Source organism: Pseudomonas sp. HN8-3 (assembly GCF_020790195.1).
Taxonomy (GTDB): Bacteria; Pseudomonadota; Gammaproteobacteria; order Pseudomonadales; family Pseudomonadaceae; genus Aquipseudomonas; species Aquipseudomonas synxantha_A.
In genome coordinates, this window is sequence record NZ_CP086206.1 from 5,027,365 (window position 1) to 5,258,050 (window position 230,686).

193 protein-coding genes, 4 tRNA genes, 3 rRNA genes, 1 other RNA gene and 2 pseudogenes (2 of these 203 running past the window's edge) are annotated in these 230,686 nt (G+C 59.0%); 83 read left to right on the forward strand and 120 right to left on the reverse strand.

The window, feature by feature from the left end; genetic code table 11:
• The 16 genes from recB to mrcB all read right to left on the reverse strand — a co-directional run.
• A protein-coding gene (gene recB / locus LJX92_RS22360) for an exodeoxyribonuclease V subunit beta (RefSeq protein ID WP_228308964.1) crosses the window boundary here: on the reverse strand, nucleotides 1-3,091 show its 5' portion. It extends 581 nt beyond the left edge of the window; 3,091 of the gene's 3,672 nt are visible here — the first part of the coding sequence; it begins with the start codon at nucleotides 3,089-3,091; the stop codon falls past the left edge of the window.
• Nucleotides 3,088-6,540, reverse strand: coding sequence for an exodeoxyribonuclease V subunit gamma (recC, locus tag LJX92_RS22365; protein ID WP_228308965.1), 3,453 nt, complete (start codon nucleotides 6,538-6,540; stop codon nucleotides 3,088-3,090). Before recC ends, recB begins: the two co-directional genes overlap by 4 nt.
• A 161-nt stretch (nucleotides 6,541-6,701) precedes the next feature.
• Nucleotides 6,702-6,817 (reverse strand): 5S ribosomal RNA (gene rrf, locus LJX92_RS22370).
• Nucleotides 6,818-6,987: 170 nt separating this feature from the next.
• Nucleotides 6,988-9,879, reverse strand: a 23S ribosomal RNA gene (locus LJX92_RS22375).
• Between the two features lie 247 nt (nucleotides 9,880-10,126).
• Nucleotides 10,127-10,202 (reverse strand) — tRNA-Ala (locus LJX92_RS22380).
• Between the two features lie 30 nt (nucleotides 10,203-10,232).
• A tRNA-Ile gene (locus LJX92_RS22385) sits at nucleotides 10,233-10,309 on the reverse strand.
• Nucleotides 10,310-10,391: 82 nt separating this feature from the next.
• Nucleotides 10,392-11,928 (reverse strand): 16S ribosomal RNA (locus LJX92_RS22390).
• The 16S, 23S and 5S rRNA genes sit together here with 2 tRNA genes alongside, the layout of an rRNA operon.
• Nucleotides 11,929-12,416: 488 nt before the next feature.
• Nucleotides 12,417-13,037 (reverse strand): protein-methionine-sulfoxide reductase heme-binding subunit MsrQ, encoded by a 621-nt coding sequence (msrQ, locus tag LJX92_RS22395; protein WP_228308966.1) that lies wholly within the window; start codon nucleotides 13,035-13,037, stop codon nucleotides 12,417-12,419.
• A complete protein-coding gene (gene msrP / locus LJX92_RS22400; RefSeq protein WP_032879471.1) occupies nucleotides 13,037-14,050 on the reverse strand; it encodes a protein-methionine-sulfoxide reductase catalytic subunit MsrP in 1,014 nt (337 codons plus the stop codon). The genes msrQ and msrP overlap by 1 nt, the downstream gene beginning before the upstream one ends.
• A gap of 63 nt (nucleotides 14,051-14,113) precedes the next feature.
• Nucleotides 14,114-14,971 carry a CDP-diacylglycerol--serine O-phosphatidyltransferase gene (gene pssA, locus LJX92_RS22405; protein WP_005791399.1) on the reverse strand — a complete coding sequence of 286 codons (858 nt, stop codon included), beginning with the start codon at nucleotides 14,969-14,971 and terminating at the stop codon, nucleotides 14,114-14,116.
• Between the two features lie 145 nt (nucleotides 14,972-15,116).
• Nucleotides 15,117-16,133 (reverse strand): ketol-acid reductoisomerase, encoded by a 1,017-nt coding sequence (gene ilvC, locus LJX92_RS22410; RefSeq protein WP_003194132.1) that lies wholly within the window; start codon nucleotides 16,131-16,133, stop codon nucleotides 15,117-15,119.
• Between the two features lie 47 nt (nucleotides 16,134-16,180).
• Nucleotides 16,181-16,672, reverse strand: coding sequence for an acetolactate synthase small subunit (ilvN, locus tag LJX92_RS22415; protein WP_003176102.1), 492 nt, complete (start codon nucleotides 16,670-16,672; stop codon nucleotides 16,181-16,183).
• Nucleotides 16,673-16,674: 2 nt separating this feature from the next.
• Nucleotides 16,675-18,399, reverse strand: coding sequence for an acetolactate synthase 3 large subunit (locus LJX92_RS22420; RefSeq protein WP_005791407.1), 1,725 nt, complete (start codon nucleotides 18,397-18,399; stop codon nucleotides 16,675-16,677).
• Between the two features lie 431 nt (nucleotides 18,400-18,830).
• Complete coding sequence (locus LJX92_RS22425) at nucleotides 18,831-19,160, reverse strand: YqcC family protein (protein WP_032879470.1); 330 nt, start codon at nucleotides 19,158-19,160, stop codon at nucleotides 18,831-18,833.
• Nucleotides 19,160-19,894, reverse strand: a complete 735-nt coding sequence (locus LJX92_RS22430; protein ID WP_005791411.1) for a tetratricopeptide repeat protein — start codon at nucleotides 19,892-19,894, stop codon at nucleotides 19,160-19,162. The genes LJX92_RS22425 and LJX92_RS22430 overlap by 1 nt, the downstream gene beginning before the upstream one ends.
• Nucleotides 19,895-19,910: 16 nt before the next feature.
• The gene (mrcB, locus tag LJX92_RS22435; RefSeq protein ID WP_005791412.1) at nucleotides 19,911-22,235 is read right to left on the reverse strand and encodes a penicillin-binding protein 1B; all 2,325 of its coding nucleotides are present in this window, start codon (nucleotides 22,233-22,235) and stop codon (nucleotides 19,911-19,913) included.
• Between the two features lie 118 nt (nucleotides 22,236-22,353).
• On the opposite strand from mrcB, the gene LJX92_RS22440 reads away from it, so the two are divergent.
• The 3 genes from LJX92_RS22440 to LJX92_RS22450 all read left to right on the forward strand — a co-directional run bounded on the left by LJX92_RS22440 (nucleotide 22,354) and on the right by LJX92_RS22450 (nucleotide 24,820).
• Nucleotides 22,354-23,910: an AAA family ATPase gene (locus LJX92_RS22440; RefSeq protein WP_032879467.1), complete on the forward strand. Its 1,557-nt coding sequence runs from the start codon at nucleotides 22,354-22,356 to the stop codon at nucleotides 23,908-23,910.
• A gap of 90 nt (nucleotides 23,911-24,000) precedes the next feature.
• On the forward strand, nucleotides 24,001-24,345 hold the full coding sequence (locus LJX92_RS22445) for a pentapeptide repeat-containing protein (RefSeq protein WP_032879466.1): 345 nt from the start codon (nucleotides 24,001-24,003) through the stop codon (nucleotides 24,343-24,345).
• A 202-nt stretch (nucleotides 24,346-24,547) separates the two neighbouring features.
• Nucleotides 24,548-24,820, forward strand: coding sequence for a TfoX/Sxy family protein (locus tag LJX92_RS22450; protein WP_005791418.1), 273 nt, complete (start codon nucleotides 24,548-24,550; stop codon nucleotides 24,818-24,820).
• 243 nt (nucleotides 24,821-25,063) lie between these two features.
• Here the strand turns inward: LJX92_RS22450 and LJX92_RS22455 are convergent, their stop codons facing one another.
• The 3 genes from LJX92_RS22455 to LJX92_RS22465 are packed head-to-tail and all read right to left on the reverse strand — an operon-like array spanning nucleotide 25,064 to nucleotide 27,743.
• On the reverse strand, nucleotides 25,064-25,831 hold the full coding sequence (locus LJX92_RS22455) for a heme ABC transporter ATP-binding protein (RefSeq protein WP_103734793.1): 768 nt from the start codon (nucleotides 25,829-25,831) through the stop codon (nucleotides 25,064-25,066).
• Nucleotides 25,831-26,814, reverse strand: a complete 984-nt coding sequence (locus LJX92_RS22460; RefSeq protein WP_228309927.1) for a FecCD family ABC transporter permease — start codon at nucleotides 26,812-26,814, stop codon at nucleotides 25,831-25,833. The genes LJX92_RS22455 and LJX92_RS22460 overlap by 1 nt, the downstream gene beginning before the upstream one ends.
• A gap of 50 nt (nucleotides 26,815-26,864) precedes the next feature.
• Nucleotides 26,865-27,743 (reverse strand): heme/hemin ABC transporter substrate-binding protein, encoded by an 879-nt coding sequence (locus LJX92_RS22465; RefSeq protein WP_228308967.1) that lies wholly within the window; start codon nucleotides 27,741-27,743, stop codon nucleotides 26,865-26,867.
• A gap of 156 nt (nucleotides 27,744-27,899) precedes the next feature.
• On the opposite strand from LJX92_RS22465, the gene LJX92_RS22470 reads away from it, so the two are divergent.
• A complete protein-coding gene (locus LJX92_RS22470; protein ID WP_032879462.1) occupies nucleotides 27,900-28,217 on the forward strand; it encodes a Rieske (2Fe-2S) protein in 318 nt (105 codons plus the stop codon).
• Here the strand turns inward: LJX92_RS22470 and sfsA are convergent.
• Both sfsA and LJX92_RS22480 read right to left on the reverse strand, forming a co-directional pair.
• Nucleotides 28,214-28,927 carry a DNA/RNA nuclease SfsA gene (gene sfsA / locus LJX92_RS22475; RefSeq protein WP_005791427.1) on the reverse strand — a complete coding sequence of 238 codons (714 nt, stop codon included), beginning with the start codon at nucleotides 28,925-28,927 and terminating at the stop codon, nucleotides 28,214-28,216. The two genes, LJX92_RS22470 and sfsA, sit on opposite strands and share 4 nt — an antisense overlap.
• A complete protein-coding gene (locus LJX92_RS22480; protein ID WP_005791428.1) occupies nucleotides 28,927-30,099 on the reverse strand; it encodes a pyridoxal phosphate-dependent aminotransferase in 1,173 nt (390 codons plus the stop codon). The genes sfsA and LJX92_RS22480 overlap by 1 nt, the downstream gene beginning before the upstream one ends.
• Before the next feature lie 319 nt (nucleotides 30,100-30,418).
• Here LJX92_RS22480 and dksA point away from each other — a divergent pair, with 319 nt between their 5' ends.
• The 13 genes from dksA to LJX92_RS22545 all read left to right on the forward strand — a co-directional run bounded on the left by dksA (nucleotide 30,419) and on the right by LJX92_RS22545 (nucleotide 49,111).
• Nucleotides 30,419-30,853 carry an RNA polymerase-binding protein DksA gene (gene dksA / locus LJX92_RS22485; RefSeq protein ID WP_005791430.1) on the forward strand — a complete coding sequence of 145 codons (435 nt, stop codon included), beginning with the start codon at nucleotides 30,419-30,421 and terminating at the stop codon, nucleotides 30,851-30,853.
• Nucleotides 30,854-30,935: 82 nt separating this feature from the next.
• Nucleotides 30,936-31,823 carry a tRNA glutamyl-Q(34) synthetase GluQRS gene (gene gluQRS, locus LJX92_RS22490; RefSeq protein ID WP_228308968.1) on the forward strand — a complete coding sequence of 296 codons (888 nt, stop codon included), beginning with the start codon at nucleotides 30,936-30,938 and terminating at the stop codon, nucleotides 31,821-31,823.
• Nucleotides 31,824-31,885: 62 nt separating this feature from the next.
• Nucleotides 31,886-32,062: a hypothetical protein gene (locus LJX92_RS22495; protein WP_003176118.1), complete on the forward strand. Its 177-nt coding sequence runs from the start codon at nucleotides 31,886-31,888 to the stop codon at nucleotides 32,060-32,062.
• The gene (locus LJX92_RS22500; RefSeq protein ID WP_005791453.1) at nucleotides 32,046-35,000 is read left to right on the forward strand and encodes a sensor histidine kinase; all 2,955 of its coding nucleotides are present in this window, start codon (nucleotides 32,046-32,048) and stop codon (nucleotides 34,998-35,000) included. Before LJX92_RS22495 ends, LJX92_RS22500 begins: the two co-directional genes overlap by 17 nt.
• Nucleotides 35,001-35,022: 22 nt before the next feature.
• Entirely contained in the window at nucleotides 35,023-36,462 is a 1,440-nt protein-coding gene (locus LJX92_RS22505) for a sigma-54-dependent transcriptional regulator (protein WP_228308969.1), read from the forward strand.
• Between the two features lie 696 nt (nucleotides 36,463-37,158).
• Nucleotides 37,159-38,562: a polynucleotide adenylyltransferase PcnB gene (locus LJX92_RS22510; protein WP_032879455.1), complete on the forward strand. Its 1,404-nt coding sequence runs from the start codon at nucleotides 37,159-37,161 to the stop codon at nucleotides 38,560-38,562.
• 2 nt (nucleotides 38,563-38,564) lie between these two features.
• Nucleotides 38,565-39,050: a 2-amino-4-hydroxy-6-hydroxymethyldihydropteridine diphosphokinase gene (gene folK, locus LJX92_RS22515; RefSeq protein ID WP_032879453.1), complete on the forward strand. Its 486-nt coding sequence runs from the start codon at nucleotides 38,565-38,567 to the stop codon at nucleotides 39,048-39,050.
• A 362-nt stretch (nucleotides 39,051-39,412) separates the two neighbouring features.
• Nucleotides 39,413-40,213 (forward strand): 3-methyl-2-oxobutanoate hydroxymethyltransferase, encoded by an 801-nt coding sequence (panB, locus tag LJX92_RS22520; protein WP_032879452.1) that lies wholly within the window; start codon nucleotides 39,413-39,415, stop codon nucleotides 40,211-40,213.
• The gene (gene panC / locus LJX92_RS22525) at nucleotides 40,210-41,061 is read left to right on the forward strand and encodes a pantoate--beta-alanine ligase (RefSeq protein ID WP_122734166.1); all 852 of its coding nucleotides are present in this window, start codon (nucleotides 40,210-40,212) and stop codon (nucleotides 41,059-41,061) included. Before panB ends, panC begins: the two co-directional genes overlap by 4 nt.
• A gap of 223 nt (nucleotides 41,062-41,284) precedes the next feature.
• Complete coding sequence (gene pgi / locus LJX92_RS22530) at nucleotides 41,285-42,949, forward strand: glucose-6-phosphate isomerase (RefSeq protein ID WP_032879450.1); 1,665 nt, start codon at nucleotides 41,285-41,287, stop codon at nucleotides 42,947-42,949.
• Nucleotides 42,950-43,054: 105 nt separating this feature from the next.
• A complete protein-coding gene (acs, locus tag LJX92_RS22535) occupies nucleotides 43,055-44,992 on the forward strand; it encodes an acetate--CoA ligase (protein WP_228308970.1) in 1,938 nt (645 codons plus the stop codon).
• A 93-nt stretch (nucleotides 44,993-45,085) separates the two neighbouring features.
• Nucleotides 45,086-46,102, forward strand: a complete 1,017-nt coding sequence (locus tag LJX92_RS22540) for a class I SAM-dependent rRNA methyltransferase (RefSeq protein ID WP_223018239.1) — start codon at nucleotides 45,086-45,088, stop codon at nucleotides 46,100-46,102.
• An 87-nt stretch (nucleotides 46,103-46,189) separates the two neighbouring features.
• Nucleotides 46,190-49,111 carry a DUF748 domain-containing protein gene (locus tag LJX92_RS22545; protein WP_228308971.1) on the forward strand — a complete coding sequence of 974 codons (2,922 nt, stop codon included), beginning with the start codon at nucleotides 46,190-46,192 and terminating at the stop codon, nucleotides 49,109-49,111.
• A 294-nt stretch (nucleotides 49,112-49,405) separates the two neighbouring features.
• On the opposite strand, the gene LJX92_RS22550 is transcribed toward LJX92_RS22545, so the two are convergent.
• The 16 genes from LJX92_RS22550 to rlmE form a co-directional block, all read right to left on the reverse strand.
• A complete protein-coding gene (locus tag LJX92_RS22550) occupies nucleotides 49,406-50,026 on the reverse strand; it encodes a BON domain-containing protein (RefSeq protein WP_032879445.1) in 621 nt (206 codons plus the stop codon).
• A 294-nt stretch (nucleotides 50,027-50,320) separates the two neighbouring features.
• Complete coding sequence (pnp, locus tag LJX92_RS22555; RefSeq protein ID WP_005791474.1) at nucleotides 50,321-52,426, reverse strand: polyribonucleotide nucleotidyltransferase; 2,106 nt, start codon at nucleotides 52,424-52,426, stop codon at nucleotides 50,321-50,323.
• A 195-nt stretch (nucleotides 52,427-52,621) separates the two neighbouring features.
• The gene (gene rpsO / locus LJX92_RS22560) at nucleotides 52,622-52,891 is read right to left on the reverse strand and encodes a 30S ribosomal protein S15 (RefSeq protein ID WP_003177875.1); all 270 of its coding nucleotides are present in this window, start codon (nucleotides 52,889-52,891) and stop codon (nucleotides 52,622-52,624) included.
• A 115-nt stretch (nucleotides 52,892-53,006) separates the two neighbouring features.
• Complete coding sequence (gene truB, locus LJX92_RS22565; protein ID WP_005791476.1) at nucleotides 53,007-53,924, reverse strand: tRNA pseudouridine(55) synthase TruB; 918 nt, start codon at nucleotides 53,922-53,924, stop codon at nucleotides 53,007-53,009.
• A 3-nt stretch (nucleotides 53,925-53,927) separates the two neighbouring features.
• Nucleotides 53,928-54,323 carry a 30S ribosome-binding factor RbfA gene (rbfA, locus tag LJX92_RS22570; RefSeq protein WP_003176137.1) on the reverse strand — a complete coding sequence of 132 codons (396 nt, stop codon included), beginning with the start codon at nucleotides 54,321-54,323 and terminating at the stop codon, nucleotides 53,928-53,930.
• A gap of 159 nt (nucleotides 54,324-54,482) precedes the next feature.
• The gene (gene infB / locus LJX92_RS22575; RefSeq protein ID WP_032879444.1) at nucleotides 54,483-56,999 is read right to left on the reverse strand and encodes a translation initiation factor IF-2; all 2,517 of its coding nucleotides are present in this window, start codon (nucleotides 56,997-56,999) and stop codon (nucleotides 54,483-54,485) included.
• 27 nt (nucleotides 57,000-57,026) lie between these two features.
• Nucleotides 57,027-58,508, reverse strand: a complete 1,482-nt coding sequence (gene nusA, locus LJX92_RS22580; RefSeq protein ID WP_005791481.1) for a transcription termination factor NusA — start codon at nucleotides 58,506-58,508, stop codon at nucleotides 57,027-57,029.
• A 47-nt stretch (nucleotides 58,509-58,555) separates the two neighbouring features.
• Complete coding sequence (gene rimP, locus LJX92_RS22585; RefSeq protein ID WP_003235029.1) at nucleotides 58,556-59,014, reverse strand: ribosome maturation factor RimP; 459 nt, start codon at nucleotides 59,012-59,014, stop codon at nucleotides 58,556-58,558.
• 140 nt (nucleotides 59,015-59,154) lie between these two features.
• Nucleotides 59,155-59,231 (reverse strand) — tRNA-Met (locus LJX92_RS22590).
• Nucleotides 59,232-59,327: 96 nt separating this feature from the next.
• Nucleotides 59,328-59,413: transfer RNA gene (locus tag LJX92_RS22595), tRNA-Leu, on the reverse strand.
• 22 nt (nucleotides 59,414-59,435) lie between these two features.
• Nucleotides 59,436-59,819 carry a preprotein translocase subunit SecG gene (gene secG / locus LJX92_RS22600; RefSeq protein ID WP_228308972.1) on the reverse strand — a complete coding sequence of 128 codons (384 nt, stop codon included), beginning with the start codon at nucleotides 59,817-59,819 and terminating at the stop codon, nucleotides 59,436-59,438.
• Nucleotides 59,820-59,823: 4 nt separating this feature from the next.
• Complete coding sequence (gene tpiA, locus LJX92_RS22605) at nucleotides 59,824-60,579, reverse strand: triose-phosphate isomerase (RefSeq protein ID WP_005791483.1); 756 nt, start codon at nucleotides 60,577-60,579, stop codon at nucleotides 59,824-59,826.
• A gap of 66 nt (nucleotides 60,580-60,645) precedes the next feature.
• The gene (gene glmM, locus LJX92_RS22610; RefSeq protein ID WP_005791485.1) at nucleotides 60,646-61,983 is read right to left on the reverse strand and encodes a phosphoglucosamine mutase; all 1,338 of its coding nucleotides are present in this window, start codon (nucleotides 61,981-61,983) and stop codon (nucleotides 60,646-60,648) included.
• Between the two features lie 16 nt (nucleotides 61,984-61,999).
• Nucleotides 62,000-62,851 (reverse strand): dihydropteroate synthase, encoded by an 852-nt coding sequence (folP, locus tag LJX92_RS22615; protein WP_032879443.1) that lies wholly within the window; start codon nucleotides 62,849-62,851, stop codon nucleotides 62,000-62,002.
• A gap of 8 nt (nucleotides 62,852-62,859) precedes the next feature.
• Entirely contained in the window at nucleotides 62,860-64,770 is a 1,911-nt protein-coding gene (ftsH, locus tag LJX92_RS22620; protein WP_032803717.1) for an ATP-dependent zinc metalloprotease FtsH, read from the reverse strand.
• 200 nt (nucleotides 64,771-64,970) lie between these two features.
• Nucleotides 64,971-65,621 (reverse strand): 23S rRNA (uridine(2552)-2'-O)-methyltransferase RlmE, encoded by a 651-nt coding sequence (gene rlmE, locus LJX92_RS22625; protein ID WP_003194199.1) that lies wholly within the window; start codon nucleotides 65,619-65,621, stop codon nucleotides 64,971-64,973.
• Between the two features lie 106 nt (nucleotides 65,622-65,727).
• Between rlmE and LJX92_RS22630 the strand changes: the two genes are divergently transcribed.
• Nucleotides 65,728-66,036 carry a YhbY family RNA-binding protein gene (locus tag LJX92_RS22630; RefSeq protein WP_003176146.1) on the forward strand — a complete coding sequence of 103 codons (309 nt, stop codon included), beginning with the start codon at nucleotides 65,728-65,730 and terminating at the stop codon, nucleotides 66,034-66,036.
• Between the two features lie 9 nt (nucleotides 66,037-66,045).
• On the opposite strand, the gene LJX92_RS22635 is transcribed toward LJX92_RS22630, so the two are convergent.
• From LJX92_RS22635 to grpE, 8 genes are all read right to left on the reverse strand, one after another.
• On the reverse strand, nucleotides 66,046-66,450 hold the full coding sequence (locus tag LJX92_RS22635) for a hypothetical protein (RefSeq protein ID WP_005791492.1): 405 nt from the start codon (nucleotides 66,448-66,450) through the stop codon (nucleotides 66,046-66,048).
• Between the two features lie 28 nt (nucleotides 66,451-66,478).
• A complete protein-coding gene (gene greA / locus LJX92_RS22640; protein WP_005791494.1) occupies nucleotides 66,479-66,955 on the reverse strand; it encodes a transcription elongation factor GreA in 477 nt (158 codons plus the stop codon).
• Entirely contained in the window at nucleotides 66,952-70,173 is a 3,222-nt protein-coding gene (carB, locus tag LJX92_RS22645; protein WP_005791497.1) for a carbamoyl-phosphate synthase large subunit, read from the reverse strand. The genes greA and carB overlap by 4 nt, the downstream gene beginning before the upstream one ends.
• A gap of 105 nt (nucleotides 70,174-70,278) precedes the next feature.
• Complete coding sequence (gene carA / locus LJX92_RS22650) at nucleotides 70,279-71,415, reverse strand: glutamine-hydrolyzing carbamoyl-phosphate synthase small subunit (RefSeq protein WP_005791498.1); 1,137 nt, start codon at nucleotides 71,413-71,415, stop codon at nucleotides 70,279-70,281.
• Nucleotides 71,416-71,674: 259 nt separating this feature from the next.
• Nucleotides 71,675-72,481, reverse strand: a complete 807-nt coding sequence (dapB, locus tag LJX92_RS22655) for a 4-hydroxy-tetrahydrodipicolinate reductase (RefSeq protein WP_228308973.1) — start codon at nucleotides 72,479-72,481, stop codon at nucleotides 71,675-71,677.
• A 10-nt stretch (nucleotides 72,482-72,491) separates the two neighbouring features.
• Nucleotides 72,492-73,616 carry a molecular chaperone DnaJ gene (gene dnaJ, locus LJX92_RS22660; RefSeq protein ID WP_005791501.1) on the reverse strand — a complete coding sequence of 375 codons (1,125 nt, stop codon included), beginning with the start codon at nucleotides 73,614-73,616 and terminating at the stop codon, nucleotides 72,492-72,494.
• Nucleotides 73,617-73,933: 317 nt separating this feature from the next.
• Entirely contained in the window at nucleotides 73,934-75,856 is a 1,923-nt protein-coding gene (gene dnaK, locus LJX92_RS22665) for a molecular chaperone DnaK (protein WP_228308974.1), read from the reverse strand.
• A gap of 102 nt (nucleotides 75,857-75,958) precedes the next feature.
• Nucleotides 75,959-76,519, reverse strand: a complete 561-nt coding sequence (grpE, locus tag LJX92_RS22670; RefSeq protein WP_194439227.1) for a nucleotide exchange factor GrpE — start codon at nucleotides 76,517-76,519, stop codon at nucleotides 75,959-75,961.
• A gap of 254 nt (nucleotides 76,520-76,773) precedes the next feature.
• Between grpE and recN the strand changes: the two genes are divergently transcribed.
• Nucleotides 76,774-78,447, forward strand: a complete 1,674-nt coding sequence (recN, locus tag LJX92_RS22675; protein WP_032879439.1) for a DNA repair protein RecN — start codon at nucleotides 76,774-76,776, stop codon at nucleotides 78,445-78,447.
• 86 nt (nucleotides 78,448-78,533) lie between these two features.
• Here the strand turns inward: recN and fur are convergent, their stop codons facing one another.
• Nucleotides 78,534-78,938 carry a ferric iron uptake transcriptional regulator gene (gene fur, locus LJX92_RS22680; protein WP_003194220.1) on the reverse strand — a complete coding sequence of 135 codons (405 nt, stop codon included), beginning with the start codon at nucleotides 78,936-78,938 and terminating at the stop codon, nucleotides 78,534-78,536.
• Nucleotides 78,939-79,036: 98 nt separating this feature from the next.
• Between fur and LJX92_RS22685 the strand changes: the two genes are divergently transcribed.
• Nucleotides 79,037-79,564: an outer membrane protein assembly factor BamE gene (locus tag LJX92_RS22685; RefSeq protein WP_005791510.1), complete on the forward strand. Its 528-nt coding sequence runs from the start codon at nucleotides 79,037-79,039 to the stop codon at nucleotides 79,562-79,564.
• 63 nt (nucleotides 79,565-79,627) lie between these two features.
• Here the strand turns inward: LJX92_RS22685 and LJX92_RS22690 are convergent, their stop codons facing one another.
• Nucleotides 79,628-79,930 carry an RnfH family protein gene (locus LJX92_RS22690; RefSeq protein ID WP_078822325.1) on the reverse strand — a complete coding sequence of 101 codons (303 nt, stop codon included), beginning with the start codon at nucleotides 79,928-79,930 and terminating at the stop codon, nucleotides 79,628-79,630.
• A complete protein-coding gene (locus tag LJX92_RS22695) occupies nucleotides 79,923-80,357 on the reverse strand; it encodes a type II toxin-antitoxin system RatA family toxin (protein WP_005791512.1) in 435 nt (144 codons plus the stop codon). The genes LJX92_RS22690 and LJX92_RS22695 overlap by 8 nt, the downstream gene beginning before the upstream one ends.
• 167 nt (nucleotides 80,358-80,524) lie before the next feature.
• Here LJX92_RS22695 and smpB point away from each other — a divergent pair, with 167 nt between their 5' ends.
• The gene (smpB, locus tag LJX92_RS22700; protein WP_005791513.1) at nucleotides 80,525-81,007 is read left to right on the forward strand and encodes an SsrA-binding protein SmpB; all 483 of its coding nucleotides are present in this window, start codon (nucleotides 80,525-80,527) and stop codon (nucleotides 81,005-81,007) included.
• 36 nt (nucleotides 81,008-81,043) lie between these two features.
• Here the strand turns inward: smpB and LJX92_RS22705 are convergent, their stop codons facing one another.
• Complete coding sequence (locus LJX92_RS22705; RefSeq protein WP_005791515.1) at nucleotides 81,044-81,811, reverse strand: GntR family transcriptional regulator; 768 nt, start codon at nucleotides 81,809-81,811, stop codon at nucleotides 81,044-81,046.
• Nucleotides 81,812-82,059: 248 nt separating this feature from the next.
• Between LJX92_RS22705 and LJX92_RS22710 the strand changes: the two genes are divergently transcribed.
• The 5 genes from LJX92_RS22710 to LJX92_RS22730 all read left to right on the forward strand — a co-directional run bounded on the left by LJX92_RS22710 (nucleotide 82,060) and on the right by LJX92_RS22730 (nucleotide 88,981).
• A complete protein-coding gene (locus tag LJX92_RS22710; RefSeq protein WP_032879436.1) occupies nucleotides 82,060-83,754 on the forward strand; it encodes a lactate permease LctP family transporter in 1,695 nt (564 codons plus the stop codon).
• 70 nt (nucleotides 83,755-83,824) lie between these two features.
• The gene (locus LJX92_RS22715) at nucleotides 83,825-86,635 is read left to right on the forward strand and encodes an FAD-binding and (Fe-S)-binding domain-containing protein (protein ID WP_228308975.1); all 2,811 of its coding nucleotides are present in this window, start codon (nucleotides 83,825-83,827) and stop codon (nucleotides 86,633-86,635) included.
• Nucleotides 86,636-86,771: 136 nt separating this feature from the next.
• On the forward strand, nucleotides 86,772-87,050 hold the full coding sequence (locus tag LJX92_RS22720) for a hypothetical protein (protein ID WP_228308976.1): 279 nt from the start codon (nucleotides 86,772-86,774) through the stop codon (nucleotides 87,048-87,050).
• Nucleotides 87,051-87,144: 94 nt separating this feature from the next.
• Nucleotides 87,145-87,541, forward strand: a transfer-messenger RNA (tmRNA) gene (gene ssrA, locus LJX92_RS22725).
• Nucleotides 87,542-87,724: 183 nt separating this feature from the next.
• Nucleotides 87,725-88,981: an integrase domain-containing protein gene (locus LJX92_RS22730; RefSeq protein WP_228308977.1), complete on the forward strand. Its 1,257-nt coding sequence runs from the start codon at nucleotides 87,725-87,727 to the stop codon at nucleotides 88,979-88,981.
• Nucleotides 88,982-89,047: 66 nt separating this feature from the next.
• On the opposite strand, the gene LJX92_RS22735 is transcribed toward LJX92_RS22730, so the two are convergent.
• Nucleotides 89,048-91,864 carry a TrlF family AAA-like ATPase gene (locus LJX92_RS22735; RefSeq protein WP_228308978.1) on the reverse strand — a complete coding sequence of 939 codons (2,817 nt, stop codon included), beginning with the start codon at nucleotides 91,862-91,864 and terminating at the stop codon, nucleotides 89,048-89,050.
• Nucleotides 91,865-92,097: 233 nt separating this feature from the next.
• On the opposite strand from LJX92_RS22735, the gene LJX92_RS22740 reads away from it, so the two are divergent.
• The 5 genes from LJX92_RS22740 to LJX92_RS22760 all read left to right on the forward strand — a co-directional run bounded on the left by LJX92_RS22740 (nucleotide 92,098) and on the right by LJX92_RS22760 (nucleotide 94,631).
• Nucleotides 92,098-92,370: a hypothetical protein gene (locus tag LJX92_RS22740; RefSeq protein WP_228309928.1), complete on the forward strand. Its 273-nt coding sequence runs from the start codon at nucleotides 92,098-92,100 to the stop codon at nucleotides 92,368-92,370.
• A gap of 93 nt (nucleotides 92,371-92,463) precedes the next feature.
• A complete protein-coding gene (locus LJX92_RS22745; RefSeq protein ID WP_228308979.1) occupies nucleotides 92,464-93,432 on the forward strand; it encodes a DUF932 domain-containing protein in 969 nt (322 codons plus the stop codon).
• Nucleotides 93,433-93,547: 115 nt separating this feature from the next.
• Nucleotides 93,548-94,045 (forward strand): RadC family protein, encoded by a 498-nt coding sequence (gene radC / locus LJX92_RS22750; protein ID WP_228308980.1) that lies wholly within the window; start codon nucleotides 93,548-93,550, stop codon nucleotides 94,043-94,045.
• A gap of 13 nt (nucleotides 94,046-94,058) precedes the next feature.
• Nucleotides 94,059-94,268, forward strand: a complete 210-nt coding sequence (locus LJX92_RS22755; RefSeq protein WP_228308981.1) for a hypothetical protein — start codon at nucleotides 94,059-94,061, stop codon at nucleotides 94,266-94,268.
• Between the two features lie 57 nt (nucleotides 94,269-94,325).
• Nucleotides 94,326-94,631, forward strand: a complete 306-nt coding sequence (locus tag LJX92_RS22760; RefSeq protein ID WP_228308982.1) for a hypothetical protein — start codon at nucleotides 94,326-94,328, stop codon at nucleotides 94,629-94,631.
• Here LJX92_RS22760 and LJX92_RS22765 read toward each other — a convergent pair.
• Nucleotides 94,618-94,965 (reverse strand): helix-turn-helix domain-containing protein, encoded by a 348-nt coding sequence (locus LJX92_RS22765; RefSeq protein ID WP_021492912.1) that lies wholly within the window; start codon nucleotides 94,963-94,965, stop codon nucleotides 94,618-94,620. The genes LJX92_RS22760 and LJX92_RS22765 overlap by 14 nt on opposite strands.
• Before the next feature lie 139 nt (nucleotides 94,966-95,104).
• On the opposite strand from LJX92_RS22765, the gene LJX92_RS22770 reads away from it, so the two are divergent.
• The 3 genes and pseudogenes from LJX92_RS22770 to LJX92_RS22780 all read left to right on the forward strand — a co-directional run.
• A complete protein-coding gene (locus LJX92_RS22770) occupies nucleotides 95,105-95,458 on the forward strand; it encodes a hypothetical protein (RefSeq protein ID WP_228308983.1) in 354 nt (117 codons plus the stop codon).
• Between the two features lie 132 nt (nucleotides 95,459-95,590).
• Complete coding sequence (locus LJX92_RS22775) at nucleotides 95,591-96,382, forward strand: hypothetical protein (RefSeq protein ID WP_228308984.1); 792 nt, start codon at nucleotides 95,591-95,593, stop codon at nucleotides 96,380-96,382.
• Nucleotides 96,382-96,484, forward strand: a pseudogene (locus LJX92_RS22780) (transposase domain-containing protein); the annotation flags it as partial. The gene LJX92_RS22775 and the pseudogene LJX92_RS22780, both read left to right, overlap by 1 nt.
• Nucleotides 96,485-96,625: 141 nt before the next feature.
• Here LJX92_RS22780 and LJX92_RS22785 read toward each other — a convergent pair.
• The 6 genes from LJX92_RS22785 to LJX92_RS22810 form a co-directional block, all read right to left on the reverse strand.
• The gene (locus LJX92_RS22785; RefSeq protein WP_228308985.1) at nucleotides 96,626-99,451 is read right to left on the reverse strand and encodes a DEAD/DEAH box helicase family protein; all 2,826 of its coding nucleotides are present in this window, start codon (nucleotides 99,449-99,451) and stop codon (nucleotides 96,626-96,628) included.
• A gap of 1 nt (nucleotide 99,452) precedes the next feature.
• Nucleotides 99,453-101,144 (reverse strand): site-specific DNA-methyltransferase, encoded by a 1,692-nt coding sequence (locus LJX92_RS22790; RefSeq protein WP_228308986.1) that lies wholly within the window; start codon nucleotides 101,142-101,144, stop codon nucleotides 99,453-99,455.
• Nucleotides 101,144-104,044, reverse strand: a complete 2,901-nt coding sequence (locus LJX92_RS22795; RefSeq protein WP_228308987.1) for an SNF2-related protein — start codon at nucleotides 104,042-104,044, stop codon at nucleotides 101,144-101,146. The genes LJX92_RS22790 and LJX92_RS22795 overlap by 1 nt, the downstream gene beginning before the upstream one ends.
• A 369-nt stretch (nucleotides 104,045-104,413) precedes the next feature.
• Nucleotides 104,414-105,115: an inovirus Gp2 family protein gene (locus LJX92_RS22800; protein ID WP_228308988.1), complete on the reverse strand. Its 702-nt coding sequence runs from the start codon at nucleotides 105,113-105,115 to the stop codon at nucleotides 104,414-104,416.
• A gap of 488 nt (nucleotides 105,116-105,603) precedes the next feature.
• The gene (locus LJX92_RS22805) at nucleotides 105,604-105,834 is read right to left on the reverse strand and encodes a helix-turn-helix transcriptional regulator (protein ID WP_137212025.1); all 231 of its coding nucleotides are present in this window, start codon (nucleotides 105,832-105,834) and stop codon (nucleotides 105,604-105,606) included.
• Between the two features lie 56 nt (nucleotides 105,835-105,890).
• The gene (locus LJX92_RS22810) at nucleotides 105,891-107,267 is read right to left on the reverse strand and encodes a hypothetical protein (RefSeq protein WP_228308989.1); all 1,377 of its coding nucleotides are present in this window, start codon (nucleotides 107,265-107,267) and stop codon (nucleotides 105,891-105,893) included.
• A gap of 129 nt (nucleotides 107,268-107,396) precedes the next feature.
• Between LJX92_RS22810 and LJX92_RS22815 the strand changes: the two genes are divergently transcribed.
• Nucleotides 107,397-108,299, forward strand: a complete 903-nt coding sequence (locus LJX92_RS22815) for a hypothetical protein (protein WP_228308990.1) — start codon at nucleotides 107,397-107,399, stop codon at nucleotides 108,297-108,299.
• A 338-nt stretch (nucleotides 108,300-108,637) separates the two neighbouring features.
• On the opposite strand, the gene LJX92_RS22820 is transcribed toward LJX92_RS22815, so the two are convergent.
• Genes LJX92_RS22820 through LJX92_RS22850 form a run of 7 tightly spaced genes read right to left on the reverse strand, consistent with a single transcriptional unit; the run spans nucleotide 108,638 to nucleotide 114,935 of the window.
• The gene (locus LJX92_RS22820; RefSeq protein WP_223018232.1) at nucleotides 108,638-110,008 is read right to left on the reverse strand and encodes an ATP-binding protein; all 1,371 of its coding nucleotides are present in this window, start codon (nucleotides 110,006-110,008) and stop codon (nucleotides 108,638-108,640) included.
• Nucleotides 110,008-110,667, reverse strand: a complete 660-nt coding sequence (locus LJX92_RS22825) for a response regulator (protein ID WP_078822358.1) — start codon at nucleotides 110,665-110,667, stop codon at nucleotides 110,008-110,010. The genes LJX92_RS22820 and LJX92_RS22825 overlap by 1 nt, the downstream gene beginning before the upstream one ends.
• 11 nt (nucleotides 110,668-110,678) lie before the next feature.
• Nucleotides 110,679-111,323: a tetratricopeptide repeat protein gene (locus LJX92_RS22830; RefSeq protein ID WP_078822359.1), complete on the reverse strand. Its 645-nt coding sequence runs from the start codon at nucleotides 111,321-111,323 to the stop codon at nucleotides 110,679-110,681.
• On the reverse strand, nucleotides 111,320-112,129 hold the full coding sequence (locus LJX92_RS22835) for an SDR family oxidoreductase (protein WP_078822360.1): 810 nt from the start codon (nucleotides 112,127-112,129) through the stop codon (nucleotides 111,320-111,322). The genes LJX92_RS22830 and LJX92_RS22835 overlap by 4 nt, the downstream gene beginning before the upstream one ends.
• Entirely contained in the window at nucleotides 112,116-112,790 is a 675-nt protein-coding gene (locus LJX92_RS22840; RefSeq protein ID WP_228308991.1) for a TenA family transcriptional regulator, read from the reverse strand. The genes LJX92_RS22835 and LJX92_RS22840 overlap by 14 nt, the downstream gene beginning before the upstream one ends.
• Nucleotides 112,787-114,268, reverse strand: a complete 1,482-nt coding sequence (locus LJX92_RS22845; RefSeq protein WP_228308992.1) for an AMP-binding protein — start codon at nucleotides 114,266-114,268, stop codon at nucleotides 112,787-112,789. Before LJX92_RS22845 ends, LJX92_RS22840 begins: the two co-directional genes overlap by 4 nt.
• A complete protein-coding gene (locus LJX92_RS22850) occupies nucleotides 114,258-114,935 on the reverse strand; it encodes a thermostable hemolysin (protein ID WP_228308993.1) in 678 nt (225 codons plus the stop codon). The genes LJX92_RS22845 and LJX92_RS22850 overlap by 11 nt, the downstream gene beginning before the upstream one ends.
• Before the next feature lie 189 nt (nucleotides 114,936-115,124).
• Here LJX92_RS22850 and LJX92_RS22855 point away from each other — a divergent pair, with 189 nt between their 5' ends.
• From LJX92_RS22855 to LJX92_RS22870, 4 genes are all read left to right on the forward strand, one after another.
• Nucleotides 115,125-115,673: a cytochrome b gene (locus LJX92_RS22855; protein ID WP_078822364.1), complete on the forward strand. Its 549-nt coding sequence runs from the start codon at nucleotides 115,125-115,127 to the stop codon at nucleotides 115,671-115,673.
• A 279-nt stretch (nucleotides 115,674-115,952) separates the two neighbouring features.
• Nucleotides 115,953-116,471, forward strand: a complete 519-nt coding sequence (locus LJX92_RS22860) for a cysteine hydrolase family protein (RefSeq protein ID WP_223018228.1) — start codon at nucleotides 115,953-115,955, stop codon at nucleotides 116,469-116,471.
• 400 nt (nucleotides 116,472-116,871) lie between these two features.
• Entirely contained in the window at nucleotides 116,872-117,897 is a 1,026-nt protein-coding gene (locus LJX92_RS22865) for a hypothetical protein (protein ID WP_228308994.1), read from the forward strand.
• A 116-nt stretch (nucleotides 117,898-118,013) separates the two neighbouring features.
• Nucleotides 118,014-119,447, forward strand: coding sequence for an ArnT family glycosyltransferase (locus LJX92_RS22870; protein WP_228308995.1), 1,434 nt, complete (start codon nucleotides 118,014-118,016; stop codon nucleotides 119,445-119,447).
• Between the two features lie 15 nt (nucleotides 119,448-119,462).
• On the opposite strand, the gene LJX92_RS22875 is transcribed toward LJX92_RS22870, so the two are convergent.
• Nucleotides 119,463-119,951 (reverse strand): TIGR00645 family protein, encoded by a 489-nt coding sequence (locus LJX92_RS22875; protein WP_005791582.1) that lies wholly within the window; start codon nucleotides 119,949-119,951, stop codon nucleotides 119,463-119,465.
• A gap of 162 nt (nucleotides 119,952-120,113) precedes the next feature.
• Here LJX92_RS22875 and LJX92_RS22880 point away from each other — a divergent pair, with 162 nt between their 5' ends.
• Nucleotides 120,114-121,937 carry a hypothetical protein gene (locus tag LJX92_RS22880; RefSeq protein WP_228308996.1) on the forward strand — a complete coding sequence of 608 codons (1,824 nt, stop codon included), beginning with the start codon at nucleotides 120,114-120,116 and terminating at the stop codon, nucleotides 121,935-121,937.
• A 6-nt stretch (nucleotides 121,938-121,943) separates the two neighbouring features.
• On the opposite strand, the gene LJX92_RS22885 is transcribed toward LJX92_RS22880, so the two are convergent.
• Both LJX92_RS22885 and LJX92_RS22890 read right to left on the reverse strand, forming a co-directional pair.
• Nucleotides 121,944-122,261, reverse strand: a complete 318-nt coding sequence (locus LJX92_RS22885; protein WP_005791586.1) for a hypothetical protein — start codon at nucleotides 122,259-122,261, stop codon at nucleotides 121,944-121,946.
• Nucleotides 122,262-122,575: 314 nt separating this feature from the next.
• A complete protein-coding gene (locus tag LJX92_RS22890) occupies nucleotides 122,576-125,014 on the reverse strand; it encodes a Lon protease family protein (RefSeq protein ID WP_228308997.1) in 2,439 nt (812 codons plus the stop codon).
• A gap of 265 nt (nucleotides 125,015-125,279) precedes the next feature.
• On the opposite strand from LJX92_RS22890, the gene LJX92_RS22895 reads away from it, so the two are divergent.
• The 5 genes from LJX92_RS22895 to LJX92_RS22915 all read left to right on the forward strand — a co-directional run bounded on the left by LJX92_RS22895 (nucleotide 125,280) and on the right by LJX92_RS22915 (nucleotide 129,206).
• Nucleotides 125,280-125,768: a DUF3015 domain-containing protein gene (locus tag LJX92_RS22895; protein ID WP_003194274.1), complete on the forward strand. Its 489-nt coding sequence runs from the start codon at nucleotides 125,280-125,282 to the stop codon at nucleotides 125,766-125,768.
• Between the two features lie 92 nt (nucleotides 125,769-125,860).
• Nucleotides 125,861-127,714, forward strand: a complete 1,854-nt coding sequence (locus tag LJX92_RS22900) for a DUF4105 domain-containing protein (protein ID WP_103734817.1) — start codon at nucleotides 125,861-125,863, stop codon at nucleotides 127,712-127,714.
• 169 nt (nucleotides 127,715-127,883) lie between these two features.
• Nucleotides 127,884-128,189: a chorismate mutase gene (locus LJX92_RS22905; protein ID WP_032879411.1), complete on the forward strand. Its 306-nt coding sequence runs from the start codon at nucleotides 127,884-127,886 to the stop codon at nucleotides 128,187-128,189.
• A 92-nt stretch (nucleotides 128,190-128,281) separates the two neighbouring features.
• Nucleotides 128,282-128,638 carry a hypothetical protein gene (locus tag LJX92_RS22910; protein WP_032879410.1) on the forward strand — a complete coding sequence of 119 codons (357 nt, stop codon included), beginning with the start codon at nucleotides 128,282-128,284 and terminating at the stop codon, nucleotides 128,636-128,638.
• Between the two features lie 70 nt (nucleotides 128,639-128,708).
• Nucleotides 128,709-129,206 carry a GreA/GreB family elongation factor gene (locus LJX92_RS22915; protein ID WP_032879409.1) on the forward strand — a complete coding sequence of 166 codons (498 nt, stop codon included), beginning with the start codon at nucleotides 128,709-128,711 and terminating at the stop codon, nucleotides 129,204-129,206.
• Here LJX92_RS22915 and gdhA read toward each other — a convergent pair.
• Together gdhA and ettA are read right to left on the reverse strand one after the other, a co-directional pair.
• The gene (gene gdhA / locus LJX92_RS22920) at nucleotides 129,203-130,540 is read right to left on the reverse strand and encodes an NADP-specific glutamate dehydrogenase (RefSeq protein ID WP_032879406.1); all 1,338 of its coding nucleotides are present in this window, start codon (nucleotides 130,538-130,540) and stop codon (nucleotides 129,203-129,205) included. The two genes, LJX92_RS22915 and gdhA, sit on opposite strands and share 4 nt — an antisense overlap.
• Nucleotides 130,541-130,887: 347 nt before the next feature.
• On the reverse strand, nucleotides 130,888-132,552 hold the full coding sequence (gene ettA, locus LJX92_RS22925) for an energy-dependent translational throttle protein EttA (RefSeq protein WP_005791601.1): 1,665 nt from the start codon (nucleotides 132,550-132,552) through the stop codon (nucleotides 130,888-130,890).
• A 284-nt stretch (nucleotides 132,553-132,836) separates the two neighbouring features.
• Here ettA and LJX92_RS22930 point away from each other — a divergent pair, with 284 nt between their 5' ends.
• Both LJX92_RS22930 and glyA read left to right on the forward strand, forming a co-directional pair.
• Entirely contained in the window at nucleotides 132,837-136,688 is a 3,852-nt protein-coding gene (locus LJX92_RS22930) for an EAL and GGDEF domain-containing protein (protein WP_323134820.1), read from the forward strand.
• A 230-nt stretch (nucleotides 136,689-136,918) separates the two neighbouring features.
• Complete coding sequence (glyA, locus tag LJX92_RS22935; RefSeq protein ID WP_005791605.1) at nucleotides 136,919-138,172, forward strand: serine hydroxymethyltransferase; 1,254 nt, start codon at nucleotides 136,919-136,921, stop codon at nucleotides 138,170-138,172.
• A gap of 177 nt (nucleotides 138,173-138,349) precedes the next feature.
• Here the strand turns inward: glyA and yjiA are convergent, their stop codons facing one another.
• The 3 genes from yjiA to LJX92_RS22950 all read right to left on the reverse strand — a co-directional run bounded on the left by yjiA (nucleotide 138,350) and on the right by LJX92_RS22950 (nucleotide 141,778).
• Complete coding sequence (gene yjiA, locus LJX92_RS22940) at nucleotides 138,350-139,309, reverse strand: GTPase (protein ID WP_228308998.1); 960 nt, start codon at nucleotides 139,307-139,309, stop codon at nucleotides 138,350-138,352.
• A gap of 189 nt (nucleotides 139,310-139,498) precedes the next feature.
• Entirely contained in the window at nucleotides 139,499-139,696 is a 198-nt protein-coding gene (locus LJX92_RS22945; protein ID WP_003194308.1) for a YbdD/YjiX family protein, read from the reverse strand.
• A 15-nt stretch (nucleotides 139,697-139,711) separates the two neighbouring features.
• Nucleotides 139,712-141,778, reverse strand: a complete 2,067-nt coding sequence (locus LJX92_RS22950) for a carbon starvation CstA family protein (RefSeq protein ID WP_005791609.1) — start codon at nucleotides 141,776-141,778, stop codon at nucleotides 139,712-139,714.
• Between the two features lie 173 nt (nucleotides 141,779-141,951).
• Between LJX92_RS22950 and LJX92_RS22955 the strand changes: the two genes are divergently transcribed.
• On the forward strand, nucleotides 141,952-142,320 hold the full coding sequence (locus tag LJX92_RS22955; protein WP_216092128.1) for a PilZ domain-containing protein: 369 nt from the start codon (nucleotides 141,952-141,954) through the stop codon (nucleotides 142,318-142,320).
• A 143-nt stretch (nucleotides 142,321-142,463) separates the two neighbouring features.
• On the opposite strand, the gene radA is transcribed toward LJX92_RS22955, so the two are convergent.
• The 3 genes from radA to katB are packed head-to-tail and all read right to left on the reverse strand — an operon-like array spanning nucleotide 142,464 to nucleotide 146,005.
• Nucleotides 142,464-143,831: a DNA repair protein RadA gene (radA, locus tag LJX92_RS22960; protein WP_005791613.1), complete on the reverse strand. Its 1,368-nt coding sequence runs from the start codon at nucleotides 143,829-143,831 to the stop codon at nucleotides 142,464-142,466.
• A gap of 35 nt (nucleotides 143,832-143,866) precedes the next feature.
• Nucleotides 143,867-144,406 (reverse strand): ankyrin repeat domain-containing protein, encoded by a 540-nt coding sequence (locus tag LJX92_RS22965; RefSeq protein ID WP_005791615.1) that lies wholly within the window; start codon nucleotides 144,404-144,406, stop codon nucleotides 143,867-143,869.
• A gap of 57 nt (nucleotides 144,407-144,463) precedes the next feature.
• Nucleotides 144,464-146,005 (reverse strand): catalase KatB, encoded by a 1,542-nt coding sequence (gene katB / locus LJX92_RS22970; RefSeq protein ID WP_032879397.1) that lies wholly within the window; start codon nucleotides 146,003-146,005, stop codon nucleotides 144,464-144,466.
• A 287-nt stretch (nucleotides 146,006-146,292) separates the two neighbouring features.
• On the opposite strand from katB, the gene mscL reads away from it, so the two are divergent.
• Nucleotides 146,293-146,712 (forward strand): large-conductance mechanosensitive channel protein MscL, encoded by a 420-nt coding sequence (gene mscL, locus LJX92_RS22975; protein ID WP_005791618.1) that lies wholly within the window; start codon nucleotides 146,293-146,295, stop codon nucleotides 146,710-146,712.
• Nucleotides 146,713-146,752: 40 nt separating this feature from the next.
• Here the strand turns inward: mscL and LJX92_RS22980 are convergent, their stop codons facing one another.
• Nucleotides 146,753-147,529 (reverse strand): ferredoxin--NADP reductase, encoded by a 777-nt coding sequence (locus LJX92_RS22980; protein ID WP_032879395.1) that lies wholly within the window; start codon nucleotides 147,527-147,529, stop codon nucleotides 146,753-146,755.
• 458 nt (nucleotides 147,530-147,987) lie between these two features.
• On the opposite strand from LJX92_RS22980, the gene LJX92_RS22985 reads away from it, so the two are divergent.
• Nucleotides 147,988-148,698 carry a helix-turn-helix transcriptional regulator gene (locus LJX92_RS22985; RefSeq protein WP_032879393.1) on the forward strand — a complete coding sequence of 237 codons (711 nt, stop codon included), beginning with the start codon at nucleotides 147,988-147,990 and terminating at the stop codon, nucleotides 148,696-148,698.
• A 144-nt stretch (nucleotides 148,699-148,842) separates the two neighbouring features.
• Nucleotides 148,843-149,967 carry a methyltransferase gene (locus LJX92_RS22990; RefSeq protein WP_032879391.1) on the forward strand — a complete coding sequence of 375 codons (1,125 nt, stop codon included), beginning with the start codon at nucleotides 148,843-148,845 and terminating at the stop codon, nucleotides 149,965-149,967.
• Between the two features lie 66 nt (nucleotides 149,968-150,033).
• On the opposite strand, the gene LJX92_RS22995 is transcribed toward LJX92_RS22990, so the two are convergent.
• The 3 genes from LJX92_RS22995 to LJX92_RS23005 are packed head-to-tail and all read right to left on the reverse strand — an operon-like array spanning nucleotide 150,034 to nucleotide 152,662.
• The gene (locus LJX92_RS22995) at nucleotides 150,034-150,201 is read right to left on the reverse strand and encodes a DUF2474 domain-containing protein (protein WP_078822377.1); all 168 of its coding nucleotides are present in this window, start codon (nucleotides 150,199-150,201) and stop codon (nucleotides 150,034-150,036) included.
• A gap of 12 nt (nucleotides 150,202-150,213) precedes the next feature.
• Complete coding sequence (gene cydB, locus LJX92_RS23000) at nucleotides 150,214-151,221, reverse strand: cytochrome d ubiquinol oxidase subunit II (RefSeq protein ID WP_005791627.1); 1,008 nt, start codon at nucleotides 151,219-151,221, stop codon at nucleotides 150,214-150,216.
• A 1-nt stretch (nucleotide 151,222) separates the two neighbouring features.
• Nucleotides 151,223-152,662, reverse strand: coding sequence for a cytochrome ubiquinol oxidase subunit I (locus LJX92_RS23005; protein WP_005791629.1), 1,440 nt, complete (start codon nucleotides 152,660-152,662; stop codon nucleotides 151,223-151,225).
• A 316-nt stretch (nucleotides 152,663-152,978) separates the two neighbouring features.
• On the opposite strand from LJX92_RS23005, the gene LJX92_RS23010 reads away from it, so the two are divergent.
• Nucleotides 152,979-154,217 carry an MFS transporter gene (locus LJX92_RS23010; protein ID WP_005791631.1) on the forward strand — a complete coding sequence of 413 codons (1,239 nt, stop codon included), beginning with the start codon at nucleotides 152,979-152,981 and terminating at the stop codon, nucleotides 154,215-154,217.
• Nucleotides 154,218-154,354: 137 nt separating this feature from the next.
• Here LJX92_RS23010 and LJX92_RS23015 read toward each other — a convergent pair whose 3' ends face one another.
• From LJX92_RS23015 to LJX92_RS23030, 4 genes are all read right to left on the reverse strand, one after another.
• The gene (locus tag LJX92_RS23015; RefSeq protein ID WP_103734824.1) at nucleotides 154,355-156,538 is read right to left on the reverse strand and encodes a xanthine dehydrogenase family protein molybdopterin-binding subunit; all 2,184 of its coding nucleotides are present in this window, start codon (nucleotides 156,536-156,538) and stop codon (nucleotides 154,355-154,357) included.
• The gene (locus LJX92_RS23020; RefSeq protein WP_078822380.1) at nucleotides 156,535-157,524 is read right to left on the reverse strand and encodes an FAD binding domain-containing protein; all 990 of its coding nucleotides are present in this window, start codon (nucleotides 157,522-157,524) and stop codon (nucleotides 156,535-156,537) included. Before LJX92_RS23020 ends, LJX92_RS23015 begins: the two co-directional genes overlap by 4 nt.
• The gene (locus LJX92_RS23025; RefSeq protein WP_103734826.1) at nucleotides 157,521-158,045 is read right to left on the reverse strand and encodes a (2Fe-2S)-binding protein; all 525 of its coding nucleotides are present in this window, start codon (nucleotides 158,043-158,045) and stop codon (nucleotides 157,521-157,523) included. The genes LJX92_RS23020 and LJX92_RS23025 overlap by 4 nt, the downstream gene beginning before the upstream one ends.
• A gap of 96 nt (nucleotides 158,046-158,141) precedes the next feature.
• The gene (locus tag LJX92_RS23030; RefSeq protein WP_228308999.1) at nucleotides 158,142-158,588 is read right to left on the reverse strand and encodes a DUF4879 domain-containing protein; all 447 of its coding nucleotides are present in this window, start codon (nucleotides 158,586-158,588) and stop codon (nucleotides 158,142-158,144) included.
• Between the two features lie 188 nt (nucleotides 158,589-158,776).
• Between LJX92_RS23030 and LJX92_RS23035 the strand changes: the two genes are divergently transcribed.
• Nucleotides 158,777-160,072: an NCS2 family permease gene (locus tag LJX92_RS23035; protein WP_005791636.1), complete on the forward strand. Its 1,296-nt coding sequence runs from the start codon at nucleotides 158,777-158,779 to the stop codon at nucleotides 160,070-160,072.
• Nucleotides 160,069-161,148 (forward strand): tRNA (uridine(54)-C5)-methyltransferase TrmA, encoded by a 1,080-nt coding sequence (gene trmA / locus LJX92_RS23040; RefSeq protein ID WP_228309000.1) that lies wholly within the window; start codon nucleotides 160,069-160,071, stop codon nucleotides 161,146-161,148. The genes LJX92_RS23035 and trmA overlap by 4 nt, the downstream gene beginning before the upstream one ends.
• Nucleotides 161,149-161,218: 70 nt before the next feature.
• Here trmA and LJX92_RS23045 read toward each other — a convergent pair whose 3' ends face one another.
• From LJX92_RS23045 to LJX92_RS23085, 9 genes are all read right to left on the reverse strand, one after another.
• Nucleotides 161,219-161,674, reverse strand: a complete 456-nt coding sequence (locus LJX92_RS23045; RefSeq protein ID WP_078822382.1) for a DUF2442 domain-containing protein — start codon at nucleotides 161,672-161,674, stop codon at nucleotides 161,219-161,221.
• Nucleotides 161,671-162,099, reverse strand: coding sequence for a DUF4160 domain-containing protein (locus LJX92_RS23050; protein WP_103734828.1), 429 nt, complete (start codon nucleotides 162,097-162,099; stop codon nucleotides 161,671-161,673). Before LJX92_RS23050 ends, LJX92_RS23045 begins: the two co-directional genes overlap by 4 nt.
• 135 nt (nucleotides 162,100-162,234) lie before the next feature.
• The gene (locus LJX92_RS23055; RefSeq protein WP_228309001.1) at nucleotides 162,235-163,563 is read right to left on the reverse strand and encodes a TolC family outer membrane protein; all 1,329 of its coding nucleotides are present in this window, start codon (nucleotides 163,561-163,563) and stop codon (nucleotides 162,235-162,237) included.
• Complete coding sequence (locus LJX92_RS23060) at nucleotides 163,560-164,885, reverse strand: HlyD family type I secretion periplasmic adaptor subunit (protein ID WP_228309002.1); 1,326 nt, start codon at nucleotides 164,883-164,885, stop codon at nucleotides 163,560-163,562. Before LJX92_RS23060 ends, LJX92_RS23055 begins: the two co-directional genes overlap by 4 nt.
• Nucleotides 164,882-166,630: a type I secretion system permease/ATPase gene (locus tag LJX92_RS23065; RefSeq protein ID WP_228309003.1), complete on the reverse strand. Its 1,749-nt coding sequence runs from the start codon at nucleotides 166,628-166,630 to the stop codon at nucleotides 164,882-164,884. The genes LJX92_RS23060 and LJX92_RS23065 overlap by 4 nt, the downstream gene beginning before the upstream one ends.
• 170 nt (nucleotides 166,631-166,800) lie before the next feature.
• Entirely contained in the window at nucleotides 166,801-167,421 is a 621-nt protein-coding gene (locus LJX92_RS23070; RefSeq protein WP_228309004.1) for a heme acquisition protein HasA, read from the reverse strand.
• A gap of 81 nt (nucleotides 167,422-167,502) precedes the next feature.
• Nucleotides 167,503-170,160 carry a TonB-dependent receptor gene (locus LJX92_RS23075; protein WP_032879374.1) on the reverse strand — a complete coding sequence of 886 codons (2,658 nt, stop codon included), beginning with the start codon at nucleotides 170,158-170,160 and terminating at the stop codon, nucleotides 167,503-167,505.
• Between the two features lie 222 nt (nucleotides 170,161-170,382).
• Entirely contained in the window at nucleotides 170,383-171,381 is a 999-nt protein-coding gene (locus tag LJX92_RS23080) for a FecR family protein (protein ID WP_228309005.1), read from the reverse strand.
• Between the two features lie 63 nt (nucleotides 171,382-171,444).
• Nucleotides 171,445-171,966 carry an RNA polymerase sigma factor gene (locus LJX92_RS23085; protein ID WP_032879370.1) on the reverse strand — a complete coding sequence of 174 codons (522 nt, stop codon included), beginning with the start codon at nucleotides 171,964-171,966 and terminating at the stop codon, nucleotides 171,445-171,447.
• Nucleotides 171,967-172,171: 205 nt separating this feature from the next.
• Between LJX92_RS23085 and aroQ the strand changes: the two genes are divergently transcribed.
• Both aroQ and LJX92_RS23095 read left to right on the forward strand, forming a co-directional pair.
• Nucleotides 172,172-172,618 carry a type II 3-dehydroquinate dehydratase gene (aroQ, locus tag LJX92_RS23090; protein ID WP_005791645.1) on the forward strand — a complete coding sequence of 149 codons (447 nt, stop codon included), beginning with the start codon at nucleotides 172,172-172,174 and terminating at the stop codon, nucleotides 172,616-172,618.
• On the forward strand, nucleotides 172,618-173,466 hold the full coding sequence (locus LJX92_RS23095; protein WP_416309124.1) for a shikimate dehydrogenase: 849 nt from the start codon (nucleotides 172,618-172,620) through the stop codon (nucleotides 173,464-173,466). The genes aroQ and LJX92_RS23095 overlap by 1 nt, the downstream gene beginning before the upstream one ends.
• Nucleotides 173,467-173,546: 80 nt before the next feature.
• Here LJX92_RS23095 and LJX92_RS23100 read toward each other — a convergent pair whose 3' ends face one another.
• On the reverse strand, nucleotides 173,547-174,212 hold the full coding sequence (locus LJX92_RS23100; protein WP_032879366.1) for a TetR/AcrR family transcriptional regulator: 666 nt from the start codon (nucleotides 174,210-174,212) through the stop codon (nucleotides 173,547-173,549).
• Nucleotides 174,213-174,287: 75 nt separating this feature from the next.
• Nucleotides 174,288-176,189, reverse strand: a complete 1,902-nt coding sequence (gene quiC / locus LJX92_RS23105; RefSeq protein WP_228309006.1) for a 3-dehydroshikimate dehydratase QuiC — start codon at nucleotides 176,187-176,189, stop codon at nucleotides 174,288-174,290.
• Nucleotides 176,190-176,415: 226 nt separating this feature from the next.
• On the opposite strand from quiC, the gene LJX92_RS23110 reads away from it, so the two are divergent.
• A complete protein-coding gene (locus tag LJX92_RS23110) occupies nucleotides 176,416-177,750 on the forward strand; it encodes an MFS transporter (protein WP_032879362.1) in 1,335 nt (444 codons plus the stop codon).
• Between the two features lies 1 nt (nucleotide 177,751).
• On the opposite strand, the gene LJX92_RS23115 is transcribed toward LJX92_RS23110, so the two are convergent.
• Nucleotides 177,752-178,630 (reverse strand): DMT family transporter, encoded by an 879-nt coding sequence (locus LJX92_RS23115; protein WP_005791650.1) that lies wholly within the window; start codon nucleotides 178,628-178,630, stop codon nucleotides 177,752-177,754.
• A gap of 184 nt (nucleotides 178,631-178,814) precedes the next feature.
• On the opposite strand from LJX92_RS23115, the gene LJX92_RS23120 reads away from it, so the two are divergent.
• The 3 genes from LJX92_RS23120 to LJX92_RS23130 are packed head-to-tail and all read left to right on the forward strand — an operon-like array spanning nucleotide 178,815 to nucleotide 181,133.
• On the forward strand, nucleotides 178,815-179,225 hold the full coding sequence (locus LJX92_RS23120) for a membrane lipoprotein lipid attachment site-containing protein (protein WP_032879360.1): 411 nt from the start codon (nucleotides 178,815-178,817) through the stop codon (nucleotides 179,223-179,225).
• A 45-nt stretch (nucleotides 179,226-179,270) separates the two neighbouring features.
• Entirely contained in the window at nucleotides 179,271-180,158 is an 888-nt protein-coding gene (locus LJX92_RS23125) for a neutral zinc metallopeptidase (RefSeq protein WP_228309007.1), read from the forward strand.
• Nucleotides 180,159-181,133: an alpha/beta hydrolase gene (locus LJX92_RS23130; RefSeq protein ID WP_228309008.1), complete on the forward strand. Its 975-nt coding sequence runs from the start codon at nucleotides 180,159-180,161 to the stop codon at nucleotides 181,131-181,133.
• 132 nt (nucleotides 181,134-181,265) lie between these two features.
• On the opposite strand, the gene LJX92_RS23135 is transcribed toward LJX92_RS23130, so the two are convergent.
• Genes LJX92_RS23135 through LJX92_RS23145 form a run of 3 tightly spaced genes read right to left on the reverse strand, consistent with a single transcriptional unit; the run spans nucleotide 181,266 to nucleotide 183,327 of the window.
• Nucleotides 181,266-181,853 (reverse strand): HAD family hydrolase, encoded by a 588-nt coding sequence (locus LJX92_RS23135; protein WP_078822395.1) that lies wholly within the window; start codon nucleotides 181,851-181,853, stop codon nucleotides 181,266-181,268.
• A complete protein-coding gene (gene tesB / locus LJX92_RS23140; protein ID WP_005791655.1) occupies nucleotides 181,850-182,719 on the reverse strand; it encodes an acyl-CoA thioesterase II in 870 nt (289 codons plus the stop codon). Before tesB ends, LJX92_RS23135 begins: the two co-directional genes overlap by 4 nt.
• A gap of 38 nt (nucleotides 182,720-182,757) precedes the next feature.
• Nucleotides 182,758-183,327, reverse strand: a complete 570-nt coding sequence (locus LJX92_RS23145; RefSeq protein WP_005791656.1) for a GNAT family N-acetyltransferase — start codon at nucleotides 183,325-183,327, stop codon at nucleotides 182,758-182,760.
• Between the two features lie 76 nt (nucleotides 183,328-183,403).
• Between LJX92_RS23145 and LJX92_RS23150 the strand changes: the two genes are divergently transcribed.
• Entirely contained in the window at nucleotides 183,404-184,324 is a 921-nt protein-coding gene (locus LJX92_RS23150; RefSeq protein WP_005791657.1) for a histone deacetylase, read from the forward strand.
• A gap of 171 nt (nucleotides 184,325-184,495) precedes the next feature.
• The gene (locus LJX92_RS23155; RefSeq protein ID WP_228309009.1) at nucleotides 184,496-185,722 is read left to right on the forward strand and encodes a TIGR03862 family flavoprotein; all 1,227 of its coding nucleotides are present in this window, start codon (nucleotides 184,496-184,498) and stop codon (nucleotides 185,720-185,722) included.
• A gap of 120 nt (nucleotides 185,723-185,842) precedes the next feature.
• Here the strand turns inward: LJX92_RS23155 and LJX92_RS23160 are convergent, their stop codons facing one another.
• Both LJX92_RS23160 and yedA read right to left on the reverse strand, forming a co-directional pair.
• A complete protein-coding gene (locus LJX92_RS23160) occupies nucleotides 185,843-187,177 on the reverse strand; it encodes a DEAD/DEAH box helicase (RefSeq protein WP_103734837.1) in 1,335 nt (444 codons plus the stop codon).
• A 48-nt stretch (nucleotides 187,178-187,225) separates the two neighbouring features.
• Nucleotides 187,226-188,122 carry a drug/metabolite exporter YedA gene (gene yedA, locus LJX92_RS23165; RefSeq protein WP_005791660.1) on the reverse strand — a complete coding sequence of 299 codons (897 nt, stop codon included), beginning with the start codon at nucleotides 188,120-188,122 and terminating at the stop codon, nucleotides 187,226-187,228.
• 161 nt (nucleotides 188,123-188,283) lie between these two features.
• Here yedA and LJX92_RS23170 point away from each other — a divergent pair, with 161 nt between their 5' ends.
• A complete protein-coding gene (locus tag LJX92_RS23170; RefSeq protein WP_005791661.1) occupies nucleotides 188,284-188,745 on the forward strand; it encodes an Lrp/AsnC family transcriptional regulator in 462 nt (153 codons plus the stop codon).
• A 404-nt stretch (nucleotides 188,746-189,149) separates the two neighbouring features.
• On the forward strand, nucleotides 189,150-189,461 hold the full coding sequence (locus LJX92_RS23175) for a DUF3077 domain-containing protein (protein ID WP_148854026.1): 312 nt from the start codon (nucleotides 189,150-189,152) through the stop codon (nucleotides 189,459-189,461).
• Between the two features lie 140 nt (nucleotides 189,462-189,601).
• Here the strand turns inward: LJX92_RS23175 and LJX92_RS23180 are convergent, their stop codons facing one another.
• The 3 genes from LJX92_RS23180 to LJX92_RS23190 all read right to left on the reverse strand — a co-directional run bounded on the left by LJX92_RS23180 (nucleotide 189,602) and on the right by LJX92_RS23190 (nucleotide 191,564).
• Nucleotides 189,602-190,213: a PolC-type DNA polymerase III gene (locus LJX92_RS23180; protein ID WP_032879341.1), complete on the reverse strand. Its 612-nt coding sequence runs from the start codon at nucleotides 190,211-190,213 to the stop codon at nucleotides 189,602-189,604.
• A 31-nt stretch (nucleotides 190,214-190,244) separates the two neighbouring features.
• Complete coding sequence (locus LJX92_RS23185) at nucleotides 190,245-190,721, reverse strand: NYN domain-containing protein (RefSeq protein WP_005791666.1); 477 nt, start codon at nucleotides 190,719-190,721, stop codon at nucleotides 190,245-190,247.
• A gap of 120 nt (nucleotides 190,722-190,841) precedes the next feature.
• Nucleotides 190,842-191,564 (reverse strand): DUF2076 domain-containing protein, encoded by a 723-nt coding sequence (locus LJX92_RS23190; RefSeq protein WP_228309010.1) that lies wholly within the window; start codon nucleotides 191,562-191,564, stop codon nucleotides 190,842-190,844.
• A 183-nt stretch (nucleotides 191,565-191,747) separates the two neighbouring features.
• On the opposite strand from LJX92_RS23190, the gene LJX92_RS23195 reads away from it, so the two are divergent.
• Complete coding sequence (locus LJX92_RS23195) at nucleotides 191,748-192,407, forward strand: YciC family protein (protein ID WP_057703350.1); 660 nt, start codon at nucleotides 191,748-191,750, stop codon at nucleotides 192,405-192,407.
• A gap of 41 nt (nucleotides 192,408-192,448) precedes the next feature.
• Nucleotides 192,449-193,537 carry an endonuclease/exonuclease/phosphatase family protein gene (locus tag LJX92_RS23200; protein ID WP_032879337.1) on the forward strand — a complete coding sequence of 363 codons (1,089 nt, stop codon included), beginning with the start codon at nucleotides 192,449-192,451 and terminating at the stop codon, nucleotides 193,535-193,537.
• 3 nt (nucleotides 193,538-193,540) lie between these two features.
• Here LJX92_RS23200 and LJX92_RS23205 read toward each other — a convergent pair whose 3' ends face one another.
• A complete protein-coding gene (locus LJX92_RS23205) occupies nucleotides 193,541-194,308 on the reverse strand; it encodes a hydroxypyruvate isomerase family protein (protein WP_032879335.1) in 768 nt (255 codons plus the stop codon).
• 189 nt (nucleotides 194,309-194,497) lie between these two features.
• On the opposite strand from LJX92_RS23205, the gene LJX92_RS23210 reads away from it, so the two are divergent.
• From LJX92_RS23210 to LJX92_RS23225, 4 genes are all read left to right on the forward strand, one after another.
• Nucleotides 194,498-195,400 carry a GntR family transcriptional regulator gene (locus LJX92_RS23210; RefSeq protein WP_005791674.1) on the forward strand — a complete coding sequence of 301 codons (903 nt, stop codon included), beginning with the start codon at nucleotides 194,498-194,500 and terminating at the stop codon, nucleotides 195,398-195,400.
• Between the two features lie 219 nt (nucleotides 195,401-195,619).
• Nucleotides 195,620-198,076, forward strand: a complete 2,457-nt coding sequence (locus tag LJX92_RS23215; protein WP_148854022.1) for a membrane-bound PQQ-dependent dehydrogenase, glucose/quinate/shikimate family — start codon at nucleotides 195,620-195,622, stop codon at nucleotides 198,074-198,076.
• A gap of 330 nt (nucleotides 198,077-198,406) precedes the next feature.
• A complete protein-coding gene (locus tag LJX92_RS23220) occupies nucleotides 198,407-199,144 on the forward strand; it encodes a TSUP family transporter (protein WP_005791677.1) in 738 nt (245 codons plus the stop codon).
• A 31-nt stretch (nucleotides 199,145-199,175) separates the two neighbouring features.
• Nucleotides 199,176-200,132, forward strand: coding sequence for a TauD/TfdA family dioxygenase (locus LJX92_RS23225; protein WP_032879332.1), 957 nt, complete (start codon nucleotides 199,176-199,178; stop codon nucleotides 200,130-200,132).
• A gap of 84 nt (nucleotides 200,133-200,216) precedes the next feature.
• On the opposite strand, the pseudogene LJX92_RS27170 reads toward LJX92_RS23225, so the two are convergent.
• The 4 genes and pseudogenes from LJX92_RS27170 to hrpB form a co-directional block, all read right to left on the reverse strand.
• Nucleotides 200,217-200,285, reverse strand: a pseudogene (locus tag LJX92_RS27170) (hypothetical protein); the annotation flags it as partial.
• 262 nt (nucleotides 200,286-200,547) lie between these two features.
• Entirely contained in the window at nucleotides 200,548-200,973 is a 426-nt protein-coding gene (locus LJX92_RS23230) for a hypothetical protein (RefSeq protein ID WP_005791680.1), read from the reverse strand.
• Between the two features lie 13 nt (nucleotides 200,974-200,986).
• Nucleotides 200,987-201,559 (reverse strand): hypothetical protein, encoded by a 573-nt coding sequence (locus LJX92_RS23235; RefSeq protein WP_228309011.1) that lies wholly within the window; start codon nucleotides 201,557-201,559, stop codon nucleotides 200,987-200,989.
• 128 nt (nucleotides 201,560-201,687) lie between these two features.
• Nucleotides 201,688-204,198: an ATP-dependent helicase HrpB gene (gene hrpB / locus LJX92_RS23240; RefSeq protein ID WP_032879328.1), complete on the reverse strand. Its 2,511-nt coding sequence runs from the start codon at nucleotides 204,196-204,198 to the stop codon at nucleotides 201,688-201,690.
• Between the two features lie 590 nt (nucleotides 204,199-204,788).
• Here hrpB and LJX92_RS23245 point away from each other — a divergent pair.
• Both LJX92_RS23245 and LJX92_RS23250 read left to right on the forward strand, forming a co-directional pair.
• The gene (locus tag LJX92_RS23245; RefSeq protein ID WP_005791686.1) at nucleotides 204,789-205,208 is read left to right on the forward strand and encodes a hypothetical protein; all 420 of its coding nucleotides are present in this window, start codon (nucleotides 204,789-204,791) and stop codon (nucleotides 205,206-205,208) included.
• Between the two features lie 9 nt (nucleotides 205,209-205,217).
• Nucleotides 205,218-206,111 carry a cation diffusion facilitator family transporter gene (locus LJX92_RS23250; RefSeq protein WP_228309012.1) on the forward strand — a complete coding sequence of 298 codons (894 nt, stop codon included), beginning with the start codon at nucleotides 205,218-205,220 and terminating at the stop codon, nucleotides 206,109-206,111.
• Here LJX92_RS23250 and LJX92_RS23255 read toward each other — a convergent pair.
• On the reverse strand, nucleotides 206,108-207,064 hold the full coding sequence (locus tag LJX92_RS23255; RefSeq protein ID WP_032879324.1) for a DUF6515 family protein: 957 nt from the start codon (nucleotides 207,062-207,064) through the stop codon (nucleotides 206,108-206,110). The genes LJX92_RS23250 and LJX92_RS23255 overlap by 4 nt on opposite strands.
• Nucleotides 207,065-207,480: 416 nt before the next feature.
• On the opposite strand from LJX92_RS23255, the gene LJX92_RS23260 reads away from it, so the two are divergent.
• Both LJX92_RS23260 and LJX92_RS23265 read left to right on the forward strand, forming a co-directional pair.
• A complete protein-coding gene (locus LJX92_RS23260) occupies nucleotides 207,481-207,960 on the forward strand; it encodes an Lrp/AsnC family transcriptional regulator (protein WP_003194418.1) in 480 nt (159 codons plus the stop codon).
• A 193-nt stretch (nucleotides 207,961-208,153) separates the two neighbouring features.
• Nucleotides 208,154-208,363, forward strand: coding sequence for a DUF2788 domain-containing protein (locus LJX92_RS23265; protein ID WP_025999909.1), 210 nt, complete (start codon nucleotides 208,154-208,156; stop codon nucleotides 208,361-208,363).
• On the opposite strand, the gene LJX92_RS23270 is transcribed toward LJX92_RS23265, so the two are convergent.
• The 4 genes from LJX92_RS23270 to LJX92_RS23285 form a co-directional block, all read right to left on the reverse strand.
• Nucleotides 208,358-208,990, reverse strand: a complete 633-nt coding sequence (locus LJX92_RS23270; protein ID WP_005791693.1) for a pseudouridine synthase — start codon at nucleotides 208,988-208,990, stop codon at nucleotides 208,358-208,360. The two genes, LJX92_RS23265 and LJX92_RS23270, sit on opposite strands and share 6 nt — an antisense overlap.
• A 71-nt stretch (nucleotides 208,991-209,061) precedes the next feature.
• Nucleotides 209,062-210,534, reverse strand: coding sequence for an AMP nucleosidase (gene amn / locus LJX92_RS23275; RefSeq protein WP_164699529.1), 1,473 nt, complete (start codon nucleotides 210,532-210,534; stop codon nucleotides 209,062-209,064).
• A 75-nt stretch (nucleotides 210,535-210,609) separates the two neighbouring features.
• Nucleotides 210,610-212,268, reverse strand: a complete 1,659-nt coding sequence (locus LJX92_RS23280) for an acyl-CoA dehydrogenase family protein (RefSeq protein ID WP_228309013.1) — start codon at nucleotides 212,266-212,268, stop codon at nucleotides 210,610-210,612.
• A gap of 68 nt (nucleotides 212,269-212,336) precedes the next feature.
• Nucleotides 212,337-214,736 (reverse strand): hybrid sensor histidine kinase/response regulator, encoded by a 2,400-nt coding sequence (locus LJX92_RS23285; protein ID WP_228309014.1) that lies wholly within the window; start codon nucleotides 214,734-214,736, stop codon nucleotides 212,337-212,339.
• Between the two features lie 275 nt (nucleotides 214,737-215,011).
• Between LJX92_RS23285 and LJX92_RS23290 the strand changes: the two genes are divergently transcribed.
• The 4 genes from LJX92_RS23290 (at nucleotide 215,012) to LJX92_RS23305 (ending at nucleotide 218,549) form a co-directional block, all read left to right on the forward strand.
• Nucleotides 215,012-215,809 (forward strand): hydroxymethylpyrimidine/phosphomethylpyrimidine kinase, encoded by a 798-nt coding sequence (locus LJX92_RS23290; protein ID WP_216092149.1) that lies wholly within the window; start codon nucleotides 215,012-215,014, stop codon nucleotides 215,807-215,809.
• Between the two features lie 32 nt (nucleotides 215,810-215,841).
• Nucleotides 215,842-216,465, forward strand: a complete 624-nt coding sequence (thiE, locus tag LJX92_RS23295) for a thiamine phosphate synthase (RefSeq protein ID WP_032879317.1) — start codon at nucleotides 215,842-215,844, stop codon at nucleotides 216,463-216,465.
• A 19-nt stretch (nucleotides 216,466-216,484) separates the two neighbouring features.
• A complete protein-coding gene (gene hemL / locus LJX92_RS23300) occupies nucleotides 216,485-217,768 on the forward strand; it encodes a glutamate-1-semialdehyde 2,1-aminomutase (protein WP_005791703.1) in 1,284 nt (427 codons plus the stop codon).
• Nucleotides 217,769-217,994: 226 nt separating this feature from the next.
• Complete coding sequence (locus LJX92_RS23305) at nucleotides 217,995-218,549, forward strand: tetratricopeptide repeat protein (RefSeq protein WP_005791705.1); 555 nt, start codon at nucleotides 217,995-217,997, stop codon at nucleotides 218,547-218,549.
• On the opposite strand, the gene LJX92_RS23310 is transcribed toward LJX92_RS23305, so the two are convergent.
• From LJX92_RS23310 to LJX92_RS23335, 6 genes are all read right to left on the reverse strand, one after another.
• Nucleotides 218,550-219,662 (reverse strand): succinylglutamate desuccinylase/aspartoacylase family protein, encoded by a 1,113-nt coding sequence (locus LJX92_RS23310; protein ID WP_032879315.1) that lies wholly within the window; start codon nucleotides 219,660-219,662, stop codon nucleotides 218,550-218,552.
• A gap of 9 nt (nucleotides 219,663-219,671) precedes the next feature.
• Complete coding sequence (locus LJX92_RS23315; RefSeq protein ID WP_032879313.1) at nucleotides 219,672-220,382, reverse strand: ABC transporter permease; 711 nt, start codon at nucleotides 220,380-220,382, stop codon at nucleotides 219,672-219,674.
• On the reverse strand, nucleotides 220,379-221,095 hold the full coding sequence (locus LJX92_RS23320; protein WP_005791712.1) for an ABC transporter permease: 717 nt from the start codon (nucleotides 221,093-221,095) through the stop codon (nucleotides 220,379-220,381). Before LJX92_RS23320 ends, LJX92_RS23315 begins: the two co-directional genes overlap by 4 nt.
• Before the next feature lie 30 nt (nucleotides 221,096-221,125).
• Complete coding sequence (locus LJX92_RS23325; protein ID WP_032879309.1) at nucleotides 221,126-221,884, reverse strand: transporter substrate-binding domain-containing protein; 759 nt, start codon at nucleotides 221,882-221,884, stop codon at nucleotides 221,126-221,128.
• A 38-nt stretch (nucleotides 221,885-221,922) separates the two neighbouring features.
• Nucleotides 221,923-223,977 carry an NAD(P)-binding protein gene (locus tag LJX92_RS23330; RefSeq protein ID WP_148854016.1) on the reverse strand — a complete coding sequence of 685 codons (2,055 nt, stop codon included), beginning with the start codon at nucleotides 223,975-223,977 and terminating at the stop codon, nucleotides 221,923-221,925.
• Nucleotides 223,978-224,200: 223 nt separating this feature from the next.
• On the reverse strand, nucleotides 224,201-224,527 hold the full coding sequence (locus tag LJX92_RS23335; RefSeq protein ID WP_003194436.1) for a DUF1820 family protein: 327 nt from the start codon (nucleotides 224,525-224,527) through the stop codon (nucleotides 224,201-224,203).
• A 130-nt stretch (nucleotides 224,528-224,657) separates the two neighbouring features.
• Between LJX92_RS23335 and miaB the strand changes: the two genes are divergently transcribed.
• From miaB to lnt, 5 genes are all read left to right on the forward strand, one after another.
• Nucleotides 224,658-225,986, forward strand: a complete 1,329-nt coding sequence (miaB, locus tag LJX92_RS23340) for a tRNA (N6-isopentenyl adenosine(37)-C2)-methylthiotransferase MiaB (protein WP_005791718.1) — start codon at nucleotides 224,658-224,660, stop codon at nucleotides 225,984-225,986.
• A 230-nt stretch (nucleotides 225,987-226,216) separates the two neighbouring features.
• Nucleotides 226,217-227,221, forward strand: coding sequence for a PhoH family protein (locus LJX92_RS23345; protein WP_005791720.1), 1,005 nt, complete (start codon nucleotides 226,217-226,219; stop codon nucleotides 227,219-227,221).
• Nucleotides 227,214-227,672 (forward strand): rRNA maturation RNase YbeY, encoded by a 459-nt coding sequence (gene ybeY, locus LJX92_RS23350; protein WP_005791722.1) that lies wholly within the window; start codon nucleotides 227,214-227,216, stop codon nucleotides 227,670-227,672. Before LJX92_RS23345 ends, ybeY begins: the two co-directional genes overlap by 8 nt.
• Before the next feature lie 42 nt (nucleotides 227,673-227,714).
• Nucleotides 227,715-228,554: an HlyC/CorC family transporter gene (locus LJX92_RS23355; RefSeq protein WP_015373027.1), complete on the forward strand. Its 840-nt coding sequence runs from the start codon at nucleotides 227,715-227,717 to the stop codon at nucleotides 228,552-228,554.
• Between the two features lie 273 nt (nucleotides 228,555-228,827).
• Nucleotides 228,828-230,351, forward strand: coding sequence for an apolipoprotein N-acyltransferase (gene lnt, locus LJX92_RS23360; RefSeq protein WP_032881204.1), 1,524 nt, complete (start codon nucleotides 228,828-228,830; stop codon nucleotides 230,349-230,351).
• A gap of 50 nt (nucleotides 230,352-230,401) precedes the next feature.
• Here the strand turns inward: lnt and LJX92_RS23365 are convergent, their stop codons facing one another.
• Nucleotides 230,402-230,686 carry the end of a YdcF family protein gene (locus LJX92_RS23365; RefSeq protein ID WP_005791728.1) on the reverse strand. It continues 477 nt past the right edge of the window, so only the last 285 of its 762 coding nucleotides appear in the window; its start codon lies off the right edge, out of view — the gene reads right to left on this strand; it ends in the stop codon at nucleotides 230,402-230,404.

The window sequence follows — 230,686 nt, forward strand, 5'->3', positions numbered from 1 at the left end:
GCCCCAGCCAGCCGCTGAGGGTGACGATCCAGCCTTCCCAATTGCGGCGGTTACAGCGTGCGCCCACGGCCTTTTCAATGGCCTCGGGCGTCACGTTGAAAGCCTCTTCACCGGCCCACTCCAACAAGCCGTGGAGGAAGGTGCCTGGATTAGGCCCGCGTGGGAAACGGTGAATATCACCGCCGGACGCCACCACTTCCCGTGGTGCATCGGGGTCGAGGCGTTCGTCATCGAACAGCTTCTGGGCCTGCGGGCTTTCCGGCGCTTCGAGGCTGGCGGCGCTCATGCTGTCGCCAATGCGCAAGGCACTGTAGGAGGCAATCCACCAGTTTTCCGCAGCCTTGCGTTTGGGCAGCAACGGCGCAAGCAACGTCGCTTCATTGCGCGGCGGGTGAAACAGGATGTCCTGGATATCCGGCACAAGGCCATAACGGATGGCCGGGCAACCTTCCTGTAAATCCAGCAACCAGCGCGCCAGGCCGGTGGACTCGCCCAACGACGTCCCGCCCCCCAGCAAATACCCCAATGCCGACAGGTGCAAGACCGAGCTGCTGTTATTGCCGCGCTTGAGGTCGGCAATGCCCAGCCAGCACGCGTGTTTGGCGCGGGTCAAGGCCACGTAGAACAAACGCAGGTCTTCGGCCAGGCGCTCGTCATCGGCTTGGGCGATCAGCTCGGCCGTTGGCCGCAGGCTCACTTGGGACTTGCCGTGTTCATCGTGGTAATGCAGCGGCAAGCGACTGCCATCCACCGGTTTGGCCGAGCAGATGAAGGGCAAGAACACCAGGTCGTATTCCAGGCCCTTGGATTTGTGGATGGTCACCACCTTGACCAGTTGCTCATCGCTTTCCAGACGCAGGATCTGTTCTTCACCGGCCTGGCCCGACAGTGCCAGGTGTTCGGCCAAGTGGCGGATCAACGCCTGTTCACCATCGAGTTCCGACGCGGCTTGTTGCAGCAACTCACTGAGGTGCAACAGGTTGGTCAGCACGCGCTCGCCATCACTGCGGGCGATAAGGGTTTGAGGCAGCTTGAAGTCGTGGAGCAGGCGACGCAGCATCGGCAGCACGCCTTGGGTGCGCCAGATTGCGCGGTAGCCACGGAACTGCATCACGCGCGATTCCCACGCCAATTCGTCCTGGTTCAGACGCTCCAGTTCCGCCAGAGACAGGTTCAAGGTGACGCAGGCCAGGGCGGCGCGCAGCGGGCGCTCGACATCCGGCTCGGCGCAGGCCTTGAGCCAGGCCAGCAGGTCGTGAGCTTCCTGGGCGGCGAAAACCGAGTCCTTATCCGACAGGTACACACTGCGCACGCCACGGCTGGCCAACTCAGCGCGCACGGCCTGGGCTTCCTTGCCGTCGCGTACGAGGATGGCGATGTCTGACGGCAATACGCCCTTGAGGCTGCCCTCTTTTACAAAACCTGCTGTGCCTTGCTGCCCACCATTGAGCAACGCGACGATCTGTGTGGCGCAGGCCGCAGCCAAGTGCTGACGGTAAACCGCGGTGGAAATCGGCTGGTCGGTAGGCAGGTGCCACAGGTTCATGGCCGGCAACGGTTGGCCGTCAACCTGCAGGTGCTCGCTGCGGCCCTGGGACAGCACCGGGTGAAACGGCACCGGGTTCTCGCCGTTGGGCTCGCGGAACAGGAACGCACCACGGCCGGTTTCCGCACGCTGGAACACGTGGTTCACCGCTTCGACCATCGCATGGCTGGAGCGGAAGTTGGTGCCCAGGGTGTGATGGCGGCCGGTGGTGGACTGCCGGGCGCGCAGGTAGGTGTAGATGTCGGCACCGCGAAAGGCGTAGATCGCCTGCTTCGGGTCGCCGATCAAGAACAGGCCACTGTCCAGATGGTTTTCGTCGATGCGGTAGATGCTGTCGAAGATGCTGTATTGCACCGGGTCGGTGTCTTGAAATTCATCAATCAGCGCCACCGGGAATTGCTCACGGATCACACTGGCCAGGCGCTCGCCACCGTCTGCCTGAAGGGCCGCGTTGAGGCGGATCAGCATGTCGTCGAAGCCCATTTCAGCGCGGCGACGTTTCTCTTCTTCGAAGCGTTTACCCACCCAGCCAGCCGCATGTTGCAATACCGCGGCGTCGGGCGTTGGCAATGCATCGAGGCTGGCTTTGAGGCCGGCCATCGCCTCGATCCCCGGGTGCTGCGGCGGTTCGCCCTTCCAGGCTTCGGCCATGCCCTCGGGCGTCAGGCGCGTGAAGCCGGTACCGATGTCCAATTGCTCCAGGGTTTCATCGGCGGCCCAGGCACTGATCTTTTCGAACCAGGGTTCGAAGTAGCGCGCTTGCATCTTGCGCCCATCGACCGTTTTGGCGGCGACGGCTTGCAGGCAGATATCGCGCAGCTCGGCGGCCCATTGTTGCCAGGGTGCCTTGAGGGTCGTCAGCGCGGCGCGACGCTCTTGCAAACAAGCGTTGATCAGTTCGGCCGGTTCGCGACTTTCGTCGGTGGGCCGCTCGCTGCCGAACAGCGCACGCACCCTTGGCATCAGCGCCGCGGGGCCGCCCCAATTGTTGCGCACCCAGTTGAGCGCATCGTCGTGCATCGGGTAGCAGAACAATCGCCAGTAATCGCGCAGCACTTCGCCCAGCAGGTCGCTATGGTCAGTTTCCAGGGTCTGGGTGAACAGGCTGCCACTGTCGAACGCATGTTCACGCAACATGCGCTGGCACCAGCTGTGGATAGTCGAGACGGCGGCTTCATCCATCCATTGCGCGGCGATGTCCAGGCGGTTGGCGCAGGCCGGCCATTGCTGCGGAGCGTATTGCTCGCGCAGGTCGGCGATCAACGCATCGGGCTGTTCGATTTCGTCGCGAAAGAAGCGCGCAGCTTCGGCCAGGCGGATGCGGATGCGTTCACGCAGCTCCTTGGTGGCCGCATCGGTGAACGTGACGACGAGAATTTGCGGCGGCAGCAGTTCGCGGCCGAAGCCGGACTCATCACCACCATGGCCGAGCACCAGGCGCAGGTATAACGCGGAGATGGTGAAGGTCTTGCCAGTGCCGGCACTGGCTTCAATCAACTGGCTGCCTTTAAGCGGGAATGCCAGGGCCAAGGGTTTGCCGATCATGCGCTGGCCTCCGCGCTGGAAAGCGATCGCCATGGTGCGTTGATGAGCGGGCGATACAGGGTTTCGCACCAGCCTTCGAATTCCTCACTGGCGACCAACGCCGCGTAGTCGGGAAATTGCCGCGTGAGAGCAGGCGTTTCGCGGCGTTCGCCGTCAGTGGTGATGCCATCGCCTTCGTAAGCTTTGCTGGCCGCGGCTTGGGCCTTGGCGGGGTCAGTTTGGCCGAGCCAGGCGAAAGCGGTTTTTACTGCAACGGGCAGCGGTGTGCTCATACCGGTGTGCCAAGCCAGCAGCAGGTTGCCGAGGATTTCCTGGGCAGTAGGTTTATCCAACGGCTCGAGCAGCAAGGTGTCGTCACTTGCTACCAGGCCGGTACTCAATGGCAGGCCACAGGCGCAGGCCACCACATGGTTGACCCAAGGGCGGATCAAGCGATGCCACTTGCGTGTCTTGATCGAGCCAATGCTATTGGGGATGGTGGTAACGCTTAACAGGCCGCCATCACTGCGGCGATGCAAGCCGCTGATCCAGCCTTCCAACTGAATGCCTCGATACTCAAAACTGATAGGTTCAGCGCCGGTATGTGGGGTCGGCCACAGCGCCAGAAGCTGTTGATAGCGCTGCACCAGGTCAGGCAACGGCTCGATCAACTCCTTACGCAGGCACTCACCGAAACCGACCATCGGCAACAGGCCACTGCCCTGCAAACGCAGGGCTTGGGCGTTGAGGGCCTGGTCGAGGTGATCGGGGTGGGTCAGTGCAGCATTTAGCAGACTGTCGCTGAGGCTATAGCGCTGCAGTGCGTCGAGGACGAAGGGTTCTTCGTCAGCCAGAGGCACTTCTGCGGCTTCGAAGAATACTTTCAGACGCTGGCTGAAGAAATGTTTGACTGGGTTGCGCAAGAAGTCCTGCAACTGACCGAGGCTCAGGGGTTCTTCCTGTTGATGCTGCAGCAATACATTCGCTGGGGGCATGACATCCCGCGCTTCATGCAGCAATTGCCATTCGCGGGCGTAGCTGAACAGTGGATCGCCTTCATGGAAGTAGCGGGCGCTGAAGGGTTGGAGCGGGTGTTCCTGGGTCATTGCGTCGATCAGCGGCTTATCGCTGCCGGCGTGCTGCCAGCCGCTGGCGAGGTGGTCGTGCAACTGGCCGATCAATACCGAGGCAGGGCGATCGCTGTTATCGCGGATGCTGCGGCCAACCCAACTGATATAGAGCTGGTCGCGGGCCGAGAGCAGCGCTTCGAGCAGTAAGTAGCGGTCGTCTTCGCGGCGCGAACGGTCACCGGGACGGTAGTCGCTGCCCATCAGGTCGAAGTCCAGCGGCGGTTGTGCTCGTGGGTAGTCGCCGTCGTTCATGCCGAGCAGGCAGACCAGCTTGAACGGGATCGCACGCATGGGCATCAGGGTACAAAAATTGACAGCTCCGGCGAGAAAGCGCTGGGACAAGCGACCCTGATCCAATCCGGCCAGCCATGCCTCACGGACGACCGTAAGCGGTAACTCGTCCTGCAAGCCAACGGATTCGCAGGTTTCCAGCCAGGTCTCTCTCAGTTGCTCAAGCTGGCCCAAGAGGTAGTCATCGTGCTCGCTGCTGGGCAGGAAGAACAGCTGCATCAAGCGTTGCAATCGCTCGCCCCACACCCTGGGAGCAGCCGGTTGTGATAACGCCTGATGGGCATCATTCAAGGCATCGAGCAGGGCGACCAGCGGGCCGATCAATGCCGCATCGAGGCCGCCGATTTCGTCGTAGGGCTCAATACCTTCACAGGCCATGCCAGTGCCGACTGCATAGCCCAGCAACATACGGCGCAGGCCGAATCGCCAGCTGTTTTGTTCCAGATCTGTGGGTAGACCCAAACCGACACGTTGTTCGGCGTTCAGCCCCCAGCGGATACCGGCGCCTTCGATCCAGCGATGCAGGGTGGGCAGGTCGCGCTCTTTGATAGCAAAACGCTCACGCAGGGCGGGAACGTCGAGCAGGTCGAGGATTTCACTGACGGGGAAACGACTGTCGGGAAGCTTGAGCAGATGTTCGACGGCGATCAGTAGAGGATCGCGGCCGCGTTGGCCTTGGTCTGTCAGGGTATAGGGGATGAAGCGTGGGTCATTTCGCTCAAGCTGGCCGAAGACCGCGCGGATGTGCGGCGCGTAGCTGTCGACGTCGGGAACCATGACGATGATGTCCCGAGGGCGCAACGTTGGATCGGCGCTGAAGCGTTGGAGCAATTGGTCGTGGAGGATTTCCACTTCGCGCTGGGCGCTGTGGGCGATGTGGAACCGGATGGACGTATCATGCTCCAGATCAACAGCGGGCCACAGTTCGCGGGTTTCATTCAGCGGGCGCAGTTCGAGGATATCGTCCTGCAGCTGGTTGAGCAGCGTGGTGGGTTCGCTGTCGCTGAACAGATCGATGCGCCCATCGCGAAATGCGGCGCGGTAGCTGTTGGGGTCATCGTAGCTGTCCAACAAACTGATGTAATCACGGCCCTGCTTGCCCCAGGCCGCCAGTAGCGGATGGGCGTGCTGGTGCAAGGTTTGGGGATCGATAGTGACCGGCATACCGGCTTTGCGCGCCTGGCGCTTGTATTCATTACGCAGTAAATCCTTGTCGGCGACGATGTCGGACCAATGATGGCGGCAAGGGTTATGTACACAGAGCAGGACCTGGCTGAAACGGGCCAGGCCAGCGAGGGCTTCCAGTGCTTGGGCCGGCAGTGATGAAATGCCGAATACAATCACCCGGGAAGGCAAGCCGGGCGGCGCTTGCTCAAGGCTGTTGATGCGCTCGATGAAGCGCTGGTGAACGCCTGCTCGGCTTTCAGCCATGCCCTCCTCTCCTACATCCAGCAGCAGCGCACGCCATAACTCGGCTTGCCAGCAGTTGGCAGGGTTGAGGGGCTTGGATTCGCCTCGACCATTGCGCAGTTGGTGCCGACCTGCGGCCCAGTCTTCCAGCCAATCAGCGCGGTAGACCTGGTATTGGTCGAACAAATCGGCCAGGCGCTCGGCAAGTTGGTAACGTTTGCGCAGGTCGGTGTCTTGAGTCAGGAAGCGCTGTAGGGGCTCAAAATGCGGCTGGCCAATCAGTTCGGGTAACAGGCGCATAAGACGCCAGGTCAGCGGGGCTTTATCGAGCAGGGACTTGGGTGGAATTTCATCACGGCCCAGGACCATGCGGTAGAGCTGCCACATAAAGCTGCCAGGCAGTTGCACGTCGATTGCTGCGGCAATGCCGCAGCCGCCCATATCATCTTCTTGCGGATCTTCAGCCAAGGCCAGCTTGAGCCATTGGGCGATGCCGTTGCTTTGTACCAACGCGATTTCGTTTTCCAAAGGCGCCAGTGGATAACGGCGCATCCAGCTGACCACCAGGCTGCGCAGTTCGTCCAGGCGGTTGCCGTGAACCACCATGAATCCAGGGCTGAGGGACGTCGCGTCCGGCATAACGGCTTCCTTGGGAAAAGCAAAATCGAGGGGTGGACTTTAGCACTGTGGTGCATGGGGCGGACACAGCCTGACAGCCGTGCGCGGATAGAGTGGACACTTTTCGACCGCCCAAAACAAAACCCCTGTCTGCGTTAGCAAACAGGGGTTCTGGAATTTAATCTTGACGATGACCTACTCTCACATGGGGAAACCCCACACTACCATCGGCGATGCATCGTTTCACTGCTGAGTTCGGGATGGGATCAGGTGGTTCCAATGCTCTATGGTCGTCAAGAAATTCGGGTACTGAGTCGGGACCAGTTGGTCTCGCTTCAGCAAATTGGGTATGTGACAGCTTTCGGTGTTTTGTGAACGTCGAACTTTCGGTTCATCTTCGTCTTCACACACCGCAATCTGGTCTCTTTCGCTTTTCAGCTCAGAGCATGCAAATTGCTTGGGTGTTATATGGTCAAGCCTCACGGGCAATTAGTATTGGTTAGCTCAACGCCTCACAGCGCTTACACACCCAACCTATCAACGTCGTAGTCTTCGACGGCCCTTCAGGGAACTCAAGGTTCCAGTGAGATCTCATCTTGAGGCTAGTTTCCCGCTTAGATGCTTTCAGCGGTTATCTATTCCGAACATAGCTACCCGGCAATGCCACTGGCGTGACAACCGGAACACCAGAGGTTCGTCCACTCCGGTCCTCTCGTACTAGGAGCAGCCCCTCTCAAATCTCAAACGTCCACGGCAGATAGGGACCGAACTGTCTCACGACGTTCTAAACCCAGCTCGCGTACCACTTTAAATGGCGAACAGCCATACCCTTGGGACCGGCTTCAGCCCCAGGATGTGATGAGCCGACATCGAGGTGCCAAACACCGCCGTCGATATGAACTCTTGGGCGGTATCAGCCTGTTATCCCCGGAGTACCTTTTATCCGTTGAGCGATGGCCCTTCCATACAGAACCACCGGATCACTAAGACCTACTTTCGTACCTGCTCGACGTGTCTGTCTCGCAGTCAAGCGCGCTTTTGCCTTTATACTCTACGACCGATTTCCGACCGGTCTGAGCGCACCTTCGTACTCCTCCGTTACTCTTTAGGAGGAGACCGCCCCAGTCAAACTACCCACCATACACTGTCCTCGATCCGGATAACGGACCTGAGTTAGAACCTCAAAGTTGCCAGGGTGGTATTTCAAGGTTGGCTCCACGCAGACTGGCGTCCACGCTTCAAAGCCTCCCACCTATCCTACACAAGCAAATTCAAAGTCCAGTGCAAAGCTATAGTAAAGGTTCACGGGGTCTTTCCGTCTAGCCGCGGATACACTGCATCTTCACAGCGATTTCAATTTCACTGAGTCTCGGGTGGAGACAGCGCCGCCATCGTTACGCCATTCGTGCAGGTCGGAACTTACCCGACAAGGAATTTCGCTACCTTAGGACCGTTATAGTTACGGCCGCCGTTTACCGGGGCTTCGATCAAGAGCTTCGCGTTAGCTAACCCCATCAATTAACCTTCCGGCACCGGGCAGGCGTCACACCCTATACGTCCACTTTCGTGTTTGCAGAGTGCTGTGTTTTTAATAAACAGTCGCAGCGGCCTGGTATCTTCGACCGGCATGAGCTTACGGAGCAAGTCCTTCACCCTCACCGGCGCACCTTCTCCCGAAGTTACGGTGCCATTTTGCCTAGTTCCTTCACCCGAGTTCTCTCAAGCGCCTTGGTATTCTCTACCCAACCACCTGTGTCGGTTTGGGGTACGGTTCCTGGTTACCTGAAGCTTAGAAGCTTTTCTTGGAAGCATGGCATCAACCACTTCGTTAACTAAAAGTTAACTCGTCATCAGCTCTCGGCCTTAGAATCCCGGATTTACCTAAGATTCCAGCCTACCACCTTAAACTTGGACAACCAACGCCAAGCTGGCCTAGCCTTCTCCGTCCCTCCATCGCAATAACCAGAAGTACAGGAATATTAACCTGTTTTCCATCGACTACGCTTTTCAGCCTCGCCTTAGGGACCGACTAACCCTGCGTCGATTAACGTTGCGCAGGAAACCTTGGTCTTTCGGCGTGGGTGTTTTTCACACCCATTGTCGTTACTCATGTCAGCATTCGCACTTCTGATACCTCCAGCAAGCTTCTCAACTCACCTTCACAGGCTTACAGAACGCTCCTCTACCGCATCACTTACGTGATACCCGTAGCTTCGGTGTATGGTTTGAGCCCCGTTACATCTTCCGCGCAGGCCGACTCGACTAGTGAGCTATTACGCTTTCTTTAAAGGGTGGCTGCTTCTAAGCCAACCTCCTAGCTGTCTAAGCCTTCCCACATCGTTTCCCACTTAACCATAACTTTGGGACCTTAGCTGACGGTCTGGGTTGTTTCCCTTTTCACGACGGACGTTAGCACCCGCCGTGTGTCTCCCATGCTCGGCACTTGTAGGTATTCGGAGTTTGCATCGGTTTGGTAAGTCGGGATGACCCCCTAGCCGAAACAGTGCTCTACCCCCTACAGTGATACATGAGGCGCTACCTAAATAGCTTTCGAGGAGAACCAGCTATCTCCGAGCTTGATTAGCCTTTCACTCCGATCCACAGGTCATCCGCTAACTTTTCAACGGTAGTCGGTTCGGTCCTCCAGTTAGTGTTACCCAACCTTCAACCTGCCCATGGATAGATCGCCCGGTTTCGGGTCTATTCCCAGCGACTAGACGCCCTATTAAGACTCGCTTTCGCTACGCCTCCCCTATTCGGTTAAGCTCGCCACTGAAAATAAGTCGCTGACCCATTATACAAAAGGTACGCAGTCACCCAACAAAGTGGGCTCCCACTGCTTGTACGCATACGGTTTCAGGATCTATTTCACTCCCCTCTCCGGGGTTCTTTTCGCCTTTCCCTCACGGTACTAGTTCACTATCGGTCAGTCAGTAGTATTTAGCCTTGGAGGATGGTCCCCCCATATTCAGACAAAGTTTCTCGTGCTCCGTCCTACTCGATTTCATGACTAAGAGATTTTCGCGTACAGGGCTATCACCCACTATGGCCGCACTTTCCAGAGCGTTCCGCTAATCTCAAAGCCACTTAAGGGCTAGTCCCCGTTCGCTCGCCACTACTAAGGGAATCTCGGTTGATTTCTTTTCCTCAGGGTACTTAGATGTTTCAGTTCCCCTGGTTCGCCTCTTGCACCTATGTATTCAGTACAAGATAACCATCTTATGATGGCTGGGTTCCCCCATTCAGACATCTCCGGATCAAAGTCTGTTTGCCGACTCCCCGAAGCTTTTCGCAGGCTACCACGTCTTTCATCGCCTCTGACTGCCAAGGCATCCACCGTATGCGCTTCTTCACTTGACCATATAACCCCAAGCAATCTGGTTATACTATGAAGACAACATTCGCCGAAAATTCGAATTTCTCGATTAAGAGAACTCACAAATTTTACCTTAGCCTGATCCGTTACCAGTGAAAGTAACGTTCAGTCTATCTTTCTATCACATACCCAAATTTTTAAAGAACGAACTAGTCAAAGACTAGAAATCAACATTCACCATCACAACGATGGAATGCTCATTTCTAAGCTTTATACAAACAGAAGCAGTAGTGGTGGAGCCAAACGGGATCGAACCGTTGACCTCCTGCGTGCAAGGCAGGCGCTCTCCCAGCTGAGCTATGGCCCCGTATTTCTACAGGCGTTTCCCACACAAAATTGGTGGGTCTGGGCAGATTCGAACTGCCGACCTCACCCTTATCAGGGGTGCGCTCTAACCAACTGAGCTACAGACCCAATTTCGGGCTGCTTCTTTTCGTCTTCTTCAATGAATCAAGCAATTCGTGTGGGAACTTATGGAGCAGCTGATGTCGTCGATTAAGGAGGTGATCCAGCCGCAGGTTCCCCTACGGCTACCTTGTTACGACTTCACCCCAGTCATGAATCACACCGTGGTAACCGTCCTCCCGAAGGTTAGACTAGCTACTTCTGGTGCAACCCACTCCCATGGTGTGACGGGCGGTGTGTACAAGGCCCGGGAACGTATTCACCGCGACATTCTGATTCGCGATTACTAGCGATTCCGACTTCACGCAGTCGAGTTGCAGACTGCGATCCGGACTACGATCGGTTTTATGGGATTAGCTCCACCTCGCGGCTTGGCAACCCTCTGTACCGACCATTGTAGCACGTGTGTAGCCCAGGCCGTAAGGGCCATGATGACTTGACGTCATCCCCACCTTCCTCCGGTTTGTCACCGGCAGTCTCCTTAGAGTGCCCACCATTACGTGCTGGTAACTAAGGACAAGGGTTGCGCTCGTTACGGGACTTAACCCAACATCTCACGACACGAGCTGACGACAGCCATGCAGCACCTGTCTCAATGCTCCCGAAGGCACCAATCCATCTCTGGAAAGTTCATTGGATGTCAAGGCCTGGTAAGGTTCTTCGCGTTGCTTCGAATTAAACCACATGCTCCACCGCTTGTGCGGGCCCCCGTCAATTCATTTGAGTTTTAACCTTGCGGCCGTACTCCCCAGGCGGTCAACTTAATGCGTTAGCTGCGCCACTAAAAGCTCAAGGCTTCCAACGGCTAGTTGACATCGTTTACGGCGTGGACTACCAGGGTATCTAATCCTGTTTGCTCCCCACGCTTTCGCACCTCAGTGTCAGTATTAGTCCAGGTGGTCGCCTTCGCCACTGGTGTTCCTTCCTATATCTACGCATTTCACCGCTACACAGGAAATTCCACCACCCTCTACCATACTCTAGTCAGTCAGTTTTGAATGCAGTTCCCAGGTTGAGCCCGGGGATTTCACATCCAACTTAACAAACCACCTACGCGCGCTTTACGCCCAGTAATTCCGATTAACGCTTGCACCCTCTGTATTACCGCGGCTGCTGGCACAGAGTTAGCCGGTGCTTATTCTGTCGGTAACGTCAAAATTGCAGAGTATTAATCTACAACCCTTCCTCCCAACTTAAAGTGCTTTACAATCCGAAGACCTTCTTCACACACGCGGCATGGCTGGATCAGGCTTTCGCCCATTGTCCAATATTCCCCACTGCTGCCTCCCGTAGGAGTCTGGACCGTGTCTCAGTTCCAGTGTGACTGATCATCCTCTCAGACCAGTTACGGATCGTCGCCTTGGTGAGCCATTACCCCACCAACTAGCTAATCCGACCTAGGCTCATCTGATAGCGCAAGGCCCGAAGGTCCCCTGCTTTCTCCCGTAGGACGTATGCGGTATTAGCGTCCGTTTCCGAACGTTATCCCCCACTACCAGGCAGATTCCTAGGCATTACTCACCCGTCCGCCGCTCTCAAGAGAAGCAAGCTTCTCTCTACCGCTCGACTTGCATGTGTTAGGCCTGCCGCCAGCGTTCAATCTGAGCCATGATCAAACTCTTCAGTTCAAACATCTTTGGGTTTTTAAGAAACCCTAAACTTGGCTCAGCAATCGTTGGTTACATCTTTGATTTCTCGCGGAGTAACTTGTGATGCTGATAATCTTGTTGACTATCAGTCTGACTCCACAAGCACCCACACGAATTGCTTGATTCAGTTGTTAAAGAGCGGTTGGTTAAGATCTTTCGTCTCAACCGAGGCGCGCATTCTACAGCAGCCTCATTTGCTGTCAAGTGATTATTTTCAGAAGCTTTCGAAGATTTCTTCAACAACTTCAACCACTTGCGCTTAAGATCTCTCCGAAGCGGGAGGCGAATTCTACAGCGTTACACGCTGCTGTCAACACCTCTTTTTCAACTTCCTTTTGGCTTCGATGAGCTGAAGCAACTCGCTGCCGAAAACCACGTAACTCATTGTTTACCAAGGAGTTTTACGTTTCGACTGCGCCGGAAGTGGGGCGAATTATAGGCTTCCAGAATCTGCCGTCAAGGGTTAATTACACTTTTGTGGCAGAAGGTGTCTTTTTAGCAATAAGGCGAGGGATTCGGCGCATCACCGGTGGCACCCGCAACAAAAGAAGCAGTGCACCAATGGAAGCGTAGACAGCCCATTCCTTCAGATCAGCCCGAACTATCCAGAGCATGTGCAGCAAACCCAGGCCCAGGATCACATAGGTCAAGCGATGCAACTTCTTCCAGCGGCTACCCAATCGACGCTGGCTATAGCGGTTGGATGTGACAGCCAGCACCAATAGAGCCGTAAACCCCAGCGCCCCCACAATTATGTAGGGCCGCTTGCGCAGTTCTACGCCGAGCTGCGACCAATCGAGCCCAAGGACGAACACGCAGTATGCCGCCAAATGCAGTACTACATAGGCGAAGCACCACAGCCCCAACTGCCGGCGTACCGCGATCCACCCTGCCCAACCGCTCAACTTCTGCAGCGGCGTCATCCCGAGCGTGATCAGCAGCAGGATCAACGTACCCAGCCCCAAGCGATCGACCAGCACTTTGCCCGGATCAGGCCCCAGGGCAAAACTCCATGCTTCATACAACCAGAGCAATGGCCAAACCGCCGCAGCTATAAAGACTCCAATGCGCCAGATTGGAAAGCGCATCAGTAGTTCTTCCGCAGATCGAGACCTGTATATAAAGACGCGACCTCATCCGCGTAGCCATTGAACATCTGCGTATCGCGCACGTTCGGGCTGAACAGGCCACTGGGTAGACGTCGCTCCCGCGCCTGGGTCCACCGCGGATGATCGACCGTAGGGTTCACATTTGCGTAGAACCCATACTCATCAGCCGCAATGCTCTGCCAGGTGGTTTTCGGCTGCTCGCTGACAAGGCTGATCCGCACGATGGATTTGACACTTTTGAAGCCGTACTTCCACGGCACCACCAAGCGCAACGGCGCACCATTCTGATTAGGCAGCTCGCGCCCATACATACCTACGGCGAGAATCGCCAGCGGGTTCATCGCTTCGTCCAGACGCAGCCCTTCTACATAAGGCCAGTCGATCAAGCCGAAACTGGAGCGCTGCCCAGGCATGCTCTTCGGGTCCTGGAGGGTTTCAAAACGGATGTACTTCGCTTTGGAGGTAGGTTCAACCTGCTTGAGCAAGGCCGAGATCGGGAAACCGATCCACGGAATCACCATCGACCAGGCTTCAACGCAGCGCAATCGATAGATCCGTTCTTCCAGCTCATAGGGTTTCATGAAGTCTTCCAAGGCATAACGCCCAGGCTTGGCCACCTCACCATCGATCACAACACTCCACGGCTCGGTCTTGAGCGCACCTGCATTCGCCGCCGGGTCGCCCTTGTCGGTACCGAACTCATAAAAGTTGTTGTAGTGGGTTGCATCCTTGAACGGCGTGATCGCCTCGTCCTTGACCGTCACCGCCTGCCATTTCGTACCAGGAAGCTTCTCGGCAAACCAGTTGGGCGCCCTGCCCGCTTCGACATCGGCATAACGCGCCGCATCGCCCGCACTGGCCCAACGCGGCAAGCTACTGGCGGCAATACCGGCCAGCGCACCACCGAGCAAACTGCGACGAGAGAAATAGAGGGATTCAGGCGTGACATCCGATTCATGGCAATCGGACGCTTTGGGTAGTTTGATTAACATGGCAACTCCGCAGCATTGGAGAACTGATGCACCAATAGACTGCGGAGTATGGGGGAAATTACATTAAGGCAATGTTTTGTCCCGGCGCAGATGCAGCAAATACTGAATCGGACCAGACGCGGCGTAAACCAGGAACGCCAGCAGCAGAATCCGCGGCGGATCACTGAACACCACTGCAAACACAAGCACCACCACAAGGATCGCCACGAAAGGCACGCGCCCTTTGAGGTCCAGCTCCTTGAAGCTGTTGTACTTGATATTGCTGACCATCAGCATCCCGGCCGCTGCAACCATCAACGCTACCAGGAACGACATCTTCGACCCCTGGATGCCGTAATCACTGAACGCCCAGACGATACCCGCCACGACGCCGGCGGCTGCCGGGCTGGCAAGCCCGATGAAGTAACGCTTGTCGGCAGTGCCCACCTGCGTATTGAAACGCGCCAGTCGCAACGCGGCACCGGCGACATAGATGAAGGCAACCATCCAGCCGACCTTGCCCATGTCACCCAATGCCCAAGCAAAAGCCAGCAGCGCAGGGGCGACACCAAAGGCAACCATGTCCGACAGCGAGTCGTACTCGGCGCCAAAAGCACTTTGGGTGTTGGTCATCCGCGCTACGCGCCCATCCAGGCCGTCGAGCACCATGGCCACGAAGATTGCGATAGCAGCAAAACCAAAGTACTTGCTGGCACTCGCCGCATCACCTGCCGCCAGCGCACTTTGGGCACTCATGGAGTTGATGATGGAATAAAAGCCGGCAAACAGGTTCGCCGTCGTAAACAGATTGGGCAGAAGATAGATGCCACGATGCCGGACCTTACGGCCTTCGGCGTCATGCCCTTCTTCGACATGTTCATCGATCGGCAGCATGCTTTCGGCGTCGGAAGCCTGGTTTGGCTCTTCGGGACGTTCGCTCATGGACTTTACCTTGCAACGGTGTGAAAAAAATTCGACAGATACTTGCGGCGAGTGTTCGCCCGCAAACGATGCAGCTTTATACCAGAACCGGCCCCTCAAACGAAAAAACGCGGCCTAAGCCGCGTTTTCCCTTGATGCGTACGACTTAGTTCTTGGCTTTGTCGACGATCTTGTTGGCACCGATCCACGGCATCATGGAGCGCAGTTGCTCGCCGATGACTTCGATACCGTGAGCGGCGTTGTTACGGCGCTTGGCGGTCATCGAAGGGTAGCCGGTAGCGCCTTCGCTGATGAACATTTTGGCGTATTCGCCGTCCTGAATACGTTTCAGGGCGTTGCGCATGGCCTGGCGGGACTCGGCGTTGATCACTTCCGGACCGGTCACGTACTCGCCGTACTCGGCGTTGTTGGAGATCGAGTAGTTCATGTTGGCGATACCGCCTTCGTACATGAGGTCAACGATCAGCTTCAGTTCGTGCAGGCATTCGAAGTAGGCCATTTCCGGCGCATAGCCAGCTTCAACCAGGGTTTCGAAACCGGCTTTGACCAGCTCAACGGTACCGCCGCACAGAACGGCTTGTTCGCCGAACAGGTCGGTTTCAGTCTCGTCCTTGAACGTGGTTTCGATGATGCCGGTACGACCGCCACCGACGCCAGCAGCGTAGGACAGTGCAACGTTCTTGGCGTTGCCCGACGCGTCCTGATAGATCGCGATCAGGTCAGGGATACCACCGCCTTTGACGAACTCGGAACGCACGGTGTGGCCCGGGGCTTTCGGCGCGATCATGATCACGTCCAGGTCAGCGCGCGGCACAACCTGATTGTAGTGAATCGCAAAACCGTGGGAGAAGGCCAGGGTGGCGCCTTTCTTGATGTTCGGCTCGATTTCGTTCTTGTACAGCGAGGACTGGAACTCGTCCGGGGTCAGGATCATGACCAGGTCGGCAGCCGCTACGGCGGAAGCAACGTCGGTCACTTTCAGGCCGTGGGCTTCAGCCTTGGCAACAGTAGCCGAACCTTTGCGCAGGCCAACGGTGACGTCCACGCCGGAATCTTTCAGGTTGCACGCTTGTGCGTGGCCCTGGGAACCGTAGCCGATGATGGCGACTTTCTTGCCCTGGATGATCGACAGGTCACAATCTTTATCGTAATAAACTTTCATGAGGTTCCTCTATATATCCAGGCCGTAAGGCCATTCGCTAATTTGGGTTAGATGCTGAGTACTTTGTCGCCACGGGCAATCCCGGTGACACCACTGCGTACGGTTTCCAGAATCGAGGCTGTCCCGATCGACTGGATGAAGCTGTCCAGCTTGTCGCTTGTACCGGTCAGTTGAACGGTATAAACGCTGGCGCTCACATCGACGATCTGCCCGCGATAAATATCGGTAGTGCGCTTGATCTCGGCACGCTGGGCACCCGTGGCCTTGACCTTGACGAGCATCAGTTCGCGCTCGATGTGGGCGCTTTCCGACAGGTCGACCAGCTTGACCACTTCGATCAGCTTGTTGAGGTTCTTGGTGATCTGCTCGATCACCTCATCGTGGCCAACAGTGGTCAACGTCAGGCGCGACAGGGTCGGGTCTTCGGTCGGCGCCACGGTCAGGCTTTCGATGTTGTAGTTGCGTTGCGAAAACAGGCCGACAACACGGGACAAGGCGCCGGGCTCGTTCTCCAGAAGCAGGGAGATAATATGCCGCATGATTAAGTACGCTCCGTCTTGTTCAGCCACATGTCGCGCATGGAGCCGTCTTTGATTTGCATCGGATAGACGTGCTCGCTGGTATCGACCTGAATATCGATGAACACCAGGCGGTCTTTCATGGCGAACGCTTCTTCCATCTTCGGCTTCAGATCTTTCAAATCAGTGATGCGAATGCCGACGTGGCCATAGGCTTCAACCAACTTGATGAAATCCGGCAACGATTCCATGTAGGAATGGGAGTGACGGCTACCGTAGCTCATGTCCTGCCATTGACGAACCATGCCGAGCACGCCGTTGTTCAAGCAGACGATCTTCACTGGAAGACCATATTGCAGGCACGTCGACAGCTCCTGGATGTTCATCTGGATGCTGCCTTCGCCGGTGACGCAGGCAACGTCGGCATCCGGGAAGCTCAGTTTCACACCCATGGCCGCAGGGAAACCAAAGCCCATCGTGCCCAGGCCACCGGAGTTGATCCAGCGGTTAGGCTTGTCGAACTTGTAGTACTGCGCCGCGAACATCTGGTGCTGGCCCACGTCGGAGGTTACAAAGGCGTCGCCCTTGGTCACTTCGCACAGGGTTTCGATCACGGTTTGTGGCTTGATGATGCTGCCGTCGCCCTTGTCATAAGGGAACAGGCCGCGATCACCACGCCATTCGTCAATCTGCTTCCACCAGCTGGCAACGGACTCCTTGTTCGGTGCCTCGCCGATGTCCTTGAGCGCTGCGACCATTTCGGTCAACACGCTCTCCACCGGCCCCACGATCGGCACATCGGCCTTGATGGTCTTGGAGATGGACGCCGGGTCGATGTCGATATGGATGATCTTGGCATTCGGGCAGAACTTGCTCGCACCATTGATCACACGGTCATCGAACCGCGCGCCCACGGCCAGGATCACGTCAGCGTGGTGCATGGTCAGGTTGGCGGTGTAGCTGCCGTGCATACCGAGCATACCGACGAACTGGCGGTCCGTACCCGGGAATGCGCCGAGGCCCATCAGGGTGTTGGTCACCGGCAGGTTGAGCAGCTTGGCCAGTTCGGTCAGCGGAGCGGAACCGCCGCCCAGAATCACGCCACCGCCGGAGTACAACACGGGGCGCTTGGCTGCCAGGAGCATTTCTGCCGCCTTGCGGATTTGCCCCGAGTGCCCGCGGACGGCCGGGCTGTAGGAACGCAGCTTGGCTTTCTTGGGGAAAATGTATTCGAATTTTTCGGCCGGGTTGGTCATGTCTTTCGGGATATCCACCACCACAGGGCCCGGACGACCGGACTGTGCGAGGTAGAACGCCTTCTTCATGACTTCCGGGATTTCCGACGCGTGCTTGATCATGAAGCTGTGTTTCACGATCGGGCGGGAAATACCGATCATGTCGGTTTCCTGGAAAGCGTCGGTGCCGACCATGGTGCTTGGCACCTGGCCAGAAATGATCACCATCGGGATGGAGTCCATATACGCAGTCGCAATACCGGTAATGGCATTGGTTGCGCCTGGGCCAGACGTTACCAGTACCACGCCGGCTTTACCGGTGGCACGGGCGTAACCGTCAGCCATATGGGTCGCGGCCTGTTCGTGGCGAACCAGGATGTGGGTAACAGCCGGTTCCTTGAACAGTGCGTCGTAGACATGCAGCAGAGCACCACCTGGGTACCCGTAGATATAGTCGACGCCTTCGTCACGCAAAAAGCGGACGAGCATCTCACCGCCAGATAAAAGCTCCACGTTGTTCACCTCTAAAACGCCAGAATACCGTCCGTTAAAAACCGACGGGTCTTAATAGGTTTACTTCTCAACAGAGCATGAGCGACGGTGGTCGCCGACTACGTCAGCACTGACTGAGCAAGTATTGGGATCGTCCCAAGTGTTGCGGGCTTTTCCCACCCAGCGCGAGGTAACGCGTTGCGGGTGTTACAGGTCGGCGCGGGTGTGCGCCTCATGATCTGCTGAGCGGGCCTGCTTCTGGCAGTCCCGATACAGCGGACTTTGGATTCTTCTGTTTCAGGCCCTTCAAGTCAAGCAATAATTGCGCTTTTTTCCAACTAAGCGCATGAGAACGTAGAAGAAAGGGCTTTGAGGAGGGATAAAACTCGCCTGAATGTCGTCAAGCGGTAGAAATGTGCGCAAGACTGCCGGAAAACCCGGCAGTCAGGCAATTAACGAGCGTCGACGATCAATTGATCGAACTTTTTCAGCGCGTTACGCAAGCCGAGGCTCTCCCGCGGTCGGTCGGCATAGACCATCTCGGCCATTTCCAGGATCCCCGATGCATTCGGCAAGGGCAGGTCCTGTTCAAGGATCTGCTTCATGCGTACCAGGAAGATCCATTGCAGCCACTGGTGGAAGTCCAGGGTATCGACTGAAAAGGGTTCGACACTGCTGAGCGCTTCAGCACCGGGGGACTCTTCATCCCACCAGCCCTGCACGCGCAGTTCTCGCTCGATCAGCAATAGCTGTTCGGCGATCGCTGGGAAACGTGCATCCATCAGAGGCTGACCTTGGCTTTCTGTCGCGCCTGGGCGGCACCCGCTGCATCGCCCTGGGCGGCACGCGCATCACCGATCAAGGCCCAAAGGCTGGCTTGCAGGTCTGGGCGGCCATTGGCCAGGCTCAGGCCACGGCGAGCGAATTGCTCCGCCTGGGGCGCATCGCCCTGGGCCATGCGCACCTGGGCCAGGCGATACAGCACTTGTGGCTCACGCGGCGCCACGCGCTGGGCACGTTCAAGGCTCGACGAGGCGCCATTCAAATCGCCACCCGCCTGCTGCTGCTGAGCGGTGGTGAGCAGCGCCAGCACCGGGCCATCGAGTTGTTCGTCAGCCGACAACCCGCCCGCATTGGACGATGACGGAATACCGCTCGGCGTCGAAGGCATGTTGTAGGTGCCCTGGTTGACCGGCGCGGTTTGAATCGGCGTGGCGTTAACCGGCCCGGAAGTGCTAGGGCCTGGGGTCCATGGCTCGGCGCTGATAGGCGCCGAGGTTGCAGCACCACTGCCAGGCACCATCACCACGACGCCGGAGTCCTGGGGAATTGCCTGGGTTGCAGCCTGGGCAGGCCGCTTGACTACCGTCTGACGGAAGCCGCCATTGGCCGAAATGCGGTCGTTATTGGAGACGGACGTGCTTGAGTCCACCACAGGGATGGAGCCGCGCTGCACGCTGGAGCAACCGCCGAGCAAAGCCAGAGCCGTAATTGCTGGAATCCACAACTTGTTCACTTGAAACCCTCTTTGCTTAATTCATCCAGCCCTTGACCCAATCCATCACCGAATCCGCGTCAGCAGGGGCACTGCCACCGCACGCAGGGCCGGGTGGTGGTTCGCTGCCGCGAATATACGGCATCTGCACCGCCCCCGGACAGTTGGCATCAGAGCCCTGGCCGGTGTGCGGATCAATCCAGGCCTGCACGATATTGTCCGGCTGGGGCATGTTGAGCGGCAACGGGTCAGCCTTGCGCATGAAACTGGTCCATACCTGCAGCGCGCCGGTCGCACCGGTGAACGGCGTCTTGCCGTTATCGTCACGCCCCAGCCACACCACGGCCAATACATCCTGGCCGAAACCCGCAAACCAGCTGTCACGCGAGTCGTTACTGGTACCGGTCTTGCCCGCCAGCGTCAGGTTCGACGGCAGCACGCTGTACACCGAGCGCCCTGTACCCTCACGCATCACACGCTGCATGGCGTTCTGGATCAGGTAGATAGAGCCCGCGTCAAAACGCTGCTGGATCTGGAACGGGTAGCGCTTGAGCGGTTCGCCTTCGGCGGTCAGCACACTGCGGATCCCGCGCATCGGTGTATTGAAGCCACCGTTGGCGAGGGTCTGGTACATGGTCGCCACTTCCATCGGGGTCATGGCCGCAGCGCCCAGAAGCATGGACGGGAATGCCGGGAACTCACGCTCCACCCCCAGTCGCGCGATGGTTTTCAGGACATTTGGCACACCGACCTCAAGCCCCAGGCGCGAGGTGGAAATATTGTAGGAATGCGCCAGCCCCTGATACAGGAACACCGTGCCGTGGGAACGGCGATCGAAGTTCTTCGGCGTCCATACCTGGCCATTCGCGCCTTTGACCGACAACGGGTCATCCGACAGCCAACTGGTCAGCGTGTACTTGCTGGGTTTTTCCAACGCACTCAAGTAGACCGCAGGCTTGACCAGCGAGCCAATCGGCCGCACGGCGTCCAGTGCGCGGTTGAAGCCGGCGAAACTGGCCTGGCGGCTGCCGATCATGGCCTGGACTTCACCGGTTTCCGGGTTGGTCACGACCATGGCGGCTTCGACTTCATCCGAGCCTTTACGGCCGGTCAGGCGTTTGAAGGTGTCGTTGACGGACGCTTCGGCCTTCATCTGCAGGATCGGGTCGAAGCTGGTGAAAATCCGCAAGCCCTCTTCGGTCAAGTCTTCGTCGCGGTAGTCTTCACGCAACTGGCGCTTGACCAGATCGATAAAGCCGGGGAACGAGCTATCGGCCAACTTGCCGCGAGTGGTCACACCCAACGGCATTTTCTTCGCGGCGGCCACTTGTTCAGCCGTCGCGACACCCTGCTGCTCCAATACATCGAGTACCAGGTTGCGACGTTCGAGCGCACGCTCCGGGTTGCGACGCGGATTGTAATAGGACGGCCCCTTGACCATGCCCACCAGCAGCGCGACCTGATGCAACTTCAACTCGGATAACGGTTGCCCAAAGAAGAACTGGCTGGCCAAACCGAAACCGTGCACCGCGCGCTGGCCATCCTGACCGACGAATACCTCGTTGAGGTACGCCTCAAGGATTTCCTGCTTGCTGTAATGCAGCTCCAGCAACATCGCCATCATGGCTTCGGTGAGTTTACGGGTGAGGCTGCGCTCGTTGGTCAGGTAGAAGTTCTTGACCAATTGTTGCGTGAGCGTACTGCCGCCCTGGGTCATCTTGCCACCGGAGGTGTTGACCCAGACAGCGCGGGCAATCGACTTCGGCGAGACGCCCCAATGGCTGTAGAAATCGCGGTCTTCGACCGCCACCAGGGTTTCCAGCAAATAAGGCGGTACCTGATCAAGCTTGATCAGGATGCGATCTTCTAGGTTTTTCGGATAAATACCGCCAATCATCAACGGTTCCAGGCGCACTACCGGCAGCTTGGAGCCATTGAGCGAGGACAGTTCAGCCACATAATCGCCGGAGAAACGCACGCGTACCGGCTGAGCTTTTTCCAGGCCTTCGTAGAACTGGAACCCACGGGTGTTCAGGTCGACGGTGTTGCCGCTGACGGCTGCGGCGCCGGGGCCATTGCTCACAGGTTCGCGGCGATAGCCCAGTGCGTCGAGCTCGGTAAGGAAGTCCTCCTTGCTCAGCTTCTGCCCGGAGAACAGTTCCAGCGGGCGTGCATACACCTTGGCCGGAATCGTCCAGCGCTTGCCAGAGAATTTTTCCTGCACCACGGCATCGAGGTACACCGCAAAGCCGGCGACCACCACAAGGCCAACCAGGCCCAGCTTGAGCGCCCAGCCCAACCAGGGGCGCAAGCTGCGGGAAGGAGGTTTTTTACGGGAACGGGGAGATCGGGTTCGAGTCATGGCGGCGGATTATACGCACTTTATTGATGATCAACATGAGCCGGACAGCGGTTTGCACGACTGGCATCAGCAGCCATAATGGCCACGATGATTTCTCCCAGACTTTGAAGGATCGCCCGTGAGCCAGTCCCTGATCGCTGCCCTGCAAAACCCGGCTTTATACCCTCATCCGGTTGAAGCATTTCAAGTCATCGAGACCCATATTTCCTGGGTGGTTCTGACAGGTCCCTATGCTTACAAATTGAAGAAACCGATGAACTTCGGATTTCTGGATTTCACCGATCTGGAAAAACGTGGCCACTTCTGCAATGAGGAGCTGCGTCTCAACCAGCGCTTGACCAAAGATTTGTATCTTGAAGTGTTGCCGATTACCGGCACTGCCGACGCGCCGCAGTTGGGCGGCGACGGCCCGGTCATCGAGTACGCACTGAAAATGCGCCAGTTCCCGCAAAGCCAGATGCTCAGCACCCTGCAAGCCAACAGCGAACTGACCAACGCCCACATCGACGAGATGGCCAGTCAGATTGCGCACTTTCACCTCACTGCCCCCAAGGTCCCGCAAGAGCACCCGGCCGGCACGCCGGATGAAGTCATGGCGCCGGTACGCCAGAACTTCGACCAGATTCGCCCATTCCTCAGCGACAAAGCTGACCTGACTCAACTTGAGGCCCTGCAAGCCTGGGCCGAAAGCAGCTTCGAGCGCCTCAAGCCGCTGCTTGAACAACGCAAGCTCGATGGTTTCACTCGCGAATGCCACGGTGACATCCACCTGGGCAACGCCACCCTGATTGACGGCCACGTCGTGATCTTCGACTGCATCGAGTTCAACGAGCCTTTCCGCTTTACCGATGTGTACGCCGATACCGCCTTCCTCGCCATGGACCTTGAAGACCGTGGGCTCAAGTCTCTGGCGCGCCGCTTCATCAGCCAGTACCTGGAACTGACCGGCGACTATCAAGGCCTGGAAGTGCTGAATTTCTATAAAGCCTACCGTGCGCTGGTACGTGCAAAGGTTGCGCTGTTCAGCATGCCGAGCGAGGCAAGCCCGGTGCAGCGCGCCACTACCCTGCGCCAGTACCGCAACTACGCCAACCTGGCGGAAAGCTACAGCACCATTCCGTCGCGCTTTCTGGCAATCACCCATGGTGTTTCAGCGGTAGGCAAGAGCCATGTAGCCATGCGCCTGGTCGAGGCCCTGGGCGCCGTACGCCTGCGTTCGGATGTGGAGCGCAAGCGTCTGTTTGGCGAGCAGCAGGTCGAAAACGCGCCACAGGCCGGCATCTACAATCAGGACGCCAGCATTGCCACCTATACACGCTTGAACGAAATTGCCGAGACCGTACTACGCGCAGGTTACCCGGTGGTGCTGGATGCGACCTTCTTGAAACGCGCTCAACGTGATGCGGCAGCCCAGATCGCCGAAGCCACCGGCGCGCCATTCCTGATCCTCGATTGCAACGCACCTCAAGCGGTTATCAGCAGTTGGCTGGCACAACGTCAGGCGGATCAAAACGATCCGTCCGACGCAACGCTGAGCGTTATCCAAGAGCAGCAAGCCAGTCGTGAGCCGTTGACGGCGCAAGAGCTGTTGCTGAGCAAGCGCGTGGAAACCAATGAAAGCGGAACGCTGGATGCGTTGGTCGCGCATATTCGCCAGCGCCTCCCGGGCTTGTAAGCAATATTTCCTGGTCGTGTCGCCCACATGGCGCACGACCCGGCAATATAGCCACTATAATGACATCACCACCTAACAGGAGTCGCTATCGTGAGTCAGCCCAAGCTTCTTGATACCCCGCTCTATGCGCTCCTGCACAAGGATGACATCCGCGGCTTCAACCAGCAGCGCCCTCAAGACGGCACCATCGATATGCGCGGTGGCGACTTCCGAGGGCTGGACCTGCGAGATCTGAACGCCGCAGGCGTTGACTTCACCGACGCCTATTTTCGCTCTGCCGACTTGCGCGGCCTGGATTTACGCGACTGCTCGATGGAAGGCGCGAGCCTGGCCCACGCGCAGATTTCCGGCACTTACTTCCCACCCGAGCTCACGGCTGACGAGATCCTGATGTCAGTCAACTTCGGCACTCGCCTACGCTACCGCACCAAGTAATCCACCTTCTGAACCCCGGCTTCGCCTCAAGCGTGCCGGGCGTTTCACGCCTGCCCGTCAGCTAAAGCATCGCCACATTCTTATAAGCTTTTCAGCCGTTCCTGCCCAAAGAACTGCGTTTTTCCTACTGAGCGCTACACTCATTTTCAGGCTGCCTGGTCACGATACCCACCGCACCATTCGGCCGTCGCAAGGAGGCTTGATGAACGATGAGCTGCAACACCTGAAAAACCTCGGCAAGACATCAGCGCAGTGGCTGCATGCGGTGGGTATCCACAGCGCGTCTGACTTGCGCCGCCTGGGCGCGGTCGATGCTTACCGAGCCGTACGGACTCGCGGCTTCCGAGCTTCGAAAGTTCTGCTGTACGCCATTGAAGGCGCATTGATGGATGTGCACTGGAACGACCTCCCCTCTGAACGCAAGGAGGCGCTGAACCGCCAGTTGGATGCCCTGTCAGCGCGGCAGAAAAACTAGATCGGCCCTCAAGCCCAATGTTTACAGGCATTACAAACGAGCGTTTGAGAAAAACTGGATGAGCAGATAAAACAATAGTTGACTCTCAAATGAGAATCGTTATGATTATCACAACTGATCGCGAGATCAGCCGATAACTGAAAGACCATTGGTTCGGACTCTCAGATTATCTCCTCATCAGGCTAATCACGGTTATTTGACCCGGCTCTTGCCGGGTCTTTTTTTGCCTGCAAATTACTGACTTCAGCGCGCAATGATCAGCGGATGCCCCCGCTCCGGATGCGGTTGTACCAGCACATCCAGACCAAATACAGCCTTGAGTGGCTCAGGTTGCAGGACTGTTGCGGGCCTATCCAGAGCATGGGGGCGTCCGCCTTCCAGCAGCAGGATCCGGTCGCAGTAACGCGCCGCTAGGTTCAAGTCATGCAGGATCACCAGCACCGCAGCCCCCTTGTCGGCAAAGCTGCGAATCGCCTGCAAGGTGGTGTGCTGGTGCAGGGGATCAAGCATCGACGTTGGCTCGTCCAACAACAACGTTTGCCCCGCCTCACCTGGCCATAACTGCGCCAACACCCGCGCCAAGTGCACCCTTTGTCGCTCGCCGCCCGACAAGGCCAGGTAACTGCGGCCACTCAGGTGGCCCACGTCGGCCGCGTGCAGCGCCGCGCGGACGATTTGATCGTCGCGCACTCGCCCGGTCTGATGAGGCAAGCGCCCCATGCCCACCACCTCTTCGACACGAAAGGCGAAGTCCAGGGTGGACGTCTGTGGCAACACCGCCAGACGCTGGGCACGTTGCGCCCCTCCCAGACTCTTCAATTCTTGCTGGTCCAACCAGATCTTGCCCTGATCAGGCGACAACTCCCCGCACAGCGCTCCGAGCAAGGTACTTTTGCCCGCACCATTGGGCCCCAGCACGCCCAGCACTTCGCCCGGCAGCAGGTCCAAGGTGACATCGGACAACACGGTTTTACCACCGCGCCGAATCTGCAACGCTTCTACCCGCAGCATCAGGCGCGCCCTCGTAACAATAAATAGAGGAAAAATGGCGCACCGATAAATGCAGTGACAATACCGATCGGCAGTTCCGCCGGCGCCAACGCCAAGCGCGCCACCAGATCGGCAAACAACAGCAGGCTCGCGCCCGCCAGCACTGACGCCGGTAACAGCACCCGATGATCCGGCCCCGCCAGCAGCCGCACCAGATGTGGCACCACCAAACCGACAAAACCAATCATGCCCGCAGCCGCCACGGCTGCACCAACGCCCAGGGCCGTGCAGAACACCAACTCGCGCTTGAGCCCCTCAACATCAATGCCCAGATGATTGGCCTCCGACTCACCCAGCAGCAATGCGTTCAGCGCTTTCGCCCGGCGCGGCAACCACAGCGCCACGCCCGCGCTTACCAACAGCAAGGGCCACAACCGCGAATAGCTCGCGCCATTGAGGCTGCCCAGGTTCCAGAACGTCAGGGTGCGCAAGGTGGCATCGTCGGCCAGATAGGTAAACAGCCCCACCGTTGAGCTGGCCAGTGCCGTCAGCGCGATACCGGCAAGCAGCATCGTCGCGACATTGGTCTGGCCATTGCGACGCCCCAACCGGTAGACCAGTGCGGTAACGCCCAGCCCCCCCAGAAATGCGCACAGCGACAACAAATAGGGACCGAACGCATCCGGCAGCCCACCGAAGAACGAACCGCCGACAATCGCCACCGCTGCCCCCAACGCCGCACCGCTGGACACACCCACCAACCCAGGATCGGCCAGCGGGTTGCGAAACAACCCCTGCATCGCCACGCCCGACAACGCAAGGACACCGCCGACGGCCAGCCCCAAGAGGGTCCGCGGCAGGCGAATCTGCCCCAGAATCAATTCAGCCTGCTCCAACCCCTCCGCCTCAATCGGCACGCCCAATAGCCTTAACGCGGCTCTGAGCGTATCAATCAACGGCAAGCTGACCGGTCCGAGGGCCAATGAAAGCCAGATCGCCAACACACACAGCAGCGACAGGCCAATAAACAGTGTCTTGGGCTTAAGCAGAGTGGTCATGGAGCCGATTTAGCCTGGGCCGGATAAAAACCAGCGGACAGTTTCACCAGGTTTTCCGGCAATCGCGGCCCCAGGCCACCCACCAGCAAGGTTGGATCCAGCTCAAACACTCGCCCACGCTTGGCTGCCGGTGTCGACGCGAGAATCGGGTTTTCCTTGAACAAGGCAGCACGCGCCGCATCACCGGTCAGCGCGCGATCGGCAAACACCAGCACATCAGGACTCAAACCCGCCAAAGACTCGACTGAAAAGGGCTTATAGCCCGAGTGCGTGGCCAGGTTACGTCCGCCCGCCTGCTGCAATATCCAATCGGCGGCCGTGTCCTTGCCCGCGATCAGCGGCTTGCCACCGGCATGGCCCAGCAACAACAGCACGCCCGGAGCCTTTTGCGCCGCCTGGGCCTTGGTCACCCAGCTTTTTTGCTGCTCCAGCGCCTGCCCGTATTTGGCAAACAGTGCGTCTGCCCGGGTCTCACTGCCCAGCAGTTTTCCCAAGTGTTCAAGGTTGCCCTTCAATGTCGGCAAATCCGGCTGGGCCGAAAACATCTCGACCTGCACGCCGGCATTGCGAATCTGCGCCAGTACCGGCGGCGGCCCCATTTCCTCAGTGCCCACAAGGATTTGCGGGCGCAGGCTGAGAATGCCTTCAGCCGACAGCTGCCGCTGGTAGCCAATACTCGGCAACGCCTTGAGCGACTGCGGATGCTGGCTGGTGGTGTCGACCCCGACCAATTTCGATTCGCCGCCTAAAGCCGTCACCCATTCCGATAGCGCCCCTCCAGCACTGACCCAGCGTTGTGGCAGTTCAGAGGCGTGTGCCCCGTGGCTGACCAGTAATGAGGCAACAAGCGCAATAGCGCTGGTACTCAGGCGCATAACAGGGTTTCCTTCCTAGAGCAGGGCCATTCAGGCACTCATCAATGTGACAGAACATTGCTGCCGGACATCGTATTAAGCACCCAGTCAGCTGACGGGCGAAGCGGCCATTTGATAATTGTTTGCATTTGAACGTCAAGGCACTTAAGGATTGAAATGAAGTTTCTCTGCCCCTCAAGCGACCTCGCACCCGACAGCAGCCGCGGTTTTGATATCGATGGCCATAAACTGCTGGCCGTGCGCCGAGACGGCATTGCCTACTTTTATCGCAACCGCTGCCCCCATCGCGGCGTCCCGCTGGAATGGCAGCCCGACCGCTTCCTCGACGCCAGCGCCAGCCTGATCCAATGCGCCACCCATGGCGCCCTATTCCTGATCGAGAGCGGCGAGTGCATCGCCGGCCCGTGCGCAGGCCAGAGTCTCACCGCCCTGCCCGGCCATGAGGATGAACAAGGCTTGTGGGTAGAACTCTAGTCGCCCAACAACACCTTCAGTCGACGCTCGACATACATCTCTTGCGGTGTGACCCGCACGCCGTAAGCCAGCACCTCGACACCCGCGGCCTTGGCCTCGCGTAACGCCGCAGCGTAACCGGCGTCAATTTCCACCGCTGGGCGAACCGCATCGATGCCCGACAAATTCACGCAATACAACTGCACCGCCCGCACGCCTTCACGCGCCAGGTGAGCCAGTTCGCGCAAGTGCTTGGCACCGCGCTGCGTCACTGCATCAGGAAAAGCCGCCACCGAGGTTGCGTCAAAACCCAGGGTGACGCTTTTGACCTCCACGAAGGCGGCGCCCTGTGGGTAATCCAGGCGGAAGTCAATGCGGCTCTTCTCCTGACCGTACGGCACTTCACGCTTGAGCGCCGTAAAGCCATTGAGTTCAGTGATCACGCCAGCCAGCAGCGCCTCTTCAACCAGCTGATTGGCCCGTGCGGTGTTGACGCACGCCAGCCGGCCCTGAGGCGTTTCGGCAATTTCCCAGGTGCCTGGCAACTTGCGCTTGGGGTCCGAGGACCGGCTGAACCAGACCTGGCCACCTTCGACCATGCAATTGAGCATCGAGCCGGTGTTCGGGCAATGAATGGTAAGCAACTCGCCGGTAACGGTTTCGATATCGGTGAGAAAACGCTTGTAGCGGCGGATCAGCCGCCCTTCTTCAAGAGGAGGATAAAAGCGCATCAGCCTTGCCAGCTCCGCAGGCCACGAGCGATGCGCTCCACCGCTTCTTGCAGCCGGTCAATATTTTGCGTGTAGGCAAAACGCACATGGTGGCCCGCTTGATAACGACCGAAATCCAGCCCGGGTGTAAAAGCCACGTGCTCGGTCTCCAGAAAGTGACGGCAGAACGCGAAGGCATCGCCGCCGAACGCGCTGATATCGGCATACAAATAAAACGCCCCTTCCGGCTCCACGGCGATACCGAATCCAAGCTCGCGCAGCGCCGGCAGCAGAAAGTCACGACGCCGGCCGAATTCGGCGCGGCGCTCTTCAAGAATGCTCAGGGTCTGCGGGGTAAAACAGGCCAAGGCAGCGTACTGGGCCATGCTCGGCGCACTGATGTAGAGGTTCTGCGCCAGTTTTTCCAATTCGCTGATCGCAGCAGGAGGCGCTATCAGCCAACCGAGGCGCCATCCGGTCATGCCGAAATACTTCGAAAAACTATTCAAGACGAAGGCGTCATCGTCGACTTCCAGCACGCTGGCGGCATCGGTGCCGTAGGTGAGGCCGTGGTAGATCTCGTCCACTACCAAGTGGCCGTTACGCGCTTTGACTGCACTCGACAAGCCTGCCAGTTCGTCCCTCGTGAGGACTGTGCCGGTAGGGTTGGCCGGTGACGCAACCAGCGCGCCCACGCTGTCCTGGTCCCAATGCCTGGCGACCAGATCGGCGGTCAACTGATAGCGGACCTCAGGCCCCACCGGCACCAATTGCGCCGCGCCCTCTACCAGCCGCAGAAAGTGTCGATTGCAGGGGTAGCCTGGATCAGCCAGCAGCCAGTGCTTGCCAGGGTCGACCAGCAAGCTGCTGGCCAACAGCAACGCGCCGGAGCCACCGGGCGTAATCAAGATACGCTCGGGATCGACACTCAAGCCGTAGCGCTGCTGGTAAAACCCGCTGATGGCCTCGCGCAACTCGGGCACCCCACGGGCCGCCGTGTAGCGCGTCTTGCCGTTGGCCAGCGCAGCCTGGCCGGCCTGGATGATCGGCTCGGCGGTGGTGAAGTCCGGTTCGCCGATTTCCAGATGGATCACGTCGTGGCCGGCAGCCTGCAGCTCATTGGCGCGTGCCAGCAACGCCATGACATGAAAAGGTTCGATGGCGCGACTGCGCGCACTGTAGGGCTGAGCCATTAGCCTTCCTTAACGGTGAGGACAAAATCAGGATTCTACCGAACCCTCGCGGTAAAACATGCTCTATTGCCTGATTGGGGCTGCAAGTGCACCCTGCGCACGCTCGTAAAACAGCTAAAATCAACATTCGAGGCGATACATACCCAGTCATGGCGGGCTGCTGCAGTTTGCAACCCCTTTGCCCTGGAGCTCGACAACCGGGAGTAGCGCACCCTGAATCTATCTGGTAAGTTCGCCCGCTTGCAGCCGCAGGGCCGGCAGGTGTCGGTGACGTTGCAATCCTGCGCAATGGATTAGAAGAGTGAGAGGCGGTCTATTCATGTCCACCCAAGCAAAGCAACAGAGCATCAGCGGTTTCCAGCCCTACGTTGAATCCAAGGGCGAGGAATACATGGGCAAGCCCATGCGCGAGCACTTCTCCAAAATCCTGAAGCAGTGGAAGCAGGACTTGATGCAGGAAGTCGACCGCACGGTTGACCATATGAAGGACGAAGCAGCCAACTTCCCGGACCCGGCAGACCGTGCCAGCCAGGAAGAGGAATTCGCCCTTGAACTGCGCGCTCGTGATCGCGAACGCAAGTTGATCAAGAAGATCGACAAGACCCTGCAATTGATCGAAGACGAAGAGTATGGCTGGTGCGAATCCTGCGGCGTCGAGATCGGTATTCGCCGCCTCGAAGCCCGCCCGACTGCGGACCTGTGCGTAGACTGCAAGACCTTGGCTGAAATCAAGGAAAAACAGGTCGGCAAGTAACCCTGCCGAACTGAACGAATGGGGCGTGCAAACGCCCCATTTTTGTTTCTGGCGTTTACCGGTTTTGCAGTAGTATCCGCCCATGACAGCCTCTACCTATATCGGGCGTTTCGCCCCCACGCCCAGCGGCCATTTGCACTTCGGCTCCCTGGTTGCTGCCCTCGCCTCCTACCTCGACGCACGCGCCCAGCATGGCCGCTGGTTGATGCGCATGGAAGACCTTGACCCTCCCCGTGAAGAGCCCGGCGCCCAGGCGGCGATCCTGCATGCCCTGCAAAGCTACGGCTTTGAATGGGATGGCGAGCTGGTTCGGCAGAGCGAGCGGCATGACGCCTACGCCAAAGTGCTGAATGACCTGTTCAACCATGGCCTGGCCTATGCCTGCACATGCTCGCGCAAGCAACTGGAACCCTACAACGGGATTTACCCAGGCTTGTGCCGCAATGCCGGCCACGACCAGCAGAATGCTGCCATCCGTCTGCGTGTGCCTGAACTGGAATACCACTTTACCGACCGCGTGCAGGGCGAGTTCCGACAGCATCTGGGCCGCGACGCCGGCGACTTCATCATCCGGCGCCGCGACGGCCTCTACGCCTATCAGTTGGCCGTGGTCCTCGACGATGCCTGGCAAGGGGTTACCGATATCGTGCGCGGCGCCGACCTGCTGGACTCCACGCCGCGCCAGCTTTACTTGCAAGAGCTGCTCGGCCTGCGCCAGCCACGTTACCTGCATGTACCACTGATTGTGCAGCCGGACGGCAACAAACTGGGAAAATCCTACCGCTCTCCACCGTTGACCGCCGACCAGGCCACGCCCTTGCTGCTTCGCGCACTGCGCGCCCTCGGCCAGCCAGCCGGTAACGAACTGCTTTACGCAAGCCCACGGGAACTGCTGGATTGGGGCATTACGCACTGGGACGCGACGCAGATCCCGCGCACACTCACGCTGGCCGAAGCGCAATTGAGTTGAAGGCGCTTGCAGGTTGCCCGCCATCCGTTACCATCGCCGCAGATTTTTAATCAGAGGCCAATATGTACATCTATCGATTGGTCCTGTTGCTGGTCGTCGGGATCTACCTGTTCTCCCCCGCCATCATGGATTGGTGGATCGACGCCACGGGCGCCTGGTATCGCCCTTATCTGCTATGGCTGATCCTGATCGTCGTGACCTTCATCCTGCAGAGCCAAAAAGATGCCGATGAGCTTTAGCCTCACCCAGATGCTGCTGATCAGCGCCGCCTACCTGGCTGCGTTGTTCGGCGTGGCCTGGATCAGTGAGCGCGGAATGATTCCGCGGGCGATCATTCGCCATCCGCTGACCTACACCTTGTCCCTGGGCGTGTACGCCAGCGCCTGGGCGTTCTACGGTACGGTGGGCCTGGCCTATCAGTACGGCTACGGCTTTCTGTCCAGTTACCTGGGGGTGTCCGGTGCATTCCTGCTGGCGCCGGTGTTGCTGTACCCGATCCTGAAAATCACTCGTACCTACCAGTTATCATCCCTGGCGGACCTGTTTGCCTTCCGCTTTCGCAGTACCTGGGCCGGTGCGCTGACCACGATTTTCATGCTGATCGGCGTACTGCCGTTGCTGGCCCTGCAGATTCAAGCAGTGGCAGACTCCATCAGCATCCTGACCCGCGAACCCGTGCAACACCGTGTTGCCCTGGCTTTCTGTGCACTGATCAGCCTGTTCACAATTTTCTTCGGCTCGCGCCATATTGCTACCCGCGAGAAACACGAAGGTTTGGTGTTCGCAATTGCCTTTGAGTCGGTCATCAAGCTGATCGCCATCGGCGGCGTCGGCCTGTATGCGCTCTACGGCGTGTTCGACGGCCCGCAACAGCTGGAGCTGTGGCTGCTGCAAAACCAGACTGCCCTCGCCGCCCTGCACACACCCTTGCAGGAAGGCCCATGGCGCACGCTGCTGTTGGTGTTCTTCGCCTCGGCGATCGTAATGCCGCACATGTACCACATGACCTTCACCGAAAACCTCAACCCACGCTCACTGGTGAGTGCGAGCTGGGGTTTGCCGCTGTTCCTGTTACTGATGAGCCTGGCGGTGCCGTTGATCCTGTGGGCCGGCCTGAAACTGGGGGCCACCACCAACCCTGAGTATTTCACCCTGGGCATCGGCATTGCCGCCAACAGCCCGGCGTTGGCACTGCTGGCGTATGTCGGCGGTTTGTCGGCGGCCAGTGGATTGATCATTGTCACCACGCTGGCGCTATCGGGCATGGCACTCAACCACTTGGTGCTGCCGCTGTACCAGCCGCCGGCTGAGGGCAATATCTACCGCTGGTTGAAATGGACCCGCCGCGCGCTGATCGTTGCGATCATTACCGCCGGCTACGGGTTCTACCTGCTGCTCGGCGCCGGGCAAGACCTGGCCAACCTTGGCATTGTCGCGTTTGTCGCCACCTTGCAGTTCCTGCCGGGGGTGTTGTCGGTGCTGTACTGGCCGACCGCCAACCGCCGTGGTTTTATCGCAGGGCTGCTGGCGGGGATCCTGGTGTGGATCGTCACCATGTTGCTACCACTGGTCGGCAACTTGCAGGGCTTCTACATCCCGTTGCTGAACATGATTTACGTGCTCGACGACACCAGTTGGCACATGGCGGCCATTGCCTCGCTGGCCGCCAACGTACTGATGTTTACCCTGATCTCATTGTTCACCAACGCCAGTGCCGAAGAAACCAGCGCCGCCGAAGCCTGCGCAGTGGACAACGTGCGTCGCCCGCAACGCCGCGAACTGCACGCAGCCTCGCCCCAGGAGTTTGCCACGCAACTGGCCAAGCCTCTGGGCGCCAAGGCGGCGCAAAAGGAGGTCGAGCAAGCGCTGCGTGACCTCTACCTGCCGTTCGACGAGCGTCGCCCCTATGCCCTGCGCCGTCTGCGTGACCGTATCGAGGCCAACCTCTCCGGCCTGATGGGCCCCAGCGTGTCCCAGGACATGGTCGAAACCTTCCTGCCCTACAAGGCGGGCGGCGAAAACTACGTGACCGAAGACATCCATTTCATCGAAAGCCGGCTGGAGGATTACCACTCACGCCTCACCGGCCTGGCCGCCGAACTCGATGCCTTGCGCCGTTACCACCGCCAGACCTTGCAGGAACTGCCGATGGGTGTCTGTTCCCTGGCCAAGGACCAGGAAATCCTGATGTGGAACAAGGCCATGGAAGAACTCACCGGCATCGCCGCGCAGCGGGTAGTGGGTTCGCGCCTCAATACCCTGGCCGATCCGTGGAAAGAACTGCTTCAGGGGTTTATCAACCTGCCCGACGAGCACTTGCACAAGCAGCACCTGGCCCTCGACGGCCAGACCCGCTGGCTCAACCTTCACAAAGCCGCCATTGATGAGCCCCTGGCCCCCGGTAACAGCGGCCTGGTTTTGCTGGTGGAAGACCTCACCGACACGCAGATGCTCGAAGACAAGCTTGTGCATTCCGAGCGCCTGGCCAGTATTGGTCGTCTCGCAGCCGGCGTGGCCCACGAAATCGGCAACCCGATCACCGGTATCGCCTGCCTGGCGCAGAACCTGCGCGAAGAGCGCGAGGAAGATGGTGAAATCACTGAAATCAGCGGGCAGATCCTTGAACAGACCAAGCGCGTTTCGCGCATCGTGCAGTCGCTGATGAGCTTCGCCCACTCCGGCGCGCATCAAAACCAGGACGAAGCGGTGTGTCTGGCCGAGGTCGCGCAGGACGCCATTGGGCTTCTGGCCTTGAATCGGCGCAATTTCGAAGTACAGTTCTTTAATCTGTGTGATCCGGAACATTGGGTCGATGGCGACTCGCAACGCCTGGCCCAAGTGCTGATCAACTTGCTGTCCAACGCACGCGATGCGTCGCCGGCCGGCAGCGCTGTACGCGTCAAGAGCGAGGCTTTCGAGCACACGGTCGACCTGATCGTGGAGGACGAAGGCAGCGGCATCCCACAGAACATCATGGACCGATTGTTCGAACCCTTCTTCACCACCAAGGACCCCGGTGAAGGTACCGGTCTGGGCCTTGCACTGGTCTATTCCATCGTTGAAGAGCATTATGGACAAATCACCATCGACAGCCCGGCTGACACCGAAAGCCAACGCGGCACCCGTATCCGGGTGACCTTGCCGCGTCATGTCGAAGCGACGTCCGCTGTGAACTGAGACCGTCGAGAGAATTGAATCAATGCCGCACATTTTGATCGTCGAAGACGAAACCATTATCCGCTCTGCCTTGCGTCGCCTGCTTGAACGAAATCAGTACCAGGTCAGCGAAGCCGGCTCGGTGCAGGAAGCCCAGGAGCGGTTCAGCATCCCCACGTTCGACCTGATTGTCAGCGACCTGCGCCTGCCTGGAGCTCCGGGCACCGAGCTGATCAAGCTGGGCCAAGGCACCCCGGTGCTGATCATGACCAGCTACGCCAGCCTGCGCTCGGCGGTCGACTCGATGAAGATGGGCGCGGTGGACTATATCGCCAAGCCTTTCGATCACGATGAGATGCTCCAAGCCGTGGCCCGCATCCTGCGTGACCGTCAGTCGGCCAGCAGCGCGCCTGCCGAACAACGCCCAGCCGGCAAAACGACCAACGGCGCCGACAAGCCCGGTGTGGACAACAGCAATGGCGAGATCGGCATCATCGGCTCCTGCCCGCCGATGCAGGATCTGTACAGCAAGATCCGCAAAGTGGCGCCGACCGATTCCAATGTATTGATCCAGGGCGAGTCGGGCACTGGCAAGGAGCTGGTTGCCCGCGCCCTGCACAACCTGTCCAAGCGCGCCAAGGCACCGATGATCTCGGTGAACTGCGCGGCAATCCCTGAATCGCTGATCGAGTCCGAACTGTTCGGTCACGAGAAAGGCGCGTTCACCGGCGCCAGCGCCGGGCGTGCTGGCCTGGTTGAAGCGGCGGACGGCGGAACCTTGTTCCTCGATGAAATCGGCGAACTGCCACTGGAAGCCCAGGCGCGCTTGTTGCGGGTGTTGCAGGAAGGCGAGATTCGCCGAGTCGGTTCGGTGCAATCGCAAAAGGTTGATGTGCGGCTTATTGCAGCGACGCACCGTGACCTCAAGAGCCTGGCCAAGATCGGCCAGTTCCGTGAAGACTTGTATTACCGCCTGCACGTGATCGCCCTCAAATTGCCGGCCCTGCGCGAGCGCGGCGCCGACGTCAACGAGATCGCCAGTGCGTTCCTGTTACGCCAGAGCGCACGCATCAACCGTACCGACCTGAAGTTTGCCGCGGACGCCGAGCAGGCAATCCGGCATTACTCGTGGCCGGGTAACGTGCGGGAATTGGAGAACGCCGTGGAGCGCGCGGTGATCCTGTCGGAAAGCCCGGAGATTTCCGCCGAGCTTTTGGGCATCGATATCGAGCTCAGTGACCTGGAAGACGATGACTTCATCGGCCTGGCCCCACAACAGGGCGGCGGTAGCAATACCAGTCATGAGCCGACGGAGGATTTGTCACTGGAAGACTACTTCCAGCATTTCGTCCTGGAACATCAGGACCATATGACCGAGACCGAATTGGCCCGCAAACTGGGTGTGAGTCGCAAGTGCCTGTGGGAGCGGCGCCAGCGCCTGGGCATTCCGCGGCGCAAGACCGGGGTTGCCAGCGAGAGCTGAGGGTGCGCCCCCATGGGTAACACCTGTTGATGTGAAAAAACTGTTACCGCTGACTTTTCACGTAACAAAAGCCGGGGCTTACGGTAACGAAGCCCCGGCTTTTTTTGCCCTCGAAAACTGCAAAACCACCTCAACCCCCTGATTTTGCTGGCCGGTACAAAAGTTGGCACGCACCCTGCTATATGCTTAGTACAAAAACAATAACAAGCTATGTACAAGACAATAAAAATAAGACGAATCGACTCACGCATAACAAAAACAACACGGCGGAGGCGCAGCTAACTGATTCTTTTGGAGAGGCGTTGCATTTGGGGCTTGCCCCGCAACCAGGCCGAGAACAACAAAAACTGCCCTAAGGCAGAGCCTGAACTGGTTGGATCGTAGATCAGCAACACAGCGACCAAAGCAATCCGTTTGCTCTTGACTCTCGATTGGGAGTGTCATGAAGGTGAAGCTTCATGGCGAGGGCGATCAACAAAAACAAGAAGCCCGAAATCAATAATAAAAATAGAGCACGCAACTACTTCTGGGGGAGCTTCGGCTCCCCTTGTAGTTTCCGGGATTTGACTCCAAAACGCTTAAGGCGCAATGCCTGTAGCTTGTTCCTACACCATCCCCTGACTAAATGCTAGAATCCCCGCCCATCATGCGGTCATTCTTCGTTATGGCCGAACATTCCTTCAAACAGTGCATCCCATGCTGAAGAAGTTGTTCCAGTCATTCCGTTCTCCCTTGCGTCGTACGCAACACAAACGCAGCACGCCTGAAGTGCTCAACAGCAGCCAGCATTCGTTGCAGCGCGCTCAATTCAGCCGTTATGCAGTGAACATCGTCGAACGTTTGCAGAACGCCGGCTACCAGGCTTACCTGGTGGGTGGTTGCGTACGCGACATGCTGCTCAATATCACGCCCAAGGATTTCGACGTCGCCACCAGCGCCACGCCTGAACAAGTGCGCGCCGAGTTTCGTAACGCACGAATCATCGGCCGGCGCTTCAAGCTGGTGCATATCCATTTTGGTCGCGAAATCATCGAGGTTGCGACCTTCCGCGCCGGCCACCCGCAAAACGATGAAGAGGAAGACACCAATCAGTCTTCCCGCAACGAGAGCGGGCGCATCCTGCGTGATAACGTCTACGGCACCCTGGAAGAGGACGCGCAACGTCGCGACTTCACCATCAATGCCCTTTATTACGATCCGGTCAGCGAGCGCATCCTCGATTACGCCAATGGCGTACACGACATTCGCAATAACCTGATCCGCCTGATCGGTGACCCGACCCAGCGCTATCAGGAAGATCCGGTGCGTATGCTGCGCGCCGTGCGGTTCGCGGCCAAACTCAACTTCGGTATCGAGAAGCACACTGCCGCGCCGATTCGCGAGCTGGCGCCCATGCTGCGGGAAATCCCCTCGGCACGCCTGTTTGAAGAGGTGCTCAAGTTGTTCCTCTCGGGGTATGCCGCCGACACCTTCGAAATGCTCGTCGACCTGCAGTTGTTCGACCCGCTGTTCCCGGCCAGTGCCGAGGCGCTGGAATACAACCCCACGTACACCCACACGCTGATCAGCGAAGCGTTGGTCAACACCGACCTGCGCATCAAGCAGAACAAACCGGTAACCCCGGCATTCCTGTTTGCCGCCCTGCTGTGGCCAGCGCTGCCCAAGCGCGTACTGCGCCTGCAGGACCGTGGCATGCCGCCGATCCCGGCCATGCAGGAAGCCGCTCACGAACTGATCGCCGAGCAGTGCCAACGCATCGCCATCCCGAAACGCTTCACCATGCCGATCCGCGAAATCTGGGACATGCAGGAACGTTTGCCGCGTCGCAGCGGTAAGCGTGCTGACCTGCTGCTGGACAACCCACGCTTCCGTGCCGGCTACGACTTCCTGCTGCTGCGCGAAAGCGCCGGTGAGCAGACCGATGGCCTGGGCGAATGGTGGACTGACTATCAGGACGCCAATGACAGCCAGCGTCGCGAAATGATTCGTGAGCTTGGCAGCAAAGGCGATGGTGCCGGTGAAGGGCCGAAAAAGCGTCGCCGCAGCGGCAGCAAGCGTAAACGCAGCAGTGCCGATGCCTCGGGCGCCGCGGGCGAATAAACGTGGAACGTATCTACATCGGCATGGGCAGCAACCTGGCTGCCCCGCAACAGCAATTGCGCAGCGCGATCGAGGCGCTGGCGCAACTGCCTGGCACCCACCTCGCTGGTGTGTCCGCCTTCTATCAAAGTGACTCCCTGCTCCCGGGCCAACCGCGCTACACCAACGCGGTTGCGGCACTGGACAGCAGCCTGGCGCCGCTGGACCTGCTCGACGCACTGCAAGCCATCGAGAATGACCAGGGCCGCGAACGTCTTGAGCGCTGGGGCCCACGTACACTGGATCTGGATATCTTGCTGTTCGGTGATCGCCTGATCGACGAACCGCGCCTCAAGGTGCCGCACTACCAGATGCATCTGCGCGCCTTTGTGCTGTATCCGCTGGCTGAATTGGCGTCAACCGACCTGCAACTGCCTGACGGCCAACGCTTGAGCACCCTGCTCACAGCCTGCCCATTCGTCGGCCTGGAACGCTTACCGCAAGAATGACTCGGTCAATGTGGGAGCTGGCTTGCCTGCGATACAAGCGACTCGGTGTATCAGCCACACCGCGTGGATGCCATCGCAGGCAAGCCAGCTCCCACATTTGATCTGCGCTGCCGTAAACCGCGCACAAGTTGCGCAATCGCGTCAGTAACAGCGGTAACACCGCCATCGTAACAATGCGGTAACACATCCAATTGACTTCCCGTGTCCTCCTCACGACTATAGGCGTCCCGCTGCCGCCAACCCGGCGCTACAGGGCGCAATCCAGGCCTTATAAGCACTGCTTTCAAGACAGTGCGCCTGTATAAACGAAGACTCACGCGCGTTACTCGCTGTTTCCAAGCGCCTGAACGAGGACCCTTTTCATGCCAGACATTACCCTGACCACCTTGCAGAGCCTCAAGCTCAAGGGTGAAAAAATCACCATGCTGACCTGCTATGACGCCACCTTCGCCAACGCCTGTTGCCAGGCCGGGGTTGAAGTGTTGTTAGTGGGCGACTCCCTGGGCATGGTTCTTCAAGGGAATGACAGCACCCTGCCCGTGACCACGGATGAACTGGCCTACCACACCGCCAGCGTCAAGCGTGGCAACGACGGCGCCTTGATCATCGCCGACCTGCCGTTCATGGGGTACGCCACGCTTGAGCAAACCTTCCAGAACGCCGGCAAGCTGATGCAGGCCGGCGCCCACATGGTCAAAGTCGAAGGCGCCGTGTGGCTGGCCGAGTCGATCCGGCTGCTGGCTGAACGCGGTGTACCGGTATGTGCACACATGGGCCTGACCCCGCAGTCGGTGAACATCCTCGGCGGCTACAAGGTACAGGGTCGCAATGAAGCCCAGGCGCGCCAGATGCGCGCCGATGCCATCGCCCTGGAACAAGCCGGTGCCGCGATGATTGTGCTGGAGTGCGTCCCCAGCGAACTGGCCGCAGAAATCACCCAGGCCGTCAAAGTGCCGGTAATCGGCATTGGCGCCGGCTCCGCCACCGATGGTCAGGTGCTGGTCCTGCACGACATGCTCGGCCTGTCGATTAGCGGTCACGTACCCAAGTTCGTGAAGAACTTCATGGCCGGCCAGGACAGCATTCACGCAGCCCTGAGCGCTTACGTCAGCGCAGTCAAGAATGTGACTTTCCCAGGCGCTGAACACGGATTCTCGGCATGAACACCGTTAAAACCGTCCGCGAACTGCGGGCTGCCGTGACCCACGCCCGCAGCGCCGGCAAACGCATCGGCTTTGTGCCTACCATGGGCAACCTGCATAGCGGCCATGCCACCCTGGTGACCAAGGCCGCGCAGCAGGCAGATTTCGTGGTGGCGAGCATTTTCGTCAACCCACTTCAATTCGGTGCCGGCGAAGATCTGGATAAATACCCGCGCACATTGGCCGCCGACCAGGAAAAACTCCTGCAGGCGGGCTGCAACCTGCTGTTCGCCCCCACTGTCGAGGAAATGTACCCCGATGGCATGAACGGCCAGACCCGCGTCAGCGTGCCACAACTGTCCGAAGGCTTGTGCGGCGCCAGCCGCCCAGGGCATTTCGAAGGCGTGGCCACGGTGGTCAGCAAGTTGTTCAACATGGTCCAGCCCGACATGGCCGTATTTGGCCAGAAGGACTACCAGCAGTTGGCGGTCATTCGCGCCATGGTCCGCGATCTGAACATGCCGATCCAGATCATCGGCGAACCCACCGTGCGTGCAGCGGACGGCCTCGCGCTGTCATCACGCAACGGTTACCTCACCGAGGAGCAACGTGCGGTCGCGCCGGTGCTGTACCGCGCCCTCAGCCAGATCGCCACGGCCATCCAAGACGGTGATCATGATTTCGCCAAGCTTCGCGCCGAGCAAATCCAGCAGATTGAAGCCGCAGGGCTACGCATGGACTACCTGGAAGTGCGCCAGGGCGTACATCTGCGCCCGGCCACGGCTGAAGATCGGGATGTGGTGATCCTGGTCGCCGCGTATCTGGGCGCCACACGCCTGATCGATAACCTGCACCTGAACCTCGCCTGACCCCACTTTACCCTCCACCTGTTGCCCCGACGGCTGTGCCGGTATAAAAAAGTACCGGCCACAGCGCAGACAAAGCCAAGACATATCCACACGCTAGGTTTAATGTAATCGCCCTGCGCTATGGTTAGCGCTGTCTGGAACCCAGTCGTTGAGACAAGAATGGATGTTCCGGGCTTTTAAGTGTCCTAAAGGCAGTCCCTGTAATAAAAGGAAACCCGCAGCGATGGCGTACTACCGCACCCCTCATGACGTTACCGCTCTGCCCGCCTGGCAAGCGCTTGTTCAACATCGCCAAGCCATGCAGGATTTCAGCATGCGCGAAGCGTTCAATGCCGACCCTCAGCGCTTTTCCCAATTTACCTTGAGCAGCTGCGGACTTTTCCTCGATTACTCGAAAAACCTGATCACCAGCGAAACCCGCGACCTACTGGTGGACCTGGCCAAGGAAGTGAACCTTAAAGGCGCGATTGATGCGCTGTACGCCGGCGAGCCCGTCAACTCTTCCGAAGGCCGCCCGGCGCTGCATACCGCCCTGCGCCGCCCGGTGGGTGACAAGCTGTCGGTCAACGGCGTGAACATCATGCCGGACGTGCACAAGGTGCTGAACCAGATTACTGACCTGGTCGGCCGCATCCACGACGGCCTGTGGCGTGGCTACACCGAAAAGCCGATCACCGACGTGGTGAACATCGGCATCGGTGGTTCGTTCCTCGGTCCGGAACTGGTCTCCGAAGCGCTGTTGTCCTACGCCCACAAAGGCGTGCGTTGCCACTACCTGGCGAATATCGACGGCAGCGAGTTCCACGAGCTGACCATGAAGCTGCGCGCCGAGACCACGCTGTTCATTGTGTCGTCCAAATCCTTCAACACCCTTGAAACCCTGAAGAACGCCCAGGCCGCCCGCGCCTGGTACCTGGCCCAGGGTGGTTCGGAAGCTGAGCTGTATCGCCACTTCATCGCCGTTTCGAGCAACAACGCGGCGGCCGTAGCCTTTGGTATTCGTGAAGAGAACATCTTCCCGATGTGGGATTGGGTAGGTGGGCGTTACTCGCTGTGGTCGGCGATTGGCTTGCCAATCGCCCTGGCCATCGGCATGTCCAACTTCAAGGAACTGCTGTCGGGTGCCTACACCATGGACCAGCACTTCCTGAACGCGCCGTTCGAAGCCAACATGCCTGTGCTGCTGGGTTTGCTGGGCGTGTGGTACGGCAACTTCTGGGGCGCGCAGAGCCATGCGATCCTGCCGTACGACCATTACCTGCGTAACATCACCAAGCATTTGCAACAGCTGGACATGGAATCCAACGGCAAGAGCGTCCGCCAGGACGGCACGCCAGTGTCCACCGATACAGGCCCGGTGATCTGGGGCGGCGTAGGCTGCAACGGGCAGCACGCTTACCACCAGCTGCTGCACCAAGGGACGCAACTGATCCCGGCCGACTTCATCGTGCCGATCGTCAGCTTCAACCCGGTCTCCGATCACCACCAGTGGTTATACGCCAACTGCCTGTCCCAGAGCCAGGCACTGATGCTCGGCAAGACCCGCGGCGAAGCCGAAGCCGAGCTGCGTGAAAAGGGCCTGCCGGAAGCGGAAGTGCAGAAGCTGGCACCGCACAAGGTGATCCCGGGCAACCGTCCGAGCAACACCCTCGTGGTCGAACGCATCAGCCCTCGTCGCCTCGGCGCGCTGGTGGCGATGTATGAGCACAAGGTGTTCGTGCAGAGCGTGGTCTGGGGCATCAACGCTTTTGACCAATGGGGCGTTGAACTGGGCAAGGAACTGGGCAAAGGCGTTTACAACCGCCTGACGGGCGCCGAAGAAACCTCAGCCGAGGACGCTTCGACCCAGGGCCTGATCAACTACTTCCGCGGTCGTCACCGCGGCTGATGCTGATCACTCAAGGCCAACGTCTGTTTGGACGTTGGCCTTGAACCCTCCCACCACAGGGTGCATCTTTATCACTTGTCGCAAAAACAAGAATAAGGATCGCTCATGTTCGATATCAGCACGTTTCCCACCGCCGATGCCGTCCGCCGGGCTGCGCAACTCAGTCAAGAAGACTATCAGCGCCTCTATCGCCAATCCATCGAGCAGCCAGAGACCTTCTGGGCCGAACAGGCCAAGGGCTTTCTGGACTGGATAACACCGTGGCACACCGTCCAGCAGTCAGACATCAATACCGGTGCCGCCCAATGGTTTGCCGGCGGCCAACTGAACGTCAGCTACAACTGCATTGACCGTCACCTGGCGCAACGCGCCGATCAGCCGGCCTTCATCTGGGAGGGCGACGATCCGTCAAAATCCTCCACGATCACTTACCGCCAACTGCATCAAAACGTCAGCCGCCTGGCCAATGTGCTGAAAAACCGTGGCGTGAAAAAAGGCGACCGCGTGTGCATCTACATGCCGATGATCCCGGAAGCGGCCTACGCCATGCTGGCCTGCACGCGAATTGGCGCGGTGCACTCGGTGGTGTTTGGCGGGTTTTCGCCTGACGCCCTGCGTGACCGTATTCTCGATGCCGACTGCCGCACCGTGATAACCGCCGACGAAGGCGTGCGCGGCGGCAAGCCCGTGGCGCTGAAACAGAATGTCGATAAAGCCCTGGCCAGTTGCCCGAACGTCAGCACGGTGCTGGTGGTCGAGCGCACCGGAGCCAGCGTGAACTGGAACGAGGGCCGCGACCTCAAGTATCAAGCGGCCCTGGACGCCGCCAGCGACAACTGCCCACCCGAGCCGATGGACGCCGAGGATCCGCTGTTCATCCTCTACACCTCCGGCAGCACCGGCAAACCCAAGGGCGTGCTGCACACCACTGGCGGCTACCTGCTGCAAGCGGCGATGACCTTCAAGTACGTACTCGACTACCAAGAGGGCGAAGTGTTCTGGTGCACCGCCGATGTGGGCTGGGTTACCGGGCATAGCTACATCGTCTACGGTCCGCTGGCCAATGGCGCCACTTCGCTGATGTTCGAGGGCGTGCCGAGTTATCCGGACAGCTCGCGCTTCTGGCAGGTGATCGATAAACATCAGGTGAATATTTTCTACACCGCGCCCACCGCTTTGCGCGCCCTGATGCGTGAAGGCCACGGCCCATTGGAGAGCACCTCCCGCGCCAGCCTGCGCCTGCTGGGCAGTGTCGGTGAGCCGATCAACCCGGAGGCCTGGGACTGGTATTTCAATGCGGTGGGCGAACAGCGCTGCCCCATCGTCGATACCTGGTGGCAAACCGAAACCGGCAGCATCATGCTCAGCCCGCTGGTCAGCGCCCAGCGCATCAAGCCGGGCTGCGCGACACAGCCGATGTTCGGCGTACAACCGGTGCTGCTCGATGAGCAGGGCAAGGAAATCAGCGGCGCCGGCAGCGGCGTCCTCGCTATCAAATCAAGCTGGCCGGGGCAGATTCGCAGCGTCTACGGCGACCCGCAGCGTATGATCGACACTTACTTCAAGCCCTATCCCGGCTACTACTTCACCGGCGACGGCGCGCGCCGCGATGAAGACGGCGACTACTGGATCACCGGCCGCATCGATGATGTGATCAACGTGTCCGGCCATCGCATCGGCACCGCCGAGGTCGAAAGCGCCCTAGTGCTGCATGACCAGGTCGCTGAAGCCGCTGTGGTCGGCTATCCCCATGACGTCAAGGGCCAGGGCATCTATGCCTTTGTAACGCCAATGAACGGCGTAGAACCCAGCGATGCGCTGAAAAAACACCTGCTGGACCTGGTCAGCAAGGAAATTGGCAGCTTTGCCAAACCGGAACTGATCCAGTGGGCGCCTGCCTTGCCGAAAACCCGCTCCGGAAAGATCATGCGGCGCATCTTGCGCAAGATCGCCTGCAACGAACTGGACAGCCTGGGCGATACCTCAACCCTGGCTGACCCAAGCGTCGTAGACGGGTTGATCGACAAACGCCTGAACCGATAGCGCTCAGGATAATCCCCGGCCTGTGCAGGCCGGGGTTAACTGTTAAACTCCGCGCCCCGATTTTCTTATTTTTCTGCAAGCAAGGCGCGCTTCATGACCCCCCTGAATCAGGCGCTGCGCGCCGCCCTCGATCACCGCCAAGACCTGATCAACGAACTGCACGCCCAGGGTACAGACTGCTACCGGCTGTTCCACGGCAGCCAGGAAGGCGCCGGCGGCTTGACCATCGACCGCTACGGCCCGCAATTGCTGGTGCAGAGCTTCCATCAGTCGCTGGACAGCGCAGACCTTCTGGACCTGCATCAACTGATCAACCAATACATGGGCCTGGAATTGCTGCTGGTGTACAACGACCGTGCCCGAGGCAACTCGCGTATCGATCGTGAAGACACGGTATACCGCGCAGAGCCTGCGGCGCTGGAAGACCTGGTCGGCCACGAGTGGGGCCTCAGCTACCGTGTGCGGGGGCGCCATGCCGGGCAGGACCCGTTGCTGTTCCTCGACCTGCGTAACACCCGTGGTTGGGTGAAGGATCACAGCGCCGGCAAAAGCGTGCTGAACCTGTTCGCCTACACCTGCGGCGTGGGCTTGAGCGCGGCCGCCGGCGGCGCACGCGAAGTGTGCAACCTGGATTTTGCCGAGGGCAACCTGGCGGTGGGGCGTGAAAATGGCCTGCTCAATCCACAATTGCCGAGCATGGAGTTCATACAGTCCGATTACTTCCCGGCCATTCGCCAACTGGCGGGCCTGCCGATCACCCAGCGTCGCGGCCAAAAGCTGCCGAGCTATCCGCGCCTGGAGCAGCGCCAGTACGACCTGGTCCTGCTTGATCCGCCCGCCTGGGCCAAAAGCGCGTTCGGCACCGTCGACCTGCTGCGCGACTATCAGAGCTTGCTCAAGCCCGCGCTGCTGACCACCGCTGACAATGGGGTACTGATCTGTTGTAACAACCTGGCGAAAGTCAGCATGGATGACTGGCGTGAACAGGTGCTGCGTTGCGCAGAAAAAGCCGGCCGCCCAGTGCGCGACTGGCAGGTCATGACACCTGGGGCAGACTTTCCTTCCACGGATCAGCAGCCTCCGTTAAAGACCTTGATCCTGCATTTGTAGGAAGTTTCCCAGCAGCCACTGTTCTTCGGAACCGAATTACCGTGCCATACTCCAAGGCACTCTCGTTCGACACAGATGGCGTCACCCATGCCCAAAGGATTGATCCGCGCCGCAGGCGCCTTGTTGACCGCCCTTGCTTTGTACAGCTTGCTGGGCTTTCTGATTTTACCCGGCATCGCTCTTCGCATTGCCAACCAACAGTTGGCGAATTACGCCACGGTGCCGGCGCGAATCGAGCGCATCGAGCTCAACCCGTTCAGCCTGGAACTCACGCTGTGGGGCCTGAAGATCGGTGAGCCGGGCAAAGAACAAGTGGGCTTCCAGCGCTTCTACGCCAACCTGCAGGCCGACAGTCTCTGGACCCGCGCCCTGCACCTGGCTGATGTGCAACTGGACCAGCCCAAGACCGAACTGCTGTTCGACAAATCCGGCCAGTTGAACCTGGCGCAGTTGTTCAAACTGCCGCCGAGCGAACCGACTCCCGCAGATCCCGATGCCAAACCGTTCCCGCTGCGTATCGACAGCATCAAACTGGCGGGCGGCAATCTGCATTTCCGAGATCTGCGCCCCAGCGAACCTATCGAATTCCTCTACGACAAACTCGACTTCGAGCTGAAAAACCTCAGCACCTTGCCCGAAGACAACGCCGACATGACCCTGGTGGCCGCTGGCCCTGACGGCGGGCAGATTGACTGGAAAGGTAATGTCAGCCTGGTACCGATCACCTCCGAAGGTACCTTGAAGGTCACCGACGGCAAGATGAAAGCCTGGTGGCCGTATGTACGTGACGCCTTGCCACTGGTGCTGGAAGACGGCGTGCTTAACTTCAGCACCGACTATAAGTTCAGCCTGGCCAAAGAGACCGAGCTGAACCTGACCAACACCGCCGCCAGCATTGCGCCCTTCGCGATCAAGGCGCCGGATGGCCGGCCATTGGTACGCCTGGAACGCCTGGATGTCAGCGAAACCACGGTGGACCTGGCCAAGCAGCAGGTAGTCGTCGGCAAAATCCGCAGCAACAAGCTGGAAACCTGGGCCGCTCTTGAAGCCGATGGCCAACTCGACTGGCAGAAACTGTTCGCCAGCCAGCCAAGCAAGCCAACACCGGCACCGGCACCGGCCAACGCCGACACGCCTGAAGCCCAACCGGCGGCGCCGAGCAAACCCTGGCAAGTGATGCTCAAGGATGTGCAACTGCGTAACTATCAGGTACACCTGGCCGACCGCCAGGCCAAACCTGCGGTGGCGCTGGAACTGGGCCCGTTGAATGTCGACATGCAGAACTTCAACAGCCTCAACCAAAGCCCCTTCACCTTGAAGGTCGATAGTGGCGTGGGCAAGCAAGGCAAGATCCAGGCAACCGGCGAGGTTAACCTCAACCCGGTCAGCGCCAAGCTGAAAGTGAATACCCAGGACATCGACCTGCGGGTGGCCCAGTCGTATATCAGCCCGTTTATTCGCCTGGAACTGCGCAGCGGCATGTTGGGCGGCAACCTGGATGTGAACCTCAAGAGCACCGAGCCGTTGGCCCTGCAAATCACCGGCCGCGCTCAGGTCGATCAGTTGCATACCCTGGACACCCTCAAGACCCGCGACTTCCTCAAGTGGCAGCGCCTGGTACTGGAGGGTGTGAACTATCAGCACGGTCAGAGCCTGTCGATCGACAAGGTCAACCTGCTGCAGCCGTATGCGCGCTTCATGATCAACGACGATCGCACCACCAACATCGATGACTTGCTGATTCCCCAGCCTGCCGACAGTGGTGCCAAATCAGCCGCCAAGCCGGCGGCCAGCAAAGACAAGCCCTTGGGCATCCACATCGGGCAGATCGCAATTAACGATGGTTCGGCCAACTTTGCCGACTTCAGCCTCACGCCCAACTTCGCCACCGCGATTCAACAGCTCAACGGCCAGATTGGCACCATCGATAGTCGCCAGGCCAAACCGGCCAGCGTCGATATCAAGGGTAAGGTAGACCGTTACGCCCCAGTGACCATCAAGGGCAGCGTGAACCCGTTTGATCCGATGGCAGCCCTGGATATCGCGACCAGCTTCAAACGTGTCGAGTTGACCAACTTGACACCTTACTCGGGCAAGTTCGCAGGCTTCCGTATCCGCAAGGGCCGGCTGAATCTCGACTTGCACTACGTGATCACCAAGGGCCAGTTGAAGGCCGAAAACAAAGTGGTGGTCGAACAGTTGCAACTGGGTGAGAAAGTCGACAGCTCCGATGCGGTGGACTTGCCGATTCGCCTGGCCATCGCCCTGCTCAAGGACAGCGACGGCAAGATCTCGATCGAACTGCCGGTCAGTGGCGACCTGAACAACCCGCAATTCAGCGTGATGCCGATTGTGTGGCAGACCCTGCGTAACCTCGTCGTCCGCGCAGCGACCGCGCCCTTCAAGTTTATTGGCGGGCTGGTGACGGGTGGCGGCTCTGAAGACCTGGGTAATGTTTCGTTCGCCGCCGGCTCCAGTGAGCTGAACAAAGATGCCGAGGGCGCGCTGAACACCTTGGCCAAGGCACTGAAAGAGCGCCCTACCCTGCGCCTGGAAATCGAAGGCACGGCTGCTGCCAGCAGCGATGGGCCGTTCCTGGCGGCGCAGCGGCTGGAACGTGAATACCAGTACAACTACTACAAGATCCTCCAGCGCCGTGGCGACAAAGTCCCGGCCCAAGCTTCGTTGCTTGAAGTGCCCGAGAAAGAAAAAGCACCGTTGCTGGAAGGTATCTACCGCACCCGTCTTAAACAGCAACCTCCCGCCGAATGGAAAAACCTTGGCAGCGATGAGCGCTCGGCGAAGCTCAAAGAGGGTGTGATCAAGTTCTGGAGCGGCAGTGATGTGCTGCTGCGCCAACTGGGCCAGGAGCGCGCCAGTACCATCAAGGATTACTTGGTGGACAAGGGCCAGTTGGAAGATGAGCGGGTGTACTTCATTGATGCGCAACTGGGGCAGGCGGAGAAAGATGGTCGGGTCATCACCCCAATGCATCTGGATGCCGAGTAACTTCTGAGCAACGCCTATCCTAATGTGGGAGCTGGCTTGCCTGCGATAGCATCACCTCGGTGCAACTGAATGACTGAGGTGCCAACATCGCTGGCAAGCCAGCTCCCACATTTTTTTGTGGGGGTTGGCTGGCAGTTTTGTTTCAACCCCAAAATAGAACAGGCCCCGACACAAGTGCCGGGGCCTGTAATGACCACATCCGTGTGGTCGGTCGCATGAACTCCAGAGGTGCATCGGGTGGATAACTAGCTCACCCTAAGCCGCCGCTATATCGTTCAAACGAAACCTTTAACGTTACTCTGCTTTCAGGCCGTCGGCCGATACAGCTTTAACGCCTTTGATTTTCTTGGTGATGGCAACCGCAGTTTCTTTCTGCGATGCAGTCACGGCAGTCGGAGACGACAGGGACACTACGCCCTTGTTGGTCTCAACCTTGATGTCAGTGCCAGGAATGCCCTTCTCGGTAACCAGGTCAGCCTTCACTTTGGTAGTGATCCAAGTGTCGCTGGTGGTTTCTTTAGCGTCGTGTGCCGCACCTTTGGTTTTGTCGATGCCGTCAGCTTTGACAGCGCCGCCAGCCAGCAGACCGTCAGCCGAAACAGCATTCACACCTTTGATTTTCTTGGTGATGGCTACAGCAGTGGCTTTCTGCGAATCCGAGACTGCTACGTCGGAGGACAGGGAAACCACACCTTTGTTGGTCTCAACCTTGATGTCCGAACCCGGAATGCCTTTTTCGGTCAGCAGGTCGGCTTTGACTTTAGTGGTGATCCAAGTATCCGAAACGCTTTCCTTAGCCTTGGTCGCTTCACCGGCCGCCAAAGTCATAGGGGCTTGGGAAGTCTGAGCAAAGGCTACGTTAGCACCCATGGCCAGGGTCAGAGCGGTAGCAGTAGCGAGAGCGAACTTCTTCATACGAATAACTCCTGTTTTATTAAAAGTCTGCAGACGTAAACCTTGATGCTGCAGCGCTAACAGGGATAGTGCAGGCGGCGTGCCAAGTGGGACAACAGAAAAAAACCTTACAAAACAACAAGTTAAAAAACAGCGTGCTTTTCGAAATCGTGCAAGTTGCATGAAGCAGGTCGTGCCTGCGTGCAAGTTGCGGTTTTTTGCGGGCGACTAAACAACTGATTTTAGGGGGATTTCCTTCTCCCACAAAAAAGGGACTCCGAAGAGTCCCTTTTTTTCAGCTAGAACGCGGGGTGATTAAACGCCCGAAGCCTTGGCTGCTGCTACGTCCTTGATGGACAGCTTGATACGGCCGCGGTTGTCCACGTCCAGTACCAGCACTTCCACTTCCTGGCCTTCTTTGAGAATGTCTGTCACTTTCTCAACACGAGCGTCGCTCAGCATGGAGATGTGAACCAGACCGTCTTTGCCCGGCAGGATGTTGACGAATGCGCCGAAGTCGACGATGCGCTCAACCTTGCCGACGTAGATCTTGCCGATCTCGGCCTCAGCGGTGATGCCCAGGACGCGTTGGCGTGCAGCTTCAGCCGCTTCCTTGGTTTCGCCGAAGATCTTGATCGAGCCGTCGTCTTCGATGTCGATCGAAGCCTTGGTTTCTTCACAGATCGCACGGATGGTAGCGCCGCCTTTACCGATAACATCACGGATTTTGTCGGTGTCGATTTTCATCGCGATCATGGTCGGAGCGTTTTCCGACAGTTCGGTACGCGACTGGCCAATGATCTGGTTCATCTGGCCGAGGATGTTCAGGCGCGCTTCCAGGGCTTGGCCCAGAGCGATTTCCATGATCTCTTCGGTGATGCCCTTGATCTTGATGTCCATCTGCAGCGCGGTTACGCCTTTAGCGGTACCGGCTACTTTGAAGTCCATGTCGCCCAGGTGGTCTTCGTCGCCCAGGATGTCGGTCAGGATGGCGAACTTCTCGCCTTCTTTAACCAGGCCCATGGCGATACCGGCAACCGGCGCCTTCATCGGCACACCAGCGTCCATCAGCGCCAGGGAAGCACCGCAAACGGAAGCCATCGAGCTGGAACCGTTGGACTCAGTGATTTCCGATACGACACGGATGGTGTACGGGAACACATCGGCAGCCGGCAGCATCGCTGCAATCGAACGACGGGCCAGACGGCCGTGACCGATTTCACGACGACCAGCACCACCCATGCGGCCACACTCGCCCACCGAGAACGGAGGGAAGTTGTAGTGCAGCATGAACGGGTCTTTTTTCTCGCCTTCCAGGGTGTCCAGCAGCTGTGCGTCACGGGCAGTACCCAGAGTCGCGACTACCAGGGCCTGGGTTTCACCACGGGTGAACAGCGCCGAACCGTGAGTCTTGGGCAGCACGCCGACTTCGATGTTCAGCGGGCGCACGGTGCGAGTGTCGCGACCGTCGATACGTGGCTTGCCGTTAACGATGTTTTCGCGAACGGTGCGGTATTCGATTTCGCCGAATGCAGCCTTGACGTCGCTGGCAGAAGGCTGGCCTTCTTCACCGGACAACTTGGCGACAACCTGGTCCTTCAACTCGCCCAGGCGAGCGTAACGGTCGGCCTTGACGGTGATGGTGTAGGCGTCGGAGATGGCAGCGCCGAACTCGGAGCGGATAGCGCCCAGCAGGTCGGTGGCTTCCGGGGCAGCAGCCCAGGTCCAGGTTGGCTTGGCAGCTTCGGCAGCCAATTCCTTGACCGCGTTGATTACCACCTGGAACTCGTCGTGAGCAAACAGTACGGCGCCCAGCATCTGGTCTTCGGTCAGCTCTTTGGCTTCCGACTCAACCATCAATACGGCTTCGGAGGTACCGGCAACGACCATGTCCAGGCTCGAAGCTTTCTGCTGCTCGTAAGATGGGTTCAGCAGGTAACCGGTGCTTTCATGGAAAGCAACGCGAGCGGCACCGATAGGACCATCGAACGGAATGCCCGAGATCGCCAGCGCAGCCGAAGTACCGATCATCGCAGCGATGTCCGGATCGGTCTTTTTGCTGGTGGAAACGACGGTGCAGACAACCTGCACTTCGTTCATGAAGCCTTCTGGGAACAGCGGACGGATCGGACGGTCGATCAGTCGGGATGTCAGGGTTTCTTTCTCGGAAGGACGGCCTTCGCGCTTGAAGAAACCGCCAGGGATCTTACCGGCAGCGTAAGTCTTTTCCTGGTAGTGAACGGACAGAGGGAAGAAGCCCTTGCTCGGGTCAGCGGTCTTGGCGCCAACCACGGTCACCAGTACGGTAACGTCGTCGTCAACGGTAACCAGCACTGCGCCGGAGGCTTGACGGGCGATACGGCCTGTCTCGAGGGTAACGGTCGACTGACCGAACTGGAATTTTTTGATAACCGGGTTCACGGTGTCCTACCTTCTTTGTGGCTCTTGGGGGAACTTGTCTTCTTGCGAAATTCTTGGGCAATGTCGGGAATCGGCCCGACCCTCGTCCAGGGTAAAACGTGCATCCAGATAAAACTTGAGGCTGGGAGCCTACCATGGGCCAGCGGGAATCCCACTGGCACACGGCAGACAACCAACCTCTAGCGCAATCGCTGATTAGCGACGCAGACCCAGGCGACCGATCAGAGTCTGATAACGACCCAGATCCTTGCCTTTCAGGTAGTCCAGCAGCTTACGGCGCTGGTTTACCATGCGGATCAGACCACGACGGGAGTGGTGGTCTTTACCGTTGGCCTTGAAGTGACCTTGCAGTTTGTTGATGTTGTGGGTCAGCAGTGCAACTTGCACTTCTGGCGAACCAGTGTCACCAACAGCTTGCTGATAGTCAGCTACGATTTGTGCTTTTTCTTGAACGTCGAGAGCCATGAGGCAATCCTTTTTTCAGGAAACCACCCAAGGGGTGATCTCAATAGGCCGAGGGCATACCCCCGTATCTATAAATGAGAAGTGACCATGCCTATTAACAGCCACCCTCGTTCGGTCATTCTGACCGAATCAGTCGACGCGGCGCGATGCGCCCGTCTTCGCTCACTTCACCGATACCGATAAAGCGACCGTTATGATCCTGTACTCGCACCATGCCGAACTTCGGGGCATCCGGGGCGCGTACCGGCTGGCCGTTGAGCCAGTAGAACGCGCTGTGCTCCGAGAAGTGCAGCAATGGCCAATCCAGCAAACCGCTGTCCGAGGGCATCAGGAAGCGATCAACCGCTTCGTTGCCGCCTTCGGCGTGCACCGCTTCCAGCTCTTCCAGCGTGACCGTCTGGGCCAGGGTGAAAGGGCCTGCCTGGGTACGTCGCAGTTCAGCTACATAAGCACCGCAGCCCAGCTTCTCACCAATATCTTCCACGAGGGTACGGATATAGGTGCCTTTGCTGCAGTCCACCGCCAATCGAGCAGTGTCACCTTCACAGGCGAGCAGTTCCAGCCGGGCAATAGTAACAGAACGCGGTTCGCGCTCCACCACTTCGCCCGCACGTGCCAGCTTATAAAGAGGTTGCCCATCCCGCTTGAGCGCCGAGTACATCGGCGGTATCTGACTGATTTGCCCACGAAAAGCAGGTAATGCAGCTTCGATATCCGCACGACCAACGGTCACGTCGCGAACCTGCAAAACATCACCTTCGGCGTCTGCCGTGGTGGTTGTCTTGCCCAGTTGCATGAGGGTTTCATAACCCTTGTCCGAATCAAGCAGGTACTGCGAGAACTTGGTGGCCTCACCAAAGCACAACGGCAGAACGCCGGTGGCCAGTGGATCCAGGCTGCCGGTGTGTCCCGCCTTCTCGGCGTTAAGCAGCCAGCGGACCTTCTGCAGCGCCGCATTGGAGGTAAAACCAATGGGCTTGTCGAGCAGAATGATGCCACTGACGTTGCGACGGATACGTTTGACCTGAGCCACCGCTTACTCCTTGGCGTCTTCAGGTGTGGACGGATGCTGACTGTCTTCAGCCACGGCGCGCTCGATCAAGGCCGAGAGGTGCGCGCCACGCACGACGCTTTCGTCGTAATGGAAGTGCAACTGCGGAACGCTGCGCAGCTTCATTTCGCGGGCCAACTGCATCCGCAGGAAACCTGCGGCGGAGTTGAGCACCTTGATGCTTTGCGCGATTTCTTCGCTGTTGTCCTGCCCCATCACGGTGATGAAGATTTTGGCATGACCCACGTCACGGCTCACTTCAACGGCGGTGATGGTGACCAGGCCAACGCGGGGGTCTTTGACTTCGCGACGGATCAGTTGAGCCAGCTCACGCTGCATCTGATCGCCGATACGCTGGGTACGGCTGTATTCTTTTGCCATGTCTTGTTACCTGTTACTGCCACACGGTGAAACCCGTGGGGTCTGAAAGCGGCAAACGCCCGGCCTGACAAAAGCCAGACCGGGCGTTGCGTTTAGAGTCCGGACACGGCGCGGGGCAAGTACATGCCCACGCGCTGTGTGGCTCCTGAAGTGCGCGAGTTAGAGGCTGCGAGCAACCTGAACCTTCTCGAAGACTTCGATCTTGTCGCCAACCTTGACGTCGTTGTAGCTCTTGACGCCGATACCGCATTCCATGCCGGCACGTACCTCGGCAGCGTCATCCTTGAAGCGGCGCAGGGATTCCAGCTCGCCTTCGAAGATAACGATGTCTTCACGCAGTACACGGATCGGACGGTTACGGTACACGGTGCCTTCGACAACCATGCAACCGGCGATCGCGCCGAATTTCGGCGAGCGGAACACGTCACGCACCTCGGCGATACCCAGGATGTTCTCCCGGACATCGCTGCCAAGCATACCGGTAAGGGCTTTCTTGACGTCTTCGATGATGTCGTAGATGACGTTGTAGTAACGCATGTCCAGACCTTCCTGCTCGACGATCTTGCGAGCGCCAGCATCGGCACGCACGTTGAAGCCGAACAGTACAGCGTTGGAAGCCAGTGCCAGGTTGGCGTCGGACTCGGTGATACCACCGACACCGCCACCGACAACACGCACTTGCACTTCGTCGTTACCCAGGCCGTTCAAGGCGCCGTTCAACGCTTCGAGGGAACCACGGACGTCGGATTTGAGGACGATGTTAAGCGTCTTCTTCTCTTCCTGGCCCATGTTCTCGAAGATGTTTTCCAGCTTGCCGGCGTGAGCACGGGCCAGCTTGACTTCGCGGAACTTGCCTTGACGGAACAGAGCCACTTCACGGGCTTTCTTCTCGTCGGCAACTACGCTCATCTCGTCGCCAGCGTCCGGCGTACCGTCCAGGCCGAGGATCTCGACCGGGATAGCAGGACCTGCTTCCTTGATTGGCTTGCCGTTCTCGTCGAGCATGGCACGTACACGGCCGTAGTTCGAACCGACCAGCACCATGTCGCCTTGGCGCAGGGTACCGTCTTGAACCAGCACGGTCGCGACCGGGCCACGGCCCTTGTCGAGGCGCGATTCAACTACCACACCACGGCCAGGAGCCGAAGGCGTAGCAGTCAATTCCAGGACTTCAGCTTGCAACAGGACCGCTTCGAGCAGTTCGTCAACGCCGGTACCCATTTTCGCCGAGACCGATACGAATGGCGTCTCGCCACCCCATTCCTCGGATGTCACGCCGTGAACCGACAGTTCGCTACGGATGCGATCGAGATCGGCGCCGGGCTTGTCGATTTTGTTCACGGCTACAACCAGAGGAACACCGGCAGCCTTGGCGTGCTGGACAGCTTCAATGGTCTGCGGCATTACGCCGTCGTCCGCTGCAACCACCAGGATCACGATGTCGGTCGCCTTGGCACCACGGGCACGCATTGCGGTAAACGCGGCGTGACCTGGAGTGTCGAGGAAGGTGACCATGCCGCGTTCGGTTTCAACGTGGTATGCACCGATGTGCTGGGTAATACCACCGGCTTCGCCTGCGGCAACCTTGGCACGACGGATGTAGTCGAGCAGGGAAGTTTTACCGTGGTCAACGTGGCCCATTACGGTCACAACCGGTGCACGGGAAACTGCCTCGCCTTCAAACTTCAGGGACTCGGCCAGGGAATCTTCCAGGGCGGTGTCGCTGACCAGGGTCACTTTGTGGCCCAGCTCTTCAGCAACCAACTGGGCAGTTTCCTGATCCAGTACCTGGTTGATGGTGGCCGGGGTGCCCAGCTTGAACATGAACTTGATGATTTCAGCAGCCTTGACCGACATCTGCTGGGCCAGATCGCCCACAGTGATGGTCTCGCCGATCTTCACTTCACGCACGACAGGGCCGGTTGGGCTCTGGAAACCGTGGGCGTTGCGTTTTTTCAGCTTGGCCTTGCCGCGACCACCGCGACGGAAGCCATCGCTTTCTTCGTCGGTAGTACGTGGGGCAACGCGTGGAGCAGGCGCTTTCTCTTTGACCGAGGCACGATGCGGAGCGTTTTTGCGCTCGCCATCGCCACCACCACCGCGACGATTGTTATCGTCGGCACGTGGTTTGTCCGGACGACGAGGTTCGTCGCGCTTGCGGGCGTCAGCTGCAGGAGCAGGCGCAGCAGCAATCGGGGCGGCCTCACGCACAGCTTCAACAGGAGCGGCAACCGCTTCAGTGTTGGCAGGTTGCGCAGCAGCAGGCTGGCGACGCGCTTCTTCTTCGGCGCGACGCTTGGCTTCTTCTTCAGCCTTCTGGCGAGCAGCATTTTCTACTGCGCGACGTTCATCCAGCTCGCGTTTGCGCTCGGCTTCGATTTCTTCCGGGCTGCGCTGTACGAAGACTTTCTTCTTGCGTACTTCTACGCTGATGCTCTTGCTACCCGCAACACGCAGGGTGCTGGTGGTTTTGCGCTGCAATGTAATCTTGCGCGGTTCTTCCACTTTCGCCTTGTGGCTGCTCTTCAAGTGAGTCAGCAAAGACTGCTTCTCACTATCGCTCACACCTTCATCGGCGGCGGTGTGCGGCAGACCTGCCTCACGCATCTGCTGCAACAGGCGCTCTACCGGTGTTTTGACCTCATCGGCCAGTTGTTTCACCGTGACTTGCGTCATGCACTTCTCTCCTCAGGCCGCGCCTAATTACTCGAACCAATGGGCTCGGGCGGCCATGATCAACTTGCCGGCACGATCTTCGTCAATGCCGTCGATGTCGAGCAGATCGTCAATAGACTGCTCGGCCAGGTCTTCGCGGGTAATTACGCCGCGCACCGCCAGTTCCATCGCCAAATCCTTGTCCATACCCTCAAGCGAGAGCAGGTCTTCGGCCGGATGGGCGTCTGCCAGCTTTTCCTCAGTAGCGATGGCTTTAGTCAACAAACGATCCTTGGCCCGAGCGCGAAGCTCGTTGACGGTGTCTTCGTCAAAGCCGTCGATGTTGAGCATTTCTTCCAACGGTACGTAGGCAATCTCTTCCAGGCTGGTGAAGCCTTCATCTACCAGTACCTGTGCCAGGTCTTCATCGACTTCCAACTCTTCGATGAAGTTGCGCAGGATGTCACCGGTTTCAGCTTGCTGCTTAGCCTGGATGTCCGATTCGGTCATCACGTTCAGGGTCCAGCCGGTCAGTTGGCTGGCCAGACGCACGTTCTGACCACCACGACCAATGGCCTGAGCCAGATTGTCTGCGCCAACGGCGATGTCCATTGCATGGGCATCTTCGTCAACGATAATTGCCGCCACTTCAGCCGGCGACATGGCGTTGATCACGAACTGCGCCGGGTTATCGTCCCACAGGACGATATCCACACGCTCACCGCCCAATTCGCCCGACACTGCCTGGACGCGCGAACCGCGCATACCGATGCAAGCGCCTTGCGGGTCGATGCGTTTGTCCTTGGAGCGAACCGCGATCTTGGCACGCGAACCCGGATCGCGGGACGCAGCCATGACTTCGATCAGACCTTCGGCAATTTCCGGCACTTCGATGCGGAACAGCTCGATCAGCATTTCCGGCGCGGTACGCGACAGGATCAGCTGAGGACCGCGGTTCTCGGTGCGGATTTCCTTGAGCAGCGCACGCAGACGCACGCCGACACGGAAGGTTTCGCGAGAGATGATGTCTTCGCGGGCCAGCAACGCTTCGGCGTTGTTGCCCAGGTCGACGATCACATTGTCGCGGGTAACTTTTTTCACGGTGCCGGAGATGATTTCCCCCAGGCGCTCGCGATAAGCGTCAACGACTTGAGCTCGCTCGGCTTCACGAACCTTCTGCACGATGACCTGCTTGGCGGTCTGTGCAGCAATACGGCCGAATTCGATCGATTCGATCTTTTCTTCGACGACATCACCGACCTGGGCGCCCGGGTGCGTTTGCGCAACCTTGCTCGGCCAGGTTTCGATGGCCGGATCATCAAGATCGGCTTCTTCGACGACCGTCCAGCGACGGAAAGTCTCATAGGCACCGGTGTGGCGGTTGATTTCCACACGCAGATCAACTTCGTCTTCAAAACGCTTTTTGGTAGCAGTGGCCAGGGCCAGCTCCAGCGCTTCAAAAATCACGTTTGCCGGTACGCCCTTTTCATTGGATACCGACTCAACAACCAGCAGTACTTCTTTGCTCATCGTACGCCTCGCCTTTCGCAAGCCATTGGATCCGCGGGATCCGCGTCTCAGTCAAAACTGGGAATAATGTTGGCCTTGTCGATCATATCGATCGGCAACAGGAACTCATGGTCTTCTACCTGCACCACGACATCCTGTTCTTCTACACCGCGCAGAAGGCCCTGAAAGTTGCGTCGCCCTTCGAAGGGCGAACGCAGCTTGATCTTCACTTGTTCACCGGCAAATTTTGCAAACTGATCAATAGTGAACAGTGGGCGTTCCATGCCTGGCGAGGAAACTTCAAGGGTGTACTCAACGGAAATCGGATCTTCAACATCCAGCACACCGCTGATCTGACGGCTGACAATGGCACAATCGTCCACCAGCACGCCGCCCTCTTTATCGATATAAACGCGCAACATTGAGTGGCGACCTTGAGCCGAAAACTCAATACCCCAGCATTCATAGCCTAGGGCCACGACCACCGGGGCCAGCAAGGCCTGCAACTCTTCTAGCTTGCTCGACACCTGAACCCCCTCGTGCATGTATGTGCATGCTGTGCAAAATAAAAAAATGGGCGAAACGCCCATCCTTGAAACGCCGTCGAACAGCGGCGTTGAAAGTGTCCAGCTAACAAAAAGCCCCTTAAAAGGGGCTCCGCTAAAACTGGTTGCGGGGGCCGGATTTGAACCGACGACCTTCGGGTTATGAGCCCGACGAGCTACCAGACTGCTCCACCCCGCGACAAAGCTGGGGCGGAAGTATACGACCGATCCCTTACAGGGTCAATGTAACCTTCCACCTACAAGAAAGCCCGCAACAGCGGGCTCTCCTGATAATTGGTACCGAGAAGGGGACTCGAACCCCTACACCCTATGGGCACAACCACCTCAAGGTTGCGTGTCTACCAATTCCACCACCTCGGCAATACAGCGCTTACAACCCTTCTTACTTCTGCTCTTGAGCTGGAGGTACGTCAGTCGCTGGAGCAGCCGACTTTTGCTCTTGAAGCACCGGGACATCATCAGAAGCCGGTTTTGCTTTTGGAGCTTCCAACACTGCTGGGTTTGGCAAACCTACCTGAGTCAGCACATGAGCTTTCTCTTTAGCAAAGTAACCTAACCCTAAGCTGGTTATGAAGAAACCTGCGGCAAGTATAGCAGTAAACTTACTAAGAAAGGTAGAGGAACCTTGGCTTCCGAACACAGTATTTGAAGCACCTGCACCGAAAGACGCACCAGCATCCGCACCTTTACCCTGTTGCAACAAAACCAGAGCAACTACGCTCAGGGCAGCCAACAGATGAAAAACGACTACGACTGTTTCCAGCATTTTTTCAGTTTCCCGCGGCGCGACAGATCGCACCGAACTCATCTGCATTCAGGGAAGCTCCACCAATGAGCCCCCCATCGATATCCGGCATGCCGAACAGTTCGACCGCATTGGCCGCCTTCACGCTGCCGCCGTATAGAAGCCGCACACCTTGCGCGACTTCAGAATTCTCTGCCGCCAACTGCGCGCGGATGGCTGCGTGCACATCCTGCGCCTGTTGCGGTGTAGCAGTCAGTCCGGTGCCAATGGCCCAGACCGGCTCGTAAGCAATAACCGCCTTTGCAAACGCACCAACACCCAACTCCTCGATGATGCTGCCCAGCTGACGCGAGACAACCTCAAGAGTCTTGCCCGATTCGCGCTGCTCAAGGGTCTCCCCTATGCACAACACCGGAACCAAGCCACAAGCCTGTGCCGCGGCGAACTTGCGATTGAGCGTCGCATCCCGCTCGCCCATCATCTGACGGCGCTCGGAGTGCCCAACGAGTACATAGGCACAACCCGCATCAACCAACTGACTCGGCGAAATCTCACCGGTCAATGCGCCTTGCATGGGCTCCACCGCAGAATTCTGCGCGCCGACCTGGATCGACTTGCCCTTCAAGCCATCAACCACTTGGTTGATATGCAAGCAAGGTGGGAAAACCGCGACATCAACACCGCTAGGCAAGGCCAAGTGACGAAGGCCATTGATCAGCTCAGCGACACTGGCGCGGGTACCGTGCATCTTCCAGTTACCAGCTACCATAGTGCGACGCATGCTGTACCCCGTCGGTCAAAGTGGGCGCAGATGTTACCCAACCACACCATCACTGGCAAGCCGAATTCAGGCGCAAACTTCAGTTACCAGTTTTGCCAGGTCTTCGGCATGGCCGCGAACCTGGGTTTCGTCCTCGCCTTCGACCATGACACGCACCAGAGGCTCAGTGCCCGACTTGCGCAACAACACACGCCCACGCCCAGCCATTGCCTGGGTAACACGCTCACAAGCCTCTTTGACGGCAGGGTGCTCGATCGGATTTTCACCACCGGCAAAACGCACATTGAGCAGCACCTGCGGACACTTGCGCAGGGCCTGACGCGCCTGCGCCAGGCTCTCGTCACGACGACGCAAGGCCAGAAGCACCTGCAGCGCAGCGATGATGGCGTCGCCCGTAGTCGTATGCTGGAAGCATACGACGTGTCCCGAGTTCTCACCGCCTACCAGCCAGTTACGCTCCAGAAGCTCGGCGATAACATAACGGTCGCCGACATTGGCGCGGATAAACGGAATACCCAACTCCGCCAATGCCAACTCAAGCCCCAGGTTGCTCATGAGGGTACCCACGACGCCGCCCTGCAGCTTGTTACGCTCATGCAGATCACGGGCAATGATGAACAGCAAATCATCACCATCCACAATCATGCCGGTGTGATCCACCATCAGCACACGATCACCGTCGCCATCGAACGCGATACCCAGGTCCGCATGTTCGGCCAGAACCGCCGCCTGCAGTTGCTCCATATGCGTGGAGCCGCAGTTGTCGTTGATGTTCAAGCCGTTAGGCTGAGCCGATAGTACAGTGACCTGCGCACCCAGCTCCTTGAAAACACTTGGCGCTACCTTGTAGGTCGCACCATGGGCGCAATCGACAACGATCTTCAGCCCGGCAAAATTGGTACTGCTCGGCACACTGCTTTTGCAGAATTCGATATAACGGCCGGACGCATCATTGATACGCGACACCTTGCCCAGCTTGCTGGATTCGACCACCGTCATCGGCGCATCCAGCAGCTCTTCGATCATCAACTCGATCTCGTCAGGCAACTTGGTGCCCTGCCCCGAGAAGAACTTGATGCCATTGTCGTCATGCGGGTTGTGCGACGCACTGATCACAATACCGGCTTCAGCGTGAAAGGTACGCGTCAGGTAAGCGATCGCTGGCGTCGGCATGGGCCCCAACAGCATTACGTCGGCGCCGGCAGCAGATAAGCCTGCCTCAAGCGCGGATTCAAACATATAACCCGAAATACGGGTGTCCTTGCCAACCAGGATCCGGCACGCCCCCATGCTGCGGAACGCCATGCCTGCCGCCCAACCCAACTTGAGCATGAAATCAGGGGTAATCGGAAACTCGCCAACCCGACCACGGATGCCGTCGGTGCCAAAGTATTTTTTAGTCATAAGTGCTCCATCATTCTTATTCGGCTGATTCTACAGCGGCAATCATGCGCACCACATCCACCGTCTCGGCGACATCATGCACACGCAAAATACGAGCGCCCTTGGTCACGGCAAGCGCTGCAAGGGCGAGGCCGCCGTACAAGCGCTCACCCACCGGGCGATTCAAGGCCAGCCCTATCATGCTCTTGCGCGACACACCGACCAGCAGCGGCCGACCAAGGGCATGCAGCGCCTCCATATGCTTGAACAGGCTTAAATTATGTTGCAGGGTCTTGGCAAAGCCAAACCCCGGGTCAAGGATGATCTTTTCGCACGCGATGCCCACCTCGACACACTGAGCGATCCTGTCTGCCAGGAACCCAGTGACCTCACCGACCAGGTTGTCGTAGTGAGGACTGTCCTGCATGTTACCGGGCTCACCCAGCATGTGCATCAGGCACACCGGCAGGCCGGTCGCTGCAGCTGCATCGAGAGCACCGTCACGCCGCAACGAACGCACATCATTGATGAGCCCCGCCCCCAGACGCGCGGTTTCACGCATTACCGCGGGAGTTGAAGTGTCCACAGAAATGATCACATCCAGCTCACGGGCGATACGCTCGACAATGGGCGCTACCCGCTCAAGCTCTTCCAACGGGGATACCACACGAGCCCCAGGCCGAGTGGACTCGCCGCCCACATCAATCAAGGTCGCGCCGGCAGCCACCATCGCCTCGGCATGACGCAACGCGGCATCCAGCTGGCTGAAACGGCCACCATCGGAAAAGGAATCAGGAGTTACATTGAGAATACCCATGACATGCGTATGGGCCAAATCAAGAACCCGGTTGCCGCAAGGCAACCGGGTAGAGGACAAAGCAGAAGTCATTTCAAACCTTAGTGGTCAGCTGCCGGGCCGCCGATCGGGGTCTCAGGGCGTTCGTTCTGAACGACGGGTGGGGTACCCGAAGTACCTGAACCACCTTCCCAATCGCGAGGCTCACGCGGTGTACGACCAGCCATGATGTCATCGATCTGATCGGCATCAATGGTCTCGTACTTCATCAGCGCATCAGCCATGGCATCAAGCTTGTCGCGGTTATCGGTGAGGATCTGCTTGGCCGTGCCATAACACTGGTCAATGATGCTGCGAACTTCGGAGTCGATCAGCTTGGCAGTCTCACCGGAGAAGCTGGCACTTTGACCGCCACCACCACGACCGAGGAACACCTCACCCTCTTCCTCTGCATACATCAAAGGACCGAGTTTTTCCGACAAGCCCCACTTGGTCACCATATTTCGTGCAATCTGGCTGGCACGCATGATGTCATTGGAAGCACCTGTGGTGACGCCATCGAAGCCCAGGGTCATCTCCTCGGCAATCCGCCCGCCATACAGCGAACAGATCTGGCTGATCAATGCACGCTTGGAGAGGCTGTAGCGATCCTCTTCCGGCAGGAACATCGTCACACCCAGCGCACGGCCACGAGGAATGATCGACACCTTGTAGACCGGGTCATGCTCAGGCACAACGCGACCAACAATGGCGTGACCGGCTTCGTGATAAGCCGTGTTCTGCTTCTCTTTCTCGGACATGACCATGGATTTGCGTTCAGCGCCCATCATGATCTTGTCTTTTGCCAATTCGAACTCTTTCATTTCAACAATGCGCTTGCCGGTACGGGCAGCAAACAACGAAGCCTCGTTGACCAGGTTGGCCAGGTCGGCACCGGAGAAGCCAGGCGTACCACGGGCAATCACAGCCGGAGCCACGTCGTCACCCATTGGCACCTTGCGCATGTGTACTTTCAAAATCTGTTCACGACCGCGGATATCCGGCAGGCCAACCACGACCTGACGGTCGAAACGGCCCGGGCGCAGCAACGCCGGGTCCAGTACGTCCGGACGGTTGGTCGCGGCGATGACGATAATGCCGTCATTCATCTCGAAACCATCCATCTCTACCAGCAACTGGTTGAGGGTCTGCTCACGTTCATCATGACCACCCCCCATGCCAGCGCCACGATGGCGACCAACGGCATCGATCTCATCGATGAAGATGATGCACGGCGCATGCTTCTTGGCCTGTTCGAACATATCGCGAACACGGCTGGCGCCCACACCGACGAACATCTCGACGAAGTCAGAACCGGAAATAGTGAAGAAAGGCACCTTGGCTTCGCCGGCAATCGCCTTGGCCAGCAAGGTTTTACCGGTACCTGGTGGACCTACCATCAACACGCCGCGAGGAATACGACCACCCAGGCGCTGGAACTTGCCCGGATCACGCAGGAACTCGACCAACTCACCCACTTCTTCCTTGGCTTCGTCGCAACCTGCAACGTCAGCCAGGGTAGTCTTGACCTGGTCCTCGGAGAGCAGGCGTGCCTTGCTCTTGCCAAAGCTCATCGGCCCGCCCTTGCCTCCCGCACCACCTTGCATCTGGCGCATGAAGAACATGAACACGGCGATAATCACCAGGATCGGGAAGCTTGCCACCAGGAGCTGAGTCCAGATGCTTTGCTGTTCAGGCTGCTTGCCTTCGACAACCACGTGGTTATCCACCAGGTCACCGATCAGACCGTTGTCCTGGATTGCCGGACGAATGGTCTTGAAGCTGTCGCCGTCGTTGCGCTTACCGGTAATCACGTAGCCATCAACCGCTACGCGCTCGACCTTGCCATCCTTAACTTGCTGGATGAAGTCGGAATAGTTGAGGGTCTGCGGCTCGTTAGGGCTGGAGAAGTTGTTCATCACCGTCACCAGGACAGCCGCGATGATCAACCACAGGATCAGATTCTTTGCCATATCGTTCAATTAACTACCCTCTGAAGCAAGCTCCGCTACTGGCGCGCGCTTCGCATGATATTCACCGGCCTAACTTACTACATTACCTACAACTCTGGCAGGCGCCGTCTGTAACCCTTTGTGAAACTTTGACTACACAATATTCGTAAAGCTTCGTGACGAAAGCGATATAAAAAAACCTATCGCCCTCCTCGAATTTCTCAAAAACGCTCTTCGCTCGCTGCGCCTTCAACACCGCGGTAGCCACGGCACAGCAGATACTGCTCCCTGGACCGGTCACGGGAAGAGTCCGGTTTACGGGTCTGCACCTTGTCGAACAACTTGCGAATGTTCTTGTGGTACTCGTCGAAACCTTCGCCCTGGAAGACCTTCACCAGGAAATCGCCACCCGGACGCAACACCCGACCTGCCAAATCCAGCGCCAGCTCACACAGGAACATGGCACGCGGCATATCAACAGCCGGTAATCCACTCATATTGGGGGCCATGTCGGAAATCACAAGGTCTACCTGCGAATTTCCCACAGCCTCCAGGATCTCGGCCAATACCTTGTCTTCGGTAAAGTCGCCGTGAACAAAGGTCACATCCGGGATGCTGTCCATCTCGAGGATGTCGGAAGCGATCAATCGGCCTTGCCCACCAATCAGACGACTGGTCACCTGGGACCAGCCACCGGGGGCCGCGCCGAGATCGATAACGCTCATACCTGGACGGATCAGCTTATCCTTGTCCTGGATCTCCAGCAGCTTGTAGCTGGCCCGGGAACGGTAGCCGTCCTTTTGCGCCTTTTTGACGTAAGGATCATTGAAATGTTCTTGTAGCCACTTAAGGCTGGTTTTGGAACGGGCCACGGGCCACCTCGAAAAATAAAACGGGTCGTGATTAACTGGGCGGTCCCGGACTCGCTCGGGTAAACTGGCCGCCGCTTTTTACAAGATCAGACGCAGGGGTCAGATTATGCCGCTCACTCAAGAGCAGAAGAAACAGTACAAATCCATTGGCCACCATCTGAAACCAGTTCTGATTGTGGCAGACAACGGGTTGACTGAAGGTGTTTTAGCCGAATTTGAACGCGCACTGAACGATCACGAACTGATCAAGATCAAGGTCAATATCCTTGATCGCGAAGCGCGTTTGGCCGCCGTTGCAGAACTGTGCAAGGTGGGCAAAGCGGACCTGGTTCAGGTCATCGGCAAGATGGCGCTGCTGTATCGCAAGAACTTCAGCGTCAACAAGCAACTGTCGAACGTTCATCGCTTCAAATGATGAAAAGGGTCACGGGCGTGCTTCGCGCGCCCTGCCACTCCACCCCGGCGCCGGCTGCATGACCAGCACCAAACCGGAAAACCCTAGCACAAGATAGCTGAATAACTGCCAGCGCAACGCTTGCGGCAGCCAAATATACACCACGCAAAACATCGCGCACGCATACAGCGACATCAACAGCAGTTGCCCGCGAATGTCCCGCCATAAACTCTCAAAGCCCTCAGCCTTGACCAGCACTAACGCCTGGAGCAACACACACGCCGCCGCAAAACCCACCAGCAGCGCGCTCAGCAATTTGTCGATCTCATCGATCAGCAACGGTGCCAGACCAATAAGGCCCAGCACCGGTAATACACCCATATGCAACAGCCACAGGCCGCCCACCCAAAGCATCTGAGAGAGCTGCCAAAGCATGGCGCCCGCACGTAGCGGGCGCCGTCTTTCAGATGTGGCGGACTTCGACAATCTCGTACTCAATGACGCCGCTCGGCGTTTTCACGGCAACGACGTCGCCCTCTTCCTTGGCAATCAAGGCGCGAGCGATCGGCGAGCCGACAGAGATCTTGCCTTGCTTGAAATCAGCCTCATCCTCACCCACGATCTGGTAAGTCACGCTTTCGTCAGTCTCGACGTTGGCGATTTCCACGGTCGTGCCGAAAATCACCTTGCCGGTATGCGGGATGGTCGTGACGTCGATGATCACCGCATTCTGCATGCGGCCCTCGATATCACGAATCCGCGCCTCGACCATACCCTGCTGCTCGCGAGCAGCGTGGTATTCGGCGTTTTCCTTCAAGTCACCCAGCTCGCGGGCCGTACCGATGTCCTGGCTCAGCTTCGGACGTACGACCTTGGTCAGATGGGCGTGTTCCTCTTCCAGGGCCTTGGCGCCCTGGACGGTCATTGGGTATTTGATCATGCCTTCAATCCTGCGTGTAGATCCTGCAAGCGACGCACGGTCTTTTCCGGACCGAACTTGAGCGCTTCGCAGATAGCTTCGCCAGCAGCAATAGTGGTGGTGCAGTAGATCTTGTGCTGCAAGGCATTACGACGAATGGAGTAGGAATCCGCGATCGACTGACGACCTTCGGTGGTGTTGATGATCAGCGTGACTTCGTCATTCTTGATCATGTCGACCACATGCGGACGGCCTTCCGTCACCTTGTTCACGCGACGTACTTTCAAGCCCGCAGCCTCGATCAGCTTGGCGGTCCCGGCAGTCGCGACAACTTCAAAGCCCAAGTTGATCAGATCACGGGCCACGCCCGCAACCAGTGGCTTGTCGTCATCACGCACGCTGATAAATGCAGTACCGCCGGTCGGCAGCACTTCGCTGGCACCCATCTGGGCCTTGGCGAACGCTTCACCGAAGGTATCGCCCACGCCCATCACTTCACCGGTGGACTTCATCTCTGGGCCCAGGATCGGGTCCACACCAGGGAATTTGGCGAATGGGAACACCGCCTCTTTCACGCTGTAGAAGTTGGGAATGATTTCCTTGGTAAAGCCGATTTCCTTCAAGGTCTTACCGGCCATCACACGGGCAGCGATCATGGCCAGGGACACACCGATGCACTTGGATACAAACGGCACGGTACGCGAGGCACGCGGGTTGACTTCAATGACGTAGATGTCTTCGCCTTGCAGCGCCAACTGAACGTTCATCAGGCCGACCACACCCAGCTCGAGGGCCATTTTCTTGACCTGTTCGCGCATCTCGTCCTGGATGTGCGCCGGCAGCGAGTACGGCGGCAGCGAGCACGCGGAGTCACCGGAGTGAACGCCGGCCTGCTCGATGTGCTGCATGATCGCGCCGATCACTACGTCAGTACCGTCGCATACCGCATCCACGTCCATTTCGATGGCGCAGTTGAGGAAGTGGTCCAGCAGCACCGGGCTGTCGTTGGACACTTTCACCGCATCACGCAGGTAGCGCTTGAGTTCGTCTTCTTCGTAGACGATTTCCATCGCGCGACCGCCCAGTACGTAGGACGGGCGCACCACCAGCGGGTAGCCGATCTTGCTGGCTGCACGGATGGCTTCGTCTTCGCTGCGCACGGTAGCGTTTGGCGGCTGACGCAGGTTCAGGCGCTCAACCATCTGCTGGAAGCGCTCACGGTCTTCGGCACGGTCGATAGCGTCCGGGCTGGTACCGATGATCGGCACGCCGGCAGCTTCCAGGGCACGCGCCAGTTTCAGCGGGGTCTGGCCGCCGTATTGGACGATCACGCCTTTAGGCTTCTCGACGCGGCAGATTTCCAATACGTCTTCCAGCGTTACCGGCTCGAAGTACAGACGGTCGGAAGTGTCGTAGTCAGTGGAAACGGTTTCCGGGTTGCAGTTGACCATGATGGTCTCGTACCCGTCTTCGCGCAGGGCGAGGGCGGCGTGTACGCAGCAATAGTCGAACTCGATACCCTGGCCGATACGGTTCGGACCGCCGCCCAGGATGATGATCTTGTCGCGATCCGACGGCGCGGCTTCGCACTCTTCCTCATAGGTGGAGTACATGTAGGCAGTGTCGGTGGCGAACTCTGCGGCGCAGGTGTCAACGCGCTTGTAGACCGGAAAGATATCCAACTTGTGGCGATGAGTACGCAGGTTCTTCTCGGTCACACCCAGCAGCTTGGCCAGACGCTGGTCGGAGAAGCCTTTGCGCTTGAGGCGGAACATCAGGTCGCGGTCGATAGACGACAGGCCCAGAGTCTTGACCTTCTCTTCTTCCTTGATCAGATCTTCGATCTGCACCAGGAACCACGGATCGATCATGTTCATGCCGAAGATATCTTCGACGCTCAGGCCGGCACGGAAGGCGTCAGCCACGTACCAGATACGCTCGGCACCCGGCACGGTCAGCTCGCGCTTGAGGATGCTCATGCTTTCCGGATTGCTCAGGTCGAGCTTCTCGTCCAGGCCGCAAACACCGACTTCCAGGCCGCGCAGGGCTTTCTGCAGGGATTCCTGGAACGTGCGGCCGATCGCCATGACTTCGCCGACCGACTTCATCTGGGTGGTCAGGCGTGCATCAGCCTTGGCGAACTTCTCGAAGGCAAAGCGTGGCAGCTTGGTCACAACGTAGTCGATAGACGGCTCGAAAGACGCCGGCATAGCGCCGCCGGTGATTTCGTTTTGCAGTTCGTCCAAGGTGTAGCCGATAGCCAGCTTGGCAGCGATACGCGCAATCGGGAAGCCAGTAGCTTTCGAGGCCAGCGCCGAAGAACGCGATACACGCGGGTTCATCTCGATCACGACCATGCGGCCGGTGTCCGGGCAGATGCCGAACTGAACGTTGGAACCGCCGGTTTCAACGCCGATCTCGCGCAGTACCGCCAGGGAGGCGTTACGCAGGATCTGGTATTCCTTGTCGGTCAGGGTCTGCGCCGGAGCTACGGTGATCGAGTCACCGGTGTGCACGCCCATCGGATCGAAGTTTTCGATGGAGCAGACGATGATGCAGTTGTCCTTTTTATCGCGGACCACCTCCATCTCGTATTCTTTCCAACCGATCAGCGATTCGTCGATCAGCAGCTCTTTGGTCGGCGACAGGTCCAGGCCACGCGCGCAGATTTCTTCGAACTCTTCACGGTTGTAGGCAATGCCGCCACCGGTGCCGCCCATGGTGAAGGACGGACGGATAATGCACGGGAAGCCCAGGGTCTCAAGGACCGCATTGGCTTCTTCCATGCTGTGGGCGATACCGGAACGCGGGCACGCCAGGCCGATGGACTTCATGGCCTTGTCGAAACGCGAACGGTCTTCAGCCTTGTCGATGGTGTCGGCATTGGCGCCGATCATCTCTACGCCGAACTTTTCCAGGACGCCTTCGCGCTCCAGGTCCAGGGCGCAGTTCAATGCAGTCTGGCCGCCCATGGTTGGCAGCAGCGCGTCCGGACGCTCTTTCTCGATGATCTTGGCAACGGTCTGCCATTTGATCGGCTCGATGTACGTCGCGTCGGCCATGGCCGGGTCGGTCATGATGGTGGCCGGGTTGGAGTTCACCAGGATGACGCGGTAGCCCTCCTCACGCAGGGCCTTACAGGCCTGGGCGCCGGAGTAGTCGAATTCGCAGGCCTGGCCGATCACGATCGGGCCAGCGCCGAGAATCAGGATGCTTTTTATGTCTGTACGTTTTGGCATGGGTTTGTCACTCAAATCCGCAGGTCAGTCGGCAAGCCGTCTAGAACAATCCTTGAAGAGCCTGCGGGGGCCACCGTGGTTCGGGGCCGCCCGCAGAGCACTCAGTCAGCGTCGCTTGGCCATCTCATTGATGAAACGGTCGAACAGCGGCGCTACGTCGTTCGGGCCCGGGCTGGCTTCAGGGTGGCCCTGGAAGCTAAACGCGCTCTTGTCGGTGCGTTCGATGCCCTGCAGGGAACCGTCAAACAGCGACTTGTGAATGGCGCGCACATTACTCGGCAAGCTGGCTTCATCCACCGCAAAACCGTGGTTCTGGCTGGTGATCATCACAACGCCGGTGTCCAGGTCTTGTACCGGGTGGTTGGCACCGTGGTGGCCGTGGCCCATTTTCAGGGTCTTGGCGCCGGAGGCCAAAGCCAGCAGCTGGTGACCAAGGCAGATACCGAACACCGGAATGTCGGTTTCCAGCACGTCCTTGATGGCCTGGATAGCGTAGTCGCATGGCTCGGGGTCACCCGGGCCGTTGGACAGGAACACGCCGTCCGGCTGCATCGCGAGCACATCGCTGGCAGGTGTTTGCGCGGGCACCACGGTCACGCGGCAGCCACGCTCGACCAACATGCGCAGGATGTTGTACTTGACGCCGTAGTCATAGGCGACCACGTGGTAAGGCAGATCGGCAGCCTCGATAGTCGCGTGGCTGTCGGTCTTCAGATCCCACACAGTGGAACGCCACTCGTACTTCTCTTTGACGCTGACGACTTTCGCCAGGTCCATGCCTTTCAGGCCAGGGAAGCCTTGTGCTGCGGCAATCGCCGCCTCGTCGGAAATATTGTCACCGACCATGATGCAGCCATTCTGCGAGCCTTTTTCACGCAGGATGCGCGTGAGGCGGCGCGTATCGATACCGGCGATCGCCACAACATTGTTGGCTTTCAGGTAATCGGACAGCGACATCGTGTTACGCCAGTTGCTCGCAACCAGTGGCAGGTCACGAATCACCAGACCGGCCGACCAGACACGATCAGACTCGACATCTTCCGGTGTAGTACCGGTGTTGCCGATGTGCGGATAGGTCAGGGTAACGATCTGTTGGGCGTAGGAAGGATCGGTAAGGATTTCCTGATAGCCGGTCATGGCGGTGTTGAACACCACCTCTCCAACGGTTTGACCGTCGGCTCCAATGGCTTCGCCGCGAAAAATGCTGCCATCAGCAAGGGCGAGTATGGCTGGCTTAGTCAAGAAGACCTCCCGTAAATAAAGCCTGAAAGGGCGATCGCAGGTTGTAAAAAAGCGGAGTGACGTATGGACACGTCACCCCGCTTCTTCATCGAATTATTCTGCGCGCTTTTAGTGGACACACTAAAGCTGTAGCTTACAGAAAAAGGCTTTTTGGGTCCACCGCTAATGAGCCTTAAAGGCAGGAGAATGCGACAGGACGTCGCTTAGCGGGTAAAAACGGGGCCTCAGGATAATCCCGAGGCCCCATTTAAGCTACTGATTAGTGCAGATCCAGCACGTCGCGCATGTCATACAGGCCCGGCTCGCGGCCTTCCAACCAGAGTGCAGCTCGCACTGCGCCCTTGGCGAACGTCATGCGGCTTGAAGCCTTGTGCGTGATCTCCAGGCGCTCGCCTTCGGTGGCGAACAACACCGTGTGATCGCCAACCACATCACCACCGCGCACGGTCGCAAAGCCGATGGTGTCGCGCGCGCGCTCACCGGTATGGCCTTCACGCCCGTATACCGCCACTTTCGATAGATCGCGGCCCAGCGCATCAGCGATAGCTTCACCCATGCGCAACGCAGTGCCCGACGGCGCATCGATCTTGTGGCGGTGATGAGTCTCGATAATCTCGATATCGGCTTCGTCACCCAGCACACGCGCTGCCAGGTCCAACAATTTCAGCGACAGGTTCACGCCAACGCTGAAGTTGGCAGCAAAGACGATCGGAATATCCTTGCCAGCCTCCACCAGCAACTGCTTCTGCTCAGCACTCAAACCAGTCGTACCGATCACCATGGCCTTGCCTGCCTTGCGGCAGAAGGCCAGGCTTTTCAGCATCACGTCAGGCAAGGTGAAATCGATGAGCACGTCGAACTCGTCAGCCACCTGCTCAAGGCTGCCCGTCAACGAGACACCGATGCGGCCCAACGACGCCAACTCACCGGCATCCGCACCGATCAACGTGCTGCCGGGGCGAACAATCGCCGCCGTCAGCCCGGAGGCCGGCGAGCGTTGCTGCACCGCCTCGACCAGCGTCTTGCCCATGCGCCCGGCAGCGCCCATTACGGCTATACGTCGCATATTCACGTCCTTACAGGTCGCCGAAGAAGCGTTTCACGCCATCGAAGAAGCCAGTGGTTTTCGGCGAATGGGAGTCATCGCCTTCCAGCGAGCTGCGGAACTCTTCGAGCAGTTCGCGCTGACGACGGCCCAGGTTGACCGGGGTTTCCACCGCCACACGACACATCAGGTCGCCCGCACCGCCACCGCGCACTGGCGCAACGCCTTTGCCACGGATGCGGAACTGCTTGCCAGTCTGTGTCCCCTCGGGAATCTTGAGTTTGACTCGACCATCAAGGGTCGGAATCTCCAACTCACCGCCCAGGGCCGCATCGACAAAGCTGATCGGCACTTCGCAGAACAGGTGTTTGCCATCGCGCTGGAAGATCGAGTGCTCACGCACATTGATCACCACGTACAGGTCGCCAGTCGGACCGCCCTGGGTACCCGCCTCGCCTTCGCCCGACAGGCGAATACGATCGCCGGTATCCACACCCGCCGGCACTTTCACCGAGAGGGTCTTGTACTCTTCAACACGACCTTCACCGTGGCAGGAATCGCACGGATCGGAAATGATCTTGCCCTGGCCATGGCAACGCGGGCAGGTTTGCTGCACCGAGAAGAAGCCCTGCTGCATGCGCACCTGACCAATACCACCACAGGTCGGGCACGTGATCGGCGAGGAGCCTTTCTTGGCACCCGAACCGTCGCACGGCTTGCAGTTGACCAGCGTCGGCACGCGAATATTGACGCTGGTACCGCGCACGGCTTCTTCCAGATTCAACTCCAGCGTGTAGCGCAAGTCACTGCCACGCTGCGCGCCGCCACGTTGACCGCCACGGCCACCGCCGAAGAAATCGCTGAACACGTCGCCGAAAATATCGGAGAAGTTCTGACCGCCGAAACCAGCGCCACCACCACCCATGCTCGGGTCGACGCCGGCATGACCGTACTGGTCGTAGGCCGCACGCTTATTGGGATCACACAGGCATTCGTAGGCCTCATTGGCCTCTTTGAACATCTCTTCGGATTCTTTGTTATCCGGATTACGGTCGGGGTGGTGCTTCATCGCCAAGCGACGGTAGGCCTTCTTCAGGTCCGCCTCGCTGGCCCCGCGCTCCACACCCAATACTTCGTAATAGTCACGCTTTGCCATAAGTCTTTGCACTCTTAAGGACGTTCGGCCTGGCCCTCCTGAACCCTGCCAAACTCGTTGAGTCCCAATACAGGCCCGGACCCAACTCACGTCAATTCAACGATCCTGGTCATTACTGCTTTCAGCCAGGGACCCGGCCAAAAACGCGGTGAATGCCATTCGGAAAGCAGGAGCATTCCCGATCACACCGCCAGCATCCGAGCGTTGTCGCATGCTGTAAAAATTCGCATACCCCAGACACGCCAACGCGGGAGCAAGCTCCCGCGCGGCGACATCCTACCAGTCACCGCTTGTGAGCGGTCAACCGGGCGACCAAGTTACTTCTTCTGGTCTTCTTTGACTTCTTCGAACTCGGCATCGACAACATCGTCGTGCTTGGCTTCTGGCTCTGCCTGCTGCGCAGCACCGTCAGCCGGCTGGCCTTGTTCGGCGTACATTTTCTGAGCGATCGGTGCGGAGACTTTCGACAGCTCCTCGATCTTGGCTTCGATGGCAGCCTTGTCGTCGCCTTTGATGGCGGCTTCCAGTGCAACCAAGGCCGCTTCGATTGCGGTTTTCTCTTCTTCGGTCACTTTGTCGCCAGCATCAGCGATCATCTTGCGAGTCGAGTGAACCAGCGCATCACCCTGGTTACGGGCGCCAGCCAGTTCAGCAAACTTGGCATCCGCATCAGCGTTGGCTTCAGCATCACGAATCATCTGTTGAATTTCTTCATCAGACAGACCGGAGTTGGCCTTGATGGTGATCTTCTGCTCTTTGCCGGTTGCCTTGTCTTTCGCGCCGACGTGCAGGATGCCGTTGGCGTCGATGTCGAAGGTCACTTCGATTTGTGGCACGCCACGTGGTGCTGGTGGAATCTCAGCCAGGTCGAACTTGCCCAGGGACTTGTTCTGCGCGGCTTGCTTGCGCTCACCTTGCAGCACGTGAATGGTCACGGCGCCCTGGTTGTCATCGGCAGTCGAGAACACCTGGGATTTCTTGGTAGGAATCGTGGTGTTTTTCTCGATCAGCGCAGTCATCACGCCACCCATGGTTTCGATACCCAGGGTCAGCGGGCTCACGTCCAGCAGCAATACGTCTTTTACGTCACCGGCCAATACCGCACCCTGGATGGCAGCACCCATGGCAACAGCTTCGTCCGGGTTCACGTCTTTACGTGCTTCTTTGCCGAAGAACTCGGTTACCAGCTTCTGCACCAGCGGCATACGGGTCTGACCGCCGACCAGGATCACGTCGTTGATCGAGCCAACGTCGATACCGGAGTCTTTCAGTGCAATACGGCAAGGCTCGATGGTGCGCTGAACCAGGTCTTCAACCAGAGCTTCGAGCTTGGAGCGCGAGATTTTCACGTTCAAGTGCTTAGGACCGGTAGCGTCTGCAGTGATGTACGGCAGGTTGACGTCGGTCGACTGAGCGGAAGACAGCTCGATCTTGGCCTTTTCAGCGGCTTCTTTCAGGCGCTGCATGGCCAGCGGGTCACCCTTGAGGTTCATGCCGCTTTCTTTCTTGAATTCGTCTACGAGGTAGTCGATCAGACGGATGTCAAAGTCTTCACCACCCAGGAAGGTGTCGCCGTTGGTGGCCAACACTTCGAACTGGTGCTCGCCGTCAACTTCTGCGATCTCGATCACGGACACGTCAAAAGTACCGCCACCCAGGTCGTAGACGATCACAGTGTGGTCGCCCTTGGCCTTGTCCATGCCGTAAGCCAGAGCGGCTGCGGTTGGCTCGTTGATGATACGTTTTACGTCCAGACCCGCGATGCGGCCGGCGTCTTTGGTTGCCTGGCGCTGGCTGTCGTTGAAGTAGGCCGGAACGGTGATCACCGCTTCAGTCACTGCTTCACCGAGGTAGTCTTCGGCGGTTTTCTTCATCTTTTTCAAGATTTCAGCCGAAATTTGCGGCGGCGACATTTTCTGGCCGTTTACTTCAACCCAGGCGTCACCGTTGTCGGCCTTGGCGATTTTGTAAGGGACCATCTTGATGTCTTTCTGTACGACTTCTTCGTCGAACTTACGACCGATCAAACGCTTTACCGCATACAGGGTGTTATGCGGGTTGGTCACAGCCTGACGCTTGGCCGACTGACCCACGAGGATTTCACCGTCGTTGGCGTAAGCGATGATCGACGGAGTGGTACGTGCGCCTTCGGCGTTTTCGATAACTTTTGCAACGCCGTTTTCCAGCACGGAGACGCAGGAGTTGGTGGTCCCCAGGTCAATACCGATAATTTTGCCCATGATTTACTCTCCCGAACTTTGAATTTGGTTGCCGCAGCAGTTGTGGCTAACTGCGGTAGCACTTAAACGCTTGACTTATAGATGGGGGCCTCGCGGCGGATTTCAAGCCTGCTCATCAATAGAAGGTGCAGCGGGTGCAGGAGCCTTGCTCACCACCACCATTGCCGGGCGCATCAAGCGACCATTGAGCTGGTAACCCTTCTGGAACACCTTCATCACGCTGTTAGGCTCCAGATCGTGGCTTTCCTGCATGGCCATGGCCTGGTGATGCTCAGCATTGAACGGCTCGCCGCCTTGCGGATCGATCGCTTCCAGCTGATAACGCTTCAGGGTGTCCTGGAACATTTTCAGCGTCAGCTCGATACCTTCACGCATTGGGCGGATGTTTTCGTCGGCCGGGTCAGACAACTCAAGACCACGTTCAAGACTGTCGATGATCGGCAGCAGATCGCCAGCGAATTTTTCCAGCGCGAATTTGTGAGCCTTTTCTACGTCCTGCTCGGCACGGCGGCGGACGTTCTGCAGATCGGCGGCAACACGCAACGATTGATCCTGCGCAGCGGACAATTGCTCTTCGAGCACTTGCACGCGGGTGGCCAGCTCATCACCGGCAGCCGCATTGGCGTCTGGAGTTTGCGTATCCTGCATCTGTTCGTCAGCCATAGATTTCTCCTTTCAAAATCATGCGCGATATCGACTCGCGCTTCTGTTCCGGTATATGGGGCCACAATTTCCAGGTTCAAGGGCGCGGGCGTTACCAAAAGTCTTTCGCATGACTCGGATCATTTCCTGCTCCTACATTCCTCATCGCGCTAAAAAAAGCTGTTGATCAAGCAAATCGAGCTAAGCGCCAGGATTGTCAGCCACAAACAAAACACTGTATAAATAACCAGACCTCAAGCCTGGGAGCGGCCGTCATGCTCGTGCACCTGTCTGTACATAACTACGCAATCGTTGAACATCTGGATCTCGAACTGGATCGCGGGATGAGCGTAATCACAGGCGAAACCGGCGCCGGCAAGTCGATCATGCTCGACGCCCTCGGCCTGACCCTCGGCGACCGCGCCGACAGTGGCGTGGTACGCCCAGGCTCCGACAAAGCCGATATCCTGGCCACCTTTGACCTGGCCGACATTCCCGAGGCCGAAGCATGGCTGGTCGAGCGCGACCTGAACAATGAAGGCCCGTGCATTCTGCGCCGGGTGATCACTGCCGAAGGTCGCTCCCGCGGCTATATCAACGGCACGCCGTGCCCACTTGGCGACTTGAAAGCCCTAGGTGAGCTGCTGATCGATATCCACAGCCAGCATGAACACCAGTCCCTGCTCAAAACCGATACTCACCGCCGACTGCTCGACGAATACGCCGGCGCCACCGACCTTGCCCGCCAGGTTCAACTGGCCGCCCAACGCTGGCGCCAGACACGCCAGGAACTGGAACGCCTCTCCAACTCCGGCGATGAACAACGCGCCCGCCACCAACTGCTCAGCTATCAACTCGAAGAGCTTGAAAGCCTGGGCCTGGGCGAGACCGAACTGGAGCAGCTTGAGCAGGAACACAAGAACCTGACCAATGCAGAGACCTTGCTGGGTATCTGCCGCCAGGTCGTCGAGCAATGCAGCGAGAGCGACTCGGGCAATGTGCTCAACGCACTGACAGCCAGCCTCAATCGCCTGTCCAGCGTGAACAATGCTTCCGGCTCGTTGAATGAGGCCACTACCCTGCTCACCAGCGCACAGATCCAGGTTGAAGAAGCCGTCGGTGAACTCAACCGCTTCCTGGACCACTTCGATGCCGATCCGGCACGCCTGCAGGAAATAGAAGAGCGCCTGGACACCATCTATACCCTGGCGCGCAAGCATCGAATCCAGCCCACTGAACTGGCTGCCATGCAACAGAAGCTGCTGGATGAAATCGACACACTGAACGCCAACGACGAGTCCATCGAGCGACTGGGCGAGGAACTCGCTTCGTTTGCCCGCCATTATCAGGAAAAGGCCCAGGAGCTGAGCGACCTGCGCCAACAGGCCGCCACCAGCCTGGCCAGCGCCGTCGAGCAGGAAATCCAGCGCCTGGGTATGCCGGGCGGGCGCTTCACCATCGAACTGCGCGCCAACGCCAGCCACGAACTGCAGCCCCATGGGCTGGAGCAGGTAGAACTGCTGGTCAGCGCCAACCCGGGTCAGCCACTCAAGGCCCTGGCCAAAGTGGCCTCAGGCGGCGAGCTGTCGCGGATCAGCCTGGCGATCCAGGTGATCACCGCCCAGACCTCGCGGGTACCAACGCTGGTATTCGATGAAGTAGACGTTGGCATCGGCGGGCCAACCGCAGAGATTGTTGGCCAGTTGTTGCGTCGCCTGGGAGATCGCGGCCAGGTACTCACGGTGACTCACTTGCCGCAAGTGGCCGCTCAGGGCCATCAACATCTATTTGTGCACAAGGTGCGCGGCAGCGACGCGACGCACACGGCCGTCTCCAAGCTGAACAAGTCCGAACGGGTAGAAGAAGTTGCGCGGATGCTCGGCGGTATCGACCTGACCAAGGAGTCGCTGGCTCACGCGAAAAAAATGGTCGTGGCCGCGAAGGCTTGAACGGGTACTTTTCCTCTTTATAGAAAGCACGAAGGCGACCCTAGGGTCGCCTTCAATCGTTTCGCAGAGCAAAACTGCGTCGATTTTTACTTTTTCTTACGGATGTACAGCACCAGATTATGGTCAACCAAATCGAAACCGTGCTCCTCAGCAATCTTATGCTGCAGCGCTTCGATTTCAGGGCTGGTGAACTCGATAACCTCATTGGTATCCAGATCAACCATGTGGTCATGGTGACCACCGTCAGCCAGTTCGAATACTGCATGACCGCCGTCGAAATTATGGCGAACCACCAGCCCTGCGGCTTCAAACTGGGTCAGTACACGGTAAACCGTGGCCAGGCCGACGTCCTCGTTAGACTCCATCAGCGCCTTGTAAACATCCTCGGCACTCATGTGGCGTTGCTCAGCAGAATCGAGCATTTGTAGAATCTTGACTCGTGGCAGAGTCACTTTGAGACCGGCTTTGCGTAGTTCGCTATTTTCAACCATGGTTAGCTTTCTCGCGGATGCTGCTTCGCAGCTTCTCTTAATACGGGTATGATCGGCGTTTACGTTGTCCCAGCCAAGATAGTGGAAGTCGCCCACCGATGCAAAACACCAAGCTCTTGCTAACCAGTTTCACCTTTGTGGGACTGCTCGCACTCGCCGGTTGTTCATTCCCCGGGGTTTACAAAATCGACATCCAGCAGGGCAATGTCGTCACGCAGGACATGATAGACCAGTTACGCCCGGGAATGACCCGACGGCAAGTACGGTTTATCATGGGTAACCCCCTGCTGACCGACACATTCCATGCCGATCGCTGGGATTATCTCTACAGCCTGCAGCCCGGTGGCGGTGAACGCCAACAGGAGCGCGTCAGTGTCATCTTCAATGGCAATGACCAGCTCGTGAGCCTGTCCGGTGACTTCATGCCCGGCGTGAGCCGCGATGAAGCCTTGCTGGGCAAGGACAGCGGCACCAACGTGACCGCACCTGCGCAGGAAGCCGAAAAGCCGAAATCCGAGGTGCCGGCCAAGCCAGGCTCCTTGCTGGACCAGATCCAGAAAGACGTCGACGGTGTCGAAACTGTACCCGTCCCGACACCACAGCCTCTGGACACCAGCCCGCAATAATTTTGCGACGCTCGATAAAAAGCCCGGCATGCCGGGCTTTTTGTTGCCTGCCGGTTGGCAAGCCTAGGCGTTCTGTCGCTTGAGCATCGCCGCCTTGGCCGCACGCAGCCTGCGTATTTCCTTGGGGTCTGCCAGCAATGGCCGGTAGATCTCGATCCGATCTCCCGCCTGCACGGCACGCACATCAGCGTCCGGCACCACCTTACCGAAGATACCCAACGGGCAGTCCGCCAACGCCAACTGCGGAAAATGCTCTGCAATGCCCGACGCCAGCACTGCCGCCCTCAGGCTTGTGCCCACCGGTATCGCCACCGCCAGCAGAACCTGGCGATCCACGTCGGCATACACCACTTCAATATCAACCATGCAATTGCTTGGCTCGCTGACAGAAAGCGTCCACCAAGGTATTTGCGGCCTGATTGAACAGTGGCCCCAAAGTCGCCCGCACAATGGGGCCAGCGTAATCAAATGAAAGATCCAGGCTGATCTTGCAGGCCTTATCCGTCAGCGCCTTGAACACCCACACGCCGTGCAGCTGGGTGAACGGCCCTTCCTGCAAATTCATTTCAATGGATTTGCCCGGCACCAGCACATTGCGCGTAACAAAATGCTGGCTGAGGCCACCCTTGGCCACACCAACACTGGCGACCATGTGCTCATCACTGCTCTCCAACACCTCGGCAGTCGAACACCAAGGCAGGAATTCCGGGTAACGCGCCACGTCGTTGACCAGGTCATAGAGCGCCTGTGCCGGATAGGGCAGCAGGGCCGAACGTTGAATATGCGTCGTCATGTGAGCGTTACTTCCACTGCTTAAGGCAAACGTCGCGAAAGTACAGCCCGATCCGCGAGAGAAAAAAACCAAAGAACTGCCCGTATTGTCCGGGATTCGTCCAACACGCTCAAGCACGCAGGTTGACCGTAGCCGACACGCTCGCAACTCCCTATAATGCCGCCCCTATGGCTAAACAAAAGAAACACCCCACAGGGACCATCGCGCAAAATAAAAAGGCGCGACACGATTACTTCATCGAACATCGGTTCGAGGCTGGTCTGGTCCTGGCCGGCTGGGAAGTAAAAAGTCTGCGTGCCAGCAAACTGCAGCTGGTCGACAGCTATGTGCTGCTCAAGGATGGCGAGGCGTGGCTGCTCGGCAGTCATATTACCCCGCTGACCACCGCGAGCACCCACGTGATTGCCGACCCGGTGCGCACGCGCAAGCTGTTGCTCAATGCCCGCGAACTCGAAAAGCTCGCCGCGGCCGTGCAGCAAAAAGGCTACGCGTGCGTCTGCCTGTCGTGGTACTGGAGCAAGCACCTGGTCAAGTGCGAAATCGCACTGGGCAAGGGCAAGAAGGAATACGACAAGCGCGACACCGAACGCGAGCGCGACTCCAATCGCGAACTGCATCGCGCCGTGCGCAACAAGGGCAAGGAAGACTAACCCTTGTAATGATGTAGCCGCGGGCACCCCCCGTGGCTACATGCCCTTACGTCGCTCCGCCCGCGCTACCCGCTGAACCTCCTGCCGCACTTCCTCCAACACTTCCTGCACGTACAACAGGTGACGTGTTGAAACGTCGCGCGCCTGCTCGGCCCGCCCCTCGATAATCGCCAGGTACAAGTCCCGGTGCTGACTGATCAGCATGTCGCGGGTCTCGGTGCGCTGCTGATACATACCGCCAATATTGGTCACCACGTTGCGCTTGAGCAGGTCGAACAACCCGCGAATGGTGTGCAGCAGCACCGCGTTATGACTGGCCTCGGCGATCGCCAAGTGAAACCTTGCATCCGCAGCGCCCTCCTCCACTCGGCTCACCTCGTCGGCTCGCGCATAGCAGTCCTGCAGCGCCTCGAACGCTGCCGTCAATCGCTCACGGTCGACCTCGGTAGCACGCAATGCCGCGTAATAAGCACACGAAGCCTCCAGAGTCTGGCGAAACTCCAGAAGGTCGCGCTGCGCCTCGGGATTGTTTTCCAGCAGATGCAGCAGCGGATCACTGAAGGTCGAACCCAGGGAATCCACCACATAGTTGCCGCCGCCCTGCCGACTGACCAGCAACCCCTTGGCCGCCAATTTCTGGATCGCCTCACGCAATGAAGGGCGCGACACACCAAATTGTTCAGCCAAGGCGCGTTCGGCCGGCAAGCGCTCGCCCGACTTCAACGTGCCCTCAAGGATCATGCCCTCAAGCTGCTCGACAATATCGTCAGACAAACGGCGCTGACGCACCTGATCAAACCCCATAACTCACTCTCCACCATCCCGACCACTCGCCGGGGCCCCTATTCTGGCCTATCGCCGCGCTGGCAGCACCTATCAGAACACCTTCGATTTACCCGATCAGAACACTCACACCCACTCTCAGACCAAAGTTTGACGAGCGGCAAATTGACACACCCTGCCAAGGCTCTTAATCTAGCCCACAGCGATTGTAAATTGGTATTACCAATTATCCAAGCTGACCAAACAACAACAATCAGGGGCCACCCCATATGCAAACCTGGCAACAGCTCTACAGCCCTCTCGGCAGCCTCGGCCTGTCCGCACTGGCCGCCGTTATTCCAATCGTGTTCTTCTTCCTGGCCCTGGCCGTATTCCGCCTCAAAGGCCATGTGGCCGGCAGCATCACCCTGGCATTGTCGATCCTGGTCGCCATCTTCGCCTTCCAGATGCCGGTCGACATGGCCCTGGCAGCGGCCGGTTACGGGTTTGCCTATGGCTTGTGGCCGATCGCCTGGATCATCGTGGCGGCGGTGTTCCTCTACAAGCTGACGGTCAAGAGCGGGCAGTTCGAGATCATCCGCAGCTCCGTCTTGTCGATCACCGATGACCAACGCCTGCAGGTGCTGCTGATCGGCTTCTGCTTTGGCGCCTTCCTGGAAGGCGCGGCCGGGTTCGGCGCACCCGTGGCAATCACCGCCGCGCTGCTGGTGGGCCTGGGCTTCAACCCCCTGTACGCCGCGGGCCTGTGCCTGATTGCCAATACCGCGCCGGTGGCGTTCGGCGCACTGGGCATTCCGATCATCGTCGCAGGCCAGGTCACTGGCATCGATGCGTTCAAGATCGGCGCCATGACCGGCCGCCAACTGCCGCTGCTGTCGCTGTTCGTGCCCTTCTGGCTGGTGTTCATGATGGACGGCCTGCGCGGCGTGCGTGAAACCTGGCCGGCAGCCTTGGTGGCCGGCTTGAGCTTTGCCGTCACCCAGTACTTCACCTCCAACTTCATTGGCCCGGAACTGCCAGACATTACCTCGGCACTCGCCAGCCTGATCTCCCTGACACTGTTCCTGAAAATCTGGCAACCCAAGCGCACCGCAGGCGCGCAGATTGCCGGTGCCACCTCCAGCGTAGCGGTCACCTCCAGCGCCGGCGGCTTTGGTTTGCCACGCAGCACAGTGGTTTCACCCTACAGCCTGGGGCAAATTTTCAAGGCCTGGTCGCCCTTCCTGATCCTGACCGTTCTGGTCACCATCTGGACGCTCAAACCCTTCAAGGCCATGTTCGCCGCGGGCGGTTCGATGTACAGCTGGGTGTTCAACTTCGCGATCCCCCACCTGGATCAATTGGTGATCAAAGTCGCACCCATCGTCACCAACCCCACCGCCATCCCCGCCGTCTTCAAGCTGGACCCGATTTCGGCCACCGGCACCGCGATCTTCTTCTCCGCGCTGGTCTCGATGCTAGTGCTGAAAATTGATATCAAGACTGGTCTTACCACTTTAAAAGAGACTTTCTTTGAGCTGCGCTGGCCGATCCTGTCCATCGGCATGGTGCTGGCGTTCGCCTTCGTCACCAACTACTCCGGCATGTCCTCGACAATGGCCCTGGTACTGGCTGGCACCGGCGCCGCCTTCCCGTTCTTCTCGCCCTTCCTCGGCTGGCTGGGGGTTTTCCTGACCGGCTCGGACACCTCATCCAACGCCCTGTTCAGCTCGCTGCAAGCCACCACCGCCCACCAGATTGGCGTCAACGACACCTTGCTGGTAGCGGCCAACACCAGCGGCGGCGTGACCGGCAAAATGATCTCGCCGCAATCGATCGCCGTGGCCTGCGCAGCCACGGGCCTGGTGGGCAAGGAGTCCGATCTGTTCCGCTTTACCCTCAAGCACAGCCTGTTCTTTGCCACCATCGTCGGGCTGATCACCCTGGCGCAGGCGTACTGGTTCACCGGTATGCTGGTGCACTGAGACCTGCACGTAATAGGGTAAGAATCGACGCCGGACAACGATGCCGGCGTCTGCTATTTCTGGAGGACCGATGAGCCTGCCTGCTGCTTTTCTCAGCGACGTCGCACAACTGATCCCGCAAGATCGCCGCTTCGACGATCCACTTTCCACCCTCGCCTTCGGCACCGACGCCAGCTTCTACCGATTGATCCCACAACTGGTGATCCGCGTGGAGTCAGAAGACGAAGTCGTCGCACTGCTGCAACTGGCCCAGCGCGATCACGTGCCGGTGACCTTCCGGGCCGCGGGCACCAGCCTGTCCGGCCAGGCGATCAGCGACTCGGTGCTGATCGTGCTCGGCGACAATTGGAACCACCGCGAAATTCGCGGGCAAGGCACACAGATCCGCCTGCAACCCGGCGTCATCGGCGCCCAGGCCAACGCCTGGCTCGCGCCGTTCGGGCGCAAGATCGGCCCGGACCCGGCGTCGATCAACGCCTGCAAAATTGGCGGCATCGTTGCCAACAATGCCAGCGGCATGTGCTGCGGTACGGCACAAAACACCTATCACACCCTGGCAGGCATTCGTTTGGTACTGGCCGATGGCAGCCGCCTGGACACCGAAGATGCCGCCAGCGTGCAAGCCTTCCGCCAAACCCACAGTGCACTGCTTGAGCGCCTGGCCACGTTGGGCCGCGAGACGCGGGCAAACGCTGAACTGGCTGCGAAGATTCGCCACAAATACCGTCTGAAAAACACCACCGGCCTGTCACTCAACGCCTTGGTGGATTTCGACGACCCGCTGGATATCCTCAGCCACCTGCTGGTCGGCTCGGAGGGCACCCTGGGGTTTATCAGTGCGGTCACCTACGACACGGTGATCGATCACCCGAACAAAGCCTCGGCGCTGATCGTGTTCCCGGATGTCGAGACATGCTGCAACGCAGTAACGGTGCTGAAAACCCAGCCGGTTTCAGCCGTTGAACTGCTGGACCGACGCAGTATGCGCTCGGTGCAAGACAAACCGGGTATGCCCGCATTCGTACAACACTTATCGGAAAATGCCTGCGCACTGCTGATCGAATCCCGCGCGGCCTCGCCGTCATTACTGCACGAACAACTAACGCTGATCATGGCCTCTCTGGCGGCGTTTCCCGTAGAAAAACAGGTCGACTTCACCGAAGACCCCGTGGAAAACGCCCGCCTGTGGGCAATCCGCAAAGACACCTTCCCCGCCGTAGGCGCGGTGCGCAAAACCGGCACCACCGTGATCATCGAGGACGTCACCTTCCCCGTCGAACAACTGGCGATCGGCGTAAACCGCCTGATCGAACTGTTCGACAAACATCACTACGACGAAGCCATCCTTTTCGGACACGCCCTGGAAGGCAATCTGCACTTTGTATTCACCCAAGGCTTCAACAGCAGCGAAGAAGTCACACGCTATCAAGCGTTCATGGACGACGTCGCACAACTGGTGGCGGTGGAGTTCGGTGGCTCGCTGAAGGCCGAACACGGCACCGGTCGCAATATGGCGCCGTTCGTTGAACTGGAATGGGGCAGCGACGCCTATCAATTGATGTGGCAACTCAAGCGCCTGCTCGACCCCAACGGCATCCTCAACCCGGATGTGGTGCTCAGCGAAGACCCACAAATCCACCTCAAACACCTCAAGCCCCTGCCCGCCGCCGATGAGCTTGTGGACAAGTGCATCGAGTGTGGCTTCTGCGAACCCGTGTGCCCCTCAAAAGGCCTGACTCTGAGCCCGCGCCAGCGCATTGTGATCTGGCGCGACATCCAGGCCAAACGCCGCGCAGGCGTAGACACCACTGAACTGGAAGCGGCCTACCACTATCAAGGCATCGACACCTGCGCCGCCACCGGGCTATGCGCCCAACGCTGCCCTGTAGGCATCAATACCGGCGACCTGGTGAAAAAGCTGCGCAGCCGCGAAGCAGACCGTACGAAAACCGCCGAATGGCTCGCCAGCCATTTCGCCACCGCACTGCAAGGTGCGCGCTTCACCCTGCACGTCGCCAATGGTGCACGCATGTTATTGGGTGCCCCGCGCCTGAAGAAGTGGTCAGCCACCGTGAACAGACTGTCCAAAGGGCAAATCCCGCAGTGGACCAATGCCGTGCCACAACCGGAAAAAGCCATTCGCTTCAGCCCGCCTGTAATGGATGAGCGCCCGCGGGTGGTCTACCTGGCCGCCTGTGTCTCACGCGCCATGGGCCCGGCAGCCGGCGATAAAGAACAGATGTCGCTGTACGACAAAACCCGCAACCTCCTGGAAAAAGCCGGTTACCAAGTCGTATTCCCCGACAATCAAGACAACCTGTGCTGCGGCCAGCCCTTCGCCTCCAAAGGCTATGCCGAGCAGGCCGAACACAAGCGCCAGGAACTGATCGGCGCCCTGCTCCACGCCAGCCGAGGCGGCCTCGACCCGATCTATTGCGACACCAGCCCCTGCACCCTGCGCCTGGTACAAGACCTCGGCGAAACCCGCCTGGACCTCTACGACCCGGTACGTTTTATCCGCACCCACCTAATGGACCGCCTCGACTTCACGCCGCAGGAAGCCCCCATCGCCGTACACGTCACGTGCAGCACCCAGCACCTGGGCGAAAGCCAGGCCCTGATCGAACTGGCCCGGCGCTGTGCAAAAACCGTCGTCATCCCCGAAGGCATTCACTGCTGTGGCTTTGCCGGCGACAAAGGCTTCACCACCCCGCAACTCAACGCCCACGCCCTGCGCTCGCTCAAGCACGCCGTGCAACATTGCAGCGAAGGCATCTCCACCAGCCGCACCTGCGAGATCGGCCTGAGCCAGCATGGCGGCATCGACTACCACGGCCTGGTCTACCTGGTAGACCGCGTCACCCGCGCCCGCGCCCACTGACCCGGCAAAAAAACCGAACCCTGGCGCACCAGCGCAGTCATCTGCATAGGCCTCGACAAACGAGGCCCATCAGTGATGTCGCTGGCAGCGGTTGCACGCCAGCAGCGTCGAGCCCTTTTGCGCAAGGAGACACCCTATGAAGCGTTCCGCTCTTGCTGGCTTGTTCATGACCGCTGCGATGCTCGCCTCCCCCGCCTTCGCTGCCGGTGACAAAGACCTGTGCCAGATCAACCTGGACAAAATCAACAACGGCAAAGCCCTGCTGTCCACCGATACCAGTGGCAAAAGTGGCGAAATAGACACCGCCGTCTCCCAGGCCAAGGCCGCCCACGACGCAGGTGATGAGAAGAAGTGCATCGAAATCACCTCCAAGGCCCTGCAAGACCTGCAGAACAGCGACAAAGGCGGCCAGTAAGCGATAGGGCCAACCTTCGGGTTGGCCTTCGCTGAGCTTTTGGCGTACACTGCACAGGCTTGTCACTCACTAAGAAACAACGAGTTACAAGCACGGGGCCGTTTAGGATTCGACGCCGGTCGCGAAACTTTAGGTGCATGCCGAGTTGGTAACAGAACTCGTAAATCCACTGTTGCAACTTCTTATAGTTGCCAATGACGAAAACTACGGCCAGGAATTCGCTCTCGCTGCGTAAGCAGCCTTAGCCCTGAGCTTCTGGTACCTTCGGGTCCAGCAATCACCAGGGGATGTCTGTAAACCCAAAGTGATTGTCATATAGAACAGAATCGCCGTGCAGTACGTTGTGGACGAAGCGGCTAAAACTTACACAACTCGCCCAAAGCACCCTGCCCTTCGGGTCGCTGAGGGTTAACTTAATAGAAACGGCTACGCATGTAGTACCGACAGCGGAGTACTGGCGGACGGGGGTTCAAATCCCCCCGGCTCCACCACTTCATCATCTAAAGACGTCCACGGACGTCTTTTTTTGTGCCTGAAATCCAGTGAATACTGGGGTTTCAGCGCCATCAGCGTCCACAGACGTCCAGGAGCAGCCACCCTTTATGGCATTCCAATTGGCATTCCAAGCCCAACAGTGCTAATTTTTGGAATGCCAACCCCACCCTGGAATGCCAATGTGCGCACAAGCGGTTCGCCTCTCTGAACTCAAAATCAAATCTGCCAAGCCTGCTGAAAAGGACTACGTCCTGTTCGACGGCGGCGGACTTCAAATGCGAGTGAGAAGTAATGGCTCAAAGCTATGGAACTTCAACTATCGGCACCCCGTGACGAAGAAGCGAATCAACATGGGCCTCGGTACCTTCCCAGAAGTCTCGCTAGCGCAAGCACGAAAGGGCTCCATTGCAGCGAGGGAAATACTTGCCCAGGGCATCGATCCCAAAGAACAACGAGATGCAGTGCTGCAAGCAAAGCAAGCTGAAACCGAGCACACATTTAAGAATGTCGCGACGGAATGGTTTGAACTGAAGAAGGATGCGGTCACACCAGCTTATGCCGAGGACATCTGGCGCTCGTTGACGCTGCATGTATTTCCGGATTTGGCCACCACACAGATTTCAGCCATCAGCGCACCACAAGTCATCAACCTTCTTCGACCACTCGAAACCAAAGGTAGCCTTGAAACCGTCAAACGGCTGTCACAGCGACTCAACGAGATCATGACTTACGGGGTCAATTCAGGACTGATACACGCAAACCCACTCAGCGGGATTCGCTCCGTCTTCAAGAAGCCGAAAAAGAAAAACATGGCGGCACTTGCTCCCGATGAGCTGAAAGAGCTCATGGTGGCAATTGCCAATGCCAGCATAAAAAGAACTACGCGCTGTCTGATCGAATGGCAGCTCAATACCATGACTCGCCCAGCGGAGGCTGCAACCACGCGCTGGGCCGACATCGACTTCGAGAAGAAGATCTGGACGATTCCTGCTGAGCGCATGAAGAAACGCCGCGTACATATCGTGCCGCTCACAGATCAAGCACTGGCGCTGTTGGAGGCAATCAAACCATACAGCGGACACCGAGAGTATATATTTCCTGCAGACCGGGACCCTCGAACACACTGCAACAGCCAGACCGCCAACATGGCGCTAAAGCGCATGGGCTTCGAAGGTCGGCTGGTGAGCCATGGCATGCGCTCAATGGCCAGCACCATCCTCAACGAACACGGCTGGGATCCTGAGCTGATCGAGGTGGCGCTTGCGCACGTCGACAAAGATGAGGTTCGCAGCGCCTATAACCGAGCGGACTATATCGAGCGCAGACGACCGATGATGGCTTGGTGGAGTGAACACATTCAAGAGGCAGCCACCGGCAATCTATCGGTGGCTGCCATTAAGGAAAGTAGGGACAGAAAAGTCGTATCGATACGCTGATCTAAGGACTGCTCTAAACCCGGAGCTGACCTTCAGAGTTACATCACGCCACCCAGTAGGCGAAGGTCAAAAATGATACTTGTCGAAGCGCCTTTTGAACGCCTCAGCGGAGCCTTCCATGATGTTTAGGACCGCGTTAGCCGAGTGAGCTTGGTCAAGCCCTCCTATTGCTAGCTGTGTTCCGCGCCCTTCCCTCACATCAAGGGCGAAAACCAGATCGGTATCAGCATTTACTGGCAGGTTTGCATTGTGTGTGGTCAAGATGAGCTGCCTCCGGTTTTTCACCTTGCGAAGTAAAGGAACCAACTCGTGGTAGATAAAGTTCGAGTCCAGCTCATCTTCAGGCTGGTCTATTAAAATCGGACCATCACCCTGAGCAAGAAGTAGCTTAAGAACCGCTGTATTCCTCTGGCCTTCTGAAAGTACCCGACTTTGGATATTGCCCACGAGTGTTCCATCCGCACGATAGAGCTCTACATCTACCTTGTCTTCTATTCGAGTGAGGCGTGCCGCACGCCACTTGCTTTTCTGCTCAACGAAATGCTTTCGAATATCATCTGATAGACCTGCTATTTCTAATGGGCCAGGCAGCTCGCCCATCAGCACCGCCTTGATATACAGCCATGGAGATTGTAAGCCTGGTTTAACATCGGCCAGATGCTGTTGAAAATCTGCAAAGAGCGCTGTACCGATTTGTTCCCAGACTCTACCGATTCTGGCACGGCGGTCAGGGGCCATTCCTTCCCAGACTTCTTGAAAGTGGACTTCGTCGGCCATCGGCTGGATACACACATTGATAGAGCGGTCGGCCTTCTGCGTAATTTCCTGAGCAGTTCGAGCTCTAACCATAAGCTGTTCAGACCAAAGATCATGCAGCTTGCTCAGCATTGAATCCCGTCTTTCCACTTCGGGTGTGAGGGCCTCGATTTTCCTTAGTAGATCCTCAAGGTTGGCTTGCTTGATCTGACGAAGCCTGTCGATTTCCTGAAGGCGTGCAACATCTTGAGGCTGAAGACCTCTTTCTTCACAGGCGCGAAGGAATCCAGCCTTAATCGCATTTAGCTCAGCGGAAACGGAATTCCAGCCCCCAAGTTGCTGTTCCAATTCATCGGCGTCTTTCTGCATCTCGGCAGCTAGCTCTGCGAGCTTATGTGAGTGCTTCTGGCGAAGCGCAACAGCTCCCTGTGTGTAGAGGTTGAACCAATCAGATCTTGGCCAAGCCTCAACGTTACCGTCGTTCAACGCGCCACGATCGGACAGCTGTTTAGCAAGATCATTGAGTGAACCGGTATCTTTAACCAACTGCGCTTTCGCTTTCTCCAAATATTGCCGAGCCGCCTCCGCTCGCTGGTATTGAAGCGCTTCTGCCTGCACCTCTTTTCGAGCCTGCCATTGGCGGTTCAGCTCTTGCAGCTCCTGGGCCAATTCCTTTTCTACTTTCCGTAACTCATCTAACTGATCGGAAGCAGCAAATACCTGAACGATCTCGGCTCGCAGGGTATTTTCTCGCCCCTTAAGCGCTTGAAGCTCTGCACTACAAGCCTCATCCACCATGCCCAGCAAGCTACCTTCACCACCAATATCGGTAAGCTCACTAAGCTGCTGCTGGCTGTAGAACTGAATTGGAATTTGCTTCAGGTAGGCTGGAATATCGTGCACTTCGCCCTGCAGCATTGCATGAGCGGCGTCTGGGCGAAGCGAGATGATGTCAACTTGGCCAGGTACGCTTTCCCAACCGACTTGGATTTCCGCATCGCCCGAGAACGTACCTCTGAGCCGTTCGAACTTTGCCTTAGTTGACGCGGAAAATTGACCACCAGTGTCCCGAGCAAAAGCAAAGCGAAGTAGCTCCATCAGCGTCGACTTACCAGTTCCACGCCCACCAATAACAGTGTTCAAATTCGGTGAAAAAGCAATTTCTTGGTCCGCTAGAAACTTCAGCCCGCTGCATTTCAGAAAAACAATTCTAGGGTGAGTCTGCTCTTCTGATGGCCTTGCATCTTGGAGGCGTAAGCGAGATGTCCCATCTAAAAACGCTTGTCGTAGTGCCACGATAGAAGGCTTGGAGGCTTTTAGCCATGTCCAGCGGTAGCCCAAAGAGTTGGCAATGGGACGGCCGTCCTCCCCTACCTTCAGAGACTTTGCATCTGAGGACTGAACATAGGCGGGCTGACGTCCGCGCCTCGACCAGTCAGGATTGCTACCCTCTAGGATCGACTTGAATCTCTGCGGCATTGGATAGGTAGTCACCTCAACAGCCAGAAGACCCGGATTCTGGTAATCCGCAATGTTATTTGCTGATGACAGCATCCCATCTGCTTGATCAGCATGAGCGGCTATCACTATGCCTGCATGCTGTTCTTGAACAACCTCCAGCAACTCCTTCAAGCTGATTGTTCGCCCCTCTCTGCGTAGTAGTGCAGGCTCTCCAGCTCTGAATCGTTCATGTTCAGCCAAGCCAAGCTTCGTGAGAATCATGTTAACGCGCTGAACATGCCGCTGTTTCTTAGCTGGATCAAATAGGCAAAGAACGTGATAGCCAATGTCGACTTCAAATCCTGGAAAAATAGAGATTGGCGCGCGATTAAGCTCTTTAGCGACTGACTTATTCTGTTCGACCAAATGGGTGAGAAACCAGTCACGCGGATCTGCTTTCTCCGAAAAATTGTGGTCAGTAATACCGATCATTTCTAGGTCGAGCTCATGACAGCGTCGGAGGAACTGCTTGGCCTTTACTTGAATGGCTTGCTCGCAAGGTTTCCCGTCGATTATCGGACGACGAATGTGAAGGCGCAGATCATCGTCTGCCCAATGTCGATTGTCTTCAGGCGTTTGTACCTGAAAGTCGGATTTGAGCCAGCGCATTCCCTGATATTCGACCACTATTTACCTCCAATTCCATTTTCGCGCTTGGCGGACGATCGAAGCATACTGCCATAGGGGCATCTTAGGGTTTGTAGGTAATCACTACACTCCCTACAGGAGCGCCGTCTATTCGATTCAAAGAAATTTCAACCACACATTACCGCAATGACATAACCAACAAGAAGGTTCACACCATGTCATTGCAGTGTCCCCGCTGTCACTCCCCAAAAGTCGCTTCATTCCATCACGCCATGAAAATCGGCGCGAGCATCGGCACCGTTGGCGGTGCTGCGCGCGGCATCAGTGCTGCGCTAGCTGGCGGTCAAGCTGGTGCGCTTATTGGCGCTATTGCTGGGCCTTTGGGTATCACACTAGGCTCCGTATCGGGTGCCATCCTCGGTGGCCTCGCCGGCGGGGTTGGTGGTTGTGCACTCGGCGCCCAACTCGGTGAGTCTCTCGATCGCCACGTCCTGGCCCACAACCTCTGCCTGCTATGTGGTCACCGCTTTAACCTACCGACCTAATCAGGTCATTTTCTCTTCTATCTATTACGTCCGTTTCGGTGCTGCGTTGTGCGCGGAGCTTTATGACGGATAGCATCCAAAGGAATCACAATCATGGCTCATCTCGTCGAAACTATGGCCTACGCCGGAGCAACTCCTTGGCATGGCCTTGGCAATCACCTCACTCAAAAGCAACCCATCGAAGTTTGGCAACGCGAAGCCGGCATGGACTGGGACATTCAGGAAAGCCCCGTCCTCTTCAAATCAGAGAGCATCGGCCACCTGGGCGCGATCCATTCCTTCCCCGAACAGAAAGTGCTGTTGCGTTCGGATACCAAGGCGCCGCTGTCAGTCGTTTCCCTGCGCTACCATACCGTGCAGCCTCGGGAAGTTTTGGAGTTTTATCGTGACCTCACCGAGGTCTCCGGCTACGAGCTGGAGACTGCGGGGGTACTCAAAGGTGGTCGCAAGTTCTGGGCGTTGGCGCGTACCGGGCAAGGTGCTGCGCTCAACGGTAACGATCAAGTCAACGGCTACCTGCTGCTGGCCACGTCCTGCGATGGCACCCTGGCCACCACGGCAACACCCACCACCGTGCGCGTGGTATGCAACAACACTCTGACGATAGCCCTGGACGGCTCATCTCGTGCAATCAAGGTGCCGCACAACACCCGCTTCGATCCGAAGGTAGTGAAGAAGCAACTCGGCATAGCCGTCTCCGGTTGGGACGAGTTCATGTATCGCATGCGCCATCTCGCTGAACGCAAAGTTCAGTGGCATGAGGCTCTTGGATATTTCATGTCAGTGTTGTGCGAGGTAAATCCGAGCAATCAATTACCGGAGCAGCTACCCAACGAGCGCGCCCTGCGCAAGGTTCAGGAGCTGTACGAAGGTCGCGGCCGAGGCAGTCAGCTGGACTCGGCTCGCGGTACCGCCTGGGGCCTGCTCAACGCCGTAACCGAGTACGTCGACCACGAACGTCGCGCCCGTAGCAACGAGTACCGCATGGACTCGGCCTGGTTCGGTCAAGGGGCGCAGATCAAGCAACGTGCTCTGGACACCGCCCTGCAGCTTGTCGCCTAACCGGTTACTTCCTCTCCCAGAACGCCCGATCAGCAACGAGGCTGATCGGGCGTTTCTATTTCTGCAAGGTGAACGCTATGAACGCTACCAACAGATAACCATCAAGGAACTCCACATGCGCCTACATAAGCTGAAGGCTAGTGAATCTACCGGCACCTACCAAATCGAGTCGCCGATCAGTGAAGCCGACATCCTGCTAATGGCCCGGCAATTGGCAAACCTACGTCTGCGCCGAGGACGGGCATTAACTTCGCCGAAGGAAGTGTTCAGCCATCTGCAAGCGCTGCTGGCCGATTACGAGCACGAGGTATTCGCCTTGCTCCTACTTGATAACCGGCACCGAGTAATCGTATTTCACGAACTCTTCAGGGGCACGTTGGACGGTGCCAACGTCTATCCCCGCGAAGTCGTCAAGACCGCCCTAGAGCACAACGCGGCAGCAACTGTATTGGTACATAACCACCCTTCCGGTGATCCAGAACCTAGCCAAGCAGACCTCAACCTGACCCACAAACTACAGGAGGCCTTGAACCTGGTTGGGGTGCGAACGCTGGATCATATCGTGGTAGGTCACGAGGGCTGCGTATCGCTGGCGGAGCAGGGCTATCTATGAGGAGAAAACGACGATGAAGCTACTACGCATGTTTGCGGCCGTGCTGATGTTCACCGGCATTCTTGCAGGCTGCTTGGCCATCCTACTGATGGTGTTTCTGATGGTGCGGTTTCCGCCACTGCTGATCGCCGTACTGTTGGCGTGTTGGATGTTCTGCCGTCTCTTGAAGGCATTGGCACCCAATTCAGCAGCGGCAGACGCCACAACGGTAGCACCGAAATAAACCTACTTGTGAGCCTCAGGCATGCACTAGGGCCTCAACTCAATAGGAAACATAACGATGAACAGACAGCGTCTGATCTGCGACTCCAGCGCCGTGCTGACGCGTGACGCCGCCAAAGGGCTGACCTTGCTGATCGGGTTACTCAATGGCGCAATCGAGGGCGCTCAAAGTCCGCATGAAAGGTTCGGCCAGTCCGCTCTTCCCAGCGGGCTAACCGCCGTTGTGCATGCTTACCCAGCTGCCAGAAAAGAGCCCGATGAGGTTGTGCGGTTCCACCTCGCCGACTTTGACTCTCTATGCCTCCGCTGTGGCGCGTTATTCAACGAGGCAGCCGAAATCAATGAGCGGCTTAACCCCGGCTGAGGCGCGCCACCAAACTCTCCACAAACTCCAGCACTAGCGTACGGTCATCTGAGTCCAGTACGGATAACAGACCCTGCAGTCGACGCGCCTGATCCTCCTGACGCGTGCTGCCCTCAGTCAGCAAGTCGGCAGTCTCGCAGCCGAAGACCGTCGCCAGCTCAATTAAGCGTTCGATGTTAGGCATCACGACGCCACGCTCAATACGGGATACGGCCTCGCTTCCAATCCCTAGCTTTTCCGCAACCTGCTCCTGACTCAACTTACAGCGAATGCGCTGACGCGCAATGGCTTGGCCAACAAGCTCCGCCAGCTGCTTCGATTTGGTTCTTGACATGCCACCCTCCAATTCAACCCGGATAGTTGGCTATCAACCTGTTGACATGAAGGACTTATCAAACCGAGACTCACCCTAGAAGGTTGGTATTCGACTTTTTCTCAAAACCACTATCTCTTGCAGGGAGCTCGGAAAACCCATGATCGTCGTAACAGGTCTGAATGAGATGCAGATTGAAGGTCTCGTGAAAAGCAAAGCGTCCTTCGAAATCCATGGCCTCAGGGGAAATTTCATGGCAGGCATCAAACTGGTCGAAACCAAGATTGAAAGCCTGGGGCTGAAGTGTCGAGTCAAAAGCGATGTGAAAAGTGCAGTGGTCCAAGGCGGTGCACTCGGCGCCGTATTCAGCATCCTGACAACACCCGCCACATTGACCATCGCGGCATTAACGGCCACAGCAGGGGTAGGGCATACGCTCGTTACCTACAACCCCGATTACGAAATCATCAAGGACTACGTCAACAAGCGGCTCAAGGTTGTTTACAAGAAGTAGCCCTCCTCATTCCCACTGCCACCAACAGCGAAGAGCACCACTGCGCTGTTGGACTCGCGTGCTTCGCCACCGGTCGTGAAACGGCCGGTTCCTCTTTCTCGCTCGCAACAAACCACAAATAGGAGTTACCTCATGAAACGGATACTCAGCATTCTGCTGCTCGCGTTCTGCGCCAATGCCAATGCCGTCATTGACCATTACGCCTGGAACAACATTGCCTACCCGGACGAGACCTCCATCAATGGACTCCCCGAAGCGATCCCCTGCATCAATAAGAAAGCCTTCAATGGTCAGCCGCTGATCAAGTGCACCTGGCTGGAAAACGCCCGCGAGGTGCTCATCTGGAATGCTCAGCGCCAGCAGGATATACGCTACGTCAACCAAGTAAGCGGTACGTGCCTACGCGGCAAGTGCCGAACAAACGCCACCATCGTGGGTGACTGGAACCAGGACGTGTTCTTCACCCTGTCGATCTGGTATCGCATCGGAGTCAGCACCGACGGCAAGCCGGTGGCCTACCGTGTCGATACCTCGCATCAGGTGTCCTATGCCGAGGCGGGATCTCTCCTGCACCAGTTCTATCTGGACATTGGCGTCCCAGATAATCAACTTTTACCAACGTTCGACGGGCGCTATCAAGGTGGTTATGCAGCTTGGCAGGCACAGAAGGGGCGTGCACAAGCATCGACACAGCAGTCACTTGCCACCTCGGCCCAATTAGAATGGCCGGACGTGAAAAGTGCCTGGTGCAATCCGCGTATGGATGACGATTGCTACATCAATGAGAAGAAGGTACCGATTGCTGACCTTGGTAAGTGGTTGCCGGCAGTTGCTGAATCGAACATCGACCAGATCGGCGGCTTCTGCGAGACCATCCTCTGTTTCGATAAGGACAATCACCCCGTCGGTTATCTGTTGCAGTAACGGCCACTGCGCAGAGCTACAGTTTGGTGGAAACCGCCAAAACCAACTACCAAGAACCTTATGTCTGGCTGCGCCACACACTCAAAGCTGCCGCATGTGTAGGCGGTGGCGGACTATGAGCGCTTTTTCCTGGGACTGCTCGCCAGCGGTGCCACGGTGAACCTAATTCCTACTTTCCGGTAGGTGGGGATCAAAGACACACAAAAAAGGGTAGCCGGAGCTACCCTTTTTTCCTGGTCTGTCCTACGCCTGCAGAGCTAAACCCAGCTCGTTAGATAGCTCATAGCGGGTCAAAAGCTCAGTGTCTGCTTGGCGCGTGTATTTTGCGGCAAGACCTGCCAACGTAGAGTTTCCAACCACGTCCGTATGTGGCACTAATAAATAAGACCACGGCTTACCGCCAGTTTTCTTCGCATGGAACTCAGTGGCGATATGTGCCCAAAGCGCTGCGGTTTCTGCTTTGCGCAATACCACCGTATGGCTAATTTCATCCGCGCGCTTGGTCTCAATAATCAAAATGCGGTCTTGCATTTCAACCACAAAATCTGGCTGGTAAGGCAAGCCATCTGAGTCATACAGTTTGAATTGGTTGGGGCCGGGTTTCATCCACAGCTTAACACCATTTTCTTTTTCTAAAATCTCGCTCAGTTTACGTTCCGTATCTGAGTCAAACTTAGCCAATGGATAGCAGGATTTACTGAAACCGCTAAAAATATAACGCTTGATCTCGTTAAGCTTTGGCGGCGCCTGACGAAAGTCCAATGAATATTGGCTACCCGCATTCTCGAAAGTTTGTGGACGCAAGTCTTGGAAGGCCGCGCTCACAGTAACGCGGTAATTTGTTTTCCCACGCCACATATTTTTTTTCATATCCGCAAAGATGACATCGGCCATTTGCCGAGAGTGGCCTTGCAGCACACTACGCAATTCTTCAGGCTTATCGTATTTTGCTTGATAGTGAGTAACTACTTGGCCAGCCAGCAGGTAAAGCACTTCAGAGTGCGTGTCGTAATCAATCTCTGGGAAGTCCATGAGTTTGGCAACAATATAGTTCTCTAGGCACTCTTGCTGCTCATCATGGGCGTCGCCGCTAATGGACTGCGTTTTCTCTGTGCGCAAGACCTGAATCAATAACTCGTTCGAGAGCGGTTGATGGTTCCAGTGTTTAAGATCCAGCGCGAACGGTTTAAAACCAAAAGACACATCTTGGGTCGGCGTGATGGTCAGTGCCGGAATGGCAATAATTCGCTCAACGAACTGACTGCAAATCGACTTCACGATTGCTTCAATTTTCAGCGTTTCAACCGGAAATATCTCAGCTTGCGGTGTTTGCTCCGCTTGAATGGCCTGAACAATAGCGGCTTGCACTTCCGGCTTATTGATATCCGCAAGGCTTCCTACTTGTTTAGCGGTCTGCTGAACCACAATCTGAAGGGTCTTCTCAGCCACTTCCACTTCTTGCGCTGTTTGCAGAATAAAAGGCGCAGGCGCCTCAGCCACACTGACAGGGCTCGAGGGAGCAGGAATTTTATAAGCAGTACTTTTTTCACTACCTTCTGCTTTCGGCAGCATGGACTGCACCAAGTGCTGCACCACATTTGGCGTAGTGACAGCCTCAGGTTTCGTTGAGGTCACGTCACCGTCTTCACCAATAAAAACCTGCTTAAGTTTCTTGGTAACGCCGTTTTCCGTTTTGGCCAACTCAATCAGTTCATTGAAGCGGTCGTGGGCAATAACGGTGAGCTGATCGACTTCAGCAACCCCCGTGCGCTTGCCATAAGGTAAGCGCAGGCCACGCCCCAAGGTTTGCTCGGTCAGAATATCGGAAGCTGAGGCACGCAATGGAACAATGGTGAACAGGTTGGTAACGTCCCAGCCTTCTTTGAGTTTGTTAACGTGAATAACGATGTCGGTATCGCCGCTTTTTTCGATGTTCAGCAAGCGCTGCGCATTCTCGTCACTCTCCTCCCCGGACGTTTTTGAGTGGATTTCGATAACACGGCCTTTGTAACGGCCACCGAAAAAACCGTCCGACTCCACAAACTGTCTTACCTCGGAGGCGTGCGTGGTGTCCTTGGTCACCACCAACATAAACGGTCGCACTATCGGCTTATCGTAGTTTTTGGCGTAGGTTTCCAGCGCCACCTTGACATGCTCGTGGTAGTTAATTCCGTCCTCAAGCATGATGCGCTCCAGCGCATCGGCATCGACCGACTTCGAATTAAAGTTCGCCCGAGTACCAATGGCAGGTTCCTTCACATAACCATCCTCCATTGCATCAGGCAGGTCGTAGCGGTACACCACATTTTTAAATGGCTGGGGCTTACTACCCGTAGTCTTCGGCGTCGCCGTCACCTCAAGGCCCATAATGGGCTGCAACTCGGCAATGGCCTTGAATCCGGCACTGCCACGATAACGGTGCGCTTCGTCCATCAGCAGTACCAGGTCCTTAAGCTCAGACAGGTACGAGAAATAGCTTTCGCCTATGTACTCTTGCAGGCGCTTGATACGAGGAGCAGCCCCGCCTCGTACCTCGGAGTTGATCTTCGAAATGTTAAAGATATTGATGATCACACTTTCGCGGCCGAATAGATCCGCGCCACGCACACCACGGCCTTCCTCATAGTTTTCAGCGTTAACGATCAAAGGCGGGTTATGGGCAAAGGCTTCTATGCCTTTGAACACATATTTAGGGCTGCGTGGATCGAAATCGAACAGCAACTTCTCATAAATCGTCAGGTTTGGCGCAAGAATGAAATAGTTTCGGCTCTTGCCGATCATGTGCAAATAGCTGATGAATGCGCCCATTAAGCGGGTCTTGCCGACGCCGGTGGCAACGGAGAAACAAACCGATGGGAAGTCGCGTTCGAAATCTGCAAAGTCCGCATCAGTAACCTCACAGAATGCCTGACGCACCTGCTGCCTAGCGGCCTCTACATCAGTGCCCTTTTTCGGGTCAACCAGTCCAACGATGGTGTCTAGGCGCCGCAGCGCCTCTGCCTGAGGCTTACGTAACGAGAGGCGCTGACTAATTTGGGCAACAACACGATCCTTGTTTAGTTCAGTCATCTCAGTTTTCCTCAGTACCGTCGAACAGGTTTGCCTGTGCTACCGGTGATTTATTTTTTTTAGGTTTAGCTGCTGTGATTTCGACTGCGTCAAGCTCTGCGTCTTGCAGGGGTAAGGCGGCGATTTTTAAGGAGTAATCATCTTTACCCCACTCGCAACGATCCAGCACCACACGAGGAATTTTCTTGATGGTTAGGTTCGTCAAGTTATCACCAGCGGCCTCATAGGCCATGCAGCAAACCAGTAGACTGCGCTCCTCCCCCACCTCATCCGACAGGGCGTTGAGTTGGTCAAAGGTCAAACTGTTGGTGGTCACGTAGATAAAGGCGTTTTCAGTAGCCTTGCCGTGCATCCAATAATGTTCGGCGGATGGCGCGTAGGTGTAATTGAAATGCTTGCAGATGGCCTCAGCGAGCATTTCCGGCTGGTAATCCTTGTTGATTACCAGATTACCCCATTTGTCTTTTTGCAGCAGGGAAGGTGCTAGTTTGAAGAATCGGTAGCCACCGCCACCTTTCCAAGCAGCTGCCTCGGTAACACCACCTTTATCGACGCTATCGATAACCTTCTGCATACGTGGCACGATATGAGTTTTAGCGTGGTTACCCAGCTCAACCATAATCCAGCGGCGACCCATTTTATGGGCAACAGCGCCTGTTGTGCCAGAGCCTGCGAAGGAATCAAGAACTAAGTCGCCAGGCTTAGTAGCAATTCCCAATATTCGCATCAGCAAGGCTTCAGGCTTTGGCGTTGAGAAAGCGTCGTTTCCACTTAGTTGAATTGCCTCTCTTTTAGCGTCTTGATTATCCCCTACAACATCTCTGAGCCAAATGGTATCAGGCACAACCCCAGTACCGACCTTTGATAAAAATACCTTTATACGAGGCTTTTCCTGCTCCCCTTTTTTACCCCACCAAAGCATGTTCCCCTCTACATGCTTCTGATGGGTTTCCTTCTCATAGGCCCACACACGGTTTTCATTCGGCCACACTTCTTTCCCCGTAGCGGGATGAATCAGCGGATAATAAAGATTCGGTCGCTCCTTGCTATTTTTTGAGCAAGTATAAACAACTGAAGTCCAAAGACCTCTCGGATCGTTATCGTGATTATTATAACCTTTTAACTGTTCAGGAGTGCGCTCGACTTGGTTAGGTCGCCAAGAATCTTTATTTTTGGCATAAACCAATACGTGATCGTGACTAGTACTGAACTGTTTAGCATCATTCTGCTTTGAATACTTTTTTTGCCAAATTATGTTGGCAACAAAGTTTCGCCTCCCGAACAACTCGTCACACATCACTTTGAAATAATGTGCTTCATTATCATCTAAAGTAATCCAGAGCGAACCATTTTCTGCCAAAAGTTCGCGTAGTATCGAAACGCGATCCCGCATCATGCCTAACCATAGCGAATGCTCTACCCCATCATCATAATGTTCGAAAGCCGACCCTGTATTGTACGGCGGGTCTATAAAGATACATTTCACCTTGCCACGCACATCCGGGTCTGTCTCCAGCGCTTTTAACGCCAGAAGATTGTCCCCTTGGATCAGCCTATTATCGAAGTGATCACCCTCACGCCGCGTTTCGGCGTGATAGGAAAACACTGGATCCTCGATCAGGATGCGCGGCTCGAGGCGTGGACGCTCGTCTTTGCCAATCCAGGTCAGTTCAAGCTTGGTTTTACCGGCCATTAGATCAGGCTCCATCGAATCGTAAACAGGTGATCCACCTGTGGCGTTAAGTTAAGTTGTTCGGCAATGGCATCTAACATGACTTCGCGCTCACTATCGATCTCACGCAGGCGGGTATAGAGCTGATGTTGTAGCTCATCTACTTGGCGCTTTAAGGCTTTTGCTTCGTGCTGTAGCTCAAGCTTGGCGGCCAGATTAGTTGTCGCACGCGCCAATTTTTTCTTTTCATTGGCCTGCTTGGTCAGCTCTTTTATTTGCTGGTCGTAGGCCACACGGGCGTCATTACGCCACGCATCCAGGCGGTCCTCTTCTTCGTTGAGGAATTCACCCAAACGCTCTTGCGCATGCCCGACTAGGGCCGTTTGCCGCGCCTCAGTAACACCCACCAATTCTGCCTCGGGCGCCTGCCCCACTGGTGCGCCAAGCTCTCGGGCAGGAATGTGCAGCAAGCGTTCGGCGGTACTCGGGTCAAGCATGCTGCCGTCATTGGTGAAGGCTGCGCAGATCAGCTCATCCCAAATGCGAGCGGGGGTTTGTAACGTTAGGCGTGAGAGTCGCAACCAGCCGGATTGCCCGCGCAAGCTGGCCACATCCGTCAGATTGCCAGCATAGGCGTTGTAGTCAAACGCGAGCGACGCCATGGGAGTTGATCGCGCTTTAGCCTGCGCCACCAGCTTATCTGCCAGGCCTCCATCGCCCACGCGGAAAAAGCGCCAGCCGTTATCCTCTGCCTCAGGCCATTCGGTGGACCAGGTGCTGCCTTGATAATCAAAGCGCTCGGCATGATCTGGATGGAAGTGGGCCTGGGGTAGCTCAGCACGAGCAAGGGTCAACAGCGCCCTACGGAAGTCGCCTAGGGCGGCATGAACGCCCTCCTTGCGGCTCATCAAGCGTTCAATCACCTTTTCGTCCATCTCAGCCAAAATTTGGTTGCGTGCAGCCTGTTTGGCTGCATCAATCTCGACACTGAACTCTTCCTGCAGCTTATCGAAGGCCTCATTGATTTCGTCGTTCGAACGGCACGTCTGGACAATCTCCAGAATACGCCGTTCGATATCCACGCCAGACTCAATAGCACCTAATACTTCATCAGATGAGCCAAATACGCCCTCGAAGAGCTTGAACTTCTGCTCTAAGAGCTGGTGAATGCGCTCCTCTGCCTGGTTCTTGCGATTGAGGAAGTTGATCACGGTGACGTCGATCTTTTGCCCATAGCGGTGGCAACGGCCAATGCGCTGCTCAACCCGCTGGGGGTTCCAGGGCAAGTCATAGTTGATTAGCAGCGAGCAGAACTGCAGGTTGATACCCTCGGCACCGGACTCCGTGGAAATGAGGATGGAGCGGTCATGTTTGAAAGCATCGACAATGGCTGCTTTCATATCGGCAGATTTAGAGCCGGAGACGACCTCAGTACCTTTATTTTTGGCAAGCCAGGCTTTGTAGAGGGCTGTGCTGTCTTTATCGGTGTTTGAGCCGTTGAGTACTACGGTTTGACCAGCAAAGCCGTTTTGTTCCAGCAGATCACGCAAGTAGGCTTGGGTGCGCACGGACTCGGTAAACACCACGGCCTTGTGCTGACCACCTTTGACTTCCTTAATCTCAGCCATAACGTTGGGCAAGCACTCCAAGAGCGCTCGCCCTTTGGCGTTGTCGTTAATTGAGGTGGCGATATCCCTGTAGTGCGTCAGTTCGGCGATCTCGGCCTGAAGTTTTTTCGGGTCTATCTCATCAAGATCATCATCCGAATGGTCTTCGATAGCATCCGCTTCGGTTGCGGCGATAGAACCAGCATCGCGCCAATCCTCAGCGTCCTCAGCAAAGCCATCGAGATCATCTAGGGTGTCGTCATCAACCACTAGCTTGGCTTGCAGGCGGTTGACCATTTTGTCCAAGGTTTTGGCAATGGCAAATGAGGATGAACCTAGGATCTTGCGCAGGGACAAGGTCACCAGGTGACGGCCATTTCTACCTAGGGCAAGGGTGTCTGGGTTTTGCAGGTACGCCGACACTGACTCGTACAGATCCAGCTCAAGCTTGCTGGGCGTAAAGTCAAAGGTTTTCGGCAAGCGGTTGGTGTAGTTGATCAGTCCAGCCTTTTGGACCTGACGGCGCAAGGTGCGCTTGCAGATGGGCTCCAAACGATTCTGTAGCAAGGTCATAGCGGCAAGATTGCCCTTGCCTCCGAACTCCGCCTTAAAGGCCTGCTCCGAACCAAAGTAAGCCTCATCAATGATCGTAACGAGACCATAGAGCTCCATCAGGTTGTTCTGCAACGGAGTTGCCGTCAGCAAAAGCTTCTGACAACCCTGTAAAGCATCGCGCAGGACCGCTGCTCGGGAATTGTTAGCCGCCTTAAAGACGTTACGCAGCTTGTGCGCCTCATCAAACACGACCAGATCCCAAGCAACTTTTTGCACCTGATGGGCGATACGAGCGGCATATTCGTAAGAGACGATGATGATGCCTTCCTTACGCCCAATGGGATTGGGTTGCCCGCTGGCCGACAAGTCTTTAAGGCGCTTTGCATCAAGAATGACCGAGGGCAATGAGAACTTTTCACGGAGCTCCGTGGCCCATTGCTTGCGAAGAGAGGCCGGCACAACCAACAGAAGGTTTCGGCGCTGCTCCCACCAACGCTGGCTGAGCACTAACGCCGCCTCGATGGTTTTGCCAAGCCCTACCTCATCTGCCAGTAGCACGCCTTTGGATAAGGGCGAACGCAAGGCAAACATAGCCGCATCGACCTGGTGCGGGTTCAGATCCACACGCGCCGAAGACAAGGACTGGGTCAAAGACTCGTCGGCACCGATACCTTCGCGAGTCAAGAAGTGGGCGAAATACTTCGCCTGGTACGGGCTGTAAATCATCTGAGAAAAATCCTTATTGAGGTCTGCCTGCAATAGCAAATCCTGCTCGTCAAGCCTATTGTCTTAGTGATACGTGCAACTGCTCGCAATTTGAGCGCTTCAGTTCGAAATGCTGACAAGTTCACTCAATTGGATGCTGGGGGCCAGAGGCGGGAATTGCAGTGCCACAGCGAACCACCACTGGATCGTCGCAGCCTACTTTTACAACACCTGCCACCTTATCTACCGAGGGATAATGGGTAAAGGAGTATCCTGCGTTTTGCGCGCAGCGTCAGGCAGTTAGTGGGGGCCCACTGGCCAGAAACGAGTATTCTGCCAACCTAGCCACAGCCCAACTGCTCAGACTTGGTACGTATTCCAGAATGATAACACCCAGCCTAAGACGAGCGACGCCCCCTGGCGCTAACCCCTGCTAGCGCTAAAGCCTCGATGACGCTCGCCATAAGACTTCGTAGCAACCTTGCAGAGATAGCTAGATCGGTAGAACAGCTCTGGCAACTCATCGATCTCGCCACGGCGCATCTCGCGTTCGACTCGATATTCCGCATTCTTCGGGATGTGTACCAGCCCTCTGACCTGCTCAGTTGACAGCCCCAGTGCACCAGCCCAGGACTCCTCCATGCGACTGATCATGTTCACCCTCTCTGAGCGTAACCTTCCTACCGTGCAGTAAGCATTCCCGTTCAGCAGGAGCAGTAGGTGGTAATGCGGCTTGCCTCCCTGACCGACCTCCCTCGACCAGACGTACCGGACCTTGCAGCCACGAGCGTACCCATCACGCTCACGCACCTTTTCCTGGTGGTACTGGATCTTTCTCGTGAAGGACTCAAAGAACCGGCTGATGACCTGGTTCGTATAGGCGTAATCGGGCAACTCGATACCCTGGGGTAGCCTGAGATCCGCCCTGAAGGCTAATACCCTCGAATACTCAGCCGTGGCCAACTCGATAGTGTGCTTGAGGTCCGACAGGTACTCACGGATGAAAGGCCCTTTGTCACGCATCAACGGGAAGCCTTCAAAGGTGTCGTCGTAGTACAGATGGAGGTTGGTATTGGCGGGATGACGGAGTGGGTAGTGCTGGATGGTATCGACATCGTTGAGCATGGTTATGACCTCTCGTTGGTGGAGCTTCATAACCAGTGCCTGCTGTGTACTTTTTAACCGCTACTTTTCCTCACCTGATCAGTTGACCTCTATGCACGCGTTGTAGTAATAGCCCTTCAGGTGGGGACTCTGCCCAATCCGACTCTACGTGAAAGGGATCTGATCAGTAAATGTTGTTGCTCGGTTAGGCGTGAACCCTTCGGGTAGTAATAGCTAGTAAAGCATACTACCCACACCGCAACTGACCGCTCCGACTGGCTCGGTAAAATCCACCCCGCTCACCAAGCCGCAGTGGCATTTTTTGCTGAAACCGTATTCCGGAAAAAAACCAGATAAGCCCATGGTGGACCGTTGCCTAGCCAGCGTCTGCCGGATCGATGGGGAGCAACATCGATCCGGCTTCCTGGCGAGTGCCGAACAGCCTGAATAAGCCACCCGGCATAAGCGCCATGACCAGCCGTAGCCAGTCATGGCGCAGATACTCAGATCTAACTGGCCATACTCAGATGGCCGGTGGAGCGCGTCGCAGCACCTTCTGCCAAGTCACGCTCCTCGATCCTTGCCAAGATCCAGTCATGCACCTCGCTGTCGACCCAGCCGACGCAGCGGTCGCCCAGTGACACCGGCTTCGGAAAGGTACCCTCCCCGATGTGCTTGTAGATGGTCGACCGGGCAAGGCCAGTCGAGTCGATAACTTCTTTTAGTCGGATGATCCTCATGAACGGGGCTCCTCGTATTCGTTCAGAGGATTGGCAGGGGCGATAAAAAATAACCGCTAGACGGCTTTCGCTCGTGCCGGCGTGAGCAAACCCGCCTTTTCTCTAAGCTCGATTGGGCAAAGGGCTTCCGTAGTGACTTCCTTCGTTTCTACGTACTCGCCGACCTCTCTCAGCAGCCTGCTACCGCCAGCCCCCCTATCAATCAACATCCCTAAACTGGCATACCCCCGCCGCAAATCACTGGGTAGAAGTCTGAAGTTCAGACTTGACCAGACCAGTCCATCAACCCGTGAAAAGCGCACCTTGCACACGCGCGCAAACTGAATAGTCATGCCCCATAAAAAATCTATGACTTCAGCCTCGTCGAGCAACCGCGCATCTTTAGCGTCCTTCATCGGTTTGCGAAAAAATGCGCTGATGTCGTCTCGGATGCCAAGGGCACAGTCTGACTTGACTGCGTCTAGCTGCTCCCAGTGCTGTGTCAGAAAGTCTGTCACACACCTACTCAAAAAAAACTCCAGCTGCTCAATCTCGTGCTTGGGCGCATACCTAAAAAGCCGGATAACTGAGGGCGGTGTGGAAAGCTCATACAACGAGTATTTATGCGTAGTAGCGGGATTGCGCCAGAGCTCAAGATCAAACCAAACGTCCCCCAGGTACCGAACATCGTCAGCCCCTTCGCCCACACACTCATGCACAACGAAGCTGATCAGGTCCGTCCCCGAGGTAATCTGCCGATGGTTCAGGTTAAGGATGTAACTGCTTTTGAGTTTTTCAGCAAAAATGGGACTAGCGACTCCGGGAACATGTCGTCGGATAAACCCCAATCCAATAAGCTTTCTAATCCTTTGTTTAAGGCCTGCCTGCTCCAGGCCGGTGAGTCGACATAGCTCAACATTGCCGAGCGAATTTACTACGCCAAAACGGTCTGCATGAGCGTATAGCATTGCAAGAAGAAGTCGATTGGATCGACTGAGCAAAGAAGTGCGGTTCGGTACTGCAACCCTCGTTTGCTCCGTCTTCACAGTATTAGCTGACATCGCATAGATCTCCACGTCGGGCCTGGTGGAGTGAATGTAAGGCTCCTTGATTAGGTGCTCGACGGCGCCAAAGTGCGGCGCAAGATCTAGGGGGCGTGAAATAAAACTCGCAATCCCGAGCTTATTGGCCACATCGTCATGGAGGCGAAACGATTTTTTCAGCCGACCGGCTCGTTGAGCCAACGCCGCTGTAGCGATGAGGATCGACTCTTTCAGGAGCAAGTTGAGTGCATTGGCACACTCTCTCGTAGGCACTCCAAGGCAACCAGCCAGCTCATCAATAGTGATCGGCCCTGTGTCAGTGAACTCATAACGCAGGTAAAACGACGCCAGCGTGAACCGAGCCTTGGAATCCAGTCGCACTAAACTCAGTGATAAAAGGCTAATTAGCATATGCAATCCAGAAATAATCACAGCTAAATATACCCTATTTCTATCTGATAAATTTGATTTCGTTATGCATAACGTTATCGATAATGAATATACTGGCCCCAGCGACGGCTCCAGCAGGAATGGATGAGAATGGGACGCAAAAGAGTAGTTGGACTCGATTGGCTTGATTCTGAAAATACGAATCAACGCCTTTGGGCCTTGAAGTATTTGCAAGCGAAAGGCTTAGAGAGAATTTTCCATAACGGGGAGAGGATCCTTCCGGATGAGCTTCCGTCCCACAACGAAATGCTGGATGCAGGCATGTATATCGAGCAGGGCACTGGTGCGAGGCAATTATTTAGCGACATGAAGGATGCTTGGCGCCAGGAGAGAGACAGAAACAAGAAAAAGGAAGCCGGCCGCCAGGTATGCGTATTCACTCTGTGTAAAGCCACCAAGGGCCATCTGAAAACCATGGCCAAAGAGCAAAAACAGAGCCCAACCGTGCTGCTGGAGAGCATGATTACAAAGGCTTACACAGCCCACGTGCGCAGACAGCAAAGGCAACTGTCGAAACAAACTTTGCAGGGGAGTCGTCACCACACGATTCAAGACCTCCACGAGATGTTCATCGGAGGCGTCATACAGCCCGATCATTCAGCCATCCCCAGCCGTTCCTTAGCTGAAAAATCAGTGGGTGAACCTGAGCTGCTGAAGCAGAAGTCAGGCGAGCACACTTCGTCAGTTTCAAATGACCGCTCTAGTTCGCAGGCTGCCCCAGAAATCGTTGAACCTCTGCTTGAGCATGAAGAGGCTATTACCCTCATTCCAGATTCACCCAGCAATAGTCAAAAGCCGTCCGCGGCGGCAGAGGATGATCAGCCAGAACAATCCGCACCAGTGGACTTAAATTCAAGCCCGACTGATGATTTCCCTCACGCTCAAACCGACAACCCTTCACCCGTGGTGAAAATCAGTCCACAAAAGAGAAAAATGTTCAGGTTATCCAGCGATCGCTTACCAAAAGCCTGGGACAAGGAACAAAGTGATTAACTGTCCGATCTGAAGCGACATACAACATTTGGCATTCCAAATGGCATTCCAGACAAAAAACAAAACAGATATTTTTATTAACAAACAATAAGTTATGCTTCCTGTTCAGATTACCCCGGCCCACCAACTCAACAAAAAAGACTTCCCCAGACGTCTTTTTCCATCCCTAAAACCCAGTCCCCAAAAGAATTTCACAGCTACGATAAACTTTGAAACCATCCCGCATCCCAGCCGCTTCGTTATCCCAAGCGCCCCCCCACCCCAACCTGCCAACCCCCGCCCCGCAACATGTTTCACCGCCTATACAAAACAAAAATAATCGGCTGGATGCTTTGCAATTATTCCGTAGCTGGAATTGATAACGTCGCCCTCAACCCCCCTTCTGCCCGGTTTGCCAGTTCGATACGTCCGTTCAAACGCGTGGCGATGGTGTTGACGATGGTTAGCCCTAACCCGGCTCCTTGCGCCGTGCCACGGCTGTAGAAACGCTCAAATAATCGCTCTCTAGATGACTCATCAATTCCCGGCCCCTGGTCGTCGACGGTCAAATGACAGAAGCCATCCGCCTGGCTCAGTTGCACAGTGATTGCGCCGTGTTCGGGAGAGAAATTGGCTGCATTGGTGATCAGGTTGTTCAGCGCGATGTCGATGGCGGCGGGGTTGGCGAATACGTGAAAGGGCTGGTCGCTGACGTCGAATATCAGTTCAAGGTTTTTGCTCAATAACCACGGTGACAGTTGCACGAGGCTGTTGCGCACGGTTTCGCTGAGGTCGATGCGCTGTAGCGGTGGCGGATTGGATTTGGGTTCCAGTCGCGCCATGGTCAGTAACTGGTTGACCAGTCTGCTGGTGCGATCAACGCCTGAGATAAGGAATTCCAGCGATTCTCGACGTTCCTGTTCTGTGCCTGCCTCCAGCAGGTTTTGCGCGTGTACTCGCAGCACGGCGAGTGGTGTACGCATTTCGTGGGCTGCGTCGGCGATGAAGCGTCGTTCGCGGCCAAGCACTTCTTGAATCTGCGCGAGCATGCGGTTGAGCGCCGCTTGCATGGGCTCAAGTTCGCTGGGCAACGGTGCCAGTTGCAATGGCTCCAGTGAACCGCTGTGGCGGGCACGCAGGGTCTCGGCCATGTTTGCCAAGGGCTTTAAGCCCCAGCCTATAGCGAGCCAGACCATCGCCGCGAGCAGTAAACTGCCGACGATGTTCGGCCATAGCGTATGACGCACGATGCGGTCGACCAGATCCGCGCGCACATCATCGCGCTCGCCAACCCAGATGCGCATGCCGTTTTGTGGGTCTTCAAGAAGGAAGGCGCGCCAATGTCGATGGTTCAAATCCACCACATCACTGAAACCCGGTTGCGTCGGCGGTGAACTGAAGGCGGGTGCGCTGGCGGTGTGCACCAACACCTCCCCGCCGGGGCTCCACACCTGAAAAGCAATTTTTCGTTCGTATGGATGACCATCGCCGCGCGGCACCGCTTCGCCCAGTGCGGTATTGAAGGCCCGGTACAGTTCGGCGTGCTGCTTGCTCGCCATTGGCATGCGCATCACGCCTTGCAATAAGCGCGCGTTCTGCGCCAGTTGAGCATCGTAAACCTCGGCGATTTCATGATTGCTATCGTGCAGGTTAAAGACGCTCAGCACCGCCAGACCGGCCAGCAGCAAACCAATGATCAGCGTTAATGTACGGCGGCGGATCGAAGTCATCAGCGCTCCTCCACCAGATAGCCCACACCTCGAATGGTACGGATCAGCTCAGTAGAGAACTTTTTGCGCAGGTGGTAGATGTGCACTTCCAGAGTGTTACTTTCCGCTTCTTCATTCCAGCCATAGAGCAGTTGAATCAGTTGGTCTCGAGTCATCACCCGGCCCGGAGGTGAGAGCAGTTCATGCAGCAACTGATACTCCTTGGGCGTCAGTGCTACGGGATGGCCCTGGTAGCTGACCTGCTGGGTGCCGGGGTTGAGGATGATGCCGGCATGTTCGATCAGCGCTTGCGCGCGTCCGGCACTGCGCCGCAATAACGCTCGCAATCGCGCCTTGAGTTCGGCCAGGTCGAACGGTTTGATCAGGTAGTCGTCGGCACCGGCATCCAGGCCCGCGATGCGATCTTCGGTTGCATCGCGGGCGGTGAGAATCAACACCGGCAGGTTCGAGCCGCTGTCGCGCAGGCGCCGCAGTACTTCGAGACCGTCCATGCGTGGCAAACCGAGATCCAGCACAGCAACATCGAACGTTTCGCTGAGCAGGGCATGCAGCGCGCTGCTGCCGTCCTTGAGCCAATCGACGGTGTAGCCTTCGCGCCCCAGCGCTTGATGAATGCCTTCACCTAGCGCCACATCATCCTCAATCAGTAATAAACGCACGCGGACTCCTGTCAGTCGAGTTTCTTGTTGACGTCCACCAGCAGAGTGGCGATCTCTTTGCGACGTCCCGCATCTGCCGTTTCACGGCCGGGACGCGGCGCCGCTTGCAGGGCTTTTTGCAGCGCTGCCTTAGCTTCAGCGTAGTGTTTCTGACGGTAGAGGTGATCGCCCCAGAAGTACAGGCTGTCAATGCCATCGGGGTTGAGTTGCAGCGCCTGCTTGAGCAGTTGTTCAGCTTTGTCGCTGTCGCCGAAACCGATGGGCCAGCCGGGCACACGATCATACAGCGCCGCCAGGCTGGTATAGGCCGAGCCTTGCAGAGCCTTGGGGTCGAGGGTCAGGGACTTCTCCAGGTCGGCCTTGGCTTCCTTGGCTTTGCCCAGCGCTCCGAGCCCTCCTTGGGCACCGGCCCAACTGCTGGTGACAATGCCTTTCCAGATCCAGGCTTCGGCCACCAATGGACGCTGCGCAGTGAACGACTGGGTTTCGCTGGACAACTGCTCGAACGCGGCGGCGCGCTGTTTTTCCGCCACTTCATATTGGATATGCGCCCAGCTTTGTTGAATGCTGCTCAGGCGTTGCTGGTCAGCGGCCTCCAGCGCCCAGACGCTTTGGCTGAGGGTGGCGATCAACAGGCACGCGAAGATTTTTTTCATGGCTTGAGGGTCTCGTTGTCAGTTTTTTCGCTAAGGCGCCGGATCAGGGGCAACTGCTTTCGCAAACCTCGATCGACCAGATGCGGCAGTAGATGGTTGAGGCGCACAAAGAAGCGTTCGGGCCAGCCCAGATACAGGTCGCGGCGGTCGCCGGCAATTGCGTGCATCACCGCCGCGGCCACGGTTTGCGGATCATCGACGTTGGCCTTGAGCGCATCGTTGAGGGCTTGCGCCGCCGCGCTGTTCATCGACGTACGGGTGGCCCGCGGTGCGACGTAGAGCACGCTGACCCGGGTGTCGGCCAGCTCTCGGCGCAACGCTTCGGAAAACCCGCGCAGGGCAAACTTGGTCGCGCAATAGCTGGCGTAACCGGCATAACCGATCGAGCCGTAGGTCGAGCCAACGTTGACTACCATGGCGCTGTCGGCCTGCTTGAGTAGCGGCAGCAATAGCTTGGTCAGGCAGATCGGCGCGCTGATGTTCACCGCCAGCATCGTATTGATGTCACTGTCGTCGAGCTGTTCGAGCATGGCGAAGTGATTCACCCCGGCGGCGTTGATCAACAGATTGACTCCACCAACCGCTTCGGCGGCAGCGAGTACTTTGCGTCGGTCGCTGAGAAACGTCAGGTCAGCCGCGACCCAGCACAGGGTGTCGGGGTAGCGTTTGAGCAGCGCAGCCAAGGCTTCCTGATGCCGCGCCACGGCCAATACTCGCGCACCCGCGGCGCACAGGGCTTCAGCGATAGCCATGCCGATACCGCCACTGGCACCGGTCAACACCACGCGCGCGTTACGCAGCTGCATGTTCAGCCTCCGCGCCACGCGGCAGGCCACGAAACATGTCGGTGTACAGTCGGTACACGACTTTTGATGCATGAATCACTGCCGCTTGATCCAGAGGATCGTCCAACTGGTTCATCAGGCGGCGGTAGGTTTGCATGTGTTCGATGTCGAGCGAACCGTGAGAACTCAGGTAACTGAAGGCGGTTTCCGGCAACGACAGATGCTCCCGAATGCTCCCTGCCGCGTGTGTGGCCAGGGCAATGCTGGTGCCTTCGAGCACATTGACCATGCCGAACAGCCCCACCGGGTTGCCTCGGGCGATCAAGTCATAAAGGTAGCTCACCATCAGCTCAATCGGCAGCGAAGGTTGGCCATCATGCACGGCCTTGCGATCACCTCCGCAGGCTGCAATGTCGTTGAGCACCCACTGTTCATGGCCGTATTCGTCTTCGATGTACTCGCACACCGCTTTGCGCAGCCATTCCAGACGTGTCGGTAAACGTGCGCCGCACGCCATCATCAACGGCACGGTGTGGCGCACGTGATAGTAGGCCTGTGCGAGAAAAGCCTGATAGCTGTCGAGGCTGACCTTACCGTGCAGCGCATCGAGGATGATCGGCAGGTTAAACAGCTCGTGGCGTTCATGCTGTGTGGCTTCTTGCAGGGTGTCGAAAAAACTCATGATGCGGATTCCTCCCGGACAACGGATTCGGTCAATTGGGCGTGGTACTGCGCGACGATGGCGTCGCGGCGTGGGCGGCCATTGGCGGTTAGAAAGCCATTGGCTGCGGTGAAGGGGTGCGGCAGGCGCGTCCACTGATGCACCTGGGCGTAATCGGGCAACGCCTCGTTGGCTTCGGCGACGGCAGCGGCTAGTTCGGCATCGGTGCAATCCGGGCGATGCGGCCAGAGCAAGGCGTGATTGCGCGGCATAGACTCGCCGTAAACGAACGCCTGGGCGATGTGGCGGCGCTGGGTCAGCTCGGACTCGACCCATTCCGGATTGACGTTGCGCCCGTAACTGGTGACGAACTGATGCTTCTTGCGGCCCTTGAGATAAAGAAAACCCTGCGGGTCGAACTCGCCCAGGTCGCCGCTCGGCCACCACTCATCGGCGTACGGTGCTTCCCCTAGATAACCGAGCAGCATCGAGCCCTTGATCAGCACTTCACCGTCCTCTGCCAACCGCACTTCGACATGGGGCAGTGGCCGACCGACGCTGCCGGGGCGGTGCGCGCCGGGGCGATTGAGGCACACCACCGAGGCGCATTCAGACAAACCGTAACCTTCAAAAACCGGTAAGCCGACCTGTTGTGCACGGTGCAGCAAGTCTTCGGACACACGTGCACCACCGACCGCTGCAAAACGCAGGGTTTGCGGGGCAAAGGCTTGCTGTTCGGCGGCGCTGACCAGCATCAATAACAGCTGTGGCACCAGAATAAGGCTCTGCGGTGCACGCTCGGCGAGATAACCCAGCAGGTGCGGGACATCGACGCCACTGGCGCCCTGGATGCCGAGGGTTTTCTGGCTCGGCAAACTGAGCATTGCACCGGCATACAGCGCGGCATAACAGCCCAGGTTCTCCAATAGAATGGCCAATGGCAGCAGTGCCAGGTGATGTTGCGGGCTGGTGGTTTCGCTCGCCTGATCCAACTCACGTGCGACCCGTAACAGGCTGTCGGCACTCAGGCAAACACCTTTCGGCGTGCCGGTGGTGCCAGACGTGAAGGTCAGCTTGGCGGTGCCCATCGGTATGCGTCTTTGGCCACTGAAGGCGCGGCACCAGAACTCGCCGCGTTGCTCATAGCCGGCAGCGCGCAGTTCGGGCTCCAGCTCCGGTTCGGCAATCACGCGTTCGGCCTGACTCTGCTCCAGACAATGGGCGCGTTGTGCCGCGCTGAAAAACGGCGGCAGCGTTACGCAGGTCAACCCTTCGAACAATACCGCCAGATCCCAGAGCATTGCGTCGACGCCGTTGTCCAGCGCCAGGGCGACGACTTGCACCTGCTCATCGCGCAGGCGCTCCTGGCGATACAGCACTTCTGCATACAGGGTGGCGTAATCGAGCTTCAGCGTATCGCCCCACAGCGCGGTCGCGTTGTCATTGCGCCGGGCATGTTCGCGCAAGGTTTCCTGAAAGCGTTGCAGTTCAAGCGACATGGCAGGCTCCTTCAATCGGGATCGGCAAACCCAGGCGGCTGAACAGGCCGATATTGCGCAGGTGGACGAACCCGGCGCGGATGTCGCCGACGTGCACCCAGGGTTTGCTCTCGTAATAACTGCCCCAATGTTGACGCTCGTCACCCAGTCGATCCGGATCAGCGGCGCACAATGTCACCGGTTTCAGGCCGAGACGACGGAAGCTGTTGACCAGCCCGATGTTGCCGGTGAACGTCACCCATTCCAGGCCACCCATGGCCAGTAGATAGGTGATGGCGATGATGCTCAGGCGCGCGCTGCCGGTATCGCTGGCCGCCAGGTTGCCAACCTCGACAATGGCATTTCGGTCTACCGCGTGATCAGCCGCCGCGCTGATCAATGGCTCGATCGGTTCGTCCAGATACCGCTCCAGAAACAGCGGCTCAAGGTGCGCGCGACGCACGCCGGCCACTGCGCACAACTGGCCTTCACCGTTATGCATACCGAACAGCTCGGGCATGAAGTGGCGGATGTCGGCGCCGTGGGCCTTGCGGAAACGCTGCTGGATAAAGGCTTCGAACTTCGCTCGCAAAGCGTCGTCCGGCAACGCACCCGTCAGGGTCAACGGCGGCGTTTCAGCTTGGCCGAAATGCAACGGCAGGGGTATGTTCCAGTCAAAATCGGGCATGGGCCGAACGCCTCCCTCAATGGGTTTGAGCGAAGTATCCAAGCCATTTCTTAACGAAGTCTGAAGGTGAAAGAAGGTCAACCTGAGAGTCGATCTTCAGACTCTCTTAAGACAGCACGAGCAGGGTGACGTGGCCGGTTCAAGGCAACCGGATCGACCGTCCATCACAATAATCAAGAGGCGCTTTTTATGACCCGCGACACCGTCGTCACCCGATATGGAAAGCTTTCAATAACCCTGCACTGGCTGATGCTGGCGCTGTTCATCGGCGTTTATGCCTGTGTCGAAATCAAGGGTTATCTGCCCAAAGGCAGCGAAGCGCGGGGTTTGCTCATGGGGTTTCACGGCCTGTTTGGTACAAGCATTTTCGCCCTGGTCTGGGTTCGTCTGCTCGGGCGCCTGAGCCCACGGCCACCGATCACCCCAAAACCACCGGCCTGGCAGACCGCTCTCGCGCATCTGACACACCTTGCGCTCTACGGGCTGATGATCGCCACGCCTATTCTCGCCTGGCTGATGCTCGCCGCTGGCGACAAACCGTTCCCGTACTTCGGCTTTCACGTGCCGGCACCGGTAGCCGTCGACCCGGACTTCGCCAAACAGCTCAAGTACTGGCATGAGCTGATCGGCACTACGGGGTATTGGTTGATTGGTTTGCATGCGGCAGCGGGGCTGTTCCATCACTATTGGATGAAGGACAACACGCTGGAAAGGATGTTGATTGAGCGAAAGTCATGACGAACCGCCGCGAGGTGCCTGATCGCACACGGCTGTGCCTATTCAGATTACCCCGGTGCCCCGCCCAGGTTTCTGCCTTGTCAGCCCGCGGCGATATTGCTAGTGTCGATGCATGACTACCTCTTGCCTCACCTCGACAACGACCACCACGACCGCATCAAGCGGAGCGTGCGAGGTGTCGTGAGCCAATAGCCAACGAACTTCAAAGGCCCGCCAGCGATGGACAGGGCCTTTTTTTATGCCCTTGTGTCGCTGGTTCAAACGCAAGGAGATGCACCTATGTACGCCCTGTTGATACTGGATATCCAAGTCGGACTCATCCACGGCCCGGAAAAACCCTGGCGCTGCGACGATCTGTTGGAGACGTTGAATGCCCTGATGGACAAGGCTCGCAGTGCAGGCGCACCGATTTTTCTCGCTCGCCACATCGGCCCCGTTGGCTCGCCAATCGAACCAGGCAGCCCGCTTACACTGATTGCAGAGGAACTGAAGTTGCAGGGTGAAGAAGTGGTGTTCGAAAAGCGCCGGCCTAACGCTTTTGCAATGACTGACCTGGCTGACCATCTGCGCTCCAGCGGCGCCACCGGCGTGGTAGTTACCGGGATGAAAACGCAATACTGCGTCGACAGCACCTGCCGTGCCGCGCGTGATCTTGGCTTCGATGCGGTGCTTATCGCCGACGGTCATACCTGTTCTGACACGCCCTTGATGAAAGCCGAGGCCATCGTGGCTCATCACAATGCCACGCTCAACGGGCCGTTCTGCCAGTTGGTTCAGGCTGAGGACTGGAGCTTTTAACAGAGCCTGACGACGGGCAGGTCAACAGGGCCGGGCTTCGGAACTTTCCTGCAAGATGCCGCGCTGTCGGTGAACTGGCGCACCCCAACCAACAAGCCTAGCCTTCCCCTGTCGCTGCAAAATCAGCAACCGGGTTTAGCAGCTCGGTTGATATCAAGGCCTGCAAAGCCACCATCCGTTCGAGCGATGCTTTCAGCATCCGCTGGTTCGTATCATGGCGGCTGTGCGTGGGGCACTTTCGGGTGCGCCGGGTTCCTTGATTCCTGGTCTGCTAACCCGCGCACGGTCGCCACCCTATAAAAAGGGCGAGAAGCCTCAACGCCCACCTCGCCCGCTGGAATCCCCTAGCACTTCCCATTACCCTGACGGCCTTTATCAGACAATCGGAAGTCAGATACCCGTGCTCAAGCCCCTCGCCGTTATCGCTCTTACCGTCATGCCCTTACTCGCAACCGCTGCCGAGCTGGACGGGGTCTGGCAAGGCACCTTGGGCAAATCCGCTATCACCGTCTGTTTCAACGGCGCCGACGGGGAGCATGGCAGTTATTACTACCAGCGCATCCGTACCCCGATTCAGCTGACCCAGGCCAACGACAACGCCCCTTGGGTAGAGGAAGGAAACACCGGTTTCTGGACTCTGCAAAAACCTCAGGGCGATACCCTTTCTGGTGCCTGGAGCAAAACCGATGGCGGTACGCCGCTGCCACTGGCTTTACGCCGCATTGGCACGGACGGCTGCGGCAGCGATGCCTATAACGCGCCCATGGAAGCCGCGCCGCTGCCGATCAAGACCGAGAAGAAGACTTTCCACAACCACACCTACCAACTCAAGACCCAAGGCCCCCGCGTCACGCTCAAGCTGGAGGGAGACAGCCCGGCGGTGCAGAAGATCAACCAGCAACTCGCCGCTCTGGCCGTCAATGACGAAGATCTAACCGACTATTTTTATGAGCGGCGTGAATACCTGGGTCGAAACGGCTCGGTCTATACCAGTGAGATCGAGGTTGAGCCCGCCTATTGGTCATCGCAATTTCTCACCGTGCGGTTCTACCGCTGGGCCGCAGGCCAAGGCGCCATGGGCATCAGTTGGGGCCTGCACTCCTGGAACCTGCAAACCGGTGAATCGGTTGACCCATGGACCTGGCTCGGCGGCCATCAGCAATGGTATGACGCCTATTCCGGGCACTTGAAGCTGCCGGCCGCCTTCAGTACCTGGCTGGCCAAGCAAACCACCACCGACGAGGGCTGCCCCGCGATCACCGATTACTCCAACTTTCACCTCAGCTTCAACACCCAGGGCCTGCAACTCTCGACACCTGCCAATGGTGACGGCTGCGACAACGACTTGGCCTTCACCTGGGAGCAGTTGGAGCCGGTGCTGACCGCACAAGGCAAAGCAGCAGTGCCCAGCTTGAAAATGCCCTGACGCGCCCGAGAAAAACCCCGTAGCCGTTCACCAAAGGTTAAGAATCGCGCTCGTATACTCCCTGACTACCCATGACCGGTCGCCCGATCGGTCTCATGCCCCGGTAGCCAGATTCCATGACGCGTCCCGCTCTTCTGCTGCTCCTGCTTGCTGGTCTGTTGTTCTTCTTCGCCCTTGGCAACCACGAGCTGCAAGGCTCCACCGAGGCCAGGGTGTCCGGGATCGCCATGGCGATGCACTTGGACAATGACTGGGTGGTGCCGCGCCTGTTTCGCGAGCCCTTCCTGGAGAAACCGCCCCTGAGCCTGTGGCTGGATGCCGGTGCGATTCGCTTGTTCGGCGCCAGCACCGGGGCGGTGCGCCTAGCGTCGGCGTTTGCCGGGTTGTTCAGCGTGATGCTGCTGTACGGGATGCTGCGTCGCTTCAAGCGGCCGCAGACGCTGGCGTTCAGTGCCGCACTGATTCTGGCGACCATGGCCAGTTACTGGGGCAATGTGCGGGGGGTGGGTGAGGATTCGTTGCTCAGCCTCGGTGTGACCATGGCATTGCTGGGGTTCTACCAGGCTGTGCGGCCCGAGCGCGACGGCTCCAGTGTGTGGGCGTGGGCGTTGTTTACCGCTGGCATGGTCATCGCCACCCTGAGCAAGGGTGTGTTGGGCCTGGCGCTGCCGGGGATCGTGATCTTTGTGTACCTGCTCAGTACCAGTCTGATGGATAAACGCCTGCGCATCGGCGACTGGCTCAAGCCGGCACTGTTCACGCTGCTGGCCTTGGTGCCGTTGCTGATCTGGCTGGGGTTTCTGTTTCAGCGCGGTGGGATGCAGGCGGTGGGCGAGGTGTTGTGGACCAATAGCGTCGGGCGCTTCAGCGGTTCGTTTGTCGAAGCCGGCCATTACGAGCCGTTCTACTATTACCTCGCGAAACTGCCCGAAGCCTTTCTGCCCTGGAATATCCTGGTGTACCTGGGCCTGTGGCATTTCCGTAAAAGCCTGGTGCGCAACCGCTATCGTCTGTTTTTCAGCGTGTGGCTGGTGGCGCAGTTCACCCTGCTGACCCTGGCTTCCAGCAAACGCACGGTGTATTTGATGGCGCTGACGCCAGCCGCGGCGGTGTTGGCCGCCGAATATGCGCGGGTGCTGCTGGAGTGGGCCAAAGACCGCAAGCCGGCGCTGTACCGCTACCACCGCCAGATCATCGGCGGGGTTTTCACCCTGGCCATCGCCTGCTACCTGAGCGCAGCGTTCTGGTTTGCACCAAAAGCCGATGTGCGCCAATCATTCGTGCCGGTGATCAGCCAGGTCCAGACCCTGCAAGACGAAGGCCGAACGGTGGCGATGTTCCAGCCCAACGAACGAATCGCCGGCGCCAGCGTGTTCTATCTGCAGGCCTATTTGCCGATCCTGCAGACCGAAGCCGAACTGCGCGCCTTCCTCAGCGCCAAGCCCGGCAACGTTGCGTTGACGGACCACACCGACCGACTGAAAGAGCCGGTCACGGTGATCAAGCAAATGGCGATCAACCGCCAGCCTTACTACTTCGTCGAGCAGTAAGGCCAGCGCGGTGCATCAGTGCTTGGTGAGCTTGTCCAGGTAGCCCATGGCAAACGCCGAGACCACGAAGGTCATGTGGATGATCACGTACCACATCAGGTGTTGCGGATCGACGTTCTTGGCGTCCATGAAGATGCGCAGCAGGTGGATGGAGGAAATCGCCACGATGGAGGCCGCCACTTTCATCTTCAGCGACGAAGAGTCCATGGTGCCCAGCCAGTTGAGCTTTTCCTTGTTTTCATCGATATCCAGTTGCGAGACGAAGTTCTCGTAGCCGGAAATCATCACCATCACCAGCAAGCCGCCGACCAGGGCCATGTCGATCAACGACAGCAGCAACAGGATCACTTCAGCTTCCAACATGGTGAAGATGTTGGGAATCACGTGAATGATTTCCTGGAAGAACTTCAGCGCCAGGATCAGCAAGCCCAGGGACAGCCCCAGATAGATCGGCGCCAGCAGCCAACGCGAGGCGTACATCGTATTTTCGATAAAGCGTTCCATTGAATCTCACACAGCTTGGCTAAAAATGGCGCCGAGTATACCAGCCGCCACCCGGCCCCTGTCACCGCGAGAAAACTGACCCAAGTGGCATCTGTAAGAGAATTTTTCTGCTAGTGTCGAGGCCATTAACTCGGCTCGATGATGTCGGACAGGAAAACTCAGATGATGGATGTGCGATCCCCTTTGGCCACTCTCGGCCTGTGTGCGGCGTTGCTGATGGCCAGCGGCTGCTCCCCCAAAGAAGAGCAGAAGCAGGCGACCCTCGAAGAGAAAACCACGAAGTTCGAACAGTCCCTGGACACCATCCAGGACCCCAAGCTGCGCGATGCCATCGCGGATCTGGGCGGCTCGCTGCTGTTACTGGAACGGGCGCGCCTCAAGCTCGCCACCAAGCCCATCGAGGCCGAGTACGGCGAAGACACCCTGGCCTTGCTCAAGCACTACCCCACGCCCCAGGCCTTGGTGGACACCTATATCAACGGCCTGTTCGTGCTGCGCAAAAGCTCTCATTCGGACTATCTGACGGATTTACAGCCGGTCTTCCCGTTCAATTTCAACGCCCCTGACCAGTTCCCCTTCCCCCATGGCCTGGAATGGCAGTCGGTGACCCTGAGCAACAACAAAGTCATTCCCTTTCAGCCGGAATGGTCGGAAACCGACCCGGGCATCCAGCTGAGCCCAAGCAGCTCCAACCTCACCAACCCCGATGACCTGACGGTGACCTACCCGTTTATCGAAGGCATCGAGACGGAAAACAAAAGCCAGCCGCAGCCCGTCAGCCTCAAGGGCGCGGTTGAAGTGATCACGCCGGGCAAAGTGCTGACCTTCGACCTGAGCAAAAAGGACGTGGGCCATAAACGCACCGACGGCAACATCACCCTCAACCTGCTGACGCTGGAAAAGAACTACGCCGAGATCGAGCTGACCAACAGCGCCCCCCTGGCCGCAGACTTGGGCGACGAATCACCGAACCCTTTGCTGGTGCAAGCGCGGGACACTACCGGGCAATTTCTGACCCGTTCGGGCTCAATCAACGAGAGTGCCGCGCAAGTGGCGTTCTACGAGAAGCAACTGGCTGAAATGCACAAGCAAAAAGCCTGGTCCGACGCCTTCGAGAAACAGCTCACCGATGAGCAAAAAGCCTTCGAACACAAGCAAACCAGCCATTACGCCAAGGTGTATTTCAACGGGCTGATCGACAACCTGCAGGTCAATGTCCTGGATTTCTCCCAGGCCACGGTTACCCACAAAGACCTGGATCTGCCCGTATTACGCTTCGACAGGAACAGCCTGCAAACCACGGTGCAGGCCCTGCCGATGCCGGTCACGGTGTATGACGACGACGCCGCCAGCTGGCTCAAAGATGCCTCGATGACCGAGGACCAACTTAAAAGCAGCGTGACCATCAGCCAATCGACCGAAGACGCCAGCGCCGCGAAAATCATCTTTGACCACCCTTTCACCTTCAACGACGACCTGGTCGGCGCCGAGCGTAACAACAGTGATGCGCCTATCACCTTCTTCACCGCCGACGACAAGGGCGAGCGCGGCGAGCCCATCGAGCTGCCGACCGAGGCTTTCGAGCTGAACGCAGTAAACGGCACACTGACTTACGACCTTAATCTGTTCCCGGAGACCCCGGCGTTTGTGGTGGGCTCGGTGCCGCTGTTCCTGGCAACTATCGAGAAAGCCGTGATTGATGTCGCCAAGCTGCCCAAGGGCCTGTCGCTGAAGGACAACGCGCTGATCGTCGATCAAAAGGACTTCCCCTCCGACAGCTGGCGCTTCTACGCCAAGGACGCCAGCGGCAATTACCTCAAGGAAATCCTCAATGTCAGCCACCGCGCCGAGGAGTACGGCACCGCGCTGTTCGACGTGCATTACTTCTACGGCCAGCCGACTACGCTGGAGAGTTACCAGCGCACCGACCTGAGCACCGTGCAGTACGGCTTCGAGGTCAAGCTGGACAAACCAGAGAGCAAATAGCCGGCGCTAAAGGGCCAACTGCTCCTGGCCGCCATTGAGTTGGCGCAGATGGGCTTGCAGGTGCAGGCACCAGATCTGCGGCTCGTCCATTTGCTCGTAGCCATGCAAGGTCAGGCTATCAACGATGGTGCCCAGCATTCTTTCGGCCACGAAGGGACCATGGAACGGCCCTTGGGATTTGATGGTGGAAGGCTGCTCGCCCGACATCCCGGCGGCAAACAATAGCGTCCACATGCCGTTATCCCCGGCGAGGGGGCGAATGGAGCATTCAATACGGGTGACCAGGCCCAGGCACTGGCGGGTAAGGCAAAGGTTGCGCGACATGGCGGCGCCCCTCGGTAGATCGGTGTTCAGCCCCAGCGCAAGGCTAGGCTGTTTCTATCCTGCGACTCCTGTGGATATCCCTGACTCTGAGAATAGAAGAAAAACACCACAAACCAAGGTTGTAGGGACCAACGGGCGTCGGTCCCCGAGAATGGAGTCAATTTTGTGGCACGCTAAACGTCCCTAAAGACATCACGGACCAGTGTGGGAGCTGGCTTGCCTGTGATGACGGACTCATAGCCAACCTCCCAGTTGGCTGATACACCGCTATCGCAGGCAAGCCAGCTCCCACCTTAACCGAGTGATGACAGCAATCAGCTTGGCTTGGCTTCTGCCAACGCCTGCTGCGCCAGCTCTTTCTCCGCCTCCTTCAGATCTTCCTCGCTGATCATCTCGGCAATCGCGCGCAAACGCTCCACCACCCGCGCATTCACGGTGCCTTCCGGAAATTGCCCCTCGGCGTCCGGCTCACCGGCATCCTCGCCCACCAACAGGCTCAGCGCCTCATCGGCCTGGCGTACCGCATAGATGTGGAATTGCCCGGCGCGCACGGCCTGCAGCACCTTCTCGTCGAGCATCAACGTCGCGACGTTGGCCTGAGGGATGATCGCACCCTGCTCACCGGTCAGCCCGCGTGCTTCGCAAAGGCGGAAGAAACCTTCGATCTTCTCGTTGACCCCGCCCACCGCCTGCACTTCACCAAACTGGTTGATCGAGCCGGTGATGGCAAAGCACTGCTTGAGTGGCGTCTTCGACAAGGCCGAAATCAAGGTGCACGCCTCGCCCAGGGACGCACTGTCGCCGTCCACATAACCGTAGGACTGCTCCAGGGCGATACTTGCGGAGATCGCCAGCGGGAATTCCTGGGCATAACGGCTGCCCAGGTAACCGGTGAGGATCATCACGCCCTTGGAGTGAATCGGCTGGCCGAGGTTGACTTCACGCTCGATGTCGACAATGCCGCTGCCCCCTGGGTACACCGTGGCGGAAATCCGCGCCGGTACGCCGAATGCCGAGTCGCCGACCTCCAGCACCGTCAGGCCGTTGCACTTGCCCACAGCGGCGCCGGCGGTGTCGATCAGGATGACGCCGGCGAGCATGTCGTCGAGAATCCGCGCCGACACGCGACCGGTGCGTGTGGCTTTGGCCTTGAGGGCGCGCTCGATATGCCCGGCATCGGTCATTTCGTCGCCGGCCAGGTGGCGAATGAAGTCCGCCTCGCTGACCAACTGGAACAGGTCGCCAATACGCGCCGACAAGCGGCCCTGATGTTCCGCCAGGCGTGCGCTGTAAGTCGCCAGGCGCGCGACCGCATCCGAGGTCAGCGGCGCCATGCCTTCTTCCGAAGTACGAGTTTTGAGCAACTGGGCGAACTGCTCCAGGCTCTCGTCGACCATCGGGATGTCTTCGTCGAAGTCCACCAGTACGCGGAACATCTCCTGGAAGTCCGGGTCGGCGTCTTGCAGCGCGTAATACAACTGGCGCGAGCCGATGATGATTACCTTCACCTGCAAAGGGATCATCTGCGGGTTGAGGGTCACGGTGGCCAGGCGGCCCAGTTCGCCCAGGGGCGACTCCATCTTCAGCTTGCGCGATTGCAGGGAACGCTTGAGGGCATCCCATACAAACGGCTCGCTGAGCATTTTTTCGGCTTCCAGAATCAAAAACCCGCCATTGGCGCGGTGCAAGGCGCCGGGACGCAGCTGACGATAGGTGGTGTAAAGCGCGCCCTGGTCGGTGCTGTATTCGATACGGCCGAACAGGTTGTCGTAGGTCGGGTGGGGTTCAAACACCACTGGCGCACCACCGTTGACCGGGTGACCCACCACCAGGCTCGGGCAGTACTGCTCTTCAAGCAGCTTGCGCGCCTGGGCGTCGGTCTTGGCGTCGTCCACCAGTTGCTCGACCACGGTTTTAAGCAGGTACACCTGCATCGCTTGCAGGTAGCCGCACACGCCGGCGTTTTCTGCATACTTTTCCGACAACGGTGCCAGCAACGGCTGCAGGGCCAGGGTGATGGTTTCTTCGTTGAACTGGCGCAGTTGGTTGTTGGACTCGCGCTTCCACTGCGGCAGGCTGGCCAACTCTTCGTTGAGGCGCTCTTCCAGCTCGGAAATATCGTTGTGGAAACGCTCGCGATCGGCTTCCGGCAATTGCGAAAACTCGGCTTCGTCCAGCGCCTTGCCGTCGAGCATCGGCGTAAAGGCGATGTTGGAGCTGTCGCGGTACAGCGCCACGTCTTTTTCCAGCGCCAGGCGTTCGATCACATCCAGCGCCTTGTCGTAGCGCTGGTTGAAGGCCCGGTCGATGGCGCTTTTGCGCTGTTGATAAGTGGGGTGTTCAAACACTGCCGGGAAGGTGGCCACCAGGTTGTCGACCAACCCGTTGATATCGGCGATAAACGCCGCAGCGCCGCCCCCCGGCAATTCCAGGGCGCGGGGCTCGCGTGGCTCATCGAAATTATTCACATAGACCCAGTCCGCCGGAATCTGCAGGCGTTTGCCTTCGGCTTTGAGGTAGCGTTTGACGAACGAAAAGCGGCCGGTGCCGGGCTCGCCCATCACAAACACGTTGTAACCGGGGCGTGGCATGGCCACGCCGAACTGCAAGGCTTCAACCGCACGTTCCTGGCCAAGCACACCGCGAAAGGGCTCCAAATCATTGGTGGTCGAGAAGCTGAACTGTTCAGCGGAGAAAGGGCGAGTCAGCGCTTCGGGCGCTAGACGCAAGCTGGCAGCAACAGGATCAGGCATCGGGCTTCCTTACATCAGGCGGGGCAGATGGGGGCATTCTGGCTCCGGGTTGAGCGCTCTGGCAAGGCGCGCTTTCGGGAAAGCATAGCCACCGCACGCGTCCTACAAAAAAATCGCCTGAGACTTAATGTTTATAAAAAAACACGGAACCCTAGGAACGTGCCTAAACTCCAAACTGCGCGGGTTGGACTAATAACTGGCCCCTAGGGTGCTGAGAAGCACCTGAACCCTTGTCCATTGGTTTGCACACAAAGAGAACAAAGCTATGAAACGGATCCTTCTTGGTACTCTCTTCACCGTCGTCTCCCTCAATGCAATGGCAGAAGCACCAGGTGGCCCGAACTGCGGTTGGGGCAACATGTTGTTCGAAGGCCAGCGCGGTACTCCGGCTCACTTCCTCGCTTCCACCACCAACGGCACCTCGGGTAACGCCACCTTCGGCATGACCTCGGGCACCAATGGTTGCAGCACCAACAGCGCCCTGACCTACGGCGGCAAGTCCTGGATTGCCATGAATGGCATGATGAACGAGCTGTCCGAAGACATGGCCAAAGGCAACGGCGAAGCACTGACCACCTATGCCGTGGTACTGGGTGTTGCCCCGGAAGATCGCGATCACTTCGCGGCCGTGACCCACGAGCACTTCCAGCAGATCTTCAGCAAGGCTGACGTGACCGCTGACGACGTGCACAACAACACCATTGCTGTACTGAAAAGCGATGCCCGTCTGGCGAAATACGCTACCCAGGCTTAAGCTCGACCCGCCCGCGTCTTTCGAGGCGCGGGTTTTATTTTTTCGACCTGCCCCCCTTGGGTCTTTTTTTCAGTCCGACTTAAGTAGCCCCCATGCTCAAACGCCTCGCTTGCCTGGCTCTCTTCGCCTGCGCCCCGCTGCATGCGGCACCGCACCTCGACGATCAACGTTTGCAGCAACTGGCCAATGATCCGTTCTGGCTGTCGCTGGGGCATTACGAAGCCGGCAAGATCAGTGGCTGGCGCAGCTATGTCAGCGACAAGAAATTCTTCCTCGCCGCCGACGGCGCCCATCACCCGGACGCCGAACTCAAGGCCACCGTGCAAGCGCTGTATGCACCGGCCAGCCTGGGTGAGAAGCACGCCCAGTGTGTGTACCCCGCACGTACCCGCTGGCTCAAGGATCAGTTGCACCTGACTGACCTGCCCGCCCTGGACTGCAAGGAATTCACCCAATGGTTCAAGGACGTCGCCCCCCATAGCGCGGTGATGATCTTCCCCGCGGCCTATCTCAACAGCCCGTCGTCGATGTTCGGCCACACCCTGCTGCGCATCGACCAGGCCGACGTGCAAAGCAACAACACTGCGCTGCTCAGCTACGCGATCAACTTCGGCGCCTATATCGAAGGCTCCGACAACAGCATCCTGTATGCCTGGAAGGGCCTGATGGGCGGCTACCCCGGCCTGTTCGCCCTGGTGCCCTATCAGGAGAAACTCTCCGAATACCGCAGCCTGGAAAACCGCGACCTATGGGAATACCGCCTGAACCTCACCGAGGTCGAGACCAAGCGCATGGTCGAGCACGTGTGGGAGCTCAAGCAGATCCAGTTCGACTATTTCTTCTTCGACGAAAACTGCTCCTATCGCCTGCTGGAACTGCTGCAAGTGGCCCGCCCCGGCCTGCGCCTGACCGAGCAATTCCCCCTCACTGCGATCCCTACCGACACGGTCAAGGCCGTCAAGGAAGCGGGCTTGGTGGAGAAGATCGACTATCGCCCCTCGCGTGAACGCGAACTGCTCGAACGCGCCAAGCCGCTGGACAGCGATGAGCAACAGTGGGTGTTGAAAGTCAGCGATGACCAGAAGCAACTGCAAGAGCCCGCATTCAAGGCCCTGCCTCGCGAGCGCCAGGCGCTGATCATCGACGCTGCCTACCGCCTTGGCCGCTACCGCGCCAACGGCCTGGAGCGTGACACCGCACGCTCCCAGCGTAGCTTCGAACTGCTGCGGGCGATCAACCAGAACCCTGCGCCAGACCTCAAGATCACGCCGCCTGGTTTGCCGGAAAACGGCCACCAGTCACGCACCTGGCAAGCCGGCATCGGCACCCGTGGCGACAAAGCCTTTGGTGAATATGGCCTGCGCATGGCCTATCACGACCTTAACGACAACGCCGAAGGCTTCCCCCTCGGCGCCCAAATCGAAATCCTGCAAATGAAACTGCGCCAGTACGAAGGCAATCACTGGCAGTTGCAGCAACTGGACCTGGCCACCATCCGCTCGCTGACGCCGCGTAACGCGCTGCTGCAACCCTGGTCATGGCAGGTCACCGGCGGCCTGGAGCGGGTACCGGGCAAGCACGACGACGAAACCCTGGTAGCCCACGTCAACGGCGGCGCGGGCGGCACCTGGCAACTGAGCGACGACATGCTCGGCTTCGCCCTTGGCACCGTGCGCGTGGAACACAACAACGATTTCAGCGAAGCCATCTCGCCCGCCGCCGGCTTCAACACCGGCGTGCTGTGGAAAAACCCACTGGGCAACCTGAGCCTGGAAGCCAAGGGGGATTTCTTTACCAATGGTGAAGTGCGGCGCAGCATCAGCCTCAACCAGCAGTGGGAACTGTCGCGCAACCTGGGCCTGCGCCTGAGTGCGCAGCGTGAATACAGCCACTTATCCACGCCCGTGAATGAAGTGATGCTTGAAGTGAAGTGGTACCACTACTGACATAGGCCTGGCGAAGATCAAAATGTGGGAGGGGGCTTGCTCCCGATGGCAGAGTGTCAGTCACCGAATACGAGGCTGAAACAACGCTATCGCGGGCAAGCCCGCTCCCACACTTGACCGCATGCTTTCAAAACCATCGCGTTGCCTGTCCAATAGGAGCTCTATCAACATGGCCGTTAATTGCACCACCCTCGAAGAAGTCCGCGAAAACATCGACCACCTTGACCAACAAATCGTCACCCTGCTCGCCGAGCGAGGCCACTACGTATCTCAAGCAGCGCGCTTCAAAAAAGATTCGGATAGCGTCAAGGCGCCGCAACGAGTTGAACAGGTGATCGCCAAGGTGCGGGGGTTGTCCGAGGTAGTAGGCGCTAACCCAGAGGTAACTGAGCAGGTGTATCGCGCGATGATTGCGGCGTTTATCCAGCAGGAGTTGGCTGAACATGCCGCTCTGACGGTCAACGAGGCCTTTTAACCCAACACATTTCTCACCGCCCTTTCACACCGCCCCCACAAATCACTGACTAGACTCCCCTTATCAGCCGTGAATCGGCCAGGGAGTACGCCATGTGGCGGTATGCGGTAATGCTGTGTGCAATGGTGTGTTTGTCAGGCTGCCAATCCACTCACCAAGAGTTGCTGGCCAAGGGTTATCCACCCGCCTTTGCCGATGGCTTTGACGACGGTTGCAGCAGCGGTCGCCAGGCCGCTGGGGTGATTACCGGGGAGTTTCGCAAGAACGTTCCACGCTATTTGAAAGACCGGCAATACGCCGAAGGCTGGGAAGACGGGTTTCGCCAGTGCAAAGCCATGCGTGAGAACGAAGAGCTGCGCGACTACCAGGAAAACCGCAACAACGACCGCGAGCGCGAGTGGCAGCAGGAAAAAGACCGCGATGCGGCCAAGGCGTATCGCTCGCAATAGGTCGTTTGCAGACATCCATCGAAACTAAAGCACGGCGAACATGGCCCAAATGCCATAGAGGGAGAACACCATGAGCCGAGCTTTTGTAAATGAAGACAACGCCGCCGCCCAGGCCGACCAGCCGGTGGAGCGTCAGGTCAGCGAACAGCCCAACCGCCTGACCGCGCAAGGGTTGGCGCAGTTGCAAGCCAAGGTGGCGCAATTGCAGCTTGAGTACAGCGCCGAGTCCGCCAAAGGTGAGCAGGCCGATAAGCAGCGCCAGGCGGATCTTGAGCGGGACCTGCGTTACTTCAACCAGCGGGTGCAAAGCGCTCAGGTGGTCGCGCCGGCGACAGCCACCGACAAGGTGCAGATCGGCAGCTGGGTCACGTTCGCCAATGAGCAGGACGAGCAACAGCGCATTCAATTGGTAGGTGAGGATCAAGCCGACGCCAACGCCGGTTTGATCAACTGGGGCTCGCCTCTGGGCCGCGCCTTGTTGGGGGCCCAGGTGGGCGACGAGGTGCTGTGGAAGCGCCCCGTCGGCGATCAGTTGATCGAAGTGCTGAGCATCGAACCCGAGGTTTAGACGATGCCCTGGGCCAGCATCGCGTCAGCCACTTTCACGAAGCCTGCGATGTTGGCGCCCTTGACGTAGTTGACCCGGCCGTTTTCCTCACCGTAATGCACGCAGGCATGGTGGATCGACTGCATGATGTTGTGCAGTTTGCTGTCCACTTCCCCGGCGGTCCACAGCAGGCGCATGGCGTTCTGCGACATTTCCAGGCCGCTCACTGCCACACCGCCGGCGTTGGACGCCTTGCCGGGCGCAAACAGGATGCCCGCGTCGATGAAGATATCCACAGCCTCCAGGGTGGTCGGCATGTTGGCGCCTTCGGCCACGCAGATGCAGCCGTTGCGCAACAGCGTGCGTGCGGCTTGGGCGTCGAGTTCGTTCTGGGTGGCGCATGGCAGCGCGATATCGCACGCCAGCTCCCAAGGGGTTTGGCCTTTGCGGAATTCCAGGCCGAAACGTTCAGCCAATTCACTGATACGCCCGCGCTGTACGTTTTTCAGCTCCAGCAGGGCCGACCATTGTTCTTCGGTCAAACCACTTTCGGCGTACAGGGTGCCTTCGGAGTCCGACAGGGAAACCACCTTGCCGCCCAGGTCCATGACCTTGCGCGCCGCGTATTGCGCCACGTTGCCGGAGCCGGACACCGCCACCCGCTTGCCTTCGACCCGCTGACCTTGGCGCTTGAGCATTTCCTCGGCGAAATACACACAGCCGAAACCGGTGGCTTCCGGACGAATCAGGCTGCCGCCATAAGTCATGCCTTTGCCGGTCAGCACTGAAGTGAATTGATTGCTCAGGCGCTTGTACTGGCCGAACAGAAAGCCGATTTCCCGTGCGCCCACACCGATATCGCCGGCCGGCACGTCGACGTCCGCACCGATGTGGCGGTACAACTCGCTCATGAACGCCTGGCAGAAGCGCATCACTTCGGCATCGCTCTTGCCCTTGGGGTCGAAGTCCGAGCCGCCTTTACCGCCGCCCATGGGCAGCGAGGTCAGGGAGTTTTTGAAGGTCTGCTCGAAGGCGAGGAATTTCAGCACGCCCAGGTTGACCGAAGGGTGAAAGCGCAAGCCACCTTTGTACGGGCCGATGGCGCTGTTCATCTGGATACGGAAACCGCGATTGACCTGAACCTTGCCGTGATCATCCACCCACGATACCCGGAAGGTGATGGCGCGTTCCGGTTCGCAAATGCGCTCCAGAATGCCCGAGGTCAGGTAGTGGGGGTTGGCTTCAAGAAAGGGCCACAGGCTGCGCAGGACTTCTTCTACAGCCTGGTGGAATTCCGGCTGGTCGGGGTCGCGTTTCTTGAGGCGGGCCAGGAAGGATTCGACGGATTCGATCATGAAAAGTCTCGGCAAATTGATTGTTGTTAAACAGAGAATGAGCCGGACTTTATCAATTCATTTCGCACCGTGACAGGGCAAAATGTCGCTTTTGTGAATTTAAATGGTGCATTGGATATAAATAATCAGGATTTTTGCCCTCTAACAGGGATTTCAACGCGAGATATGCACCAATAGTTAAACCGCTATCGCAGGCAAGCCAGCTCCCACATTGGACCGTGTCGTAGCAGAGGTACTCGATCTAATGTGGGAGCTGGCTTGCCTGCGATGAAGTCGCCTCGGTCCACCTGAACAGCGCCCCAAAAAAACGGAGCCCGAAGGCTCCGCTTTTTTCAAACCAGCCCGAATCAGGCCAGTTTTTTGTGACGCACACGGTGCGGCTGGGCAGCTGCTTCGCCCAAGCGCTTTTTACGGTCTGCTTCGTACTCGGTGTAGTTACCTTCGAAGAACACCGCCTGGGAGTCATCTTCGTACGCCAGGATGTGGGTCGCGACGCGGTCAAGGAACCACCGATCGTGAGAGATCACAATCGCGGCGCCCGGGAAGTCCAGCAGGGCTTCTTCCAGGGAACGCAGGGTTTCAACGTCGAGGTCGTTGGACGGTTCGTCGAGCAGCAACACGTTGCCGCCCTCTTTCAAGGTCAGGGCCAGGTGCAAGCGACCACGCTCACCGCCGGACAGGTCCTTGACGAACTTCTGCTGATCGCCGCCCTTGAAGTTGAAACGGCCGACATAGGTGCGCGACGGGATTTCATAGTTGCCGATGCGGATCTGGTCGGAGCCGTCGGAGATCTGCTGGAACACGGTCTTGCTGCCGTCGAGGTCGTCGCGGCTCTGGTCTACACAGGCCAGTTGCACGGTGTCGCCGATCTCGATGCTGCCGGAGTCCGGAGTCTCCTTGCCCATCAACATGCGGAACAGCGTGGACTTACCCGCACCGTTACCACCAATGACGCCGACGATCGCGCCTTTTGGCATTGAGAACGACAGGTTGTCGATCAGCACGCGGTCGCCATAGCCCTTGGATACGTTCTTGAACTCGATGACCTTGTCACCCAGGCGCGGACCGGCCGGGATGTAGATCTCGTTGGTTTCGCTGCGCTTCTGGAATTCCTGCGACTGCATCTCTTCAAAGCGTTGCAGACGGGCCTTGGATTTGGACTGGCGGGCCTTGGCGCCTTTGCGCACCCACTCCAGCTCTTCCTTCATGGCTTTTTCGTGGGCCGATTGCTGCTTGGATTCGGCGGCCAGACGGTCGGACTTGGCTTCCAGCCAACCGGAGTAGTTGCCCTCGTAAGGGATACCGGCGCCGCGGTCGAGTTCGAGGATCCAGCCGGCAACGTTGTCCAGGAAGTACCGGTCGTGCGTGATCGCAACCACGGTGCCCGGGAAATCGTGCAGGAAGTGCTCCAGCCAGGCGACGGAATCGGCGTCCAGGTGGTTGGTCGGTTCGTCGAGCAGCAGCATATCGGGAGCCGACAGCAGCAGGCGGCACAGGGCCACACGACGTTTTTCACCACCAGACAGGTGCTCGACCTTGGCGTCCCACGCCGGCAGGCGCAGCGCATCGGCGGCGACTTCCAGTTGGCGCTCCAGGTTGTGACCGTCGCCAGCCTGCAGGATGGCTTCGAGCTTGGCCTGCTCGGCGGCCAGCTTGTCGAAGTCGGCATCCGGTTCGGCGTAGGCGGCATACACCTCGTCGAGGCGCGCCTGGGCGTCCTTGATCACGCTGACGGCCTCTTCAACCACTTCGCGCACGGTCTTGGTCGGATCCAGGATCGGCTCTTGCGGCAGGTAACCGATATTCAGGTCCGGCATCGGGCGGGCTTCGCCTTCGAACTCGGTATCGACGCCGGCCATGATTTTCAGCAGCGTGGATTTACCCGAGCCGTTGAGGCCGAGCACGCCGATCTTGGCGCCTGGGAAGAAGGACAACGAAATGTTTTTCAGGATTTCCCGCTTCGGCGGAACAACTTTTCCCAGCCGATGCATGGTGAAGACGTATTGAGCCATGGTGAACCTAGCGTCAGTGACTGATGAATTAAGCGGACGAAGCCCGTGCCAGGCCATGCGCCGCGCGGGCCTTTGACTATCATCAATGCCTGCGTGGGGAAAAAGCCTGAATGTCTGGGGCTGGAACGCCCCCGCGTAACCGGCAAAGCTACCTGAATGCGCTGGGGCAGTCCAGCCAGGGAGGACTGGCACTTTGCCACAACTCAAGGCATGCTAGCCGCCCTCCGGGCGTCCGGCTTATAGTGCACGTCGCGCGCCAGTCCAGCCAACCGCAGGATCACAGCTTGTCCAAAGTCACGCCGCCCACTCCCTTGCGCGCCGCTCATATTGCGCCGGGAGCGCCCCTGCACGGTACCTTGAAGGGCGCATTGGCGACGCTTGTGCTGATGTTGCTCGCGTTATTGTTCTGGCAACTGCTTGACCAGTTGCAGCAAAACCAGAAAAACCAGCAGCAATACACCATCGACTACAGTGCTGACTTGGCCGAGCAGATCAGCCAGAGCATGGCCCTGAGCGCGCAGATCGCCCTGAACCTGCTGCCCATTGTCGAGCCGCCGCGCAATGCCGAACAGCAGCAGGCCTTGATGCGCACGTTGCAGCGCTCGTTGCCGGACCTACGCAGCTTCGCCCTGCTCACCCCCAACGGCGCACTGATCAGCGACACTGCCGAAGGCAGCCAAGACAATGCCCTGCTCGAAGACCTGGTCAAGCGCAGTCACGCCCAGTCTTACTACCTGAGCAACGACAATGACGGCACGGTCATCTATCTGTTGCTGCACCAACCCAGCGGTGGCTCCAAGGTGTACTGGGCCTTGCGCCTGGCCCCCAATTACCTGGCCAACCTCACACGGCAGGACATTCAGGGCCAGCGCCCGATGTGGGCGATCGAGAACAGCCTGAACCATCGTGTGGTCAGCCGTGACAGCGGGATGCCGGCGCAGTGGCCCAGCGCTCTGACACCAGAAGAATTGAACCGCAGTGTGCTGGTCACGCCCTTGAGCAAAAGCGACTGGCAACTGCGCGGCCTGTTTGACCGCAGCGCGGTGCTGGAACAACTGCTGCCTGCCTTTATCGGCAAGTGCCTGCTGGGCCTGGCATTTTCGCTGGTCCCGGTGATCGTGCTGCTCAACATGCGCCGCCGCCAACGCCAGGTGCATGAAGGCCGGCGACGCTATCAGGACATCTTCGAAGGCACAGGCGTGGCCTTGTGCGTGCTTGACCTGGCGGGGCTCAAGGCGTTTTGCAACAAGACCCAGGTACAAAGCCGCGAACAGTTGCACGCCTGGTTGCAGGCCAACCCCGCCGAGCGCAAGCAACTGCTCAAGGAGTTGCGCGTCACCGAGGTCAACCAGATGGCCGTGCGCCTGCTCAACGTCGCGTCCTGCGAGCAGGCATGGGAACGCCTGATCGATGATTGCCCGAGCAATGCCACGTCCATCGGCTATCAGGTGCTGGAAGCTGTACTGACCCGGCAAAAACAGCTGGAGCTGGAAATCCAGCTCAACGACGTGGCCGGCAACGAACAGTACCTGTGGCTGGTGATGCGTTTGCCGGAGCAGCAGGATGACGTCAAGGCCGTAATCCTCAGCATCAGCGACATCACCAGCCGCAAGCTGATCGAGTTGTCGCTGGTGGAGCGCGAGAGCTTCTGGTCGGATGTGGTGCGTACGGTGCCCGATCACCTGTATGTGCAGGACGTGATCAGCCAGCGCATGATTTTCAGCAACCATCATCTGGGCCACACCCTGGGCTACAACAAAGCCGAACTGCAGCAAATGGGTGAGTACTTCTGGGAAATCCTGCTGCACCCCGAAGACGCCGAGCACTACCACGACTCGCGTGAGCAGCAACGCCAGGTCGGCTATACGACCCAGTTGCACTGCCAACTGCGCTTTCGCCACCGCAATAACCAATGGCGCCGCTTCGATATTCGCGAACAGGCCCTGGCCCGGGATACGTCCACGGTGGTCACTCGGATCATCGGTGTGGCCAAGGACATTACCGACCAGATCGAAGCCAGCGAATCCCTGCGCGACAGCGAGCAGCGCTACCGCATGTTGGCTGAAAGCATCAGCGACGTGATCTGCTCTACCGACAGCCAACTGGCTCTGAATTACATCAGCCCATCGGTCAACACCGTGCTGGGCTATGACGTGGATTGGGTGTTCAAGCATGGCTGGCAGTCGATCGTTGCCAACCCGCAACAGTTGACCGGCATTTATAGCCTTATGGAACAGGTCAGTCGCGCCCTCGGCAACCCCGAGGCGTTGAACACCTTGCGCGATGAAGTCCAGACCCAACTGTTCCTGTTCGACTGCCTGCGCGCCGACGGGCGCAAAGTACCGATCGAACTGCGCCTGGTGCTGGTGTGGGATGAACATGGCGCCTTTGAGGGCATCCTCGGCGTGGGCCGCGATATCAGCCAGCAACGCCGCGCCGAAAAAGACCTGCGCATGGCGGCCACGGTCTTCGAGCACTCCACCTCGGCGATCCTGATCACCGATCCGGCCGGCTATATCGTGCAAGCCAACGAGGCGTTCAGCCGGGTCAGCGGGTATGAAGTGGCGGACGTGCTCGACCAATTGCCGAACATGCTCACCGTCGACGAGCAGCAGGAAGCCCACCTGCGTTATGTGCTCAAGCAACTGCACCAGCACAGTACCTGGGAAGGCGAAGTGTGGCTCAAGCGCCGCAACGGCGAGCATTACCCGGCCTGGGTCGGCATTACGGCGGTGTTCGACGACGAAGGCGACCTGGCCAGCTATGTGTGTTTCTTCAGCGATATCAGCGAGCGTAAGGCCAGCGAACAGCGCATCCACCGCCTGGCCTACTACGACGCCCTGACCCACCTGCCCAACCGCACGCTGTTCCAGGACCGTCTGCACACGGCGTTGCAGTCGGCAGAACGGCAGAAGTCGTGGGTGGTGTTGATGTTCCTCGACCTCGACCGCTTCAAGCCGATCAACGACTCCCTCGGCCACGCCGCCGGCGACCGTATGCTTAAGGAAATGGCGACGCGCCTGCTCGGTTGCGTGGCCGAAGACGACACCGTGGCGCGCATGGGCGGCGACGAGTTCACCCTGCTGTTGCAACCACGGGTCAGCCGCGAAATGGCGCTGAACCGCGCGATTCATGTGGCCGAGCAGATTCTGGCCAGCCTGGTGAAGCCATTCGTGCTCGAAGGCCGCGAGTTTTTCGTGACCGCCAGTATCGGCATCGCCCTCAGCCCCCAAGACGGCAACGAGCTGAGCCAACTGATGAAAAACGCGGATACGGCGATGTACCACGCCAAAGAACGCGGCAAGAACAACTTCCAGTTCTACCAGGCCGACATGAACGCCAGCGCCCTGGAGCGTCTGGAGTTGGAGAGCGACCTGCGCCACGCCCTGGACCAGAACGAATTCGTGCTGTATTACCAACCGCAATTCAGCGGCGACGGCAAACGCCTGACCGGTGCCGAGGCCCTGCTGCGCTGGCGCCACCCGCGTCGCGGGCTGGTGCCGCCGGGGGATTTCATTCCGGTATTGGAAGAACTCGGGCTGGTGGTGGACGTGGGCGATTGGGTGATCAGCGAAGCCTGTCGCCAACTCAAGACCTGGCACCAGAACAAGGTGCGGGTGCCCAAAGTCTCGGTGAACATCTCGGCGCGACAGTTCTCCGACGGCCAGCTGGGCACGCGCATCGCCACCATCCTCAAGGACACTGGCCTGCCGCCAGCGTGCCTGGAGCTGGAGTTGACCGAAAGTATCCTGATGCGTGAAGTCAACGAAGCGCTGCAAATCCTCGCCAGCTTGAAGAACCTGGGCCTGAGCATCGCGGTGGATGACTTTGGCACTGGCTATTCATCGCTTAACTACCTCAAGCAATTCCCCATCGACGTGCTGAAGATCGACCGCACCTTCGTCGATGGCCTGCCCTCCGGTGAGCAGGACGCACAGATCGCCCGGGCGATCATTGCCATGGCCCACAGCCTGAACCTGGCGGTGATCGCCGAAGGTGTGGAAACCCACGAGCAATTGGACTTTTTGCGCGAGCATGGCTGTGATGAGGTCCAGGGTTACCTGTTCGGGCGGCCGATGCCGGCGAATCGGTTCGAGGCGCAGTTCAGCAATGATGCTCTCTTCATGTTCGACTGAAGTGCTGCAGTGGAGCTTATGGTCTCATCGCAGGCAAGCCAGCTCCCACATTTGACTGTGTGAGCCCGATCAAGTGTGGGAGCTGGCTTGCCTGCGATGGGGCCAGTGCCGACACCGCCCATCCCCAGATGAGCCCCACTTGTCCGCGACATGATGTCCTTTCATATGCCATCTAAAACCCATTGGGTTAGAATGCCCTCCTTTTCTGCCCCCGATCCTTGAGGACCGCCATGTTCAGCCGTGATTTGACTATTGCCAAGTACGACGCCGATCTCTTCGCCGCCATGGAGCAAGAAGCCGTGCGCCAGGAAGAGCACATTGAGCTGATCGCTTCGGAAAACTACACCAGCCCTGCGGTGATGGAGGCTCAAGGTTCGGTTTTGACCAACAAGTACGCCGAAGGCTACCCGGGCAAGCGCTACTACGGTGGTTGCGAGTACGTCGACGTGGTTGAGCAGTTGGCCATCGACCGTGCCAAGGAGCTGTTCGGCGCCGATTACGCCAACGTCCAGCCACACGCCGGCTCCCAGGCCAACAGCGCCGTGTACCTGGCCCTGCTGCAAGGCGGCGACACTATCCTGGGCATGAGCCTGGCCCACGGCGGTCACCTGACCCACGGCGCCAGCGTTTCTTCCTCCGGCAAGCTGTACAACGCCGTCCAGTACGGTATCGATGCCAACGGCCTGATCGACTACGACGAAGTCGAGCGCCTGGCGGTCGAGCACAAGCCAAAAATGATCGTGGCTGGGTTCTCTGCCTACTCGCAGATCCTGGATTTCCCACGCTTCCGTGAAATCGCCGACAAGGTCGGTGCCTACCTGTTCGTCGACATGGCCCACGTGGCCGGTCTGGTAGCAGCGGGCGTGTACCCGAACCCGGTGCCTTACGCTGACGTGGTGACCACCACTACCCACAAGACCCTGCGCGGTCCACGTGGCGGCCTGATCCTGGCTCGCGCCAACGCCGAGATCGAGAAGAAGCTCAACTCCGCGGTATTCCCGGGCGCCCAGGGTGGCCCGCTGGAGCACGTGATTGCCGCCAAGGCGATCTGCTTCAAGGAAGCACTGCAGCCTGAGTTCAAGACCTACCAGCAACAAGTGGTGAAGAACGCCCAGGCCATGGCCGCTGTGTTCATCGAGCGCGGTTTTGACGTGGTGTCCGGCGGTACTGAAAACCACCTGTTCCTGCTGTCGCTGATCAAACAGGACATTTCCGGTAAAGACGCTGACGCCGCCCTGGGCAAAGCCTTCATCACCGTGAACAAGAACTCCGTGCCGAACGACCCACGTTCGCCGTTCGTCACCTCCGGCCTGCGCTTCGGCACCCCGGCTGTGACCACCCGTGGCTTCAAGGAAGCAGAGTGCAAGGAACTGGCCGGCTGGATCTGCGACATCCTGGCTGACCTGAACAACGAAGCCGTGATCGACGCGGTACGTGAGAAGGTCAAGGCCATCTGCAAGAAGCTGCCGGTTTACGGCGCTTGATTGCAGTTGCTTGAATGAAAAGCCCGGCTCTTGAGCCGGGCTTTTTTATTTCAATTTGAAATGCATTCAATTGTGGGAGGGGGCTTGCTCCCGATAGCAGTGTGTCAGTCACTTATATGTTTACTGACCCACCGCAATCGGGAGCAAGCCCCCTCCCACAGTTGATCGCATTTCAAGTCAGGATTGGTAGACGCGCTGGAAGCCTTCTCGGATCTTGTCCTCCGGCAGCTCATCGGCAATAAACACAATCACACTCTCCCGCGCCTCGCCCTCGGCCCATTCGGTGTCCCAGTCAAAACCATAGAGTTTCAGCACGCCCTGGAACACCATGCGTCGATCCTCCCCGGCAATATTGAGCACGCCCTTGTAGCGCAGCAGCTGCTTGCCGTGGTCTTCCAGCAGTTCGTTCATGAACTCACTGAGGCGGTCGATATCCAGCGGCTGGTCGGTGCGCAGCACCAGGCTGGAAATACGGTCGACCGATGGCGCAGCGCTGACCGGGCGCAGGCTCATGCCGGCATTGAGGTTGAAGCCGCGCACATCCAGCAACTCAGCCAAGTCGATCTTGCCGTGATCCACCACACGGATCGGCGCACGCCGGTTGATACGGGTCAGGCGCTGACTGAGGGCGTCGAAGGTGGCGTTGTCCACCAGGTCGCGCTTACTCACCAGCAGGCGGTCGGCAAAGCCGATCTGGGCCTGGGCGATGGTCTGGGTCAGGTGATGCTCGGCGTGGGCGGCGTCCACCAGGGTAATGATGCCGTCGAGGATGTAGCGCTCGCGCAGTTCTTCGTCGATGAAAAAAGTCTGGGCCACTGGTGCCGGGTCGGCAAGGCCGGTGCATTCGATCACCAGGCGGTCGAAGGCGATTTCGCCACTGTCCAGACGCTCAAGCAGCAGGTACAGGGCCTTGGTCAAGTCGGTGTGGATGGTGCAGCACACGCAGCCGTTGGACAGGGTCATGACTTGTACCGGCTCGTCGCCCAAGAGCTGGGTGTCGATGCCGGCGTCACTGAATTCGTTTTCGATCACGGCGATTTTCAAGCCGTGCTCGGCCTTGAGCAGATGGCGCAGCAAGGTGGTCTTGCCGGCACCGAGGAAGCCGCTGAGGATGGTGACGGGGATGGGAGAGGACAAAACTATTCTCCTGATAACTGAATAAACACAAAACAAATGTGGGAGCAAAGGCCCCTGTGGGAGCTGGCTTGCCTGCGATGCAGACAACTCGGTGCTTCAGTCAGACCGAGGTGATGCTATCGCAGGCAAGCCAGCTCCCACAGAAAGCCCTGCTCCCACAGGGGTATCGCATTGGCCCGCGTTACCGGGTCAACAGCACTTGGGACCACCCTTGCCGCCGTAACGGGCCTCCTGGCGTTCGCGGAAGAACGCCTTGTAGTCCATCACCGGCTTGTCCGGGTGTTTGGTTTGCATATGCTCGACGTAGGTGTCGTAGTCGGGCATGCCGACCATCAGGCGCGCGGCCTGACCGAGGTATTTACCGAGGCGACTGATGTCATTGAACATAGTGGCAATCCTCGCTTATGCGTCCGGTACGGCCTGGAATGGCGCTTCTTTATCCGTACGCTCTTTGTTGCCCCAGGCGGCTACGCCGACTTTGAGCGCATAGAACAGGATGCTGAATACCACGAACAGGAACAGCGCCGTCAGCGTTGCGTTGGTGTAGGCGTTCCAGATCACGTGCTGCATCTGGTCGATGCTCTTGGCCGGGGCGAGGATCTGACCGTTGGCCAGGGCATCGCTGTATTTCTTGGCCAGCGACAGAAAGCCGATCGCCGGGTTGGCGTCGAACAGCTTGATGAAGCCTGCGGTGGTGGTGCAGATCAGCAGCCAGACGGCAGGCAACATGGTCACCCAGATGTAGCGCTGGCGCTTCATCTTGATCAGCACAACGGTCGCCAGCATCAACGCAATACCCGCCAGCATCTGATTGGAGATACCGAACAGCGGCCACAAGGTGTTGATACCACCCAGCGGGTCGATTACGCCCTGGTACAGCAAGTAACCCCACATCGCCACGCAGCCTGCGGTAGCAATCAGGTTGGCGGTCCAGGACTCGGTGCGTTTGAGCGCAGGCACGAACGAACCCAGCAGGTCCTGCAGCATGAAGCGACCGGCACGGGTACCGGCATCGACCGCCGTGAGGATGAACAGCGCTTCGAACAGGATTGCAAAGTGGTACCAGAACGCCATGGTGTTTTCACCTGGCAGCACACTGTGCAGGATCTGTGCGATACCGACCGCCAGCGTCGGCGCACCGCCGGCACGCGCCAGGATGGTGGTTTCACCGATATCGTGGGCAACGGCCGACAGCGCTTCAGGGGTAATTGCAAAACCCCAGCTGCTGACGGTTTGCGCCACGGTGACCACGTCAGTACCGACAATCGCCGCCGGGCTGTTCATGGCGAAGTACACGCCTGGCTCGATCACCGAAGCGGCAACCATCGCCATGATGGCCACGAACGACTCCATCAACATGCCGCCGTATCCGATGTAACGGGCGTGGCTTTCACTGGCGAGCAACTTGGGCGTGGTGCCCGAAGAGATCAGCGCGTGGAAGCCCGAGACCGCGCCACAAGCGATGGTGATGAACAGGAACGGGAACAGGCCGCCCTTCCACACCGGGCCAGTGCCGTCGATGAACTGGGTCAGTGCTGGCATTTTCAGATCAGGCATGGTGACCAGGATGCCGATCGCCAGAGCGATGATGGTGCCGATTTTCAGGAACGTCGACAGGTAGTCACGCGGCGCCAGGATCAGCCATACCGGCAGAACAGCGGCAACGAAGCCGTAGCCGATCAGCATCCAGGTGATCTGGATCCCGGTGAAGGTGAAGGCTTTGGCCCAGACCGGGTCAGCGGCAATCTGCCCGCCCAGCCAGATCGAACCCAGCAGCAACAGCACGCCGATGATCGAAATTTCACCAATGCGGCCCGGGCGGATGTAGCGCATGTAGATGCCCATGAACATCGCAATCGGGATGGTCGCCATCACCGTAAAGATGCCCCACGGGCTCTCGGCCAGGGCCTTGACCACGATCAGTGCCAGCACCGCGAGGATGATGATCATGATCAGGAAGCAGCCAAACAGGGCGATGGTCCCGGGAATGCGGCCCATCTCTTCGCGAACCATGTCACCCAGGGAACGCCCGTTGCGACGAGTGGACAGGAACAGGATCATGAAGTCCTGCACCGCACCCGCCAGCACCACACCGGCAATCAGCCACAGGGTGCCGGGCAGGTAGCCCATCTGCGCCGCCAGCACCGGACCGACCAACGGGCCTGCACCGGCAATCGCCGCAAAGTGGTGACCGAAAAGGATATGTTTGTTGGTCGGCACGTAGTCCAGACCGTCGTTATTGACCACTGCGGGGGTGGCCCGCCGAGGGTCGAGTTGCATCACGTTATTGGCGATGAACAGACTGTAGTAACGGTACGCAACCAGATAGATGGCCACAGCAGCGACCACAATCCACAAGGCGTTGATCGCCTCGCCGCGGCGCAAGGCCACTACGCCCAGGGCGCACGCTCCTACGATTGCCAGCACCAGCCAGGGTAGGTGGCGTAGCAGGCTATTATTATTTTTCATTTTTGTATTCCAGCCAGGGTGGACAGAAAGGACAGCCAGCCCGAGTTTAGCGCTGTTGGCCTCAAAGACCAGCCCCCTACGTTGGTCTAGAGCCTTCTATGCGGCAAAAAAACGAAATAAATGCCAAATGATGGCGCAAGGCTACAATCCTCCTATCCACCGAGGGCTTCACCATGACTGAGCAACCGTCTGATCGCCGCCGTTTTCGCCGGATTGCTTTTGATGCCAAAACCGAAATTCGGCAAAACGGATGGGATTTTCCGGTGAAACTGGTGGATCTCTCGCTAAAGGGTCTACTGGTCGAGCGCCCCGAAGACTGGAAGGGGAACAAGGCGCTGCCGTTCGACGTAGACATACGCCTGGATCCGAAAGCGCATATAAAGATGCAAGTGAAGCTGAGCCACGAGGATCAGGGGCAGTTGGGCTTCGTGTGCCAACATATCGATCTGGATTCGATCAGCCATTTGCGGCGACTGATTGAGTTGAACCTGGGGGATGAGGAAGAGCTACACAGAGAGCTGGCGGCATTGCTGGAAATCTAGAAGCCAACACAACTCAAATGTGGGAGGGGCGGTGCGACGATTCGACTTGCTCCCGATTGCGGTGGGTCAGTCAGCCTATCTGTTACTGATTCACCGCAATCGGGAGCAAGCCCCCTCCCACATTGGATTTGCAATGCTGGTGATTATTCGAACAGTGCATCCAACGCCTGCTCCAGGCGCGTCACCCCAATCACCTGCAAACCTGCCGGCATTTCCTTCGGCGCATTGCCCTTGGGCACGATCGCCCGCTTGAACCCATGCTTGGCCGCCTCCTTCAACCGCTCCTGCCCACTGGGCACCGGGCGGACTTCGCCCGACAGGCCGACCTCACCAAACACCAGCAGATCATGAGGCAGCGGCCGATTGCGCAGGCTGGACATCACCGCCGCCATCAGCGCCAGGTCGGAGGCGGTCTCCAGCACCTTGACGCCGCCCACTACGTTAAGGAAAACATCCTGGTCATGGGTCGGAATGCCGCCGTGACGGTGCAATACCGCCAGCAACATCGCCAGACGGTTCTGGTCCAGGCCAAGCGTGACCCGCCGCGGGTTGGCCAAATGGCTGTCATCCACCAGCGCCTGGACTTCCACCAGCATGGGCCGGGTACCCTCCCACGTCGCCATCACCACACTGCCCGGGACTTCTTCCTGGGCACGGGTGAGAAAAATCGCCGAGGGGTTGGAGACTTCTTTCAGCCCACGGTCAGTCATGGCGAACACACCCAACTCGTTCACGGCGCCAAAGCGGTTTTTTACCGCCCGCAGCAAACGCAGGCGGCCATCGGACTCACCTTCGAAATACAGCACGGTATCCACCATGTGCTCCAACACCCGTGGCCCGGCCAGCGCGCCTTCCTTGGTCACGTGGCCGACCAGGAAGATCGCCGTGCCGCTCTGCTTGGCGTAGCGCACCAACAGCGCCGCACTTTCGCGCACCTGGGACACGCCGCCCGGCGCCGATTGCAGTTGCTCGGTGAAAATCGTCTGGATCGAGTCGATCACCATGACCTTGGGCTTTTCGATCCGCGCCGTGGCGATGATGCTTTCGATGCAGGTTTCGGTCATGACCCGCAGCTGGTCCTGGGGCAGGCCCAAACGGCGGGCGCGCATGGCCACTTGCTGTTGGGATTCTTCACCGGTGACGTACAGCGCCGGCATACGGCTGGCGATGCTGCACAGGGTTTGCAAGAGGATGGTCGACTTGCCGATGCCCGGGTCACCGCCGATCAGCACCACCGAACCATCGACCAGGCCACCGCCAAGTACGCGGTCCAGTTCGCCGGACGCGGTGGAGAAACGCGGGATCTCTTCGACGCTGACCTCGGCCAGGGTCTTGATCTGTGCCTGTTGCCCGGTCCAGCCGGCGCGGCCGGTAGGGGCTGCGGCACCACCGCTTTCAATCATGGTTTCAGTCAGGGTGTTCCACGCACCGCATTCGGAGCACTGGCCCGCCCATTTGGGAAAGGTCGCGCCGCACTCCGTGCAGCCGTACATGCGCTTGGCCTTTGCCATGTGAGAACCTCCAACCGAAAAACCGCGATGATAGCTCAGCGCGACGCCGGGGTCCGGATTTCGCCACTGGCCAAACGTGAAGCACTGTTACCGACGGGGTCCTCGGCGTTCAGGTCTGCGCCTTTGGCTTGCAGTTCACCCAGCAACTCGACGCGTTTGAACAGCCCGGCGTACATGGCGGCAGTCTGTCCCGCGCCATTGCGTTGGTCCGGGTTGCAGTCGGTGGCCAGCAGGCGCTGGGCGATTTTCAGCTCACCCTTGAAGATCGCGCCCATCAGCGCCGTGTTGCCGCGTTTGTCCTGTACGCAGGCGTTGGCACCCGCGTCGAGCAGACGCTCCACGTACGAGCCCTGGCCGTGATAAGCGGCGAGAATCAGTGCCGTGTAGCCTTTGTCATCCTGGGTGTTGAGGCTGTAGCCGGAGTCGATAAAGGTATTGAGCATGTCGAGGTCGCCACGGCGAGCGGCGTCGAAGTAGTAATCCTGCAACTGGGCTTTGAGCGCCACCGGGTCGGGAGACTCCGCATGGGCGACAAAGGCCAGCATGGCCATCAGTAAACCGATAGAGATACGCATAGGGGCTTCTCCTGCCAAAGGTCGACGCCCGTAGAGGCGCCGACCGCAACCAACGAATCAGTCAGTCAGTTTTTCCGCCAGCGCCTTCACGCGAGCCAGATCACCTTTGGCCACCTTGGTCACGCCGGTGCCGTATTCCGGATCAGCCTTGTAAAGGAACGACAGGATGATGTGCTTGCTCTCGTCATCGGTGGTGGCCAGCGAGCCGCCGAAATTGTCGATCAAGTCCTGACGCTCTTTCTTGGTGTAGGAGCGGTACAGGTCACCGGCCTGTTTGAAGTTCTGCTCGCGCTGGATCTTCGCCTGCTGGGTGCTGCCCGACAGCGGCGACTGGCTGTAGCGCGCGGTTTGCGGCTCTTCGCGTGGCAACAGCCGGCTTGGCTGGTAGTTCACGCCGGTGGTGGTCTTGCCGAAGTTCATCGCACCGTCCTGGTTACCGTTGTTGACGGTGACCCGTGGAGCGTTGATCGGCAGTTGCAGGGCGTTCGCACCCAGGCGGTACATTTGCGTATCGGCATAGGAGAACACCCGGCCTTGCAGCAGACGGTCTTCCGACGGCTCGATGCCCGGCACCAGGTTGGCAGGCGCCATCGCTACTTGCTCGGTTTCCTGGAAGACATTGGCCGGGTTGCGATTGAGCACCATCTGCCCGACTTTACGCTCCGGTACATCCGGCCAGATCTTGGTGGCATCCAGGGGGTCGAAATCAAACTTGGCCAAGTCCTCGGGCTTGAGCACTTGCACATACAAGTCCCACTTGGGGAAGTCGCCCTTGTTGATATGGGTGACCAAGTCGTTGGTCATATGACTGTAGTCACGACCCTGTACTTCGGTGACTTGCTTGGGATCCAGGTTCTTGATGCCTTGCAGGCTCTTCCAGTGGAACTTTACGTAGTGCACTTCGCCCTTGGCGTTGATCAACTTGTAGGCATGTACGCCATTACCGTCCATCTCGCGGTAACTGGCCGGGGTACCGGAGTCCGAGTACAACTCGGTCAAAGTACGCGTGGCTTCGGGAACATGGGAGAAGAAGTCGAAACGGCGCGAGTCGTCATCCAGGTTAGTGCGTGGGTCGGGTTTAAAGGCATGGACCATATCCGGGAACTTGATGGCATCGCGGATAAAGAAGGTCGGGAAGTTATTGCCAACCAGGTCCCAGTTACCTTCGGCGGTGTAGAACTTGGTGGCAAAACCCCTTGGGTCACGCAGGGTTTCAGGGGAATGGTTACCGTGGACGACCGCCGAAAAGCGTACGAACACTGGCGTGGTTTCACCGGCGGCGAACACCTTGGCCTTGGTCAGGTCGCTGAGGTTGTCGGTCACCGTGAAGGTGCCATGGGCGCCAGTACCGCGGGCATGTACCACACGCTCGGGGATGCGTTCGCGGTCAAAGCGCTGCAACTTCTGGATCAGCTGAACGTCCTGCAACAATACCGGGCCGTTCGCTCCGGCCGTTTGCGAGTTCTGGTTATCACCGACGTTGGCCCCGTTATCGCGGGTCAGGTTGGCGGCTTGCACGGAGAGGGACAGCAGGCTTGCGGTCACCAGTGCCAGCGCGTGACGCGCGGACACGGGCCTGCGGCGGATTGGAATGTTCATCGAGGTTTCCTCTGGTTTTTTTAGCGCACATTCTGTTGTGCTTGTCAGAGGCTAGAGACCTGCGAGTCAGAAGATAAATAGAAAAACGCCACAGGCCCGATTAATAAAATAATCTGGTAACTGGCTGAAATGACGGGTAATTCGCGCGCGACTGGTGGCACTTTGCAAACTATTTGCGTTTTAATGTGTCGATAAAAATCGACAGTGTTAACAGTTGTGTCGAGCAAGCCTTGTACGACTGAATTACACTGACCTCCACCCTTCTCAACTGTAACAAGGAATAACCTATGGGCGTGATCAGTGAGTTCAAGGCCTTCGCGGTCAAAGGTAATGTGGTCGACATGGCCGTCGGTATCATCATCGGCGCCGCCTTCGGCAAAATTGTTTCCTCGTTTGTAGGCGACGTGATTATGCCGCCTATCGGTCTGCTGATCGGGGGTGTGGACTTTGCCGATCTGGCGATAACGCTCAAGGCCGCGCAGGGTGACGTACCGGCGGTGGTGCTGGCTTATGGCAAGTTCATCCAGAGCATCATCGACTTCGTGATCGTTGCTTTTGCGATCTTCATGGGTGTGAAGGCCATCAACCGCCTGAAGCGAGAAGAGGCCGTAGCCCCTAGCTTGCCACCGACGCCGACCAAGGAAGAAGTGCTGCTGGGCGAGATCCGCGATCTGCTCAAGGCTCAAAATAACAACAAACCGCTTTAATCAGCGGTTGCAAAAAGGCGCCTCGTGAGGCGCCTTTTTTCTACCAGTAATTTTCTACTGCAACCTGACCAGGGCGTCGACTCAGGCTCAGTTGCATGTCCCGTTGCTTGAGTAGCTGGCGGGTGTCATCGACCATCTGCGGATTACCGCAAATCAATACGCGGGAGTGTTCCGGCGTTAACTCAAGGCCGGCCGCACGCTCCAGTTCGCCATTTTCTATCAGCGTGGTAATGCGCCCGTTGAGCGCACCCGGATATTGCTCGCGAGTGACGATGGGGATGTAGGTGAGTTTATGCGCGTACTCGGCCAAGTACTCGCGCTCCCCCAGTTCCTTGATCAGCGCCTGGTAAGCCAGCTCTTTCGCTTCCCGCGCGCTGTACACCAGAATGATGCGTTCGAATTTTTCCCAGACCTCAAAGTCCTGCAGGATCGACAGGAACGGCGCAACCCCTGTGCCGGTGCCCAGCAGCCACAGGTCGCGCCCGTCGACAAAGCGATTAAGGGTCAGGAAGCCGGTGGCCTGGCGCTCTACCAACAAGGTGTCGCCAACCCGCAGCCGGCTGAGTTCGCTGGTGAACTCCCCGCCAGGGACAACGATGGAAAAAAAGTCGAGATGCTCATCAAAAGGCGATGACACCACAGAATAGGCACGCCACACGGTGCTGCCATCGGCCTTGGTCACACCCAGGCGCACGAACTGGCCGGCGGTAAAGCGAAAGCCTGGGTCGCGAGTGGTGCGCAGGGTGAAGAGGCTGGGGGTCAGCGATTGCACGTCGAGCAAGGTCTGGCGGGTAAATTTCTCAGCACTGGCCGTCATGGGAGGCTCCGTTTTGCACAGGCCGCTAGTGTCTCTCAAAGCAGATGACGCAAACACCGTTGATTTGTACTGGCATTGCATTTACCCATCGCGCACCGCCTGTCAGTGACGCAAGTGAGCCAGCGGTTCACCCGCAATCCGCAGCAAACAACGCGCCGCACACTCATACTAATCATTTGGCTATTAACCCAACCGGAATGCGCCACAAGATGAAACTACGCCGTCCGAAGACGTCATTTTGATATCACCTGCAAGTCATTAAAACCAGTGCAAAAAAAATGTCCCATCGGTTTTTTCATACAAACCAATAACGCTTGTACATATCTGAAACCCGAAGACCAACCACTTGATGAATTTTTTTTCAGACTAGCTTGTATGACGTGTCCTACACTTGTTTTCGTGTTGGATTGGGGATCAGGAAGTACCCAAGTCACAAAGAAACCCATGGAGAGTTACCGATGGTCAATTGGCACAATTCACGGCTGCCCAAGCTGGAAGGCGAGAGCGAAATCACCACCGTGTATGAAATGGTGATCAACCGCACTCAGGAAATGGGGTTCAAATATTGCTCGTTCACAATGAGTACTCAATCCGAAAATACCCAAGCAAAGCCTTTCAACTGCAACAACTACCCAAATGAATGGAACAAAATCTATCAACAAGCAGGTTTCTTCGACAAAGATCCGGCTGTAGTTCACTGCAAGCACTCTGTACTGCCCATCCTCTGGGAGAAGCAAGCCTTCAGTAACGCACCTGAATTGTGGGACTTGGCTCAGTCATTTGGGGTGCATAGGGGCTGGTCCCAGGCGGTGCATGATTTCAAGGGTGTATTCAGTATGCTGACCCTGGTGCGTGACAAGGGTGAGGTCAGCCCTGAAGAGCTTTACGAAAAAGCCGGTCAAGTATTGTGGCTCTGCCATGCGATGCATGCGGTCGTCGCGCTTCAATACACCGGCGAGCCCATCGACGAGGCGCCATTCAAGTTAACGGCCCGCGAAACGGAGATTCTCAGATGGTGCGCCATGGGCAAGACTGCCGCGGAGATCGCTCGCATTCTGTGCCTGTCCGAGCGCACGGTGGGTTTTCATGTCGGCAGAGTACTCAGCAAATTGAAGGTCACCAGTAAGATCCAAGCTGTGCTCTGCCTCGCCAAAGCCGGAATGCTGTAATCGTCAATTAAACACCCCATGTCATTGCGTAAAAAAAAACGTAACATTTACGGCCAACTCTGAGTGTTGATGCCGCCCCCTTCAGTGGGTCGCGTCGCCGTTCACTCAGACGGTTCCGTCGATTACCCAGAGCATTCTTCCCCCATGCCCCTGCTTGACAGCCCCTTCGCCCAGCTCGATCTGATTCGTCAGCCAGAGCAACACAATGATCCGCTGCAAGCCTTCGATGCCGCCGACGAGTACCTGCTCAACCACCTTGGCGCACAGCAACCCAATGCGCTGACCCGCGTGCTGGTACTCAATGACAGCTTCGGTGCCCTCGCGGCCAGCCTTGCGGGCCAGATGTTGGTGACCTCCAGCGGCGACTCGTTCCTCGCCGCCCAAGCCCTGGAGAAAAACCTGGTGCGCAACGGCAAGGCGTTTGATGCCGTGCCATTCGTACCCGCCAGTACCGCGCCGGTGGGGCCCTTCGATCGGGTGCTGATCCGTGTGCCAAAAACCCTGGCGCTGCTGGAAGAACAGTTGATCCGCCTGCAAGGGCAATTGGCGCCGGGCGCCGAGGTGATCGCCGGGGCGATGGTCAAGCACTTGCCCCGCGCCGCCGGTGAACTGCTGGAGCGTTACATCGGGCCGATGCACGCGACGCTTGCGGTCAAAAAGGCGCGATTGCTGATCGCCACCGTGGCAGATCGTCCTGTCGCCGTCTCGCCCTATCCCACCCGCTACAGGCTGGACGCGCCAGCGATCGAGTTGCTCAACCACGCCAACGTTTTCTGCCGCGAGGGCCTGGACATCGGCACCCGCGCCTTCCTGCCGCACCTGCCGAAAAACCTTGGCAGCGCCCGCGTGGCAGACCTGGGCTGCGGCAATGGCGTATTGGCGATTGCCAGCGCTCTGCAAAACCCCGACGCGCAGTACACGTTGGTGGATGAGTCCTATATGGCCGTGCAATCGGCGGCTGAAAACTGGCAAGCCGCTCTGGGCAATCGCGACGTTATTGTACGTGCCGATGACGGCCTGGCCGGTCAGGAGGCGCAATCGTTGGACGTGGTGCTGTGCAACCCACCGTTTCATCAACAACAAGTGGTGGGTGACTTCCTCGCCTGGCGCATGTTCCAGCAGGCACGCGAAGCCCTGGTAGTGGGCGGCGCGTTGTATATCGTGGGTAATCGCCACCTGGGCTACCACAGCAAGTTGGCGCGATTGTTCCGTGGCGTCGAACAAGTGGCGACCACACCAAAGTTCGTCATCCTCAAAGCGCGCAAATAAAAAAGCCCTGCCCTTCCAATAGAAGAGCAGGGCTTGCCTCTCACGCTGGCAGGCCGGTTCGGTATGTCAGTGCGTGGTCAGGCCCGCCGCATTCATGAACATGCGCATCAGGCTGGCCACCACGAACAGGGCCAGCACGCTGCCCACCCAGATCCCCGCCAGCCATCCCAGGCGCCGCCACAATGGCTGCTTCTCGGCCTGTTCAATCTCGTGCAGTGAAGGTTTACCGGACATGTTTCAACCCTCCTAGTGGTAGCCGTCTTCGTGGGTGACCTTGCCGCGGAACACGTAGTAGCTCCAGAAGGTATAACCCAGGATGAACGGGATGATGAACAACGTGCCCACCAGCATGAAGCCCTGGCTTTGCGGCGGTGCCGCAGCGTCCCAGATCGACACGGACGGCGGGATGATATTGGGCCACAGGCTGATGCCCAGGCCGCTGTAGCCCAGGAAGATCAACACCAGTGTCAGCAGGAACGGCGTGTAGTGCGCATGACGGGCCACGGCGCGGAACAGTCCGTACATCGTGACCAATACCAGAACCGGCACCGGCAGGAACCAGAACAGGTTCGGCAAGGTGAACCAGCGCGAAGCGATTTCCGGGTGGGTCAGCGGCGTCCAGATACTGACGATACCGATCACCGCCAACACCACGAAAGCCAACGGCCGCGCCAGGTTATGCATCTGCTCCTGCAACTTGCCCTCGGTCTTCATGATCAGCCAGGTGCAGCCGAGCAAGGCATAGGCCACGATCAGCGCCACGCCGCAGAACATCGTGAACGGTGTGAGCCAGTCCAGTGAACCACCGGCAAACTGGCGGTCCACCACCGGGATGCCATCGATAAAGGCGCCCAACGCCACGCCCTGGAAGAAGGTTGCTGCCAGCGAGCCACCGATAAACGCCTTGTCCCACAGGTGACGCTTGTGGTCCTTGGCCTTGAAGCGGAACTCAAAGGCCACGCCGCGGAAGATCAGCCCGATCAGCATCAGGATCAGCGGCAGATACAACGCCGACAACACCACCGAATACGCCAGCGGGAACGCGCCAAACAACGCCGCGCCGCCGAGTACCAGCCAGGTTTCGTTGCCGTCCCATACAGGGGCCACGGTGTTCATCATCACGTCACGGTCGACTTTGCCGGGGATAAACGGAAAGAGGATGCCGATACCCAGGTCGAAGCCGTCCATGACCACATACATCATGATGCCGAAGATGATAATCACGGCCCAGATCAGCGGAAGATCAATACCCATCTCAATTCCCCTTGTGCTGGATGTGGTCGTGGTCGTTATCGCTGCCATCGTCGGCGGCAGACAACGGACGCGCCGGGGTGCGTTTCTGACCAGGGCCACCATGGGCCGGTTCGGTACTGTCGTGAGTCACAGGGCCCTTGCGCACCAGGCGCATCATGTAACCCAGGCCTGCGCCGAACAGCGCGAAGTACACCACCACGAACAACACCAGGGTAATGGTCATCTGCGCCAGGCTATGCCCGGACGAGGCATCTGCGGTGCGCATCAGCCCGTAGACCACCCAAGGCTGGCGGCCGATTTCAGTGGTGAACCAACCAGCAAGAATCGCAATCAAGCCCGACGGGCCCATCCACAGCGCCAGGTACAGGAACGGTTTGGAGGTGTACATTTTGTCGCCACGGCGCAGCCACAGGCTGAACAGACCGGTGAAGATCATCAGGAAACCCAAGCCAACCATGACCCGGAACGACCAGAACACGATGGTCGAGTTGGGGCGGTCCTCAGGCGGGAACTCCTTGAGGGCCGGCACCTGCTTGTCCAGGGAGTGGGTCAGGATCAGGCTGCCCAGGTACGGGATCTCGACCGCATACTTGGTCTTCTCGGCTTTCATGTCCGGCCAGCCGAACAGGATCAACGGCGTCGGCTCGTTGCCGATGTTTTCCCAGTGGCCTTCAATCGCAGCGATTTTTGCCGGTTGATGCTTGAGGGTATTGAGGCCATGGAAGTCACCGATCACCGCCTGGATGGGCGCGACAATCAGCGCCATCCACATCGCCATGGAGAGCATTTTGCGGATCGCCGGGTTGTCCTTGCCGCGCAGCAAATGCCAGGCCGCCGACGAGCCGACGAAGAATGCCGTGGCAACAAATGCAGCCGTGGCCATGTGCATCAGGCGATAGGGGAACGAAGGGTTGAAGATCACCGCCAGCCAATCAGTGGGAATTACCCGGCCATCAATGATTTCAAAGCCCTGTGGCGTTTGCATCCAGCTGTTGGAGGCGAGAATCCAGAACGTGGAGATCAACGTCCCCACGGCCACCATCACCGTGGAGAAAAAGTGCAGCTTGCGCCCCACCTTGTTCCAGCCGAACAGCATCACACCGAGGAAACCGGCCTCAAGGAAGAAGGCCGTGAGCACTTCGTACGTCAGCAATGGCCCGGTGACAGCACCGGCGAAGTCGGAGAAACGGCTCCAGTTGGTGCCGAACTGATAGGCCATGACCAAGCCGGAGACCACACCCATGCCGAAGTTGACGGCAAAGATCTTCGACCAGAAATGGTAGAGGTCACGGTAGGTATCGTTATGAGTCTTGAGCCACAAGCCCTCCAGCACCGCAAGGTAACTGGCCAGGCCGATGGTGATCGCCGGGAACAGGATGTGAAACGAGATGGTGAACGCGAATTGAATTCGGGCGAGATCTAGCGCCTCCAAACCGAACATAAGTCTTCCTCTGTCAGGTAATACCGGCTGCTGGCTGGGAGCCTGCACCCACTGCCCCCACGGATATGGAGTGTGGCGAATTTCAATTCGTTTCTTTTTTTACCCATCTCGTGGGGATTCTGGCCTTGCGGCCGCCAGAGCAATTCCGGGGCAGGTTTTGATCTGGATCAAGCATCGTTGAAAGAGTAGTCCCATTTTTGCTGTAGGACTGTGTGGTCTTTTGCCGCGTGACAGCTTGCCTCAGCCCTGTTCTTGCAACTATTTGTTACAGCTTGATGCTAATCTCGCCATTCCCCCGTTGCCGACCTGATTGCCGATGCCCAGTGAACCCGCGTTGCTGTTACGTCACCACCGCCCTTTCATCGCGTTCTGGCTGGCGCGGATCTTTACCGCCAGCGGTTTCCAGATGCTCACCGTGGCGATCGGCTGGAACCTCTACCAACTGACCGGCAACGTGCTGGACCTGGGGCTGGTTGGCCTGGTGGAATTCGTACCGCGCGTGCTGTTCATGCTGCACACCGGGCATGTAGCCGATCGCTATGAGCGACGCAGGGTCGCCGCCATTTGCCAGACGTTACAGGCGCTGATTGCCTTGTCCCTGGCCATCGGCGGCCTGACCGGCAACGTGACCCGCGAGATGATCTTTATCCTCGCCTTCCTGCTGGGCGCTGCGCGCTCATTTGAAATGCCCACCACCCAGGCGCTGCTGCCGAGCATCGTGCCCAGCGCGTTGTTCCCACGGGCCGTGGCGGCATCGCAATCGGCCCAGCAACTGGCGACCATCGTCGCACCCGCCGTTGGCGGTTTGCTCTACGCGTTTGGTAGCGTGTGGGTGTACGGGCCGACCGTGGCGCTGTACCTGATTGCCTGCGTCCTGACCTTGAACCTGCCCGCCCGCCAGACGCCGCTCAACAAAGCCAAGGCCACGATGGACTCGCTGCTGGCCGGCATCCGGTTTATCCGCAGCCGCCCGGACATCCTCGGCGCCATCTCCCTGGACCTGTTTGCCGTACTGCTGGGCGGCGCCACCGCGTTGCTGCCGGTGTTCGCCAAGGACATCCTGCTGACCGGCGCCTGGGGCCTGGGCCTGCTGCGTTCGGCACCGGCGGTGGGCGCCTTGCTGATGTCACTGTGGCTGGCGCGGTTCTCGGTAGACCGCAAGGTAGGACGCGTGATGTTCACCGCCGTCGGCGTATTCGGCGTGGCGACCATTGCCTTCGGCCTCTCGACCTCGTTCTGGTTCTCCCTGGCGGTGCTGGTAGTGCTCGGCGCGGCGGACATGATCAGCATGGTGATCCGCGCGTCGTTCGTGCAACTGGAAACACCGGATGAGATGCGTGGGCGAGTCAGCGCGGTCAATGGCCTGTTTATCGGTGCATCCAATCAACTGGGCGAGTTCGAGTCCGGGATAACCGCCCATTGGTTCGGCACCGTGCCGGCGGTGGTGATGGGCGGGATCGGCACCCTGGTGGTGACCGGGGTATGGATCAAGTTGTTCCCGACCCTGGCCAATCGCGACCGTATGCATGTGCCGGTGGAAGAAACCAAGCCATAAGCTTAAGCGTTGTACCCTGTGGGAGCCGGGCTTGCCCGCGATAACAGTGTATCAGGCAACTCTCTGGTGGCTGAGGCACCGCCATCGCAGGCAAGCCAGCTCCCACAGTTGGAGCTTCGGTGTTTGGAACACCGGTGCTAGAGCACTTTATCCAAGGTGATCGGAAACTCCCGCACCCGCTTGCCGGTGGCATGGTAAATCGCATTCGCCACCGCCGCCGCCACGCCGACAATGCCGATCTCCCCCACGCCCTTGGACCCGAGTGCGTTGACCACATCGTCGTGTTCTTCGACAAACAGCACGTCAATCTCGCCGATATCGGCGTTCACCGGGATGTGGTACTCGGCCAGGCTGTGGTTCATGTAGCGTCCCAATTGATGGTCGACCTGGGTCTCTTCATGCAGCGCCATGCCAATGCCCCACACCACGCCGCCAAGGATCTGGCTGCGGGCCATCTTCGGGTTGACCACGCGCCCCGCAGCAATCGCGCTGACCACACGGCTGACCTTGATGGTGCCCAAGTCTTCATCCACCCGCACTTCGACGAACACCGCCGAGTGCGTAGCGCTGGCATAGCCCTCGCGCTTCTTGTCGGGCTCGCTGTCGACCTGTACCTGCAAGGCGTCTTCACCGCTGTCCTTGACCAGTTGCGCCAACGACACGCTCACGTCACCGCTGTGTAGCTGGCCGTCTTCAAACCGAACCGAATCGGCATCCTTGAATACCGGGTAAGTCTGCCGGGCGATCTCCAGCAATTTGGCATTCAGCGCTTCGCACGCTTGCTGTACGGCGGTGCCGACGGAAGACACGGTAAACGAACCGCCCTGCAACGGCGCCGTGGGCAATGACGAATCACCCAGTAGAAAGCTGATATCGGCCATCGCCACGCCACTGGCCTGAGAGGCAATCTGGGTCATCACCGTGTAGGTGCCCGTGCCAATGTCGGTGGTGGCACTGCTGACGGTGAGTTTGCCGCGGCTATCGATGCGTGCCTTGGCGCTGGCCTTCATCTGCATGGCTTCCCACACCCCACCGGCCATGCCCCAGCCGATCAACTGGCGACCGTCGCGCATACTGCGCGGTTCCGGGTTGCGCTGGCTCCAGCCGAAACGTTCGGCGCCTTCGCTGTAGCATTCGCGCAGGGCTTTGCTCGACCAGGGTTTGTCTTCGTTCTGGTTACGCTCGGCGTAGTTGATCAGCCGCAGTTGCACCGGGTCGATGGCCAAGGCGCAGGCCAGTTCGTCCATGGCACATTCCAGGCCGATCACGCCCAGCGCAGCACCGGGGGCGCGCATGTCCAACGGAGTGAATACATCCAGCGGCACCAGCTTGTAGGTCAGCTGCACGTTGTCGCAGTGATAGAGCATGCCGCTCCACTCCACCACGTGCTCGCTGAAATCCTCGAAGCGCGAGGTCTGGCCAATCGCGGTATGCCCCAGGGCCAACAAACGCCCATTGGCGGCGGCACCCATCTGCAAACGCTGCAAAGTGCGTGGGCGATAGCCGAAGGTGAACATCTGCTGGCGAGTCAGGGTCACGCGCACCGACCGCTTGAGCGCCAGGGACGCCATCACGGCCAATGGCAATTGGTACTGCGGGCGCAGGCCCGAACCGAAGGCGCCACCGACAAAGGCAGCAAAAATGCGCACCTGGCTTTTATCCAGGCCGAACACTTTTTGCACGTAGGCTTGGCAGTTCTGCGGGCCCTGGGTCTTGTCGTGGATATGCAACGTGCCGTCCGGCTGATACAGCACGGTGCTGGCATGGGGCTCCATGGGGTTGTGGTGTTCGATGGGGGTGCTGTAATGCAGATCGAGGCTGATCGCCGCACCGGCCCACTCGGCCTGAAAGTTGCCGCGTGGTTTGGGCGGTGTCTGCGGTGAAGGGTAGGCCCGTTCCTGCTGGGTGAGCAGGTCCGTTTCGAAATCTTCAGGCGCGTATTCGATGTGCACCAGTGAACCGGCGTGCCGGGCCAGTTCCAGGTTATCGGCAATCACCAAGGCCAGGGGCTGGCCGCTGTAAAGCACGCGGTCGTTGTACAGCGGGCGAAAGGGTGAGCCGTCGGCGGCATCATCATCCTGGAAGGCGTCGTCATAGCTGGCGATTCTGGGGCGATTGAGGTGATCAATGACCTCGACCACGCCGGGCAAGGCCAGGGCCTTGGAGGCATCGATCTTTATAACGCGGCCTTTGGCGATGGTGCTGGAGACGACGCTGCCATGCAGCAGGCCATCCTCAGGGAACTCACCGGCATAACGCGCCTGGCCTGTGACCTTGAGCAGACCGTCGACACGGTCCAGGGGTTTGCCGATGGCACTCATGGCTGTTCTCCTGCGACAGCGGCGTCGCTCAAGGCACGGATGATTGCGCGTCGTGCCAGTTTGATCTTGAAGCCGTTGTGCTCCAGCGGCTCGGCGTCTTGCAATAGGGCATCGGCAGCGTTGCTGAAGGTTTCGCGGCTGACGGTCTGACCGACCAATGCCGCTTCCACTGCGCGGTCGCGCCAGGGTTTGTGCGCCACCCCGCCAAGGGCCAGGCGCGCATCGATGATGGTGTCGCCGTCCAGTTCCAGCGCCGCAGCCACCGACACCAAAGCAAAGGCATACGAGGCCCGGTCGCGGATTTTCAGGTAGTGGCTGTGCCGGGCCAGATGGTCGGCAGGCAGTTCGATCGCGGTGATCAGTTCGTCATCGGCCAATTGGTTGTCGCGCTGTGGCGCATCGCCGGGCAGACGGTGGAAATCGGCGAACTCGATGACACGTGCCCCCCCACGCCCTTCTACATGCACCCGTGCCTGGAGCGCCGCCAGGGCCACGCACATGTCCGAGGGATGCGTGGCCACGCACTGCTCACTGGCGCCAAGGATCGCATGAATGCGATTCAACCCCGTACGCGCCGGGCAGCCGCTACCGGGCTCGCGCTTGTTGCACGGCACCGTAGCGTCATAGAAGTAGTAGCAGCGGGTGCGCTGCAACAGGTTGCCACCGGTACTGGCCATGTTGCGCAATTGCGGCGAGGCCCCCGCCAGGATCGCTTGGGACAACAATGGGTAACGCTGTTCGATCAGCGGGTGCCAGGCCAGATCGGCATTGCTCACCAGCGCGCCGATCCGCACGCCGCCGTCGGCGGTTTCTTCAACCTCGTGCAAGGGCAAGCCGGTGATATCGATCAAGTGTTCCGGGCGGCTGATGTTTTCTTTCATCAAGTCCAGCAGGTTGGTGCCCCCGGCAATAAAGCGCGAGGCCGCGTTGCTCAGGTGCACCGCCTCTTGAACATCGGCAGGCTTGCTGTAGTGGAAGGGGTTCATTGTTCACCTCCCGAGCGGTGGCACGCCGGCAGCGCCTCTTCGATGGCGTCGCGGATATTGCTGTAGGCACCGCAGCGGCACAGGTTGCCGCTCATCAGTTCCTGGATCTGCGCACGGTCGTGGGCGCGGCCTTCATTGGCCAGGCCCACGGCGGAACAGATCTGGCCGGGGGTGCAATAGCCGCACTGGAAGGCGTCATGCTGGATGAAGGCTTGCTGCATGGGGTGCAACTGGTCGCCTTCGGCCAGCCCTTCGATGGTGGTCAACTCGGCGCCGTCGCACATCACGGCCAGGGTCAGGCAGGCATTTACGCGCTTGCCGTCACGCAATACGGTGCAGGCACCACACTGACCGTGGTCGCAGCCCTTTTTGCTGCCGACCAGGTCCAGCTGTTCGCGCAGCAGGTCGAGCAAGGTGGTCCAGGGCAGCACATCCAGTTGGCGCGGCTGGCCGTTGAGTGTCATGCGTATCGGGTGGCGGGCAAACGGCTGGGCCGCCGCGCCATTGGGGTTTGCGCTCATAAACACCTCACGGGTTGAAGTACATCCGCGGCGTTCAGGAAAATCGCCGTCTTAGGGGTACGACTTCCCGGGATTTTGAGCGTTCAAGATGATTGATCAGCGGATATTGAGCTGGGCTTTCAAGGTGTTTTGCGGGGGGTTGATCGAGGTATTGGTGAATTCGAACCAGCCCTGGGCCTGGACATTCAGGTCGAACACATAGATGTAGCCCATCAAGGTGCCCACGCCGTTGCACGCCTCACTGATGTTGCCCACCTGGCACACCGCCGTGCGTTGCCCGTTCAACTCTGCGCCATTGAAGCGGCCCATCGGGCTGTTGCCCAGGCCGACTTCCATGACCAACACCTGGGTGGGCCCACGGTGTTCGCACATCTGGGTGGTGTTCACCCGTTCGGGGATGGTTTCGCTGCATTTTGCCGATTCCACCTTGAACACCCGCACCTCGCTCAACGCCGGTGCAGCCGCGCCCCACGCCGGTGCTTCGCCCAGCCACAGGCTGATACTGGCGATCAGAGCTAGACTCCACGCGTTGGCTTTTTTCATGCTGGCAATGACCCGGTATTGAACGTCGGCGCAGTATGCCTCAAGGCCATGCGCCACACAGCCTCGGCTGCTGGTATGATGCGCCGCTTTTTCCGATCCTCTCTGAAACCACAGGCGCTTGGCGCAGTTTGTGCTTTGACTTAGAGGTCAACAAATAACGACGCACAATAGCGTCACAGGGAGCCGGCATGCTGGAAAAGCTGTTTCAACTCAAAGCCCACAACACCAATGTGCGCACCGAGATTCTTGCGGGGATCACCACCTTCCTGGCCATGGCCTACATCCTGTTCGTGAACCCGAGCATCCTCGGCGAGACCGGCATGGACAAAGGTGCGGTATTTGTCGCGACCTGCCTGGCGGCGGCCATCGGTTCCACCGTGATGGGCCTGATCGCCAACTACCCGATTGCGCTGGCGCCGGGCATGGGCCTCAACGCGTTCTTCACCTACACCGTGGTCCTGCACATGGGCCACACTTGGCAGGTGGCACTGGGCGCGGTGTTCATTTCGGCGGTGCTGTTCTTCCTGCTGTCGATCTTCCGCATCCGCGAGTGGATCATCAACGCCATCCCACTGCCTCTGCGCTCGGCAATTGCTGCCGGTATCGGCCTGTTCCTGGCGCTGATTGCCCTGCATAACGCCGGGATCGTGGTCGCCAACCCGGCCACCCTGGTGGGCCTGGGCGACTTGAAACAACCGGCGCCAATCCTTGCGACGCTGGGTTTCGTCCTGATCGTCGCGCTCGAAGCCCTGGCCGTACGCGGTGCGGTGCTGATCGGTATCCTGGCGGTGACCATCGCCTCCATCGTATTGGGCTTCACACCCTTCATCGGGGTGACCTCGGTGCCACCTTCGCTGGCTCCGACGTTCCTGCAGCTGGATATCAAGGGCGCGCTGGATATCGGCCTGGTCAGCGTGATCTTCGCCTTCCTGTTCGTCGACCTGTTCGATAACTCCGGCACCCTGATCGGCGTCGCCAAGCGCGCCGGCCTGATGGGCAAGGACGGCCATATGCCGAAAATGGGCCGTGCGCTGATCGCCGACAGCACCGCCGCCATGGCCGGCTCGCTGCTGGGTACTTCCACCACCACCAGCTACATCGAATCGGCCGCAGGCGTGAGCGCCGGTGGCCGCACCGGCTTGACCGCCATCGTGGTCGCGATCCTGTTCCTGCTGGCGCTGTTCTTCTCGCCGCTGGCCGCCAGCGTGCCCGCGTATGCCACCGCGCCAGCCCTGCTGTTTGTAGCGGTGCTGATGAGCCAGGGCCTGGCCGAAATCGACTGGGATGACATTACGGTTGCAGCGCCGGTGGTGATCACTGCCCTGGCGATGCCCTTCACTTACTCCATCGCCAATGGCATCGCCTTCGGTTTCATCGCCTGGACCGCCATCAAGCTGCTTTCGGGCCGCTACCGTGAGCTGAACCCGGCACTGGTAATCCTGTCGATTCTGTTTGTGATCAAGCTGGGCTGGTTCAACGCATGACTTTTGACGCCGCAAGCTACACCGCTCAACTGCAAGACAAGGTCACGCGTTTGCGTGACCTGCTGGCACCCTTCGACGCGCCCGAACCGCAGGTCTTCGATTCGCCCTTGCAAAACTTCCGCCTGCGCGCGGAGTTCCGCCTGTGGCGCGAAGGCGGTGATCGCCATTACGCAATGTTTTCCCAGGACGACAAGCGCACGCCGATCCTGATCGAAGCATTTCCGATTGCCAGCCAGCGCATCAACCAGTTGATGCCGCAACTCAAGGCCGCCTGGCAAGCCAGCGCCACCCTGAGCCACAAGCTGTTTCAGGTGGAGTTCCTCACCACCCTGGCCGGCGACGCGATGATCACCCTGTGCTATCACCGCCCGCTGGACGAGCATTGGCACACCGCCGCGAACAAGCTGGCGGCTGAGCTGAATGTGAGCATCATCGGCCGCTCCAAGGGCAAGCGCGATGTGATCGGCCAGGACTACGTAGTGGAGAAACTCGAGGTCGGTGGCCGCACCTTCAGCTACCGCCAGCCCGAAGGCGCCTTCACCCAGCCCAACGGTACGGTGAACCAGAAGATGCTCAACTGGGCATTTGAAGCCTTGGGCGACCGCCCGGACGATTTGCTCGAACTCTACTGCGGCAACGGCAACTTCACCCTGCCGCTGGCCACTCGCGTGCGTAACGTGCTGGCCACCGAGATCAGCAAGACCTCGGTGAACGCGGCCTTGAGCAACCTCGATGAAAACGCGATCGGTAACGTCAAGTTGGTGCGCCTCTCCGCCGAGGAACTCACCGAGGCGCTCAATGAAGTGCGCCCATTCCGCCGCTTGCACGGCATCGACCTGAAAAGCTATGAGTTTGGCAGCGTATTCGTCGACCCGCCCCGCGCCGGCATGGACCCGGACACCTGCGAACTGACCCGGCGTTTCGACAATATCCTGTACATCTCCTGCAACCCGGAGACGTTGGCCGCCAACATCGCGCAACTGCATGACACGCACCGGATTACCCAATGTGCGATGTTCGACCAGTTCCCGTGGACGCACCATATGGAATCGGGTGTGTTGCTGACCCGCCGATAAATCCGCGGGGCATCGACCCAATAATGTGGGAGAGGACTTGCTGTGGCGAGCCCCCTCCCACACGGGCTCTTCATGTGTCTGGTGTTTCTGGTACGTCCTTGCGTGGCCGCCCGCCCTTCTTGCCATTGGCACGGGCGGCGGCGGATTTGGCCGCGCTGCTTTTGCGACCATTGCGCGATGCCACCAGGCTGGTTGCCAGATCCATCAGCGGCTGGCTTGTAGCGATCAGGCCGGTAATCGAAACATCCAGGTCCTGAGCTTCACAGCTGATGGCCTTGCCACCGAACGTCACTTCCAGTTGCTGAAAGTCTTTCTCTGAAAACCCCTCGAACTCCGGCAGGCCAGCCACCGGCAACACCACACGGCTGCCATCGCTGAAGCCGATGGAGAGGCAGTCGTTTTCATAACGCACATTGCTGGCGTTGGCGTACAGCCGCTTCAACCTGCGCCCGCGGGCGATTGCCTTGTCAACGTCGGCCTCAGTGAGAGGTACATAAGGTTTGACCTTAGCTTTTACGATCTTCATAAATTAATCCCCACGCAATCTGGCGCTCTTACCAGATTCAAAATAGTCCGTTGCTCGACAACGTCGTGCCGGGCGCTTGCGATGACGTAGACGCCCGGTCGAATGACCAACCCTGGAACCAACTCACCAGCGTCCCAATCCCAGGAATGATTCTCCAGGCAAACCGTCTGCAGTTTTTCCCACCAAATCCTGCGTGCCCGCGCCAGGTAGTGCCGCTGCATGATCGCCTCGCGTATTTCCTTCAGTACCGACATGGGTGGCCGCCTCCGTTCAGGCTCTACGTCCCACAACTCAACATCCCCACCCAAAAAACTGAAGCGAAAGCGTGCATCCCATCCCTTGCCCATGACATGCACATGGGGCGGGCAATGCTCATCCCTGATAAACACTGAAATCACGTAGCCTTTGTAAGCACCTACTCTCATCGTAACCCATCCGTTAGGTTATTTTCCGCCAGGTAACAATTTCCCTCTGCCACCCGACAACCGGCTCCTGATTCCCGAAGCTGTTTCACAGACTAGTAACCACAAAAAACCCGGCGAATGCCGGGTTGTAACCACTCATGCCGAGGGCCGGAAATACCCGGCCAACGCCCGCAAGTCCTGCTCGCTCAGCAACCCCGCGTAATACTTCAACTGAATGCGCGCCAGCAGGTACGCGTGGCGTGCATTGGCCAGGTCACGGCGGGCGGTGAACAGTTGTTGTTCGGCGTCGAGTACATCAAGGTTGACCCGCTCGCCGCCACTGACGCTTTTCTTCGTGGCGCTCACCAGCGCCGTGGCGGAACTCACTGCCATTTCATAGGCCCGCACCTTGGCCGCGCCGCTGGTGTTGAGGTTGAATTGCTTGCGCAACTCCACCAAGGTTGCGGCGGTTTGCGCGTCCAGCTCGTATTGAGCCTGGGACAATTGGTTGGCCGCCTGACGGGTAGAGGCTGAGACCGAGCCACCGGCAAACAGCGGCAGGCTGATCTGAATGCCGACGCTGTTGGTGTCGTACTTCTGGTTGTAACTGCTTTCTGAGTCGGAACTGGTCTTGCGACTGGTCGCGTACAGGCTGACCTTGGGCAAATGCCCGGCGCGCTTGCGCTCCACTTCATAAGAGGCCACGTCGAGCGCGTGGTGCTGGGACTTGAGTTCGGGGTTGTTGGCCATGGCCAGTTCACGCCAGGTTTCGAAACGGTTGGGCTCAAGCGGCGCGATCTCGAATGAGCTGGCCAGGGGCGCCAGCTCTTCGATGTGCAGCGGCTGGCCGACAATGGCTTCCAACTCACGTAAAGCGCCGTCCTGGGCATCCACGGCTTCGATCTCTTCGGCCTGGGCCAGGCTCAGGCGCGCCTGGGTTTCAAGCACATCGGTACGCGTGCCCTCACCGCCTTTGAGCAGGCGGTCGTTGAGTTGCAGGCGCTCGGCAAACGTACGCTTCTGCGCACGGCTCAACTCGATGCGCTCTTGTGCCAGCAATGCCTGGCTGTAGGCGCTTAGTACCCGCACGGCCAGCTCCTGGCTCTTGCCGCGAAAGCGCTCGTCGGCCATCAACGCCTGGGCAGTACCTTGGCGAAAACGCGCATAGGCTTCGTAATCGAGCAGCGGTTGCTGCAAGGTCAGGGCCGAGGCGTAGCTGCGGTAATTGCGGTCGCTGGTGGCATTACCCACCGCCGTACTCTGGGTGACTTCGGACTCATTGCGCGAGTTGTTGTAGCTCCATGAAAGGTTCGGCAGCAACGCGGCTCGACCAATCACGCGGTTTTCTTCACCGGCCTCACGCTCCTGGATCGCCGCCTGAAAGGTCGGGTCGTTGCGTAGCGCCAACTCATACACATCCAACAGACCCAGGGCGTTTGCCGCTGGCGTGCAACTTAAACAGAGGGTGAACAACAACGCCTTCATTCTTCCACCAGGGCCATATGGGTACGGTCCAGCAAGGGTTTGAACAGGTAGTTGAGCATCGAGCGCTCGCCGGTCTTGACGAAGGTTTCCACCGGCATCCCCGGACGGATCTGCACGCCGTCCAGTTGCTGCATACCCGCTGCGCTGACCTGGGCCCGTAGCGTGTAATACGGCTCATCGGTGCGCTCATCGACCTGGCGGTCGGCCGAGACCAACGTGACCTCGCCCGCCACCCGTGGCGTGGTGGATTGGTTGAATGCCGAAAACATCAACTCAACCGGCAAGCCCGTGTGCACCTTGTCGATCATCTGTACCGGCACCCGCGCCTCCACCCACAACGGCTCGCCCTGGGGCACGATGTCCATCAGGGCCTCACCGGGCTTGATCACGCCGCCCTCGGTGTACACCTGCAACCCCACCACCACGCCGGATGCCGGTGCACGCACCAGGCTGTTGGCCAGTTCGAACTCGGCGGAGGCCAGGCGATTGCGCAAGTCCTCGCTGCGGGTGCGAGTCTCGGCCAACTGGGTGCGCAGGTCTTTCTGGAAGTCTTCGCCCAACTGGCGGATGCGCAAACGCAACTCCAACACCTGGCGCTGCAACTGGCCGATACGCCCGAAATCCTCGGCGATGGCGCCGTCGATCTGCGCATACAGCCGCTCGCTGTCGAGCAGGCGATTGCGAGGGATGTAGCCGTCGCGTGCCAGTTCGCGCAGGCCCTGAAGCTGTTCACTCAACGCCGCCCGCTGTTGCACTTTGCTCGCTTGGGAGGCCCGCGTGCCGCGCAACTGCGCCTCAAAGCCGGCGATGGTTTCGCGCAGGCCCGCCTGTTCAGTGGCCAGGGCCTGGGCACGGCTCTGGAATAACTGGCGTTGCAGGGTCAGGGTGTTTGCGACGTCGGGATCGGCCAGCAGCTCGGGGCCAAATGCAATGGCCGGCAAGCCTTCGCTCTCGGCACTCAAGCGCGCTTCGCTGGCCAGCGACGCCAGGTATTGGCTGCGCAGTGACTGCATCTGCCCGCGTAACGGTGTTTCTTTCAGGCGCAACAACACCTGGCCTGCGCGTACCCGGTCACCGTCACGCACTTCAATACGCTCGACGATCCCGCCCGCCGGGTGTTGCACCGTCTTGCGATGCCCCGACACCATGACCTTGCCCGGCACCGCCACGCCCTTGTCCAACGGTGCCAGCGCCGCCCAGCCAAGAAAGCCGGCAAAGCCTCCAAGCACCAGCCACCACCCCAGGCGCGAATATTTTTTGTCATCCAGCGCCAGCACGTTGTGCGGCGGCTCACTGACCCATGCAGCTTTGCTCTGGCTCATGCGGGTTTTCCTTCACCGAAGCGGTAGCTCATGCTCATGCTCGACACCGGCTTGCTGACCACAGGTTTTTGCCGCGCCTCCAACACCCGCGCCGTCGGGCCGAACGCCTGCATCTGGCCGTCCTTGAGGATCAGCAACTGGTCGGTCAGGCTCAGCACATTGGGTTTGTGGGTGATCAGAATCAGGGTGCGGCGCTGTTGCTTGAGCTGGGCGATGGCTTGCAGCAGCGCCTGCTCGCCCACTTCGTCGAGGTTGGCATTGGGCTCATCCAGCACAATCAGCGCCGGCAGGCCGTACAGCGCACGCGCCAGGGCCACCCGTTGTTTTTGCCCGCCGGACAAGCCTGCGCCGCCCTCGCCCAGTTGCGTGTCGTAGCCTTGCGGCAGTTGCAGTATCAGCTCGTGCACGCCGGCCATTTGCGCCGCAGCGAGGACTTTGTCGGCCTCCACCGTTTCAAAACGCGCGATGTTTTGCGCAATGCTGCCCGCGAACAGCTGGATGTCCTGGGGCAAGTAACCGATATGCGGGCCCAGTTGCTGTTTGTCCCACACGGCCAGGTCGGCGCCATCCAGGCGCACCTTGCCGGCCAGCGGTGCCCAGGCCCCCACCAGCACCCGCGCCAGGGTGGACTTGCCGCAGCCCGAGGGGCCGATCACACCGAGCACGTCACCCGCCGGCAGGCTGAAGCCCAAGTTGGCCAGCGCGGGCCGGCGGCTGCCGGGGGCGCAGGCGCTGATCTGCTCCAGGCTTACCTGGCCCTTGGGCACTGGCAGGCTCATGCGTGCCGGTCGCGCCGGGTTATCCTGCAGCATCAACGACAAACGCTCATAGGCCAGGCGCGCCGAACCCCACTGCTTCCACACGCCGATCAACTGGTCGATGGGGCTGAGCACGCGCCCCATCAGGATCGACCCGGCAATCATCATCCCCGGCGTAATGTCGCCGTTGACCGCCAACCAGGCGCCCAAACCCAGCACCAGCGATTGCAGGGCCAGGCGTACGCCCTTGGACCAGGCTGTGACCACCGCAGTCTTTTCACTGGCCAGGTTCTGCTGCACCAGAAACGCCTGGTGCTGGCTGAACCAGCGCCCGCGCAGTGTGGCGAGCATACCCATGGCCTCGATGGTGTCGGCATTGCGCAGGTTGGCCGTGGCCTGCTGACTGGCACTGATCGACAGTTGGCTGGCCAGGGCCATCGGCGCCTGGCTGACATGGTGGTTGGCCCACGCCAGCGCGATCAGCAGCAGCGCACCACCCAGCGCCAGCAGGCCCAGCCAAGGGTGGAACAGGAAGATCACCAGCAGGTACACCGGAAACCACGGCGCATCGAAAAAGGCGAACAGCGCCTGGCCGGTGGCGAACTGGCGCAAGGTGGTCAGGTCGTGCAGGGCCTGGCCCGCGGCCTGGGTGCCGCCCTTGAGTTGCGCTTCATAAGCGGCGTCGAACACCCGCTGGTTCAAACGCATGTCCATCTGCGTGCCGAGGCGAATCACCACTTGGCTGCGCACCCACTCCAACGCCCCCATCAAGGCGAACAGGCCGAGGATCATCAGCGTCAGCATCAGCAGGGTCATCTGGTTGCCGGAAGCCAATACCCGGTCGTACACCTGCAGCATGTACAGCGCCGGGGCCAGCATCAGCAGGTTGATCACCGCCGAGAACAGGCCGATGTTGAAGAAGGCGCTTTTATAGGCCGTGAGTGCAGCCAGCATCTCATTCGCGCGCTTGGCACCGGGCCGAGTCATGGAGGTTGTCCCATTGAAGAGTCAAGCAAGGGCTCGCCCGGTGCGTTGACAGCACCTGCGGCGTACCCACAGAATTTGCCCCCGCCGCCGCCCTGGCCCTCGAAAACTCGGGCGGCGACGGGGTTTCAACCAGGCCGGTGAAGGCGTGAGCTTTCATCGGCTTTTTTGCATCAGGCGGCCAGGGCGAAGTCTTGCGGCGCGTCCTGAATCCCGACCAGGCCCACATCGGCAGCGGCGAACGCAGCCGAATCCTGATGCGCCACACCGGCGGCGGCCAGTTGGTCGAAGGTGGAGTTGACCGACAGGCTTGGGTCGATGCCCTTGAGCAAGGTGTCGATTGCCGAGGCCAGCGCCGAACTGTCACCGCTCATCAGGCCGTACACGATTTTGTGCACCTGGCCGTCACGGCCCTCGGACTGCAGACTCGACAGGCCCAGGTTGGTGAAGCTGACTTCCTGGTTGGCGATGCTGTAGCCACCGCTGGTTGCGCCACCGGCGAGGGTATCGCCCAGGGTCAGGCCATCGAGCGAGCCCCACAGGGTGTGGGTCGGCGGATTGAACAAGGTGTAATGCAGGCTGCCTTCGGCAACCACTGCCGCATCACTGACGCTGCTCGAAACGCCATATTGGGTGCCGTCGAACGGCCCAGGATTGAAACCACCGGTGTTCGCACCCTCTTTGACCGAACCTTCACGGTGGTTGAGATCACCGAAGTAGGCCGACCAATCGCTCAGGTACTGGGCGACGGTGCTAGCGGCGTAGGTCGTGCTGTATGAAATAGAAATGCTCATGCAAAACTCCAAGTCATTGGGTGGTCACTCCGCAGCAAGCAATTGCCTGCTGTGGTTTTGCCCGTTACTGGGCAAAAGCGGTCAGAACTGATATTCAACGGTGCCCTGCAACGTACGCCCACGGCCCAGGGTGAAGGCCAGCACATCGCCCAACGGCACCAGGTAGGCGCGATCGGTGACGTTTTCCATGGCCAGGCGCAGGGTCAGTTGATCGGTGGCGCGGTAACTGCCGTAAAGGTCATAGACGGTGTAGGGCTTCCAGTCGGCGGGGTAGACGCCGGTTTGCGCGGTGGTCACCCCGGCGGCGCCTTTGACGTAGTAGCCCGCGCTGTAGCGAGCGCGCACGCCCACATCCAGCTTGCGTTCAAGGAACCGTGCGCCCAGGGTGGCGGTGCCACGGTCCATGGGCATGTGTTCGGAAGAGCCCAGGATCGCGCTGCAACCCACGCCGGCATTGGCCGCATCGTCCGGTACCATCGCATCCACCGGCGCCCGGTTGCCGGGCCGCTTCTGGGTTTTGGTCACGCCGCCGAGCCAGGCGGTTTTGCTGCAGAACTTGTTGCTGCCGAGCATCCGCGTGTAGTTGAACTGGCCGTAGGCAAAGCCGGCGTCGTAATCGAGCTGGTACTCAAGGCCACGAAAACGCGTGGTTTCCAGGTTGTTGACGTAGGCCGCACTGCCGATATTGACGTTGCCATAGCCGGGTGGCTGCACGCCCAGGGCCATATAGGAAAAGTCATCGACCCGGGTGTTGAAGTACGACACTTTCATGCCCGCGCGATCATCGGCGAACAGCAGGTCTTGCTTGAGCACATTGAACCCGACTTCCCACGCAGTGGATCGCTCCGGCTTGAGGTAGGGGTTGGGGAGAATCGACTCCGAACCACCGCCATGGGGCCGACCGCTGACCAGGGCTTCGGTCACCGCCGGCGGACGCCAGCCCTTGCCGTAGGTGGCGAAGAGCTGCAACCAATCGACGCCGGGCTTGATCGACAGCCCGAAGGTCGGGGAGAAGCGGCCCTCCTCGCGATCCACGTCGTAATTGACCGGCACCCCAATCTGGCGGGTGGTGCCGAGGATGAACGTGCGGGTGTTCAAGCCGGTTTCGCCGCGCAGCCGATAGCGGTCATAACGCAAGCCGGCGTTGAGGTTCAGCCAACCGTCGTAGTCCAGATCCAGGCGCCCGAACACGCTGCCCATCGCGCGGTCGCCTTTGGGCGTGATGCTTTCCGCCGCCGACGCCGTCAGCGCCGAGCCGGCTTCTACGGCCTGGTTGGAATCGGGCCGAACCTTATCGTAGAAAAACTCCAGCCCGTAGTTGGCCTTGAGTGCGGCCAGCTCGGTCAGGGCAAAGGTCGAGGTGTTCTGCGCCTGCACGCCATAGGTATTGGTTTGATAGGTAACGTCGTAACCCTTGCTGATCCCCCGGGCCAGCGTGGATTGGTCATTGCGCGTATCCACATGGTAAAGCTTGGCCTTGAAGTCGATCAGCGGGTTGTCCGGTGCATAGCTGTAATCCAGCGCGAAGTTCTGCGCCTTGACGTTGCTGCTGCCGAGCTTTTCCCACAACTGGGACTTTTCGGCGGTCATCATGTTGACGTCGTCGTAGTCGACCTCGGTGACCAGGTAGCTCAGTTGCAGACGCTGATCAACTGGCAGGTTGAGCCCCAGCTTGAGCAGGCGCGAGCGCATCACCGAGCCTGAATAGGCGACCGTGCTGTGCTTGATGCGCTCTTCACTGGCCGGCATGTACGCCGCACCGGTACGCAGCTCGCCGATGCTGCCCTTGGTGCCGGGGTTGTAATCGCCCAGGTGACGCTCACTGGCGGCCACCAGCATGTCCCACACGTCGGTCCCCACGGCAAACGCCGAACTGCCGATAAAGTGCGTGCCGTTGCTGCGCCCGCCCAACCCGGTGGTGAGGCGAATGCGCCCGCCGATTTGCTTGCCGTCCTTGAGCAGGTCGGCGGCCTCCACGGTACGGAAATTGGCCACCCCGCCAATCACGCCCGCCCCGCCTTGGGTTGAGGTCGCGCCCTTTTCGATCACCACTTCGGACAACAACTCGGGGTCGACATACAGCGTGCCATTGCGTTGCTGGTGGCCGCTCTGCTGGTAATTCTGACGCATGCCATCGACCGACATATTGACCCGGCCATAGTCCTGGATACCGCGGATATTCACGGACAGGCCAGGGTCTTGCTGGCTGACGGCGGAGTAGACGCCGGGCGCCTCTTCGAGCATCTCGGCAGCATGGCGTGGCGGGTTGCGGTCCAGTTGCTCGCGATCGACCACGCTGACCGAACGTGGTGTTGAATACACCCAGTCCTGCTTGTGCAGGCCGGTGATGGTGGTGGTCCCCAAGGCCAGCGCTCCGGCCTGTTGCTCGACGCGGGTCAAGGTGACCTGGCGCTCGCCGGTGAAACGATATTCAACCGGTGCGGCACCCAGCAGGCGGCCAAGACCTTCCTGCACGTCGAAGCTGCCCTTGAGCGCGGAGCTGCTCAACCCTTGCAGGCGCTGGCTGTCGAACAGTACTTGCAGGCCCGCCTGATCGGCGAACGCCAGTACTGCACTGCCCAGGGATTGCGCGGGAATGTCGAACCTCAACACAGCGGATTGGGCTGCGCCAGCCGCAGGCTGCACGGCATGCACCGGCGCGGCGACGGCAAACAATCCCAAGTGAATGGCCAGGGCCAACCGGCTGCCGGTGATACGCCCCTTGGTGAGTGCTGACATGTGTGGTTATCCCTGCGCTAAGCGTTTCTTGTTTATGCGAATGCTTCTCACCTAGCAAGACGCGCGAGACGCGAGAAGTCAGTAAGGCTTTTTAGAAATTTTTAATGAGGGTTTGAAAACCAGCCCGCGTGTGGCGGGGGAGCTTGCTCCCGCTCGACTGCGCAGCAGTCGCAAGCAAGCTTGCTCGCCACAGGACAGAGCTGCTGCCGATAACGCGAAAGGTCAATAGATCAGGCTGAGGCCGGCCAGGTCCAAGCGTTGCACTTGAAGTTCCTGGGTCAGGGTGGCGAGTGCGCTGTCGAGCATGTCCAGGCGGAAGACGCCGCTGACTTCGCGCTCACCCAAGGCCGCGTCGGTCAACACTACCCGCCCGGGGCGGTAACGGTTGAGTTGCTCGATAACCTTGGCCAACGGCTGGCGGTCGAAGATCAACACACCGCGCCGCCAACTGGTGGCGCGGTCCACATCAAACTGATCAAGGCTGACCACGCCGTCACTTAGGCTGTAACGCGCAGCCTGGCCTTGCTGCACAACGCGCTCGGCCGGGCCGGTGGTCGGTGAGGCCTGCATAGACACCTCGACGCTGTGCTGCAGCACGCCGACCCAGGCCTGGCTCTGGCCCTCACGCTCGACCACAAACCGCGTGCCCAGCGCCCGGGTCTGGCCCCCGGCGCTGTGCACCACGAACGGCCGGGTTTCTTCGCCTTTCATCGGCGCCACATCAAAAACCGCCGAGCCCTGGAGCAGGCTGATACCCCGCTGCACGCCATCGTAATCCAGGCGAATGGCGCTGGCGGAATCCAGCTCCACCCTACTGCCGTCCGCCAGGTGCACCGTGCGCACCTCTCCCTTTTGCGTGACGTAGTCGGCCTGCATGTGCAGCAACACGTCGGGCCCGCGTAGCCAGCCGACGCCGGCCACCACCACGACCAGCGCCACAGCGGCTGCACGTTGCCACGGCCTTCTGCGTTTGGTGCGGCGCACGGGCGGGGTCGGCGCGGCTGGCCGTTGTCGGTGTACGGGCTCGTCCTTATGTACTTCACCCAATGCCGCCCAGGTCTGCTCGGCAAACCGCAGCGCCCCTTCGTGACGGCTGTCGCGGGCGATCCACTGGCGCAACTCGGCCTGCTCCTGTTCGCTCAGGGCACCGGCGTGCAGGCGCACCGCCCATTCGGCAGCCGCCTCGGTAATGCTGTGCTGTTGCGGACCCTGGCTATTCACGTGTGAATCTCGAATTTTCGTTATGTAGACGCTCTGACGTCTGGCCTGGCATTTTTCGGTAATTCATTCGTCGGATGGCGCCACCTCGCCTTCCTGCAAGCGCTGCATCACATAGGCCAACGCCTTGGCCAGATGCTTTTGCACTGAGCTGTCGGAGATAGCCAGGTGCCGGGCGACCTGGGCGTGGGTCATGCCTTCGATACGGTTCAAGCGAAAAATCTGCTGGGTGCGCTCCGGCAGTTCCGCCAGTGCCTGCTTCAATGCCTGTCGCTGTTGCTGCGCCATTGCCTGAGCCTCCAACCCGGCCACGTCATCTTCGATCTCGGCCAGCGCCTCATGGGGCACGGTGTCGGTCTTGCGCCGCGCTTCCTGACGAATATGGTCGATCAGCAGATTGCTTGCCGTTCGATAGAGATAGCCCTGGGAGTTGTCGATGCGCTCACCGGCCGGTTTTTCCGCCAGCCGCAGGAAGCTCTCCTGCACCAGGTCTGCGGCCAATTGCGGGTCCCGTACCTTGCGCGCCAGATACCCGCGCAGGGTATCGGCGTGCTTGAGAAACAGGCCCTTGAGATCCACGTCCGACAAACCGACTCCCTGGAATGTATAGGAAACAGGCGGGCATCTTAAGCGTTGTCGAGAATGATTTTCAATTGATATCTAATCTGATCGGGCCGTAAGAGGTTGTTGATAACAGTTCGATAACCGCACAGATCCGCTGCGATCAATTGACCAAACTAACCAACCAGTACATTTTACCCACATAACCAATAAGAACTGTGGAGATCCCGCTATGCCGCCCATCGTGCTGGTGCTCAACGGCCCCAACCTCAACCTGCTCGGCACCCGCGAGCCGGCCACTTATGGCCATGAAACCCTGGCTGACATCGCCGCCCTGTGTGGCCGCAGCGCCACTGAACTCGGGCTGAAAATCGAGTTTCGCCAGACCAACCACGAAGGCGAACTGCTCGACTGGATCCACGGCGCCCGTAACCGTTGTGCGGGTATCGTGATCAACCCGGCAGCCTGGACCCACACCTCGGTCGCGATCCGCGATGCGCTGGTGGCCAGTGAAGTGCCGGTGATCGAAGTGCATTTATCCAACGTGCACGCGCGCGAAGCGTTTCGTCAGCATTCATTTGTATCGCCCATCGCCAAGGCCGTGCTGGCCGGGTTTGGCAGCCACGGCTACCACCTGGCGCTTGAGCACTTCAGCCAGACACTCAAGGGACGCGCCTGATGAAACCGCGCATTCTCGCCGGCCTGATCGGCGCCGGTATCCAGGCTTCCCGCACCCCTGCCCTGCATGAACTCGAGGGTGACGCCCACGGCCTGCGCTACCTGTATCGCCTGATCGACCTTGAGCCGCTGCACCTGGACCTCGACGCCCTGCCGGAATTACTGCGGGCCGCCGAGCTGATGCACTTCAACGGGTTGAACATTACCTACCCGTGCAAGCAGGCGATCCTGCCCCTGCTTGATGACTTGTCCGACGAGGCCCGGGGCATTGGTGCAGTCAACACCGTGGTGTTCAAGGACGGTAAACGGATCGGCCACAACACCGATTGCCTGGGCTTCGCCGAAGGGTTTCGCCGCAACTTGCATGACGTTGCCCGCCGACACGTGGTGCAGATGGGCGCCGGTGGCGCGGGCGCAGCGGTGGCCCATGCGCTGCTGGCAGAGGGGGTCGAGCACTTGAGCATTTTCGACGTGGACGCCTCCCGCGCCCGCGACCTTGTGGATAACCTCGCGCAGCGCTTCGGCCCTGGTCGTGCCCAGGTCGGCACTGATCTGAAAAATGCGATGGCCGAGGCCGATGGTTTAGTCAATACCACGCCGATGGGCATGACCAAGCTGCCCGGCACACCGGTCCCCGCTGCGTTGTTGCGGGCAGGGTTGTGGGTTGCGGAAATCGTGTATTTCCCGCTGGAAACCGAACTGCTGCGCGACGCCCGCGCATTGGGTTGCCGCACCCTGGATGGCGGCAACATGGCGGTGTTTCAGGCGGTGAAGGCGTTTGAGTTGTTCAGCGGTGAAGTGGCGGATGCAGACAGGATGCTGGCGCACTTCCAGAGCATGAATGGCTGACTGCCGAAACAGAGTTCAAATGTGGGAGGGGCGGTGCGACGATTCGACTTGCCCCCTCCCACATTGGCCCAGCGCTGAACTCAGGCTTGCAGGTAGCGCAACACCGACTCGCAGATCATCTCCCGGTGCCGGTGCTTGATCGCCTCATCCGACAGTTCGATCTGGAATATCTCGCTGAAGGTATGCCGGTTGGAGACCCGGTAAAAGCTGAACGAATTGATCAACAGGTGCACGTCCAACGGCTCCAGCCCTTCGCGAAACAACCCAAGTTCGGCGCCACGGCGCAAGGTCTCGCCCAGCCCTTCGAGGATCTTGCTGTTCATCGCCTTGATGGTCTCGGTGCGTTTGACGTACTCGGCGTTGTGGATATTTTCGATGCTGACGATGCGCACGAAATCCACGTTCTGGTCATGGTGATCGAAGGTGAATTCCACCAGCCGGCGAATCGCCTCACGCGGCTCCAGGGCCGTGAGGTTCATGCGGGTTTCAGTGTTGCGGATATCGCCGTAGAGCTTCTCCAATACCTCGACGTATAACTGCTCTTTACTGCCGAAGTAGTAATAGATCATGCGCTTGGAGGTGTGGATACGCTCGGCGATGGCGTCCACGCGAGCGCCGGCCAGGCCCTGTTGAACAAACTCGACAATGGCTTCCTGGAGAATATTCTCGCGGGTCTTTTCCGGATTGTTCTTGCGACTCTTGCGCGGTGCGTCAGCTACCGCGGGGAGATCGGGACTCGGGGTCATGGTGCGCTCACGGCCATTGTTTGCAAGCGCTGATTATGGGCCGCGGCGCTTCCCGAAGGAAGCACCTGCCTGCGGTTATAGCCGGGCCTGGCGTACCGCCCCACTGCGCGACTTGGCCATCGCCGCCAGACGCACCGCTACGTTGGCCGCGCCGTAGCCGGCATAGCCGTTCTTGCGCTGGATGATCTCGAAGAAAAACCGCCCTTCGAACGCCTCGGTGTACACATGAAACAACTCACCGCCCTGGGCGTCGCGGTCGTACAGCACGTTGTAATACGCCAGCTCACTGAGGAACTCATCGTCGAAATCGAAGCGCGCCGCCAGGTCGTCGTAATAGTTGAGTGGAATATCCAACAACGGCACGCCGGCCTCTTTGGCCCGGCGCACCTCGGCGAAAATATCCGCACAATCGAAGGCAATATGGTGCACGCCCGAACCGCGATAGCTGGAAAGCGCGTGGGAAATCGCCGTATTGCGGTTTTCGGAGATGTTCAGCGGCAGGCGAATCGAACTGCAACGGCTGCGCAACGCACGGCTCTTCACCAAGCCGTAGGGGTCGGGCAGCACCACTTCGTCATCGGCTTCGAAATCCAGCAGGCTTTTGTAGAACAGCACCCAACTGTCGAGGCTGTCCGCCGGCAGCGCCATGGCCATATGATCGATGCGCAACAAGCCACCGCTGGCGGGTGTGGCCGCTTGCAGGTTGAAATCGGTGTCGTACAGCCCGCCTTCGCTGGGGTCCACCAGGTAGATCAGGCTGCCGTCCGGCGCACGCACCGCGGCCAATTCCAGCTCGTTGGGGCCGACCAGGCCGCGATAAGGCTGGCCCTTGTAGGCCACCGCCCGCTCCAGGGCCTTGGCGCTGTCCTTGACCCGAATCGCGGTGGCGCACAGCGATGGGCCATGGGCCTCGAAAAAGTTGTGGGCGAAAGAATAGGGTTCGCAGTTGAGGATCAGGTTGATGTCACCCTGGCGCAACAGGCTCACATTCTTCGAGCGATGCTGACCGGCCTTGGCGAAACCCAGGCGCTCCAGCCAGTGGGTCAGTTTGGCGCCGAGGCTTTCATCCACGGCAAATTCAAGAAACTCGATACCGTCATATTCGCTGGCCGCCGGGGTTTCAAACAGGATGTCCACGGGCGCAGCGGGGGCTTGTTCAGCCAGGCGTTGGCGGGTTTTTTCTTCCAGGTATAACAGTGACCGCAAGCCATCCGCCGCATTCGCCCGAGTCGGCGCGGCGCGGAAACCGTCGTTGAAAATTTCCAGGGACAACGGCCCGGTGTAGCCACTCTGGATGATTGGAGCAAGAAAGCCCGCCAGGTCGAACTCGCCCTGCCCCGGGAAGCAGCGGAAATGCCGGCTCCACTCCAGCACATCCATGGCCAGGATCGGCGCGTCGGCCATTTGCACAAAGAAAATCTTGTCGCCGGGGATCTGCGCAATGGCGCTGGGGTCGCCCTTGAGCGACAAGGTGTGGAAGCTGTCGAGCAACACGCCCAGGCTTGGGTGATCGATCTGGCGCACCAGGTTCCACACCTGCTGCCAGGTGTTCACATGCTTGCCCCAGGCCAATGCTTCATAGCCGATGCGCAGGCCACGCTTGCCCGCGTGTTCGGCCAGCAGGCTCAAGTCATCGAGCAGAATACGTTCGTCGCCCACGCTGTCGGCCGAGGCATTGCTGCACACCAATACCAGGTCGGTGCCCAGCTCTTGCATCAAGTCAAACTTGCGCTCGGCGCGCTCCAGGTTGCGCGCCAGGCGATCGCGGCGGCATCCTTCGAAGTCGCGAAACGGTTGGAACAAGGTGATGGCAATGCCCAGGTCGGCGCACATCTGCCTGACTTCCCGGGGGCTGCCGTCGTAATACAACAAATCGTTCTCGAAGATTTCCACCCCATCAAACCCGGCGGCGGCAATAGCCTCAAGCTTTTCCGGCAGTGTGCCGCTCAAGGACACAGTGGCAATAGAACGTTGCATGGAAGACTCCCGGCAATTGTTGTTTGTGGCAAATTATTCGCCCCCAGCCTACAGGCAGCAATTGAAATGTACGAACCGGTTAGTTTTTGGTGCGATTATCGAACACTATGCCCCTTTGGCGAATTGACGACTTTTTAACCACTGCGCACCATCGACCGGGCAATTCGCTCATGTAACAAAGACCCAGAACACACCATAAGAATTTCAAAAAAACGGGTACGACCTCATGCCTCTGCAAAATCCAGCCCTGGCCACGCGCCCGGGCAACCCGCACGCCGGCATCGGCGACAAGATCCGCGGTGCCCTGGCCGTGGGTAAAACGCGCTGGGGCATGCTGGCCTTGGTGTTTTTTGCCACCACCCTGAACTACATCGACCGCGCCGCCCTGGGCGTGATGCAACCGATCCTGGCCAAAGAAATGAGCTGGACGGCGATGGACTACGCCAACATCAACTTCTGGTTCCAGGTCGGCTACGCCATCGGCTTTGTGCTGCAAGGCCGCCTGATCGACCGCGTAGGCGTCAAGCGCGTGTTCTTTTGCGCCGTGCTGCTGTGGAGCCTGGCCACCGGCGCCCACGGTCTGGCCACTTCGGCGGTGGGCTTTATGGTTTGCCGATTTATCCTCGGCCTGACCGAAGCCGCCAACTACCCCGCCTGCGTCAAGACCACACGTTTGTGGTTCCCGGCGGGAGAACGTGCGGTGGCCACCGGCATCTTCAACGCCGGCACCAACGTCGGCGCGATGATGACACCGATGCTGCTGCCGTTGATCCTGCACGTGTGGGGCTGGCAGGCGGCGTTCCTGTGCATGTCGGCACTCGGTGCGATCTGGCTGGTGTTCTGGGGGTTGAAGTACTACAACCCGGAAGACCACCCAAGCGTTAAACAATCGGAACTGGACTACGTGCAACAGGAAGTCGAGCCCGAACAGCCCCGCGTGCCGTTCAGCCGTATCCTGCGTATGCGTGGCACCTGGGCCTTCGCCATCGCCTACGCGCTGACCGCGCCGGTGTTCTGGTTCTACCTGTACTGGCTGCCACCGTTTTTGAACCAGCAATACAACCTGGGCATCAACGTGACGCAGATGGGCATTCCGCTGATCATCATTTACCTGACCGCCGACTTCGGCAGCGTGGGAGGCGGGATTCTGTCGTCATTCCTGATCGGCCGCGGGATGAACTCGATCAAGGCGCGGCTCTTGTCGATGCTGCTGTTCGCCTGCTGCATCGTCGGTGTGATCATGGCGGCCGGCTCCAGCCAGCTGTGGGTCGCGGTGTTCGCCATCTCCCTGGCCATCGGCGCCCACCAGGCCTGGACCGCCAACATCTGGAGCCTGGTGATGGACTACACGCCCAAGCACATGATGAGCACGGTGTTCGGCTTCGGCGGCATGTGCGCGGCCATCGGCGGCATGTTCATGACCCAGATCGTCGGCCATATCCTCACGGTGACCAACAACAACTACACCGTGCTGTTCACCCTGATCCCGGCGATGTACTTCATTGCGCTGACCTGGATGTACTTCATGGCACCGCGCAAGATTCCTACCGTCGACCTTTGACCTACCTGCGCCGCTGCTGCCAGGCAGCGGCCAACCCGCTCATGCAGATCACCCCGATACCGACCACCGTGGTTGTATCGGGGGTATGGCTGAACACCAGCCAGCCCAACAACCCCGCAAACACAATCTGGCAATAGCCAAACGGCGCCAGCAAGGCCGGCGCCGCAAAGCGGAACGCCTGGGTGAGCATCAGGTGTGCCGTCATCCCGCAGGTCCCCAGTGCCAGCATCAGCACGCCATGCCACAGGCTCGGCACCTGCCAGAAGAACGGCACCATGGCGCTCATGACCAGGGTATTGCACAGCCCGGCGAAGAAGTTGCTGGTGGTCGGCGTATCGAACTTACTGAGGATGCGCGTCAACAGTTGGTAAAAACAGAAGAACGTCGCCGAACACAACGGCAACAGCACCGCCGGCGTGAACAGTTCGCCGCCGGGATGGATGATTACCAACACCCCGATAAAGCCGCAGATCACCGCCAGCCATTGGCCGCGTGTCACGTGTTCGCCCAACAGCGGCACCGACAGCGCTGTCACCAGGATCGGCGCGAGGAAGTTCACCGCAGTGGCTTCGGCCAATGGGATGTAGTGCAATGCGGCGGTGAAAAACAGGCTGGTGCCCAACAGGCACAATGCCCGCACCACCTGCATACCCGGGCGCTTGCTGCGCAGTACGCGCAAGCCTGATTGCGGCAGGAAGATCCCGGCCATCAGCAGGGTGTGCACCAGGTAGCGCGCCCACACCACCATCACAATGGGGTAGAACCCGGCCAGGTATTTGGACAAGGCGTCGTGGCTGGAGAACAGGAACGTCGCCACCACAATCAGCAGGATGCCTTTGAAGGGATGGTTGACGCCTGAGAGGGGGGTACTGACAGTCATGGAATTCTCTTGCTGGCGGGCTGAACGCGATGGTACTCAACCCGGTAATCTAGCAGCCGGGCCAGCGCCTGCTCCAAGAGCATAACCAAACAGCGGGCGAACAGCGCACTAAATCACTGGAATCGAGTCCAACCCTGCACGCTCGCCCAGGCGTTGCACACTTTTTAATCAAGGCCTTGCCGCTATGAAAAAAATCCTCTTTGTTCTGTCTGCCCTCGCCCTGCTTACCGCCTGCGATAAAGCCAAGGAAGCCCCCAAGCCCGCGCCGCCGTCTGTACAGGCGACCCTGGTGCCGCAAACGCCCCCCACCGATCAATGGGTCGGCAAATGGATCGGCGTCGAAGGCTTGCACCTGACCATCGCCAAGGACGACAGCATCGGCCGCGGCCACTACCTTCTGACCATGCAATACGGCCTCGACGCCGACAGTTCCGGCACCTTCAAAGGTGAAGCGAACGAAGATGGCATCGCCTTCACCCGCCCCGACGGCCCGCAGCTGTTGCGCGCCGGAGACGGCGCCGCCACCGGCCTGAAATGGCTGGCGGATAAAAAAGACTGCCTGATCGTGACCACCGGCGAAGGCTATTGCCGTTAATACCGACCATAATCAATCACGGTTAGCACACAGAGGAATGCTCCCATGCTATGGAAAAAAGGCCGACGCAGCGACAACGTGGTGGATGCCCGCGATGAAAGTGGCGGCGGCGGTGGCGGTATGCGCTTTGGCGGCGGCAAGGGCCTGAGCCTGACGGCCATTGTGCTGATCGTCGGCATTGGTTGGCTGACCGGCCAGGACCCGATGCAGATCCTTGGCCAGTTGACCGGCCAGATGGAACAGGCGCCGTCGGTGAGTTCGCAATCGCGCCAGGCGCCACCGGCCAACGATGAGCACGCCGATTTTGTGCGCGCAGTGCTGGGCGACACCGAAGACACCTGGGGCCAGGTGTTCCAGGAAAACGGCCTGGCCTACAAGAACCCCAAGCTGGTGCTGTTCCGTGGCCGGGTGAACTCCGCCTGCGGTGGCGCCACCTCGGCCAGCGGCCCGTTCTATTGCCCGGCTGACCAGCAGGTCTACCTGGACCTGGATTTCTTCCGCGAAATGTCGCAACGCTTCCAGGCCGCCGGCGATTTCGCCCAGGCCTACGTGATCGCCCACGAAGTCGGGCACCACGTGCAAACCCTGCTCGGCATCTCGTCCAAGATCCAGGCGGCGCGCCAACAGGGTCGGCAGATGGAAGGCGATGGCGGCCTGCTGGTACGCCAGGAGCTGCAAGCCGACTGCTTTGCCGGGGTGTGGGCCAATCGGGCGCAAAAACGCCTGAACTGGCTGGAGCCCGGCGATATCGAAGAAGCCCTGAATGCAGCCAACGCCATTGGCGATGACCGCTTGCAGCAACAGGGCCAAGGGCGCGTGGTGCCGGACTCGTTTACCCACGGCACCTCGGCGCAACGGGTACGCTGGTTCAAGACCGGCTTCGCACAGGGCCAGATCACTCAATGCGATACCTTCGCGGCCAAGAGTCTCTAAATGATCAAACGATTGGGGTTGCTGCTGGGTGTGTTCGTGTCCTGCTGCACCCTGGCGGCTGAACACGGCGTCAAGGTGGTCAGCCCCGATCGCTTTCATCTGGAGGCCGGCGACCTCAGCCTTGGCGTAAGCCAGGACTGGCGCCAGCCGCTGCCCAAGGTCACGCGTGCGCTGATCATCGTGCACGGCCGCCTGCGCAATGCGCAGACCTATCTGCAAAGCGGTATCGACGCCGCCACCCATGCCGGGGTCGGCGGCACTACGCTGGTGATCGCGCCGCAGTTTCTGAATCAATCGGACGTGAAGCGTAACCATCTGGGCAATCAGGTATTGCGTTGGAAGGGCAACGACTGGATGGCTGGCGAAGCTTCCACCGCGCCTGGGCAGGTCAGTTCTTATGGCGCTCTGGACCAGATCATCAAGCACCTGGGCAACCGCAAGCTGTTCCCGGCGCTAAAGGAAATCGTGATCGCCGGGCATTCCGGTGGCGGCCAGGTCGTCCAACGCTTCGCCCTCACCGGCCATGACCACCCATTGCTGCAGAGCGAAGGCATCAGCCTGCGGTACGTGGTGGCCAACCCATCGTCCTACGCCTACTTCAGCCCGCAGCGGCCGGTGCCGTTCGATACGGCCAGTTGCCCAAGCTTCAACGACTGGAAATACGGCATGCAAAAGCTGCCCGATTACGTGGGTGACCGAGGCGCCCAGCAACTGGAAAAAGCCTACGTCTCACGCGACATCACTTACCTGTTGGGCCAGCAGGACACCGACCCCAACCACCCGGCACTGGATAAAAGCTGCGAGGCCGAAACCCAGGGTGCGTATAGGCTGATTCGTGGGCACAACTACTTTGACTACCTCAAACTGCGCCATCCGCAGTTGAGTCACAAGCTGGTGGAAGTGCCAGGGGTGGGGCATGACGGGGATAAGATGTTTACCTCGCCAGAGGGAGAAAAGGTGCTGTTCACGCAGTAATCACTGACGAAACCCAATAAAAATGTGGGAGCTGGCTTGCCTGCGATGACGGACTGTCAGTTGACAGAGTGTCAGCTGACCCACCGCTATCGCAGGCAAGCCAGCTCCCACATTTGATCTCCGTCGCCTGGGTTAGATCATTCGGCGCAGCGCCGCACAATCCTCGGCATGCCAATCCGCCAACTCCGGCCACGGGTTATCCGGCAAGTTCACCAACACCGTCCTGGCCCCCGCCGCCCGGCCACAATCCAGGTCAAAGCGATAATCCCCCACCATCACCATCTCGCTCGGCGCTACCCCCCAGGCCGCCGCCAGTTTCAACAGGCCACCCGGATCAGGCTTGTGCGGCGCGTCATCACGCCCCAGCACATCCTCAATGGCAAAGCAGTCCGCCAAGCCAATCGCTTGCAGTGTGATATGGGCCAATTCCCGCGCATTACGCGTCAGGATGCCCAGGCGATAACCACGCCCGGCCAATTCCCTTACCAACTCAACGGCACCTTCGGCCGCGACCGACCCCAGCGCCAACTCGCGCTCATGCTCCAGCAACCAGGCATGTTTGGCTGCCGCAACATCCGCCGGCAATGCAGCCAGGTGCGTGAGGATGTCGTCCTCAGGCGCAATCTCCAACGCCACGCGAATGGCGGCAAAGTCATGCACTGCCACCGTCAGCGTGCCGTCCATGTCGAACACCCAATGTTTAACGTCTGACAGGCTCATGCCCAGTCCTTGCGATGGCGGATCAAGCCTTCCTGGGTCACCGATGCCACCAGTTGCCCGGCGCGGTTGTACACGCTGCCGCGGGAGAAACCCCGGGAGTTGCCGGCCCATGGGCTATCCATGGCGTACAGCAACCAGTCATCGGCACGCAGGTCGGCGTGGAACCACAGCGCGTGATCGAGGCTGGCCACCTGCATGTCTTTTTGCCACACGGTCTTGCCGTGGGGCAGCAACGAGGTGGTCAACAGGCCGAAGTCCGAGGCGTAGGCCAGCAAGTACTTATGCAGCGCCGGCGAATCCGCCAGGGCGCCGTCGGCACGAAACCACACGTACTTGACCGGGTCGGACGGCTGCGGGTTGAACGGGTCTTTTTCGGTGACCGGGCGCACTTCGATGGGCTTGGGGCACAGCAGCTTGTCGCGCATGTGCTCGGGGATCAGGTGCGCACGCTGTTGGGTCAGCTCCAGCTCCGACGGCAGATTCTCCGGGCCCACCACCACCGGCATGGTGGTCTGGTGCTCGAAGCCAGCTTCGTCGTACTGGAACGAGGTGGTACAGGTAAAGATCGGATGGCCCTTTTGAATCGCGGTGACACGGCGCGTGCTGAAGCTGCCGCCATCGCGCACGCGGTCCACCGAATACACCACCGGCAACGCGGCATCGCCAGGGCGCAAGAAATAACCGTGCAGGGAATGCACATGCCGCGCTTCTTCTACGGTCTGGCTGGCCGCCGACAACGACTGACCCAGCACCTGGCCGCCGAACAACTGGCGAAAGCCCAGGTCCTGGCTACGGCCGCGAAAGAGGTTCTCCTCGATCGGCTCCAGGGTCAGCAAGTCCACCAGATCTTCCAATACTTGGCTCATAGAGCAACTCCTACAATCAATAGGGCATTCCGGGCTGCTTATCCGTGCAGCGTGTCCAACCATTGGGCGCGGGTGATGCGGTACAAAACATGCGGGCGCAGCGGGTCACCGGCTGCGACTTTGGGGTGTTCGAAATCTGCCTGCGGATCGTAATGCATACCGATGGCCTGCATGACTTTTTGTGACGGCAGATTGGCTTCGGTGGTAAAGGCGACGACTTCGTCCAGCTGCAAGCGATCAAAGCCACAGCGCAATGCCGTCCAGGCCGCCTCACTGGCATAGCCCAGGCCCCAATGCTCACGGGCCAGGCGCCAACCAATCTCCACCGCCGGGGTGAAGCCCGCTTCGAAGCTGACATTCGCAAGCCCCGTCACGCCGATAAATTCGCCGGTGTCCTTGCGCTGCAAGGCCCAGAAACCAAAGCCATATTCAGCAAAATGCCCGCGAATCCGACCGATCAGCGCGGCGCTTTCCAAATGGCTCAATTTAGCCGGAAAGTAGCGCATCACCTGCGGGTCAGCGCACATGCGCGCAAATTCCGGCAGGTCGCTGTCGCGCCATTGGCGCAGCACCAAGCGTGCACTTTCCAATTCCAGTATCGGCTCCATGGGTCCCCCTGCCTTGCCATGTGCGTGAGTGTACAGCGCTGTTAAGATCCTTCGCAGGTTCCCGTCAGAAAATCCCATGCCCTTGCCATTGATCTACCACGAAGACTACAGCCCTGAGTTCCCGGCGGACCACCGCTTCCCCATGGACAAGTTTCGCCTGTTGCGTGACCACCTGGTGGACAGTGGCCTGACCCAGGACAGCCAATTGCTGCGCCCGCAGCTGTGCCCGGCAGACATCCTGGCCCTGGCCCATGAACCTGGGTATATCGAACGCTACATGGGCGGCGAACTGTCTCGCGAAGACCAGCGCCGCCTCGGCCTGCCCTGGAGCGAAGCCCTGGCGAGGCGCACCGTGCGTGCGGTGGGTGGCTCGATACTGGCGGCTGAACAGGCCCTCGAACATGGCCTGGCCTGCCATTTGGCCGGTGGTACCCACCATGCCCATTACGATTATCCGGCGGGATTCTGCATTTTCAACGACCTGGCAGTGATCAGCCGCTATCTGCTGGCCAGCGGCCGGGTCAATCGCGTGCTGATCTTCGATTGCGACGTGCACCAGGGCGATGGCACTGCACGCATCCTCCACGACACACCGGAGGCCATCACCGTGTCGCTGCACTGCGAAAAGAACTTCCCGGCACGCAAGGCCCAAAGCGACTGGGACATCCCGCTGCCCATGGGCATGGGCGATGCCGACTACCTCAAGGTAGTGGATGACGCGCTCAACTATTTGCTGCCGCTCTACCAGCCCGACCTGGTGCTGTACGACGCTGGCGTGGATGTACACAAGGACGACGCCCTCGGTTACCTCAAGCTGACAGACGCAGGCGTCGCCGCCCGCGATGAGAGCGTGATGCGCCACTGCCTGGGCCGCGACATACCGGTGATGGGCGTGATCGGCGGCGGTTACAGCAAAGACCGCCCCGCCCTCGCCCGTCGTCACGGCATCCTGCATCACAGCGCGCAACGGGTGTGGACGTCATCAGGCTGTCATTGAACTATGGGCGTTACCCACAATGCCTGTGGAACGGCCTGTGGATAACTTGAGCGTAAGCGGCTGCACGCGAGTGGCCGCATGGCCTGTAGGAAAGTGTACGTTTTTTGATCAGGCAGCGGCGTCGTGGTCGGGTAGAATGCTCGGCCTATTCACATCACCGTAGCCCTGCCCATGCCTCAGACTTCTGCCCACCACGTCTCCATTATCGGCGGTGGCCCTGCCGGGCTGATGGCTGCCGAAGTCTTGAGCCAAGCGGGCGTGCGGGTCGACCTGTACGACGGCATGCCTTCGGTGGGGCGCAAGTTCCTGCTGGCCGGTGTCGGCGGCATGAACATCACCCACTCCGAAGCCTACCCCGCGTTCCTGTCGCGCTATGCCGAACGCGCCCCGCACATGGCGCCGCTGTTGCGCAGCTTTGGCGCCGAGGCGTTGTGCGAATGGATCCATGGCCTGGGTATCCAGACCTTTGTCGGCACCTCCGGCCGCGTATTTCCTACCGATATGAAAGCCGCACCGCTGTTGCGCGCCTGGCTCAAGCGCCTGCGGGATCAAGGTGTGGTTATCCACACCCGGCATCGTTGGACCGGTTGGAATGCCGAAGGCGATTTACTTATCCACAGCCCGGACGGCGACAAAGTTGTCCACAGCGACGCGGTGTTGCTTGCCTTGGGCGGCGGCAGTTGGTCACGCCTGGGCTCTGACGGTGCCTGGCTTAACCTGTTTGAAGGCAAAGGCCTGCCCTATGTGCGCCTGCAACCGAGCAACTGCGGGTTCGAAGTGTCGGCCTGGAGCGAGTTGATGGTCAGCAAATTCGCTGGCGCACCGTTGAAAAACGTCGCCATTGGCTTGGGGGATGACAAGCCTCGGCTGGGTGAATGCGTGATAACCGCCACCGGTATTGAAGGCAGTTTGATTTACGCCTTGTCGGCGCCAATTCGCGAAACGATCAACCGCAGCGGTGCAGCCACGGTGCATATCGATTTGCTGCCGAGCAAGCCGCTGGACAAGGTGCAGGCCGCATTGGCCAAGCCCCGGGGTTCGCGGTCGATGAGCAAGCACTTGCACAGTCAGTTGGGGTTGGATGGTGTGAAAGCAGCCCTGCTGCGCGAGCTGACGCCCGCTGAACACTTCACCGATCCGGCGCAGTTGGCAGTGGATATCAAGGCGTTGCCGCTGACATTGGTGAGGACGCGGCCGATGGATGAGGCGATCAGCACAGCGGGGGGTGTGCCGTTTGAAGCGCTGGATGAGCGGTTGATGCTCAAACCATTGCCTGGGGTGTTTTGTGCGGGGGAAATGCTGGACTGGGAGGCGCCCACTGGTGGGTATTTGCTGACGGGGTGTTTTGCCAGTGGCAGAGCGGCTGGGCTGGGGATGTTGGAGTGGCTTAATCGCTGAGAGCCGCGCTGGATTCAAGGCCGCCATCGCAGGCAAGCCAGCTCCCACCTTTGACTGTATTCACAATTTAAAGGTGGGAGCTGGCTTGCCTGCGATGAGGCCATCAGCCACAGCGCAAAATCACTTCTTCTTACGCGGCCCGGTATTGAAAACCGGCACCTTGCGCACCGGCTTGATCGACGGCTCAGCCGGCGCCACGTCACCACTGTCCACCCACTTGCCCAGGTTGCGCTTGCCGCCACCACCGGACGTTTTAGGTTTCTTCGGTTTTTTCGGCTTCTTCACCACCTGCCCGCTGGCATCGGTATCCGGTACACGATGCTCCGGCTCGAAATCCGCTTCCATTTTGCGGGTGAGGGTCTGGCGGGTCAGCATCTCGATCGCCGAGAGCATGTTCACCTCATCAGCGCACACCAGGGAGATCGCCTCCCCAGTGTTGCCCGCACGCCCGGTACGGCCGATACGGTGGATGTAGTCCTCGGCCACGATCGGCAGGTCAAAGTTGACCACCAGCGGCAGGTCTTCGATATCCAGGCCACGGGCCGCCACATCAGTGGCCACCAGGATTTGCACCTCGCTGGCCTTGAAGCGGTCCAGTGCGCGTTGGCGGGTAGCCTGGGGCTTATCGCCATGGATGCCGTCGGCGTTGATGCCCAGGCCCTGCAACTTGTCCACCAGGGCGTCCACGCCGTTGCGGGTCTTGGCGAAAACCAATACCTGCTTCCAACGGCCCTTGCGCATCAGGTGCACAAACAGTTCAGGCTTGCGCTTCTTGTCCACCGGCACCACCCACTGCTTGACGGTGTTGGCAGCGACGTTGCGCGGGCTGACTTCGATGCTCAGCGGGTCGTTGAGCATCTGCCCAGCCAACAGGCGGATGTCATCGGAGAAGGTCGCAGAGAACAACAGGGTCTGGCGCTTTTTCGGCAACATGCGATAAATGTTGGCAAGCTCTTCGGAGAAGCCCAGGTCGAGCATACGGTCGGCTTCATCCAGCACCAGGGTTTGCAGCTGGTTGAGCTTCAGCGCGTTCTGGCGGAACAGGTCGATCAGGCGGCCAGGGGTGGCGACCAGAATGTCGACGCCTTTGCGCAGCTTCATCATCTGCGGGTTGATGCTTACCCCGCCGTATACCGCGTAGGTGGTCAGCGGCAGGTGCTGGGCATATTCAGCGACGCTGGCGTGAACCTGCTCGGCCAGTTCGCGAGTCGGGCACAGGATCAGCGCACGCGCCGAGTTGGCGGCGACTTTCGGCCCTTCCATGGTCAGCAGTTGCAGCAGCGGCAAGGCGAAACCTGCGGTCTTGCCGGTGCCGGTCTGGGCCGCGGCCATCAGGTCGCGACCGGCCAGCACCGCCGGAATGGCTTGCGCCTGCACCGGCGTCGGGGTCTGGTAGCCAAGCGTCTCAAGGGCGCGCAGCAAGGGTTCGATCAGGCCAAGGGTGGCGAAAGTCATGTAGTTACCGTAGGAAAAATTCAGCGCAAGGGCGTAATGCGCGGCAGTTTACCTTATTTCCGGCTTGGGCTTGCGCCACTGGGGCAGGCTGATCAGCAACACGGCGCTGATGATCACCAGCATCGCCAAGGCTTCTTCCAGGCCGATGGTCTCACCGACGAATACAATCCCCAGCAACACCGCCACAGCCGGGTTCACGTAGGCATAGCTGGTCGCCGCTGCCGGACGCACATGCTTGAGCAGATACATGTAGGCGTTAAAGGCGATGATCGAACCGAATACCGTCAAGTAGGCCAGGGCCAGCCAGCCTTCCAGTGGCGGCATGGCCTGCAGGTGCTCGCCCGACAGCGCGCTGACAATCAGCAGCGCCACGCCGGCCACGAGCATTTCTGCGGCACTGGCCATGGCGCCCTGGGGCAGTGGCAGGTGGCGGCTCCACACCGAGCCGAAAGCCCAGGAGGCCGCCGCGACCAACAGCAAAACTGCACCCGATGGGCTTGATTGCAAGGTACTGCCCATATTGAGCATGGCGATGCCGATGATGCCCAGAATCACCCCGGCCCACTCCAGCCGCGTATTACGCGCGCCCCAGAAAAACCCGCACAGCAGGGTAAACAACGGCACGGTCGCCACGGCCAATGCCGCCACACCGGACGACACGCCCATATGTTCGGCCACGCTGACACCACCATTGCCCACGGTGAGCAACAAAATGCCGATCATCCCGGCGGCCTTCCACTGCGGCCAGGTTGGCGCCGGCACCCCGCGCCACCTGAGGAAGCCATACATCAACACACCCGCCGTGCAAAACCGAATCCCCGCCAGCAACAGCGGCGGCCAGTACTCCACGCCGATGCGGATCACCAGGTAAGTGGAACCCCAGATCACATACAACGCGAAAAAGGCGGCGATCAACGGTAAGGGAAAGCGACGTGGGCCAGGCATTGGGCGGCTCTAATGGCAGGAAAAGGGAGACTTATTCTAGAAACGAAGGTGGATAAACTTAAGTTACAAAACCTGTTTAAACCGCCCATACACTTTTCAAACCATGGTTATGAGGGCTATAACCCGTGCTTTCGAAAGCCACGCGCCACCGGAGCCTTACCATGGACAAATACGACCGCATGCTGCTCAGCGCCCTGCTTGAAGATGGCCGTGCTTCCTACGCGCAACTGGCGCGCACCGTGAACCTCTCCGCCCCCGCCGTGGCCGAACGCGTGGCCAAGCTTGAGGCCAGCGGAGTGATCACCGGGTACCAGGCCAAAGTGGATCTATCCAAAGTCGGTTTGCCGATTCAGTGCGTAATTGAACTGCGGCTGACCAATCACGGCAGCCAGAAGGTGTACGACGCCCTGGCGCAAATTCCCGAACTGACCGAATGCCACCGGGTCACGGGCGACCCGTGCGTGATCATGCAAGCGGCGGTAGGCACCATGCCGCAGCTGGAAGACCTGATTAATCGAGTGGCGAAGTTCGGGTTCAGCAAGACCTCGATTATTTTGTCCAGCGCTATAGAACGGCGGGTGCCGTTGGGGCAGTTGGAAGCCAATGGGAAAAATGGTGGCTGACCTACCGCCATCGGGAGCAAGCCCCCTCCCACACTTGATCTGTGAACACCTTCAAAATGTGGGAGGGGGCTTGCTCCCGATGGCGTCATTAGCTTCATCGCAAGACCAATCTCTTTCATTTGCGGGACGTTTCCGAGAGAATCCCACGGCCTTGTTTCCGTCGGATTCGGTAGCTAGTCTCGCCCTGTCATCGAATGTTCGGTGACCGGACGTGCAAGTCCGATGGCAAGCAAGATCATAAATAAACCTGCAGCCGATATGCCTGTTATGGCGGCTGTGCGTGGGAGGCCTTCGGGCCTGCTGGGTTTGGATCCTTGCCCCGGTCTTGCACACCTACGCACAGTTGCCACCCTAATTCGCGTGCAAGCGAACGGTGTCGACTTCTTCCAGCAAGGAGTTTCACCATGGCCAAAAAAGTCACCCCCGATCCACCCAAGTCCAAAACCGACTTCCTCAGCGAAGACGCCCTGCTCCACCGTCGCGCCATCGACTACTACCTCAAGGCATCCGCCCCGGATGCGCCGATTTTTATCCTGAATGACAACCTGAGCTTCGAAGACGCGTTGGCCCATGCGGCGGATTTGTTGCATTGCGCGGTGGAGACGGCCCATGGGTCGGGCGAGGTGATGAAGGCGCCGCAGCGGGCGGTGATGCATTTGGTGGAGATGGCGAAGGGAGTGGTGGACCAGGCGTTGGCGTGCACACAGCCTCGATAGGCGCCGCATCACTAAATGTGGGAGGGGGCTTGCTCCCGATGGCGGTGTATCAGCCAGCTTATTTTTAGCTGACACACTGCTATCGGGAGCAAGCCCCCTCCCACATTTGGATCTTTGGTGTGCTTGAGAGGGTGGCTGGTTTAGAACCCGCGATGCTTTTTCAGGTGCTCATTGATTTTGGCGGCAGGTACTTTCTGCAAGGTGCATAACAGGTCATGGGACAGTTCGCGCAGGCCGTGGGTCTGGCGCAGTTGCTGGGCCAGGTGCGCCGTGAGGTTGGCGGCCATTTCCGCATCCGCCAGCGCCCGGTGAGCCTGGCCGGTGTGGGGCAGTTTGGCGTAGGCGTTGAGGGTGCCGAGCTTGTGGTTGGGCGCAGCCGGCATCAGGCGGCGGGCCAGCAGCAGGGAGCAGGCGAATTTCTGCAGGCGGGTGCGGCGGATCAGGCCGAGCTCATAGTCCCAGAACTTCTGGTCGAAGGCGGCGTTGTGCGCCATCAAGGGCGTGGTGCCGACGAACTCATTGACCTCGTTCATCACTCGCTCAGCCGGTGGCGCACCGCGCAGCATGGCGTTGCTGATGCCGGTGAGCTGTTCGATAAAGGCCGGTACGCGCACACCGGCGTTCATCAGGCTCTGGTAGCGGTCCACGATTTGACCGCGCTCGAGGATGACCACGCCAATCTCCGTGGCCCGGCATTGGCTGCTGGGGGTGATGCCGGTGGTTTCAAAGTCGATGACCGCTATACGTTCCAAACCTGCTCCAACTCCATTCAACAATCTATTTCTATTTGAGCAACAACGCGCCTTCGATCGGCACGTAGTGGCTGGCGGCGCGTATCAATGAGTTGGCCGTCAGCCCCGGCACGCCGTAGGCCACGGCCCGCACGCCATGCTTTTGGATGATGCGTTCGAGCAGCATGTCGAAATCGCCGTCACCGGAGGCCAGTACGATTTCGTCGACATGGTCGGCGGCGTCCATGATGTCGAGGGTGATGCCCACGTCCCAGTCGCCCTTGGCCGAGCCATCGCTGCGCTGGATATACGGCTTGAGTTTTACCGTAAAGCCCAGGTTGCGCAGGATCTGCTGGAATTGCTGCTGCTTGCTGTCGCCACGGTCGATGGCATACGCGTACGCCTCGACAATCTGCCCGCGAGCGCTGATGTCAGCCCACAGGGCGGCGTAGTTGAAGTGGCAGCCATAGGCTTGGCGCACGGTGTAGTAGAGGTTTTGTACATCGGCGAACACTGCAATTTTCTTCACCGCACTTCCTCATGGACAGCCAGGCGCCAGCGCCCGGAAAGGGCGCCAGTATGCCAGCCAAGGGAGCGTTTCCGGGAAAAAATCAGACCGGAGCGCCGTGGCGCCCCGGGCCAAGAGGTGTCAGACGAAGGAATCGTCGTCGCCGAAGGAAGAGGAATCGTCGGAATAATCGCTGTCAGCCAAGTTGTCAGAGTTGTTGCCCCAACTGTCATTGCCGGCAAACTTCTGGTCATCGTTGCCCCAGTCACCCTGGTCGCTGGCCGGTGCCGGTTGTTCGATGATTTCTTCCACCACCTGTGGTTGCGAGTTGTGATGGAACAGGCTGCTGATACCTTCGGCGAGCAACACACCACCGGCCACACCGGCAGCGGTCTTCATGGCGCCGCCGAGGAAGCCGCTGCCCACGGGTGCGCCAGCCGGTGCTTGCGGCGGTTGATAGTTTTGCTGCGGTGCTGGCTGGTTGAACGACGGCCGCGCCGGCTCACGCCAGCCGCCACCGGAGTTGTTCGGCGCAGGCTGTGGCTCACGGGAGCTACCGCCAAAGATGCTCGACAAAAACCCACCACCACTGGCCGGCGCCGGTTGCGCAGACTTGGCCCGCTGCAGTTCGTCCTGCAATTGCTGGATCTGTTGCGCCTGTTGCTTGTTTTGCGCATCCAGAGCCTGGAGCGCATGTTCCTGCACCAGCAATGACTGGGTCATGTAGTAGCCGGCGGCCGGCTGGCGAGTCATGTGCTCCTTGATCCGCGCTTCGGCCTGGGCGTCGCGGGGGGCTGAGTCCGTTTCGGCTTGCTGCAACCGTGAAAACAGTCCATCGATCAGGGTTTGCTCTTCGCTGTTCATGGCGACCTCGTTAGATTGCCGATAAAAAATTCCGGTCCCGCCTGTGATCAGGCCGGGTGCCTTCCAGTTATGGGGATGTTACGAGTTGTTTCAATGGTCTTTACTCAAGGTTTACGTTTGCGCCCCTTTGGACCCTGATCGGTTAAAGTGTGGCCCTCTGCTTCCAGGCCTGTGATGACCCTGATGAATCCGTTAGACGTTTTGCGCGACTCCTTGCGTTTTACCCAGCGCAACCTGGGCGCCATCGTGCAGTTGTGCCTGCCGTTGGTGATCCTCGAAGCCCTGCTGCAACAAATACTGGACCACACGCTGGGCCCGGATGCGTTTCCCGGCTACAGCGTGGTCGTGGGTTTATTGGTGTACCCGCTGTACACCGGCGCCTTGATCCTGTTTCTCGACGCCCGCACCCGTGGCGAGTCGCCACGCACCAAGGATGTATGGGCCATGGCATTGAGCCTGTGGCCGCGCTTCGCCCTGCTGACGGCCATGAGCACGTTGTTGATATTGCTGGGCCTGTCGCTGTATTTCCTGCCGGGCTTGTGGCTGATGGTGGTGTTGGCGTTTGCCGAATACCTGCTGGTGCTGCGCGGTATGCCGGCGTTGGCGGCGATGAAGGAAAGCTTTCGCCTGACCCGCGGGCATTTCTGGCGAATCCTGGTGTGCCTGCTGTGCGTGATGACGCCGTTGTGGCTGCTCAAGGGTGCCAGCGTAGCGGCGTATCCCGAGCCCGCGCCGCTGCTGGGGCTGTTGATGGACAGTGCGCACAGCTTCCTGCAGTTGTTTACCAGCGTGGTGCTGTTCCGTTTATTCATGTTGATCGGTGGCGACGCCGACGCGCGGTGATATGCTCCGTGCCTCTTCTGACACGCATATAAGCCGAGCCGATGACCCGTTTATTGCGCATCACCCTGTTGAGCCTGTTGATCATCGCCGGCCTGCTGGCCGCGCTGATCTACAGCCTGACCTGGCGCCCTGCCGACAAAGAAACCCTGCCCGTCAGCTGCGTGGCACCCCGTGCGCCGACGCTGCTGCCGGGGCAGGCGCTCAAGGTCATGACCTGGAATGTGCAATACCTGGCCGGCAAGAACTACGTGTTCTGGTACGACACCCCGGACGGCAGCGGCCCGGACGATCGCCCTACCGTCGAAGACATGGCCTTCAGCCTCGACGAAGTGGCCCGGGTGATCCGCGACGAACAACCCGACATCCTGCTGTTGCAGGAGCTCGACGAAGGCGCCAAACCGTCCCACTATCAGGACCAGCTTGCGCTATTGCAGGAGCGCCTGGTCGACCTCTACCCGTGCAGCGCCCAGGCCTTCGACTGGAAAGCCGACTTTGTGCCCAGCCTGCATATCTTCGGCAGCGTCGGGCGCAAGCTGGCGACACTCAGCCGCTACCAGATCGAGCACGCCGAACGCCTGCAACTGCCGACCGCCGATGCCAACGTCATCAGCCGCCAGTTCCAACCCAAGCCAGCTCTGCTGCTGACATATCTGCCCTTGAGCGATGGCGGCCAACTGGCGGTGCTCAACACCCGCCTGGACGGCGGCGCACCTGGGCGCAGCGCGGTGCAGGAGCAAGTGGCAAGCACGGTAAAACTGCTGGATAAACTCGAAGGTCGCGGCACACCCTGGTTGATTGGCGGGGATTTCAACCTGCTGCCACTGGGCCAGTTCCTGCGCCTGGACGCTGGCAAGCGCGGCCAGTACTCGCCGGACAGTGAGTTGCATCTGCTGTGGGACAAATACCCGATGATCCCCAGCAACAGCCAATCCAGTGGTATCGACCGTGAGAAATGGCTGACGCACTTCCCCAACGATCCAAGCCTTGATGGCCCGGATCGCACCCTGGATTACCTGTTCTACAGCTCGCGGATCAAACGCGTGGAGGCGAAGGTGCGCCAAGACGATACGTTGCGTATTTCCAACCACCTGCCGGTAATCGCCCGCTTCCTGCTGCCTGCCGCGCAATAACCCCTAGGGTTTCAACACCTGGGCCCGCAGCGGCTTAAGCCACTCAAGGCTTTCAACCGTGGTGCCGGATGGGCGGTACTCACAGCCGATCCATCCTCGGTAGCCACGCTGCTCCAGCGCCGCGAACAAGGCGGCAAAGTCCATGGTCCCGGTGCCCGGCTCGTGACGCCCCGGGTTGTCGGCGATTTGTACATGGACGGTCCTGTCGTAAAACTGCGCCAGTACCCCGGCTGCGTCGCCGGTCAAAAGCTGGGCATGGTAAAGATCCAGAATCAGCCCGACACTCGTAAAGGTTTCCAGCACCTGTTGCGCCTTGTTGAAGTCAGACATGTAATAGCCGGGCATCGCCTGCGGGCAGATCACTTCAATAAGCGCGCGCAAACCCTGATCTTCGAGGTACTTGACCGCGTATTCCAGGTTACTTGCGTAGGCAGGCGCGCTCTCATCCTGGGGCGTGGTCACGCCAGACATGATGTGCACATCCGAGCAGTTCAGCGCCTTCGCATAGCGGGCCGCCTCGCGCAGCCCATCGCGAAATTCCTGCTCCTTGCCCTGCAAGGCAGCGATGCCTTTGGTAACACCTGCCGGCGCTGCGAACTGAATCAACGGCAGGTTGTATTGAGCCAGGTGATCGGCGAGCAGGCTGGCGTCAAATTCATAGGGCGATGGGAACTCCACCGCCCTGAAACCGGCAGCGGCGGCGGCTTCGATGCGTTGCAGAAAAGGCAATTCGTTGAACTGGAAACCGAGGTGAGCATTGAATTTGAGCATGGGTAACTATCCATCCTGGGAATAAACAAATCATCAGCCTGGAGCCTCATTCGCGGCTCCAGCGCCGCGCTATTGAAAGTGGTCAGTGCAAATACTCATGCTCTTCGTATGGTATTTTCCCACTCCAGTGCGGTGGGGGCATCTGCCCCGACGGGAACGGACTGAAGCTAACCATTCGGAATAAAACCTGTGATCAAGAAAGACCTCGCCCTGCAGTTGGCCCCACGCGTCATCGACATGGTTCGCGCCCGTTCGATGAAAGCCGGTGAGCCCTTGCGCGAGCAGACATTTGCGCAAGCGCTCGGGGTGTCGCGCTCGCCGATCCGGCGGGTTTTTGCCTTGCTCGCCGAGTGGGACCTTGCCATTCAAGAGCCCAATCGTGGCTATTTCCTCAAACAAGGTGCCGGGCAGATTCAGGAAGCCGCAGTCCCTTGCGCCAGCGATCCGTTCGAGGACTTTTACCTTCGCGTGGTCGACGACATTCTGAGCGGAGAAATACCGGCGCACTTTTTCGAAGCGCAGTTGTTGCGACGCTATGAGGTGCCCCGGGGGCAGTTGCTCAAGGTGCTGAACCGGTTGGCCGGCGAAGCCATGGTGGAGCGTAAGCCAGGCCAAGGGTGGGGCCTCAAGGACTTCGTGCATAACACGCAGGCGCATATTCATAGCTACCGTTTCCGGATGGCCATCGAACCGGCGGCGCTGCTTGAGCCCGGTTATCAGGTCAATCACGCCGCGTTTGCCCAGGCCAGGCAACAGCAACAGGCCTTGATCGACGGCGAGATCCAGACCTTGTCCCGCGCGCAACTGTTCCAGCTGGGGGCCCAGTTTCACGAAATGATCGTGCAGTGCTCCGGCAATGTTTTTTTCATCGACGCCATACGCCACCAGAATCAGCTCAGGCGCTTTATGGGCTACAAGGCCAACATTGATCGCACGCGTCTTAAGGCGCAATGCCAGGAACACATCCATTTGCTCGACCTCATCGAGTCTGATCGGCGTGAAGAAGCCGCACAGTTTCTCTGGCGCCACCTGGATCAAGTCGGCCGACTCAAGACTGATCAACGCGCAGTGCCAGAAGAAAGCCAAATCTAGAGCACGTCACTGACTACCCGTCAGTGCCGCAGCTTCGCCATCACCGCGCCCAATAACGGGCCAAGCAGCCTAGCACAATTGTTTCTGATCAAAACAGAATACAAAAAAATCACCAAACAGTTAATTTTTTCACTACATATTGTATTTCGTTACAACAATAGGCAATCATGCGCGCCGCTCGGACTCGGATCCGTATCGAATCGCACAGGGATGGTGGCCATGAACGAAAGGACGTTGGGTAGTGCAGCGGGAGTCTCAAACCTGCTGTTCGGGGTGTACAACACAGTGGTTGCCCTGCTTGGCGTGATGCTGGCCTATAAAGGCGGCGTGCTGATGGCCGCGGGCGGGTCACCCTATTACGCGATGATGGGCACCGCGCTGTTGTTATCGGCCATCCTCTTGGGCCTGAAAAAGTCCTTGGGCCTCTATCTTTATGGCGCAGCCTCTGTGGCCACCTATGCCTGGGCGGTGTGGGAGTCTGGTTACGATGGCTGGGCCTATATTCCACGCCTGGCCTGGCTGGCGGTTCTCAGCGTGCCGTTCCTGGCGTTCTGGCCCGTGGTACGGCGTGATTTTGCCAACGTCAGAAAAAGTCATTACTTCACCATTATGGGTGTGCTGCCGCTGGTGATGGGGGCTACCATCCTGGTGCCGCTGTTCTTCCCCACAAGCGTTCACCTTGCCGACTCGACGCTTGCCACCACACGCCCCGCCGCCGCCTTCAGCCGCAGTTCTGTCGCCTCTCCAGACGGCAATATTGCCGCGTCACACACCGAGACCAACTGGACCGCCTATGCAGGCTCCAACCTGGGCAACCACTATTCAGCCGCGTCGCAAATCACGCCTTCGAATGTGTCGGGCCTGGTCAAAGCCTGGGAATACCACCACGGCGACGTGAAGCAACCCGGTGAGAAAACCAAGTACTTGAACGAAGCCACGCCGATCAAGGTGGGTAACTCGCTCTACACCTGCACCCCCAAGCAAATCATCATTTCCCTGGATGCCACCACTGGAAAGGAGAACTGGCGATTCGACTCCAAAGTCGACCCGGACTACTTCGCCAATGGCGGCGCCTATTGCCGTGGTGTCTCTTATTTCGAAGTCCCCAATGCCAGTGGCTTGTGCGCCTCGCGCATCATTTGGGGCACCAATGATATTCGCCTCGGCGCGGTAGACGCCCTGACCGGCCAGGCGTGCCCCGACTTCGGCAACGCAGGCTTTGCGGATTTGAAAGACGGGCTGGGCACTTTCAGAAAAGGCTCGACGGGTATCACGTCTGCCCCTCTGGTCATTCGCGGGGTGGTGATCACCGGTGGCCGAGTACTCGACTCGGATGTGCGCCCTGCCCCCTCGGGCGTGGTGCGCGCCTACGATGCAGTGACCGGCAAACAGAAGTGGGCCTGGGATTTGGGCCGGCCAGACACCAACGCCCCCGCGGGTAACAACGAGACCTACACCCTCAGCACCCCCAACTCGTGGGCACCGCTGTCGGCCGACGATGAACTGGGCCTGGTGTATGTCACCACCGGCAACGCAGCGGGCGACTTCTATGGCGGCACCCGCACAGCACAAGAAGACACGTTCAGCTCGTCCCTGGTCGCACTGGACGCCACCACCGGTAAAGTCCGCTGGCACTTCCAGACAGTCCACCATGATCTATGGGACTACGACCTGAGCCCGCAACCCAGCCTGATTGATTTTCCGACGGCTGCCGGGCCACGCCCGGCCGTGATCCAGGCGACCAAATCCGGCCAGTTGTTCGTGCTTGACCGCGCCACCGGCGAACCACTGGTGGATATCGTGCAAGCTCCTGTCCCACAGGGCACCGCCCCGGGAGACTACACCGCAGCCACCCAGCCACTGTCCCCTGATATGCCGAGCACCATGGGGCGTCCATCGAAAACACCGGAAGTACTGACCGAAGCCAATGCCTGGGGCCTGACGCCTTTCGATCAGATGCAATGTCGCCTCGAATTTCGCCAGGCACGCTACGAAGGGATCTTCACCCCGCCGGTCGTGGGCCAGCAAAGCCTGATCTTCCCCGGCCATCATGGCGGCTTGAACTGGGGCGGTGTGATGGTCGACCTCAAGCGAGGGCTGCTGATCATCAATAACCAGCGCCTTCCTTATATGCAGGGGCTGGTGCCTCGCGAACAACTCGACGCCATCAATGCCAAGTCGTTCCAGGAGTCGCCGGGCAATGCCCAAGGCTTCCGCGTCCAGGCCGGCCTGCCTTACGGCGCGATTAAAGATCCGTGGATGTCATCCCTGGACCAGCCTTGCATTGCGCCACCCTGGGGCTTTATCTCCGGTATCGACCTGCGCACTCGCGATGTCGTGTGGAGCCGCCCGTTCGGCACAGGCTATGACAGTGGACCTTGGGGGATCGCCTCCAAGATGCGCTTCGAAATCGGTACGCCGAGTGATGCAACGGGCGTGACAACCGCTGGCGGCGTGACGTTCATCGGCGCCGCTATTGACCGGTTCATGCGGGCTTACAACAGCGAAAGCGGTGAGCTGCTCTGGGAAGAACGCCTCCCGGCAGGCAATCAGGCTTCACCCTTGACCTACATGAGCCAGGGTCGACAGTACGTGGTGGCGGTGGTTGGCGGTCATGACCGAATCCCAACCAAGTTAGGTGACAGCATCATCGCCTGGGCCCTGCCTGAGCAGTAAATCGAGTGCTGCAAGAGAGGCTCGCCATGAGCGTATCGGTGGGTAAAACATATACATGTTCTACCCCCCTCAGTCATGGCGTAGTTTCTGGCACGTGTCGCATCACTTCAGAGTGATGACAGGCTAATGACTTATCGCGGGAAATTTATAAGTAGCGGCCATCACTGCTGCCCTTTATTCACGTAGCAATACCCACTTCTACGCCAGATTCAAAGCGCCTGACTCTCTCAGCGCGCTCGCAGGCGATTGCGCCCGGTTTACTCACCTGATGAGAAGCCTGCGCATCGATATATACGCTTTACGCTTTATAAAATTGGATAGGAATTAACAATGCTCGAACTTTCTGATGGTTTGTATCTATTGGTGGGCGTCAGTTTTATTACGTCATTCATGACGGCTGCCATTGGCGTGGGCGGCGGGATTGGACTGCTTGCGGTTATGCCTCAATTCATCCCCATTTCTGCGGTTGTACCGGTTCACGGCTTGATTCAAATGGTCAGCAACGCCAGTCGATTCGCGTTTGACTTCAAAAGTGCAAAAGTGGAAATCCTGCCTAAATACGTTATCGGCTGCCTGGTCGGCGCGTTCATCGGTTACTTCTTCATCGGCAAATTTCCCGAGCAATATTTATCACTGATTCTCGGCTTCTTCATCCTGGCCATCACCTGGACCAAGATCGTCGCACGCCTGGGTTTTATATTTAAAAACTTTGCCCTGGTGGGCTTTTTTCAAACCTTCCTTTCACTGTTCGTGGCCGTAACCGGTTTGATATCGCAGCCCATCCTGATGAAGATGAATATTAATAAAAACGAAGTCATTGTCACCCACGCCATGCAAATGAGCGTACTGCACGGGCTCAAGGTCGCCGCCTTTGTTATTGCAGGTTTTGCGTTCATGGATTACGCCAACCTGATCATCATCATGATTACCGCCTCTACATTGGGTTCGTACCTGGGCGGCTTTCTCAGAGACCGTATATCGCAGCGTGTCGGCGCAATGCTGTTAAAGGCAGGGGTGACGTTTTTTGGTTTGAAGATGATCTTCGATCATTTTTTCAACGGCCTGTAAAAAGTTCTTCCAATAAAACAAGGAGCGTGAAATGAGCATACGTAAGTTTGATTTTTTTGAAACCAAAGAAATCTCAACGTTTCTGAAAGAGCATGGATATTGCGTTATCAAGCCTCAAGACCACTCTCTGGAAGCCTTTAGAGAGACCGCCGGCAAGTTTGGGCTGATTCAGTTTCATACCAAGTCCGATGAACACGGTGTGGTGGGCGGTGGCGAGCCGATCAACAAGGACTGGCAACGCTTCAAGGATGATTATCATGGCGAACTGTCGAGCGATTTTTTCCCGCATACCGATGGGTCATTCTTGAATGGCATCGCCTACGTAGAGGGCACTGCGAAAAAAATCACGCCCCCCAAATTCGTCATTCTCCAGTGCGTTTCAAAGCCTGAATTTGGCGGCGACAACTTCCTGGTGGATGGGCAGAAAATCTACAATGACCTGCTTGCCCATCACGCTGACACATTAAAAATATTGATGACCAGCGGCAGTGTCACTTACTGCCGCGACGATTTGCTGTCCATCGATTGCGCCGTCTTTGAAAAAATCGATGACGAAACGTTAAGAATTCGCTACCGCTATGACAGCACTGCGTTTATTCCCGAATGGGCCAGCGCGGCGTTTAAATACATCCAGACCCACTACTCCACCAACGAGCGTTACATTACCCCCATCAGCCTTGAGCCAGGGGACATCCTGGTGATGGATAACCTGCGGGTCCTGCATGCCCGGCATAAATTCATCGATGGCAACCAGCAGAGAAAAGTAAGAAGGCTGTGGATCGCTGATGACGCGAGCACCACATTCAAGAACATCCTGGATCAATCCCCGGTACGCAGGGCCATGCTGCCCTTTCAGAACTACAATATTGCCCAGTCTGAAACCGCCGGGCATTCGTTCATCGAGTACACCTGCGGCATCCACGCCCAAGCGAGCAAATCGCTGCCAGACGCGCATAAGCAATTTGACAGTGCGCTTGAAGCGCTTTAAGCCCTTCAAGACAACCTCCTTGCTGTGATTCAACGCTTTCAGGTAACCCCCCAGTCATCAAAACGACTGGGGAGTTACTTACATTCAAGGCTTTCTGGGTTTGATCCGGGCCGTAGCTTCGGCCACCAACGGGTCATCCGGCCAGTAATGCTTCGTACCACCTAGCACCTTCGACATTGACAGCGTTGTAGCCCCTGACTTACCGGGCTTATGAGGTTTGCGTGAGAAACACCGTTGACTGTCAATCACGCTATGACGGATTGACATTTGGAAAGGGGATTTTATAGAGGGTTGACACACCACGGCGCATAGCGAAGGGAGCTCAGACGGGAAAACATTGACATTCAAAAGCCAACCACGCCCCTCTGGCCCCAATACACCATGACGGCACAAGGCCCCTGACCGCGAAGACCGCTCACATTCCTGGGGGAATATAACCGGGGACATACCTGACATTGGTGCACTTGCCATGAAGAATTCGTCCATCTTCGATCAGGAACTGCGCAATCTTCTTTTGTTGATTGATCTTCGCCTGCAATTTGCAATCGGAACTGTGCCCGACTTGTTGATAGTGTTCGGTGTACACCATGCCATTACCGGTATGGGTCATTGATGTCCCGGCCGCTTCGGTGGTGGTCCAGCTCGCGGACTTGTACCAGGTCAGCACCGCCAAGGGTTCGCCGTTCGAACCGAGTTCCTTTTTCATCGAATCGGGTTTGCCGAACAAGTCCAGCGCTTCCTGCATATCACGCCCTTCCCAGCGGCTTTGCGCAATAGTGGAACAGCCAGTCAAGAGCAAGACGGCCAACAGAGTGGTTAACAATAAGCGTATGTAAGTCATTGGCTGTCCCGGCTTATTTATTCAGTTCGAGCAGGCTGTCGATGTTGTCCATCATCTGGCTCTTTTCCTGAATCGGTGCGAGTTTGAAGAACATCTGCTGCAGCATCTCGATCATCTGCAGGTATTCCATCTTGCCCACGGCGGCCATGTCGTTTTTAGCTCGACTGCCCGGCGCACAGGCAAACTTCAGCGCTTGCTGTACCCAGAACTCTTTCGGGGTTTGCCATTGATTGGAAACTTTCAGATGGCGCAGGGTGTAAGCCAGACGCTCGACGGATTGGCCATTGATAAAGCGCACTTTGCCCGTAGAGCACTGGGCTTCGAGGTTGTACACGTCGATCATTGGTTTGCCGGGCTCTTCATAAACCAGGGTCACCGCGACCATGGTCGCGCCTTTAGTTTTTTCAGAAGGCACTACCGACGTGGCATCGGCGACGTACATGATGTTTTTTTGGGCCACGCCGTTGCCGTAGATAATCCACCAGTCACCAATCGGATTGGGCTCTTCGGCATTTGCCGAATTGGAGGCAAACAGCAGCGCAGCCGACAAGAAGATCAACTTCTTGAACTTGAAGAGAAATGACATGGGCAGTTCCGTTCCTTGGTTACACGTTGCCAGGCAGCAACTTGTTATTGTTCGGGCCGCCACTTTAGGAGGCGGCTCGGACAGGCACAATTAGGGCGGATGGGCTAATGGCGCGCTGCCATTACTGCTCAGGTGCCTCGAGGTTTTGCCCGTGCTGTGGCTTCGGCCACCAACGGATCATCCGGCCAGTAATGCTTCGGATACCGCCCCTTCAAATCCTTCTTCACCTCGGCGTAGGTACTGCGCCAGAAGTTCGCCAGATCCTGCGTGACCTGCACCGGCCGCCGCGCCGGGGACAGCAGGTGCAACTTCACGGCCAGGCGCCCGCCGGCGATACGCGGGGTGTCTGCCAGCCCGAACAATTCCTGCAAGCGCACCGCCAGAATCGGCGGCTGCTCGCTGTAGTCCAGGCGTACCGATGATCCCGACGGCACTTTCACATGCTGCGGCGCCAACTCTTCCAGGCGTTGGGGCAATGGCCAGGGCAGCAGGTTATGCAGGTAGCTGGAAATATCCAGGTTGGCGAAATGGCTGAGGCGCGAGACCTTGCCCAGGTAAGGCATCAACCAGTGTTCGAGGCTGGCCAGTAGCGCCTTGTCGCTGATGTCGGGCCACTCGCTGGTGTTGCCGGCGTCGAGTTGGCGCAACAGCATCACACGGGCTTGCCACTGACGCAGTTCCGGAGTCCAGGGCAGCAGTTCCAAGCCTTTGCGGCGCACGAGGTTGACCAACGCCTGGCTGCGGGCGGATTCGTCGAGGCCGGTCAGCGGTTCGCGGCTGAGTACCAGTTCACCGACTTTGCGTTGGCGCTCGGCACGCAAGACGCCTTCGCGTTCGTCCCAGTCGAGTTGGTCGACATTGCGCACTTGCTCGGCCAGCACGGTGTCGAACAACGCCGGATCAAAATCCGCCGCCAGGTAGATGCGTTCTTCGCGCTGGCCCTGGCGACTGCCCAGGTCGGCGATCACCAGCCAGGGTTGTTTCATCAGGCTGTCGGCTTCGGCAAACAGCGCCGCGCGACCATTGGCCAGGCGATATTCAGCGCCACCGGGGCGACGTTGCTGGGCGACGCGGTCCGGGTAGGCCAGTGCCAGCAAGGCGCCGAGCCAGCGCGGGTGGTCGGGATTGTCCACCGGCTGGGTCGCCTTGCCGCGCAGGTAGCCACGGTATTGCCGTGCCAACTGCTTGGCGCGCTGCACGCCACCCTGAGTGCCGCGTGCGCGTTCTTCACCGGCCATCAGCGCCAGGCGGCTGTGCAAGTCGGCACCGCCGCCGCGCAGGATATCGCGCTCGCCCAACAGGGCTGCCACGTCACAGGCCATGGCAGCCAGCCCCAGGTCCTGGCCACGCAATAACAGATGGGCAATACGCGGGTGGGCCGGCAGCTCGGCCATCTTCTGGCCATGGGCGGTGAGGGTTGCTTCGTTCAATGCACCCAGGCGTTGCAACAGCTCCTGAGCCTGGGCATAGGCGGCAGTCGGTGGGATGTCCAGCCAAACCAACTGGCTGGGCGTCACGCCCCAACGCGCCAGTTGCAAGGCCAGCCCGGCCAGGTCGGCGGCGAGAATTTCCGCACTGCCATAGGCGGCCAAACCGTCATGCTGGTCTTCGGACCACAACCGATAACACACCCCCGGTTCCAACCGCCCTGCCCGACCGGCGCGCTGGGTGGCGCTGGCACGGGAGATGCGCTGGGTGTCGAGGCGCGTCATGCCGCTGCCCGGGTCAAAACGTGGCACCCGCGCCAGCCCGGCGTCGATCACCACGCGCACGCCGTTGATGGTCAGGCTGGTCTCGGCGATGTTGGTGGCCAGCACCACTTTGCGCTTGCCGGCCGGCGCCGGGTCGATGGCGGCGCGCTGGGCGTTGAGGTCCAGCTCACCGTGCAGGGGGCATAACAGCACATCCGGGCGATCACCCAAGGCCTCGGCCAGTTGCTGGTTGACCCGGCGAATCTCCGCTTGCCCCGGCAAAAACACGAGCACGCTGCCGGTCTCGTCATGCAGGGCTTCGAGGACGGTTTGCACCACGCGCGGCTCGATAAACTCCCCGGCCTGGTACGGCCGGCCCCAGCGCATCTGCACCGGGAACATGCGCCCTTCACTGCGCAGAATCGGCGCGTCATCCAGCAAGCCCGCCAGGCGCTCGCCTTCGAGAGTGGCGGACATCAGCAGGATCTTCAGCGGCTGGTCGTCGCGAAACAGCTCGCGCCCGTTAAGGCTCAGGGCCAGCGCCAGGTCGGCGTCGAGGCTGCGCTCGTGGAATTCGTCGAAGATCAACAGGCCCACGCCATCCAATGCCGGGTCGTCCTGCAGGCGGCGAGTGAGGATGCCTTCCGTCACCACCTCGATACGCGTGTTGGGGCCGACTTTGCTGTCCAGGCGAATGCGGTAGCCCACGGTCTCACCGACCTTTTCGCCCAGCTCGCTGGCCAGTCTTTCGGCGGCGGCCCGTGCGGCCAGGCGCCGGGGTTCGAGCATCAGGATGGTTTGCCCGGCGAGCCACGGCTCATGCAACAAGGCCAACGGCACGCGGGTGGTTTTACCGGCGCCAGGCGGCGCTTCCAGCACGGCTTCATGGCGATGCGCCAAGGCGTCACGCAGGGCGGGTAAAACATCATCGATCGGCAACGAATTCATACTGGCTCCAAAGCAGAGCGGCGAGTATAACGGCGAACTGCCGAGTGCCGATGCGGGTCTTAAATACACCCACTCTTGGGACTGTAATGCAGCGTGGAGCTCAGCCAACAGTAACCACGATGCGAAGCGAGCCGCTCTTGTTCTTGATCTTAGGCGCCCCGTCAAACCACGCTGGCCGGAATCCGACATGGATTTGGGGGGGTAAACCGGCAGGGATGCCGGATGAGCCGCCCCGCGCCATGGATGGCGCGTGGCGGCGGCCCCCCAAATCCATGGCGGATTACGGGCACACCGAGCCTGAGCGAGGTGCCGAGTGGTGGGGCAAGAGCGTTTTGCTTGCTTTTGCGCTCTTTTCAAAAGTGAGCCGCTGTAAAAGCGGAACCAATATCAGCCGTTACCGCAGGAATGGATATGTACTCGGTCTGATCCAGCATCCTGGCCGGCCCTGAGGCCGCCATCGGGAGCAAGCCCCCTCCCACAGTTACAGCGCCACACCACAGGAGATGTATTTATGGCTCCCACATTGGATCATCGGCGTTTGGCAGATCTGGCTTATAGTCACCCTTAAATAGTGTTCAGGAGACTTTTTCATGCGTATCGCTTCCCGTGTCATCGGCGGTGTCCTCGCCGTCACCCTGCTGAGCCAACTCACCGCCTGCGGCTCGATTTTCTACCCCGACCGCCGTGGCCAGATCGACGGCAAGATCGACCCGGCCATTGCCGTGCTCGATGCCGTCGGCCTGCTGTTCTACGTGATCCCGGGCCTGATCGCGTTTGGGGTCGACTTCGCCACGGGCGCGATCTACTACGAACCCGGCAAGACCGCCCAGGTCGCGCCCGAGAAATTGCACGAAGCCATCGGCGCCGACGGCAAGGTCGACAATGCCAAGCTGCAAAGCATCATTGAGAAGGAAACCGGCCGCAGCTTGCCGCTGGACGACCCGCGTCTGATCCAGTTCAAGGGCAGCGTGCAACAACTCGCGTCCCTGGGCCTGCAGCCCGCCGCGTAAGGACAGCCCATGACCAGCAGTCCCGAACACGCCAGGCTTCTGCGCCTGGCCACCCGCGCCACGGTGGGCGTGGCCAGTGTGCTGATTATCACCAAGGCCATCGCCTGGTGGCTCAGCGGCTCGGTGAGTATGCTCGCCGGGCTGACCGACTCGCTGCTCGACGGCGTGACCTCGCTGTTGAATCTGCTGGCCGTGCATTACGCCTTGCGCCCGGCCGATGACGATCACCGTTATGGGCATGGCAAGGCGGAGTCGCTGGCGGGCATGGCGCAAGCCTTGTTTATCGCCGGCAGTGCGGTGCTGATTGCACTCCAGGCCTTTGAACGGCTCAAGCATCCGGAGCCGGTCGGCGCACCGTGGCTGAGCATTGGCGTGATTATCCTGTCGCTGGCGCTGACCGTGGCCCTGCTGATGCTGCAACACCGCGTGGTGCGCGAGACCGGCTCCAACGCGGTGCGCGCCGACTCGCTGCACTACCGCTCGGACTTGCTGCTCAACGGCAGCATCCTGATTGCGCTGGTGTTGGCCGGTTTTGGCTTTCATCAGGTCGATGCCTGGTTTGGCCTGGGTATCGCCGCCTATATTCTGTGGAGTGCGATCCAGATCGCCCGCGAAAGCTTTGCGGTGTTGATGGACGAAGAGTTACCGTCAGATGTCAGCCAGCACATGCTGGAACTGGCTCGGGGCGTACCCGGCGTGCTGGGGGCCCACGACTTGCGTACGCGGGTTTCCGGCAACCACTGGTTTGTGCAGCTGCACCTGGAGTTGCCGGGGGAATTGACGCTGTCGGTGGCTCACGGCATCAGCGACCAGGCCGCCGACGCCATTCACCGGGAATACCCGAAAGCCGAAGTATTGGTGCACGCCGACCCGCTGGAAGTGGTCACCGGCAACAAAACCTAGTACTGCACCTGATACCCACGACTGCCCAGGCAGTTGCCCTGGGCCTGGCGGTAGGTTTGCACCACCGCCGGGTCCGGGGCGTAGGTGACGGTGCGCGGGTCGAAGCCGCTTTGCTGCACCGCCCAGCGATAACAGTCGTAGCCGTCCTGCTGCACCTGCGCCGGCGATTGGCCGTTGGCAGGGTAGGCCACTACGTCATAGCCGTTGCCTTGCGGCGCCGGCTGGGGTGATGGCACTTGCGCAGGAGGCTGCACCACCACGTATTGCTGGGTGCTTTGCTCATAGGCGTAGTACGCGCCAGCGGCAAGGAACAACAGCGAGCCCCCTACCCATACTTCACGCGCATAGTCCGGCAGGTAATGCACACGGATGCCATAGGGTGGCGTCACCACCACGTAGCGTGGGCCTTGGGGGCGATACCAGTAGCCGCCGGAGAAAAAGTAGTCCTGGCCACGGTAAGGCACGCGGTAATTGCGGTCGGGAAAACGGTCGATGACATAACCAGGGCGATGTTGCGGGCCCGGACCCCAGCCGTTGCCATGCCCGTCGGGGCGGCCTGGCCAGCGGTTATCACCGGGGCGATCGTTACCCGGACGCGAACCGGGGCCGCCAGCCTCCCAATGCCGATTGTCATCGGGGCGCCTGGGGATATCACGGTAATAACCCTGGCGCGGTTCCTGAGTCTGGCGCACCGTATCGGGCCGGCCCTGGATCGGCAGGTTATTGGAAGGTTGCGGTGCAGGTCGCCCTGGCTCATGACCTTGCGGGCGACCTTGCCATTGGCCACCCTCGTGCTGGCCGCCGCGATCATCCTGCGGGTTTTGTGGACGTGGCTGATTGTGCTCAGGCCGTTGACCCGGGCCCGGTGAGTTATCGCGCTCGTCGGCCATTACCTGCGTGCCGACGCTTGCCACCAGCAAACCAACACCTGCCATACGCCAGATGCGCTTCATGCTTTTCCTCACTGCGGATTAGGGCCTACACATGAGACTGGAAAAGCCTCACCCGGTTCTCACGCAGGTTATCAGTCGTGGGCACTATTTTCTCAAGGCAAAAGAAAAGGGGTGACCCGTCGGCCACCCCTTGAGAATTTCGTCCGTGCTCAACGCTTTTGACGTTGGCTCACCTCACGCCGTCTTGTGGACAGTGTGCAGCCTGGAGGCCGGCTCAACCCTGCTGGGGCGGCGGCCGCAGCGGGCCTGATTGGGCGCGCTGCTGTGGACTGTTGTCCAGGCGGTGATTCTGTTGGTAATCATAGGCGTGCCGGGCGGACAGATGATTGCGAAGATTGCGTCAATAAACAGTGCTTGCGCAATTTTTAACCCTTCATGGATAATTCACCGCAATAGTTACGACAAAGGCCAACCCAATGAGCAAGCTTGACCGATACGACCTGAGTATTTTGGCGGAATTGCAGCGCGACGCGAGGATCTCCAACCAGGAGCTGGCCGAACGCATCGGCCTGTCGCCTTCGCCCTGCTCGCGCCGGGTCAAGCAATTGGAAGACGACGGCTATATCGCCCGCCAGGTCGCCCTGCTGGATCGCAAGATGCTCGGCCTTAGCCTTACAGCCTACGTATTGATCGGCATGGACCGGCACACGCCGGAGCGTTTCGAGAATTTTGAAGCCGCCATTCGCACCTTGCCGCAAGTGCTGGAATGCAGTTTGGTGACCGGGATGGATGCGGACTACCAGTTGAAGGTGGTGGTGCCGGATATGGACCATTACCAGAAACTGCTGCTGGGCCATCTGACCCGCATCGAAGGGGTGACCAGCGTGCGTTCCAGCTTTGTGCTCAACCAGGTACTCAACAGCACCGAACTGCCGCTGACCCACCTGCGCACCTGAGAACACAGAGATTCAAATGTGGGAGGGGGCTTGCTCCCGATAGCGGTAGGTCAGTTGATAAATAACTGACACTCAGTCATCGGGAGCAAGCCCCCTCCCACATTTGGATTGTGCTTCGACTCAGGTCAATGTTGCGTCTGTAACGCTGCCGTATACTGCTCGCTTGTCTTGCTGGAAGAGCCCCATGAACAACATCGACCCCGCCCTGTTTGAAGAATGGATGATGACCGGCCTGGTCACTATCCTCATCATTTTCATGGGCTTTATCGTCTGGGACCTGGCGAAGAAATCCAAGGCCGGGCGCTTTGGCTCATTCATTCTGTTTTTCGTGCTGGGCCTGGGCGTGGCCGCGTTCATCATCAAGAGCGTGGTGATCGGCTTGATCGAGTCCGGCGCTTTATAGGCGCGCCGGTACTGCTTTCCATTGGCCTTGATCCAGGCCGTCGATAGACCAGTCACCAATGCGCACGCGCACCAGGCGCAGCGTCGGCAGGCCCACCGCTGCGGTCATGCGCCGTACCTGACGGTTGCGCCCTTCCCGAATCACCAATTCCAGCCAATGGGTGGGCACGCTTTTACGAAAACGTACCGGCGGGTTGCGCGGCCATAATGCCGGCTCATCCAACTGACGGGCCTCGGCAGGCAAGGTCATGCCGTCGTTCAGCTCGACGCCATCGCGCAGGCGTTGCAGTTGTTCTTCGGTCGGCTCGCCTTCCACCTGCACCCAGTAGGTTTTCGCCAGCTTGTGCTTGGGGTCGGCGATGCGCGCCTGAAGCTGGCCATCATTGGTCAACAGCAGCAAGCCTTCGCTGTCACGGTCCAGGCGCCCGGCCGGGTAAATACCGGGAATGTCGATGAAATCCTTGAGGGTCGCGCGACCGCCTTCGTCGCTGAACTGGGTCAACACGTCGAACGGCTTATTGAACAGGATCAGCTTCGGCTCGGCCGGTGGCGCCTTGGCGACACGCCGAACAGGCTGCGAAGGTTTCACGCCTGGGCGGCGCGAATCGGGACGGGTAGGACGGGACATGGCAAAGGAACATCTAACGGTCAGGACCGACAATGCTAGTGGCCTGACCGCCAAATGACCATCCCAACCGCTTAGCGGAACGGCGGCTCGTCGAAGCTGCGCAGTTTGCGCGAGTGCAACGAGTTGAGTTCGGTGCGCAACAGGTCGACCGCCTCGATGCCGATCTTCAAGTGCTGGCTGACCGCACGCTCGTAGAACGCGTTGGCCGAACCCGGCAGCTTGATCTCGCTGTGCAAGGGTTTGTCGGATACGCATAACAAGGTGCCGTAAGGCACGCGCAAACGGTAACCCTGGGCGGCGATGGTGCCGCTTTCCATGTCCACGGCCACGGCGCGGGACAGGTTGATCAGCGGCCGTTCCTGGGCCCAGCGCAATTCCCAGTTACGGTCGTCATAGGTCAGCACGGTACCGGTGCGCAGGCGTTTTTTCAGCTCTTCGCCTTTTTCGCCAGTGACGTGGGCCGCCGCTTGCTGGAGCGCCAACTGCACCTCGGCCAGGGCCGGGATCGGGATGTTCGGCGGTACCACGCGGTCAAGAATCCCGTCACGGCGCATATAGGCGTGGGCCAGTACGTAGTCGCCGATGGTCTGGGATTGGCGCAGGCCGCCGCAGTGGCCGATCATCAGCCAGCAATGCGGGCGCAACACGGCCAGGTGGTCGGTGATGTTCTTGGCGTTGGACGGGCCCACGCCGATGTTCACCAGGGTCACGCCGTGGCCGTCACTGGCTTGCAGGTGATACGCCGGCATCTGGTAGCGATGCCAGACCACGCCGGCGGCGATCGCCGAGGCTTCGCCGTGGTCCATGCTCTTGTCGATGACCACGTTGCCCGGCAGCACCATGCGGATAAAACGCGGGTCGCTGCGCAGTTGTTCCAGGCCGTGCAGGATGAACTGGTCAACGTAGCGGTGGTAGTTGGTCAGCAGGATCCACGGCTGTACATGGCGCCAATCGCTGCCGGTGTAATGCACCAGGCGGCGCAGGGAAAAGTCCACGCGCGCCGCGTCGAACAATGCCAGGGGCAGCGGGTCGGTGTTTTCCCAGTCGTAGAGGCCATCGGCAATGCCGTCGGTGGCGGCGGACAGGTCGGTACTGGGGAATACGCGGGCCAGGGTCGCGGCGGTCACGCCGGAGCCGGCCAGTTCGTCGCCCTGCTCCACCACGTACGGGTACGGAATGTTCTGCTGGCTGACGCCTACTTCCACCGTGACGGTGAAGTCGTGCATCAGCGGCACCAGTTGCTCCAGCAGATACTTACGAAACGCGGCGGGGTGGGTCACGGTGACGCTGTAGGTACCCGGCAGTTGCACCTTGGCATATGCACGGGTGGTCTGTGGGACTTCGCCATGGCAGTGGTAGGTCAGGCGCAGTTCCGGGTAGCGAAACAGTGCGCGTTGTGCGGCGTCGGGCTCGACGCGGTCCTTGAGGTATTGCTTGAGGGCTTGATTGAGCGCGCCGGTGGCTTGCTCATGCAGAGCCGCCAGCCGGTCCACGGCTTCTTCGGCGGTTTTAACGACAACAAAAGCTTCGGTCACGGTAAGCATCCTGTGTTCTGGACTTGCAGGCCTTTATCTTGCCTGTATCCCGGCCTCACCGAAACAGCCGGATTGGAATGCACCTTAAAATATGGGAGATGGCGGGGTTGAGCGCGCGACTATGGCTTCTACATCCACCCCACGCGGCAAGGTGCCATATACCCGCCCCGACGATTCGCCCAACCGGCTGGCGATAAACCCGTCGCTGACCGCCACATTTCCTGCTTCCAGCAATAACTTGGCCTGCAACGCCACGGCAATATCCTCAGTCAACTGCCGCGCACGGTACTGAATGTCCTGGGTGTCCATAAACGCCAACTTCAACTGCTCGATATGCCGCGCCAGTTGCTTGTCACCATGACCGTCTCCCAACTCCACAAACAGCACCTCCAGCACGCCCGGCTCTTTGGACAACGCGCGGAGTACGTCCAGGCATTGCACATTGCCGGAACCTTCCCATGTCGAGTTCACCGGCGCCTCACGGTAAAGACGCGGCAGGATGCTGTCTTCCACATACCCGGCGCCGCCCATGCATTCGGCGGCTTCGTTGATCATCGCGGGCGCTCGCTTGCAGATCCAATACTTGCCCACCGCCGTGACCAGCCGAGCGAACTTGGCTTCCTGTTCATCTTCAAGATGATCCAGGGCGCGCCCCATGCGCAGGCTCAAGGCAAGGGCCGCTTCGCTCTCCAATGCCAGGTCGGCCAGGACGTTCTGCATCAGCGGCTGCTGGTTGAGCACGCGGCCACCGACCAGGCGGTGCGCGCAGTGATGACTGGCCTGGGTCAACGCCTGGCGCATCAAGGCGCTGGAGCCGACCATGCAATCGAAGCGGGTCATGGCGACCATTTCGATGATGGTCGGCACACCCCGGCCCTCTTCACCGACCATCCAGGCCAGGGCGCCGCGAAACTCTACTTCGCTGGACGCGTTGGAGCAGTTGCCGAGTTTGTTCTTCAAGCGCTGGATATAGAACTCGTTGCGCGTGTCATCCGGGCGGTGCCGGGGCAGCAGGAAACAGGTCAGGCCCTTGTCGGTCTGGGCCAGGGTCAGGAAGCCGTCGCACATCGGTGCCGAGCAGAACCACTTGTGGCCCACCAGCTCATAGGCCTGGCCGGACCCACCCGCGCCCACCGGATAAGCGCGTGTGGTGTTGGCCCGCACGTCGGTGCCGCCCTGCTTCTCGGTCATGGCCATGCCGATGGTGGCGCCGGCTTTGTGGGCAATGCCGACGTTGCGTGGGTCATATTGGGTCGAAAGGATTTTCGGCAACCAGCGATCTGCCAGGTCCGGTTGCAGGCGCAAGGCCGGAACGCAGGCGAAGGTCATGGTCAGCGGGCAACCGGTGCCGGCCTCGGCCTGGCTGTGCAGGTAGGTCATTGCCGCACGGGCCACATGGGCGCCGGGCTGCGGGTGAGCCCAGGGCAGCGACGGCAGGCCATGCTCAACAGCAGTGCGCATCAGTTCGTGATAAGCCGGATGAAACTCCACCAGGTCAATGCGATGACCATAACGGTCATGGCTGCTGAACACCGGTTTGTTCTGGTTGGCCAGGAACCCGGCTGCCATCAACGGCCCTCCGGCCAGCGCGCCGTAGGCATCGATACGCGATTCGGCCCAGCCGGCGCCAAAGCGACGCGACCATTGCTGCAGGGGCAAGTCGATGCGATACAGGTTGGTGCCGTCCAGGGTCGGTGGCTGATTGGTGACGTCGTGGGTTTCGGCAAACTGATGCAGGTTCATGACGGGCCTCCTGGAAAAAGGCCACGTGAAAGAGGGGCCTTGAATTCAGTTAAGCACCGACCTCACGCTTAAAACAGTGGCATACCCGCCGAATGCCCGGCGCTTTCGCCCTCACCCAAGCGCAACACGCGGCGCTCCAGCACCCCTTGCAAGGCTTCGAACCGCACCGGTTTAGCCAGGCGATCAGTCATGCCGATGCCATGGCAGCGTTCACGCACTGGTCCATCACTTGAGCTACTCAAGGCGATCACCGGCAACTCACCACAGTCGGGCAGTGCACGAATCTGACAGCACAATGAGAAGCCGCCCTCAGGTACGTCGAGCAGCACCGCATCGAAGCGATTGCCTTGTAATGCCGCGAGTGCCGCCGGGCCGTTATCTACGGTTTTCACCCGGTAGCCGAGTTTGAGCAACATGCCACGCACCGCCAACTGGCCGACGCTGTTGTCGTCCACCAACAACACAGTGCAATCCTGGGGCGCACGCTGCCTGGGCTGCGCTTGCCCGCTCGGCTTGGGTTGCGCAGGCACCACGCTGACGTCCACCTCCAACTGAAAACGGCTGCCCTTGCGCGGCTCCGAATGATGGGTCAGGCGCCCACCCAACAGCTCGATCAACTGCCGGCAAATCGCCAAACCAATGCCCAGGCCGCCGTATTCGCGAGTCATCGAGCCATCAAGCTGGAAGAAGCGCTGGTACAGCGTGGCTTCATCGAGAAAGGCGAAGCCGATACCGGTGTCGGTCACAATAAAGCTCAGGTGCAATGCACCCTCCCCTTCGGGCACCCCGACCACGCGCAAGCGCACAGCGCCGAGTTGGGTAAATTTGAATGCATTGTCCAGCAGGCAATCCAGGCATTGGAGCAGTTTGTCGGCATCGCCAATCACCCGGTCCGGCAACTCATCGGCAACATCAATGGAAAACGCCAGGCCCTTGCTCTGCGCGCTGGGGGTGAACTGCTGGCGCAAGGTGTCGAGCACACCGCGCAGGCTGAACGCTTGCGGCTGGGCCACCATCCGACCGGCCTGCAACTCGGTCAGGGTGAGGATACCGTTGACCATGCGCATCATGTCCCGCGCCGAGCCCGCGGCGGTTTGCTGGTACTGCGCCAGGTCCTCGCCCAACGGCACGGTCTGCATCAATTCCAGGGAACCAATCACCCCATTCATCGGCGTGCGCAGTTCGTGGGTCAGGGTGGCGAGGAACTCGTCTTTGAGGCGATTACTGCGGGCCAGTTGCTGGTTGAGCGCTTCGAGCTTCTGGCTGGCGTCGAGGAGGATTTGCGCCTGCTGTTCGCGCATACCGTTGATGCGGTCGGCCAGGGCCAGGGACAGCAGCGCCACTTCAATGGCCGAGCCGAGCTGGCTGGCGTACATGGTCAGGAACACGTTGGGCAGGTAGCCCAGCACCATCAGCGTATTGACCACTCCGCCCAGCAGGAACGCCGACCAGGCGATGATGAAGTAGCGCGCCATGCGCTGCCCGCAGTACCAGGCCTTGATCGCGGCGACAAAGATGGTCACGGTGAACACCAGCGCCAGGCCGGTGGCCAGGCGCAGGGCCACGGCGTAGCTGGTCAACAGCGCCAGCGCCATCACCACGCCGCCGCAGGCTGCCAGCGCCAGCAGGATCCGGTCGATCCAGCGGCTGTGCTGCACGGTGTGCAGGAAGCTGCGAGCGAACAGGCTGCCGAACAATGCCGCCGATCCGATCAGGAACGGCACCGCCGCATTCGCCCACCACGGGTTGTTCGGCCAGAAGTACTGCACCGCGACGCCATTGACCGACAGCTGGTACAAGCCGAACGATGCAATATAGAGGATGTAATAGAGGTAGCTGGTGTCGCGCACGCTGAGGTAAATGAACAGGTTGTAGATCAGCATGCCCAGCAGCACACCATAAATAGCCCCGAGTACATACAAGCGCAGCGGTTGTTCTTCCAGGTACGCCGTGCCCGCCCACAGGGTCAGCGGCGCCTGGATCGAGCCCTGGCTTTGCAAGCGCAGGTACAGGGTCTGCTGCTGATCGGGCGCAAAATTGAGCTTGAACAGGTAATTGCTCTGGCTCACCTCACGGCTGGAAAACGGTAATGCACTGCCGGTGCGGGCGGTCAGGCGGTAGTGACCGGTGCCGTCGCTCTGATACAGGTCCAGGCGATTGAGCGGCGGATAAGCCAACTCCAGAAACCAGGTGCGCGGTGCACGAGGATCTGTTGCGCTGTAATGCAGGTTGACCTTGAGCCAGAACACCGAGCGCGAATAGCCGGCGTTGAGGGTGGCTTTGTCATGGGTCTTGAACTGGGCGGCGTAGGTGGGGGAACTGACATCGGCAATGGTGAGGGCATCGGTTGGATCTTCGAGCACTTGCATGACCTGGCCCAGCGGCAGGCTTCGCGTGTCCTGGTTGAACTCGACGGCGCCGGCGAGCAAGGGTAGCCCGCACAATATAAAGATCAGCAAATAGCGCATAGAGCCCCAGCGTGGCCTGTCCGGTTATGTCAAAAGCCCCCCATCCTTTTGAGAAGACGTACACCGGCGATACAGTAAGTTGTTTGAATGCACTTTAGCATAGCCATTAAAGGCCATTGGACACCATTGAACTATTTTTTTGAAAGGCTCTACATCAAGGTCTTCAGAGGACTTTCATGCTGTTTCAATCGCCAGAAAAGCGCTGTTCCAGCGCTCACACTTCAACCATCGTCAGACGGCCACGCAAAAAGCGTTTGGTGGTAAGCTCGCGCACCATGAATATCTACAGCTCTCGCCCTGTTGTCCTCTGTCTCTCCGGCCACGATCCCAGTGGTGGCGCCGGCTTGCAGGCAGATATCGAAGCCCTGCTCGCCCAGGGCTGTCACGCGGCCCCGGCCGTCACAGCGTTGACCGTGCAGAACACCGTCAATGTCAGCGACTTCCGCGTGCTCGACCGTGAGTGGGTGATGGCCCAGGCCAATGCCGTGCTCGGCGACTCCGAAGTCGCAGCCGTCAAACTGGGCATGCTCGGTTCCACCGCCATGGTCGATACGGTGGTTGAACTGCTGCAGGCGCACCCGCATCTGCCGGTGGTCTGCGACCCAGTGCTGCGCGCCGGCGGCGGCGGTAGCCTGGGCAAGGACGAGGTCGGCTATGCGATGCGCGAGCGGCTGTTGCCCTTGTCGCTGATCGCCACGCCCAACCTGCCGGAAGCGCGCATCCTGGCCGAACTGCCAGACGGCACTGCCGACGAGTGCGCCGAGAAACTGTTGCCGTACATCAAGCACCTGCTGATCACCGGCGGCCATGGCGACGAACATGAAGTGCACAACCGCCTGTACAGCCGCGACGGCACGCGCCATACCTTTACCTGCCAGCGCTTGCCTGGCAGTTATCACGGTTCGGGCTGCACCTTGGCCAGCGCCCTCGCCGGGCGCATCGCCCAGGGCGAAGGTTTGACCAGCGCGGTGCAATCGGCCCTCAACTACACCTGGCGCACCCTGCGTGACGCCGAGCAACTGGGCCATGGCCAGTTCGTGCCGCGCCGGCTGCCGCTGGATTTCTGCTCGTAACTTATCGCTCGTCACAGCAAGGGGCTTGCCCGATGAAACTACGTGGCCTTTACGCCATTACCGACAGCCAGCTCCTGGCCGGCAAGTTCCTCGCCTACGTCCAAGCGGCGCTGGACGGCGGCGTGACACTGTTGCAGTACCGCGACAAAAGCAGCGACGAGGCACGGCGCCTGCGTGAAGCCGAAAAGCTGTATGAACTGTGCTCGCGCTACAAGACTCAATTGATCATCAACGATGATGCCGAACTCGCCGCGCGCCTGGGCGTGGGCGTGCATCTGGGGCAGACCGATGGTCCGCTGACCCCGGCCCGTGCGCTGCTCGGTTCCAAGGCGATCATCGGTGCTACCTGCCACAGCCAGATCGAACTGGCCGAACAGGCCGCCAAGGAAGGCGCCAGTTATGTCGCCTTCGGGCGCTTCTTCAATTCCACCACCAAGCCCGGCGCACCTGCCGCCACCGTTGAAATGCTGGCCGAGGCCCGCACGCGCTTGCAGCTGCCGATCTGCGTGATCGGCGGCGTGACCCTGGACAACGCCGAACCGCTGGTGGCCCACGGTGCCGACCTGCTGGCCGTGGTGCACGGTTTATTCGGCGCCGACAGTACTCAGGAAGTCACGCGACGCGCCCGTGCTTTCAATGCCCTTCTTAAAATCTGATTTCAGAGAGACGTCCATCATGTCCCGTTCCGAAACCCTGTTTGCCAATGCCCAGAAACACATCCCCGGCGGTGTGAACTCCCCCGTGCGTGCGTTCAAGAGCGTGGGCGGCACGCCGTTGTTCTTCAAACACGCCGAAGGCGCCTACGTCACCGACGAAGATGACAAGCGCTACGTCGACTACGTCGGCTCCTGGGGCCCGATGATTCTCGGCCACAGCCACCCGGACGTACTCGACGCGGTGCGCCAGCAGCTGCAACACGGCTTGTCCTATGGCGCGCCGACCGCCATGGAAACCGAGATGGCCGACCTGGTCTGCTCTATCGTGCCGTCGATGGAAATGGTGCGCATGGTCAGCTCCGGCACCGAAGCCACCATGAGCGCGATCCGTCTGGCCCGTGGTTTCACCGGCCGCGACAACATCATCAAGTTCGAAGGTTGCTACCACGGCCACTCCGACAGCCTGCTGGTCAAGGCCGGCTCCGGCGCGCTGACCCAGGGCGTACCCAACTCTGCCGGTGTGCCGGCGGCATTCGCCAAGCACACCCTGACCCTGCCGTTCAACGACATCGCCGCCGTCGAGCAAATGCTCAGCGAAGTCGGCCAGGACGTGGCCTGCATCATCGTCGAGCCGGTGGCCGGCAACATGAACTGCGTACCGCCGGCACCGGGTTTCCTCGAAGGCCTGCGCGAGCAGTGCGACAAGCACGGCGTGGTGCTGATCTTTGACGAAGTGATGACCGGTTTCCGCGTCGCCCTCGGCGGCGCCCAGGCACACTACGGCGTCACGCCGGACCTGAGCACCTTCGGCAAGATCATCGGTGGCGGTATGCCAGTAGGCTGCTTCGGCGGCAAGCGCGAAATCATGCAGCACATCGCCCCGCTGGGCCCGGTTTACCAGGCTGGCACCTTGTCGGGTAACCCGCTGGCAATGGCCGCTGGCCTGACCACCCTGCGCCTGATCAGCCGCCCGGGCTTCCACGCCGAGCTGACCGACTACACCACCCGCCTGCTTGATGGCCTGCAGCAGCGCGCCGACGCCGCGGGTATCCCGTTTGTCACCACCCAGGCCGGTGGCATGTTCGGCCTGTACTTCAGCGGCGCCGACGACATCGTCACCTTTGATGACGTGATGGGCAGCGATGCCGACCTGTTCAAGCGCTTCTTCCACCTGATGCTTGAAGGCGGCGTGTACCTGGCGCCGAGCGCCTTCGAAGCCGGCTTCACCTCGATCGCCCATGGCGAAGCCGAGCTGAAACTGACCCTGGATGCTGCCGAACGCGCCTTCGCGGCCCTGAAATAAGTGACCCACGTTCTGACGTTGCCCCCCAGGCAGCGTCAGATTTGCTACTTTGCTTACAGAAGTTTCCTGGTTTTTTCGAGAATTGCCCTGCAATCCGGCAGATAACTTGCCCAAGCAGCAGAAAAACGAGTAAAGACTTTGTAAGCAGAGGCCTGCTTATTTCATAATGCGCGCTTATTGGACTCCCCGAGGGTCCGCGCGCCCCGTCAGAGGTAAGTCGATTCCCATGAAACGCACCGGCCGCACCCTGGTTCTGGGCTGCCTGTTGCTCCTTCAGCCGCTGCTGGCACATGCCCAGGCAGGCGGCAACTCGTTGTTAATCCCAGCGATGGGTCGTTGCACCCTCAATACCCAGCCAGACAGCCAGGCCGAAGCCCTGAGCGCGTGCCAGAAACAAGCTGATGAAGGGGATGCGCAAGCGCAATACGAGTTGGGCGAGTTCTACCACGACAGCAAGAACCCGGCCGTCGACCTCAACAAAGCGTTGAGCTACTTCGAAAAGGCTTCGCTACAAGGCCACGCCCAGGCGCAATTCCAGCTCGGCAATATGTTCTTCAAGGGTGAAGGCGTGCCGGCCAATAACGTGCAGGCCTACATCGTGCTGAAAATGGCCGCGGTCAACGGTGCTGAAGACGCGCTGGACACCGCCGATGAGGTCGCCGAGCACATGCAGCGCGATGAACTGGAAGTGGCGACCCAGGTACTGGGGCAGATTTTCCGTAATTACCTGCAGGAATTGCAGAGCGCCGATGGGCGCTCGCCCTTCTCTCCCCTGCCCTGATCACGGCGATAACAGGTAGCCCTGTCGATATGCCGTGGACCCCGCTACATGGGCAATCGTCATACCGGCGCTTGCCATGCGGCGTACTGATCGCACATACAACAGCCCTTCATGCTCACACGCGACCTCAATCACTCGGTCCGTGATCGGGTCGATGACTTGCGCCACGATCTGTCCTGCTTCGAGGTAGTCCCCCACCTGCGCGCAAAAGACCATCAAGCCTCCCACCGGGCTCACCACCGGCTCGACCCCCGCCAAGGGTGTTGGCGGGCTCAATAGCGCCGGCAGTGGCGGCGCTTGCCCCTCAATGCCTCCCTGTAACATCAGATAGTTGATCAACGCCTGACAATCCTGCCGCGCCAGCCCGTGGTCCACATCGGCAACGCCGCGCAACTCCACGGTCACGGCAAAACCCGGCGCCGAAAAGGCCCCAGGAAAACGCGCCTGCATCCGTGCCCAGAACAAGGTGTAGCAATCGTCGAACGAATGCCCGCCCGCGTCCGGGCTCATAAAGCAGGCCCGAGCGCCCAGGTACCGCGCCAGCGGCTCCACCTGGGGCCAGGCATCGGGCGCCAGGTACAGGTGCTGCACTGCCTCGAAATCACAATGCAGGTCCAGCACCCTGTCGGCGTCACAGGCCAGCGTTTGCAGGACCAAACGCAGAGAGTGCAGCTGGGTCGCCGGTACCTGGCTGACAAGGGTTCGCCGCAGGGCCGCACGGATCAGATGCAGGTTATGCGCAGGATCATCGGTCAGAACATCCTGTACCTGGTCGCCGACCTGCTCGCTGACGTCAACGAAGAAGCGGTTGAAGTTCTCTCGACTGTCGTTATCGAAACGCCCCTGCGGTACGTCCATCAGCACCTGCTCCAATCCCAACGGATTGGCCACCGGCACCAGCACCACTTGCCAACGCAACGCACCTGTCGCCTCCAGGTGCGCCAGACGCTGTTTGAGATGCCACAACACCAGCATCCCCGGTAATTCATCGGCGTGCAGGGACGCCTGGATGTAAACCTTGCTCGGCGCATTGGCCGGACCGTAATGAAAACTATGAATATGCCGCGTGGTACCTGGCACAGCCGTTAACAGTTCATGCCTGTGAGTCTGCATATTGCCCCCCTATCGACTCGAATCAAGAAAGCTCAGCCAACGTCGTTCAGCCAGATGGAACAAGCCGACCAACGCGAACGTAATACACAAGTAAAGCGCCGCGGCCAGGCCAAAGGATTGGAAGGTGAGGAAGGTTGCAGCGTTGGCATCCCGTGCGACTTTCAGGATATCCGGCACCGTTGCCGTGAACGCCAGGGTGGTGGAATGCAACATGAAGATCACTTCATTGCTGTAGTAGGGCAACGACCGGCGCAGGGCCGAGGGCATGATCAAGTGCACGTACAATTTCCAGCCGTCGAAGCCCAGGGAACGAGCAGCCTCGATTTCACCGCGTGGCATTGCCCGAATTGCGCCCGCCAGTATTTCCGTGGTGTAGGCCGCGGTATTGAGGGCAAACGCCAGAAGCGTGCAATTGAGCGCTTCGCGAAAAAAGGCATCCAGCAACGGTTGCTCGCGAACAGCGCCAATGCTGTAGATGCCGGTGTAGAAGATCAGTAACTGGATATACAGCGGTGTGCCGCGAAACACGTAGGTAAAGCTTTGCACCGGCCAGCGCAGCCAGCGTCGGCTGGACGTCCTGGCGATGGACAGTGGCAACGCCAACAGCAGGCCCAGGCACAAAGAGGCGCTGGTCAGCCACAAGGTCATGGCCAGACCGGTGATTTGTTGACCGTCGGAATAAATAAACGGCCGCCAATACTCCTGGATAAGCTCGATCATGATGATGATCCCTGCACACCTTCACCATACCGACGCTCCAGCCAGCGCAACGCTGCGTTTGAAACACTGCTGAGCAACAGGTAGACCAGCGCCGCCAGCAGCAGAAAAGCCAGTAATTGCTGACTGCTCTTGCCCGCCATCTGCGCCACTTTCACCAGGTCTGCCAGGCCGATGATCGACACCAGCGCCGTAGCCTTGAGCAAGACCATCCAGTTATTGCCCAGACCCGGCAGGGCGAATCGCATCATCTGCGGGAATATCACATGCAAAAAGCTCTGCCTGAAGCTCAGGCCAAGGGCCTTGGCTGCCTGGAACTGCCCACGGGGTACAGCCAGCAACGCGCCGCGAAAGGTTTCGGTGAAATAAGCGCCGTAGATAAACCCCAGAGTGATCACGCCGGCGCTGAAAGGGTCGATATCGATGTAGGCCCAGCCCAATTCGCTGGTCAGACGACTCAGGCCTGTCTGCAATCCGTAGAAAATCAACAGCATTAACAGCAGGTCCGGTACCCCGCGAATCAAGGTGGTGTACACCTGTGCGCACAGGCGCCATGCCCTCACCCTGGACAGCTTGGCACCTGCCCCCAGCAGGCCCAGGATCAGCCCCAGCAGCAATGACAACAGTGCCAGTTGCAAGGTGACCCAGACCCCGTGCAGTAACATCGGCAAAAAACCGCCCAGGGACGCGGCGAATTGAGTGAAGGCAGGTAGCATGATCGTGTCCTCGCTGGCCGTTGAAGGCGGTTATTGGCCGCTGAACATGTTCACACCGGGGAAGTACTGCTCTTGCAGGCGAGCGTAGGTGCCATCGGCGTGCAGGGCAGCCAGCCCCTTATCCAACAGCGCTTTCAACGTGTGGTTGCCCTTGGCGAGGCCGATGCCGCTTTTGGACGGCATCAACTCGCTGTCAATCAGCGGCCCCAGTACAAACCCGACGCCTTGGGGTGAACGCAAAAATCCGCTCTGTGCTTGCTGAGCATCCTGCAGCGATGCCTGCAAACGCCCTGTCAGCAGGTCCGCGTACACTTGCTCCTGATCGGCATAAGCCACCACCTTCATACCCTGCCCAGCGAGCACTTGCCGGGCATAAACTTCCTGAGTACTGCCCTGCAAATAGCCGACGGCCATGCCTGTGGAAAGCTCAGTGCCAGGGCGCATCACCATGGCAGTGGGGCTGGAAAACACCTCCGAGGAGAAGTCGATGACCTTTTGCCGAGCGGCAGTGATGGTCATTGAAGCGAAGATGGCGTCGATCTTGCCGGCGTTGAGGCTGGGAATCATGCCGTCAAAGTCACTCTCGACCCATTGGCAGCGAACATTCAAACGTGCACAAATTGCATTGCCGATATCTATTTCAAAACCGGTCAAAGTCCCCGTGCTGTCTTTATAAGCAAAGGGCGCATAGTTGGGATCGGCAGCGAAACGGATCACGTTGTAATCGTTGGCAAACAACGATGTATTAATCAGGAGCGCGGTGAATAACATCAGGAGTATTTTTTTCATTATTGTATTCCTCGTTATTGATTGAACAGTTGGACTGACTACACCTCTATAAATGGAATTTCTCTGCGCACTACCAGCGAGCCCTCCGGCGCATCGAACTCACGCGCGATGCGATGCCCTGAATACACCGCCGCCGCAATGGTGCCGGGCGCCACACAGTCGCCGATCAGCGTGAGCGTTCGGATGCCTGCCGCCTGTAACTGTTCGGGTGAGTTGTTCAAGGCCTGATACAGCGCCTGCTCAGGCTCCCGGGAAGTGACCAGCAGCAAGGCTGCAGCTGGGATCAACCGCGTACGTTCGGTGTAGATGCAGCCCGCTACCACGCCCTCTGGCTTAACGCTGACCAGCGTATGGGACGGCACGATCGTGACATTCAGCTGCATCAGACGACGCTGAATGCGATGCTGCTCAAGGGTGTTATGGGTCCAGGCCGCCACGTCCGCCGCGGGGGTGACGAATATCACCTCCACGCCACGCGCCACCAGATGTTCGGCCAGCACGCTGCCCATGTAATAGTGATCGTCATCGAACAGCAGCACCGGCGAAGCGGGCAACGCCCCTGCCATCAGGTCATCAGGCGTCAGCACGGGCAGGCTGTCCAGGCCCGATAAGGATCGGCGCAAGGCGCGCCCCAATCCATCACGTCGCCAGTGGGAACCCGTAGCAATGAACACATGCTCAGCGGCTAAATCCAGCACGTCCTGGGCCTGCAAGTGGCTTTCCCGATAGATCTCCACCGACGGCATACGGCTCAACGCATCCAGTCGATAGTCAATCACCCGCGCCCAACTCGCCAGCCCCGGCAGCCGAGCTTCCAGCGCTACACGTCCGCCCAGGGTGCGCAGGCCGTCGACCAGGGCCACTTCCATCCCTCGCGCACCCAGGATCCGTGAACACTCAAGCCCGGATGGCCCGGCGCCGACCACCAGCGCCCGGCCGGGTTGCTGCGTATGGTTGACCGACTCGGGATGCCAGCCACGTCGCCATTCCTCACCCATGGTCGGGTTCTGTGTACAGCGCAGGGGCGTGCTGGTGTGATCGCCACTGACGCATACATTGCAGCCGATACACTCGCGAATTTCCTCGGCGCGCCCCTCTTCAATCTTCTTGGGCAAGAACGGATCGGCAATCGAAGGGCGGGCCGCCCCGATCAGGTCCAGCACGCCACGACGAACCAAAGACACCATGGTGTCTGGCGAAGTGAAGCGGCCGACGCCCACCACGGGCTTGCTGGTCAGCGCCTTGAGCCCCAGCAGGAAGGTCTCCTGGTAACCCTCCCCGGCAAAGCGCGCCGTCACGCTGTCATTGGACCAATCGGCGACATTGACGTCCCACAAGTCCGGCAGGTCCGCCAGCATCGAGAAGATTTCGGCACCTTCGCCCTCGCGACTCAAGCCGTCGGCCATTTGTTCATCCACCGCCAGGCGGACCGCTACGGCACACCGATCACCGACTGCGTCGCGAGTGTCTTCAATCAATTCGCGGAGCAAACGCACACGGTTTTCCAACACACCGCCGTATTCGTCGGTACGCCGGTTATTGCGTGGCGTGAGGAAATGGAACGGCACACTCAGGTCGTGGCCGGCGTACACATAGATGATGTCGAAACCCGCCTCCCGGGCGCGCAATGCGGCGGCTCGATGCAGGGCGCGCAATTGCCGGATATCGGCATGGCTCATGGCCCGGGCCTGCACCGGGTCGTAACTGCGCACCGGGGTATTGGAAGGCGCCCAGGGAATTTCGCGACTGTAGCGGTTGGGCGCCGAGTAACCGTTGAATGCCAGCTCTACCCCTGCCAACGACCCGTGCTGGTGTACCGCCTCACACATGCGGGCCAATGCAGGAATGTCGCGCTCATCCCACAAACGCGCCTCGATATAAGGGGAGAACTCGCTCAGCGGGCTGATTTCGCACTCTTCAGTGCACACCACGCCCCAGCCGCCCTCGGCTTTCACTGCGCGCATCCGGGCCATGGCCGAGGGATGTACATGGCCCATGCCATTACAGTGGGGAACTTGATAAAAGCGATTGCGAGTACGGACCGGGCCTATTTGTACCGGCTCAAACAGAATGTCATAGCGAGGATCGCGCACAGGGCTACTCCCGAACAAGTCAGTTCGTTAATGACGGCATGATGGAACTTGGCGCTAATGAGTGGCGTGATTAAACGCAGTTGAACGGGGGAAACTTCGAGGTTTTCTTATTATTGGTATATTCATGATGCCCTCTCTGAATAAACAAAATTTGCTATCTTTCAAACAAAATGTCCATCCACTGAGAGGCAGTTTCGGAAACGCCCTACAAATTAATTGCAGATCATTTCTCGGGCATCGGCATCGGAAACGGCATCACATTGCTCGTGCCCCGTGCTTCGCTGATCTTCGGCGTACCCAGGCGTTCGACCTCATCGATGCGCACAATCGAATGCATCGGCACAAAGCTGCGCACCACGCCTTCGAACTGGGCCTTGAGCTTTTCTTCGCCCGGATCGACGACCAACTGGGTGCGCTCGCCAAAGACGAACTCTTCCACTTCCAGGAAGCCCCACAGATCACTTTGATAGATCTGCTTGGCGTACATTTCGAACACCTGGCCCTGGTTGAGGAAAATCACCTTGTAGATTGGAGCTTCACGTTTGGTCATGGTGGGCGGGGAACACATGGGGATATAAAAGAGGGCGCGAACTATAGCATGGCACCCGATGCACAGCGCTAGGAACCGATGGGCATGACCCCTATAATGCGCGGTTCTTTACCACCAGTTGACGATTCCCATGGCCAAGAAGCTTTATATCGAAACCCACGGTTGCCAGATGAACGAGTACGACAGCTCGCGCATGGTCGACCTGCTGGGCGAACACCAGGCCCTGGAAGTCACCGCCCGCGCCGAAGATGCCGACGTGATCCTGCTCAATACCTGCTCGATCCGCGAACGGGCCCAGGACCGTGTGTACTCCCAGCTGGGCCGCTGGCGTGAATTGAAACTGGCCAACCCGGACATGGTGATCGCCGTCGGCGGTTGCGTGGCCAGCCAGGAAGGTGCTGCGATCCGCGACCGCGCCCCGTATGTCGACGTGGTGTTCGGCCCGCAGACCTTGCACCGCCTGCCGGAAATGATTGACGCCGCACGCGTCACCAAGCTGCCGCAGGTGGACGTATCGTTCCCGGAAATCGAGAAATTCGACCATTTGCCCGAGCCGCGCATCGATGGCCCGAGCGCCTACGTGTCGGTGATGGAAGGTTGCAGCAAGTACTGCACTTTCTGCGTGGTGCCCTACACACGCGGTGAAGAAGTCAGCCGGCCGTTTGACGATGTACTGGCAGAAATCATCCACCTGGCTGAAAACGGCGTGCGCGAAGTGACCCTACTGGGCCAGAACGTCAACGGCTACCGCGGCCTGACCCACGACGGGCGCCTGGCCGACCTGGCGGAGCTGATCCGCGTGGTCGCCGCCGTCGATGGCATCGAACGTATCCGCTATACCACTTCGCACCCGCTGGAATTCTCCGACAGCCTGATCCAGGCCCACGCCGAAGTGCCGGAGCTGGTCAAGCACCTGCACTTGCCGGTGCAATCGGGCTCGGACCGCATCCTGTCGGCGATGAAGCGCAACCACACGGCGCTGGAATACAAATCCAAGCTGCGCAAATTGCGCGCCGCCGTACCGGGCATCTGCATCAGTTCGGACTTTATCGTCGGCTTCCCGGGCGAAACCGAGAAAGATTTCCAGCAGACCATGAAGCTGATTGAAGACGTCGGTTTCGACTTTTCCTACTCGTTTGTGTACAGCCAGCGCCCGGGCACCCCGGCGGCGGACCTGCTGGACGAAACCCCGGAGGCGTTGAAAAAGGAGCGGTTGAACGCACTGCAACATCGCCTCAACCAACAGGGTTTCGAAATCAGCCGACAAATGGTCGGCTCGACCCAGCGCATCCTGGTCACCGATTACTCGAAGAAAGACCCGGGTGAGTTGCAGGGGCGCACCGAGAACAACCGCATCGTCAACTTCCGCTGCGACAACCCGACGCTGATCGGCCAATTTGCCGATGTGCACATCGATGCGGCGCAGCCACACTCGTTGCGCGGCTCGCTGATCAACTGATCTCGCGGACCGGATGAAGATCAAAATGTGGGAGCTGGCTTGCCTGCGATAGCGATGTATCAGTGCCCTATGTGCCAACTGACCCACCGCTATCGCAGGCAAGCCAGCTCCCACAGGAGTTCTTCATGGTTATCGAGAGTAGGGCCAGGCTATTTAAGTGCTTTCGCACACTGGCGCCTGGCGTTATTCTCTCTCTCACCTCATCAGCCAAAGGGCGGCTAAAAGCAACCTTGAACGCACCCATAGCAGAACCCCATCGTTTTCTCCTCGAGCCGTTTGAGGCTCGCCGTTTCGCCAACCTGTGCGGACAGTTCGACGAGCACCTGCGCCTGATCGAACAACGCCTGAGCATCGAGATCCGCAACCGCGGCAATCAGTTCGAGCTCATTGGTGAACCCCAACACACCACGTCTGCCGAAAACCTGCTGCGTCGCCTCTACCGCGAAACCAAGGGTAGTGAGCTGTCGCCAGAGACGGTACACCTGTACCTGCAGGAATCAGCCGTGGAGGACCTGGCCAACAACCCGGTGGCCGAAGCCAGCGTGGCCCTGCGTACCAAAAAAGGCATGATTCGCCCACGCGGCTTGAATCAGCAGAAGTACGTCAAGGAAATCCTCGGCAACGACATCAACTTCGGCATCGGCCCAGCCGGTACCGGCAAGACTTACCTGGCCGTTGCCTGTGCGGTGGATGCCCTGGAGCGCGAGCAAGTACGGCGCATCCTGCTGGTGCGCCCGGCGGTCGAAGCGGGCGAAAAGCTCGGCTTCCTGCCCGGCGACCTGGCCCAGAAGATCGACCCGTACCTGCGCCCGCTCTACGACGCGCTGTACGAGATGCTCGGCTTTGAATACGTGGCCAAGCTGATCGAGCGCCAGGTGATCGAAATCGCCCCGCTGGCCTACATGCGTGGCCGCACCTTGAACAACAGCTTCATCATCCTCGACGAAAGCCAGAACACCACCGTCGAGCAGATGAAGATGTTCCTCACCCGCATCGGTTTCGGCTCTACCGCCGTGATCACCGGTGACGTCACCCAGGTCGACCTGCCCAAGGGCACCAAGTCGGGGCTGGCGCAGGTGATCGAAGTACTCAAGGATGTACCGGGCATCAGCTTCACGCATTTCATGCCCAAGGACGTGGTGCGTCACCCGCTGGTGCAGCGCATCGTAGAAGCCTATGAGCGTTTCGATCACAAGGATGACGCACCGGCCAGGGACGTTCGCGGCGATGCTTGAGCTAGACCTGCAGCTTGCCACCGAAGCGCCCGCCCCCAGCGAAGCACAGTTCCGGCACTGGTGCACCCTGGCCCTGCGCCAGCGCACCGCAGACTCGGAGCTGACCATTCGTCTGGTGGATGAGCCCGAAGGCCGCGAGCTGAACCACACCTGGCGTCAAAAAGACTACGCGACCAACGTGCTGTCCTTCCCCGCCGACGTACCCGACGAGTTGCTGGATATCCCGCTGCTGGGCGATCTGGTGATCTGCGTCGAGGTGGTCGAGCGCGAGGCAAAGGAACAAGGCAAGGAACTTGAAGCCCATTGGGCCCATCTAGTCATCCACGGCTGCTTGCATCTCTTGGGCTACGACCATATAGACGATGATGAAGCCGAGGAAATGGAAGCACTGGAACGAACGTTGCTTGCTGAATTGGGTCACCGCGACCCTTACGCAGACGACGAAAGCTGATCAACACTCAACTGTCATATCAAAGGATTTAGAGTAATCGCTATGAGCGAAGACCGATCGAGCAACGGGCAGAAGTCATGGCTGGGTAAACTGACCCAGGCTTTTGCCCACGAGCCGAAAAACCGCCAGGAGCTGCTGGAGCTGCTGCGCGAGGCCCACCAGAACAAGTTGCTGGACAGCGAAGCGCTGGCCATCGTCGAAGGCGCCATCCAGGTGGCTGACCTGCAAGTACGGGACATCATGGTCCCGCGCTCACAGATGATCAGCATCAAGGCGACCCAGACCCCACGGGAATTCCTCCCGGCCGTGATCGACTCGGCGCACTCGCGCTACCCGGTGATCGGTGAAAGCCATGACGACGTCATGGGTGTCCTGCTGGCCAAGGACCTGTTGCCGCTGATCCTCAAGGAGAATGGCGACAACTTCAACATCAAGGACCTGCTGCGTCCGGCCACCTTCGTACCTGAATCCAAGCGCCTGAATGTGCTGCTGCGCGAATTTCGCGCCAACCACAATCACATGGCCATTGTGATCGACGAATACGGCGGCGTGGCTGGCCTGGTGACCATCGAAGACGTGCTGGAACAGATCGTCGGCGATATCGAAGACGAGCACGACGTCGAAGAAGACAGCTACATCAAGCCGCTGCCCAGCGGTGACTTCCTGGTCAAGGCGCTGACGCCGATCGAGAACTTCAACGAGTTCTTCGACAGCGAATTCTCCGACGATGAGTTCGACACGGTCGGCGGCCTGGTGATGAGTGCGTTCGGGCATCTGCCCAAGCGTAACGAAACCACCGAGATTGGCGCCTATCGCTTCCGCATTTTGAATGCCGATAGTCGTCGTATCCATCTGATCCGTTTGACACCTATTGCCCGCTAAGGAAGGGGTGGGGCATCAGCTATTTCCTGTGTCGCGTTGCCCCTGAGAGCGGGCCAGGCAAGGCGCAGGCCGCAGGGAATGGCATTCCCTTTTCAAGGCCTGCAACGCAGTATGGCCCGCTCTCAGGGACAACCCGAAGGGCCGGGCCTGCTGCGACACAGGGCTGCGTTACTCGTCGTTCATTTGGAAAAACCAAACCACACTCCTCGCGCCTTGCCCTGTGCCGCAGCAGGCCCGGCGCGATACAGGAAATAGCTGATGACCCACCCCTACATGCAGCGCCTGAACCGCCCCGGCTGGCCCGGTAACTTGCTGGCCGTGGTGGCCGGCGCCATCACTACTCTGGCGCTGGCGCCGTTCGATATCTGGCCGTTGGCTCTGGTAGCGGTCGGCCTGTTCTATATCGGCCTGCGGGAGCTGACACCCCGCCAGGCCCTGGGCCGCGGCTGGTGTTTCGGTTTCGGCCTGTTTGGCGCCGGCACCAGCTGGATCTACTACAGCATCCACCACTTCGGCGGCGCTTCGGTGCTGCTGGCGGGGTTCCTGATGCTGCTGTTCACCGCCGCCATTGCCTGGTTCTTTGCCCTGCCCGCCTGGTTGTGGGCGCGCTGGCTGCGCCGCAATGAAGCACCGTTGGCGGATGCCCTGACCTTCGCCGCGTTATGGGTTGGCCAGGAAGCGTTTCGTGGCTGGTTCCTCACCGGTTTCCCCTGGTTGTACTCCGGTTACAGCCAACTCGACGGCCCGCTGACCGGCCTCGCGCCGCTGGGCGGAATGTGGCTGATTTCCTTCGCGCTTGCACTCACGGCAGCCCTGCTGTGCAACCTGCCGCGCCTGCTGGCAAGCAAGCGCAACGCCTTCATTGGTGCGGGCCTGGTGTTGCTGGTCGCCCCCTGGGCCATCGGCCTGGCGCTCAAGCACCACGCCTGGACCTCGCCCTCCGGCGCCCCCCTGAGCGTCGCCGCCATCCAGGGCAACGTCGAGCAAAGCATGAAGTGGGACCCCGAGCAGCTTAATGCACAGTTGGCGCTGTATCGCGACATGAGCCTGAGCTCCAAGCGTGTCGACCTGCTGGTATGGCCGGAAACCGCCGTGCCGGTACTCAAGGAGTCGGTCGAGGGCTACCTGGGCATGATGGGCAAGTTTGCCGCCGACCGGAACACCGCGCTGATTACCGGGGTACCGATTCGCCAGGAAGTGCACCATGAGAAGCGCTACTTCAATGGCATTACCGTAGTCGGCGAAGGTGACGGCACCTATCTCAAGCAAAAGCTGGTGCCGTTTGGCGAATACGTGCCGTTGCAGGACATGCTGCGCGGGCTGATTGCGTTCTTCGACCTGCCGATGTCGGACTTCGCCCGTGGCCCTTCAGACCAGGCCATGCTTCAGGCCAAGGGCTATCAGATTGCGCCGTTCATTTGCTATGAAGTGGTGTACCCGGAATTCGCTGCCGGCCTGTCGGCCCAGAGCGACCTGCTGCTGACCATCAGCAACGACACCTGGTTCGGTCGCTCCATCGGCCCATTGCAGCACCTGCAAATGGCGCAGATGCGTGCACTGGAAGCCGGGCGCTGGATGATCCGCGCCACCAATAACGGCGTGACCGGGCTGATCAACCCGTTTGGGCAGATCACCGCACAGATCCCGCAATTCGAGCGTGGCATTCTCTACGGCGAAGTGGTGCCGATGCATAACCTCACGCCGTACCTGCAGTGGCGTTCGTGGCCGTTGATCATTGTGTGCCTGGGGTTGTTTGGCTGGGCGCTGCTGGCTGGCCGGATGTCCAAAACGCTCTGACCTGTGGGAGCTGGCTTGCCTGCTCCCACAATTGATTTCCTGTGTTGCACCTATCGGTAGAACAACCGATACCCCACCTGCCCCACCGCTTCGTTGATCAACTGCCCGCTCTGCCACACCGCCTTGACCTCCGGCATCCAGCCGCCCAGCGGCCGGCCGTGGTCCACGCCCAGAAAGCCCACCGGCCCGGGCACCACGGTGAAACCGGCTTTCTCAAAACTCCACACCGAACGCGGCATATGCCAGGCCTGCGTCACCACCACCACACGCTTGATGCCTTGGGGCAGCAGAATCTCGGCGCTCATCTGGGCGTTTTCCCAAGTGGTACGGCTGCG

Bases quoted from the DNA above. Each gene is read 5' to 3' on its own strand.
- recC (WP_228308965.1), bottom strand. From the start codon at position 6,540: ATGCCGGACGCGACGTCCCTCAGCCCTGGATTCATGGTGGTTCACGGC.
- msrQ (WP_228308966.1), bottom strand. From the start codon at position 13,037: ATGCGCTTTCCAATCTGGCGCATTGGAGTCTTTATAGCTGCGGCGGTT.
- msrP (WP_032879471.1), bottom strand. From the start codon at position 14,050: ATGTTAATCAAACTACCCAAAGCGTCCGATTGCCATGAATCGGATGTC.
- pssA (WP_005791399.1), bottom strand. From the start codon at position 14,971: ATGAGCGAACGTCCCGAAGAGCCAAACCAGGCTTCCGACGCCGAAAGC.
- ilvC (WP_003194132.1), bottom strand. From the start codon at position 16,133: ATGAAAGTTTATTACGATAAAGATTGTGACCTGTCGATCATCCAGGGC.
- ilvN (WP_003176102.1), bottom strand. From the start codon at position 16,672: ATGCGGCATATTATCTCCCTGCTTCTGGAGAACGAGCCCGGCGCCTTG.
- LJX92_RS22425 (WP_032879470.1), bottom strand. From the start codon at position 19,160: ATGGATGCACGTTTCCCAGCGATCGCCGAACAGCTATTGCTGATCGAG.
- mrcB (WP_005791412.1), bottom strand. From the start codon at position 22,235: ATGACTCGAACCCGATCTCCCCGTTCCCGTAAAAAACCTCCTTCCCGC.
- LJX92_RS22450 (WP_005791418.1), top strand. From the start codon at position 24,548: ATGAACGATGAGCTGCAACACCTGAAAAACCTCGGCAAGACATCAGCG.
- LJX92_RS22455 (WP_103734793.1), bottom strand. From the start codon at position 25,831: ATGCTGCGGGTAGAAGCGTTGCAGATTCGGCGCGGTGGTAAAACCGTG.
- LJX92_RS22465 (WP_228308967.1), bottom strand. From the start codon at position 27,743: ATGCGCCTGAGTACCAGCGCTATTGCGCTTGTTGCCTCATTACTGGTC.
- LJX92_RS22470 (WP_032879462.1), top strand. From the start codon at position 27,900: ATGAAGTTTCTCTGCCCCTCAAGCGACCTCGCACCCGACAGCAGCCGC.
- sfsA (WP_005791427.1), bottom strand. From the start codon at position 28,927: ATGCGCTTTTATCCTCCTCTTGAAGAAGGGCGGCTGATCCGCCGCTAC.
- LJX92_RS22480 (WP_005791428.1), bottom strand. From the start codon at position 30,099: ATGGCTCAGCCCTACAGTGCGCGCAGTCGCGCCATCGAACCTTTTCAT.
- dksA (WP_005791430.1), top strand. From the start codon at position 30,419: ATGTCCACCCAAGCAAAGCAACAGAGCATCAGCGGTTTCCAGCCCTAC.
- gluQRS (WP_228308968.1), top strand. From the start codon at position 30,936: ATGACAGCCTCTACCTATATCGGGCGTTTCGCCCCCACGCCCAGCGGC.
- LJX92_RS22495 (WP_003176118.1), top strand. From the start codon at position 31,886: ATGTACATCTATCGATTGGTCCTGTTGCTGGTCGTCGGGATCTACCTG.
- LJX92_RS22500 (WP_005791453.1), top strand. From the start codon at position 32,046: ATGCCGATGAGCTTTAGCCTCACCCAGATGCTGCTGATCAGCGCCGCC.
- LJX92_RS22505 (WP_228308969.1), top strand. From the start codon at position 35,023: ATGCCGCACATTTTGATCGTCGAAGACGAAACCATTATCCGCTCTGCC.
- LJX92_RS22510 (WP_032879455.1), top strand. From the start codon at position 37,159: ATGCTGAAGAAGTTGTTCCAGTCATTCCGTTCTCCCTTGCGTCGTACG.
- panB (WP_032879452.1), top strand. From the start codon at position 39,413: ATGCCAGACATTACCCTGACCACCTTGCAGAGCCTCAAGCTCAAGGGT.
- panC (WP_122734166.1), top strand. From the start codon at position 40,210: ATGAACACCGTTAAAACCGTCCGCGAACTGCGGGCTGCCGTGACCCAC.
- pgi (WP_032879450.1), top strand. From the start codon at position 41,285: ATGGCGTACTACCGCACCCCTCATGACGTTACCGCTCTGCCCGCCTGG.
- acs (WP_228308970.1), top strand. From the start codon at position 43,055: ATGTTCGATATCAGCACGTTTCCCACCGCCGATGCCGTCCGCCGGGCT.
- LJX92_RS22540 (WP_223018239.1), top strand. From the start codon at position 45,086: ATGACCCCCCTGAATCAGGCGCTGCGCGCCGCCCTCGATCACCGCCAA.
- LJX92_RS22545 (WP_228308971.1), top strand. From the start codon at position 46,190: ATGCCCAAAGGATTGATCCGCGCCGCAGGCGCCTTGTTGACCGCCCTT.
- LJX92_RS22550 (WP_032879445.1), bottom strand. From the start codon at position 50,026: ATGAAGAAGTTCGCTCTCGCTACTGCTACCGCTCTGACCCTGGCCATG.
- rpsO (WP_003177875.1), bottom strand. From the start codon at position 52,891: ATGGCTCTCGACGTTCAAGAAAAAGCACAAATCGTAGCTGACTATCAG.
- rbfA (WP_003176137.1), bottom strand. From the start codon at position 54,323: ATGGCAAAAGAATACAGCCGTACCCAGCGTATCGGCGATCAGATGCAG.
- infB (WP_032879444.1), bottom strand. From the start codon at position 56,999: ATGACGCAAGTCACGGTGAAACAACTGGCCGATGAGGTCAAAACACCG.
- nusA (WP_005791481.1), bottom strand. From the start codon at position 58,508: ATGAGCAAAGAAGTACTGCTGGTTGTTGAGTCGGTATCCAATGAAAAG.
- secG (WP_228308972.1), bottom strand. From the start codon at position 59,819: ATGCTGGAAACAGTCGTAGTCGTTTTTCATCTGTTGGCTGCCCTGAGC.
- tpiA (WP_005791483.1), bottom strand. From the start codon at position 60,579: ATGCGTCGCACTATGGTAGCTGGTAACTGGAAGATGCACGGTACCCGC.
- glmM (WP_005791485.1), bottom strand. From the start codon at position 61,983: ATGACTAAAAAATACTTTGGCACCGACGGCATCCGTGGTCGGGTTGGC.
- folP (WP_032879443.1), bottom strand. From the start codon at position 62,851: ATGACTTCTGCTTTGTCCTCTACCCGGTTGCCTTGCGGCAACCGGGTT.
- ftsH (WP_032803717.1), bottom strand. From the start codon at position 64,770: ATGGCAAAGAATCTGATCCTGTGGTTGATCATCGCGGCTGTCCTGGTG.
- LJX92_RS22630 (WP_003176146.1), top strand. From the start codon at position 65,728: ATGCCGCTCACTCAAGAGCAGAAGAAACAGTACAAATCCATTGGCCAC.
- LJX92_RS22635 (WP_005791492.1), bottom strand. From the start codon at position 66,450: ATGCTTTGGCAGCTCTCTCAGATGCTTTGGGTGGGCGGCCTGTGGCTG.
- greA (WP_005791494.1), bottom strand. From the start codon at position 66,955: ATGATCAAATACCCAATGACCGTCCAGGGCGCCAAGGCCCTGGAAGAG.
- carB (WP_005791497.1), bottom strand. From the start codon at position 70,173: ATGCCAAAACGTACAGACATAAAAAGCATCCTGATTCTCGGCGCTGGC.
- dapB (WP_228308973.1), bottom strand. From the start codon at position 72,481: ATGCGACGTATAGCCGTAATGGGCGCTGCCGGGCGCATGGGCAAGACG.
- dnaJ (WP_005791501.1), bottom strand. From the start codon at position 73,616: ATGGCAAAGCGTGACTATTACGAAGTATTGGGTGTGGAGCGCGGGGCC.
- dnaK (WP_228308974.1), bottom strand. From the start codon at position 75,856: ATGGGCAAAATTATCGGTATTGACCTGGGGACCACCAACTCCTGCGTC.
- grpE (WP_194439227.1), bottom strand. From the start codon at position 76,519: ATGGCTGACGAACAGATGCAGGATACGCAAACTCCAGACGCCAATGCG.
- recN (WP_032879439.1), top strand. From the start codon at position 76,774: ATGCTCGTGCACCTGTCTGTACATAACTACGCAATCGTTGAACATCTG.
- fur (WP_003194220.1), bottom strand. From the start codon at position 78,938: ATGGTTGAAAATAGCGAACTACGCAAAGCCGGTCTCAAAGTGACTCTG.
- LJX92_RS22685 (WP_005791510.1), top strand. From the start codon at position 79,037: ATGCAAAACACCAAGCTCTTGCTAACCAGTTTCACCTTTGTGGGACTG.
- LJX92_RS22690 (WP_078822325.1), bottom strand. From the start codon at position 79,930: ATGGTTGATATTGAAGTGGTGTATGCCGACGTGGATCGCCAGGTTCTG.
- LJX92_RS22695 (WP_005791512.1), bottom strand. From the start codon at position 80,357: ATGACGACGCATATTCAACGTTCGGCCCTGCTGCCCTATCCGGCACAG.
- smpB (WP_005791513.1), top strand. From the start codon at position 80,525: ATGGCTAAACAAAAGAAACACCCCACAGGGACCATCGCGCAAAATAAA.
- LJX92_RS22705 (WP_005791515.1), bottom strand. From the start codon at position 81,811: ATGGGGTTTGATCAGGTGCGTCAGCGCCGTTTGTCTGACGATATTGTC.
- LJX92_RS22710 (WP_032879436.1), top strand. From the start codon at position 82,060: ATGCAAACCTGGCAACAGCTCTACAGCCCTCTCGGCAGCCTCGGCCTG.
- LJX92_RS22715 (WP_228308975.1), top strand. From the start codon at position 83,825: ATGAGCCTGCCTGCTGCTTTTCTCAGCGACGTCGCACAACTGATCCCG.
- LJX92_RS22720 (WP_228308976.1), top strand. From the start codon at position 86,772: ATGAAGCGTTCCGCTCTTGCTGGCTTGTTCATGACCGCTGCGATGCTC.
- LJX92_RS22730 (WP_228308977.1), top strand. From the start codon at position 87,725: ATGTGCGCACAAGCGGTTCGCCTCTCTGAACTCAAAATCAAATCTGCC.
- LJX92_RS22740 (WP_228309928.1), top strand. From the start codon at position 92,098: ATGAAAATCGGCGCGAGCATCGGCACCGTTGGCGGTGCTGCGCGCGGC.
- LJX92_RS22745 (WP_228308979.1), top strand. From the start codon at position 92,464: ATGGCTCATCTCGTCGAAACTATGGCCTACGCCGGAGCAACTCCTTGG.
- radC (WP_228308980.1), top strand. From the start codon at position 93,548: ATGCGCCTACATAAGCTGAAGGCTAGTGAATCTACCGGCACCTACCAA.
- LJX92_RS22755 (WP_228308981.1), top strand. From the start codon at position 94,059: ATGAAGCTACTACGCATGTTTGCGGCCGTGCTGATGTTCACCGGCATT.
- LJX92_RS22760 (WP_228308982.1), top strand. From the start codon at position 94,326: ATGAACAGACAGCGTCTGATCTGCGACTCCAGCGCCGTGCTGACGCGT.
- LJX92_RS22765 (WP_021492912.1), bottom strand. From the start codon at position 94,965: ATGTCAAGAACCAAATCGAAGCAGCTGGCGGAGCTTGTTGGCCAAGCC.
- LJX92_RS22770 (WP_228308983.1), top strand. From the start codon at position 95,105: ATGATCGTCGTAACAGGTCTGAATGAGATGCAGATTGAAGGTCTCGTG.
- LJX92_RS22775 (WP_228308984.1), top strand. From the start codon at position 95,591: ATGAAACGGATACTCAGCATTCTGCTGCTCGCGTTCTGCGCCAATGCC.
- LJX92_RS22785 (WP_228308985.1), bottom strand. From the start codon at position 99,451: ATGACTGAACTAAACAAGGATCGTGTTGTTGCCCAAATTAGTCAGCGC.
- LJX92_RS22790 (WP_228308986.1), bottom strand. From the start codon at position 101,144: ATGGCCGGTAAAACCAAGCTTGAACTGACCTGGATTGGCAAAGACGAG.
- LJX92_RS22800 (WP_228308988.1), bottom strand. From the start codon at position 105,115: ATGCTCAACGATGTCGATACCATCCAGCACTACCCACTCCGTCATCCC.
- LJX92_RS22805 (WP_137212025.1), bottom strand. From the start codon at position 105,834: ATGAGGATCATCCGACTAAAAGAAGTTATCGACTCGACTGGCCTTGCC.
- LJX92_RS22810 (WP_228308989.1), bottom strand. From the start codon at position 107,267: ATGCTAATTAGCCTTTTATCACTGAGTTTAGTGCGACTGGATTCCAAG.
- LJX92_RS22815 (WP_228308990.1), top strand. From the start codon at position 107,397: ATGGGACGCAAAAGAGTAGTTGGACTCGATTGGCTTGATTCTGAAAAT.
- LJX92_RS22820 (WP_223018232.1), bottom strand. From the start codon at position 110,008: ATGACTTCGATCCGCCGCCGTACATTAACGCTGATCATTGGTTTGCTG.
- LJX92_RS22830 (WP_078822359.1), bottom strand. From the start codon at position 111,323: ATGAAAAAAATCTTCGCGTGCCTGTTGATCGCCACCCTCAGCCAAAGC.
- LJX92_RS22835 (WP_078822360.1), bottom strand. From the start codon at position 112,129: ATGCAGCTGCGTAACGCGCGCGTGGTGTTGACCGGTGCCAGTGGCGGT.
- LJX92_RS22840 (WP_228308991.1), bottom strand. From the start codon at position 112,790: ATGAGTTTTTTCGACACCCTGCAAGAAGCCACACAGCATGAACGCCAC.
- LJX92_RS22845 (WP_228308992.1), bottom strand. From the start codon at position 114,268: ATGTCGCTTGAACTGCAACGCTTTCAGGAAACCTTGCGCGAACATGCC.
- LJX92_RS22850 (WP_228308993.1), bottom strand. From the start codon at position 114,935: ATGCCCGATTTTGACTGGAACATACCCCTGCCGTTGCATTTCGGCCAA.
- LJX92_RS22855 (WP_078822364.1), top strand. From the start codon at position 115,125: ATGACCCGCGACACCGTCGTCACCCGATATGGAAAGCTTTCAATAACC.
- LJX92_RS22860 (WP_223018228.1), top strand. From the start codon at position 115,953: ATGTACGCCCTGTTGATACTGGATATCCAAGTCGGACTCATCCACGGC.
- LJX92_RS22870 (WP_228308995.1), top strand. From the start codon at position 118,014: ATGACGCGTCCCGCTCTTCTGCTGCTCCTGCTTGCTGGTCTGTTGTTC.
- LJX92_RS22875 (WP_005791582.1), bottom strand. From the start codon at position 119,951: ATGGAACGCTTTATCGAAAATACGATGTACGCCTCGCGTTGGCTGCTG.
- LJX92_RS22880 (WP_228308996.1), top strand. From the start codon at position 120,114: ATGATGGATGTGCGATCCCCTTTGGCCACTCTCGGCCTGTGTGCGGCG.
- LJX92_RS22885 (WP_005791586.1), bottom strand. From the start codon at position 122,261: ATGTCGCGCAACCTTTGCCTTACCCGCCAGTGCCTGGGCCTGGTCACC.
- LJX92_RS22890 (WP_228308997.1), bottom strand. From the start codon at position 125,014: ATGCCTGATCCTGTTGCTGCCAGCTTGCGTCTAGCGCCCGAAGCGCTG.
- LJX92_RS22895 (WP_003194274.1), top strand. From the start codon at position 125,280: ATGAAACGGATCCTTCTTGGTACTCTCTTCACCGTCGTCTCCCTCAAT.
- LJX92_RS22900 (WP_103734817.1), top strand. From the start codon at position 125,861: ATGCTCAAACGCCTCGCTTGCCTGGCTCTCTTCGCCTGCGCCCCGCTG.
- LJX92_RS22905 (WP_032879411.1), top strand. From the start codon at position 127,884: ATGGCCGTTAATTGCACCACCCTCGAAGAAGTCCGCGAAAACATCGAC.
- LJX92_RS22910 (WP_032879410.1), top strand. From the start codon at position 128,282: ATGTGGCGGTATGCGGTAATGCTGTGTGCAATGGTGTGTTTGTCAGGC.
- LJX92_RS22915 (WP_032879409.1), top strand. From the start codon at position 128,709: ATGAGCCGAGCTTTTGTAAATGAAGACAACGCCGCCGCCCAGGCCGAC.
- gdhA (WP_032879406.1), bottom strand. From the start codon at position 130,540: ATGATCGAATCCGTCGAATCCTTCCTGGCCCGCCTCAAGAAACGCGAC.
- ettA (WP_005791601.1), bottom strand. From the start codon at position 132,552: ATGGCTCAATACGTCTTCACCATGCATCGGCTGGGAAAAGTTGTTCCG.
- glyA (WP_005791605.1), top strand. From the start codon at position 136,919: ATGTTCAGCCGTGATTTGACTATTGCCAAGTACGACGCCGATCTCTTC.
- LJX92_RS22945 (WP_003194308.1), bottom strand. From the start codon at position 139,696: ATGTTCAATGACATCAGTCGCCTCGGTAAATACCTCGGTCAGGCCGCG.
- LJX92_RS22950 (WP_005791609.1), bottom strand. From the start codon at position 141,778: ATGAAAAATAATAATAGCCTGCTACGCCACCTACCCTGGCTGGTGCTG.
- LJX92_RS22955 (WP_216092128.1), top strand. From the start codon at position 141,952: ATGACTGAGCAACCGTCTGATCGCCGCCGTTTTCGCCGGATTGCTTTT.
- radA (WP_005791613.1), bottom strand. From the start codon at position 143,831: ATGGCAAAGGCCAAGCGCATGTACGGCTGCACGGAGTGCGGCGCGACC.
- LJX92_RS22965 (WP_005791615.1), bottom strand. From the start codon at position 144,406: ATGCGTATCTCTATCGGTTTACTGATGGCCATGCTGGCCTTTGTCGCC.
- katB (WP_032879397.1), bottom strand. From the start codon at position 146,005: ATGAACATTCCAATCCGCCGCAGGCCCGTGTCCGCGCGTCACGCGCTG.
- mscL (WP_005791618.1), top strand. From the start codon at position 146,293: ATGGGCGTGATCAGTGAGTTCAAGGCCTTCGCGGTCAAAGGTAATGTG.
- LJX92_RS22980 (WP_032879395.1), bottom strand. From the start codon at position 147,529: ATGACGGCCAGTGCTGAGAAATTTACCCGCCAGACCTTGCTCGACGTG.
- LJX92_RS22985 (WP_032879393.1), top strand. From the start codon at position 147,988: ATGGTCAATTGGCACAATTCACGGCTGCCCAAGCTGGAAGGCGAGAGC.
- LJX92_RS22990 (WP_032879391.1), top strand. From the start codon at position 148,843: ATGCCCCTGCTTGACAGCCCCTTCGCCCAGCTCGATCTGATTCGTCAG.
- LJX92_RS22995 (WP_078822377.1), bottom strand. From the start codon at position 150,201: ATGTCCGGTAAACCTTCACTGCACGAGATTGAACAGGCCGAGAAGCAG.
- cydB (WP_005791627.1), bottom strand. From the start codon at position 151,221: ATGGGTATTGATCTTCCGCTGATCTGGGCCGTGATTATCATCTTCGGC.
- LJX92_RS23005 (WP_005791629.1), bottom strand. From the start codon at position 152,662: ATGTTCGGTTTGGAGGCGCTAGATCTCGCCCGAATTCAATTCGCGTTC.
- LJX92_RS23010 (WP_005791631.1), top strand. From the start codon at position 152,979: ATGCCCAGTGAACCCGCGTTGCTGTTACGTCACCACCGCCCTTTCATC.
- LJX92_RS23015 (WP_103734824.1), bottom strand. From the start codon at position 156,538: ATGAGTGCCATCGGCAAACCCCTGGACCGTGTCGACGGTCTGCTCAAG.
- LJX92_RS23020 (WP_078822380.1), bottom strand. From the start codon at position 157,524: ATGAACCCCTTCCACTACAGCAAGCCTGCCGATGTTCAAGAGGCGGTG.
- LJX92_RS23025 (WP_103734826.1), bottom strand. From the start codon at position 158,045: ATGAGCGCAAACCCCAATGGCGCGGCGGCCCAGCCGTTTGCCCGCCAC.
- LJX92_RS23030 (WP_228308999.1), bottom strand. From the start codon at position 158,588: ATGAAAAAAGCCAACGCGTGGAGTCTAGCTCTGATCGCCAGTATCAGC.
- LJX92_RS23035 (WP_005791636.1), top strand. From the start codon at position 158,777: ATGCTGGAAAAGCTGTTTCAACTCAAAGCCCACAACACCAATGTGCGC.
- trmA (WP_228309000.1), top strand. From the start codon at position 160,069: ATGACTTTTGACGCCGCAAGCTACACCGCTCAACTGCAAGACAAGGTC.
- LJX92_RS23045 (WP_078822382.1), bottom strand. From the start codon at position 161,674: ATGAAGATCGTAAAAGCTAAGGTCAAACCTTATGTACCTCTCACTGAG.
- LJX92_RS23050 (WP_103734828.1), bottom strand. From the start codon at position 162,099: ATGAGAGTAGGTGCTTACAAAGGCTACGTGATTTCAGTGTTTATCAGG.
- LJX92_RS23055 (WP_228309001.1), bottom strand. From the start codon at position 163,563: ATGAAGGCGTTGTTGTTCACCCTCTGTTTAAGTTGCACGCCAGCGGCA.
- LJX92_RS23060 (WP_228309002.1), bottom strand. From the start codon at position 164,885: ATGAGCCAGAGCAAAGCTGCATGGGTCAGTGAGCCGCCGCACAACGTG.
- LJX92_RS23065 (WP_228309003.1), bottom strand. From the start codon at position 166,630: ATGACTCGGCCCGGTGCCAAGCGCGCGAATGAGATGCTGGCTGCACTC.
- LJX92_RS23070 (WP_228309004.1), bottom strand. From the start codon at position 167,421: ATGAGCATTTCTATTTCATACAGCACGACCTACGCCGCTAGCACCGTC.
- LJX92_RS23075 (WP_032879374.1), bottom strand. From the start codon at position 170,160: ATGTCAGCACTCACCAAGGGGCGTATCACCGGCAGCCGGTTGGCCCTG.
- aroQ (WP_005791645.1), top strand. From the start codon at position 172,172: ATGCCGCCCATCGTGCTGGTGCTCAACGGCCCCAACCTCAACCTGCTC.
- LJX92_RS23095 (WP_416309124.1), top strand. From the start codon at position 172,618: ATGAAACCGCGCATTCTCGCCGGCCTGATCGGCGCCGGTATCCAGGCT.
- LJX92_RS23100 (WP_032879366.1), bottom strand. From the start codon at position 174,212: ATGACCCCGAGTCCCGATCTCCCCGCGGTAGCTGACGCACCGCGCAAG.
- quiC (WP_228309006.1), bottom strand. From the start codon at position 176,189: ATGCAACGTTCTATTGCCACTGTGTCCTTGAGCGGCACACTGCCGGAA.
- LJX92_RS23110 (WP_032879362.1), top strand. From the start codon at position 176,416: ATGCCTCTGCAAAATCCAGCCCTGGCCACGCGCCCGGGCAACCCGCAC.
- LJX92_RS23115 (WP_005791650.1), bottom strand. From the start codon at position 178,630: ATGACTGTCAGTACCCCCCTCTCAGGCGTCAACCATCCCTTCAAAGGC.
- LJX92_RS23120 (WP_032879360.1), top strand. From the start codon at position 178,815: ATGAAAAAAATCCTCTTTGTTCTGTCTGCCCTCGCCCTGCTTACCGCC.
- LJX92_RS23125 (WP_228309007.1), top strand. From the start codon at position 179,271: ATGCTATGGAAAAAAGGCCGACGCAGCGACAACGTGGTGGATGCCCGC.
- LJX92_RS23130 (WP_228309008.1), top strand. From the start codon at position 180,159: ATGATCAAACGATTGGGGTTGCTGCTGGGTGTGTTCGTGTCCTGCTGC.
- LJX92_RS23135 (WP_078822395.1), bottom strand. From the start codon at position 181,853: ATGAGCCTGTCAGACGTTAAACATTGGGTGTTCGACATGGACGGCACG.
- tesB (WP_005791655.1), bottom strand. From the start codon at position 182,719: ATGAGCCAAGTATTGGAAGATCTGGTGGACTTGCTGACCCTGGAGCCG.
- LJX92_RS23145 (WP_005791656.1), bottom strand. From the start codon at position 183,327: ATGGAGCCGATACTGGAATTGGAAAGTGCACGCTTGGTGCTGCGCCAA.
- LJX92_RS23150 (WP_005791657.1), top strand. From the start codon at position 183,404: ATGCCCTTGCCATTGATCTACCACGAAGACTACAGCCCTGAGTTCCCG.
- LJX92_RS23155 (WP_228309009.1), top strand. From the start codon at position 184,496: ATGCCTCAGACTTCTGCCCACCACGTCTCCATTATCGGCGGTGGCCCT.
- LJX92_RS23160 (WP_103734837.1), bottom strand. From the start codon at position 187,177: ATGACTTTCGCCACCCTTGGCCTGATCGAACCCTTGCTGCGCGCCCTT.
- yedA (WP_005791660.1), bottom strand. From the start codon at position 188,122: ATGCCTGGCCCACGTCGCTTTCCCTTACCGTTGATCGCCGCCTTTTTC.
- LJX92_RS23170 (WP_005791661.1), top strand. From the start codon at position 188,284: ATGGACAAATACGACCGCATGCTGCTCAGCGCCCTGCTTGAAGATGGC.
- LJX92_RS23175 (WP_148854026.1), top strand. From the start codon at position 189,150: ATGGCCAAAAAAGTCACCCCCGATCCACCCAAGTCCAAAACCGACTTC.
- LJX92_RS23190 (WP_228309010.1), bottom strand. From the start codon at position 191,564: ATGAACAGCGAAGAGCAAACCCTGATCGATGGACTGTTTTCACGGTTG.
- LJX92_RS23195 (WP_057703350.1), top strand. From the start codon at position 191,748: ATGAATCCGTTAGACGTTTTGCGCGACTCCTTGCGTTTTACCCAGCGC.
- LJX92_RS23200 (WP_032879337.1), top strand. From the start codon at position 192,449: ATGACCCGTTTATTGCGCATCACCCTGTTGAGCCTGTTGATCATCGCC.
- LJX92_RS23205 (WP_032879335.1), bottom strand. From the start codon at position 194,308: ATGCTCAAATTCAATGCTCACCTCGGTTTCCAGTTCAACGAATTGCCT.
- LJX92_RS23215 (WP_148854022.1), top strand. From the start codon at position 195,620: ATGAACGAAAGGACGTTGGGTAGTGCAGCGGGAGTCTCAAACCTGCTG.
- LJX92_RS23220 (WP_005791677.1), top strand. From the start codon at position 198,407: ATGCTCGAACTTTCTGATGGTTTGTATCTATTGGTGGGCGTCAGTTTT.
- LJX92_RS23225 (WP_032879332.1), top strand. From the start codon at position 199,176: ATGAGCATACGTAAGTTTGATTTTTTTGAAACCAAAGAAATCTCAACG.
- LJX92_RS23230 (WP_005791680.1), bottom strand. From the start codon at position 200,973: ATGACTTACATACGCTTATTGTTAACCACTCTGTTGGCCGTCTTGCTC.
- LJX92_RS23235 (WP_228309011.1), bottom strand. From the start codon at position 201,559: ATGTCATTTCTCTTCAAGTTCAAGAAGTTGATCTTCTTGTCGGCTGCG.
- hrpB (WP_032879328.1), bottom strand. From the start codon at position 204,198: ATGAATTCGTTGCCGATCGATGATGTTTTACCCGCCCTGCGTGACGCC.
- LJX92_RS23245 (WP_005791686.1), top strand. From the start codon at position 204,789: ATGCGTATCGCTTCCCGTGTCATCGGCGGTGTCCTCGCCGTCACCCTG.
- LJX92_RS23250 (WP_228309012.1), top strand. From the start codon at position 205,218: ATGACCAGCAGTCCCGAACACGCCAGGCTTCTGCGCCTGGCCACCCGC.
- LJX92_RS23255 (WP_032879324.1), bottom strand. From the start codon at position 207,064: ATGAAGCGCATCTGGCGTATGGCAGGTGTTGGTTTGCTGGTGGCAAGC.
- LJX92_RS23260 (WP_003194418.1), top strand. From the start codon at position 207,481: ATGAGCAAGCTTGACCGATACGACCTGAGTATTTTGGCGGAATTGCAG.
- LJX92_RS23270 (WP_005791693.1), bottom strand. From the start codon at position 208,990: ATGTCCCGTCCTACCCGTCCCGATTCGCGCCGCCCAGGCGTGAAACCT.
- amn (WP_164699529.1), bottom strand. From the start codon at position 210,534: ATGCTTACCGTGACCGAAGCTTTTGTTGTCGTTAAAACCGCCGAAGAA.
- LJX92_RS23280 (WP_228309013.1), bottom strand. From the start codon at position 212,268: ATGAACCTGCATCAGTTTGCCGAAACCCACGACGTCACCAATCAGCCA.
- LJX92_RS23285 (WP_228309014.1), bottom strand. From the start codon at position 214,736: ATGCGCTATTTGCTGATCTTTATATTGTGCGGGCTACCCTTGCTCGCC.
- LJX92_RS23290 (WP_216092149.1), top strand. From the start codon at position 215,012: ATGAATATCTACAGCTCTCGCCCTGTTGTCCTCTGTCTCTCCGGCCAC.
- thiE (WP_032879317.1), top strand. From the start codon at position 215,842: ATGAAACTACGTGGCCTTTACGCCATTACCGACAGCCAGCTCCTGGCC.
- hemL (WP_005791703.1), top strand. From the start codon at position 216,485: ATGTCCCGTTCCGAAACCCTGTTTGCCAATGCCCAGAAACACATCCCC.
- LJX92_RS23305 (WP_005791705.1), top strand. From the start codon at position 217,995: ATGAAACGCACCGGCCGCACCCTGGTTCTGGGCTGCCTGTTGCTCCTT.
- LJX92_RS23310 (WP_032879315.1), bottom strand. From the start codon at position 219,662: ATGCAGACTCACAGGCATGAACTGTTAACGGCTGTGCCAGGTACCACG.
- LJX92_RS23315 (WP_032879313.1), bottom strand. From the start codon at position 220,382: ATGATCGAGCTTATCCAGGAGTATTGGCGGCCGTTTATTTATTCCGAC.
- LJX92_RS23320 (WP_005791712.1), bottom strand. From the start codon at position 221,095: ATGCTACCTGCCTTCACTCAATTCGCCGCGTCCCTGGGCGGTTTTTTG.
- LJX92_RS23325 (WP_032879309.1), bottom strand. From the start codon at position 221,884: ATGAAAAAAATACTCCTGATGTTATTCACCGCGCTCCTGATTAATACA.
- LJX92_RS23335 (WP_003194436.1), bottom strand. From the start codon at position 224,527: ATGACCAAACGTGAAGCTCCAATCTACAAGGTGATTTTCCTCAACCAG.
- miaB (WP_005791718.1), top strand. From the start codon at position 224,658: ATGGCCAAGAAGCTTTATATCGAAACCCACGGTTGCCAGATGAACGAG.
- ybeY (WP_005791722.1), top strand. From the start codon at position 227,214: ATGCTTGAGCTAGACCTGCAGCTTGCCACCGAAGCGCCCGCCCCCAGC.
- LJX92_RS23355 (WP_015373027.1), top strand. From the start codon at position 227,715: ATGAGCGAAGACCGATCGAGCAACGGGCAGAAGTCATGGCTGGGTAAA.
- lnt (WP_032881204.1), top strand. From the start codon at position 228,828: ATGCAGCGCCTGAACCGCCCCGGCTGGCCCGGTAACTTGCTGGCCGTG.